Raw genomic sequence first — 214,709 nt, 5'->3', positions numbered from 1 at the left:
AGACGGATTTAGTCTGACGCAAGTCACCCAACGCACGCCCATGTCATCCCGGAATTTGCGCAGCAAATATCCGGGACCCAGCCCGCGCCCGTGCTTCGATGCCCTGCGCTTGCGCTTGGGCCTTCTCGGGGAAATCGCAGTGCGATTTCTGGTCCCTCGAAGCGCTCAGCATGGGTCCGCAGCGTCGAAGGGCTCATCCTGAGCGAAGTCGAAGGATGCGCGCGGGCTCACCTCACCCCCACACGCGTCACACCCGATGGCCAACGGCCATCTGGGCGCCCATCTCTGAAAGAGACGGCGAGCACGTCATGACATGACGTATCCGGGGCAGCGTTCAGAGATGGATCCCCAGACCGCTGCGCGGCCGGGGATGACGCGTGTGGAGGGGGCTATCCGCCACCTGACGCGCCCCATCCTGCTGCACGCATTGCCGTCCCAACAAACTTATCCGACACCTCCGTCCCCTGACGTATAGTCAGCCCCATGTCACTCTTTCGTCCACCCGCGCACTTCCCGCCGCAGCTCGCCTTTCTCTGGCCCATTATCTGGGTCCAGGTGCTGATGCTGCGCGCGCAGATCCGCGCCGCTTATGGCCGGGGTGTGGTGTATCGCTGGAGCGTGACGGACAATCTGCGTGTCTATCTGGTCAGCATCGAGTGGATGCCGGGGCAGAAAAAAGCGCGGGCGCATCTGCAGCCCGCCGCGTACTCTAGCGACCGCCTCGCCGCAGCGTGCGACGGGCGGATGGCTGCACCCGAACATCTCCGCACGTTGCCGCTCACCCCAACCCTTGCTGCGGCGAACGCAGGGCGTCCGCTTGCCCTCGCAAGCCCACAGGAGAATGGCTTTCACCTCCCCCTGCCGGAAACCTGAACCCGCCCCTGACCTCAAAACCCAGCCCACCCACAAAGCGCCTTCACGGGCGTCGCATGTGCTGGCGGAAACCTTTCCCTGCCTGCCCCCTCTTGCCGTGGGCGCGGCCCGCGCTAAAACCGCTGCCATGACTGACCAGCTTCCCGACCGCCTCTGCGTCGACCCCGACAGCCCGTTCCACGATCCGGAGCTCCTCCAGAAGGAGATCGGGGTGCGTTTCAACGGCACGGAAAAAACCAATGTCGAGGAGTACTGCATCTCCGAAGGCTGGATCAAAGTCGCCGCCGGAAAGGCGCTCGACCGCAAGGGCAAACCGCTGACCCTGAAGCTGAAAGGCCAGGTCGAAGTCTGGATCAAGGACGCCGCCGAGGGCTAAGGCCCCTTCCGGTCAGCGCCAACTCGCCCTAAGCTCTCCGCCGGGAGGGCCCTGTCATGGCATTATTCATCCTCGGACTTGTGATCTTTTTCGGCGCGCACGTGTTTTCAGCCGTGCGCTCCCGGGACCCCGGCAAGGATCTCAAGAAAAAGATGGGATACGGGCCCTATATGGGGGCCTATACCTTTGTCTCCATTGTCGGCTTCTTCCTGATCTGTGTCGGCTTTAACGAAACCCGCGGCATGGGCCTGGTCTATTCGCCGCCGAGCTGGGGCAAGCACGTCAATTTCGCCCTGATGCCGCCGGCCTTCATCCTGCTGGTGGCCTCTCAACTGCCGGCCGGCCGGATCAAGAAATGGGCAAAACACCCGATGCTGGTGGCCGTAAAGCTCTGGGCCTTCGGGCACTTTTTCGCCACCGGCCAACTGAACGCCTTCATCCTGTTCACCGCCTTCCTGACCTATGCGATCTTCGACCGGGTCATGGTGAAACGCCGCGGCGACACAGGCCCGGCGCCGGATACGCCGACGAAACTCTGGGCCGATATTGTCTCCGTGATCGGCGGCATTGTCCTCTATGGGGCCTTTGTCATGTCCCTGCACAGGCTCCTGATCGGCGTACCGGTCATTCCGGGCTGAAGCTGGCCGGGCTGAAGCCCGCAGATAAACTCCTTGTAATCCCATAAGGAATTCTTGCCCGCGCCTGCCGGAGCGGATAAGCCGCAGCGCATGTCAAAGCAAACCAAGATCACCCGCAAGACCGTCAAGGACATCGCCAAGGCCAAGGGCAACACGCCGCTGGTCATGCTGACCGCCTATGACGCACCGATGGCCGAGCTGATGGACCCGCATGTAGACATGCTGCTCGTCGGCGACAGTGTCGGCATGGTGGTGCACGGCCTGCCCTCCACGGTCGGCGTGACGATGGAAATGATGATCCTCCACGGCCAGGCCGTGATGCGCGGCTCCGAGCAGGCTTTTGTTGTCGTCGACATGCCCTTCGGCAGCTACGAAACCAGCGAGGATCAGGCCTTCCTGAACGCGGTGCGGATCATGAAGGAAACCGGCTGCCAGGCGGTGAAGATCGAAAGCGGCGCCTATGCCGCCAAGCAGATCGCGCATCTGGTCGAGCGCGGCATCCCGGTCATGGGCCATGTCGGCCTGCGCCCGCAGGCAATCAATGTCGACGGCGGCTTCCGCGCCAAGGGCCGGACCGAGACCGAACGCGAGATCGTCATCAACGAAGCCCGCGCCGCCGACCGCGCCGGGGCCTTCGCCATCGTGATCGAGGGGGTTGCCGAAGACCTCGCCGCCGAGATCACCGCCGAAGTCAGCTGTCCCACGATCGGCATCGGCGCCTCGGCCGCCTGCGACGGCCAGGTCCTGGTCGCCCAGGACATGCTGGGCCTGTTCGACTGGGCCCCGAAATTCGTGCGCCGTTATGCCGACCTGCGGACAGAGATGGAAACCGCCGTGAAAGCCTATGCCGAAGACGTCCGGAGCCGTAATTTCCCCGGAAAAGCCGAAACCTACACCCTGCGAAAACCTTGATGACAACAGCGCTGGCACATTGCAGCCAGCGGCGGCGGCGTCTAGGTTCCCGCAATAATTCTGACCCCCGACCGGAGCGGCCCATTGAGCGACATTTTTGAAGAAGTCGACGAAAGCCTACGCCAGGACAAGATCGAGACCGTCTGGAAGCGGTACCGCCTGTTTGTTTACGGCGGCGCAGCGCTTCTGATCGGTGCGGTTGCGCTGAACGAGTTCGTGATTACCCCGCATTTCGCCAAACTCCGCGCGGAACGGGCCCAGGCGTTCGAGACAGCCGAAACACAGCTGATCGAAGGCGACTATGCCGAGGCCCAGGCCGGCTTCCGGGAGCTGGTCGATGAAGAGTCCAGCCTGTCCCCGCTGGCGGCCAATTACCTGGCTCAGACCCTGTATGAAGGCAGCGGCGACGTGGCCGGCGCCACCGAAGTACTGGAAGCGGCCGGCAAGGCAGATGGATCGCCCTTCGAACGCGCGGCCCTGCTCAAAGCCGCCTATGCCAAGGCAGATGCGCTGTCGCTCACCGAGCTGGAAACCATGCTGGGCGACCTGAAGGAAGAGGAAACCGCGCTCGGCGCCCTCTCCCGCGAGCTGATCGCTGCGAAAGCCTATGCGGAAGGCGACGCCGCCCGCGCGCGGACCGCCTACAACCGACTGAAATTCGATGCCGCCGCCCCCCAGGGCGTGATCCGCCGGTCCGAAATTGCGCTCGCCGCGATCCCGATCCCGGCAGATACCGGCGAGGCCGCCCCTGCTGAAGAGGCTGCGCCAGCCGAAGCGTCCGAAACCACCGAGGAGACCGGTCAATGACCCCAACCCGCAAATATCTGCTGGCCGGTGCCGCCCTTGGCATTCTGGGCCTGACCGCCTGCTCGAGCCTCCCAAGCTTCGGCGGCGGCAAGGCCAAGGAACTGGCCGAAGCTGAAAAAGCCGGGCGGATCACCATGGTCCTCTCCGATGACACGGTCGAGGCAAACCCGGAACTCGCCACCCAGACCATCACACTGCCCCCGGCACAGACGCTGGAGAGCTGGACACAGGCTGGCGCGAATGCCGAGAAGGTCATTGGCCACATCAAGGCAGCCGAGACGCTGACCATCGCCTGGCGCAATGGCGTCGGTCAGGGGTCCGGCAAGAAGTCGGCCCTCTCGACACCACCGGTCGCCAGCAAGACCGCGATCTATACGCTCGACGCCGACCAGCAGGTCGTCGCGACGGACCTTTCCAGCGGCCGCACGCTGTGGCGCAAAAAGCTGAAAGGCCTGTCCAAGCGGGACAAGGCAGCGCTCGGCGGCGGACTGGCCGTCGAAGGCGACAAGCTGATCGTCGCTTCCGGCTTCGGCTATGTGGCTGCGCTCGATGCCAATACTGGCGAAGAACTCTGGAAGAACCCGATGAACGCGCCGATGACCGGCGCACCAACCATCAAGGATGGCCGGATTTTCGTCGAGTCGAACAATAACGAGATCTTTGCGCTGGCGATGGACGACGGCGAAGTCGAATGGTCCGACCAGGCGATTTCCGAAACAGCACGCGTGCTCGGCAGCCCGAGCCCGGCGGCTGTGGAAGACTTCGTCATCGCACCTTATTCCTCCGGTGAGGTGATCGCCTATCTCGCCTCCAATGGCCGCCGCCTCTGGACTGACGCGATTTCACAGGCTGGCCGGTTTACGCCAATCTCCGAAATTAACGACATTGGCTCGCGCCCGGTTCTGGCTGGCGGACTCGTCTTCGCGTCCAGCCAGTCGGGCATCACCATCGCCATCGACGGGCGCAGCGGCCAGCGCGTCTGGTCCAAGCAGATCGGCTCCGTCCAGGCCCCCGCCGTGACCGGCGAGCAGATGTTCGTCATCGGAACGGATGGCCGCCTTGCCTGCCTCAACTCAACTTCCGGCGAAGTCTACTGGATCGTCCAGCTGCAGCAGTTCGAGAAGGAAGAGAAAAAGAAAAAGCGCATCTCCTATTCCGGTCCGGTAGTTGCCTCCGACCGGGTGCTGGTGGTCTCGTCCACCGGCAAGCTGCTCGCTTTCTCCCCCCAGACCGGAGAGCAAGTCGGCTCTCTGAAGCTGGGAGACCGCGTCTACCTCGAACCCATCGCCGCGCAGGATAAACTCCTTATCCTGACCGATGATGCAAAACTGATCGCAATCAAATAAGGGGCGGCGCCGGCAGGCGCGAACCCCCGTTTACGTCACGGGCCTGCCATGCCGCTCAAACTCGCTATCGTCGGACGCCCGAATGTCGGCAAGTCCACCCTCTTCAACCGGCTCGCCGGCAAGAAGATCGCCCTGGTCGACGACCAGCCGGGCGTAACGCGCGACCGCAAGGAAGCCGAGGGTCACCTCGCCTCCATGCCGCTGATCCTAATCGATACGGCCGGTTATGAAAGCGTCCACGACGACAGCCTCGAATCCCGCATGCGCGCGCAGACCGAAGCGGCCATCGCGGAAGCAGAGCTCTGCCTTTTCCTGGTCGATGCGCGGGTCGGCATTACGCCAGACGACGAAACGTTCGCGCAGCTGCTGCGCAAGTCGGGACTGCCCATCGTGCTGGCCGCCAACAAGGCGGAGGGCCGTCAGGGCGAAGCGGGCGTGATGGAAGCCTGGTCGCTCGGCTTCGGTGAACCGGTCGGCCTGTCCGCCGAACATGGCGAAGGCTTTGCCGAACTGTTTGGCGCCATCCGCCAGGCCCTCGGCGAAGAAGCCTTCGAGAAGGCGATGGAGGAGCCGGAGCCTGATTATGCCAGCTCTGGCGGTGAAGACATTCTCGAAAAGCTCGCCCACATCGACATCGATGACGACACTTTGTCTGACGATGACCTTGTCGCCGCCATCGAAGAAGCCGATGTCGACGTAGAGCCGGAGCCGCCCCGTGCTGACAAGCCGGTGAAGCTGGCCATTGTCGGCCGGCCGAATGCTGGCAAATCCACGCTGATCAACCAGCTCCTGCAATCTGACCGCCTGCTGACAGGGCCGGAAGCCGGTATCACGCGCGACTCCGTCACGCTGGACTGGGAGTGGGAAGGCCGCCGGGTGCGGCTCGTCGATACGGCGGGCCTGCGCCGGAAGAGCAAGGTGCAGGAACGGCTGGAGCGGATGTCGACCGCCGAAACCATCCGCTCCCTGAAATATGCCGAGATCGTCGCGCTGGTGATGGACCCTCACGATGCACTGGAAAAGCAGGACCTGCAGATCGCGGACCTCTGCCTGCGCGAAGGGCGCGGCCTGGTTCTGGTCGTGTCGAAATGGGATACGGTGAAGGATCCGGACGCTGCGGCGCGTCATATCCGCGATATTGCCAATCGCCTGATGCCGAATGCGGGCGGGGCGCCGGTTGTGTTCCTGTCCGGCCTGACCGGCAAACATGTCGACCGGCTGATGCCCGCGGTGCTGCAGGTCCACAAGGACTGGACGGCGCGCGTGAAGACCGGCGACCTGAACCGCTGGCTGCGCCACACAATCGAGCGCCATCCGCCCCCGGCTGTCCAGGGCAAGCGGATCAAGCCGCGCTACATGGCGCAGATGAAATCCCGCCCACCGACTTTCGTGCTGATCGCCTCACGCGGTGACCAGATGCCGGAAAGCTACAAGCGCTATCTGATCAACGAGCTGCGAGATGCCTTCGACCTGCACGGCGTGCCGATCCGCCTGTTCGTGCGGCAGGGCAAGAACCCCTATGCCGGAAAGCCCGCCGGATTCCAGAAGCCGCCCTCGAAAAAGGGCAGCAAGCACTGACGGCCCTGCACACCAGAATGTTATTCGTCTGATTGGGCGCGCGTTTATATGAGAGAACGCGTAGCAAAAGGAGCCGCGGCATGAACCAGATCCAGGACATCGTGAAAACCTATTATGGGGAAACCCTGTCCACTTCGATGGATCTGAAAACCGATGCCTGCACAACGGCGGACCGCCCGCCCCCGCACGTCTCCGCCGCTCTTGCCGCCGTGCACGATGACGTCGCCGCAAAATATTATGGCTGCGGCCTGGCTATTCCTTCCATGCTGGAAGGCCTGAAAGTTCTGGACCTCGGCTGCGGCGCCGGGCGCGATGTGTTTGCGCTCGCCAGACTGGTCGGCCCTACCGGCCACGTCACCGGCGTGGACATGACGGACGCGCAGCTGGACGTCGCCCGCGCCCACGAAGCCTGGCACGCCGAACAATTCGGCTATGACGCCCCGAACACACGTTTTGTGAAAGGCTATCTGGAGAAGCTCGGCGAGCTGGACCTTGAGCCTGGGTCCTTCGACCTGATCATTTCCAATTGCGTGATCAATCTGTGCACAGACAAGCCGGAAGTCTTCCGCCAGGCGCATCGCCTGTTGAAGCCGGGCGGCGAGCTTTACTTCTCGGATGTCTACGCAGACCGGCGGATCCCGGCAGATCTTGCTGCCGATCCGGTGCTCTACGGCGAATGCCTCTCGGGCGCGCTCTATTGGGGCGACTTCCAGTCCATCGTGAAAGCGGCCGGATTTACCGATCCGCGTACGGTCAGCCATCGCCGTCTGGGTATCATCGACCCGGCGCTGAAGGACAAGCTGGGCCCGATCCGCTTCGCCTCCGTTACGGCGCGCCTGATCAAGCTCGATAACCTGGATGCGGCCTGCGAAGATTACGGACAGGCCGTCATTTACAAGGGCGGCATTCCGGGCATGGAACAGGTCTTTGTGCTGGACGCCGAGCACAGTATCGAAGCGGGCCGCGTCTTCCCCGTCTGTGGCAATACGCTGGCCATGCTGAAGGACACGCGCTTTGCGCCATACTTCGAGGTCATCGGCGACGGCGCCACGCATTATGGCCTGTTCCCCGGCTGCGCCGCGCCGGATGTATTCGCCGCCAGCACCACAGACGAAGCCCCTGCTTCCCCGGGCGGCTGCTGCGGCTGAATTCAGGCAGACAGGGAATTCTCCGAATTGCCTTTTCGTCCGCCATAATATATAGACATCTATATATTAACGGAGACGACGATGTTTTCCCGGCGAGCCCTTCTGGTCACTGGCGGCGCGAGTATTCTTGTTCTCGGCGGCAGCTATGCCGCCCTCTCTGCCATGAGCAATATCGCTCCGGCGCAGGAGCCCTGGCGTCGGGCAACACAGGGATTAGGCGATCCCCGCCTGAACGCGGCAGCCTATGCCATACTTGCCCCCAGCCCGCACAATCTTCAGCCGTGGATGATCCGGCTGGAGGGTGATGACAGCCTGACTCTGTTCTGTGACCTGGACCGTCGCTTGCCGGAAACAGACCCACCCGATCGTCAGACAACAATCGGCCTTGGTGCTTTTCTCGAACTGCTGCGGCAGGCCGCTGCCGAACAGGGCCATCGGCTGTACATCACGCCTTTCCCGGAAGGCGAACCGGGTGAAAGGCTGGATGACCGCCCCATCGCGCATGTGCGCTTTGTCGAAGATGCCAGCGTCGAACGTGACGCGCTTTTCGGCTACGCCCTGAAGCGGCGCACGGCACGGCGCAAATTCGATCCGGGCCGCCCTGTCCCCCCCGACCGGCTGGCTGCGCTGATGGACATTTCAAATGCCCTGCCCGGGCTGGACGCAATCAAGGTGGACGGCACCAGCCAGCCCGAAACCGTCAGCTGGTTGCGGGACATTTGCAGGCGCGCCTGGGAGATCGAACTTCGCAAGCCGGAAACCTGCCATGAAAGCTCCTACCTTACCCGTATCGGCGCGAAACAGATCAATGCCAATCCTGACGGCATCTACCTCGCAGGCCCGATGATGGAAGCCTACCGGATGACCGGCCTGCTGACCCAGGACAGTATGGACGAGATCGGCTCCACGGCATGGGAGGCAACTCTCTCTACATATAACGGGCTGATCGACAGTGCACCGACCTTCCTCTGGTTCACTACGCCCGGTAATTCACGGGCTGAGCAGCTCGCAAGCGGTGCGGTCTGGATCCGCCTGCAGCTGGCAGCCGCGGCGGTGGGTGTCGGGTTCCAGCCACTCTCGCAGGTGCTCGAAGAGTATAGCGAAATGGTCGAGCCGTTTGCCGAGATCCATGACCGTTTCAACGTCACGCTGCCGGGCCGGATACAAGGCCTCTTCCGGCTGGGTTATGCCGGCGGGCAACCGCCCTCGCCCCGCTGGCCACTTGAATCCCGGATCATCACATGAGCCGGCCCGCTGGTCTTTCCGGCGACCCGGTCGAATTCGCTGCAATGACGGAAATATCCATCATTGCCCATCTGGCAGACACTGCCTTTGCCCGGCGCCTGCCCGATGGCCTGACCACCGCGCAGTTCGCCGTGCTGAACCATCTGCTTCGTCTTGAAACGCAGCAAACCATCGGAGAGCTCGCACGGGCACTTCAGGTGTCGCAGCCGACCATGTCTTCGACCGTCCGCCGGCTGGAGGAAAAAGGGCTGGTCTCGCTGGAGCCTGATGCGGACGACCGGCGGATCCGGCGGGTCGCTGTCAGCCGGGCCGGAGCGGCTACACGGAAAAAGGCGGTGCAGGCTCTGGATGCGTCAAAGGAGGAACTCAAGGTGCTGAGCCAGAAGGAGTGGACGCAATTGCTGCCGCTCCTCAACAAATTGCGGGTCGCGCTCGATTCGGCGCGCTAAGCCCTATTCTTCCGTCCGGTCGACGTTGCCGCGCAGGGATTTGATTTCGCCCCGGCGCTTTTTCTCGGCGATGCGGCGGCGAATACTGCCCTTGGTCGGTTTGGTGCGGATGCGCCGCTTGGGCTTCTGGCTGGCCTTGAGAATCATCTCCGCCAGACGCTTGCGGGCGGCTTCCCGGTTCAGGGCCTGGCTGCGATGACTGCCGGCTTCGAGTATCAGCCGGCCGTCATTGGTCATCCGGCTGCCAAACAGCTTCGCGAACCGTTCCTTGATTTCCGCCGGCAGAGAAGACGTCTCGACAAGCCAGGTCAGCTGCACAGCGGTGGAGACCTTGTTCACATGCTGGCCGCCCGGCCCCGAGGCGCGGACAAAGGCCTCCGACAGCTCCCATGCCGGTACGGTGAGCGCATCTGAGACGCGAAGATCGCCGAAATCGGACATGGATAAAGCTTAACTCCTCGTTCAGAGACCGTTCAGGCCGGAAAATATAGGTTTGCTCCAATGCGCAATGCGCGACAACCAGACGGCCAGCCAAACACAGTGCGGCACGCCATTTCAACGGAGGCTCAGCCTGCCATGAAACTGATGAATACATTCGGAAAAGCCATGGCGGCGCTGGCGATTGCCGGCCTGACCATCGTTCCCGTTGCCAGCGCCGATCCCGACCGTGGCCGCGACCGCGGCGGTTGGGACCGGGGTGATCGCGATCATGACCGTGGCCGTCACGGAAGTGGCGACCGGCATGATTACCGCCGTGGCGGACATGACTATCGCGGTGACTATCGTCGTGATCATCGCCGGCATGACCGCCATGACTACCGTCGCGATTACCGGCGCCCCAGCTATGCCTACCGGTATCCGCCGGTCCGGCACTATGCCCCGCCGCCGCGCTATGGTTCCTATGTGACCTACGGCTACCGCACCGGTCCTTATTTCCGTTCGGGCTATATCTCGCCCTACCGGATTGGCGGCTATTACCGCCCGCACCCGCGCACGGTCTATATCCGCGATTACTCCCGTTACGGCCTGTATGCGCCACCGCCCGGATACTACTGGGTTCATGACTATGATCGCGGCGATGCGATCCTGGCTTCGGTGGCCACAGGCGCAATCATTGGTCTTGTCGTCGGCGCACTCGCTTACGATTAAGGCTGATAGGGCGTCCTGCCCGCTTGGTGAACGCCCGGATGTCTTCCCGGCATCCGGGCAATTCATGTTCATCACGCAAAATTGGGCGGAAAAGTCGCGTTCTTAACTTTTGCATGGCGCAAATCATGCTTAACTCCGAGTCGTCCGGGATGGTCCCGGACAAAAAGTACGCGCCTGTTGCGCGCCTGAAAGGAGGTGATCCATGTCGAGTGAGAAACCAGGTGAGGCCAAGTGGTCCAAATCCTATGGTGTCTGGCTGGAGCAGCCTCCAGTCAGTGCCTAGAGATTTGTACCGGTAAGCTGAGACGCTGCCGGGACCATTGTCCTCAACGGACTCACGGGAGCCGCCCTCATCAGGGCGGCTTCTTTGATTCTGGACGAGAATTAGCGGACGATGGCACTCAATACTGGCCGAAACGGGTTCGCGTGGGCGGGCAATTCGGCTATCTGGCTGCAAACGCACGAACGGAGACCCAGCATGACCGTCCTCACCCACGCCGCATCCGGATGGACCATCGGGGCAGGCCAGCCGCTTTCCGTCATTGCAGGCCTGAACGTGCTGGAAGACGAAGGCCTCGCCCTCGAAATCGGCACAGAGCTGAAGCGCGTCTGCGCCGCGCTCGGCCTGCCCTATGTGTTCAAAGCCAGCTTCGACAAGGCGAATCGCTCCTCGATCAAATCCTATCGTGGGCCCGGAATGGAATCCGGGCTGAAGACGCTGGCCAGCGTCAAAGCGAAACTGGGCGTGCCGATCTGCGCCGACCTGCATGAACCCGGCCAGGCCGAACCGGTTGCCGAGATCGTGGACATCGTCCAGATCCCGGCCTTTCTGTGCCGCCAGACCGATCTCGTCGTCGCCACCGCGAAAGCCACGGCCGCTGCCGGTGGCATCATCCAGGTCAAGAAAGCCCAGTTCATCGCGCCGTGGGATACGAAGAACATCGTGTCCAAGATCGGTGAGGCGGCAGACGTCGGTGTGATCCTGTGCGAGCGTGGATCCAGCTTCGGCTACAACAATCTCGTCGTCGACATGCTGGGCATTCCGGAAATGCAGAAGCTCGGCTGCCCGGTCACAATCGACGCGACCCATGCGGTCCAGCTGCCGGGCGCTGATCCGCGCACGGCCGGCGCTTCGACCGGCGGGCGCCGGGAAGGCGTAGCCATCATCGCAAAGGCTGCCATCGCTTCGGGAGCGGACGGCGTATTCCTGGAGTTCCATACCGATCCGGACAAGGCGCTGTGCGATGGACCGAGCTGCCTGCCGATCACCGATGCCGAAGGCCTGCTGACGACGCTGAAGGCGCTGCACGAGGTGGTCGCCGCGTGAGGCGGGACACCGATCAGGAAACGCGCGTCATCCTGTTGAACAAGCCTTTCGGCGTGCTCTCCCAGTTCACGGACAAGGGGAATGCCGGTTCGAAGCGGCGCACTCTGTCGGAATTTGTCGACATACCGGGCGTCTACCCGGCCGGACGGCTGGACCAGGATTCGGAAGGCCTGATGATCCTGACCAATGACGGACGACTCCAGCACCGGATCGCCAACCCGGCAAACAAGATGCCCAAGACTTACTGGGCGCAGGTGGAAGGCATTCCCGACGAAGCAGCCCTGCAGCAGCTTCGCGACGGCGTGGACCTCTCCGACGGCCTGACGGCGCCCGCAAAGGCGAGCGCCCTGCCCGCGCCGGAAAACCTGTGGCCGCGTGTACCGCCCATCCGTTTCCGCAAGTCCGTCCCCGATAGCTGGATCGAGCTGACCATCACCGAGGGCCGCAACCGGCAGGTCCGCCGCATGACCGCCGCCGTCGGCCACCCGACGCTGCGCCTCATTCGCGTGCGGATCGGCGAATGGGAACTCGGCAGCCTTCAGCCGGGTGAGTGGCGCGAGGGCCATGTGCCGCAGCCGCCCAAACACAGGAGTCGGGGCAGGTTACGTCACTGACACCGCAGGGAAGAGCAGACCCAGGGGAATACCGGAATGGAAAATAACGCACCACTCCCATCGATCAGCAGCTGGTTCGATCAGAACGCCCCCCAATGGGCGCAGGACGCGGCGAGCTATATCGCCACCGTCTGGAACCAGGGCGATTATGGCCTGACCTATGGCGAGATCATTACGGCTGTCGTGATTGTGGTCATCGCGCTGTTGGTGCGCGGCCTGTTCGCCCGGATCATTGTGTCCTCGGTCATGCGCCTTACCGCCGGGACCAAGACCCGGTTCGACGACGCGCTGGTGAATTCCATCGCGACGCCGCTGAAGGTCGTTCCGGTTATCATCGGTATCTATATCGCGCTGCAGGTCACCGATATTTCGGGTGAAGCGGAAGTCTACGCAAATCGCATCCTGCGCTCGGTGATCACGCTGGCGGTCTTCTGGACGCTGGCTCGCGCGGTCAACGCATTCGAATTCATGTTCGGCACACTGCGCAATGCCCTTTCCTCTGCGGCCGTCGACTGGATGGTGAAAGCCCTGCAGGTCGTTCTCGTTGTTCTCGGCCTCGGCGCGGTGGCCGAACAATGGGGCATCCAGATCGCTCCGCTACTTGCTGGCCTCGGCGTCCTGGGCATTGCCGTTGGCCTTGGTGCGCAGGACCTGTTCAAGAATCTCATCTCCGGCATCCTGATCATCACCGAGAAACGCTTCGTGCCGGGCGAATGGATCAAGGTGGACGGGGTCGTGGAAGGCACTGTCGAGAAGATCAACTTCCGCTCCACCCTCATCCGCCGGTTCGACAAGAGCCCGGTCTATGTGCCCAACAGCGCCCTCTCCGATGCGGCCGTGACGAACTTCTCCCGCATGACATACCGCCGGATCAAATGGGCGATTGGAGTCGAGTACCGTACAACGGTCGACCAGCTGAAATATATCCGGGACGAGATCGAAGCCTGGCTTTGGAACGACGATCGCTTCGTCAAACCCCCGGAAGCGGCCTTGTTCGTCCGCGTCGACAATTTCAACGCGAGTTCCATCGACTTTCTGATCTATACCTTCACCCGGACGAAAGACTGGGGGGAGTGGCTGGCGATCAAAGAAGAGTTCGCTGTTGCCGTCATGGACATCATCGAAAAGGCCGGCACGGGCTTCGCCTTCCCCAGCCGGACGATCTACATGCAGCAAACAGATCCGCCGGAAATCATGGCGCCGCCAGCTCCCAGCGAAGGCGTGGAGCACGCGCGGAAAATGATCGCAGACAGCGGAAAACGCCGTGGCATGGGCGAGGCCGACGACGACGGCTAAGCTGGGCGCCCTATTCCAATTCGGGAACGGGTTCCGGCACGGCCATGGTGCACACCAGTGGCGCAGCATCCTTCAGCTCGGAGAACATGGCCTTGTCCTCCAGCGTATTGATGTGCGCCGTAAACTGACCGTCAGAGCATTCCGGGCCGATTCGCGTCGGCGAACAGTCGAGATAAAGCGGCACATTCACCTTTCCAGGAATGATCACGGCCGCCACGTCTTCATCGCCGTAGAGGACAACATGGGCGCTCATGCCGGACTGGTCGCAAGTATAGTCCATTTCCCGCGACAGGCCGAGCGATGCCATCCGCTCTTCCGGCGTATCACCTGTCTCTTCTGAACCGGCATCTGCTGTGCTTTCTGCAGATTCCTCCGCTGCGCCCTCCTCAGACGGCGTGTCCGAAGCTTCCGTTATACTCGACTCGATGACCGCACCGGAAGTTGTCTCCGGATAGCCTGATCCGACGGCGTCATCACATGCCGCTGGGAATATCAGCAAAGCTGAGCATAGTCCGATATAGCGCATCACGCCGATCCTCCTCCGCCCTCGGACGGAGATTAACACGTGACACACGAATCCCGAAATGCGGACTATTTCACCCAGGCGCCAGGCTCGTTCGTCCGGTAACCGAGCGAGCGGTAAGCCGCATCGATCAGGCTTTGTCCCCGGTCATTCAGCAGGATGCCATTGCCCATCTGGTTCATCGTGTAACTGAAGGCGAGACCGCAGTCCGGATCGGCGAATCCGATTGAGCCGCCTGCGCCGACATGGCCGAAAGCCCGCTCACCCATGATTGCGCTGGTGCCCGGCCCCATCTTGCGGCGCCGGTTGTCCATCGATTTCATGAAGCCCGACGCAAAGCGGGTCGGGATCAGAAGGGTTGCGTCACGGTGCGTGGCTGTTGATACCATGGTCATGTTGTTCAGCCGGTCTCCCGACACCAGGGACCCGTCATTCGTGGCCAGCGGCGTATACATCGCCACCTGCCCGCGGGCATTCGACAGGCCGCCGCCGCCACCGATTTCAGCCGCCTGGCCTTTCCGGTCGTTGAAGTCCCATCCACCGGTATTCATGAAGCTCTTGTGCTGGATCGATTCCGGATCGGTCATCAGCTTGATCCCGAATTCCGTCGCTTCATCACCGGGCTTCGGCACATACTGGCGGATCGGCGCGATGTGCACATCTTCGGTTTCGGGAAGCCCCAGCCAGAACCGCGCACCGGTTTTCTCCGCGACTTCCTCGCGAAAGAACGTGCCGAGCGACTTGCCGGAGACGCGGCGCACAAGCTCGCCCACGGTCCAGCCGAAATTGATCATGTGATAGCCGTTACGTGTGCCGGGCTCCCAGAAGGGCTCCTCGTCCGCCATGCGCTGGACCATGTAATCCCAGTCCGTGAAGCCACCCGGCTTTACCGGATCGCGCAGCGTAGGCAACGCGCTCTCGTGGTTCAGCATCATCTGAACCGTGGTCTTTTCTTTGCCGTTCTTTGCAAATTCCGGCCAGTATTCGGAGACCAGCGCTTCAGGGTCCAGTTCGCCACGGTCGATCAGAATGTGCGCGCAAATCGCGGTCGCCGCCTTGGAACAAGAGAAGACGATGGAGATCGTGTCTTCCTGCCAGGGATCGTTCGTCTCCGGGTTGGCCATGCCGCCCCACAGGTCGACCAGCGTTTCCCCGTTCACCGACAGGCACACCGATGCGCCGACTTCTTCCCGCTCAGAGAAGTTCCTCTCGAACTCCCGTTTCACTTCCTCAAATCGCGGATCGCACGTGCCGTGCACTTGTGTCGCCGTCATGTATTCCTCCCGGTATTTTCCTGCAGCATATCGCGCTTTCCTCAAGGGAGGGGCAAGCAAAAAGCCGGAGTGGAAACCTATGGCAGACCGGGCAGGAATCGCTTTTTGCGATCGGTCAAAGCGAAAGCTGATGCGACCGCAGCAATCTGCACACCCAGCACGGCCAGCAGGTTGTCTCCAAAATTCCAGTCAGCAATCGCATAGCTGGCCAGGTACACCATCACGACATGGAGACTGTAGAAGAACAGCGAATTCTGCCCAATCATCACCAGGGCCGGCAGGCTGAAAATACCCGAAATGAGATTTCGCAGGCTTGCGGCCGGTTCCGGAAGTGCTGGCTGGTTCAGCAGGAAGTATACGGCGTAGGCGATCGCCAGCGTGCTACACAGGGCAACCTCTGAATAGCGGTCACGTGCCGGGGAATGAATATAATCAGGCACGCCGGGCAGAAAATCGGCAATAGCGAACCCGGCAATGATGACGCAGGCAATCACGAAATACCGGGCTGATACTGGCACGACATTGGCGCGGAACCCGGCCAGCCCTTTTTCCGAGAAACGGTGTCCCAGGTAAAAGCCCCCGTAAAAGAGCAACGCATAGGATAACGGATTGAAAAACCCGGCCAGTGAAAAATAGGGCCGCGTATCGACACCCTGTGTATACAGCAGGTTCAGGACCTGGTCATCGAGCCCCAGACGGGAGAACAGCCAGCAGGTGACAAGGATGCCGAAAAACAGCCGCACCCGGTTTTTGAACAACATCAGCTGTGCAACCGGTATGAACAGCATGAGCACCATATAGATCAGCAGGATGTCCAGATAATGCGGCTGGCGCGCAAAGGTCATCACCTGCAAGACCTGCACCTGCGCCGATGTCTCGAAATCCGGCGCCACACCATTGATGAGCCTGTCCGGCCACGCGGCCCAGACCAGTGCGAACACCATCAAGGCGACCGCAACCTGATAGACATACAGCCAGCGCAGGCGCTTGAGCACGGCCAGTGCGCTGGCGCCAGCGCCGTCACGGCGGAATGGCCGGGCATAGGAAATCGCGCAGACAAACCCCGAAAGCGGAATGAAAAACTCTGCATCCATCACGGCGGAGAATTCGCCATGGTGAAACCAGAATAGCGGCGTCCCATAAACAGACGTCAGGTGACTCACGAACATCATGACCAGCAGGTAGCCCCGCGCGCCGTCCAGCACGGTCAATCGGCCGGCCTTCGCGGGGGCCGGACTTGCACGCATCCAGAGAGAGGAATTCAGTTCAGTCACGGGCCAGGACACCTTCCGGCACCCACGACTAAGCAAATACACTTAAGATAGACAGAATCGGCACCTTAAAGATGCCGGCAGAAAGTTAGCCATGGGCCCGTTAAAGAGAAAGCCCGCACAATGTGCGGGCTTTCCGTGCCGGTCAGGCAGGCTCCTGAGAGCCTTTCTTCGCGGCCGGTTTTTTCTTCTTCGGCTTTTCGGCCACGTATTTGAAGGCCAGCTTGCTGTCGTCGTCCTTGTCGATGTCGATATGGACCACGCCGCCCTTCTGCAGTTCGCCGAAGAGGAGTTCCTCGGCCATCGGCTTCTTGACGTGCTCCTGGATCGTCCGGGCCAGCGGCCGGGCGCCCATGTCGGCGTCGAAGCCGCGCTTGGCCAGCCAGTCGCGGGCCGGCTTGGAGATCTCGATCGAAACGTTGCGGTCTTCCAGCTGGACTTCCAGTTGCAGGATGAACTTCTCGACCACGCGATCAATGATCTCCGGCGTCAGGCCACCGAACGTGATGATCGAGTCGAGGCGATTGCGGAATTCCGGCGTGAACAGGCGCTTGATGGCCTCGTCCTGCTCGTCGTCCTTCTTGCCAGCGCCGAAACCGATGGCGTTCTTCGCGGCGTCTGATGCACCCGCATTTGTGGTCATAATGACGACCACATTGCGGAAGTCGACCTTGCGGCCGTTCGCATCGGTCAGCGAGCCATTGTCCATCACCTGCAGCAAGATGTTGAACAGGTCCGGATGGGCCTTTTCGATCTCGTCGAGCAGCAGCACGCAGTGCGGATGCTGGTCCACGCCATCGGTCAGCAGGCCGCCCTCGTCATAACCGACATAACCCGGAGGCGCGCCGATCAGGCGGGAGACGGTGTGCCGCTCCATATATTCCGACATGTCGAAGCGCAGCATCTCAACGCCCATGATGGAGGCGAGCTGTTTGGCGACTTCTGTCTTGCCGACACCGGTCGGGCCAGCGAACAGGTACGAACCGATTGGTTTATTCGGCTCACGCAGGCCTGCCCGGGCGAGCTTGATCGAAGCGGACAGCGCCTCGATGGCTTCGTCCTGGCCATAGACCACGCGCTTGAGATCGGTCTCCAGCGAGCGGAGCGCCTCGGCATCGTCGCTGGACACCTGTTTCGGGGGAATGCGGGCGATCTTGGCCACCACGGCCTCGATGTCGCGCACGCCTACCGTCTTCTTGCGTTTGCTGGATGGCAGCAGCCATTGTGCAGCGCCTGCCTCGTCGACCACATCGATGGCCTTGTCCGGCAGCTTCCGGTCAGTGATGTAGCGGTCGGAGAGCTCCACCGCCGACTTGATCGCGTCATTCGTATACCGAAGGCCGTGGAAATCCTCGAAGCGGGATTTGAGACCGGTCAGAATCTTGATGGCGTCGGCCACAGTCGGCTCAACCACGTCGATCTTGCGGAACCGGCGGGACAGGGCGCGGTCCTTCTCGAAATGCTGCTTGTATTCCTTGAACGTGGTCGAACCCATGCAGCGCAGGCCGCCATTCTGAAGCGCCGGCTTCAGCAGGTTCGACGCATCCATCGCGCCGCCGGAGGTCGCCCCCGCACCAATGATGGTGTGGATCTCGTCAATGAACAGGATCGCTTTGTCCTGCTGTTCCAGTTCTTTCATGACGGACTTGAGGCGTTCCTCGAAGTCCCCCCGGTAACGGGTACCGGCCAGCAGGGCGCCCATGTCGAGCGACCAGATGATCGCCTCATCCAGGATCTCCGGTGCCTCGCCATCGACAATCTTCTTGGCCAGGCCTTCGGCGATGGCGGTTTTGCCGACGCCGGGGTCGCCTACCAGGATCGGGTTGTTCTTGTTTCGCCGGCAGAGCACTTCGATGCAGCGGTTGATTTCCATGTCGCGGCCGATCAGCGGATCGATCTTGCCGGCACGAGCCTTTGCGTTGAGGTTCACGCAATAAGCGTCGAGGGCTTCATGCCCCTGCTTCACGGCCTCTTCTTCGGCCGGCTCTGCGCCGCGCGGGCTGGAGGGGCGCGACATGCCCGGCTGCTTGGCCACGCCATGCGAGATGAAGTTGACCGCGTCATAGCGGGTCATGTCCTGCTCCTGCAGGAAGTAGGCCGCGTGGCTTTCGCGTTCGGAGAAGATCGAGACCAGCACATTTGCGCCGGTCACTTCGTCCCGGCCGGAGCTTTCGACATGCAGGATGGCCCGCTGAACAACGCGCTGGAATGCAGCGGTGGGCTGAACGCGGCCTTCCCCGTCTTCCACGATCAGGCTCGTCAGTTCGTCATCAATGTAGCGGACGAGCTCTGCGGTCAGGACCTCTATATCGACCTTGCAAGCCCCCATCACCTCTTTGGCGTGCTCATCCTCTGTCAGGGCCAACAGGAGATGCTCGAGTGTGGCGTACTCGTGCTCCCGTTCGGATGCCAGGGTGAGGGCCTTTTCAAGAGCCGTTTCCAGGGAGGGGGACAAGCGTGGCAATGTGGTAGCCTTCCGGGGTTAGAGGTCTAGTCGTCTTTCTCCATGACACATTGGAGAGGGTGTTCGTGCCGCTTCGCAAGGTCAAGCACCTGGGCAACCTTTGTTTCGGCCACCTCATATGTGTAGACCCCGCACAGTCCGACACCCTTCTGATGCACGTGAAGCATGATGCGGGTCGCCTGCTCGCGCGACCGGTTGAAGAACCGTTCGAGAATGAACACGACGAATTCCATCGGTGTGTAGTCGTCGTTGAGCAACAGCACACGATAGAGCGAGGGTTTCTTGGTCCGCACACGGGTCTGTGTGGACAAGCCATACTCGATCCCGTCATCGCCAGTGCCCCCGTCGCCGGGCGGTGCCGGCGGGTCGGGATCGTTCATTCGGAAATGCGGAATACCCTTGCTCATGAATCTTAAGATATACGGTTCATGGCCAGATTGAAGACGTGAGACGCGGCAAAATCATTTTCTGCCTGCTTTTAGAGCATGCGTGCTCAACGGGTACCTATCAAATCGAGCAGTTCCTTCACCCGTTTGGCATTGGTTCCAAGGTCGGAATAGCCAATGCGGGATCCGGAATAGATGGCCACGCTCGAGCGGTCTGCCGCTCCGTCCACTGGCAGGGCCTGAACATAGACGTCATCCTTGAACTTCATCAGAGGCGTGACTGCGATGAAGGAAATCCGAAGCGTATCGGGATCGGACGCCCTCAGCCGCCATTCCACGCGTTCCAGCACCAGGTCCATCACAAGGTCGAATACGCGCTTGGGCGGCTTGTCGAACACCGGGGCCGTTTCGTCGGGGGTGGAGACACCGGCAAAACCGTCTGGCGCGACGAGACAATTATTCGGCCGGGAAGGACGCTTCAGCGCCGGAAACTCAATCAGATCAGGCAGTCGTGACATGAGCGCATCTAACCGTTTTGTTTTGGCACCGCCAATCCTGATTTTGACGGCAGGATCAGCCAAAAACCTGTTTCCGGAACAAAAGAACCGGACCAATCAGGTCCGGCTCTTCCCAGTCTACTGCACTCTACAATCAGGCTATATGGCCCGATCCGAGAAGCTTATTTTGCGCCGAAGGCCATGAACGGCTTGGCGGCGCTACGCCATGCAGACATGCAAAGCTCTGCCTGCGCATTCATTTCCTTTGTATACGCGGTAAACATGGATTTCGCAAATCCGGCCTGGATTTCCATGACTTCGCGGACGTCTTTTGCCGACGTGATCGCCTGCGTGGCTTCAACGCCCTGCTCCAGCGACTTGGTGAAGAAGTCCATGTTCCGGCTGCTCAGTTCGCGCGCCATATCGGTCGATGCGGCGGTGCGTTCGCTGAATGCTTTCAGGCCGGACTCAGCATATTCGCCGAATTTACCTGCGAAACCGGAAAATTGCTCCATGCTCTCGTCGAGCATCTTGGTGGTGGTGTCCATCGCTGCACTCGCTTCAGCTTTTGCGCGCTTTGCGGTGCCAGCGGTCTTTGCCTTCGTCATCGATCGTTCCTTTGTACTAACTTGTACTACCCTGCGCTTACCCTACGGGAACATATAGCGCTTTTTCTTCGCGATCGCAATATATTTTTGTGCGCTGCAACATGAGGCAGTCTGCACGCTTTTTGCATCGGTTTTATTACGTTTGCGCAATCCGGCCCACCTTGTGCCGTTAAGGTGTGGTCAAGGGATTTGCACGATTCTAAGTTAAACCTCGGAGGGCCGGGGTTAACAATTCGGGAGACCTGAATGTTCCTGCGCGCATTCGCAGCCCTGACCCGCATCACCCTTGCTGCGGCCGTCCTGTCGGTCATGGCAATCGGCGGAGGCGCTGCCCAGGCAGAAAAATACGCCGCAATCGTAATTGATGCCGACACGCAGGACGTGCTTCACGACCGGCACGCGGATGAGCCGCGTTATCCGGCCTCGCTGACCAAGGTCATGACCCTCTACATGCTGTTCGATGCCCTCAAGAGCGGTGAGGTCTCGCTCGATGAACGCATGACCGTCTCCCGTTTCGCTGCGGCACAGGCCCCATCGAACCTTAAACTGCGCACCGGCTCCACCATCACTGTGCGTGACGCGATCGGCGCATTGATCACCAAGTCCGCGAACGACGTAGCCGTCGTGGTCGCTGAACGCCTCGGCGGCACCGAAAGCCGTTTCGCTCAGCTGATGACGGTGAAGGCCAAGTCGCTTGGCCTCGAAAACACCCGGTTTGTGAATGCGTCCGGCCTGCCAGATACACGGCAGCTGACCACAGCGCGCGACATGGCCATCCTGGCGGAGGCCATGCTGACCGATCATGCGGACTATTATCACTATTTCGCGACCGAGCAGTTCTCCTGGGCCCGCAAGACCTACAAGAACCACAACAACCTGCTCGGCGAAGTCGACGGCGTGGACGGCATCAAGACCGGCTACACCCGTGCCTCGGGCTTCAACCTGATGGCCTCCGCCAAGCGCGACGGCCACCGGATCATCGCGGTCATGCTGGGCGGAACGACAGCTCGTGCGCGCGACCGTCACGTCGAGGCCCTGATCGAAGCCGCCTTCAGTTCCTACACACTTCCCGCCGACGATCCGGCCCTGCGGAGCCGCCTTGCTTTCGCCATGCTGGATGAGCCGCTGAGCCCGGAAGCGGCGGCTGAGCCGATGCTGAACGGCAAACCGCTGTCCGTGATCCTCGCCACGGAAGCCTCTGAAGCGAAACAGATGGCCGCCAATGACAATGATGACGCGACCTCGGCACAGGGCGATGCAGACGATACGCCCGCCCCGCCGGTACTGAACGCACCTGTTCTGGTGGCCGAATCCGAACCGGCGCCGGCGGAAACCGCTATGCCCATCGATCCCGAGCAAACATCGATCGGGCGTTACTTCGCAGAAGCGCCCGTTGTCGAAGAGCCTGCTTTCTCACCGGAAGAGTACCGCCGCCGCCAACTGGCCAAGTAGGGTTGTCACCACGCCCGGCTTGCCGGACAACACGCGCGATCCAGCAGGAGCAGCGCCCGTGGCCCATGAATCCGACCTAGACCTCGCCCGCAACACGATCCGCATCGAGCGCGACGCGCTGGAACAGCTGGAAGCCAGTATCGGCCCATCCATCGCCGAAGCGGCAGACCTGATCATGGCGACCGACCGGCACATCATCGTGGCGGGGGTCGGCAAGTCTGGGCATATCGGCCAGAAGATCGCGGCGAGCCTTGCTTCGACCGGCACGCCCAGCTTCTTCCTTCACCCGACCGAAGCCAGCCATGGCGACCTCGGCATGGTGGTGCCGGGCTCTGTCGTGATCGCGATTTCCTATTCCGGGGAAAGCCGCGAACTGGTGGATCTGCTGCGATTCTGCAAAGGCAACGGCATCCCGCTGATCGGCATGACGCGGTCAGCCGAGTCGACGCTGGGGCGTGCCTCGGACGTGCTGCTGGAAATGCCGGTTGTGGCCGAGGCCTGCCCGAATGGCCTGGCGCCAACATCCTCCACGACCATGGCACTGGCACTTGGCGACGCGCTGACCATCGTGCTGATGGCGCGCCGGGGCTTCTCGCGGGAGGAGTTCGGCTTCCGTCATCCGGGCGGCAAACTCGGCCGCTCCCTGCAGACTGCGGGCGACTATATCGAGACTAAAACGGATCATATGCCGATCATCAGTGCCTCAGCCGACGTCCGGGACGTGATCCTGGCTGTCTCCGAAGGACGCAAGGGCTGTGTTGGCGTGATCGATGAGGACGGCCGCCTGATTGGCATGGTCACCGATGGCGACCTGCGCCGCGCCATGCTGGCCGGCAAGCTGTCCGGCACTGCGGCCAATGTCATGACCGCCGACCCGAAAGCGCTCGGTCCTGACGACCGCATGTCCGCAGTCATCAAGACGTTCACCGAGCAGCGGATCTCGAACGCCTTCGTGACAGTCGACGGCAAGCCGGTCGGCATCATCGACATGAAGGACCTGCTTGCCGAAGGCTATGTCTGATCCGGCTTGCGCCGAACCTTACTCGCCGAGTTCGAAGACCACGTTCACCGTCGCACTGTAGCCGACTTCGCCGCCTGCCATCGGGGTCGAGACAGCGTCTGCCATCTTGGCTTCCTGCATGCGTGCCATCGGCATAGGCGAGGGCGAGTAGTTGCCGCTTTCGCTGATCGTCACGATGCGCAGCACACGCAGCCCGGCTGCTTCAGCGTAGAGGTCTGCCCGGGCGCGGGCATCGGCCATCGCCTGGCGGCGGGCTTCGTCGCGCACCTCCGCATCGTCATCGAGCGCGAAGTTCAGGCCGTTGAATGTGTTGCCGCCAGCCTTCACCAAGCTGTCCAGGGTCGAGCCCAGATTATCGAGATCGCGTACCTTGATGGTCAACTGGTTGGAGGCCGTGTAGCCGATCAGCTTCTGCTCGCCGCGGGAGGAGCCATCCTTCAGCTTGGTCTCAATATAGGTGTAGCGCGGCCAGAGCGAGAAATTGGACGTCTGCATGTCCTTCTTGGCGACGCCCGCTTTTTCCAGCGCGTCGAAGACGCCGGTCATGGCTTCCGCCTGGGACTCCATCGCTGCTGTGGCGGTTTCGCCTTCAGCCTGCACGCCGGCATTGATGTAAGCGATGTCAGGTTCGCGTTTCACGGTCGACTGGGCCGAGATCGACAGCGTGGTTTCAGGCTGGATAGAGTTAGGTGCCTGATAAGCGCCGGTCACAGCCTGCTGGGAGAGGCCCAGGGCCGGGCCCTGCATCTGGGCGCAGGCAACCTGCGGCACGATCAGGGCGAGGGCGGCAGTCGAAGTAAGAAGTGGCAAAAATCGGCGCATGAGAATCTCCCATTGGTAATTGTTTGAGTGTTCTACCGAACACTCTGGAAGGCAATCTTGTTCCGATTGTGTCTCAGACCGATGACAAATCAGGCGGCTTCATAACCTTGCGGGTTCTGGCTCTGCCAGGCCCACTGGTCGCGGCACATGTCTTCCAGCGTCAGCTCCGCCTGCCAGCCAAGCAGTTCCTGCGCGAGCGACGGATCGGCCCAGAAGGCCGCAATATCGCCTGCCCGGCGCGGGGCAAATTCCATCGGAATGGACTTGCCGCAAGCCGCCTCGAACGCCCGCACGACATCTAGGACGGAGGAGCCGTTGCCCGTGCCGAGATTCACGGTGAACGGACCATGCGAATGCTTGAACCGGTCGAGCGCCAGCACATGCGCGCGGGCGAGGTCCACGACGTGAAGATAGTCGCGCACACCGGTGCCGTCCGCCGTGTCATAGTCCTGCCCGAACACGTTGAGATGCGGGCGGCGGCCGACAGCCACCTGCGCCACATAGGGCATCAGATTGTTCGGAATGTCGTTCGGGTCTTCCCCGATCATGCCGCTGGGATGCGCACCGATCGGATTGAAGTAGCGCAGGATTGCCACATCGGTCAGCGCGCCAGACCCGCTCACGTCGTTCAGCAGCATTTCCGCCGCGAGCTTGGTGTTGCCGTACGGGTTCGTCGGCCTCAGCCGGTGAGACTCTGTGTAGGGCAGGAATTCCGGCTCGCCATAGACAGTGGCGCTGGAGGAAAAAACGATCTGGCTGGCCCCGGCCTGCAGCATCGCCTGGATCAGGCTATGCGTGCCCATCACATTGGCGCTGTAATATTCGAGCGGCTTCTCCGTGGATTCGCCGACGGCTTTCAGCCCGGCAAAGTGGATGGCCGCTTCGCACGCATGCTTTTCGAGGATCTCCGCAATCCAAGCGGTGTCGCGGACATCGGCCTCGTACCACTCGACCCGCGAATTGGTGAGTTGGCAGATCCGGTCGATTGCCCTGGGCGAGGAATTGACGAAATTGTCCACGATCACGGGTTCATACCCGCGTGAGACAAGCTCCACACAGGTGTGCGATCCGATATATCCGGCTCCGCCGGTGACAAGTACGCGTGTCATGTCCCCTACCTAGCAAGAATCACGCCCGGTTTCAGAGGGTTAACCACAATTCCGGTAAGACGGAGTTACCAGGTTCGGTGAGATTCATCAGGCCCATTGCAAGGCCAGCAGCAGCCGCCTAAACGGATGCTTCGGTGGGCCTGTAGCTCAGTTGGTTAGAGCGGACCGCTCATAACGGTTTGGTCGCGGGTTCAAATCCTGCCGGGCCCACCATTCACCGCCGAGTTGCAATGCAGGCGCAATCCTAGAATTGGAAATAGATAAACGGTTGGGCCTCGTTGGGGATCAACGGCAAAAGGATTGCAATCCACAACCCGGCCAGCGCCGCCACGATGGGTGCCGGCCAAGACGCGATCCGCATGCCTATTTTAAACCGGAACACAAGATAGTGCAGGCCGAGCAAGCCGGCCATGAGCCCCCAGTCGACGGCAGAGAACGTCATTGACCCGCTGTTCTTGCCGCCAAGCATGCTCGACACCATGAAAGTGGAAACTTCAAAATTGGCGGAACGGAAGAACACCCAGGCGATGCAGACAAGGTAAAAAGTGAGCGCTCCAAAAAGGAGCCTGAGGATGCTGTTCTTCTCTGAAAGCCTTGGAATGTTGAACAAACGCTCAATCGTCAAAATCGCACCGTGGATGTACCCCCAGAAAAGGAAGTTCCACGACGCTCCGTGCCACAGGCCGCCAAGAACCATCGTCAACATCAGGTTCCGGTAGGTTTTAACGTTGCCGCCCCGGTTTCCGCCAAGTGAGATGTACAGATAATCCCTCAGCCAATGAGACAGTGAAATGTGCCAGCGCCGCCAGAACACGGTAATCGAGGTCGAGAAATACGGCGCCTTGAAGTTGACCGGGAGCTGGAAGCCAAAGCTCCGGCTCACAGCAATCGCCATGTCACTATAGCCCGAAAAATCGCAATAGATCTGAGCTGCATAGGCAAAGACGCCCAGAATAATCGCTTCATTTGTATAGGCCCCAGGCTCTGCAAATACCGGATCCACGTAGAACCTGGCCAGATTATCCGCGATGACGGCTTTCTTGAAAAAGCCTCCGGCGAACATGACGATGACGCCGCTCCACGGCACGTCTCTGAGCAGTTTCTTGTCTTTGATTTGCGGGAAGAAATCCAGCGCGCGGACAATCGGTCCTGCCACCAGCTGCGGAAAGAAAGCGATGAAGAAGGCGACGCTGAGTAAATCTTCCGGTTCGTCAAATTCCTTGCGGGCGACGTCCACAACATAGCCGATCGCCTGAAATGTGAAAAAGCTGATCCCGACCGGCAGGATGATCTGGACCAGGGGCTGGGAGACAGGAATGCCCAGCGTCTGAAGCAGTGCCACCAGGGAATCTGCGAAGAAGTCGAAGTATTTGAAGACGCCCAATGTTGTCAGCATCAGGCCTACGGCGAGGCCGATAATCCAACGCCGTTTCGTCTGTAGTGCCTCGTGAAGCAGGGCGCGCTGCGCAATATAGGCAACGCCGATGACGAACAGGATCAGGCCCAGAAATCGCCAATCCCAGGCGCCATAAAAAATGAAGCTGGCGATTGTGAGCACGAGCACGCGCTGGCGCTGCTGGCGCAACACCCAGTAAAGCGCAAACACGATGGCATAGAACGCAAAAAAGCGAAGCTCAGTGAACAGCAATGGAGCCTCCGCACACCTGCTCCGCGAAACTTTTGCTGAGTTTTTCCGCGCCTTCGCGCTTCAAGTGGCCTTCATCGATCCACCATTCCGGATCTGCAAGATAGGCATTCTGCGAAATCGGAAATGTTATGACGGGGATTTCCACGCCTCTGAAAGAAACTGACGAAACGGGCAGCTGCGACTCCGCCAGTTTCGGGGGGTACACAACACCGATTTTTCGCAACTCATCCTTTTTCAGATCAGCTATCATCGGCCAGAGGTCGATCAGAACTCTCTGATTCAGTTCTGGCTGTGAGAGGGAGGCATATTCCCGGCTGGGCGCGGACAGTTGGTTCTCAAAATAGTCGGGCTGATCTTTCAATATCTGAGCCAATTTCCTCCGGCGCGAATGCTGTTCGGAAAGGACGTCATCGAGTGGATCAAACCCCTTTCGCGCCAACATTTCCTTATAGAGATCGACCAGTTGCTCCGGCGGCAACGTTTCTTCACGCACGGCCCAGAATGTCCCCACCGAAAAATAGGATTTCAGACTGGTGCGCCAAATCGCCAAGGATGCGGCGAGTGGTGAGCCTTCTGCCTTGACCGCCTGCTCTCCAAAACGCTCTTGCCACACCCGCCCAGGCCAGACGGGGGCATAGAGCAGGCTTCTATCCGTCGTTATTTGTCGATAGCTGTCCGCGCCCAATGGCTCAATCCAGATTTTGTCAGGCTGGTTTGGTTGATCGAGGATCCAATCGAGCATGAATTTTGTATTGCTGCTCGTTCCGCCACCAATGCCCAGATTGAGAGCTTTCACACCGCAACTGCGCTCAATTGCCTGGACATCAAACTGACGATGGACGCGGCTCGACCCGATAAGAACCAGATCCTGTTTTTCGAGAGAAGACAGCGCGGCCATCTTCACTCCAAACGAGGCATCATGGAATTGAAAGCCCGGTGTCTGGCGGATCGCAGCCTTGACGAACAAGCCACCGACGATCAGCCAGCTGAGGAATATTACCAGGATCAGGATTGTGTCGCCGGCAGAGCCAAAGATGCTCCTGGTTTTGGTTCGGCGCGCATACTCATATTCGAAAATATCCACTATTCAGGTGCCTTCACCAGAATTCTGCGGATACGAAGCGTCGCGTCAGGGTTTTCCGGGTTCAGGACAACCCAAGGGCTTACATCCGGATAATCCGCGAGATCTTTCGCAGGAACTTCGTAGGAGAACTGTACCTTCGATAGGGTGTTCCCCAATTCGATATCGCGCCACCCGCTATTACCGAACGCGCCGGTTGCATAGACAGCTTTGATCGGGCCAGAACAATTATCGCAGGCACCTTCAATCTCGACCTGAACTGTTCTGCCCATGAACCGCTGCGTTGCATGAGAGGGCAATCTGATGGCCACGCCCAGGGTTGGCCAGCGCCCTGTTTTCTGTCGCGCTGGCTTGATGCCTTCTGCGACCAGCGTCTGCTTTCCGCCAACCAGCGAACAGGAAGACCTGCCGTTTTTCAGTGGTTGCAATCCCCGATCAAATGGCGGTTCGCAGGAGAAAATCTCCCACCCATTTGCGAGAGCCTTGGAATCGGAAATGTGGTGATCAGGCGAAAATGCGCTCACCAATGGTTGAAGCTGGAACACCCCAATCCAGGGCAATGCGATCAGTGCTGCGGCCAAAAGCTTGCCCAACATTATCTGCCTCCCAGCTGGCATGAGCTTCTAAACCGGTTACCCGCCCGAATCCTTATGAGCAACCTTATCCCTCTTATACCGCTGCGGCGGAAGCCATCTCAGCGGCTGGGCGTGCTTTTGATTCAACTATGACGGATTTTTATCTCGCACCTCACCGAGCGTTGGGAATGCGCAATTTGTTTTCACACCAGTTCCGAAATCTCGTTGCGGAAATATTCGATCGTCGGACGCAGGCCTTCGGCGAGCGGGATGGTGGGTTCCCAGTCGAGCGATGATTTCGCCTTTGAAATATCCGGCTGGCGCTGGCGGGGGTCGTCTGACGGCAGCGGCCTGTGCACGATGCCGGATTTCGAGCCCGTCAGCTCCAGCACCGTCTCGGCCAGCTGGCGCATGGTGAACTCGCCCGGATTGCCCAGATTGATCGGGCCGGTGACGTCATCATCGGAATTCATCAGCCGGATCAGGCCATCCACAAGGTCAGAGACATAGCAGAAGCTGCGAGTCTGCTGGCCGTCGCCGTAAAGCGTGATGTCCTCACCCCGCAGGGCCTGCACGATGAAATTCGACACAACGCGGCCGTCATTCGGGTGCATGCGCGGGCCATAGGTGTTGAAGATGCGGGCGACCTTGATCTTCACATTGTGCTGACGGTGATAATCGAAGAACAGCGTCTCGGCGCAGCGCTTGCCCTCGTCATAGCAGGAACGCAGGCCGATCGGGTTCACATTGCCCCAGTATTCCTCCCGCTGCGGGTGGATCTCCGGATCGCCATAGACTTCCGAGGTCGAGGCCTGGAGGATCTTCGCACGGGTCCGCTTGGCGAGGCCCAGCATGTTGATCGCGCCATGTACACTTGTCTTCGTCGTCTGGACGGGATCGAACTGGTAGTGGATCGGGCTCGCCGGGCAGGCCAGATTGTAGATCTGGTCGACCTCCACGAAGAGCGGGAAGGTCACGTCGTGGCGCATGATCTCGAAGCGCGGATTGTCCAGCAGGTGGGCAACATTGGTCCGCCGGCCAGTGAAGAAATTGTCCACGCAGAGAACTTCGGCCCCGGAGTCGAGCAGGCGCTCGCACAGGAAGGAGCCGATAAAACCGGCGCCGCCGGTGACGAGAATTCGAGGGGCGTAATGCATCCCCTGTCGATCTTCTGTTTTTTCTCAAGGGTCAAGCGCGGAAGTGCCGAAGCGACCAGCTAGTCTTTCCTGCGTCCGCCCAGATCGAAATAGGCGTGCGTGCCGCGGTGAAGCACTTCGTCACCTGGCGCAATCTCGTGCGCTTCATAGTCGGGCTCGCCTTTCACGTCGGCATAGACCGAACCGAAATCCTTGTAGCAAGTGTCCAGCAGGGCTTCGAAACTGTCGACGACGAAATAGGTCTGCTGGAAATCGTCGATGATGTATTTCGTGCGCATCAGGCGCTGCACGTCGAAACCGATCCGGTTCGGGCTGTCGTCTTCCAGAGCGAAGACGGTTTCCTGCGGACTGGACAGAATACCGGCGCCATAGATGCGCAGACCCTCGGCCTCGCGGATCAGGCCAAACTCGACTGTGTACCAGTAAAGCCGGGCCAGATTGTGAAGCTGGCCGAGCCGCATCGCGCGCTGCCCGCCCTTGCCGTAGGCTTCCATGAAGTCTGCAAAGACCGGATTGGCCAGCAGCGGTACGTGGCCGAATATGTCGTGGAAGATGTCCGGTTCCTGCAGGTAATCGAACTCGGCTTCCGGACGGATAAACGCCCCCGCCGGGAATCGCCGGTTCGCCAGATGATCAAAGAAAATCTCGTCCGGCACCAGTTCCGCAACCGGCACGATCCGCCAGCCCGTGATCTTTTCCAGCCGATCGGACAGGCGGCCCATGTGCGGAATGCCTGATGGGGAAAGCTCCAGGGCCTCCATGGCCTCCAGCGCAGCCGAACAGGCCCGGCCACGGGTGACCTCCTTCTGGCGGCGGAAGAGCCGGTCCCAACGGTCATGCTCTTCGGCGCTGTAGGTTTCCCACGCCTGGTCAATCGTGAAATCGGGCGCCCGCGGGGCGTCATGATATCGGTTCTTGGGGCTAATCAGTTCCATCGGCGCAGTATACGCATTTGAAAAAATAGTTCCAGATGTAACTAAATTGCGCGCCGGGTGAGCAAAGTGACGACAATCCTTGACCTTCCGGACAGCAGGACGGATCACCATAACTGATTTCGCCCCGGGGTTTCCGGCGGCGCCGAGTATCAGGGTAGTACCGGAATGAATTCGCAGCTGAACGACCCTGCCGGCATATCCTCCGGAAGTAACAGCACGCCCCGCTTTTCGGTTCTGATCGTCAATTACAATGGCGGTTCTTATATCCAGGAGGCGCTGGCCTCACTGGCCAAGCAGACCCGGCGTGATTTCGAAGTAATCCTTGTCGACAATGCCTCCACCGACGGCTCGCTGGACGGGCTCGACACGCGCCATCTGCCAGCCTTCACCCTGCTCCGGGAGTCTGAAAACCACGGTTACGCAGGTGGCATGAATCTCGCCGCCGCCCGCGCGCAGGGCGATTGGCTGGTGGGTCTCAACCCAGATGCCGTGGCAGCCGCCGACTGGCTGGAAAAGATCGCAAACGGCATCTCCCGTCATCAGCGCGCAAAAATGTTTGCGTCCGCCCAGTTGGCGTTGGAGGCACCAGACACGCTGGACGGCGCAGGCGACGCCTACCTCATCATCGGCATGCCCTGGCGGGGCGGGTTCGGCCGGCCTGCCAGCGAGCTGCCAGCCGAGGGCGAATGCTTCAGCCCGTGCGGTGCGGGCGGCGTTTTCGAACGCGAGACGTTCTTGAAGCATGGCGGCTTTGACGAGCGGTTCTTCTGCTTCTGTGAAGACGTGGACCTTGGCTTTCGCCTGCGTCTGGCTGGCGAAACCTGCATCCTTCTGCCCGATGCGGTGATCCACCATGTCGGGGGCGGCATATCGGGGCGCAGCAGCGACTTTTCGATTTATCACGGCTTTCGCAACCGGATCTGGACTTACGCCAAGAACATGCCGTCGGTTATTTTCTGGCTTACCCTGCCCGCCCATATCGGCCTGTCAGGGTATCTGTTGATACGCGGCGCCATGACGGGCCGTTTCAAACAGGCTTGGCGCGGAATGCGCGATGGCGCGACCGGGGCCGTGTCGATGCGCCGAAGCGGCCGGGAACTGCGCCGCAACCGCCGCGTTGGCCTCTGGGCACTGGCACGCACGATGGCCTGGAACCCGTTCCGCATGAGCACACACCGGGTCCACGTCCGCGAGGGTGTTCCCGAGACTCCGGTCAACGGCTCCAGTGCGTCAGAAGCCCGCTGAGATACGTGCCGTATTCATTCTTGTACTGCGCCGCCAGCTCTTCCAGCTTCGCGTCATCAATGAAGCCCTTGCGCCAGGCGACCTCTTCCGGGCAGGCAATCTTCATGCCCTGGCGCTTTTCCACTGTCTGCACGAACTGCGACGCCTGGATCAGACCATCAAATGTCCCGGCGTCCAGCCACGCCGTACCACGCGCGAGGCGATGCACGCGCAAGTCGCCCCGCTTCAGATAGGCGTCATTGATGGAGGTGATCTCCAGTTCGCCCCGTGCAGAGGGTTGCACGTTCCGGGCAATGTCCACGACGTCCTCATCATAGAAGTAGAGGCCGGTGACCGCCCAATTGCTTTTCGGGGCTGTCGGCTTCTCCTCGATTGAGAGGGCATTGCCTGCCTCATCCATTTCCACGATGCCGAAATCGCTCGGATTGTTGACCTGGCAGGCGAAGACTTCCGCGCCTTTGCCCATGCCACCCGCTTTCGATAGCTCCCCGCTGAGACCGGAGCCGTAGAACATGTTGTCCCCCAGGGCGAGTGCACTTTTCTGGCCGCCCACAAAATCGGCGCCGATCAGGAACGCTTCAGCGAGGCCACGCGCTTCCGGTTGCTCCGCATACTGGAAATTCATGCCCCAATCGCTGCCATCGCCCAACAGGCGGCTGTAAAGCGGCAAGGCGTCCGGCATGGAAATGATCAGAATATCCCGGATGCCCGCAAACATGAGCGTCGTGATCGGATGGAAGATCATCGGCTTGTCGTAGACGGGCAGGAGCTGCTTTGAAACGCCGCGCGTGATCGGATGCAGGCGCGTTCCCTTGCCGCCCGCCAGGATGATACCCTTCATGAATTCCACTCCCCGGTTTTCACCAGTTGTTCAACACAGGCCTGCGTGCTGCCCTGCCAATGTGGCAACACTACGCCATAAGCCTCCGCAATCTTCGTGCAATTCAGCCGCGAATTGGCCGGGCGCGCCACGGGGGTCGGATACTCCGCGGATGTGATGCGTTTCACGTCCGCCACCGGACCGCCAGCCTTCGCGCTGCACTGGAAGATATGTTCGGCAAATTCAGCCCAGCTCGCCTCGCCTTGCGCCGTCATGTGATAGACACCCGGTTTGACGGGTGTCTTGCCGCTCAGGACTTGCGTTGCGATCTCGAGGATGCCCGCGGCAATGTCTGCCGCGCTGGTCGGGTTGCCCCGCTGGTCGTGAACGACACCAAGCTCGTCGCGCGCAGAACCGACACGCAGCATCGTCTTGATGAAATTCTTGCCCACCGGGCTGTAGACCCAGGCCGTCCGGAGGATGACATGGTCCGGATTGGCCGCGGCGACGGCTTCCTCGCCAGCCAGTTTGGAACGTCCGTAAACACCGAGCGGCGCGACCGGATCCGACTCCACGTAAGACTCGGCGTTCGTGCCGTCGAACACATAATCTGTTGAAATATGGATCATTGGCACGCCGCTGCGGGCTGCTGTTGCGGCCAGTTCGCCTGCCGCTTTCGCATTCAGCGCAAAGGCAGCCGCCTCTTCACTCTCGGCCTGGTCAACCGCCGTATAGGCCGCCGCATTGACGACCAGATGCGGCTTCAGGTCCTCAAAGGCGGACTCGATCGACCGAGGTTCGAGAAGGTCCAGCTGAGGGCGCCCTCGCGTCACGATCCGAATGCCTGCCGGCACCGGGAGATCGGCCATTGCACGCGCGACCTGTCCGGCGCCACCCGCCACGAGAATGATTTTGTCTGACATACCAGCTTTCAACAATTACCACGCCGGGCCTTACGCCTTCTGAGGCTCTGCCAGACCGAGGCGTTCGCCGGAATAGACCGACTTGCGCAATGGCGTCCACCAGTCGGCATTATCGAGATACCACCGCACGGTCTTGGCCAGCCCGGTTTCGAAATTTTCCTGCGCCCGCCAGCCCAGCTCATCTTCCAGCTTGGTGGCATCAATGGCGTAACGATGATCGTGGCCGGGCCGGTCGGTCACGAATTTGATGAGTTCGCGGCGCGGCCGCTCCGCAGGCATAACGGCATCCAGCTCATCGCAGATCCGCTCGACCACTTGCAGGTTCGTCCGCTCGTTCCGGCCGCCTACATTATAGGTCTCACCGAGACGGCCCTTTGTGGCGATCAGAGACAAGGCGCGGGCATGATCCTCGACATAGAGCCAGTCCCGGACATTTGAGCCATCGCCGTAAACAGGCAGTTCCTTGCCTTCCAGTGCATTCAGGATGACCAGCGGAATCAGTTTTTCCGGGAAATGATACGGTCCGTAATTGTTTGAACAGTTCGAAACGACCACCGGCAGGCCATAAGTCCGGAACCATGCCTTGGCGAGGTGGTCAGAAGCGGCCTTCGAAGCCGAATAGGGCGATGAAGGATCGTAGGGTGTGGTTTCTTCAAACAGGCCATCGGCGCCGAGCGAGCCATACACCTCATCGGTCGAGACATGCAGGAAACGGAAATTTTCGCGTGCCTCACCGGAAAGCCCTGACCAATGCGCCCGTGCAGCCTCCAGCAAACTGTAGGTTCCGATGACATTTGTCTCGACAAAGTCACGCGGGCCGGAGATTGACCGGTCGACATGGCTTTCAGCCGCCAGGTGAAGGATCTGCTGCGGTGCTTCGCGTGCAATGATCTCTGTCATGGCCGGCTGGTTGCAGATGTCCTCCACGATCAACCGGCAATTTCCGGTTGCTTCAGCCGGTGTGATATTTGCCCGGTTCGCCGCATAGGTCATCTTGTCGACAACGACGACTTCAGCCCCCTGTTCCAGTACGAGATGGCGCACCAGGGCTGACCCGATAAAGCCTGCTCCGCCCGTGACCAAAACTTTCATGGGAACTCCGGAATTGCCTGACCTGTTATCGGCTCCATAAACTTTTCAGGAGCTCCGTTCGCGTTATAGAGGCGCTCACTCAGGAAGCAACAACACTTCCCATGATGGCGCCGCCCGGATACTTGCTCAACTCAGTGTTCGCCATCTAAAAATGAGCAACCGAAGGTCATAAAGCGCAATAAGCTGCTGTTGTTTGCCATGTGAAATATCCGGTCACCTGCGGGTATGTCTGGTTTAAAATTGGCCTTCTTCAGCCAGGGTTTATATTGTGCAGACTTGCGCTTGCTTTGCCCGTTTCCGGTGCGTACACGTCAGGGGCCAACGAACCTGAACCGGGGTGACAAGGGCGCGAAGGGGTAACAATGCGGTCAAAGAAGTTCGCGTTCAGCTGTGTCGTCGATGAGAACACCAAATTCCTCGTTCAGTTGAACGTCTGGCTGGCGACCCTGACCGAAAATGCCGGGGTGGATCCTGCCGATATTTTCGTCCACCTCGTATATGATGATCCGGCGCTGAGCGAGCGGCTTCAGGCCCTCGGCATCAATTGCGTGACGGTCCCGAAATTTGGCGATCGGAAATACTGTAACAAGATTTCCCAACTCGATACTGAAGCGCTGCGGGAATACGAGCACGTCATCCTCTGCGATGCCGATCTCGCTTTCGTCGAAGACCCGCGCCCTCACATTCCTGAGTTGAAATGGGCTGTCGCCGGTTGCCCCGTCGATTTCCCCAATCCGCCCTGGGACACCATCAAGAGTGTCGCAAACGACATTGGTATCGCAAATACGTCGTTTTCGGCTCAGACCATAGAGGGTCACCCAACTCTGTCGGCCAATCTAAATGGCGGATTCTATGTTCTGCCTGGAAGCATGTTGGCGCAGTTCAGGTCTGAATGGCGGCGTATCGCGCTCGAAATGCTGGCAAAAGAAGACTGTATGAGCCGGCTTGGCGAGCAATACGAAAAACATGTCGACCAGCTTTCCTTCGGCTTCTCCTGCATGACCCTCGGAGCCGCCGTCGTTCACCTTCCACGGACGATGAACTTCCCGCTGCACCTGAACCGGGAGCTCTATGAGAAAATCAGTCTGCCGTCTGCCCCCGTCATTTGCCATGTACACGACCAATATGACTGGCGCGGCCATGTCCTGACGCCGGACGGCATGCCGTTTCCGGAAGTGATTGACCGCGCCAATGCGGCCATGGCCCGCCCAATGCTTTTCGAAAGCGCAGCCGGCGAAAAGCCGGACAGAAAAAGTCGTGACACATCTGTGCTCGGGCGCCCGAGAGCCGTTGTCATTACGGGGTTCCATCGGTCCGGAACGTCCCTCATCGGTGGTGCGATGCGCGCGCTCGGTATGTGGTTCGACGAAGAGCACCTGATCCCGGGCGATGACGACAACCCGAAAGGCTATTACGAAGACGCACGCGTCGTCCGCCTGAACGGGCGCATTCTGGAAGCGCTCAACCAGCACTGGGCGACCCCGGCCTTTGACGTCGTTCATCCCGGCCATGCACGCAAGCTTCTGGATGAATATGTCTCCGCCTGTGACATTGTCAGCGATCTCAACGCACATTCAAATGCCTGGGTTGTCAAAGACCCTCGCATCTCGCTGACCCTGCCTGTCTGGCGGGATGCGCTACGCCTGACGGAGCCGACACGGGAGCTACAGCAGATTACCCTGCTGAGGGATCCGATGGCGTGCGCCATCAGCCAGCAGAAACGCAACAAGCGTGAGCCGGGTTACCGAAACGACCTGCTGCACATCACCGGGGCGGATCTTGATGAGACGCTGATGAGCTGGATCAGCCATAACCTTTCAATTCTGGAAGTTGCGGCCATGGATGAGGGTGACAGGGTCGCTCCTTTCATTGTCCCCTTCTCGGAAGTTCTGGAAAAGCCGGCCGCGACGCTTGAGGCAATGGCCGATCACCTGAACTGCAAACTCGCGAAGCTGGAAGCTGACAAATATGTCGAGAGCTTTGTGGATCCCGACCTCAACCGGTCGGAAAAGAAGATCGCCCCTGAAGGATCGGACTCGTTCTGGGCGGCGCAGGCCAACAAGCTCTACGAGCTGCTTCTGTCCCGCAAACTGACCGCCATCAGCCAGGCCGATGCGAAGGCCATTCTTGAAGAGCTGGCTGAAGCCCGCTCCATTCTCGCGGCCATGCTCCCGGTATCCTCTCTGCTCGGAAAGAGTTACCGGATCTGGAAGCACCAGAATGTCCAGAACCGGCACCTGACAGAGCGTATCAGGAAACTGGAGCCTAGGGCGGAAAGCGGAGACAAGGCCCGGCAAGCCATGACCCGGCTCGCCAGCGAAGCAGATGCCGCCCGCGAATCTGCCCGCCAGATGCGGCTACAGGTCCAGAAAGCCGAAAAGACAACGGCCAGCCTGATCCTGAAGCTGGAAAGCCTTCGTTCTGCCGATGAAACCCGGGAAGCATTCCGCGAAGTCTTCGGGCCGGAATTCGATCCGCGTGACTTTACCGCCCCCGGCGGATACCAGGTCATGGAATGGGCGGAAATGAAACGCGCCCTGACGCAGGAAGTTGCTGACCTGAAATCTGAAGTGGCCCGGCTGACGCCTTCCGAACACGCACCGGCCGCTCCGTCCGCAGAAGAGATACGCCACAATGTCGAGGGCGCCATAAACGCCGTGAAGGGCAGTGCCCGTTACCGGCTCGGCAACATGATTATCAGCGCAGTTCAAAAGCCAATACGTTTTCTCCGCATGGAACCACTGATCCGGAAACTGCTCCGCTCGGCGAGAACATTCTAGGTAAGGAGGTCCGCTGGTGAAGGCGAACCCGTTAGTCGACTTCGTTATCCCGAACCGCAATAATGCGGCCTATATCGGGGAGTGCCTCCAATCCATCCGGGCACAGACTTACACGAACTGGAAATGTATTCTCGTCGACGACAACTCGACGGATAACTCCGTCGATCTGATCGAAAAACTCATCGAGGGCGATGACCGCTTCCAGCTGATCGCGCTCAGCGAGCGCGCAGGCGTCTCCACAGTCCGCAATATGGGTATCGACGCCGCGGAAGGCGACTATGTGACCTTTGTGGATTCTGACGACATTATCGTGCCGGAATATCTGGAAACGCTTGTGCATGAAGCCCTCCGGTCTGACTCTGATTACACGCGCTGCCGGCACTGGTTGTTCCGGGAAAACGGCCAGCTCGTCCCCAATGCCCAGGACGATGTCTGGTCTGCGCCGGTCCGGAATGTGAGCTTCAACGATCACGCTTCCGCCGTCTTCTATTTTTCATCCTGGGCAACGCTGATCAGGCGGTCCGTCCTGGGAGCCGACGTCCGGTATCCGGAAAATGTCGCACTTGGGGAAGACCGGATCTTCAACCAGCGCGCCATGCTGAACAGCAGCAGGATCAGCCAGATTTCGGCGCGTCTGTACAAATGGAGACGTTTGGGAAAAGACAGCAATCAGGCGACTCATCACCTGTTGGAATCCTTCGAACCCATCCGGATTTCGATCATAGAGTGGCTCAATCAGACCAATACGCTCGATGACAGTTATGCCGATCACAAAATGTTCGTGCACACATCGGCCTTCTTTGAGTTGTGGTGGCATGTCTGGCGGCTGCGCAATGAGCTGTTCGACGGCAGACCGCACGCCCAGTGGAATGATGCGGAACAGGTGCTGAAGGCGATCGATATGGACCTGGTTGACCTGACCCAGGTTAATGTAAAAGCATACAATGATTACATGCAGTCGGGGTACGACGCGGTAATGCGCAACCTCGATTTGTCCATCAAACCCCTCTCGAAAATATTCGTGGATCAGGTCGGGAGGCAAACCCGGGAGTCTGACACTCGCCCCGCTCCGGCGAACGGCCAGAACATGCACCCGCTCGGTAAGTATCTCTCCGAATACGCGTCCCTTCAGGGCGAAGAGTTCATTTCTTCCCTGATCCGGCAGCGATGGTACTTCCACCAGGCGGACCTAGTTCAGGCGGCGCTGGTCCGCAAGTCGGGAATGTTCGACAAACGCTACTATACGAAGCGCGTTGGAGACACTGGCGGCCTGGACCCCGCGCTCCATTTCGTCCGCTATGGCGCTGTTGCCCTGATCAACCCTCAGGCCAAATTCGATATCCGGGCTTATTATGAAAAACATCCCGAGCTCTGGGCTTCCGGACTGAACCCAATTGTTCACAGGCTTCTGGTAATCGGCGAGTGACATGAAATACATTTTTACCACCGCAGCACGAAACTTCCTTCCCTGCGCCAAGGCCCTCCTGAAATCCGTCAGGGAGCATATTCCTGATGCAAAAACCGTCTTTATTTTGACAGATGAATGGACCGGGGAAACGCCTCTTGCAGACGAAGGCTTCGACGAGGCTTACACCGTCAGGGAGCTGATCGCATCGGAAGGCATTGGCGACCTTGCCTGGATCTTCCGTCATGACATCATGGAACTCGCCACGGCCGTAAAACCCCTCGTGGCCAAGAAACTTTTAGAGCGGCCCGACACAGAATGGGTCATGTTCTTTGACCCCGACTGCGTACTGTTCGACGACCTGCCCGACCTGCAAAAAGCCATTTCAGAAAAATCCATCGTCCTCACCCCGCACCAGACAGACATGCGACCGGATGACAAGTGGGCCTTTTTCGAGCGTAATCCGCTGAAGGTGGGAACCTTCAATCTTGGGTACTTTGGTGTCAGCGCGACCGATACCGGCAAGCGCTTCGCCGAGTGGTGGTGGGAGCGGCTGAAACTCTACTGCACTGCCGATGTTGAAAACGGTCTGTTTACAGATCAGAAATGGGTTGAGTTCGTCCCCAGCTACACCGATGACTACGCCGTCATGAGGCATGGACGGCACAATTTCGCCAGGTGGAATTCCTTCCAGCGGAAAATCACACGGGACGCGGACGGGAAAATCCTGATCGATGGAGACCCTGCAGGGTTCATCCATTTTTCCGGCTTCTACAAGATCGGGCAGTATGTTCAGGGTCTCTATGACCGCAGCAGCGAACCCTATGTGGACGACATCAACGTCCTGAATGAATTGTCACGCTGGTATGCAAACCACATTTATGAAGACCAGATCCGGGAAGAGCTGCTTATCCCGTGGTCATTTGGCCACTATTCAAACGGGGAGCCCGTTGAAGCGTCGCACCGCTCCCTCTTCCGCTCGGATAACTGCTTCACCGAGATCTACAGCGACCCTTTCGATGTGGACGCCTGTCCCTCATTTTATCAGGATTGCGTAATCCCGGCTCACGCCGCGCAATAAACGTAACCATGTCAGCGCACCAGTTGCCTGAAAGTCGCGCTTACCGTGGATCACCCCTCAAACTTGCGTGCCAAGGCGCGCCATTCCTCTGGCGTTCCATTGAAAGTATCCAACTCGGCCAACATTTTTTCGACGGTGGCTTCCGACAGGCTGATGTTTTTGCGTCCTGTCTCGCCAATATGTTTTATTATGGCGCTGTCTCCAAGCCACTCGCTGGCCAGCTGTGCGACATCCCGCACATCTCCTAAAACATAGGAATCCGCAACCTCGGTCCATTGCGTGCGGGCCTTCTGCTGAAGAGCCTCCATCTGGGCCTTGAACTCGGCTGGCCCGATCTGGCGATAGTGCTCCAGTCTCTGTCTGGATGTTGGAATCTGCATACACGTCCTAACCCACTGCGCCAGTGTCGAGCGGATCTGGTTGTTGACGTCGCGCTCGATAATCAAAACCCGCAGCAAGTGAGAAGGGAACAACTCCCGCAGGATTGGAAATGTCCGATCAAAATGGGCATAGAAAGTTTCATGCGACAGGATGCAATCGCGATCCTGCCAATCTGCTGCCGCCTTCACCGGTTCGACATAGCCCTCCAGCTCAGTTAGCCAGTGAACACCGGCTTTCATAGAAATCGAGTGGGCCGCGACTTCCGGAAAAGTCATCTCACCGCCCCGGTATTCGGCCAATGCAGATTGGAGTGTTGTGGAGGCGCATTTCGGTGCGCCGACGTGGAGATAAAGAGTCCGTCGTGCCTGTGTACTCATCGTCAGGTTTGATCTTGTACTAGCTGGTTCGGGTGAAAATCAGCACCCGGACCAAATTGGGTTCAGTTTCGCCAGCCCCAGGGAACAGCGGCTAAGGGTTTCTGCAATCGTTTCGAAGAACGCCGGGCCCAGCCTGTTTCTGGCGACCAAGATATTATGGTACTCTTTAAACTCGTAGTGGCTACCGTCTTCGTATTTCAACCCGGGCAAAACCGCACGCATCGTCAAGTCAGCATCATTTATTTCATAGAAAGCTTTATACCCGATTTTGGTAAGAGCTTCCTGGAATGCACTGAATTGCTGTGCACTGAGGACTTCACACAACATGAATGGCAGGTGCTTCGACAGCATACCTTGTCCGCCCTTGAAGACTTCCAACTCATGATTTTCGACATCAAGCTTGATAAGCCCCACCTCAGGGTGGCCGTTTTCTTTCCAGAACTCATCTATCGTCGAAACGGAGACTTTCTCGGTTGTTGCCCCCTTTTGGCGAACGCGCTCTGGAAGGCTTTCGAGTGACGCTCCAGTCCAGAGCGCCTGATTGGCATTCACGTGCGCATCCATCTCCCCCGTCTGAGAAGACATCCCCAGTAAATTAAGTTTGATGCTGTCCTGGAGACCAGAAATCCGCACATTGACCTCTGCCCGTTCTTTCACCGCCCGCACGATATCAAAATAGTCAACCCGACAGGCAGGATTCGCTCGCGCCGCCGTCAGCGAGAATACGCCCGTATGTCCACCAATATCCATAACACGAGTGGTCCGGCGCGCCAGTTGCGCAAACAAGATCATCGAAAGAGCTTCATAAGCGCCTTCGCCATAATAAAAGAACGTCTGAGCGACGTTGTCGTCAGCGTCGCAATACATTGAGAATGGTCCGCAACCAGGAATTCGGACATCCACAGGGCCTGTGTACTGGTTCTCCTCACGCAACTTCCGGAACGGAGGTATGTGCCCCTTGATACTCGACGGCCGGAAGCCCGGCTTTAGCAGAGGGCGTGCAGCAAGCGCCGAAAGTTGTTTTTCGTCCATAATGAATTTTCTACCCTAGCCTGTTTGGTCTGCGCGAATAATGCAGACCTGTCGTGTTGCCTCTTTGACGAGGTGCTCCCGATCAATGACGCTCAGCACAAATCCTTTGGCAACAGTTTATGGGCTTATCTTGATTGTATAAGTCCGGCAAGAAATGACATCCTCCGGCAGCACCGAATGTAAGACCAATCCCGTTTAATATCCTCATTGCATATAAGACAGTGCGCACAGACGTAAGCAAGTTTCTGTTCACTTAAAATCCCCAATCAAAACACGGAAGCAAGCAGGGTCGCCTCCTCCGGATCTCGGTTGAAATATACTGATCCGAGCTTGAGCACTTGTCTCGATTGGTAGCCTTCATCAGCCTTCAGTCTTATGCTCCTGAGCCAATCCAAAGCCATCTGCTGGGTTGAGCCCTGACGCTTTCAAAAAGGCCTGGTACTTCAAATGGTTTTCTTTCCGCCGCTGGTAATAGCGATCAAGATCAGCCTTGCGGAACAAGGCCTCAACTGATCGGGAATCCAATCGCAATTGCTCTGCCGATATGGATGGAATGGCCGCGAATTCGGCCATCTCGCGAGTCCTGCTGTCATGGTAGACCAGCGCTGCGGGGACACCGGAATTCAGCGCCATGATCGTGCCGTGCAGCCGGGTGCCGAGCACATAGTCATACGCATCCAGTGAGCGCGACCATTCATCAACATCGTAGAAAACTTTGCCGTGCGCCTGCCAATAAGCGACCAGTTTATCCCAGTCGCCAGCGTCATAAATTTCCATGAGAAGGCTGCGGAGCTGATCATCAAGCCCTCCAGCCTTTGTCAGCCCAGCCAGCCAGGCCATTTCCTCTGGCTCTGACTGAAAAAGGATGTCCAGCTTCCTGGCGAATGCAAACCTGAACAAACGGCGGTGCACCGAGTCTGCCTTGGCGAACGGCGCATAGCTCGCTGAATAGCGGGTGGAATGTATCAACCCGCGGTCGGCGCGCACATGCGGCTTTGAAGGCGGCTGCGTAAATCGGCGAAAATCGTGGTAAAGCGACGGGCATCCCGTGACAGTTACATTCTGCACACCCAAGCCATTCAGGATCTGCTTTGTGTATTCCCCGCGCACGGAAATCGAAGCAGAACGTGCCGCAACAGCTTTGACCAGCCTTACGGTCCCCTCAGGAACATTAATTGACCCGGAATAAGAGGCGTCCTGTGCCCCAAGTCCAATCAGGACGACAGGAATTGTCAGGCGTTCGATACAGTCTGCCAGATCCGAAAAATCAACGGTCGGACCCAGCCAGTTTGCAGCCGGGATGACCAATGCACTCAGCCTCGAATTCAACTTTTCAGGGTCGAAGCTGAAACTGAACCTTTCTTTCGGACCACCTATCTGGTTCCATACAGCGTTGGTGAACAATAGATTCCCTGTGTTCTGTCCAACAAGATGATACAACCTGTCAAAAGAGTGTTGTGACCTTGCGTCCAGGTTGGGCAAGATTGAAAGGATTCCCGTTTTTGGCATTCATAACCTCTACCCGCGCCCCGGCTCCGCTCGGATCGGTAAAGGAAACCGGGCAGCTTGTCTCCCTGTCAGTTCAGTACTTTTTCAGGGCTGGTAATCTCCATTCGGTCCGCCCTGCATGACAGCCAAATTCAGTTTCGACCAGCCCGGTCGCTGCGACATTTGTGAAAACGATGTCGTCTTCCATTCCGATTTCAAGTGGTTCCGCGATCACCTGCTGTGTCCCGTGTGCCATTCGGTTCCTAGAGAACGCGCCCTGATGCGGGTTATCGACCTCTACGTGCCGGATTATAAGAGAAAGACGATCCACGAATCCTCCCCCGGTGGGCGCGGCGTGTCAGTAAAGCTCGGCCGCAAATGCCGGGGATATTCCTATTCACACTATTTCCCGGATGTTCCGCTTGGATCGATGCACCCGCAACGAAACGAGCGGTGCGAATCACTGGAAGCGCTGACCTTTCCGGACAACTCATTCGATCTGTTCATCACTCAGGATGTGATGGAGCATATCTTCAAACCCGGAGTTGCGTTTCGGGAGATCTCCCGTGTTCTGAAACCGGGGGGCATGCACATCCTGACCGTTCCATTAGTCAACAAGTGCAAGACCAGCGTACGCCGGGCGAACCGGGATGCAGATGGCAGCATTGTCCACCTGACGGAACCTGCCTATCACGGAAATCCGATCGACGAGAAAGGTTCGCTTGTCACCATGGATTGGGGCTACGATATCGTTCCGTTTATCCGGAAACAGTGCGGAATGTCGGTTCACATGATCACGATCGACGAAATCGAACGTGGCATTCAGGCCGAGTTCATCGAAGTCCTCGTTTGCACGAAAATGTAAAGTTGCTGCAATGGTATCCATTGGGCTTCCCTATCGAAGCCCTACGGGTTACCGACCGTGCCGGGGTTCGTAAAAACGAGTGAATAAGTATGACCAGACCCGTCAGAATTTCCACGACGGACCGCTTCAATCCCATGATTGTGCTGACCGATCTGGTCGATGGCGCCAAGCGGGTGCACCTGTGGCTGGCCTTTGCATCAGATGAGATCCAGAATCGTTACCGCCGCAGCAAATTGGGGTTGGCCTGGATTGTTCTTTCGTATCTGATTTTCGTCGCCACGATTTCGATCTTTTTCGGCACCTTCTCCGACCTCGACCACAACCGCTTCACCATCTATGTGGCGATTAATTTTGCCATCTTCACATTCCTGCTTGGGAATATCACAGACGGTTGTGCCGTATTCCGTGTTGCCCGCACCTGGATAAGCAGTGTGCCGCTGCCGCACTCGACGCACATCTACAAAAGCATTGCGCGCTCGCTCTTCGTCTTTACCATCAACATGATCGTCGCAATGACCATCTTTTTCCTGTACGGATATAAATTGGAACTGGTCGCCTGGGAGGCCATCCCGGCCTTTCTCCTGTTGCTGGTGGATGCCGTATTCGTCCAGATGATTCTCGGTTACATCACCGCCCGCTTCCGCGACATCGAGCACCTGATCCAATCGATCACCCGTATCCTGTTTTTCACGACCCCCGTCCTCTGGGTTCGCGATGAGCACGTCTCACGCGGCATGCGCAGCACCGTTTCGGAACTCAATCCGATGACACATGCGCTGGAAATTTTCTCTGCCCCCATTCTCGGCAGGCACGCTGATCCGCACAGCTGGATGTTCATCCTGTACATGTCGGTAGCGTTGTTTGTTATCGCACTTGTTGTGGGCGGATATTCGCACCGCCGCCTGCCCTACTGGTTGTAGTATCGATGAATAAGAGTGATGCCCCCGGGACCAGCCCCAATGCTTCAGGCCTGCCTGCGATACCGGAAGGTGATGATATTTTCCTGCGCGCCGAAAATATCGGCGTGAAGTTCGAGGTAAGCGGAAACGTTCGGGAGCAGGGCCTGTCGGAGCATGATCCGCGCCTGATCTGGAACAGGCGCCACCAGCTGCGTGGTGTGAAGGCGCTTTCCGACATCTCATTTGACCTGAAAAAAGGAGACCGACTGGCAATCATCGGCCGAAATGGATCAGGCAAGACCACGCTGCTTCAGACCCTTGCGGGTATTATCTCCCCCTCTGAAGGACGATTGATTTCGCGCGGGAACATCACAAGTCTCATCAATATCAATATCGGCATCCAGGCCGAGGCGACCGGCCATCGCAATATCACGCTCCGTGGCCTGGCCGCCGGGTATTCCCGAAAGGAAATCGAGGAAAAGCGACAAGGGATCGCAGAGTTCTCGGAGCTGGGTGACTTCCTGAACATGCCTATGGATTCCTATTCCGCAGGGATGCGAATGCGGCTGACCTTTGCCATCGCGACGGCCTTTAGCCCGGAAATCCTTATCCTCGACGAATGGCTCAGCGCCGGAGACGTGGCATTCAAAAAGCGGGCTACAGACCGGATGCAGGAATTTGTCTCGCAGGCAGGCATCCTGATCCTCGCCTCTCACAGCCACAAGCTGATCATGGACAATTGTGCGACCGGCATCTGGCTGGACGGCGGCAGAATTCGAGCCGCCGGCCCAGTCGCGGATGTCCTGAAGGCCTACGAAGAAAGCATGACGTGAATCCGGCACGCCAGGCCCGATAGCCCTGCGCTAGAGTCTTTCAGCGAGATGCTTCAGATACCCGTCGGCACGCCGTGCCATGTCGTCGTTGACATCTGCCAGTTCGGCTACGAAGGCCTGCATGCGCTGGATTTCGTCCCATTCGGCCTGACCAAACTTTGAGATTGTCACGCTTTCCGAATGGCGGCGGTGATAGTTCAGCGGACGGGGGTCGTAGGCGAACTTCCCCTCACCAGCCATACGTGCATAGACGCACCAGTCCCCGGCGACGCGGTAGGAAAGGATTTCATCCATATACTGATCGAGGACCCGCTGCAGGGCTTCGCGTCTGAACAAAACCCCACTCACATTGGGCAAGGTGTTCTTCACTGACAAGCCATTGGCGAGCTCATCCGCACCTTCCGTCACAAATGGCTGGCGCCAACGCGCGAGGCCGACATCCGCCACATAATCCAGATAGCTTGCAGAAAGGATCTCCCCCGCGCCGCTCACCTGATTGGATTGCGTATAGGACACGGCAACGTCCGGGTCGGAAAACGCCGCCGCAGCCGTCTTCAGGAAGTCACGGCCCGCCCAGTCGTCCGCCTCGGCGATCCAGACAATGTCTCCTTCGGCGAGGCTCACGCCTTTCTTCCATTGGGCAAAAACCGAGCCCGAGTTTTTCCCGTTTTCGATAATCCGGTAACGGACGGAGCTGTTGTGCAACAGCTTCTGCGCCACAGCCACACTGTCATCCGAGGATTTGTCATCCAGGAAGATGATCTCCCACACCGGCAGGGACTGGTTCAGGATGGACGCGATCCGCTGCGGAAGGTGATGCGCATAGTTGAAGTTCGGCACAATCACCGAGATTTTTGGCACCGGCTCATCCAGCAGGCGCAGCATGTCCCCGACGAAACTGCGGAAACCGAACTTGCTGCGGGCGATCTCCAGGCCGTACGTGGCAGCCTTCTGCAGCGCAGCCTGATCTCCCAGCAATTTCACAACTTCCCGTGCGAACCCTTCCGGGTCTGCATCAGGCAACACGGTGACGGCGCCATCTCCGGCCAGATCTGCCACGCCCCCCGTTCCGGCGACCATGAACACAGGCGTGCCGGCATCCAGCGCTTCGATCGCGGTGGACGGATACGGGTCTTCCCGTGATGTCAGCGCGAATGCGCTTGCCGCTGCATAGAACCGGCCCGTCTCATTCCGAAAACCGGGCAGATGGACATTCGCAGCCACCTCACCAGCTCCCGACAGGATCGCCTGGCATTCCTTCTCCATCTCCGGCGCCAACGCTCCAACCCAAATGAAATGCAGGGAAGGATCCGCGGCTGCTGCGGCCAGTGCCCAACGGCAGAATATGTCGACTCCCTTGCGATGATCGCCGTAGCCAACCCCGAGAATGAATTGCGCACTGTGCGGAACGCCGAATTCCTCACATAGCTGTGCATGAGCCGCCGCTTTCTGATCGAGCGAGATGATTCCGTCGCGCTTGTAGAGACCTTGCGGCTGGATCACCGGATTGGCCCAGTCGTGACCGAGCACTTCCTTCGCCGTTCGGTCACGGACCGTTTCAGAAGCGAAGACGACATGTTTCGCAAGCTTGTCCAATTCCCGCTGGTTGGCCTCCAGCTGCATCAGCGAGACAATCTCCGGCAGTTCATGAACCAGGCCGATACATTCGATCTCTTGCTCTGCCAGATAGGGTGCGAGCCAGCCGGACGCGGAAGAATTCACGATCGCCTTTGTGTAGCCATCCGACGCGAGCGCGCGGATCATGTCCCGCAGATCCCGCTCACTTGTCCGGCCGCGCATGGCCTGAACCAGCGGACCGTAAACCTGGAACCTGTCTTCCAGCGCGCCGTCGCCGCCGGCAATCGTCGCCACGTCATATCCGAACACGCTGTGAAGCGTCGCAACGAAATTGAGCGAGAGGTACTGCGCTCCGTGCCTGTGCAGGTCGTGCACCACGACAATGATCTTGCGGCGCGGCGCAGGCAGGTTGCCGGCCATGTCATGCACAAGCTCTGCAGGCTCCACCCGTTCTGCATCCTTGTCCGATTGCAGCCCCCTGCGGGTGGCGTCGAGCCATGCGTAGCCGTGTGTCAGGTCAGGCTCGATGTGCGCCCCCTCGGCCCACTCGTTCCAGGAATTGATGAAGACGAGACGCTCTGACGGATCACTGAAACGGGCCTGCACATCCAGAGCCGCCTTGCGCAGCCAGCCGGCATATTCGTCCGGACCGGTGTTCACGAACACCGTGCCCCGGTTCATCCGCCGGGCCGTATTGTCCCATCGCGGCGTCACCCCGCGGAACAGTTTGTAAGCGGGCTCTTCATAAGCCTCTGCCCGTTTCGGCAGGACGCTCCAGTCATAGATCTTGCACTCGAAATCGTCCGACACCGGAACGACAAGACCGTCTTCCGGTTCCAGCCCCATATTGTTCGGCGGGAACTCCGTCGCCGCGTCGAACCCAAAGTCTGCCGGATCCGCTATGTCGAAAGACTGCGTGCAGGTCAGATAGATTTCTCCGATCCCGTTCTCCCGGCACCAGCTACGCCAGCGTTCCGCCGTCGCCTTCGCATCCGGCAACAGGCCGGGGCGGTAGACCATCACAAGTGGCCGCCCTTTCACACGCAGGTATTTCGGATTGCGCAGATAGCGGGAAAGATAGGAGATGAAGGCGATGTCATCTTCCGGCGTGTGGTTCTGCCCCATCAGGACTTCCTGCTCACGCCCGTCCCAGGTGCGGCTCCAGCTCTCGTTCGCCCAGCAAAGGCAGAACGGGAAGTCGATCTCCTCATCCGCCGCCCAGGCTTCGATCGGCGCCTCGAGCAGGCGCTGGCCGGCAAACCAGTAGAAGTAAAAGCAGAACCCCTCCAGGCCGTATTGCTTCGCCAGCGCCGCCTGACGCCGCCGCACATGCGGATGCTCCAGCAGATCATAATAGCCAAGCTCCCCCGGTCGGATCGGCTGGTCATGCCCCTCGAACTGGGGCTTCGCCCGGCAGACATTGGTCCACTCGGTAAACCCCGCTCCCCACCATTCATCATTCTCGGGAATCGGATGGAACTGGGGCAGGTAAAAAGCGATCGCCCGTGCCAGCAGGGAGTCGGGACGCGGCAGACCCGACAGTTCCGCATGAACAGGCCGGTCGGCTTCCACAGGGCCGCGCAGCGACTGCCGAAGCCTAGCCTCGGCCAGCCGGTCGACCTCCAGCTTCCAGTTCCGATAGGTCGCGCTCCAACTGACCAGGAAGGGCAGATTGCGGAATACGAACCCAGCCACGCGATCTTTCATACCTGGCGGAAACGGCATGCGCCGCCACACCGCCCGCAGGGCGACCGAAAGCTTCCTGCGAAGTGTCTGCACCAGTCCCCCCGCAGCTCCATCAGGCTCTGTCACGTCATAACTCTCTTCTGGAATCCCGCCTGTCCTTCCTTCCATTATCGCCCTCAGGATTCAACCAGCCATCTCATGTCTGTGTTTGAATACGGCCAAGAGGAATGCTAGTCCCGCGCAATGAAAACCGGCTGCTTCACAATCTGCTCGCGCAACTATCTGGCCTACGCCCTGACGCTTCGCGACAGCGTGCTGGAGGCAGAGCCGGGTCTCGATTTCAAAATCTTCCTGGCGGACGAGCCGGTTTCAGAGAAAACGCCAGAGGGCGTTGAAATCATACCGGTTTCAGACCTCGGTGCGGAAGAAATGCGCGATATGGCCTTCCGCTATACCGTGATCGAGTTCAACACGGCCGTGAAGCCTTTCTGTTTCGATTACATGTTCGACAAGGGCGGCTACGATGCGGTGATCTATCTCGATCCCGACATTCGCCTGTTCGGCCCGATGCAGCAGGTTCACACTGCGCTGGCCGCCGGCGCATCTGCTGTACTGACGCCCCACATCTGCAAGCCCCTGCCGGAGGCCGATGCGCCACTTGAGCTGGACCTCATGCGTTCGGGCACTTTCAATCTCGGCTTCGCTGCCTTCGCCAACACGTCGGAAACACGCACCTTTATTACCTGGTGGAAAAACAAGCTGCGTGAGTATTGCCGGGTCGACCTTCAGAACGGCCTCTTCGTCGATCAGCGATTCGTCGACTTCGCGCCAAGCTTCCTTGAGCACCTCACCGTACTGCGCGATCCCGGTTACAATGTCGCCTACTGGAATTTTGCAAACCGCCCGGTAGAGAAAACCGCCGACGGCTGGACCGCAGCGGGCAGCCCGCTCGTCTTCTTCCATTTCAGCGGCGTTGCGCCAGGCGACACCAGCATTTTCTCCAAGCACCAGTCGCGCTTTGACGCGACAAACATCGGCGATGCCGCAGAGCTGTTACGTGACTATCTGGACAGGCTGGCCGCAAATAATCATGCGCGCTGGACGACCATCCCTTACGGGTTTGGTCATTTCAAGACTGGCGAACCAATTATCGATCCGATGCGCCAGGGCCCGCCGGCCAACCCAGCTGACCCTTTCGTCGCCCCGAACCACACCTATTGGAACGCACCCAGCGAGCGTGTCGAGCAGACACCGGGCACCTGTATCACCCGCCTGATGCTCGCCATTCACGAAGCCCGGCCAGATCTGCGTCAGGCCTTCCCGCTCTCAACCGCCGCCGGCCGGCGCGACTTCCACGCCTGGTTCGTTGCACACGGGGCTCGGGAGTACCGGATTGACGAGAACACGCTCGGTGCCGCCCTGTCCGAATCTGCCATCCGGGCACAAACGATTGCCCGTCACTTCGCCCGCCTTCGCCTTGCCATGTCCAAAACCAAAGGCTGACAGACAGCATCTGCGCAAATGACCCATATGCATGCTTCTCAAGGTCCGGATGCTGGCTACAATCCCCCAAAACCTAATCGTGAGCCTCAGGCGGCTACCCGGATCTGACCCGAAAGACATCGAGGTATAAATGTCCCATCAGCTCGCCCGCAACAAAGGTCCAGCATCCCCGCGTTTCGATGTCTGTTGCGTGATCGATCAGGGACCCCAGTTCTTCACAGAAGTCGTTCTCTGGGCCATTTGCGCCCGCCAGCACCTTCCCGCGGACAGATACCGGTTGATCGTCTATGTCGTCGGTAACGGCCCGGCAGACCTGATCGACTGGCTGGAAAACAGGGACATCGAAGTGCGGCAGGCTGAACGGCCGGTACCGGATTCGATTATCTGCAACGCGATTGTCCCCTTTCTGGATTCGCATGATGCCGATTGGGTTATTTCAACCAGCTCCAGCCTGTTCTTCGTCCGCGACCCCGGCCCGCTTTTTGGATCATCCCGCATCCGGGCGCTCCCGAACGACAATGCCCGGCCTCCGGCAGAGACCTTCCGGCAACTTCTTTCCGAAGCGATGCCGGACCGACCATACCGTCCTGGCTTTTCTCCCTTTCCCGGCCCCGGCGGGATGCGCGAAACCCATATCAACAACATCTCCAGCGCGATGATCGCCGTACCTGCAACCCGGTGCCGGGAGCTGGCGGAGATCTGGAAAAAATGGGCCCTCTGGCTGAACGAGAAAGCAGACCTGTTGGCAAACCCTGCCCTGTTTGCCGACAAGGCTTCATTCGCACTCGCGATGGAAGACCTTGGAGAAGATGTCGACTTCCTGCCACTGCAGGCTGGCGCGATCCTGCCGTCGCTCCTGAATATCGAAACGCCCTATGCCCTGCACATACCGGCAGCGCATGTGCCGCGCACACCCAACCGCTTTAACGAGAACAAGACCCTGCGAAAGTTCAAGCTCAGGCCTGGTGCGGCCGAAGCCATCCAGGACCTGAACGCCTGCATCCGGGAAGCGGTCCGGGAAATCAGGGAATTGCCCAGCGCCCGCAAGGCCCTCGACGTCTTCCTGAATCCGGAAATTTCTGAACAGCACATTCGGAACGAAGCCGCAAACGATCCTGAATTCGACAACCAGTCCTTCTGGGACAATCGGTATACGACAAACATCGCGCTGGGCTCCGGCGTCGGCTCGCGCGGCACCAATATGCATCTGAAGCGGGAGCTCATTTCAGACTTCCTGGATGAGATGAAACCGGAGAGTATCCTGGATGTCGGGTGCGGTGATTTTGAAGTTCTGTCCGGTATCGACCTGAAGGCGACCTATCTCGGCCTCGATGTTTCATCCGTAGTGGTCGAGCGTAACCGCGTCATGTTCCCCGGGAAAAGCTTCAAGAACACAGACTTCGCCGCCCTTGATGATGTCACTGAATACGAGGCCGATGTCGTCTTCAATTTTGAAGTCCTTATCCATCAGCATACTTATGATGCGTATACCCGGCTGGTGAGAAACATCGTGAACGCCGCCAGGAAGGGCGGTTTCATTTCGGGTTACATACAAGACCCACGGCCGCATCTCAGCAGCGCCATCATTGCCTGGCATGAACCGCTGACCGAAACGCTGGAAAAAATGGGCGCAAAAAATATCCAGATTCGCGCCGCTTCCTCCGACACTGAAGCCATGTGCTATGTTTCATTCGAACGCTGACAGAATGCCTTCCTAGATATAAACTCCCAGGACCCGTGCGAACGTGATCGTCAGATCCGTGGTGCCGGTCTCCAGTTGTTCGCGAACGAAGACCAGATTGCTGGATGAAATGGGAGACGGCTCCGTCGTCGGTATGGGCAGCGTCATCGCATTGCGCGACCCGTCCGTAAGGCTGTTGCCGCCGAAAGCCGATCCGCCGGAGCCGTCCGCCGAGAAGGAAAGTGACGCCACCCCATCCGACGAGGTGATGAACAAGCCCAGCATCACGCCTTTCTGCGGAAATACGGCGCCGAGCTGGTTTTGCAGATAACCGCTAATATCCAGCGCCACCATTTCCAGCACATTGCCGCCGGTCGGGTTCGGGTCGCCCAGGCGCAGCGTGTCGCCAGCCATCCAACTGGCAATGTGAGCCGCATCGGTTACACGCATGTCGGTCGAGGACAGGTTCCAGTCTACCCACGCTGCTTCGGCGGGTGACTTGCTCATGTTCCACACGCGCACCGCCACATTGTCCCGCATGCCATTGGAATAGATCTGGTCCACGTCCGCACTATCGAGCGTCAGGGTTGTTCCGCTTGCTGAGGCCAGTGTGAAAGTCCGCGGGATGGCAGGCCGCGAAGAATCGAGCCGCCAGATCTCCTCCACAGGCGCAGGCAGGTACTGAGCAACCGGCAGACCTGTGACCTCATGGATAACGCCCTGCGGAAACCGCAGGCGCCCGTCTGACCGCCCGATCTTCAACGCCTCAGTCCAGCTTGCACCATCCTCACTGACCTTCACATGCAGGTCGTCGTCGCCCGTCAGGCCGATTTCTGCCCGTCCTGACCAGTCCGTCTGCATCAGCAGGGACAAGGTCTTGCCGGGCGCTTCCTTGTTCAGCGTGTAGCGCAGGTTCCCATCGCCGCCCTCGGCATCGTATTGCGCAGCCCACAGCACCTTGTTCAGTTTTGCCGAGAAGGGGGTCGCCGTATCCGCCTCCGTGCCGATGCCGAGCCGGGACAGGTTCTGCAGGATCTCAGACCATACCGAACCGGACCAGACGCAGATCAGGCCCTCATCCGCAACAAAAGCCCGCCAGCCTGTCTGCGGCGCGACGAACGTCCATGCGCCGTCCTGCCAGGCAGCGATCTTGCCTTCATGGCCAGCCCACTCACCACTGGCCCCAGCCGCCACGATCCAGCAGCTGCCCTCTTCCGGCGCGGCAGGCGGCGCGCCGAGATCGCGGTCCTGCACCGTAAGCTGCACAAGCGCATCCAGCCGCTGCAGCGCTTCGTTGTAGGTGACGTGCTTCTGGGCCTGGTTCGGCAGCAAGAACGGCAAAGCGAGACGCGGTGAGGTATCCATGGCAGGGCTCCGGGGTGATTGAACACCCAGGATTCTGCGCGGACGACGCGTCCGCTGAATTCGCCTGCCCGGACCCCCTTTCCCGCATGAGATTACCCGGTGGACAGGACCGTGCCTGTGCAACGGCGCGTCAGAAAGGCGTCTCGAAATCTGCAAAGGCCGGCGCTGCCGCATCCTTGTCAGACAGCACGGCCTCCGCAGACGGAATGCCCCAATCGATCGCCAGCGTCGGATCATTCCAGAGCACAGCGCCGTCACATTCCTTCGAATAATAGTTGTCGACCTTGTAGGCGATTTCGGTATCCGGCTCGAGCGTGGCAAAGCCATGCAGAAAACCGCGCGGCACGTAGATCTGCACCCCGTTCTGTGCGCTCAGCTCCGCGCTGACCCATTTGCCGTAGGTCGGCGAACCTTTACGTACATCCACCGCAACATCGATGATCGCGCCGCGCAGAACCCGAACCAGCTTGGCTTGGGCGAAAGGCGGCGCCTGGTAGTGCAGGCCGCGGACAGTTCCCCTCTTGGCTGACAAGGAGTGATTGTCCTGCACAAAATCCGCGTCGATACCGGCTTCCTTGAAACGCTGGGCATTGTAGGTTTCACTGAAGAAGCCGCGATCATCACCAAATCTAGGCGGTGTCACGAGTTTGACATCCGGAATGGCTAATGATTCAACTTTGAGTGACATAAATGGATCTCCGCGGTCATTGTGGAACGCTGTGTGCCTCTTTGGTGCACCAGTGTCCAGACAGCGGCGATCATTACAAAACCATTAGGAATCGAGGCCTTAAAATATCCTGCAGTCTGCTTGCTTCACGTCCTGTGGGGCGTCATGTTGGCGCGCAGCCTGTTCGGCTATCTGTCCGGGAATGATGAGCCAAATTTTGCGTACCGAGTCGCCTATCCAGCAAGGTAAGGCCGCCCTCCGGCGGATGATCCTGCCCCAACCGGGTTCAGGCGCCATCACTTTCCGCGAAAACAGCCCGCTGGTTGTGGCGGGCACCTTCCAGACCGGGAATGGTATCGGCCGCGCCGCGCGCTCCTGCTATGAGGCTCTGCGTATTGAGGGCCTGTCCCCCATCGCCGTCGATCTAAGCACCTTGTTCAACCAGGCCGACACCGAAAGCGTCGTGCCGCTGTCTGCCATGCCGCGCTCGCGTAACGGCACGCTGATCCTGTTTGCCAATGCCCCGGAAACGGAACGGGCGCTGATGGCGCTGGGACTGCGCCGATGGCACGACTGGCGGATTATTGGCGCCTGGGCATGGGAATTGCCGGTCGGCCCGAAAAGCTGGGCGCGTCAGGCCAGGATGCTGTCCGAAGTCTGGTATCCCAGCCAGTATGTGCACGACGCCCTGCACCAGAAGCTGGAGACCTCTCACCGCATCGTCCCGCATTATGTGCCCGCTGCAACGGACAATCCCCGGCCGCTTCTGGCGGAATCGAATGACGGCGTGCGTTTACGTGCTCTCTGTATCGCCGACGGTCGCTCATCCCTGCCGCGCAAGAACCTGCTGTCCGCTATCCGCATGTTCACTCACGCCTTTACAGGCAATGAGAAGACAGAGCTTGTAATCAAGTGCCGCAACCTGGACCTGTTTCCCGAATATCAGCGCGAAGTGATGCAGGCTGTGGCACAGGATGTCCGCATCAAGCTGATCGATCGGATGCTGCCGCAAGATGAGCATGACTCGCTGCTGGCACGCAGTGATGTCCTCATATCGCCTCATCGGGCAGAAGGGTTTGGACTCAACCTCGCCGAGGCGATGGCCCGCGGCAAGGCAGTTATAGCGACCGGCTGGTCAGGTAATCTCGAGTTTATGAACACGCAGAATTCCATTCTGCTGCCGTACCGTATGATCCCCGTTGCAGATCCAAGCGGCATTTATAAGGGCTTCGATGGCGCCCAGTGGGCCGAGGTGGAAATCGACGCGGGCGCAAAGGCCCTGCGCGACCTGTATGACAGCCCCTCCACTGTCTCCAACCTGGCCGAAGCGGCCCACGCTTCAATTCGTCGGACGCTGGTATCGGATCGCTATACGGATGCCCTCTTCGGCCGGAATGATGATCCAGCCCGAAACCGGGAAATGGTCCGAAATACGCTGTAACCAGCCGTGACTTGCGGGCAGTCGGGCCGGTCCCCTATGTGCAGCCCACATTGGTATAGTCACGCGCGGAGTCGCTCCCCCATGTCCCTTCCCTTCATCGATCTTCAGGCCCAGCGCAAGCGCATCGAAACCGAGGTCAACGCCGCCATTCTTTCCGTTGTGGAGAGCGGGCGTTACGTGCTCGGACCGGAAGTGACGGAGCTGGAAAAACAGCTCGCGGACTGGTGCGGTGCTAAGCATTCGGTCAGCTGCGCAAACGGCACGGACGCGATCGCCCTGCCGCTGATGGCCTGGGAAGTGGGCCCGGGCGACGCTGTCTTCTGTCCGTCCTTCACCTTTGTCGCCACCGCGCAGGTCGTACCATGGACGGGCGCCTCGCCGGTGTTCGTCGACATCCTGCCCGACACCTACAACATGGACCCGGCGAGCCTCGAAGCCGCCATCGCCCGCGTGAAAGCCGAAGGCAAGCTGACGCCGAAAGTCGTCATCGCCGTGGACCTGTTCGGCCAGCCAGCGGATTACCCAGCCATCAAGGCGATCTGCGACCGCGAAGGCCTCAAACTGATCTCCGATAATGCGCAGGGCTTTGGCTGCACGCTGAACGGCAAAGCAACGACCGACTGGGCCGACATCGCCACAACCAGCTTCTTCCCGGCCAAGCCGCTCGGCTGTTACGGCGACGGCGGCGCGGTGGTGACCAATGACGACCGCCTCGCCGAACTGGTCGAGGCACTGCGCGTCTATGGCAAGGTGACGCCGACCGATGCCGCCCAGCGCAATTTCCATCACGACCCGAAATACCTGTCGCTGCGCGTCGGCATGAACTCCCGCCTCGATACGATCCAGGCAGCGGTGCTTCTGGAGAAGCTCAAAATCTTCGCCGACGAGATCGAGCTGCGCCAGAAAGTGGCTGCGCGGTATACGGAAGGCCTGACAGGCCATGTCCGCCGCGTGCCGCACATCATCGACGGCGGCAAGAGCGTCTGGGCGCAATACGTGATCGAGCACGAAAACCGCGACGGCCTGCAGGCGCATCTCGGCACGCAGGGCATTCCCTCCATGGTCTACTATCCCGTCCCGATCCACATGCAGGACTTTGCCGCCGAATGGGCCCCGCCCGCAGGCACTCTGCCGGTCACCGAAACGGCGAGCAAATACGTCATTGCCCTTCCGATGCACCCCTATCTCGCCGAAGCCGACCAGGACCGCGTCATCGACGCCATCCGCGCCTTCAACGGCTGATCGGCAGGGGCATCAGACAGCCCCTGCCGGCAGACTGCCGAGATTTTGCGCGTCCTTCGCCCGGCTTGCCAGGCGGAGCACGGTAAAGCCGAGCAGGCCGGAGGCGACAGATCCCATCAGGACGCCCAGCCGCACCTGATCCAGTGCCTCAGCGGTGCTGAACGCCAGGCTGCCGATGAACAGGCTCATCGTGAACCCCACACCTGTGAGACAAGCCACGCCATAGACCTGCAGCCAGCTCACGCCGGAGGGCAGCCGCGCGATACCCGACTTCACCGCAACATAGGTGAGGCCAAACACACCGAGCTGCTTGCCAAGGAACAGGCCCAGCGCGATCCCGAGCGGGACGGCACCCGTCAGCGCATCGAGGTCCACGCCGCGCAGGTCCACACCCGCATTGGCAAAGGCGAACACCGGCAGGATCATGTAGGCGACCCAGGGGTGCAGCCCATGCTCCAGCTTATGGAGCGGTGACTGTCCGGATTCCTTGCGCACTGCCAGAGGAATGGCGAGCGCCGTCAGCACGCCGGCCAGGGTGGCATGCACGCCAGACTTCAGTACGCAGACCCAGATAAACACGCCAACGAGGATGTAAGGCATGATCCGCTTGACGCCCATCCGGTTCAACAGGATCAGGCCTGCGAAGCCGGCGCCCGCCAGGCCGAGCGCCTGAAGCGAAAGTTGCTCCGTATAGAACAGGGCGATGATGAGGATCGCGCCCAGGTCGTCGATAATGGCGATGGCCAGCAGCAAAATCTTGAGCGCGACCGGGGCACGCGTGCCCAGAAGCGCCAGAATGCCGAGCGCAAACGCAATGTCGGTCGCAGCTGGAATGGCCCAGCCGCGCAGGGTTTCAGGGGACGACAGGTTCAGCGCCACATAGATCAGGGCAGGCCCCGCCATGCCGCCAATGGCGGCAAGCGCGGGGAGCACCGCCTTGTCAAAGGAGGACAATTCGCCCTCGAGTATCTCCCGTTTGATCTCCAGACCGACCAGCAGGAAGAACACGGCCATCAGGCCGTCATTGATCCAGAGCAGCAATGGCTTGGCAATTTCAAGCGCCCCAAGCTGGACAGCCACGGGCGTGGACAGGAGGGCGCCATACCAGTGGCTTGCGACCGTGTTGTTGGCCACAATCGCCAGGGCAGCCGCCAGCATCAGGATCAGGCCGGCAGCGCTTTCAAGTCTGAGGAAATCCTGGATACGGGCGACAACTTTGGTCATGAACAATCATCCTTACGTGTGCTGTTTGTGCGTTGAATGGCTGACAGTGCATCAGCCGGAAAAATTACGATCCCCGCCGACGGCCTTCCCTGCCTGGCGGCGGGGGTTTGGGGGTCGGAGAGCTGAACCAGCCAGGTCGTGCCTGCCGGGGGGATCGTGTCGGCCGGGAGAGCAATCCTGTCAGGGGCAGGTCCCGGCCGGGGTCGTGTGAGGTATTCTAGTCAGCGGGGAAGTCGAAGCCGCCCCTGCGGCGGGGCAGGCGTCCGCCCTCCCCTTCCCAGCGGTTTATCGCTTCGGCATCATCCCGGGACCGGATCCGTACAGGGATCAGCGGCCCCTTGCGTGGGCGGTTCTTCCGCCCACGCGGCTCTGCAAAGTCAGCCATTTCTTCGAGGAAAGCGGCGATCAGGTCTTTGAGGACAGACATGGTCATTCCCTTCGCTTCTGCACTTGCCTGAAGTCAGGCAACCCGGCGTGTACGACGCCTGCGGCGGCGGTACTGGGATGGCGTTTCCTCAATGCTATTGCCACTTACATCCGCTTTCGGACGATTGTCTGCGGCTTCCATGAACCGGCCGCCACGGCCCGGACCTGCCGGGCCAACATGGCGCCCCGTCCAGAGGTCGTCGGTCAGTCGATACATTTGATTGGTCTCCTTTCTCTTGCGATGACTGAGATATGCCGCCATATGCCCGATAGCTCAAATCGAATGTATCTTATTTTCTGATAGGTTTTTCCGAACCATGAGACCAACCCTTCGCCAACTCCAATACATCGTGGCCGTCGCGGACACGGGCCGTTTCCGCGACGCTGCCCTGCAGCTGGGCGTGAGTCAGCCAAGCCTCTCCGAACAGATTTCGGACGCGGAAGCCCAGCTTGGCGTGACGCTGATCGAACGCGCTCGTACCGGGGCAGTCCTTACACCGGCAGGCGTGGAAGTCGTACGCCGTGCCCGGATTGTCCTGACACAGGTGGAAGACCTGAAGACGGTTGCACGACAGGTCACCGGCGATCTCGCGGGCCGTTACCGGCTGGGAACACTGCCGACGATTGGCCCCTACCTTCTGCCCAGCGCAGTTCGGGAACTACACCAGCTTTATCCGGACCTGCGCCTGGGTGTTCGGGAAGAGCGGACAATCGACCTAGACGAAAAGCTCAATGATGGCCGGCTCGACATGGTCATTTCGACGGCCGAGGATCATCTGAATTCAGAGTCCATGCAGCTCTTCGACGAGCAGCTCTATGTCTGTACGGCCTCCGATGACCCAATCGGGGGAGGAAACGGGGCCCTGAAGATTTCGGCGCTCAAGGGCCGCGAAGTGCTCAGCCTTGGATATGGTCACCGCCTCAGCACCGTGGTGCAGAAACTGGCAGAAGCAGCAGGCGCGCATGTATCGACAGAATATGAAGGGACGTCTCTGGACGCGATCCGGCAGATGGCAGGCATGGGCGCAGGTGTCGCAATTGTCCCCAGTCTTTATGCGGTGATGGAAGCCAGCAAAGACCCGCACCAGATCGTCCGGCCAATTGATCATCCTCTGGCGCGCCGCCGGATCAGCCTGGTGTGGCGCGCAGGATCTCCTCTGGAACAGAACATCCAGAAACTGGGCCTGGTCTTCAGGGATGTGGCGGCAGACCTCCTGGATCAGGGAACAAAAACCAGGAAAGGAAAAACCTAACACCAATTCAGTTTCAATCGATTTTACTTATCATCCACCTTGTCTCACTTTCCGTGAACAAACTAATATGGAAGGAGGTAAGAGATTGGAATACGGTAATGTCCAGATCCTGCCGGTCCGGCCGGAATCCGCGCCGCAGCCCCCGGCGGCCACCGGTGACAACCTGAGATACGCGGAGTTCGAATGCCGCTGGGCCGGAGATCCCACCGTTCTCGAAGACGTTATCCTCGCCCGCGTCGACTGGGGGCCCTTTGAGGTCACCTGCCGCCCTCACCCCCGGACAGAAGACAAATGCCTGTGTACGGTATTTTACTTCGGTCCCTTGCGGGAGCGCCCTCACCTGATGGCGAGTTTCTGGCATGTGATGGAACGCTTCCCGTTCTATCTTGGGGACGCACGCAAAACCGAAAACAGGATGCGGGCGTACCAACCCAGCGCCGAATCCGTATCCGTCTGACACCCCTCCTCCCCGCTTCTGGCAGCTGACCAGAGCGCGGAAGGGCGGCTGGCCGCAGCCGGAAGGTGGCCGCACGTGCCTCCCCGCGCGGCAGCCTTGCCCGGCATCAGCACCCCGGAAAGCAAACCACAGGCCCGCTATAGATGGTCTATAGACGGTCTATAAATGGTGTTTGTGATGGTGTTCCCGCAGCCAGGTGCTGCTCCGACAGCGCCTGGCGCGTTGCCTTTTGCTACGGCGCATGTTACCGGCGCACAAACGCATAAAGGAATGTTGATATGGCCAAGTCATACCACGTCGCAGACATCACGCTCGCCGATTTCGGACGCAAGGAAATCGCCATTGCCGAAACCGAAATGCCGGGCCTGATGGCGGCACGTGAGGAGTTCGGGAAAGAACAGCCGCTGAAAGGCGCGAAGATCGCCGGCTCCCTGCACATGACCATCCAGACGGCCGTCCTGATCCAGACACTGGAAGCCCTCGGCGCGGACGTTCAGTGGGTTTCCTGTAATATCTACTCCACACAGGATCACGCCGCCGCGGCCATTGCCGCCAATGGTACCCCTGTCTGGGCCTACAAGGGCGAGACGCTGGAAGAGTACTGGGACTATACCGACCGCCTCTTCCACTGGCATGACGGCACGGCGCCGAACCTGATCCTGGACGATGGCGGCGACGCAACGCTCTACCTCGTCCTCGGCGAGAAAGCGGAAGCCGACCCGTCTGTTCTGGCCAAGCCGTCTTCGGAAGAAGAGATCGCCCTGTTCGCGCAGATCAAGAAGCGGATGGAAGCGTCCCCAGGCTGGTTCGCCAAGACCAAGGCTGGCATCAAAGGCGTCTCCGAGGAGACGACGACAGGCGTCAACCGCTTGTATCAAATGGAAAAACGCGGCGAGCTGCCCTTCCCGGCAATCAACGTCAATGACAGCGTCACCAAGTCGAAATTCGACAACAAATATGGCTGTAAAGAGAGCCTGGTCGACGCGATCCGCCGCGGCACAGATGTCATGATGGCTGGCAAGAAAGCCTTCGTCGCCGGCTATGGCGATGTCGGCAAAGGGTCGGCCGCTTCGCTCTCCGGTTCCGGCGCCCGCGTGGCCGTCTCCGAGGTCGACCCGATCTGCGCCCTGCAGGCCGCGATGGACGGCTATGAAGTTCTGACGATGGAAGAGGCTGCACCGAAGTTTGACATCTTCGTCACGTCCACGGGCAACCGCGACATCATCACGGTCGACCATATGCGTGCCATGAAAGACATGGCGATTGTCTGCAATATCGGTCACTTCGACAATGAGATTCAGGTCGAGGGCCTGCGGAATTTCGAGTGGACCAACATCAAGCCGCAGGTGGACATGATCACCTTCCCGGACGGGAAACGCATCATCCTCCTGTCGGAAGGCCGCCTCGTGAACCTCGGCAACGCGACAGGTCACCCGTCCTTCGTGATGTCGGCTTCGTTCACCAACCAGACGCTGGCCCAGATCGAACTGTGGACGCGCGGGCATGAGTACGAGAACAAGGTCTACACCCTGCCCAAGCACCTGGATGAGAAGGTCGCCATGCTGCACCTTGAAAAACTTGGGGTTCAGCTGACGGAACTCTCCCGTGAACAGGCCGACTATATCGGCGTAAACACGGCCGGCCCGTTCAAGCCTGAGCATTACCGCTACTAGGGTCCAGCAGGGACGCAGCATGACGACCGGCGATCACATCCTGACATTGTCCTGCCCGGACCGGGTCGGGATCGTCGCGACGCTGGCACGGCTTATGGAGGCGAATGACTGTTTCATCGCCTCCTCCCGCACATTCGGCGATACCGGATCCGGGCAATTCTTTGCCCGGCTCGTCTTCCGCGGGCCGGAGGGCGGCGAGGTGCCGCTCAGCCTACTGGGCGACATTGAAGAAGCGGCAGAAGAGCTGGAAGCCGACTGGAGCGTTGCCCCGGTCGGCCAGCGGATGCGCACGCTCCTTCTGGTCTCCCAGTCAGACCATTGCGCCAACACGCTGCTCTACGCGTCACGGCGCAAAGAGCTGCCGATCGACGTTGTCGGGATCGTCTCGAACCATGATACGCTGAAAGACCAGTTTGCCCATTTCGGCCTGCCCTGGTTCCATATTCCGGTGACGGCCGCGACCAAGGCCGAAGCGGAAGCGCGGCTGTTCAACGTGGTCGAGGAGACGGGCGCCGACCTCGTCGTCCTTGCCCGCTACATGCAGGTGCTGAGCGACGAAGCCTGCCGGGAGCTGGAAGGCCGGTGCATCAATATCCACCACTCCTTCCTGCCGAGCTTCAAGGGCGCGCGCCCCTATCACCAGGCCCACGCCCGCGGCGTGAAGGTCATCGGCGCCACCGCCCATTATGTCACCGCTGACCTCGATGAGGGCCCGATCATCACCCAGGTCACCGAAACAATCGACCACACCTATACCCCTGCCGACATGATCGAAACCGGCCGCCACCTGGAAGGCACCGCCCTTCTGCGCGCCGTCAAAGCGCATGCAGAGCACCGCGTTTTCAGCCATGCCGGCCGGACCATCGTTTTCGCCAGATAAGCCCCAGAGGAAATTGCCATGAAACTTTCCAGCCACGAATTCACTTCCGAAAGCGTCTCGGAAGGGCATCCCGACAAGGTCGCAGACCAGGTCTCGGACGCAATTGTCGACTTGTTCCTCGCAAAGGACCCGTCGGCAAAAGTCGCGGTGGAAACCCTGACTACAACCAACAAGATCGTTCTGGCTGGCGAAGTGCGTACGAACAATGGCGCGGTCGTCACCGAAGAGGAGATGAACGAAGCGGCCCGCAATGTGGTCAAGCGGATCGGCTATGAGCAGGAAGGCTTCCACTGGGAGAACCTGTCGATCGACAATCTGGTCCATGAACAGTCTGCCGAGATTGCCCAGGGCGTTGAAGAAGGCCAGGGCCTGTTCAAGGAAGAAGGCGCCGGAGACCAGGGCATCATGTTCGGTTACGCCACCAACGAGACCCCGGAACTGATGCCAGCAACGCTCGTTTACTCACACCAGATCCTGCAGAAACTGGCGGCCCTGCGCCACTCCGGCGCCCGTCCGCAGCTGGAACCGGACGCCAAGAGCCAGGTCACGCTGCGATATGAAGGCTCCCGCCCCGTCGGGGTGAACGCCATCGTCGTCTCCCACCAGCATGGCAAGGATGTGAGCCAGGACGAGCTGCGCGAAATTATCCGGCCGGTCGTGGAGGAAGTGCTGCCAGAGGGCTGGTTCCCGCCGGAAGACAAATTCTATGTGAACCCGACAGGCAGCTTCTACATTGGCGGACCGGACGGCGATGCAGGTCTCACGGGCCGCAAGATCATCGTCGACACCTATGGCGGTGCAGCCCCGCATGGCGGCGGCGCCTTTTCCGGAAAGGACCCGTCAAAGGTCGACCGGTCAGCCGCCTATGCGACGCGCTACCTGGCCAAGAACGTTGTGGCAGCCGGCCTGGCCGAACGCTGCACCATCCAGGTGAGCTACGCGATCGGCGTATCGCAGCCCTTGTCGATCTATGTCGATACGCATGGCACCGGGCGTGTAGAGGAAACCCGCATCGCCAGCGCCCTTCGCGAAATGTTCGACCTGTCCCCCAAAGGCATTCGAACACACCTAGAGTTGAACCGCCCGATTTATTCGCCCAGCGCAGCCTATGGACATTTTGGGCGTAAACCTGGCGAGAACGGCGCCTTCAGTTGGGAAAAGACCACGCTCGCCGGAGAACTCGCACGGCTGGTGAACTAAACCTCTGCCATACCCCGAAAAAGCGATAATCCGGCAAAATCTCTGCAACCTAAATACGGGTTTCGGGAGTTTTGCCGGCTTTGCGATAAATCTGGCAGTCCCTTTGCTTTCAACCATTGCCTGTTGGGCCTGTTCTGTGTGAAATCAAACTCGCTTCCGGAAGCTCAAGGCCTCCGGCTGAAGGCATTGACGCCAGACTTGCGAGGATATCATGCGCATGGACTTCCTGACCTCGGGCTCCTTCGAATCCATTTCCCTTTCCGACGGAGTATCCGGGCCAGCTTATGGCATGGCCGCACCAGCCAGCCACGTATCCGCACACATCGATTTTTCGCCCTTTGGGGGAAACGGGATGGCCTCCTCGCCTTTTCTGACCTTCGAGGGAAGTGATGGCGTGATCTCCTTCTTCAGCAAGTTTGCGTTCGCCGCAGGCGGCGATACGACCCATGCGCAGAGCTCCGGCGTTCTGTACGCCGGGGAAGACGTACCTGGAGATACCAGCACAACAGTAACACTGGCAGTTGGCGGATCTGTCACCGACACTATCGAAGTTAGCGGGGATCAGGACTGGTTTGCCGTGAACCTCGTTGCCGGACAGCGCTATCTGATCACCCTGACAGGCACAGGTACTGACCCGCTGGACGATCCTTATCTCGAAGTGATGGACTCAAACGGGAATCAGGTTCGCTTCAATGACGACTCCGGTGATGGACTGAATTCCAGCCTCTATTTCGTCCCTGAAACGTCCGGCACATACTATGTGAACGCGCATGGCTGGGAAGACGATCAGGGCAACACATCGACCGGTGAGTACACTGTCACACTGCAAGAAGCTGAGCCCATCGGAACCTACACGTACGACGAAATCGCGAACTTCATCACACATGAATTCGAAGCTCCCCATCGCTGGGCAGATACCGACCTGACCTATGATATCAGCGGCCTGAGCGCGGGCGCACAGATCCTTGCCATCCGGGCGATGGAAACATGGGCGGACATGACCAGCCTGACCTTCACCGAAGCAACCGGAAGCGCTGACATCACCTTCCAGAATACAGAAGCCGGTGCCTATGCCAGCACCTCCTACGGGGGCACGGATTCGGATGGCTATTTTATCATCACCTCCTCCACCGTGAATGTCGCGGCGGACTGGTTCGGTGGCGATCTAAGTCTGGACAGCTACACCTACCAGACCTTCCTGCATGAGATTGGCCACGCGCTCGGCCTTGGGCATGCCGGACCGTACAATTCCAGCGCAACTTATGGCCAGGACAATATCTACATCAACGACAACTGGTCCTATTCGTTGATGTCCTATTTCGATCAGTACGAAGCCGGATTTGGCAATTACCGTTTCGCGCTCGGCCCACAGATCGCCGACATTATCGCCATCCAGACCCTATATGGCACCAATCCGGACGGCACGCGGACGGGCAACACCACTTACGGCTTCAATTCTACGGAGACTGACATTAACGACTGGTCGCAGTTTGTGGTCGTGCAACCGGAAGGTACTTATGTACGTCCGCCGTCTTACGCCATCTACGACACAGGCGGAGTCGATACGATTGACTTGTCGGGTTACACGCGCGGCCAGACGCTGAGTCTCATCCCGGAGACCTTCTCGAGCCTCGGCGACCGCCCAGACAATAACTCTCCTGTCTATGTAAATAGCGTCTCAATTGCGCGCGGCACGATTATCGAGAACGCCATCGGCGGCAGTGGGAACGACAGCATTACAGGAAATTTCGCCAACAACACACTGGATGGCAGAGGCGGCAGCGACTTCCTCAATGGCGGCGGCGGAGACGACACCCTCATCGGCGGCTTCGGCGCCGACACGCTCATCGGCGGAGCAGGCTTCGATACCGCCGATTATTCTGGCGCAACGTCCGGCATCACCGTCCGGCTCTGGAATGGCACAGCAAACGGAAACGTCGCAGAAGGCGACACCCTCTCCTCTATCGAAGCTGTCATCGGCAGTACCTATGGCGACATCCTCGCCGGATCATCCGGAAACGACACCCTCAATGGCTGGGGCGGTAAAGACGTCCTCAATGGCGGCGGCGGAGACGACACCCTCATCGGCGGCTTCGGCGCCGACACGCTCATCGGCGGAGCAGGCTTCGATACCGCCGATTATTCTGGCGCAACGTCCGGCATCACCGTCCGGCTCTGGAATGGCACAGCAAACGGAAACGTCGCAGAAGGCGACACCCTCTCCTCTATCGAAGCTGTCATCGGCAGTACCTATGGCGACATCCTCGCCGGATCATCCGGAAACGACACCCTCAATGGCTGGGGCGGTAAAGACGTCCTCAATGGCGGCGGCGGAAACGACATCCTCATCGGTGGCTTCGGTGCCGACACCTTCGCCTACCTTTCAGGTGCAGATGTTATTGAAGATTTCGGAACAGGGAATGGGGATGTCATTGACCTGACGAATATTGGGTCTGTCTCCAATATGACGGAACTTCAGGCGCTCTATAGCCAGTCCGGCTCGGACGCGGTTTTCGACTTCGGGGGCGGCAACACCCTGACAGTCAGGAACCATACCTGGTCCGACTTGTCGTCCGGCGATTTCCTGTTCAGCGACGCGGCAGCAGAAGTTATCAAACCCGGCATGCCGGTCGCCGAAGTACAGGGCGGTTCGGACATCGCGCTTCAGGAAGCTCAGTTCGACTTCTCCAAACTCGGAAGCACGGAATATTCAAATGACGTGGTGGTCGAGCACGCCGCAACAGTATTCGCAATGACGCAAACCATCGAACAAACAGCTGTCCAGGCCCCCGATTTCATCGTTGAGACACAACACACATACTTTGATTATGATGTTCAGCTGCACCACGATGACTTCTTCCTTGTCTGACGGCCAGATCAGCTGAACTCCACACGCTCCTGCGAGAAGTGGAAGAGTGAACGCGTCTCATCATCGATTGTGTCTCCGGGCACGTTCAGCAACTGGTGCATCGCATTCTTGCGGTCTTTCAGGGCGTGATCGAAATCCTGTTCGATCAGCCGGTCGACGCCGGTCCGGGTCATGGCGTCCCGGACCTCCATATACAGCGTGAGTGAACCGCCGAGGAACATGGATTCGTAAGCGATCTTGCTCGCGATCTTGTCGTGAATGTCCGTATACTGGAATTGCTTTTCCATGACGGATTTGCGCTTGCAGATGAAGTCGATCTCGTGGCGGTACTGTGGATGGCGCAAATACATGCTTTTGAGCGCCATCATCTCATTGTCGATCCGTGTCTTGACCTCATCCGGGAGGGACTCGCTGAGGATGATGACGATATCGATGTCGGAGCCCTTCACCATCTCCCCCGACGCTTCATGTTCACGCGGTTCGTTGTGGGCCAGGAAGTAGGCAAGGTCGCCGGCGATAAACGCACAGAGCTGGCTGCGCAGTTCCCGTCCGAGACTGACGAACAGATGCTTCATCACTTGCTGGGCGACGCTGATTTTTTCCCGGCTGATTTCACGGTGCATGTTGGACAAGGTGCCTTGCCGTTCGATCATGCGATCGCGCTGGCCCGGCAAACCAAACAGGGAAAAAGATAGGAAATCGCGCTGGATCGAGGGGCTGAGACGCACCTGGTCCTCTCGCGTGATGTCATAGCGCAGGTAATAGCTGGCAAAGTGGGAGACGTGAAAGGTCCGGCTGCGATAGCAGGCCTGCCAGAGCGCCAGCACAGGCACATCCGGCATGGCCTCCGCCAGCTCCTTGCCGATCAGAGGACCTTCTGCGGCAATCAGCTGAACCACGCGGGTTTCAATTTCCTGAAGGTCGGTTGTCACCACGCCCTGCTCCTCTCAGCCTGAACCGGCAACGAAACTAGCCGGAGTAAACTGTTTAGACCAGAAAGGGTTCAGAACCTCGTAATGCGCTATTCGACCGTGACAGATTTCGCCAGGTTCCGGGGCTGATCGACGTCCGTCCCCTTCGCAACGGCGACATGATACGCCAACAGCTGCAAGGGAACCGCCGCCAGAATCGGAAGCGTGAAATCGTCACCGTCCGGGAGGCGTATGACATGGTCTGCCCGGTTTCCGGCCGCCGCAATGCCGGCATCATCTGAAATCAGGATGACCCTCGCCCCTCTGGCGCGGATCTCCTCAACATTCGAGATTGTCTTTTCGAACAGCTCATCCTTCGGCGCGACCACGACAACCGGAAGGTCTTTTTCGATCAGGGCAATCGGCCCGTGCTTCAACTCGCCTGCGGCATAGCCTTCCGCATGAATATAGGAGACTTCCTTCAGCTTCAGCGCCCCTTCCAGGGCGAGCGGGTAGTACCGCCCCCGGCCAAGGAACAGCACATCCTTGGCCTGGGTCAGGGTTTTCGCGATCTCCGCAATCTGTTCCTGAGCCTCCAGTGCCTCGGTCACCTTCCGCGGCAAGGCCAGCAGGTTCTTCACCGCCGTCACTTCATCACCCGGCAGCAAATGCCCGCGCTCGCGCGCTGCTGCCAGAGCCATCACAGCCAGAACAGACAGCTGCGCCGTAAATGCCTTGGTGGAGGCCACGCCGATTTCGGGTCCGGCATGGGTCGGCACAATGGCACCGGCTTCACGCGCGATGGAACTTTCAGGCACGTTGACGACCGCGATGGCCGTCGTGCCGTTTTCACGGCAGTACCGCAACGCGGCCAAAGTATCGGCGGTCTCTCCGGACTGACTGATGAACAGTGCCGGCCCGGACTGGGGAAGCACGGGCTGCCGGTATCTGAACTCTGAGGCAATGTCGGTTTCCAGCGACAGGCGGGCCGCCTGCTCGAACCAGTATTTTGCGGTGAACGCGGCATAGTATGCCGTGCCGCAGGCGATGGCGACGGTCCGGTCCGCAGCCGTGAAGGCGGCGGTTGCCACGGTGCCAATGTCCAGCGTACCGGTGGCCTGGTCGACATAGGGCATGATCGAGCGCGCAATCGACTCCGGTTGCTCATGGATCTCCTTGAGCATGAAGTGATCATATTCCCCGCGTTCGATCAGCGCGTCATTGACGGCAGACGTCACGCGCTTGCGATTGACCCGCTCACCGCGCGCATTGCGGATGTCGAAACTGTCCGGTGTCAGAACGCACCAGTCACCCTCTTCCAGATAGGTCACGTCCCGGGTGAACGGCGCCAGGGCGATGGCATCGGACCCGAGGAACATCTCTCCCTCGCCATAGCCGAGCACCAGCGGGCTGCCACGGCGGGCGCCCATCATCAGGCCCTGCTCCCCCTGGAAAATCACGGCCAGCGCGAAAGCGCCATCCAGTTCGCCGAGCGTCGCTTCAAACGCATCGACCGGGCTCAGTCCCTCACTGAGCTTCTGGTCCAGCAGCTGTGCAACCACTTCGGAATCGGTTTCGGACTCGAAGACGCGTCCACCTGCCTGCAGGGACTGCCGGAGCTCCCGGAAATTTTCGATGATCCCGTTGTGTACAATGGCCACCCGGCCGGCCAGATGCGGGTGAGCGTTCGCCTCATTCGGTTTGCCGTGCGTGGCCCAGCGCGTGTGCGCAATGCCCGTTGTTCCTTCAAGCGGATCGGCATCCAGCAATGCCTGCAGGTTCACGATCTTGCCCGGCGCGCGGCGGCGGTCGAGCCCGTCCGTACCGGCAATTGCGACGCCCGCACTGTCATAGCCGCGATATTCCAGCCGCTTCAGACCATCGATCAGCCTGTCTGCGACGGGCGCGCTACCCGAGATTGCTACAATTCCGCACATAGTCTACTCCGCTCTCACAGTTTGCTCCATAAACCGTGGCATCGGGGCAGGATAATGAAACTTTGTGAGCAATTACGACAAATTCTCTTCCAGGGCAGGTGTTGCCCTCCGAAACGGGCGCAAGACCCGGCCGATGTCTGACCTCAAAGCGGCCTGAGGGAATGTCAGCAAAATCCCAATCGGGAGGTTTGACCTCTGTAAGGACCCCTGTAAGACGGCTCCCGTAAGCGGTGCTCAATGCTAGATTAAGTTCCAACTCCCGCCATCGCCTGAAATAGACACACGAAAGAACTACGGAGCTCTGTCTTTTGCCCACTCTGACCCACCTCGACAGGCTGGAGGCCGAAAGCCTTCACATCATTCGTGAAGTTGCCGCTGAATGCGAAAACCCGGTGATGCTGTATTCCGTCGGCAAGGATTCCGCCGTGATGCTGCACCTTGCGATGAAGGCATTCTACCCGTCTCGCCCACCATTCCCGCTGATGCATGTGGATACGACGTGGAAGTTCCGCGAGATGATCGAGTTTCGTGATCGCAAAGCCGCCGAAATGGGCATGGACCTGATTGTCCATATCAATGAAGACGGTGTGAAGGACAATATCGGCCCCTTCTCACATGGCTCTGCTGTCCATACCGATGTGATGAAAACGCAGGCACTGAAACAGGCGCTCGACAAGTACAAATTCTCTGCAGCCTTTGGGGGTGCCCGCCGGGATGAAGAGAAGTCCCGCGCCAAAGAGCGGATCTTCTCGTTCCGCTCCGCCGAGCACCGCTGGGATCCGAAACGCCAGCGTCCGGAAATCTGGAACCTGTTCAATACGCGCATCAACCAGGGCGAGAGTATCCGCGTCTTTCCCCTCTCGAACTGGACCGAGCTGGACATCTGGCAGTACATCCGCCGCGAGAACATCGAGATTGTCCCGCTCTACTTCGCAGCCGAACGCCCGGTGGTGAACTGGAACGGCGTTGACATCATGGTCGATGACGACCGCATGCCGGATGAACTGGCGAAGACCGCCGTGATGAAATCCGTCCGCTTCCGTACGCTCGGCTGTTACCCGCTGACGGGCGCTGTGGAGAGCACCGCTGCCACACTCGACGACATCATTCAGGAAATGCTGCTGACCACGACATCCGAGCGCCAGGGCCGCGTGATCGACGTCGACCAGTCCGCGTCCATGGAAAAGAAAAAACAAGAGGGCTATTTCTGATGCGCCTCACCGATGATCTGATCGCCACCGATATTGCTGCCTATCTCGAGAAACACGAGAACAAGTCCCTGCTGCGTTTTATCACGTGCGGCTCGGTCGATGATGGCAAGTCCACCCTGATCGGCCGCCTGCTCTACGATTCGAAGATGATCTTCGAAGACCAGCTGGCTTCGCTCGAAGCAGACTCCAAGAAGGTCGGCACGCAAGGTGAGAATATCGACTTTGCCCTCCTCGTCGACGGTCTTGCCGCCGAGCGCGAGCAAGGCATCACGATCGATGTCGCCTATCGTTTCTTTGCAACCGATAAGCGGAAATTTATCGTCGCCGACACGCCCGGACACGAACAGTACACCCGCAACATGGCGACCGGCGCGTCGACGGCAGATGTCGCCATCCTGATGATCGATGCCCGCAAAGGCATTCTCACCCAGACGCGGCGCCACTCCTTCATCACGACTCTGCTCGGCATTCGCCGGCTGGTGCTCGCTGTGAACAAGATGGACCTGGTCGATTATGACGAGACCATCTTCAATGACATTGTCGACGATTTCTACGCTTTCGCCGACGAGCTGGCGACGGACCTGGAGATCCAGCCAATCCCGATGTCGGCGCTGGCCGGCGTCAATATCACAAACCATTCCGACGAGACCGGCTGGTATGAGGGCCCGACCCTCATGGAGTATCTGGAAAACGTGCCGGTGGGTGACCACCGCCTCAACGCCGCCTTCCGGATGCCGGTGCAATGGGTGAACCGTCCGAACCTGGATTTCCGCGGCTTTTCCGGTCAGATCGCATCAGGCACCGTCAAGCCGGGCGACCGTGTCAAATCCATGCCGTCCGGCAAACAGTCCACGGTTGAGCGGATCGTGACCGCTGATGGTGATCTCTCCGAGGCGATCGCAGGCCAGTCCGTCACACTGACGCTGGCTGACGAGATCGACGCCTCCCGGGGCGACGCCATCGTCACGGCAGACGACCCGACAGAAGTGTCTGATCAGTTCCAGGTTCGCGTCCTGTGGATGAACGAAGCCCCGCTCCTCCCCGGCCGCCGCTACCTGCTCAAGATCGGCGCCAAGACGGTGACGGCCACCGTGAACGCCCCGAAATACGGGATCGACGTCAACACCTTGTCGGACGTTCCGGCAAAGACGCTCGAACTCAACCAGATCGGCGTCACCACGATTTCGCTCGATCAGCCGATCACATTCGACCCATATGACGTCAACCGCAATCTCGGCGGCTTCATCCTTATCGACCGGATGAGTAATGACACGGTTGGCCTCGGCCTGATCGACTTTGCGCTGCGCCGGGCCTCGAACATCCATTGGCAATCCATGGATGTGGACCGCAACGCCCTGGCCGAACAGAAAGGCCAGAAGCCGGCGGTGCTCTGGTTCACCGGCCTGTCCGGATCGGGCAAGTCGACGATTGCCAACGCCCTGCAGAAGCGCCTGTTTGCCCTTGGCAAGCACACCTTCTCACTGGATGGCGACAATGTCCGCCATGGCCTCAACCGCGATCTCGGCTTCACCGATGCGGACCGTGTCGAGAACATCCGCCGCGTCGCCAATGTCGCCAAGCTGATGTCCGATGCGGGCCTCATCACGCTCGTCTCCTTCATCTCGCCCTTCCGGGCGGAGCGGCGCATGGCCCGCAACATGATGGCAGACGGTGAGTTCATTGAGATCCATATCGACACGCCGCTCGACGTCGCCGAACAGCGGGATGTCAAAGGCCTCTACAAGAAGGCCCGCGCGGGCGAGATCAAGAACTTCACCGGCATCTCGAGCCCGTACGAGGCCCCTGAAAATCCGGAGCTACGGATTGACACGGTAAACCGGAACCCGGATGACGCTGCCGAGGAAATTCTCGACTACCTGAAAGAGCACGGCTTCCTCGGCGCCTGATTTGCATACGCGAGTGTGCATACGCTTCAGGCCACAAGCCTGGGCTGGGACGGCGAAAGGAAGACAATGCGGATTTATCCCGTAATCATGTGCGGCGGCGCGGGGACGCGTCTTTGGCCGGTCTCCGTTCAGGCACACCCGAAACAGTTCCACCGCCTGGTGACGGACAAGACGGTGTTCCAGGATACGGTGCTGCGTCTGAAGGGGGATGATTTCGCCCCGCCGGTCGTGATTTCGAACCAGCGCTATGCCGGCCTTGTTCGCGAGCAACTGGCGGAAATCGAGGTAGAAGCCGGCGCGGTGATCCTCGAGCCCATGGCCCGCAATACCGCTGCCGTGGCGGCTGTCGCTGCCCGGCACATCGCCGACAAGGACCCGGATGGCCTGGCCCTGCTCCTGCCGTCTGACCATTTCATCGGCCAGCCGGACGTGTTCGTCAAAGCCGTGTCCGAAGCGGCCCGGATGGCGAAGTCCGGCTACATCACGACCTTCGGGATCAAGCCTGACCGGCCCGAGACCGGCTTTGGCTACATCCAGCGCGGCGAGGGCATCGGCGGCGCGCTCTACACCGTGACCGAGTTCAAGGAAAAGCCGGATCTGGAAACGGCGATGAAATACATCGCGGACCCGGCCTTCAGCTGGAATGCGGGCATCTTCCTGTTCCCCGCCTCGCTGATGATCGACGAGCTCGAGACCCACGCGCCGGACATTCTGGATGCCGCTTCGGCCGCGCTTGAAGCCGCCACCCACCCGGAAGGCAACATCCTGCTGGACCCGGAATGCTTCATGGCTGTGCGCTCCACCTCCGTCGACTATGCGGTGATGGAACAGACCTCCAGGGCCGCGATCTACGCGCCTCTGGACTGCCAGTGGAACGACATCGGCACCTGGGGCATGATCGGCGCGATCCGTAAGCAGGACAGCACAAACCCGCCGGTGTCGATCGATGCCGAGGGCTGCACGGTGCTGTCGGATGCCGGGCATACGGTGGCCCTGGTTGGCGTGAAGGACCTCTGTGTGGTCGTTGAGGAAGGCCGGGTTCTGGTGGCGTCGAAAGACCGGACGCAGGACGTTGGCAAGGTCGTCTCCGCCCTGCGCGAGGCGGGCCGCGACGAGCTGCTCTGAACCTGCCTGCCCCGGCGTGACAGGCTCTCAATTCAAAATCCTGTGGTAAATTCCCTCCAGCTGTCTTGCAGCGGGAGGAAAAAACATGCCGGGAGCCGAAGGTGCCGGTGCAGGGAAAAAGCCTGCCAAAACAACAAAGTATGATACCGTAATCGTGGGTGCCGGTTTCGCCGGCATGTATATGCTGCACAAGCTACGCGGCATGGGATTGAAGGCGCATGTCTTCGAAGCCGGCAGCGGAGTCGGGGGAACCTGGTTCTGGAACCGCTATCCCGGCGCGCGCGTCGATATTGAGAGCCAGGAATATTCGTTCTCCTTCTCCAAGGAACTGGAGGAAGAGTGGCAATGGTCGGAGCGTTACGCGCCTCAGGGTGAGCTGCTCGACTATGCCAATCACGTCGCGGACCGGTTCGATCTGCGCCGCGACATCAGCTTCAACACCCGTATTAACGCCGCATCATATGATGACCATACCGGACTATGGCGGATCACAACGGACCAGGGCGAGACCATAGAGGCACGCTATTGTGTCATGGCGACCGGCTGTCTGTCCGCGGCCAAGACGCCGGACATTCCGGGCGCCGGAACCTTCAAGGGCCTGACCCTCAGCACGGCGACCTGGCCGGAGGACGTCGACCTCTCCGGTAAGCGGGTCGGCATCATCGGTACCGGCTCCTCCGGCATCCAGACGATCACCACCATCGCGCCGCAAGTCGGCGAGCTGTTCGTCTTCCAGCGCACACCCAATTACAGCGTACCGGCCCATAATGGTCCGCTGGACCCGGCCGTGCGCGAGGACTGGCTGGCCAACCGCGAAGACTACCGCCAGCAGCAACGCGAATCCGGCATCGGCATCGTGACGCTGGAACCGACCGAAGAGCTGGCGCTGGAACAATCGGAAGAAGACCGCCTGCGGGAATTCGAACGGCGCTGGGCGAAGGGCGGCTTCTGCGTCGGCGCGCCTTATGCCGATACCGGCGTCGATCCGGCAGCCAACAAGCTGCTGGCAGATTTCGTTGCCGGGAAGGTCCGCGAAATCGTGAAGGATCCCGAGACGGCAGACCTGCTGATCCCCAAGACCTATCCCTTCGGCACGAAGCGCCTGGTCGTCGATACCGGCTATTTCGAGGTCTACAATCAGGACAATGTCCACCTGATCGACCTCAACAAGTCGCCTATCGAGACCATCACCGAGACAGGCTTGCGCACCAGCGAACGCGATTATGAGTTCGACGTGCTGATCTATGCCATCGGCTTTGATGCCATGACGGGCTCGCTGGAGCGGATCGACATTCGCGGCCGGGACGGCCTGAAGCTGAAGGACAAATGGGCGGCCGGGCCGCTCACCTATCTGGGCCTGACCGTATCCGGTTTCCCGAACATGTTCATGATCACCGGGCCGGGCAGCCCGTCGGTCCTGTCCAACATGATCGTCTCCATCGAACAGCATGTCGACTGGATCGCAGACTGTATTCAGGACATGGCCGAGCGGCAGCTGAACGTGGTGGAGGCCACACCGGAGGCAGAGGCCGAATGGGTGGCCCATGTGAATGAGGTGGCGACGGAGACGCTCTACCTGCAGGCCAATTCCTGGTATCTCGGCGCGAATGTGCCGGGCAAGCCGCGCGTGTTCATGCCTTATGTGGGCGGCGTCGGTGTCTACCGCGAAGTTTGCGACGATGTCGCCGCGAATGACTACAAGGGTTTCACCCTGTCCCGCGCACCGGCCGAGGCTTCCTGAAACAGGCCTGCAGATTGGCCGCAGATTGCCCTAAGGGCTTTCCCCGGCGTCCCGTCTCGAAACCTGCCTGATCCCGCGATAAGCAGGGATCAGGCATAAATATATTCGGGAGCGAACAATGGCCAAAGGGGATCTTCCTGTACTCGTCGGCGTCGGCCAGAGCCTCAGCCAGTGGGACGGCACAGCCGGGCCAGCCGGGGCGCCCTCCCCGCTGTCGCTGATGGTGGATGCGTCCAAAGCCGCCCTCGCCGATACCGGTGCGGCAGGCATCGCAGAGGCCATCGACACGCTTGCCGTGGTGCGCATCTTCGAGGATTCCGTGCGCGGCGCGCCGCACCCGCATGGCCACAACACGAACCTGCCCGGCACGCTGGCGCGTGACATCGGCGCCGCCCCTGCCCACCTGATCTATGAGACCGTCGGCGGACAGAGCCCGCAGGCCCTCGTCAACGAGATGGCGGCCAAGGTCTTCGAAGGCGAGATCGAGTGCGCGCTGATCTCCGGCTCTGAAGCCAACCGCGCCTCCAAGGGCGCACGCCGCCACGGCGTGGAGATCAACTGGGCCGACGGCGCCGACGCCGAGTATGAAGACCGCGGCACCGGCCCGATGATGCTGAGCCGCGAAGAGATCAAGCACGGCATTGTTGCCCCGGCCTATTTCTACGCCCTGTTCGAAAACGCCATCGCCGCCCGCGAAGGCCGCTCGCGCAGTGAACACCGCAAGGCCATGGCGCAGCTGTTCCAGCCCTTCACGGCCGTCGCCGCAAAGAACCCCTACTCTCAGTTCCCGGTCGAGCATTCGGTCGAGTTCCTGTCGACGCCGTCCAAGGCGAACTATGAATATGCCGACCCGTTCCTGAAATGGTTCATCGCGCAGGACGCCGTGAACCAGGGCGCCGCTGCCATCGTGATGAGTTCGTCGAAAGCTGACGAGCTCGGCATTGCGGAAGACAAGCGCGTCTATCTGCACGGCGCCGGCGAAGGCTCCGACGATTTCATTTCCGTCCGCCCACGGCTGGATGGCTCCTTCGCCATGGAGGCCGCAATCTCCCGCGCGCTGGATCAGTCCGGCAAGACGGCTGCCGACATGGCGCACTTCGATCTCTATTCCTGCTTCCCCTGCGCCGTGTTCTCCTCGACGCAGGCGCTGGGCGTCGACTGGAAAACCGACAAGCGTCCGCTGACCCTGACCGGCGGCCTGCCCTTCTTTGGTGGCCCGGGGAACAATTACTCCCTGCACGGAATTGCCGAAATGGTTGCCAAGCTTCGCGGCGATGCCGGGACGTTCGGTCTCGTCCTCGCCAATGGCGGCTGGATGACCAAGGAAGCCGTCGGTGTCTATTCAACCGCCAAGCCGGCTGAGTTCACACCGGTTGCCCGCTATGCCCGTCCGGCAGAAGAAATCGAATTGTGCACAGAGAGTTGTGTCGCCAAGCTCGAAACCTTCACGGTCACGCATGGCAAGGAAGGCCCCAACAAGGGCATTATCTTCGCCCGCCTGCCGGATGGCCGCCGCGCGCTCGCCAATGCCAGCCCGGCTGCCCTCGCCGTCTTGCGCGAGGACGCAAGCCCCGTCGGCCGCAGCGTGAAAATCACGGTGGACGGCGAAACGGGCACGTTCGACTTCACCTGATCGCTGCTATGACAGCGGCGGCTTGCCGAGACTGACGGTTTCGCCCAAATTCCGGGCATGACAACGCATTTCAAGAAGTTCGGCGTGATCGGCGGCGGCGCCTGGGGCACGGCCATCGCACAGATGCTGACCCGTGACGGCCAGGACGTGCTGATCTGGTGCCGTGAGGCAGACGTCGCAGAGGCGATCAATACGGACCATGAGAACACCGTCTTCCTGCCGGGCGTGGCGCTGAAACCCGCCCTGAAGGCGACCAGCGACCTTGCCGACCTCGCAGGCATGGATGCTGTCTTCGCGGTGGCCCCGGCCCAGCACACCCGCGCGACTCTGAAGGCGCTGAAAGGCACGCTGAAGCCCGGCACGCCGGTCGTGCTCTGCTCCAAGGGGATCGAGCTGGCGACGGGCGAGTTCATGACGCAGATCCTGAAGGACGAGCTGCCAGAGGCGGTGCCGGCCGTCATGTCCGGCCCGAGCTTTGCCATTGACGTCGCGCAGGGTCTGCCGACGGCGGTGACCTTCGCCATCGAGGACGAAACGCTGGGGACCGAACTGATCGCGGCGATCTCCACCCCGACATTCCGGCCCTATCTGGCGCATGACCTGCTGGGCGCAGAAATCGGCGGCGCGGTGAAAAATGTGCTGGCCATCGCCTGCGGTATCGCCCTCGGCAAGGGGCTTGGCCGGTCGGCCCATGCGGCCCTGATTGCACGCGGCAGCGCGGAGATGACACGGCTCGCCCTGAAGCTCGGCGCGGAACGGGAGACGCTGGCAGGCCTCTCGGGCCTCGGCGACCTCGTCCTGACCTGTTCCTCGGAGACCAGCCGGAACATGAGCTGTGGCATGGCGCTCGGCAAGGGCGACTCCCTGGACAGCATCATGGGCGCGCGCAACGCCGTGACCGAAGGCGTCGCGACCGCACCCGTGCTGCGGAAACTGGCCGCGAAACATGGCGTGGAAATGCCGATTTCAGACGCAGTCGCCGCCGTGATCGAGGGCGAAATCAGTGTCGACGAGGCCATCGTGCGCCTGCTGATGCGGCCGACGCGGGCCGAAGCCGTCACCGCCTGACGGGCTGGCCCGGAATTTGCTACAATTTCAGGGTGAAACCGGACGTTTCCTGTCATTGCAGGCATGGTAGTGTCCTGAAACCTTGCATCCCCCGGCCGGGGGAACGACAATTGGACGGTTGCATGATTGTAACCGTTGCCCGCTAGATATGGCCGCTCCGCAGCACCGGGAAATGGTCTGCCGGGTAACGGAACAGGATCCGTCTGATCGATGACAGCCCGTCACACACCCAATGAAATGATCGAGGCCCTGACGGCCTCGAAGGGTGTCGTGTTCCACCTGCTGGCCTTCAGCCTGGCCCTGAACCTGCTCATGCTGACCGGGCCGCTTTACATGCTGCAGGTCTATGACCGGGTGATCCCGTCCCAGTCGATGCCGACGCTGGTGGCGCTCTCGGTGCTGATCCTGATGCTGTATGCGACGCTCGGCATTCTCGAATGGGTCCGCACCGGCCTGTTCTCCAGCGCCGCCTCGCGCTTTGAGGACCGGCTCAGCGAGCGCGTGGCGAATGCCTCGATGGACCTCGCCCTCAAAGAGGCCGGCCAGCTCAGCGACAAGCCGCTGCGGGACCTGCGACAGCTGCGCCGCTTCTTCTCCGGCCCGGTTCCCGGCGCCGTCATGGATGCGCCCTGGAGCCCGCTTTTCTTTATCGTCCTGTTCATGCTGCACCCGATCTTCGGCCTGTGGGCCGTGTTCGGCGCAATCGTCCTGGTCGGCATCGGCTTCCTCAACCAGCGCCTCACCGACAAGCATCTGCGTGAAACCGAAATCATGGAGCGCACGGCGCAGGCCCATTCCCAGGAAATGGTCCGCAATGCCGAAGTCATCGACGCCATGGGCATGCGGCCGAACCTGCGCAGCCGCTGGCGGCAGTCCTTTGACGCCTCCGACAACCGGATGTTCCAGTCCGGCCGGCAGCTGTCCGGCTTCACCGCGGGCACGAAAGCGTTCCGCCTGTTCCTGCAATCTGCCATTCTCGGCATCGGTGCCTGGCTGGTGATCCGCGGCACCAACGGCATGACGACCGCCGGCGAACTGGTGGCCGCCTCCATCCTGATGGGCCGCGCCATTGCCCCCATTGAGCAGAGCGTCGCGCAATGGCGCTCGATTATCTCCGCACACGAATCCTGGACGGCGTTGAAGGCCATCCTGGAAAAAGTCCCGCCGCGCGGCGACGCGATGGAGCTGCCGCCGATCCAGGGGCATCTCAGCGTGGAGAACCTCTATGGCGGCCCGCCCGGTTCCCGCAAGCCGGTGATCCGGAACCTCAGCTTCCAGCTGCAGCCGGGCGACGTGCTGGGCATTCTGGGGCCAAGCGCCGCCGGCAAGTCCACCCTCGCCCGCCTGATGACCGGCGTCTGGCCGCTGATCTCCGGTACGGTCCGACTGGATGGCGCCGAACTCGGCCACTACAGCCGCGAACAGCTCGGCCGCCAGATCGGCTATCTGCCCCAGCAATCTGATCTCATGTCCGGAACGATCCGGGAGAACATCGCCCGGTTCGATCCGCAGGCTGAGCCAGCTGCCATCATCTCGGCGGCGCAGGCGGCGGCCTGTCACGACCTGATCCTGCGCCTGCCGGATGGATATGACACCGAAGTCGGTATGGCCGGGGCGTTCCTCTCTGCCGGCCAGCGCCAGCGTGTCGGCCTGGCAAGGGCGCTCTATGGCGATCCGTCCTTCGTCGTCCTCGACGAACCGAACTCCAATCTCGACGCCAAGGGCGACGAGGCCCTGCAGCTGGCCATCCGCAAGCTGCAAGAACGCCGCGCAACGACGATCATCGTGGCGCACCGCCCCAACGCGATTGCCAATTGCAACAAGCTTCTGGTGATCGAAGACGGTGAGATGAAAGCCTTCGGCCCGCGCGATGACGTGCTGTCGAAGATCCTGCCGAAGCCTTCCGGCGTGCCAAGCATCCGCAAGCGGACGGAAAGCAATGGCTGATCAGGCCCAGGCCCTTCCTGAACGCGCCCGTCAGACCGATGCCGCGCACCTCTCCGCCGTCCGCATCGGCTGGGGTGTGATCACGCTCGTCTTTGGCGGCCTGTTCCTCTGGTCCCTTCTGGCCCCGTTCGAGGGCGCCGTGCTGACGGGCGGACAAGTTGTCGTGGAAGGCAACCAGCAGGCCGTGCAACACCTCGAAGGCGGGATTGTGCGCGAGATCTATGTCTCGGAAGCAGACCATGTGACCGCCGGGCAGAAGCTGATCTCGCTCGATCCGATCACGGCCGATGCGACGGTCGATGCACTGGAAGCCCGCCTGTTCGACCTGCTGGGCACCGAAGCCCGCCTGATCGCAGAGCGCGACAACAAGCCCTCACTGGCCCTGCGCTCCGGCTTCACCGACCTTGCAGACAATCCGAAGATGCAGGATGTGCTGGACAGCCAGCAGACCCTGCTGACCGCCCGCACACAAACGCGTGCCACGCAGCTGAAAATCCTGCAGCAGCGGATCGACCAGCTCACCACACGCATCAACGGCATGAACCGCGAGATCGAGTCGAAAGACAACCAGATCGCCCTTCTGGAAGATGAAGTCGGGCGTTTCGAGAAGCTCAGTGCACAGGGCAATGCCTCCGAAGTGCGCGTCCTGGCACTCAAGCGGGACCTGTCGCGCCTTCAGGGCGAGAAGGACTCCCTGATTTCAGATATTGCCGCGACGGAGGTCCAGATTGGCGAAACGCGTAGCGAGATCCTGCGCGTGGAACAGGACTCCCGGGAAGCCATTCTGTCGGAGCTGCGCGAGACCCAGACCCAGATCGGGGAACTCAGCGAGCAAAGACTGACCGCGCTCGACCGGCGCAAACGCCTTGACATTCTTGCGCCGAGCAGCGGACGCGTCATCGGGATCCGCACGCACACCGTCGGCGGCGTTATCAACCCGTCGGAACCCATCATGTATGTGGTGCCCGAGGATGACAGGCTGGTGGCGAAGCTGCGCGTCAATCCTGTGGACATCGACAAGATCGCCGTAGGCCAGACCGCTTCCCTGCACTTTTCGGCCTTCGACCGGAACGAAACTCCGCGCTATGATGGCGAAGTGCTGAAAGTCTCCGCCGATGCGCTGATCGACCCGAATTCCGGCATCGCGTACTACGAAGTCATCGCCTCCATTCCGGACGAAGCGCTGGCATCGGAAGACTTCCCCATCGTGCCGGGCATGCCGGTCGATGCCAGCCTGCACACGACCCGCCGGACCGTGATCTCATACCTCATCAAGCCGCTGGTCGATTCCGTCTCCCGGACTTTCAGGGAATAGGCCGGTGTCGGGGCCTGCATCGGCCCCGCCTGCCCCGCCGTCACCTCTGGCAGCGCCGGGCCCGGCTGCTACAGTTCTTCCAAACTGAGGAGGAACACATGGCTTACGAGTGCTTTGAGGTCACCATCGAAGACAAGATCGCCCATATCCGGATGAACCGGCCCGAGGCGCTGAACACAATGAACAAGGCGTTCTGGAACGAACTGCCGGAAATCATCCACGACATCGACAACAATGCCCGCGCCCGGGTGATCGTGATCTCGTCAACCGGCAAGCACTTCTCCGGCGGCATGGACACAACCGTCTTCACCGGTGACCGCGATGCGCCCAAGCATGACCGCTACATCATGGCCGAAGCCCTGCGCTCCAACATCCGGCACATCCAGCACAGCTTCAGCTGCATGGAAGAGGCCCGCATGCCGGTACTGTTCGCCCTGCATGGCGGCGTGATCGGCGGGGCGGTGGACATGATCTCCGCCGGCGACATCCGCTGGTGCACCAAGGACGCCTTCTTCTCCATCATGGAGACCAATATCGCCATGACGGCCGACGTCGGCACCTTCCCGCGCCTGCAGCGCTACATCCCTGAAGGCTGGGTCAAGCAGATGGCCTATACCGGCATGCGCCTGCCCGCCGCCAAGGCGAAGGAGATCGGCCTCGTCAATGACGTGTTCGACACGCATGAAGAGATGATGGAAGCGGTGATGGGTGTGGCCCGCGAAATCGCTGGAAACAGCCCGCTGGCCGTGACCGGCTGCAAGGTGCTGATCAATTACGGTCGCGACCACAACACCGCCGACACGCTGGACTATATCGGCGTGTGGAACGCGGCGATGTTCCCGCCGCCGCACATGGCCGAGGCGTTCAAGGCACGGATCGAGAAGCGCGATCCGGACTATCCGGACCTGTCGGAGCTGCGCGACACGGCGATGTAGACCGGGCCGCGGAACTTCACTTACGCGCCTGGATCTGATTGGCCTGCACCTGCCGGGAAAGTTCCGGCGGACGGCGCTTCTGCACCACGGGACGCAGGGCGAAGCTGGACTTGATGCTGCGCACTTCCGACAGACCGGCCAGCCGCTCTGTCAGGAAGCGTTCAAACTCGTCCAGACCGTCCACGGCAATGCGGAGCAGATAGTCATCGTCTCCGGTCATGAGATAGCAATCCATGACTTCAGGCGATTCCTCCATCGTCTTCTCGAAAACAGACAGGGTCTGGCGCTTCTGGTCGACCAGAGACACCCAGGTGAAGACCGAGAAAGCGCCGCCCAGCAGCGCCTCTGACAGGTGCGCCTGATAACCCTGAATCACGCCCATCTCTTCCAGCTTGCGAATACGGTTCACCGTCGGCGTCTGCGACAGGCCGACGGCGGCAGACAGATCGGAAATGCTGATCCGGCCCTGCTCGGTCAGGGAATCAAGAATCCTGATGTCAATTTTATCCAGAGCAGTCATTATCACCTCTAAATATCAAATCTGGAGTAAAATACATAACTATATGGTCAAATGACAATGTGAATTAGTGGGATTTCCTGCGGGCCGGATGGTAATCTCCCCAAACACAATGACCCGTACGCAACAGGACACCCGCTGCGTCCGGAAGGCAGTTATGTGGTAAAGGGAAACAGACATGCCGAACGAGCTGGATCATCTCAAAACCCTCGAACAACGCCTGCTCTGGCTTTCCGCCTGGATGGTGCACAATGCCAATCACCTGCGCCCGAAGGGCGAAGGCGATGTGAAAGTGGGCGGGCACCAGGCCTCCTGCGCCTCGATGGTGTCGATCATGACGGCGCTCTATTTCCACACGCTGAGGCCCGAAGATCGCGTGGCGGTGAAGCCGCATGCCTCGCCTGTTTTCCACGCGATGCAGTACATCATGGGCAACCAGACACTGGAGAAGCTGAAGAATTTCCGCGGTTATGGCGGCGCGCAGTCCTATCCGAGCCGCACCAAGGATGTGGACGATGTGGACTTCTCCACCGGGTCGGTCGGTCTGGGCGTGGCAGAGACGGCGTTCGCCTCCCTCGTGCAGGACTATCTCGCCGCCAAGGACTGGGCGGAAGAGCGCCCGCTTGGCCGCATGGTCGCGCTGGTGGGCGATGCGGAGCTTGACGAAGGCAACGTTTACGAGTGCCTGCAGGAAGGCTGGAAACACGACCTGCGCAATACCTGGTGGATCATCGACTATAACCGCCAGAGCCTCGACGGCGTCGTGCATGAGGGCCTGTGGGAGAAGATCGAGTCGATCTTCAAGGCCTTCGGCTGGCGCGTTGTCGTGCTGCGCCACGGCGCCTTGCAGCGGGCAGCCTTTGAGGAGCCGGGCGGCGAGGCGCTAAAATCCTGGATCCAATCCTGTCCGAATGCGGATTATTCGGCGCTGACCTATCAGGGCGGCGCTGCCTGGCGCAAGCGCCTGATGGACGACCTCGGCGATCAGGGCGACGTCTCTGCCCTGCTCTCGAAACGCAGCGACGAGGAGCTGAACGCCCTGATGAACAATCTCGGCGGCCAGTGCCTCGAGACGCTGACCGAGGCCTTTGACAGCATCACCGATGACCGGCCGACCGTGTTCCTCGCTTACACAATCAAGGGCTGGGGCACGCCGTTGGCGGGCCACAAGGACAATCATGCCGGCCTGATGAATCCGGCACAGATGGCGGACTTCCAGCAGCATATGGGCGTGCCGGAGGGCGAGGAATGGGAGAAGCTGGCGACCGTCGAAGACAAGGACGGGATGAATGCCTTCCTTGGCAAGGTGCCGTTCTTCGCGGCAGGCTCCCGCCGGTTCACGGCGCCCCGGGTCAAAAGCCCCGGCCCCGTCTTCCTGGACGACCGCACGCTCTCCACGCAGGCCGGCTTCGGCAAGATCCTCGATACGCTGGCCAAGGGCGAGAGCGAGATTGCGGACCGCATCCTGACGACCTCACCGGATGTCACCTCCTCCACCAATCTCGGTCCATGGGTGAACCGGCGCTCCCTCTTTGCCCGGACGGAAAAGGAAGACACCTTCCGCCAGCAGCGCATCCCCTCAACGCAGAAATGGCAGTTCTCACCGGCTGGCCAGCATATCGAGCTTGGCATTGCGGAGATGAACCTCTTCCTGCTGCTTGGCGCAGCGGGCCTGTCGCATTCCCTGTTCGGCGAACGGCTGATCCCCATCGGTACGGTCTATGACCCGTTCGTGGCGCGCGGCCTCGATGCGCTGAACTATGCCTGCTATCAGGATGCCCGCTTCATCATCGCCGGTACGCCGTCGGGCGTGACGCTCGCCCCGGAAGGCGGCGCGCACCAGTCCATCGGCGCGCAGCTGATCGGGATGAGCCAGGACGGCCTTGTCAGCTTCGAACCCGCCTATCTCGACGAGCTCTCCATCATCATGGACTGGAGCTTCGACTATCTCCAGCGCAGCGGCGAGAACGATCCGGACGAACGCACCTGGCTGCGCGACGAGACCGGGGGCTCGGTCTACCTCCGCCTGACGACGCGACCGCTGGAACAGCTGGACCTAAAGGCACGCGACGACCAGGCCTTCCGGCAGGGTGTCGTCGATGGCGCCTACTGGCTGCGCGAGCCCGGCCCGAACTGCGAAGTCGTGATTGCCTATCAGGGCTGCGTCGCCCCGGAAGCCATTGAGGCCGCCGGGCGCATCGGCAATGACCGGCGTGACATCGGCGTGCTGGCGATTACGTCGGCAGACCGGCTGAACTCCGGCTGGACCGCAGCGCGCCGCGCTCGGGCCCGCGGTCATAGGGATGCGACCAGCCAGATTGAACGTCTGATGGCGGATGTTCCGCGCGATGCAACGCTGATCACGGTGACCGATGGCCACCCGGCGACGCTCGCCTGGATCGGCAGCGTCATGGGCCATCGCACTGCGCCGCTCGGCGTCGAGCACTTCGGGCAAACCGGCACGATCGATGACCTCTACCGGCACTTCATGATCGATGCAGACTCGATCGTGGCGGCAGCGAACTATCTCTCCGCTGGCCGGCGGATCGGCCTCAGCGTTCGCTAGGCGGGATCAGGCCGCGGAGCGCACCAGTTCGAAGTGAGACCGCACAGTCGGCTTATCGTCTGGCGTGGTGACGCGGCCGGTTTTTACCAGTTCGATCATGTGGCCGAGAACCGACATGGCCGCTGCCGGATGGAGGCGCTTGTCGACGTCCTTGTACATCTCTTTCACCATTTCGGGGATCAGATTCTCCCCTTCCGAAAGATGATGCAGGATGGCCCGCTCACGCTCGCGGCGATGCTCGGCATATTCGGTGATGAAATGTTCGACGAAGTCACGTCCCTTCACCGGATCACCATGCGTCGGATAGAGCGCGTCGAAATTCATCGCACGGATCTTCTCGAGGCTGCGCATATAGTCGCCCATGTCCCCGTCCGGCGGGGCGACGACCGTGGTGGACCAGCCCATGATATGATCGCCTGACAGGCAGGTATTCTCTTCACGCAGACCGAAGCAGAGATGATTGCAGGTGTGGCCGGGCGTCTCAATCACATCCAGCGTCCAGCCAGGGCCCGAAATCACATCGCCATCGCCGACTTTGACATCCGGCATGAAGCCGAGATCGTCCGCACTGCCAAGCTCGCCCTTGGCAGTCGGCACGCCGCAATTCTTCGCATAGGTCTTGCAGCCCGCCCACTCGGCCAGCGGCTGGGCCAGCGGTGAGTGATCGGAGTGGCCATGGCTGACCAGAACGTGGGTAACCGTCTCGCCTTCCAGCGCTTTTTTCAGCGCCTCGAAATGTTCCGGCTGCTCCGGCCCCGGATCAAGCACGGCCACTTCGCCATGCCCGATGATGTAAACCCCGGTTCCGACATAGGTGAAGGGGCCGGGATTGTTTGCGATCACCCGGCGGATCAGCGGCGTCATCTGCTGGACGACACCGTATTCGAATTCAATTTCCTTGATGTAAGGGATGGCCATTTGCAGTCTCTCGATATTCAGCCTGCAGACATGCCCTTATCGCCGTTTCGGCGCGAACCGTGTCCCGAAAGCCTGTGCCATACGGCGCGTCGCCCTCAGCTTGGACCCAAGCTTCAGGGCAACCGGCGGGCCCATGTCGGTCTTGTTCGCATCGACGATATAGAGTCGTCCGCTATTGCGGTCACGTAGACAGTCAATGCCGCCCCAGTCCAGACCCATTTCCTCAGCAAAGCGCTCGATCACGGTGATTTCATCCGCCGTGTAACAATTGCGAGGCTCATCCAGAAGCACTTCGACATTCTCATTGGCGAAACGGCGTTCCAGCGGGCGGCGCTTGCGGAAAACGACGACCGGTGAGCCATTCACAAGGCAGCAGCGCAGATCTTCGACGAGGCCGCCTTCGATCTCGTTATCGACAAGCACCTGATAGCATTTGCCCGGTACGGCCTCATCCAGCGGGCCTTCGAGTACGCGCCCGTCATGGGCGGCGTTGAGTTCGGACTTTTCCACCATCCGGCCAGGATACGTTGTCGGATCGACCGCCAGCGAATAACCGGCGGCCTTTTCGAAGGCGATGCCCACTTTGGACTTCGACACATCGTGGCAGGCGAAATTGACGAGGCGTGCGCCTTCCTTGACGTCCGGCAGCTTGTTGTTGGTCTCGGTGCAGTCGTCGAACTGCATGACGATGTCGGCCTTGGTCACATCGTCGATCAGCTTCGCGCCAGCCACATGCATCACAGGCCAGATGAAATACCAGGGGCGCGGCTTGTCAGGATAGAAAGCGATGGTCGGGCGCTTGTGGCCCTCGATCCGGCGCCAGATGCGCCAGGACTGGGCCGCACCATAGAAAGCGAGCCATGTGAAAACGTCATTGAACAGCGACAGGGTGAGCGGAATCCGTGCACCGGTTTTCTTCACCAGCATTGCGCCGTCGTCGTACTTGAAATCGGTCAGCCACAACCGGTCTGTCATACCGTACTCTCCTGACTGGCGAACAATGTATCACAACACGGTTCGCGGCCGGTTTCCTGCCTCGCACGCCGCCAGCTCACTGACAACACACTTAATGCGGCGCATTTGTGATCACCGGCCATACGGAACTGCCCTTAGAGCAGTGATTCGATACTGGAAAGATCGTAGCCCGCGCCTGCTGCAGCGTCGACAATTTCCTGGCTGGTGCCCTGTCCCGCATGGGTCAGCGCCCAGGCGGTGATACAACGGGTCCCGGTGCGGCAATAGGCCAGCACCGGCTGAGGCGCCTCATTGAGGATTCCGCCCATACGTTCTACGATTTCCGGCGTCGGGGCGCCCGAAAACGGCAGCGCCACAAAGGTCAGGCCAAGAGCTTCGGCTTTGGCCCGGATCGGCCCCATCCGCGGCTGTTCGATGCCGCCTTCCCCGTCCGGCCGGTTGGCAATGATGGTCTTGAAACCGGCTGCAGCGATTTCTTCGACATCTTTTTCGGAAATTTGCGGAGCAACGGCGAATGCGTCTGTTACGCGGCGTATATCAGCCATTTGGGAGGGTCCTGTCTGTTGAGACGGTCTTGATCGATTCGGATACCTAGCTAAGGAAGGATGTGCGTTCTGCCAAGGTTTTGACGGAACACCTTTTCACGACCGCCCTGCAACAACGACGGAAATTTGCCCTTGTCCTCCCTGCAGCGCGCCTTCAGCCGGATCCCCTGGGCCTATACTGCCCGGCGCCTGCTGATCGCCATTCCCACCATGCTGGCCATCATCACCATGGCCTTCCTGATGATGCGCGCAGCCCCTGGCGGACCTTTCGACGGCGAACGCAAACTGCCGGCGGCCACTGAAAAGGCGATCGCCGCCAAATTCGGCTTCGACAAGCCTCTGCACGAGCAATATTTCGACTATGTCGGCGGTGTGCTGCAGGGCGATTTCGGCCCCTCTTACAAGACACTCGGCAAGAGCGTGAACGACCTGATCGCCGACGGCCTGCCGATTTCGCTCACGATCGGCTCTCTGGCGATGATCCTGGGCATAACGCTGGGCACATTGCTGGGCGTATTTGCGGGGCTCAGGCAGAATTCCTCGGCTGATTATGGCGTCATGGGGCTCGCCATGTTCGGGATTTCCATCCCAACCTTTGTGACCGGGCCGATCCTGATCCTCATTTTTGCCCTCGGCGCGGGCATATTTGCCGTCGGCGGCCTGGGCACCTACCCCAATATCGGCATGAACTGGCACAATATGACCCTGCCGGTCATCACGCTGGCGCTACCGCAGATCGCCATCATTTCCCGCCTGATGCGCGCCTCCATCATCGAGACGATGCGCTCCAACCATATCCGCACTGCCCGCTCGAAAGGCCTGTCCGAGCGCCAGGTAATCGCCCGGCACGCGCTGCCCGCCGCGCTGCTGCCGCTGATCTCCTATGCCGGACCGGCGATGGCACGGGTGATGACCGGCTCGGTCGTGATCGAGAAAGTGTTCGGCCTGCCGGGGCTCGGCTCCTACTTCGTCAATGGCGCCCTCAATCGCGACTACACGCTCGTGATGGGCGCGATCATCGTTTATGCTGGCCTGATCGTGCTCCTGAACCTCGTTGCCGACATCCTGTACGCGGTGCTCGACCCGAAAGTGAAGTACGACTGATGAGCCAGGCTGACCCGCTTCTTGACCCGACCGGACGCGTCGAACCCGTCAACCAGGCGATCGCCGGGGGCCGCTCCCTGTGGGACGATGCCCGTGCCCGCCTGTTCCACAACAAGGCCGCCGTGGCCTCGATGTGGGTGCTCGGCGTACTGGTCGTCATCGCCCTGATCGGCCCGATGGTCTGGGTGCATGATTACCGAACCATTTCCGATGCCCGCGCCATCGCGCCCACACTCGAGGACTGGCACCTCCTCGGCACAGACCTTCAGGGCCGCGACCTGCTGGCCCGCCTGATGATCGGCCTGCGCATCTCGCTGATGGTCGGCGTGGTGGCAACGGCCGTCAGCCTCGTCATCGGCGTGACCTGGGGCGCGACCGCCGGCTATCTCGGCGGCCGGATCGACAATTTCATGATGCGCATCGTGGATGTGCTCTACGCCCTGCCCTTCATCTTCTTCGTCATCCTGCTGCTGACCGTGTTCGAACGGAACATCTTCCTGATCTTCGCCGCCATCGGGGCCATTGAATGGCTGACCATGGCGCGGATCGTCCGCGGCCAGACGCTTGCCATCAAGGGCAAGGAATTCATCGAGGCCGCCCGTGCCGCCGGCGTCAGCCGCCGCGCCATCATCCTGCGCCACATCCTGCCGAATGTGATCGGCCCGGTGGCCGTCTATGTCACGCTGACCATTCCGGTCGTGATCCTGGCGGAGAGCTTCCTCTCCTTCCTCGGCCTCGGCGTGAACGAACCGCTGACCTCGCTGGGCGTTCTGATCTCCGATGGCGCAGCCCGGATGGAGGAGAAGCCCTGGATGCTCCTCGCACCGGCCGGGACGATGGCCGTCACCCTGCTCTGCCTGAACTTCATCGGCGACGGCCTGCGCGACGCGCTGGACCCGAAGGACCGTTAGACGTTCACAATATTCGTGACGTTCTCGCGGAAGTAATCCAGCAAACCATCCGTCTCATGTGAGATGATGAACGTCACGCTCGTCACGTCGCACTGTCTCTCACCGTAGAAGAAGCGCTGATTGAAGCGCGTCAGATGCCAGCCATCTCCCAACGCGAAGACATCAATTCCCAGCGCTTCCGTGCCCTTTGGAAAGACCTCCTGGCCAAGCCGCACGATCACACCCATCAGGGCCTCGCGGGAATTTGCCAGCTGCCAGCTTGTATCCGCCTCGTCGCGGAAGTGGTCGATGCGGAAATCCACGTCGTCCGCAATCAGTTCGAAGATGGACGGATCGCCGGCAGCGAACCTGGAAAGGACCTGCCCAATGGTCGTCTCTGCTGTTTTGGTAAGGGTCGGTTGCATGTTCAAAGCTCCTTTCGCTGTGATGCCTTCCATATGCGACCGCACCAAAGATTAGGTAATTGCTATTTTATATATATTTGATATAGTCATTGACTATGATAGATCTGACCACACTGCGCTACTTCACCAGTGCCTTCGAGGCTGGAACCTTCAGCCAGGCAGCACGTGCGAATGGCGTCAGCCAGCCGACCGTGTCGGCAGCGATCCAGAAGCTGGAAGAAACGCTGGGCGGACCTTTGTTTCAGCGATCCAAGTCCGGCCTGACACCGACCGTGCTGGCCCGAAAGCTCTATTCCGACGCGGAGCAGAGCGTCACCCATCTCTCGACTCTGGAAGCCAGGCTGCGCGACCTGCCGCAGCAGACCGTCCGCTTTCATTGCGCGCCCGACATTCTCGTTCACGGGATTGCTGCGGACCTGAGCCGCGTCCGCCGCAAATCCCCGACATTGACCTTCAGCTTCACCGAAACCGCAGAAGACAGCGATATTGCCTATCTTTCGGAAGCCTGCGTTCCGGGAAATCACGCCTTCATCCCCCTGACGGAAGAGCCATTCTGCGTCGCTGTCGCGCGCTTTCATCCGCTCGCCTCACAATCCGGTCTGGATCTGGCCGATCTGCAGGACTATCCGCTGATCCACCGGCCCTATTGCCCGAACGCGGATCATATGCAGCTTGCCCCCTCTCTCGTGTCCCCCGTCGCGCAGGCCATGAATGACAGCCAGTTGCTGGAGCTGGTGGCTGCCGGGCTGGGGGTCGCTTTTGTCCCCCGCTCGCATGGAGACGGGCGTGACGACATCACGATTTTGCCCCTGCGCGACGTCGAGACCGGAAGCCGCAAAATCGGCATTTCACATCGCAAAACCGCGTTTGCGAAAGGGCTGGCGCAGGATCTGACCCTCACCCGTCCGGTATCATAGTCACGACGCCTTGCCTCGCCAGCGAAGGCCCGGCACACTCCCCGTAAAGGGAGGACAATCCATGCACCCGAAAGCAGCGATCAGCGCTGTCCTGCTCAGCCTTGCGCTGGCAGCTGCGCCCGCCGCGTGCGCCTCCCCGCCTGTGGAGACCGCCATGACCGCCCCAGAGACCCACACCTTCCAGTCGTTCGACGGCACGACCCTTTCCTATCTCGAGCTTGGCGACGGGCCGGTCGTTCTGCTGCTCCACGGCTTCACGGCGAATGCGGACCTGAACTGGGTCCGGCCCGGCGTGGCGCAAAAGATCGCGGACGCCGGTTATCGCGTCATCGCGCCGGACATGCGGGGCCATGGCGCCTCACCGGTGCCGGACGATCCGGCCAGCTGGCCCCGCGATGCCATTGCCCGTGACCAGATCGCGCTGATGAAACATCTGGGCACCGAACCTTATGCGGTGGTTGGCTATTCCATGGGCGCGATCAGTGCGCTGCGCTACGAGCTCCTGTCCCGCTCCAGCGGCCGCCTGGTGCTGGGCGGCGTCGGGGACTCTGTGGCGGACGAGAGCAATTCCAGCCGCAATGACGGCTTCCGCGCTGCCATCGAAGCCGCCATGCGCGGAGAAGACACGCCCGCAGCCAAGGCCATCCTTGCCCGGGCGAAAGCCAGCGGCGGCACGCTGGAGGGCTATCTCGGCGCGCTGTCGGCCCGGATTTATACCGGACGCGACCTGCTGGAGACGTTCGACCTGCCGGTCCTGGTCATCACCGGTGATCAAGACACGGACAATGGCTCCGGCGCGGCGCTGGCCGAGATCATCCCCGGCGCGCGGTACAAGCAGATCACCGGCACCCATGTGTCCGCCGTGGGTGACCCGGCCCTGCCGGAGGCGATCATCGCCTTTCTGAACGAAGGGCGCCAAGCCCTTGCTGAATGAAGGGCGCTAGAGCCGCGCTTCGAAGTCTTCGAGGAACAGCTTCACGCGCTTGGCATTGGCGCCAAGGTCCGACAGGCCCACGCGGCTGACCGAACGGACATCCACACGGGATCCGCTTTCGCCTTCCGGCAGGACGCGGATCATGACGTCATCCTTGAACTCGAACCAGAAGGTCGTATCGGTCGCTTCGATGCGGCCTTCCTGCGGTTCGGCCGTGACGATGGTCCAGCCCTTCGCGTTCACCGTTTCCAGCGCCGCCTGATAGGCCATGTCGAACGGCACCGACGGCAGCACCACGGTTTCGAGATGCGGATACGGCGCAGAGACTTCCTTTTTCTGGCGGTCTGGGTCGAACTCGGCCTCTTCCTGCACTTCCGAGACGAGGCGGCCTTCCATGCCCGGCCAGTTGCCCTTGGCACCCTCGGCGATGACCGGCGCTGCCTCGATCTCATTATAGGCCCCGGTCGAGGCCCGGGCGGAGAGGAGCGCCGGGGTCGGCATGATCGGGTTTGCCCAGTCGGTCTGGATGTCGTGCAGCGGCGGCAGGCGCTTGGCGTTCTCGCGCGCAGCGAAGAGGCGCCCCATGGACAGGCCCGCGACCAGCAGGGCCGCCAGCGCCAGGATGAAGGGCCGTTTGCGCGGCGCCGCGACCAGCGACACGAGGAGCGCGATCATCGAGACAGCCAGCGCCGTCATCACGATTTTGGGACCCCATCCCATGGTCAGCGTGCCGAACCCGGTGCGCCAGTCCCACAGGCCGAGCTTGGTGCCCCCGGCCGCTATGAAGAACCAGAGGGCTCCGAAAATCGCGAAGGCGAGCGCAAAAAGCGAAAATTTACCGCGCCAACCACCGCTCTGGTCCGAATGGGTCATGGGCTTCCCTCTCCCTGTTGTCCTGCCGAGGCATACAGCGCCTATACGTTTTTGTCGCCCCTGATGGATCAATCCTGCGTGAGGGTGAGACTGCAGACACCGCATCCCCCCTCCGACCGCTTCGCGGCCACCTCCCCCGCTTCGCAGGGGAGGATGAGTCCGGAACGTGCGGCAGGAGTATCCTCCACCGCTTGCGGGGGAGGTGGCAGACGGCATAGCCGGCTGACGGAGGGGGGGGAAAGCAGCACGTGCGGCCGGAAACGCGTGTCGCGCTCCGGCAAGTTTGCTGATTGTGGCGAGGCTCAACTCGAATCCGGCCAGCGTTTCAGCGCGTCGTTCAGCTGCACCGTCAGCCCGCCCGAGACGAGGCCCAAGTCAGCCGGCATGCGGTGCGTGTTGGGGATCGGCGGCACGTGGGGCCGGGCTTCGCCTGCCGCCTGCCAACGCTGGATCGTGCGGGCGAGGCATCTTGCCCGGCGTTTGTGATGCTTCAGTGTGTCGAGCATGGCATTCCAGCGGGCGATCAGCGGTGCGGCCGGGACAGGGCCGCGCGTCGGCACAATGACAGGCCCTTTCAGAAAGTGCGGGCATGGACGCGATGGCGCTGGCACCATGGTGAAGATGTAGCGGTACTCTGCATCCGGCTTCTTCGGCTCGTAATAATTGCTGCCGATGCGGGGCGTCAGCGGGGCCAGTTCCATCTGCAAGGCTTCCAGAAAAATCAGACGGCGGAGCAGAACGGCCAGCCGCTTCAGCTCCGCCCGCACGCGCCGGTTCACCGATTTGGCAATCGTCTGAGGATTCTTGAACAGGTCCACATTCACGCCCGCCTCCGCAATGGCGCGGGCGATCGTGTAAAAGGCCTGAGAGAAAAAATCGGTGCAGTCTGTCATGGCGGGAAGAGTGCCATGGGACGTTATCCGGGGGATAGAACGGCCGGCTTTTCGCGCGCTGTGTAACAAGTCCGGGCATGCACTGGTGGGTATCGCTTCGCTCAACCCACCCACTTTGCCACTCCGATAACTCGTCCTCTGACGCTAATCTCCAGAATTTGTATGTGTCACGCCCGTCTTCCCTGAAAGGGATGACCACTTATCTGGAGGCAGATCCTTCATTCGCTTAATAACAGTCTCCGCATCATCGAGTATCCAACTTCTATACTCTCGCTTGATCGCACCAAAGTCTATGTTTCCAAGAACCCGCCACAGCGCGTATGGAATTGCATTTGCAAATTCGCAGGTTCCAATTTTTTTGCGAAGAGACAAGGCTAAATCATAAAGTTCGTTCAACTCCCGATCAGAATAATCGCTGTTCCTTTCAAGAGCGATGAATGCCGACATATCTTCCACCAGCTGTTCAACACGAATACCTTTGTCTTCGTTCATTTTTAGCCCTCAGCAAACGTAAGGTGGGTTGAGGCGAAGCCGATACCCACCAGCTGTGCCGCCATCCTAAACACGACTTTCTTGCACGCACATACCCCTGCATGACTTGCCATGATCATACCGGACTATGGCGGATCATGAGCGGTTTACGGCAGGGTGGAAGCTGAACTCCCATCCCCCACCCCGTAAATCTCCTCAATTGCCGGAAAGTGGTTTCTCTGAGACACTCCCCCCAATAAAAAACGGGAGGTAACATCATGCGTAAACTGAGTATCATTCTCATTCCGCTTGCGCTCGCCGGATGCGAGGCGATGGAAATCCGGGAGTCCCAGAAGGCCCCGCTGTCACAGCAGATCGACGAAGGCCGCGGCGTCGCATCCGCCGTCTGCGCGAACTGTCACGGCCTTGACCAGCAGGACGCGCTGCGTGCCGATACGCCGGCCCTGCGCCATGTGCTGAACAATTATGATGCCGACACGCTTCACGAGAATTTCGAGGAAGGCCTGAAGGTCGGCCACCCGGACATGCCGCAATTCCATTTCGGGCCGCTCGGCGCCGATGTGCTGCTGACCTATCTGAAGAGCATTCAGGAGCCTGAGCCCGCAGACGGCTGACCGTGACGGGCCGTGACGGGCCGGAGCGCCCCGGCTGAAACTGCACCCGGGGCCAATCCGTAACATTCACGAATTGCGTTCGGCGCCGCATCGCGCGATCATGGCCGCTATTCTGGTAAAGGAGAGCGCCATGCGCCGCCTGGTCTATGCCCTTATTCCGCTGTCTCTGCCCCTGATGGGCTGCGTGCAGGCATCGCCCTATGAAGCCGAAATTGCCGAGGTTCAGGCACAGGAAAACCTGGGCCTGACCGGCCTGCCCGTGGCCGAGGAAATCGCGCTTGGCCGTCAGGTCGCCTCCTCCCAATGTGCCGACTGCCACGGCATCGACAAGGAAGACGCCCGGCGCACGGATGCCCCGGCCCTGCGCTATATTCTGGCCGACTATGACGGCGACGCGCTGGCCGAGGATTTCCGCGACGGGCTGAAGGTCGGCCATCCGGAGATGCCGCAATTCCAGTTCGGGCCGAAAAGCACCGATCTGTTGCTGAGCTATCTCATCAGCATTCAGGAGCCTGACCCGTCGATCCATGTGACCGACGAGGGCTGAGGCCTACTTCGCCAATGCCTACTTTGTCTGGCCGCCGTCCACCGGCAGGATGGCGCCGGTGATGAAGCTCGCCAGCGGGCTCAGCAGGTAGGCGGCGGCAGAGCCGATCTCGTCCGGCCGTCCGAAACGCTGCAGCGGCACTTCGCGGCGGATCCAGCGGGTCCACGCATCGCCGCGCGGGCCGGTGGAGCGCTCTTCCCAGTCCCCGCCCGGGAAGATGATATTGCCCGGCGCAATCGCATTCACCCGCACGCCGGACGGCCCCGCCACGCGGGCGAGTTCCTTGGCGAGATGGTTCATTGCCGCTTTCGACGTGCCATAGGTGACTGGCGTGCCGAGCGCGCCAAGACCGGCAATGGACGAGATCATCAGGATCGAGCCCTCGCCGCGCGGCTCCATCTTGCGGAGCGATGAGCGGGCAAGACGGAAGGCGCTGTCGAGATTCTGCTGCAGGCCGGCCGTCCAGGTCTCGTCGTCCACCTCATAGCCGGGCGGACACGGGTGCAGGCCGACATTGGCGACCGAGCCCCAGAGCGGGTCGAACTCATGCTCGATCGCCTCGACCATCTCGTCGATGGTTTTCGAGTCGCGCAGATCCCCTGCCCGGGCCCAGACCTTGTGCTCGCCATATTGGGCGGCGAGGCGGGCGCGCTGTTCCTCCAGCGCCTCTGCCCCGCGTGCCGCCATGGCGACCTTGGCCCCTTCGGCCAGAAGGGCTTCGACAATCCCAAGGCCGATGCCGCGGCTCGCGCCGGCAACAAAGACCACCTTATCTGTCAGACCAAGATCCATGATGCTTACGCCGTCGGCAACTTGTAGTCCTTGAACGTATCGCGCAGGGCCAGCTTGTTGATCTTGCCGGTTGCGCCGAGCGGGATGGAGTCCACGAAGGCGATGTCATCCGGGGTCCACCATTTGGCGATCTTGCCTTCCAGCGCCGCGAAGATTTCCTCCTTGGTCGGATTTTCGCCTTCAGCCGGCTGAATGATCAGCAGCGGACGCTCGTCCCATTTCGGGTGGTAGACACCGATGGCAGCGGCGTTGGCGACCTTGGGATGACCAACCGCGATGTTCTCGATGTCGATGGAAGAGATCCACTCCCCGCCGGACTTGATCACGTCCTTGGCACGGTCGGTAATCTGCATCGTGCCGTACTCGTCCATGTTGGCGACGTCGCCGGTGTCGAAATAGCCTTCGGCATCCAGCACATTCCCGCCGGCGCCCTTGAAGTAGGCTGCCGCAATCCCCGGTCCGCGGACCAGAAGGCGTCCGGACGTCTCACCGTCCCAGGCCAGATCATTATGTTCATCATCGACAATCTTCAGCTCGACGCCGAAGGGCGGACGGCCCTGCTTCAGCTTCTGCGCCATACGGGTGTCGATGTCGGCGTTCACCATGTGCGGCGGCAGGGTGCCCAGCGTGCCGAGCGGCGAGGTCTCGGTCATGCCCCAGGCATGGACGACGTCGACTTCATAGTCTTCCTCAAAGGCGCGCAGGATCTTCTCCGGCACGGCCGAGCCGCCGATGATCACCTTCTGCAGGTGCGGCAGTTTGAGATCGTTCTGCTGCAAATGGGTCAGCAGCATCAGCCACACGGTTGGCACGGCGGCGGTGATCGTCACCTTCTCCGTGTCGAGCAGTTCGTAGATCGAGGCGCCATCCATCTGCGCGCCGGGCATCACCATGTTGGCGCCGGTCGCCGGGCAGCTGAAGGTCAGGCCCCAGGCATTGGCGTGGAACATCGGCACCACCGGCAGCACGACATCGTTCGCGCCCATGCCGATGGCATCGCGCTGCATGGTGATCATCGTGTGCAGGACGTTGGAACGGTGCGAGTAGAGCACGCCTTTCGGGTCGCCCGTCGTGCCGGACGTGTAGCAGAGACCGCAGGCGGTATCTTCCGGGAAGTCGCCCCAGCGCACATTGGTGGAGCGGCCATCGATCCAGATGTCGAAAGGCACGGCGCCCAGCGTGTTCTCCGGCATCGTGTCGGCGCCGGCATATATGACGAAGGACTTCACCGTCGGGATCGTGTCCTTGATCTGCTCGACGATGGGCAGGAAGGTCTTGTCGAAGATCAGGACCTTGTCTTCGGCATGGTTGATGATCCAGGCGATCTGCTCCGGGTGGAGGCGCGGATTCACCGTATGCAGCACGGCGCCGATGCCCATCGCGCCATACCAGGAAGCCATGTGGCGTTCGGAGTTCCAGCCGAGCGTGGCGACACGGTCGCCGAGGCCGATACCTTCATCCTTCAGCGCGGTCGACACCTGCTTGGACATGTCGAACAGGTCGCCATAGGTGATGCGCTCGATGTTCCCTTCCACGCGGCGCGTGACGATCTCACGGGTCGGATTGACCCGTTTGGCATGCTCGAGAATTTTGTTCGTTGTGAGCTGCCAGTCCTGCATCAGGCCTTTCATGCCGTGTCCTCCTTTGGACGCCTGCCGTGGCGTCATTGTCCTGTAACCGAAGTGTGTGTATTCGCGCGGGTGACGCGAGGCAAGGAATTGAGGGTCGCACCATGAAAAGATTTGCATTTTCCGTGATGTCGCTGGCTGTTGCAGCCTGCGGCGCAGCCGGCCCCGCTGGTCCGCAGCCGGGCGTGGAGAACGCAAATATTTCTTCGCCCACCCTCCCCTTGCCGGAATATTTTGACTGCCTTCGCAAGAATGGCGGCATGGTCATTGCGGCTCATCGCGGCGGACCGGACACAGGATTTCCCGAAAACGCGATCGAGACCTTCCAGCATGGATTCGACAAGGGCATCCGCGTGTTCGAGATCGATGTCGCCGAAACGAAGGACGGCGTGCTGACCCTGATGCATGACGACCGGCTGAATCGCACCACGACCGGCTCCGGCTATGTCTCCGATACGGACTGGGCCACCATGAGCGGACTGGAACTTGAGGACAATGACGGACGGCGCACCGGCTTCCATCCGCCGAAACTGACCGACGCCCTGATCTGGGCGAAGCAGACGGGCGCCGTGCTGGAGCTGGACAAGAAACCGACCACCAGTTTCCGCAACATCGCCGCTGCCGTGAAAGCGACGGACGCGGCAGAGAATGTGATCATCATCTCCTACAATGACGACCAGGCCGCCGAGATCGCCGCCATTGATCCGGGCCTCATGATGACGGCCTCCGCTTTTGGCGACCGGGATGTGGCGAAGCTGGAAGCGCGGGGCGTGGACCGTACCCGTCTGATCGGGTGGACCGGCGTGGACGAACCGAAACCCTATGCCTGGGAACGGCTGGCAAAGGTCGGCGTTGAACCGGCCTTCGGCACGCTGGGGCGCGCGGGCGAACGGCTGGACGATGTCTATCTCGCCGATGGCGATGCCAGCGAGTATGACGCGCTGGCGGCGCAGGGCCTCGTCCTGCTCGCCACGGATGAGCCCTATCGCGTGGCCGACATGATCAAGGCAGACGATGTCGGCCGTGAGGCGTGCGGGCGGTAGGAGCCGTATTTCCGACCGGAAGTACGTCCCCCCCTCCGTCAGCCGGCTTCGCCGCCTGCCACCTCCCCCGCAAGCGGTGGAGGATGGAAGACCGGGAGCGGCATGCTTTTCCTCCCCTGCGAAGCGGGGGAGGTGGCCGCGATGCGGTCGGAGGGGGCCTGCGGTCTCTCTCTCGCGTCAGGCCTTCGCGGCCACCGCGCGCTGCCACACAATGAAGATCACCGGCACGACCAGTTCGATCCCCATGCCGACGACGAGGTCCTGCGAGGGCGCGCCCATCGTCATGTAGGACACGACCCGGCCAAGGCCGCCGATAAATATCGCCGCGCTGATCAGGAACAGCGTGCGGCCATGTTTCTCAATGGCTGGAATGATCGACCAGAGCAGAAAGGCGACGACAAGGTACATGCCGGAAAAGTACCGGTACTGATTGTCGAGATCCACGGTGACACCGTCGGGCGACAACCGCCCTGCCCCGCCCAGAAAACCAAGCAAGGCAAAGATCACCGGAATGAGCGAGAAAACGCCAAGGAAGACCTGCAGGCCACGTTTCATGGATAACCCCCTGAATGATGCAGGGCGCGGACAGGAATTGCCACGCCGAATGCCAATAGGTGCCCGAACCTCTCCGTGTTGGCAATGATTGACGTTGCGCCCCGGAAGGATTATGTGCCCCTCAGGCTCTGGGACGCCTGCCGCTCGCAAGATGCAAGTCTTACGGTGAAGATCCCCCGGCGTGAGAACGCCGCGACGAAAAACGACGGAACACCGGTCCATCCGGCAGTCCCGCGGCAAGGCGAGCCCCGCTGACAAGCGACTGCCCGGACAAGGATGATTCCGATGTCTTATCTATCGATCTCAAATCGCGACCAGGCCAAGGCCCGTGCGCGTGAATTGCGGGCGGAACTGGCAGCAGCCGGAACGCCCGTCTCTCATTCCGAAGCGCTGGAATGCGTGGCGAAGGAACTCGGCTATCGCGACTGGAACACGGCCTCGGCCCGCCTGTCGAACATGCCGGAAGTGGTGCTGCAGGTCGGCGACCAGGTGTCTGGCCGTTACCTGAAACAGGCCTTTGACGGCCGCGTTCTGGCCGTCCGCGAAATGGCGGGCGGCACAGCCTTCGAAGTCACGCTGGAGTTCGACGAACCTGTCGATGTGGTCGAGTTCGAGAGCTTCTCCAACTTCCGCCAACGGGTCACCATAACGATCTCCTCCGCCGGGGTTTCGTTCACCAAGACGAGCGATGGCGTGCCCCACCTTGTCGTGGAGCGTACCTCCATCGGTTTGGTCTGATGGCCTATCTTGCCCCGACACAGGAACTCGGCCGGCGCTTCGTGATGCGGGGCCTGACCGGGAATGTCATCATGCTGAACCTGATCCGCTTGCGGACGGTTGCCGACTATACGGGCTTTCCGGACATTGCGCCGGAAAGCCCGATCAGCGGGCGAGCGGCGTATGACCTCTATATCGAGCATACGCTACCCTATCTTGAGAAAAGCGGCGGCAGGCTGGACTTCCTGGCCGAAGGCGGCAGCTGGCTGATCGGCCCGGAAGACGAACGCTGGGACCTGGTTCTTCTCGTGCGCCAGAAGGACATGGAGACCTTCTTCGCCTTCGAGCAGGACCCGGACTATATGAAAATCCTTGGCCACCGCACGGCGGCGGTGGAGGATTCCCGTTTGCTGCCCTTGGGAGAAATTTCTTCGTGACGCGTCACTCCCGGCGGGCGAAGCCCGTCTGGGAGCCCATCTCTGAACGAAGCAACAGGCCCGTCCGGACATGACGTGCGTGCGGGTTCGTTCAGAGATGGGCCCTCAGACCGCTTCGCGGTCGAGGGTGACGCCTCATTGGAAATCCTGCGCTGAGGCCGACTACGGATAAAGCCGTCCGGTTTCCCAGCCGTCGCCTGCCCGCGTGAATTTCAGCCGGTCGTGCGAGCGGAAGGCCTGGTCCTGCCAGAACTCGATCTCGACCGGCGTCAGGCGGAAGCCGCCCCAGAATTCGGGGCGCGGAATGTCCGGCCCGTCGCCATAGATTTCGGACAGTTCCGCAATGCGTTGTTCGAAAACGGCGCGATCGGGCAGCGGGCGCGACTGGTCGGAGGCGATCGCGCTGATCCGGCTCTGCGCGGCCCGGGTGGCGAAGTATTCGTCCGCCTCGGCGTCCGTGACACGCTCGACCGTGCCGCGGATGCGGACCTGGCGGCGGAGGCTCTTCCAGTGGAAGCCGAGTGCGGCCACCGGATTGGCCTTCAGCTGCTGGCCCTTGGCGCTTTCGAGATTGGTGAAGAAGACGAACCCGGCCGGCGTCACCTCCTTCAGCAGCACCACGCGCACATCCGGCATGCCGTCAGCGTCGACCGTGGCGAGCGACATGGCGTTGGAATCGTTCAGCTCCTTCGCCCGCGCCTCGGCCATCCAGTCATTGAACAGGGTGAACGGATCTGCGGCGTTCCGGATCAGCGGCTTGCCCGTCGGGTCTGTCGCATACTCTGCCGCACTCGGGCTCGGCGGGATGATCGTGTCGGACGGCTGTTTCGTCATGGGGCCCTCTGGGGTCTGATCCTGATTGTGCCAGTATAGGTGTGCCTGCCGGTTAGCGAAACCGCGATAAGGTGACACTCCGGCGATCCCCGTATACGCAAGAGGGAAAGCAGCAGAGGGAGGCCACCGCCATGCAGAAACTGATCCTTGCCGCCATACTGGCCGTCCTGGCACCCGTTACAGCCGTGGCGCAGCCGGTCATCAACGCCCCCTTTGGCGAGCCTGTGGACCAGTCGATGATCGAAATCGACCCGCGTTCGGTGGTCGAGCAATATACCGGTGCCTTCAATGCCCGCGACGTGGACCGGATGGAAAGCCTCATGCATCCGGGCATTCAGGTCATGGAAGTGACCGCCGCCGGCACGGATATGGTCTCCGAAGGCTATTGGGCCATCGTCTCCCACTGGCTGGAGCATATCGAAGACGCGGATACGCCGGTTCTGGAGCTGACCGGCTGGAGCCAGCTGGATGATTATGTCACCGCCATCGAAACCAGCCGCCGCACCGGACCGGACGGGACGACAGAGGAGCAACAACGCCTGACAGTCTATCAGGTGACCGGCGACGGGGCGATCCGCCGGATCTGGTATTATCCGCCGGTCGAGGCCGAATAAACGCCTCTGAGCGGGTGATTCACCTGCGGCAATGGCGCAGCACGGCTTGCCCTCGGGCGACAAATTCGCCATGTGGAGGCCACAGAATTCAGCTCTGCAAGAAGGACCTCCCTCGTGAAACAGCCTGTCAAAGTTGCCGTCACCGGTGCCGCTGGCCAGATCGGTTACGCCCTCCTCTTCCGCATCGCCGCTGGCGACATGCTCGGACCGGACCAGCCGGTTGACCTTCACCTGCTGGAAATCACCCCGGCGCTCGGCGCCCTGAACGGCGTCGTGATGGAACTCAACGACTGCGCCTTCCCGCTGCTGAACAACATCGTCGCCACCGACGATCCGAATGTTGCCTTCAAGGACGCGGACTTCTGCCTCCTCGTCGGCGCCATGCCGCGCAAAGAGGGCATGGAACGCAAGGATCTCCTGTCCGCAAACGGCGGCATCTTCGGCCCGCAGGGCAAGGCGATCAACGATCACGCCTCCCGCGACGTGAAAGTGCTCGTCGTCGGCAACCCGGCCAACACCAACGCCCTCATCGCCCAGCAGAACGCCCCGGACCTCGATCCGAAATGCTTCACCGCCATGGTCCGCCTGGACCACAACCGCGCGATGAGCCAGCTGGCCGAGAAGACCGGCACGCACAATACCGACATCAAGAACATCGTGATCTGGGGCAACCACTCGGCCACCCAGTATCCGGACATCCACCACGCCACGGTCAAAGGCGAAGCTGCCAAGCCGATGGTCGACGATGCCTGGTACACCGGCACCTTCATCCCCGACGTTCAGCAGCGCGGCGCGGCGATCATCAAGGCGCGCGGCGCCTCCTCTGCTGCTTCGGCTGCCTCGGCCGCTATCGACCACATGCGCAGCTGGGCCCTCGGCACGCCGGAAGGCGAATGGGTGTCCATGGGCATCCCATCGGACGGCTCCTACGGCATCAAACCGGGCGTGATCTACGGCTATCCGTGCACCTGCAAGGACGGCAAATACGAGATCGTGCAGGGCCTCGAGATCAACGACTTCTCGCGCGCCAAGATGGATGCCACCGACGCCGAACTGCGTGAAGAGCGCGCCGCTGTCGAGCACCTGTTCAGCTAAGGGCTGACAGGCCTTCAAGGGCAGCCATGTCTCACAACACGTTCGGCCACCTTTTCCGTGTGACGACCTGGGGCGAAAGCCACGGGCCGGCCCTCGGATGCGTGGTCGATGGCTGCCCGCCCGGCCTGCCGCTGGATGAAGCCTTCATCCAGCAATTCCTGGACAAACGCCGCCCCGGCACGTCGCGCTTCGTCACGCAGCGCCAGGAGCCGGACGCGGTGAAAATCCTCTCCGGCGTCTTCGAAGACGACCGCACAGGTGGACCCGTCACCACGGGCACGCCCATCTCGCTGATGGTCGAGAACACCGACCAGCGTTCGAAAGACTATGGCGAAATCCGCGACCGCTACCGCCCCGGTCATGCCGACTATCCCTATGACGCCAAATATGGCGTGCGCGACTATCGCGGCGGCGGACGGTCCTCCGCGCGTGAAACCGCTGCACGCGTCGCGGCTGGCGCCGTGGCCCGGCGCGCCCTGGGTGACGGCATCGTGATCCGCGGCGCTGTCGTGCAGATCGGCCCGCATGCCATCAACCGGGACAACTGGAACTGGGACATTGTCGAGGACAATCCCTTCTGGTGCCCGGACGCGGACATGGTGCCCAGATGGGAAGAGTTCCTGGACGCCACCCGCAAGGCGGGCAGCTCCACAGGCGCAGTCGTCGAAGTGCAGGCCAGCGGCGTGCCCGCAGGCTGGGGCGCGCCCATCTATGGCAAGCTGGACGGTGAACTCGCGGGCGCGATGATGAGCATCAATGCCGTCAAAGGCGTCGAGATCGGCGCGGGCTTCGGCGCGGCCAGCCTCTCCGGCGAGGAAAACGCCGACCAGATGCGCGCAGGCAATGACGGCCCCCTCTTCCTGTCGAACAATAATGGCGGTGTGGCGGGCGGCATCTCCACCGGCCAGGACGTCATCGTGCGCATCGCCATCAAGCCGACCTCCTCCATCCTGAACGAAGTCCAGTCCGTCACCCGTGACGGCGAGAATGTGGACGTGCGCACCAAGGGCCGCCACGACCCCTGTGTCGGCATCCGCGCCGTGCCCGTGGCTGAAGCCATGATGGCCTGCGTGCTGGCCGACCAGAAACTGCGCCACCGCGGCCAGACCGGGCGCTGAATTCCCTCCTCCCAAAAAAAGTCCCCGGCGCCGCAGCACCGGGGACAGTGTATTCCCGTTGGAGAGGTGGGAAGCTTAGAATTTCATGACGCCGCCGACGGAGATCACGTCAGCATCGGTGTCGTCGCCTTCGTAACGAGTGACATCGGCGCGCAGGCCGAACTTGTCGTTCAGGAAGACCTTGCCGCCAACGCCATAGGCGAAGCCGTCATCGTCACCCGACGCACCGCCCACACCCGGGACGTCGACATTGTACTCACTGGTGGCGTAACCGGCGCGGGCGAACAGGTCGACACGCTCGGCAACCGGCATCTGGACAACACCGAAGGCTGCCAGCGAATTGTCGAGTTCGACATTGGCCGCGCCGACATCGTCGTCACCGATACCGATCGAGGCTTCACCTTCCACACCGACATGCGGGTTGAAGAAATAGGTGCCGCGGGCGGTGAGGGCGTCGAGGTTCGCGCCGTCGGCGTCGAAGTGCGAGTAAGCAGCGCCAAGTTCCACATTCCCTTCAGCAAAAGCAGGGGCCACAACGGCGATGGCGGCGAGCGAAGCGAGTGCAAGTTTCATTTTTTTACTCCATTGTCCGCAAGATTGCGTGGCCCTGAATTAGGTCTGCCGCTTCCGGAAAACAGCTTACGGAAACACAATCTTCGCATGCTGTGATCTACCTGTGGCTGCGCCACAACACTTTGTGAAACCTCAGTAATTTACTGAAATTTGAGTGGCAGAAACGCGGCGCACGCCTATGCCGCAACGTTGCCACAATCCGGTCACGCATCAATCACAGGGCTTAATTGCAGGCCTTGTCAGAGAGGGCGCCGCCAGGTGGTGACTTTTGTCAGAAAGGCGAGGGTTTCACGCTCTTTGGCAAAGCCCTTCCCTATCGCGGCCGCATCCACATCCCAGGAAAGGTAGGAATTGTAATAAGGCTCATGGAAGCCATGCGGGAAATATTCCAGCACGCCGTCAATGCCCTCATAGTCACCGAACTGAACGCTGTCGGCCAGAACGAACAGGCCGCCCGGCTTCAGCACACGGAATACTTCCGCCAGAACGGCCGGGCGCACTTCCGGCGGCAATTCATGAAACAGGAAGATGGAGACAACAATGTCCAGCGAGGCATCCGGCAACGGCATGGCCTCGGCCGCTTCGTGGAAGATGTCCACCTGCGGCCAGGGCGCAAGACGTTTCCGCGCAGCATCGGTATAGTTCGGGGACAGATCAAGCCCGGCAGCCTGCAGGCGGGGCCAGACATTCATCACCCTCTTCAGGAACCGTCCATTGCCGCAGGCCACGTCCAGCAGGGACACGCCGCGCTGGTCCCGGCCTTTCAGCTCCCGCGCGATTTCCGCCAGCGCCGCGCGGCGCATGGCGTCCGCCGTGCCGGTGAACAGGGCTTCGACCTGCGTGTCATAAAGCTCCGCGCTCTCATCGCTGAACCAGCCGCCGGACTGGTAATGGAAGTTCTGGCGGTAATAGTCCGGGTAGCGGTTGGAGCCTTCCGGCAGCGTCGCCTGAACTTCGGTGGCGTTGCGGGCCTGCCGCCGCCGCTCAACCGCCTCGACATCCGCCTGGAACGCGCGGGCAGATTTCAGGGCATTGGGAAGGTGAGCGATGCTCACATCGCGCGGCGGCGGATAGAGCCCCGCCTCCACATTGCGCCGGTCCTGCAGGAACAGGTCGAAATAGGCCTTGCGAAGCTGCGCCATGTCCGGCTTGCCGCGTGTCGGTGTGAAATCCGGGTCATCCGGCCGGTAAAAGCCGGTTGTGCGCGACTTTGCCGCCCGCATCTGCGCGGCATACCAGGCCGAGCGCATGCCCTGCGCCGCCGCGTAACGGGCGCGTCCTGCTGCAAGGGCGGCACGGTCGAACAGTCCCATGGCATGAATATGTGACCGCTGCAGGCGCACGTCCAGCCTTTGGGCCGCCTTCAGGTCCGGTTCAGGTTGGCTTTGCCACTCTGCCGCTCAGACTGGTGGTTCTGCGGCCACCGGAAAAGGAGAAAACGAGATGGTGAAGTCTCTTCTGATCGGCGGAATCGCCCTGACGGCCATGGTTGCCGCCCCGCTTGCCGCTTCTGCGCAGGCCTATGGCTATGGCACGCCCTACAATTCCGCCTGCGAACGCCAGAACAAGGACAACAAGACAGCCGGCACAGTGATCGGCGCCATTGTCGGCGCAGCAGCCGGTGGCGCGATCGGCAACAATGTCGGCGATAATGACAGCCGCTGGCACTATAATCGCTATGGCCGTCATGGCCGCTACGGCTACTGGGACAAGGGCAACAATGACGGCGAAGTGGTCGCCGGCGCCCTGCTCGGCGCAATCGTCGGCGGCGTGGCGGGCAATGCAATGGCCTCCAACAGCGCTACGCCTTGCCAGACGGCAACGCCCTATGGCGGCAGCTTCCGCGCAGACTATGGGGCTTACCCCTATGTCTCATCGCAATATTCCGGCAGCTCGATCCCGCAGACCACGCAGGGCCTCTATGGCAGCCCGCAGGACCTGCGCAGCCATCCGGGCCGCACGGCAACGCCGGCTCCGGTCAGCTATCCGGCCTATCCAAGCTATCCGGAAACCCCGGCCCCGCGCGCGTCCGCCCCGGCCCCTCAGCCTGAGGAATGCCGCACCGTCTGGCGCGAAGTCACCCTGCCGGACGGACAAGTGGTCCGCGACCCGGCCACGGCCTGCCGCGAGGGCTATAATGGTGCGTGGGAAATCGTCGGCGAAGACGAACTCTACGGCGGCTATTAAGCCTTCACCGCATGGAACAGGCGTTCGGCATTGCCGTCGCCGCCGGAAATCGGGCTGGCCGTCCAGGCATGGATGGGCCAGCCTTTTTCTTTCATCCAGACTTCGAACCGCTCCGCTGCAGCATCGGCGGCGGCAAGGTCGGTGACGATGCCGCCCTTGCCGACATGATCGCGGCCGACCTGGAACTGCGGCTTGAACAGACCAACGAAATCCGCCACCGGCGCGGCGAGCGACAGAGGCACCTCCAGCAACTTTTCCAGCGAGATGAAACTCGCATCACACACCAGAAGCGTCGGGGCCTCCGGCAGTCTGTCCGGGGTCAGGCTGCGCGCGTCAGTGGCTTCCAGATTGGTGACACGCGGGTCGGCCGCGATCCGCGGATGCAGCTGCCCGCGCCCGACATCCACGGCGGTCACATGCCGGGCGCCGTTCAGCAGCAGCACTTCAGTGAAGCCGCCAGTCGAGGCACCGATGTCCAGACATGCCTGCCCTGCCGGGTCGATACCGAAAGCCTCCAGCCCGTGGGCCAGTTTCAACCCGCCCCGCGAAACATAAGGGTGCGCCGGATCGGCCTCGATCACGGCATCGGCCGAGATGTCCTGCGCGGGCTTGGTCACCTGCACGCCATCTGCGCGCACAAGGCCCGCTTCGATGGCAGCGCGGGCACTGGCGCGGCTTTCGAACAGGCCAAGTGTCACAAGGAGGCGATCTGCACGATCTTTCATGGAACGGGCTTTCCTGACACGCGTTGCAAACATGCTATAGCAAAGACCCGCAAAGAGGAGACTCCCCATGATCAGCCGCATTGCCCTACTCGGATCTGCCATCGCCCTCGGCGCCTGTGCCAGCGTCGCACAAGCCACACCGCAGGAAGCAGACGCACCGGCGGCAGCCCCGCCCGCAACCACGGAAGACGCAGCTCCAGCCATGCCGATGGACATGCCGGGTCATGAAGGCATGATGGACCATCAGGGCATGATGCCGGAAATGCCTGGCCCGGACGAAGGCGTCTTCCCGAGCATGGCGCACGGCACGGCCGACATGATCGGTCTCGAAGGCCAGAGCATCGGGTCTGCCAACCTGCTTGACGGCCCGAACGGGCTGATGATCCGCGTCGAACTGGCGCCCGGCAGCCTGACACCCGGCTGGCACGGCATCCACCTCCACGCGACCGGCGACTGTTCTGACGTCGGCATGTACAAGATGTCCGGCGGCCATGTCGGCAAGATGGAAGGCGGCCACGGCCTGCTGAATCCCAAGGGCCCTGAAAATGGCGACTTGCCGAACATCTGGGCCGCGGCCGATGGCTCGGCCGGCTATGAGGCCTTCACCACGCTCGACACGCTGGGTGCCCTCGTCGATGAGGACGGCTCTGCGATCATCATCCATGAAGGCGAAGACGATCACATGACCCAGCCGATTGGCGGCGCCGGTGCCCGGGTTGCCTGCGGCGTGATCAAGTAAGGTCCGCGTTCAATCTGCGGAGCGTGTCGGCGCCCATCTTCGCATGACGGGGATGATCGTGCCGGCCCGTTTCCAGCAGCAGGACCCCATACATGACGGCCCAGCCCCGCGCCCGGGCGAGGGTCGCGTCGCTCATGCCATAGGCGTCGATGGCCGCGCGCCGGGCGTCGGCAGATTCGAACAGGCCCCAGATGGAGGCGAGGTCACTCGCCGGATCACCCGCGCAGATGTCCCCCCAATCGATGAACGCGGCAAATCTTCCATTCCGGACAAGGACGTTTCTTGCATGCACATCGCCCGCCACCCAGAGGCGCGGCAGGTCAATCGGCGCGGCAAGTCCCGCGCCCCATGCCTGCCGGATCTCTGGTGTGATCGCATGCGTTTCCTCAGCAAGCAAAGCCATGCGCCGCTCTATGTCCTCAAGCTTGTTACTGAGTGGACACCCCCGCACATCGCTGGAGGGTGCATCATCCGGAGCCAGCCGGTGCAAGGATTTCAGGAAGCCGGCCAGGACCGGGGCTTCTGACGCATCTGGCGGGGTAAGATCGGCCGTCTCCCCTTCGATCCATCTCAGTACACTCCACACATAAGGATACCCGTCCTGCGGCTGGCCCGTGCGCAGAGGCACCGGCACTGGCAACGGTAACCGGGGCGCCAGCTGCGGCAGCCAGCGCTGTTCGTTGCGCAGCAGCTGGTCGGCCACTGTCCGGCGCGGCAGGCGCAGGACGAGATCATCGCCGAGGCGTACCATCACATTGTCCCACCCCTCCCCGGCGAACCGGACCGGCAGTCCGGCAAGGTCAGGATGCTGCGTCTGCAACAGATCACGGACCAGGCTTTCAGTGATGTCGACCTCTGCGGCCGGGGACCCTTGTGTCATTTGTCTGTGCCCTTGCGCTGCCGCCCGCTCCGTTCCACTTTGCCCGGCCATAAAGCAAAAAGAGAATCGGAGCGAAACAAATGGCACGGATTACAAGACGGGGCGTCTTGCTTGGTGGCGCGGCAATGAGCGCTTTGGCCGCCTGCGGCCAGACCGGAACCCAGACGGCACCGGAAGCCGCCGTTGGCATCGCAGCGACACCGGCCGCAGCCCCTGTCTCGCCCGCCTCTTCCGTCCCATCCGGCTGGATTGACGGCACCGAAATGACCGCACGCATTGCCAGCGGCGAAACCACCTCACTGGCCGAGGTCAACGCTGCCATCGCGCGTACCAATGCCGTGAATGGCAAGCTCAACGCCGTTGCTTCCGAAATCTTCGACACCGCCCGCGCCGAAGCGGGCCATACGCCTGCCGGCCCGTTCCAGGGCGTCCCGACCTTCATCAAGGATCTGCACAACTGGAATGGCGCAGAGACCTGGTATGGCAGCCGGGCCTTCAAGGGCTACACCCCCGGCAAGGACGATCCCCTGCCCGCCAAATGGCGCGCCGAAGGCGTGGTCGTGCTGGGTAAGTCCACCTCCCCGGAAATGGGCCTGATGGCGTCCAGCGAGGCGCTCGTGACCGGCGAGACCTGTAATCCGTGGGATACGACCCGCATCGTCGGCGGCTCGTCCGGCGGTGCTGCGGCGCTTGTTGCCGCACGCGTGGTACCGTTTGCCCATGCCAGCGATGGCGGCGGCTCGATACGTATCCCGGCCAGCACCTGCGGCGTCTTCGGCCTGAAGCCGTCCCGCGGCCAGCTGCCCGCCCATGGGCCGGAAGCCCCGCCAGTGGACATTTCCGTCCAGCATGCCGTCACGATTTCCGTGCGCGACTCCATCAACCTGTTCCGGGACACGCAGGTGAATGATGGCACCTATGCGCCGCTCGCCGCAGACCTGAAGCCTGTCGGCCGCCGCCTGAAAATCGGGTTCACGACCGACGCCTATGCCGGCACGCCGGTTGCGCCGGAGACGAAAGCCGCGCTGGAAGATGTGGCCAAACTCTGCACCGATCTCGGCCATGAAGTCGTCGCCTGGAAAGCGCCTTTCTCCGGTGCCGAATTCATCGACCGCTTCCTGCTCTACTGGGCTGCCGGCGCTGCCGAATTCGCCCAGCAGGCGAGCGATTTTTCCGGCAAGCCCGTCGGCCCGGACATTGTCGAACCCTGGACGCTGGGCCTGACGAACATGTTCCTGTCCCGCAAGGACGAGATGGAAGAGACCGTCGCCTGGCTGAAGAATTTCGAGTCCGTGTACGACAGCGGTTTCGCAGACGTCGATATCCTGCTGACCCCAACAACCGGCAGCCCGGCCGTCAAACTCGGCGAGCAGGCCCCGACAGTCGATTACGAAATCCTGTATGACCGCATCATCACCTTCGCGGCCTTCACCGCACCGATGAACGTGGCCGGTGCCGCCTCGATGAGTGTGCCGCTGGCATGGACCGAGGGCGGCCTCCCGGTCGGTGCCATGTTCTCCGGCAAGCGCGGCGACGACCAGCTGCTGTTCGAACTGGCGCTGGAACTTGAGCAGGCTCGTCCGTGGGCTGGCAAAGTTCCCCCGGTCTCCGCGTTCTAAAGGGAGACAGCGGTGGAGCCCGGAAACAATGAACCGCTTCTGTTCGGCTTCGGTTTCGACGAGGCCGGGCTCCCGACGCCCCTGACATGGGACGATGTGCTGGAGGGCAAGCTGGCTGCGTTCAAGCGCGCCTGGCTTCACCTCGACCGGCAATCCGCCCAGGCGCAGGGCTGGCTTTACCGCAAGAGCGGCCTGGACCGGGTGACGGTTCAGGCCCTTTTGCAGGAAGAAACCCGCCCGCGGGCCGCCCGCCATGGGCACGGCTATCTGATCAATCTGCGCGGGCCTAACCTCAATGAAGGCGCCGATGTCGAGGACCTCGTCACACTGCGGATGTGGGCGGGCGAAAATCTGCTCATCACCTTGCGGGCACGGCCGGTCCGGTCCGCCAGCGATGTCCGCAAACTGGTGGAAGACGGCGACATTCCGACCTCGACCGGCGCGCTTGTGGCCAGTATCGCCGACCGTCTGACCGACCGTATGGAAACCGTGCTGGACGAATTCGATGACGAAGCCGACCGGTATGAAGACGAACTGCTGGACCCGAGGGTCAACCTCGACCGCTCCGTCCTGCCGGAGTTCCGCCGCCGCATCCTGCAGGTACGCCGCCATATCACGCCGCAGCGGGAAGCCCTGAACACGCTGGTGCGCGATGGCGGCCAGTCCGGCCTGTTCTCCGAGACGGACCTTCTCTATCTGCGCGAAGCCGCCGACCGCATGACCCGCCTGACAGAATTGCTGGAAACCATCCGGGAACGTTCCAGTGTTCTGTATGAAGAGGCGGCTCAGGAGGGTACGGAAGAAACCAATCGCCGCCTGTTTGTGCTGGCGATCCTGTCCGCGATCTTCCTTCCGATCAGTTTTGTGACCGGTCTATTTGGCGTCAATCTGGGCGGTATTCCGGGCTCCGGCAGCCCTGTCGCCTTCCTTACGCTGGTGGCTGCCCTGGCTGCTTCGGTTGTTGTCACGCTGGTCCTATTGCGTTGGCAACGCTGGATTTAATCCGCGACGGATTTCCTTTTTCCTTACGTTAGAGATTAACCAACGCTTGCAGCTTGTTGGTAAACTGATCCCGTCTGTTTGCCGTATGGCAAGATGGGGGGTGTTAAGGAAATTTGCGCGCGGCGGTTCTTCATGCGACCTGCCGCCCTATATCTGCTATTCGTCCGCGGGAAGGACATCCTGACGTGAACCGTTCGACTATCATCGCCGCAACGATCCTCGTTGTCATTGTCGCCTATTTCGGGCTGCGCAGCGTGATGCGTGGAAGCATTTCCTCGCACAAGGAAGAAGCCGTGGCGGAACGCACGGATGATATACCGTCTGCCGTGATCCAAGTCCTCAATGCTGAACCGCACCTGATGCAGATCACCGCCAAAGGCCGGACCGAACCGGACAAGAGCGTCACGGTGAAAGCGGGAACGACCGGCACGGTCGTGTCGACGCCGGCCCGGGAAGGCAGCTTCGTCAAGGCCGGTACCCTGCTTTGCGGCCTCGATGTGGAGGCCCGTTCGGCCCGCGTCAAAGAGGCTGAAGCCCAGCGCGCTTCGGCTGAAGTGAGCTACGAAGCCGCCGCCAGCCTTGCCGAAAAAGGTCTCGGCCCGGTCAATCAGGCAACCGCCGCGAAAGCCCAGCTCGATGCCGCCGAAGCCGCGGTGAACGCGGCGAAAGTGGAACTTGGTAAAACTCAGATCCGCGCGCCGTTCGATGGCATTTTCGAAACACGCCTTGCCGAGGCCGGTGACTTCCTGTCGCCCGGTCAGGCCTGCGGCGTCCTAGTGGACATGGATCCGGTTATCGTCTCGGTGCAGGTTTCCGAAGCCGAAGCGGGCAAACTGAAAACCGGCATGACCGGCGAAACCCTTCTGGCCGATGGCCGCCGCTTCCCGGCTACGCTGCGCTATGTCGCGCGGACCGCCTCCGACACGACGCGGACTTTCCTCGTCGAAGCCAAACTCGACACGGGCGATGAGATCGTGGCGGCAGGTGTGACGTCCCAGCTGGTCCTTCCGGTCGGCGATGTTCAGGCCACGAAGATTTCGGCCGGCCTGCTCACCCTCTCTGATGCCGGCCAACTGGGCGTGCGCTATGTCGATGACACCGACACGGTTCGATTTGCTCCGGTCACCGTGATCGACGAGACGCCCAACGGCGCCTGGGTCACCGGCCTGCCGGAGCGGACCAGCATCATTTCACTCGGACAGGATTATCTGTCTGAAGGCGCAAGTGTGAAACCTGTACCCGCCGGCGGGGCCCAGCCATGACGAGCATCGTTGACGGCGCCATCGGCCGGGCACGCATGGTGCTCGCCATCCTGATCTGCGCGGTCATCGCAGGCACCGTCACCTATGTGAAACTGCCGAAAGAGGCGGACCCGGACATTCCGATCCCGTTCGTCGTCATTACCGTGCCGCTGGCCGGTGTGACCCCGGAGGATGCCGAGCGGCTTCTGGTGCGCCCGATCGAGCAGGAAATCCAGTCCATCGAAGGCCTGAAGACCTTCAATGGGTACGGCTCCGAAGGCGCCGGTACGTTGCTGCTGGAATTCGAGATCGACGTCGATGTCGACCAGGCTGTGCTTGACGTGAAAGACAAGGTGGACCTCGCAAAACGCTTTTTCCCGCAGGATGCGCGCGAACCGGTCATTCAGGAATTCAACGCCTCGCAGTTCCCTGTCATGGTGGTGAACCTCTACGGCGAGGCGCCGGTGCGCGGCCTGAACGACATTGCCGAAAAGCTGCAGGACAAGCTGGAGCGCAATGCCGGCATCCTCGAAGCGCGGATCCAGGGCCAGCGCGAGGATGTGCTGGAGATCGTCATCGATCCCGCCATGCTCGAGACCTACAACATCTCCTATCAGGAAATTTACAACATTGTTTCGTCGAACAACCAGCTGGTTCCGGCCGGTGAAATCGACACGGGCGACGGCAGCTTCGCCGTCAAGGTGCCGGGCCTGATCCGCACCGCCGAGGACGCGCTGAACCTGCCGATCAAGCGCACGGAAAATGCCGTCGTCACGCTGCAGGACGTCGCTGAAATCCGCCGTACCTACAAGGACGCAACGGGCTACGCGACCTTCAACGGCAAACCGGCCATGCTGATTGAAGTGGTCAAACGCTCCGGCGCGAACGTTCTGGATACGGCGAATTTCGTCCGCGACACGATTGCCGAGGAACAGAAGACCTGGCCCGCGACCGTACGGGCGACGATCACATCAGATACGTCCGAACAGATCGGCAACCAGCTGGGCCAGCTGCAAAGCTCGATCGTGACGGCCGTGCTGCTGGTGATGATCATTGTCGTCGCCGCGCTTGGCTGGCGCTCTGCCCTTCTCGTGGGCATCTCGATCCCCGCATCCTTCGTGATGGCCTTCCTTCTGCTTGGAACCTTCGGGTTCACGATCAACATGATGGTCATGTTCGGCATGGTCATCGCCGTGGGTATCCTCGTCGACGGCGCCATCGTCGTCACCGAATATGCCGACCGCAAGATGGCTGAAGGTCTGGAGCGCAAGGACGCCTACGCCATGGCGGGCAAGCGCATGTTCTGGCCGGTGGTATCCTCCACGCTGACGACGCTGGCGGCTTTCGTGCCGTTCCTGTTCTGGAACTCCATGCCCGGAAAGTTCATGGCCTACCTGCCGCTCACGCTGATCTGCGTTCTGACGGCGTCACTGGTCATGGCGTTGATCTTCCTGCCGGTGCTTGGCTCCGTGATGGGCGCACGCCCGGAAGGTACCGACGCTGACCTTGCTGCGCTTGCCGCAGACGCGGATCCGGAACAGGCCACTGGCTGGCTCGGCACCTATGTGCGGCTGGTCAAGTCGCTGATCGCCCGTCCGTGGATGGTGTCGGGCGTCGCCATCGGTTCGGTGATCCTGATCTTCATGTGGTTCGGCTCGTCCGGCCACCGGTCTGAATTCTTCCTCGACATCGAGCCGGAACAGGCTTTCGTCTTCGTTCAGGCGCAGGGCGCGCTCTCCGCGGAAGAAGAGAAAGAACTTGTGCAGCGCGCCGAACGGGCCGTCGCAGACATTGACGGGGTCGAATCCATTTCGTCACGTTCGGGGTCTTCCGGCGGCAGTGGCGGCGTCAGCTTCGATGGCGCAAACGACCAGCCGCTGGATACGATCGGGCGCCTGCTGCTCGACCTCGCCACCGCCGACGGCACGCATGACGGACGCAAGACACTGGAAGCCGTGCGCGCCCGCTTGCTGCAGGTGCCGGGGCTGAAATTCCAGATCCAGGCTCGCGAACAGGGCCCGCCGGCCGGCAAGGACCTGCAGATCGCGCTCCTCTCCGACAATCAGGCAGAGCTGGACGATGCCACCGCCCGCCTGCGCGCCTATATCGATGAGCGCGGCGACCTGCGCGAGATTGACGACACACGGCCCCTGCCCGGCATCGAATACCGCCTTCAGGTCGATCGCGCGGAAGCTGGCAAATACGGCCTCGATGTCGCCCAGATCGGCGCAGCGGTGCAGCTTGTGACGAACGGTATTCTGGTCGGCCGCTATCGCCCGGACGATGCCGATGATGAAGTCGACATCCGGGTGCGATTCCCGAAAGACGATCGCAGTGCCTCCGCCATCGACACGCTGCGTGTCGCCACCCCGAACGGCAATGTTCCGCTGAACCTGTTTGTGGACCGCATTCCGGCACCACGCGTCAGCCAGATCGAACGCCTGGACGGCAAGCGCGTCTACTATGTGCGCGGCAATGCCAAGGAACAGGGCGCCGGCGCTGCCATCGTTGAGGACGTTCGCAACTGGATCGCTCAGGCCGGCTTCAGCTCCGATGTGGAAGTGCGCTTCGAAGGTGCAGACGAGGACACGAAGGAAGCCAATGCCTTCTTCAGCGGCGCCGCCATGGCTGCCCTGTTCATGATGGCCGTGATCCTGCTCTGGGAGTTCAACAATTTCTGGCAGGTCATCCTCACGCTGTCGGCGGTCATCATTTCCACATCCGGCGTTCTGGTCGGCATCCAGCTGGTGCTGCCCTATATGTCGATCCTGATGATCGGTACCGGGATCGTTGCCCTCGCCGGGATCGTGGTGAACAACAATATTGTGCTCATCGACACCTACAACCGGCTTCGCAAGGATGGCCGGACACCGGAAGAAGCCTCCATAGCGACGGCGGCCCAGCGGATCCGCCCGATCCTGCTGACCACCGGCACGACGATTTGCGGCCTGCTGCCGATGGTGTTCGAGATGAGCGTGAATTTCGGTGAAGGCGCCATCAATTTCGGCGGATCGGAAGCGGAATGGTGGGTGCAGCTGGCAACAGCCGTCGTGTTCGGCCTTGCCTTCTCGACCATCATGATCCTGCTGGTCACGCCGGTCTGGCTTCTGGTGCCTCACCGGACGGGCAACATGATCCGCCGGATCTCGGCTCGCATTCGCGGGCAGCGCCCGGCAGATGAAGTGCGTCTCCTGCAGAATGGCGAACCGGCCAATGACAAGGCTGAGGACGATAAGTCAGACAGCGCCCTGCCAGCGGCGGAATAGGCCACTTCACAAGCTGAGCGGAAGATGAACGCGCCATTCGGTATGCGTTCGGCGCTGGCGTGTCAGACAGGACCTGCAGCGCCGGGGCCCTCGCGTTCCCTCCCTGACGCCCCGCCTGGTCCTCCCCTGACAGGCCGCCCGGCGCTGCCCTCCTGTTCCCGCCTCAGGCTTGCGAAACGAAGGTCGCGATGACTTTCTTGCGGCCGGACTTCTCGAAATCGACGGTCAGCTTGTTGCCCTCGCTGAAGGCGACGCGGCCATAGCCGAACTTGTCGTGGAAAACGCGCTGGCCTTTGCGGAACGATTCCGGCCCGCCGCTCATCGCGGTGAGGTTCGACGCATCGCGCGGAGCGCCCGTCGTTGGATACTTGCCGGCGTTTTCCTTCAGCCGTTTCCAGCCGGGGCTGGAATAGTCGCTGCGTTCACCAAGGTCTTCGATAGAGCCGCTGAAGGCATCCTCCCCGCCCGGCATGCCGGAATAGCCGGTTTCCGAAATCACCTCGACATTCTCGTGCGGCAGTTCGTCGACGAAACGGGACGGCATCACGCTCTGCCAGCGGCCATAGATCTGGCGGTTGGCGACGAAGGAAATATAAGCGAGCTCCCGCGCCCGGGTGATGCCGACATAGGCGAGACGGCGTTCCTCTTCGAGGCCTTTCAGGCCGCTCTCATCAAGGCTGCGACGGGAGGGAAAGACTTCCTCTTCCCAGCCTGGCAGGAAGACGACCGGCCATTCGAGGCCCTTGGCGGCGTGCAGCGTCAGGATCTGCACCTGGTCCTCATCTGCCCCGCCTGTGGACGCATCCATGACCAGTTCCACATGCTCCAGAAAGCCCGCCAGCGAGTCGAATTCGCCCATGGCACGGACCAGTTCCTTGAGGTTGTCGAGCCGTGTCTGCGCCTGCGGGCTGCGGTCCTTCTGCAGCATGTCCGTATAGCCGGACTCTTCCAGGATCACCTCCGCCAGCTCCGTATGCGGCATGCCATTGTTCAGCCGGTCCCGCCACATATTGATCTGGTCGATAAACTGGGTGAGCCCGCGCTTGGCCGCGCCTTTCACTTCGTCCGTCTGCAGCACCATCGGCGTCAGCACGAACAGGCTGCGCCCGTCGGCCCGCGCATAAGCCTGCAGTTTCGCCAGCGTCGTGTTGCCGACCCCGCGCTTCGGCTGGTTCACCACGCGCTCGAAAGCAAGATCGTCGTCTGGTGAGCGGATCAGGCGCAGATAGGCCATCGCATCGCGAATCTCGGCGCGCTCAAAGAAGCGCGGACCACCGATCACACGATACGGAATGCCCAGCAGGATGAACCGCTCCTCGAAGGCCCGCATCTGCCAGGAGGCGCGCACCAGCACGGCGCAATCCTCATGCTTGCCGCCGCCACGCACCCAGCTTTCAATATCGTCCGCAATTAGACGGCTCTCAGCCTCACCATCCCACAGGCCGCGCACTTTTACCTTGGCGGCGTCGATATTCTCAACCGCATTGTCATCACCAACATAAAGCGTCTTGCCGAGGCGGCCGCGATTGTGCGCGATGACGGACGAGGCCGCCGCGAGGATGTGTTTGGTAGAGCGATAATTCCGCTCCAGCCGGATCACTTTCGCGCCGGGGAAGTCCTTCTCGAAGCGCAGGATGTTGTCTACTTCCGCCCCGCGCCAGCCATAGATGGACTGGTCGTCATCCCCCACGCAGCAGATATTCTGCGAACCCTGCGCCAGCAGGCGCAGCCAGAGATACTGGGCAACGTTCGTATCCTGATACTCGTCCACCAGGATGTAACGGAATTTCGACTGGAAATCCTTCAGCAGGTCCGGGTTCTGCTGGAAGATCGTGATGTTGTGGATCAGCAGGTCACCGAAATCGCAGGCATTCAGAACTTTCAGGCGCGCCTGATAGATTTCATAGCATTTGATGCCCTTGCCATCGGCAAACTGGAAGGCCTCGTCTGCGGGCACGCGGTCCGGTGTCAGGGCGCGGTTCTTCCAGCCATCGATCAGGCCGGCCAGGAAGCGCGGCGTCCAGCGCTTCGGGTCGATGTCCTCGGCCACGATGATCTGCTTGCACAGGCGCACCTGATCGTCCGTATCAAGAATGGTGAAGGAGGATTTCAGCCCCACAAGTTCGGCATGCTGGCGCAGGATCTGCGCGCTGATCGAGTGGAACGTGCCGAGCCAGCGCAGCCCCTCCCCCGCATCGCCGATCAGACGCAGCGCCCGCTCGCGCATCTCCCGCGCGGCCTTGTTGGTGAAAGTCACCGTCAGGGTCTGCGACGGCCAGGCAAGGCGCGAGCCGATGATGTGCGCAAGACGTGCCGTCAGCACGCGGGTCTTCCCCGTGCCGGCGCCAGCGAGGACCAGCAGCGGGCCCTCGGTGGTCATCACGGCATCGCGCTGTTCGGGATTCAGGCCATCCAGGTACGGCGCATCGCCCTGCGCGGCGGGCGGGCGCGGCGCAGCCATCTGGCTGATCGAGAGACGATTCGGATTGGAACTCATCAGGAACATATAGCAAGGGATTGGTCATATGGGCAGGGCCGGAGGCAGGCGTCCCTGCATGGCGCCTCTGGCGCAAGCGATTGCATTCTACCCCGAAACTTCACATACTATCTAAAATAGCAGGACACCCCCCTATGAAACCGTTCCGCACCCTAGGCATGGCCGTCATCACCCTTACCCTCACGCCGCAGTTGGCATCGGCTGCAGCCCCGGAAGGCAACGACAAACAGGCTAGGCAACCGATGGAAAACAACTGCGTCGTTATCGAAGATGGCAGCGCCCTTGCCTGCGCCGGAGGGGATACTGAAGTCGCAGACAAAGCCAGGGCCTGGATGGAAGACCGGGCCGCGAGCCTCCGCGCGAAACCCGCCCTCAGTGCAGAAGAGCAAACTCTTTTGCAGGATTACGAAGCGCACCTATCAGACCCGGCAAAGATCATCACGATCAAAAAACTTCCTCATTGATTGAGCCTGCCAGCCCGGGGCATACCAGCAGCATGACCGAAAAATTGAATCCTATCGCGCGGCTGGATGAGCTGCCGCTGGAGCCTTTCGAACAGGGCGAGCATTACCGTTCACTCGACGCCGATATTTCGGATCGCGTGGGCCTCACGCAAATCGGCGCGGCGCTCTGCATCGTGCCGCCGGGCAAGTCCGCCTGCCCTTTCCATAACCACCATGCCGAAGACGAGATGTTCGTCATCCTGGAAGGCGAAGGCACCTATCGCTTCGGGCCGGACAGCTATGGTGTGCAGGCTGGCGATGTGCTCGGCGCCCCGCGAGGCGGCCCCGCCCATGCCCACAAGCTGACGAACACCGGCAGCATTCCTCTGAAATACGTCGCCATTTCCAGCAAGTCAGATACGGAGATCTGCGAGTATCCGGACAGTGGCAAGTTCCTCGCGACGACCCGCCTGCCCGGCAAGCGCGAACGGATGTTCCGTTACGTCGGAAGACAGGAAAGCGAAGTCGACTATTGGGAGGGGGAAACCTCCGCCGACTAGGCTCTCTTCCAAAAAAAGGCCCCGCCACCGCGCAAGAGAGTGAGAGTGCGCAATCGCGGGGCCAGATTGGGAACGCCGGTGTGTAAGCGTCCTGAGGGAGGCAATGCTTCAGCCTGGAATCACGCCCCTGAAGAAGGGTATCCGAAGCCCGAAGCAACTGTTTGCTGCACCGGCAAGAAAGCCATATTTTCCCTCATTCGGCAAGTACCTATTCCCTCTTTAGTAGAGCGTCGCCAGCGCAGCGGCATCATAGTCGCTGATTTCGCCGATCCGGCCGTCCTTGACCTTGGTTGCCCAATGCGGGTCCTGCAGCAGGGCCCGGCCAACCGCGACGAGGTCAAACTCCCCGCGCGACAGGCGTTCTTCCAGATCTTCCAGAGAGCGCTGGCCGGAGCCCTGCCCCTGGAACGCACCGATGAAATCACCCGAAAGGCCGACGGAACCAACGGTGATGGTCGGCAGGCCGGTCAGTTTCTTGGCCCAGCCGGCGCCATTCAGGCCATTCTCGCCGTCGATTTCCGGGAATTCCGGCTCCCAATAGCGGCGCTGGGAAACGTGCAGGCAGTCGACGCCGGCATCGACGAAGACTTTCAGGAACTCTTCCAGCGCCTGCGGCGTCGTGGCGAGGCGCGCGGTGTATTCCTGCTGTTTCCATTGCGAATAGCGCAGGATGATCGTCATGTCCGGGCCGACCTTCTTTCGCACTTCGCGGATGATGTCGGCGGCAAAGGTGGCGCGTTCCGGCAGCGAGCCGCCATACCGGTCGGAGCGCCTGTTCATCACATCCCAGAAGAATTCATCGATCAGGTAGCCATGCGCGCCGTGCAGCTCGATACAGTCGAAGCCAACCTTCTGCGCATCCGCGGCCGCCTCGGCAAAGGCCATGACCATATCGTCAACGTCGGCGCTGGTCGGTTCAGGCAGCACCTGCTTGCCAGTGTGGGTGACGCCCGACGGGCCATCGGTCGGCGCATCGGGGTCCGGTCCGGTGCCCGGTTTGCGCATCATGCCCTGGTGCCAGATCTGAGGCGCGATCTTGCCGTGATTGGCGTGGACCTTCTCGACAACATTCTTCCAGCCGGCCAGCGCGTCCGCCTTGAAGATATTCGGGACGTTCGGGTCGTTGGAGGCCCCGCCCCGGCGCACTGTCGTGCCTTCGGTGACGATCAGGCCGACATCGGAAGCGGCCCGGCGGGCATAATAATCCGCCACATCTTCCCCTGGCACACCGCCCGGGGATTTCGAGCGCGTCATGGGCGCCATAACGACCCGGTTGGGCAGTTCCATGTTTTTCAGTTTGAACGGGGTGAACAGCGGACTCGTCATTGGGCTACAGCCTCCTCAGCAGGACAGCCGGACAGTTGGCGGCGGATGACGCTTCCGTCAAGAAGCGCGCTGGATGGGAGGGGTAAAGGGTCGCTTGAGCGGATGTTAACGGTGTACGCTTTGGCGCTCAGGCTGCGTCCCCGCGACAGCTACGTGAACGCCACAGGCGCGCCTCCTTAAGGTAGGACCAGCCAAACGCCTCTTCCGAATCCCCAAACCGGTTCAGGTGATCCAGCTTTTCCAGCGCCTCGTCCAGCGTCGGCTTGTGACCCGGCTCGATCCACCACATGACGAAATGCATCTTGTCCATGACTTCGAACCACTCCTGGCGGCGCTCATAGAACTGGCGGTGTACCGTGTTCCAGACGAAGTTCTCCAGCGTTTCCACTGATTCCCACACGGTCAGGTTCGAGACGAACTGCGGATCGCCGCCGATCTTGGTCTCGGTATTGCCGGTGCCCGGCTCGCCCGATCCTTCCATCATCCAGACAAAGCCCGGCATGCGCTTGCCCATGCCGTTGATCAGGTCCAGTGCGTTCATGAATTCCGCCACGCGCGGATCGTCCGTGGGGGCCAGAAGCCGGCCGATATTCAGCTCTGCGAGGTGACGGGTCATACAGGTCTCCTGTGTCGGGCTCGCTGATATTGGTCCGCTCGGCTACCACTGCCAGCAGAAATCCGGCCGGAAGCGGGTTTTTCGCCTCCCTGCTGCAATGTTAATCTGAGGTTCAGTCCGAAACAGCAGGAATACGCCAGATATTTCAAGGATCCCCCGCATGCGCCGTTTCTTCTCTGCCTGCCTGCTGCTCGCCCTGCCCCTGATGGCGGCCTGCACAACGCCCGGATACGACTATCGCGCCCGCATGGTGCCGACCTTCCCCGAAGCAGCGGCCTATCGCGATGTCCAGGTCGGCCAGTTCCGCGGACCGGCAGGCAATGTCGCCGGGGAAGAATTTGCCCGGATGCTGGACGATGTGGTTCTGGACGGCGCCCACTGGTTCGGCATTGGCGGCCCGGGTCAGCCGCAAGGCATCTATGAAGGCTATGTCGAGATCGACAATTGGGAAGGCGAAACCCGGTTCGAGCGTGACCGTAAGTGCGTCGAATATGACGCCCCATTCGATTGCGAACACCGGGCCATCGTCGAAACCGAATGTACCGAGGAAACCGTGGAAGTGATCGTCACCGCCCGCCTGGTGGATCTGGAAACGGGCCGGGTGGTTTTCAGCCACAACCAGGGCGGCGGCGCCAATCAGGAATCCTGTGTCGACATCCGTGAATATGAAGATGATGGCCGCGAACTCGGCGTCTGGCGCGATCCGGTCCGCTCGAGCTACGATCCGCGCGACGCCCCCTATGGCATGATCGCGGATGCCACGGTCGAAGCCGTGCGCCGGTTCCGGACGGACATCGCCCCTTATGACGCGACCGTCCGTGCCGAAATCATGACCGAAGGCCTGATCCCGGAGGAACAGAACGACCCCCGCTTTGCTGCCGCGGTGAAAGCGACCAAGCGCGGAGAAATGCTGGGCGCCTGTGCGCAGTGGGATGAACTCGGCCGGGAATGGCCGGACGCCCCGGCAGTCCTGCACAATCTGGGCGCCTGCGCTGAGGCGCGCGGTGACATGGAAACGGCCCAGCTGCGTTACGCCCGCGCCGCAGACCTCGCCAGCCGCATTCCCCTGCTGAAAGACAAGAAGGCCCGCCCGATCTTCGATGCGCTGGAACGCGTCTCAGGCCGCCGGATGGATGACACATTCCTGGACAATGTCACCCACGAACCCGACTGGCCCATGAAAGAAGAAGACGAACAAGAAGCCGGCAGCTGAGCCTTAGTGGCCGAGGAGCATGTGGGAGAGGGAGCCTTGGTATTCCGCGGCTTCCGCGATCAGGCCCCATGCGATGCCGGCACCGAATGATGCGGCACAGAAGACGAGTTTCTTAGCGATCCCAGCCATTTGGGTCCTCCCGGATTGGAACAGCGTTTCCGGGTGTGCTGCAAGGTGCGGGCCGGGCTGAGGCGGCCGACTGGCCGGAATAGCGGCGTTAACCGTCGTCCTCGGACTTGTCCTTCAGAAGATGGCCTTCAGTGATTTTGGACAGCTTGTCGGCGCGGGATTTATCCAGCTGTTTCTGGACCTTCGTGCGGCCGAACTTCGCCCGGTTCTCTTTCGCTTTCTGTTCCTTTTCGGCTTTGGCTTTGGCCTTGCGGAACTTGTTCAGATTGACCGGGTCGCTCATCCTTTGTCCCCTATTCGAACACTGCCAGGCGGGCATCCAGCCCTGCTTTTACCGCCGGCCACTCACTGGCCAGAATGGAAAAGACAACGGTGGAACGCAACACTCCGTTCGGCAGGACGCGATTGTCGCGCAACACGCCTTCCTGTACCCCGCCGAGCTTTTTCACAGCCGCCTGCGAGCGTGTATTGCGCTGGTCGACATTGAACTGCACGCGCAAGGCGCCGCATTCAAAGGCATGCGCCAGAAGCAACCGCTTGGCGGCGGGATTCACCTCCGTACCCTGAGCGTCCTTGGTATACATCGTCATCCCGATTTCGACATTGCGTGAAATCGCATCCGGACCGAGATAGGTCGATATGCCCGCGAAGCGGCCGTCGGGCAGAGAGACGCGGAACGGGATCAGTTTGCCGTCTGCCGTCCGCGCCTCGATATTGGCAAGCCAGGCACCGATCCAGTCAGACGGCGGATTGTAATAAGGCCAGGTCTCGATCCGCTCTCCGAGCGTTTCGGCCATGTCCCGCAGGGCCGGGCCATCGCGGGCCACATCGAACGGCACGAGCGTGACGTGCCGGTCCGACAGTTCACCGGCCCGCAGGTCCATCGCCTAGTCCTTGTGCGCGTCGCGCCACTGTTCCATGGCCAGCGAGATCGCGAAGGTTTCGCGGTATTTCGGGCTGGAAGCCGGACGCGGCGGCTTGGCGGCCGTCAGCGCCATGATCTCGGCCAGCTTATTGTGCGCCGCGCCGGACTGGCCAGCGCCGATATAGGCGTGCAGCTCAACCAGCGCCGAAGACAGCGGGTCATGTGCGCGGATGACGAAATACGGCTCATCCTCGCCCAGCTTGTCCAGGACATCGAATTGGGACGGATTGGATTTCGATCCAACGGGAGGCGTTGCCATGAGATTGGCCTTTCTGAGCAGAAGTGATTCTCTGCAGCGCAGTCTATGCCAACAGGGATTTTTCGCCACAGGCGCTGCTCACTCGCCGGGCTCCTCCATGACTTTGTAGAGATACGCTTCGGGATACATCAGGAAATCCCGCGTCAGGCGCACATGCTCCAACGTCTCCCAATCCGTCCTGCGAGGTCCTTCAGGCGTCATATGATAGGTCCAGGCGTCTGGATAAGCGAGGATGATCGGCGAGTGCGTGGCGATAACGAACTGGCTGTCTGCCTTCACCAGTTCGTGCAAACGTTTCAGAAATGCGATTTGCCGTTGCGGTGACAGTGCGGCCTCCGGTTCGTCCAGAACATAGAAGCCCTTTCCACCGAACCGCTCCTGCAGCAACGCCATAAAACTCTCGCCGTGCGACTTGTTGTGCAGTGAGACGCCGCCATAACTGTCAATGATGGGGGGTCCCATTGCGATCCCTTCATCCAGCGCGTTGATATTGGTCGCCACGTTGAAATAGCTTTCGGCCCGCAGAAAATAGCCGTCGCGCGGGCGCCGCGTTCCCCGGACCAAACGCAAATATTTATGCAGGTCGGAATGAGCACGGACGGTATTGAAATTAAAGTTGCGGCTTCCCCCTTCGGCATTGAATCCCGCCGCAATAGCGATTGCTTCGATCAGCGTCGACTTTCCGGAGCCGTTCTCACCCACGAGGAAGGTGACATTCTCATGGAGTTCCAGAGTTTCCCAGCTGCGCACAGCCGGCAGACTGAATGGATAGGCATCTGCCTGCCAGTCGTGCGTCCGCTTCTGAACGACGTCCATAACATAGCCGTCGAAATGGATCGCTTTGCGTCCGTCCATCTTTTCCCCGCGCCTGTAGACACAAGAAAGAAACCCCGGATAGAAACAACTTGTCTACCTGTAACTTCTCTGGAGAGTCAGTGCCCGCCGCCGAAGGCGCCGGTGCGGACGGAGTAATCCACGGCCAGCTCGTAGTCCGGGTCATCGTCGGAATCGACCATCAGCTGCCCGGCCTTGGCCAGCAGCTTGTGGCAGTCGCGGGACAGGTGGCGTAGACGCAACGTCTTGCCCTGCACTTCATATTTCGCTGCGAGATCCTCAATCGCCTGCAGGGCCGACTGGTCGACGACGCGCGAGCGCATGAAGTCCACGATCACGACATCCGGGTCGCTTTCCGGATGGAAAAGCTCGGCGAACTTGTCGGTCGATCCGAAGAAGAGCGGGCCTTCAATCTCATACACGTGTGCGCCCGGCGTCCGGACACTGTCGCGCTCGATCACATGGATGCGGCGGGCATTGTTCCAGGCATAGGCCAGCGCCGAGACGATCACGCCGACGATCACCGCCGTGGCAAGGTCATAGGCCACTGTCACGCCGGTCACCAGAACGATGACGATCGCATCGGTCAGCGGGATGCGGGTCATGATGCGCAGGCTGTTCCAGGCGAACGTGCCGATCACGACCATGAACATCACGCCCACCAGCGCGGCGAGCGGAATCTGCTCGATCAGGCTGGAGCCAACGAGAATGAAGGCCAGCAGGAACAAGGCCGCAGAGATGCCGGAGAGACGCGTGCGCCCGCCGGATTTCACATTGATCATCGACTGGCCGATCATGGCGCAGCCGCCCATGCCGCCGAAGAAACCGGTGATCAAATTCGCCGTGCCCTGCGCGACGCATTCCTGGCTCGCCCCGCCCCGCTTGTTCGTCATCTCACCCACGAGGTTCAGCGTCAGCAGGCTCTCGATCAGGCCGATGGCGGCGAGGATGAACGCGTAAGGCAGGATGATCTTCAGCGTCTCGATATTCATCGGCACGCTCGGAATGTGGAATTGCGGCAGGCCACCCTCGATGGAGGCCATGTCGCCGACGCGCGGCACGTCGAGGCCGAAGCCGATCACCACCGCCGCCACAATGCCAATCCCTGCCAGCGGCGCCGGAATGGCTTTGGTCAATTTCGGCAGGCCCCAGATGATCGCCATGGTCAGGCCTACCAAGGCCAGCATCAGGACCAGCGGCGTACCGCTCAGCCATTCGCCGCTGGCCATGCCATGCCCCGCGGCCTCTTCCGCACTGCCAGGCACCTGGAACTGCGTCAGCTGCGCCAGGAAGATCACGATGGCGAGACCGTTGACGAAGCCGAGCATCACCGGATGCGGCACAAGCCGGATGAATTTGCCGAGCCGGAAAATGCCCGCCAGCAGCTGCAGTATGCCCATCAGCACAACGGTCGCGAACAGGTACTCCACGCCATGGGTTGCCACCAGCGACACCATCACCACGGCCAGCGCCCCGGTCGCGCCGGAAATCATGCCCGGGCGACCGCCGATCAGCGCTGTCACCAGCCCGACGATGAAGGCTGCGTAGAGCCCCACCAACGGGTGCACATGCGCCACAAAGGCAAAGGCCACCGCTTCCGGCACCAGGGCCAGCGCCACGGTCAGGCCGGCCAGAAGGTCGGTCTTGATCTGGGCGGGCGTGTAGGCCTTGAAATCGGGCTGTGAGAGGCCCTGCGCGCCGAGCCGGTCGGCGAACGCTGCAAAAGTCGATCTAACCACGGGAATATCGTCAGTTCTGTTTGAGGGAGCTGGCTTCAGGCGCCCCTATGGCCGCGTTCATGCTGCGGGGCAACACGGACGCGGCCAAAACGGCTGACTTTTCTACGTGGGCCGGATCAGCTCGCGGCGACGATGCCGCCATCGCACGGGATGGTGTGGCCGTTGATATAGGCCGACGCCTGCGACGACAGGAACATGGCGAGACCGGCAATGTCTTCCGGCTTGCCGACGCGGCCCGACGGGCTGCGCGAACCGATGGCATCCCAGTCCACGCCCTCGGTCTGGCCTTTGTAGCCGACACCGGTCGACAGCATGTAGGTCGGGAACGGCCCCGGCGCGATGCCGTTGACGAGGATGTTTTCCTTGGCCAGCTGCGAGCCCATGAAGCGCGTCAGGTGAATCACCGCGGCCTTGGACGTGCCATAGCAATACCCGCTCATCGGGCTGGTATGCATGCCGTCAATGGAGGCGATATTGATGACGCGGGCCGGGCTGTCGGCGCTGGCCGACTTGCGCAGCAGCGGCATCAGTTTCTGGGTCAGGAAGAAGACGCCCTTCACATTGACGTCCATCACCTTGTCCCAGCCATGTTCCGGGAAATCATCCAGCGAGGCGCCCCAGGCAACGCCGGCATTGTTGATCAGAACGTCGACCTTCTCTTCACGCTTCGCGATTTCATTCGCGAGGTGCTCGACACCGACCATCTGGCCGACATCGGACGGGATGGCATAGATCTCGCCGCCATACTCGCCCTTCAGGCGCTCGACCGTCTCCTCGCAGGCATCTGCCTTGCGCGAAGAGATGATCACCTTCGCGCCATTGGCCAAGAACCCGGCAGCCAGCATTTCGCCGATCCCGCGCGATCCGCCCGTAATGACGACCGTCTTGCCTTTGACCGAATAGAGATTGCTGAAATCGATGCTCATGTGGGGTTCCTCCTAAAAACAACCGGCCCCTCGTGCAGGAGGGGCCGGTCAACAGCAAGTAAAAACTGGTCCGGGCAGGCAGGATGCGGCCCTGGCACGGACCACACTCAGAAACAGAAATGCCCCTCCCAGCTTGGAATTATCCGGCAGCACAATATGTAAGGTTATTACGTTATATATTTTCCTGCCGGAGGTATTGATTTGTCAGATCTATTGCTGAACGCGTTCGTCATCGGAATCGGCGCAACTCTGTTCATGGACCTCTGGGCCCTCTTCCAGAAGCGCGTATTGCGTCTGCCGTCGCTGGATTATGCGCTGGTGGGCCGGTGGGCTGGCCACCTTGCACGCGGGCATCGTTTCACCGGTCATGTCACCAAAGCAGAGGCCATCCCGAATGAGCGCATGCTGGGATGGGCCATTCACTATCTGACTGGCCTAGTCTTGGCAGTAATATTCCTGGCCATCGCTCCTGCGAACTGGATACAAGCCCCAACGATCGGGCCAGCCCTTCTGTTTGGCGCCATCAGCGTGCTGGCTCCCTTCCTGATCCTGCAACCAGGCCTCGGGGCCGGCATTGCAGCCTCCAGGACGCCAAAGCCGAATGCCGCCAGAATCAAAAGCCTGGTGACACACCTCATGTTCGGCTTTGGCCTCTACCTTAGCGGCGTTGCCTGGGTAACAGTGTCAGGCTGACCGCTGATCACATTAGCGCGGATCCGGCCCGATCATTTTCTCCGGGCGCACGATGGCGTCGAAGTCTTCGGCCGGGATGCCGTCCTTGATGGCTTCCTCGCGCAGCGTGGTGCCGTTCTTGTGGGCGGTCTTGGCGATCTTCGCGGCGCGGTCGTAGCCGAACTTCTCTTTCAGAGGCGTCACCAGCATCAGAGAGTTCTTGAGGCCCTTCTCGATATTGTCGAGGCGCGGCTCGATGCCGACAACGCAATTGTCCGTGAAGCTGATCGCGGCGTCTGCCAGCAGGCGCACGGACTGCAGGAAGTTGTAGGACATCATCGGGTTGAACACGTTCAGCTCGAAATGGCCCTGCGATCCCGCGAAACCGATGGCGGCATTGTTGCCGTGGATGTGGGCGCAGACCTGGGTCAGCGCTTCGCACTGGGTCGGGTTCACCTTGCCCGGCATGATGGAACTGCCCGGCTCGTTCTCCGGCAGGGCCAGTTCGCCGAGGCCTGAACGCGGACCGGAGCCGAGGAACCGGATGTCGTTGGCGATCTTGAAGCAGGACATGGCCACCGTGTTGATCGCACCATGCGTCATCACGAGGGCATCGTGCGCCGCCAGCGCCTCGAACTTGTTCGGGGCAGAGGTGAACGGCAGGCCGGTGATCTCGGCGATCTTGGAGGCCACGAGATCGGCAAAGCCTTCCGGCGAGGCAAGGCCTGTGCCGACGGCCGTGCCGCCCTGCGCCAGTTCCATCAGCATCGGCAGCGTCATCTCGATCCGCTTGATGCCGTTCTCGATCTGTTTGGCATAGCCGGAGAATTCCTGGCCGAGCGTCACCGGCGTTGCGTCCTGCGTGTGGGTGCGGCCGATCTTGATGATGTCGGTCCAGGCCTTCGCCTTGGCATCCAGCGCCGCGTGGAGGTGCTTCAACGCGGGGACGAGGCGGTGCACCGTCTCTTCAGCCGCAGCAATATGCATGGCCGTCGGGAAGCAGTCGTTCGACGACTGGGACATGTTTACATGGTCGTTCGGGTGGACCGGCTTCTTGGAGCCTTTCTCGCCGCCCATGATCTCGATGGCGCGGTTCGAGATCACCTCGTTGGTGTTCATGTTGGACTGGGTGCCGGAGCCCGTCTGCCACACGACCAGCGGGAAGTGGGCGTTCAGCTTGCCGTCGATGACTTCACCGGCGACCTCGACGATCACTTTGCCGATCTCCGGATCCATTTTGCCAAGATCCATGTTCGCCTGCGCGGCCGCCTTCTTGACGATGCCGAGGGCACGGATCACCGGTTCCGGCTGTTTTTCCCAGCCGATCTTGAAGTTTCCGAGGCTGCGCTGGGCCTGGGCGCCCCAGTAGACATCATCGGCGACCTCGATCGGGCCCATCGTATCGGATTCGGTGCGGGTATTGGCCATGGGGCTCAGCTCCTTGATCTGCTGGCAGCGGACTAGCCCCAAGCCGGGCTGCAATCAACTGTTCCCGCCGCCGCAGCAAAGGATTCGGCCCGGATCGCCCCTCGCGCTTGCTGACGGCTTCAGTTATGGGGAGGTATCGCCCGCGACCATTGGGAGGCCGGCATGGAAGACTATCTCGACAAGATCCTGCAGCCGGAAGTCCTTTTCACCCTGTTCGTGGTGTTCCTGTTCGGCCGTGCGATCGCCGGCGGCAGAAAGAAGGAGAACAGCCTCTCCCCCACCCCGCCAACCCCGGCAGAGGTCGATGCGGCATTGAAACGTGTGACCATGTCCAAATGGCTGGAAATCGATGCCGAGCTCGACGCCCGCAAGAAAATCCGCGCCATCAAGCTGTTGCGCGATGCGACCGGCCTTGGCCTGAAGGATTCCAAGGAAGCCATCGAGGAACGCGAACGCAAACGGGACCTGAGGCTGTAGTGATGTCGACAAGCGATTACGTGGATGAAAGCCTAATCGTCCGGCGGTCAGGGGCCTGGATAGCATTCCAACTCGTGTTCATGACTTTCGCAGGGCTCGTTTGTGCAACCGTGTCATTCCTTAGTTTCACACGAGGGGCCTTCGGTCTAATAGAATTGCTCTTTAGTTCTTTGCTTTTTGCGCTCCTCCTTGCCGTGATTGTGAAACTGATCCTCCGACTTCAAAACTCAGATACGATTGTGGAAATGGTCCCGGCAGGAATAATCTTGCCTGATGGAGAAATGCTCGGGTGGGACAAAATCGACTCAATCAAAGGGGCTTCAATGTTCGGCCTTCCAAAGGTTGTGCTAAAGCGCGGCAGCATGATCGTGCTCAATCCGAACGAAGTCTCCTATGGCAAGGTTGCTCAGTTCCTGCGCTTCGCGAAAGTTCATGCCCCTCCGCATCTGACAGCAAGTTATGAGCTCTGACTGGGTCAAATCCGGCAAGGTTCAGGCGCGCATCACCGAGGATGGCGCGCTTGAGGTGCGTTGCACGGGCCTCACCACGCAGACGAAATATTACAAGACGCTGCTGAAGGAATTCTTCCGCAAGGAATTCCCGCCGCTACGGCCCGGCTATGGCGAATATTCCGTACACATCATGATGGAGTATACCGGCGACCCGCCCTGGATGGACCTCGACAATCTCGCCAAGGCCCTGCTCGACAGCCTCACTGGCAATGTCTTCGACGATGACCATCAGGTCGCCCGCCTGCTGGTCGAACGCCGGCAGGCGGAGCGTGAAGGCATCTGGCTCCTCGCCGAAGCGATGGGTTGATACCGCCCGCGCCCATGCTTCGACTTCGCTCAGCATGAGCGCTCTTAAAGGACGGACTCATCCTGAGCGAAGTCGAAGGATGAAGCAGCAGCGAGCAGAAGCCCGGCGCTTACGCTTGGACCTGCCTCGGGAAATCGCCGTGCGATTTCTGATCCTTGGCAGCCTGAGCGAAGTCGAAGGATGAATACCCGTCAGAACGGGTTCAGCGTGTAGCCTTGCTGCTGCAGCAGGGCGTGCGTCGACATGGCCGACAGGCCGATGGTCACGCCAGGTAGCAGATCCTCAGGCGCGATGTCCCGCATCGCGGAGGTCTGCCCGCAGAGCTCAATGGTCGCCCCCGCTGCCAGCAGCTCGGCAATCAGGCCGGCATTCGGATTGGGCGCGCCGCGCGCCTCGTCGGTCAGCAGGTCTGCACTCGCCGGCCCGTGCACGATCAGCGCGACATGCAGATTGGCCGGATCGACACCGGCGGCGGCATGCATGTTCAGGAACCGGGCCGGTGTTTCCAGACTGCGGCTGATGGCATCTTCCGGGCCGGCCTGTCCGATGTCAAATGCGACCTTCATTACCGTGTCCGCCGGCAGCTCTGTGCCCTCGATCATGGCGACCTTGCCATAGTCCGGCACCACGGTGCCCGGCTGGAACGCTTCCGGCCCGGCCAGCGCGGGCATGGCAAGGGTAAACAGGGCGGCGGCGCAGGTGGCGGAACGGATCATGATGTGTCTCCTCTTTCTGGGCAGACCCTACGCCTGACCGGGTGCGGCGTCGAGGCGCCTTTCCGTACGGGATTCTGCGTAATCCAGCAGCGTTTCAACGCTGCTAAGACCCGAAGCATGAAACAGGCATGGAAGACCTTCGCGACGCGGCCGGTTCCGCGCTACACCAGCTACCCGACAGCGGCGGATTTCTCTCCGCGCGTGGCGGCAGAACAGGCAGCTGTGTGGGCAGCCTCCGTCAATCCGGATGAGCCGGTCTCCGTCTATATGCACGTGCCCTTCTGCGAGAAGCTCTGCTTCTATTGCGGCTGCGCGACCAGCGTGCCGAACGGCTACCGCCGCATCGCCACCTACCTGGAAACCCTGCATCAGGAGATCGACCTCTGGGCAGCAGCACTGGGTCCGCATGCCGGCATGGCGCACCTGCATTTCGGCGGCGGCTCGCCGAACGCGCTCTCGGCCGAAGACTTCAAGGGTCTCGTCGCCCACGCGATCGACGTTTTTGGCGCACGGCCGGATATTGAAATCGCCGTGGAAGTTGACCCGCGCACACTGACGCCCGACTTCATTCAGGCTATGGCGGATGCGGGTGTCAGCCGGGTCAGTTTCGGCGTGCAGACCCTGGCCCCGAAAGTGCAGGAAGCGGTTGGCCGCATCCAGCCGAAAGACCTGCTGGTGGATGGCATCGAGCGCCTGCGCGCCGTGGGCATCCACGCCATCAATATGGACCTGATGTACGGCCTGCCCTTCCAGACGGTGGAAGACGTGGTCGAGGCCGCGCGCTTCGCCGCCGAGATGGGTGCGGCGCGCGTCTCCTTCTTCGGCTATGCCCATGTGCCCTGGTTCGCCAAGCATCAGGCCGCCATCGATGAAGCGGCCCTGCCAGGCCTTGAGGAACGTTTCCGTCAGGCAGAAGCTGGCGCCGCCGCGCTCACCGGCGCCGGGTTCCATGCCATCGGCCTCGATCACTTCGCCGCGCCGGACGATCCGCTGACCCGCGCGGCCCGGGCCGGCACGCTGCACCGGAATTTCCAGGGCTATACGGACGATCCGTGCGAAACCCTGATCGGTATCGGCTCGACAGCGATTTCGCAGTTCCGGCAGGGATATGTCCAGAACTTCAAGGCGCGCACGGCCTGGGCCGCCGCCATCGAAGCCGGCCGCCTGCCGTCAGAGCGCGGCATCGAGCTGACCGACGACGACCGGCTGCGCGCCCGCGCAATCGAAAAGCTTATGTGTCAGCTCTGGGTGGATGTGGACGCAACATGCCGCGAGATGGGCGCGGCACCGGGGGCGCTGGACGACGCCATGGAGACGGCCCGCTTCCTGCAGTCTGCCGGCCTTTGCCGGATTGATGGCAATGTCGTCAGTGTACCGAAGGAAGCCCGGCTCCTGCTGCGCACGGTCGCCCAGAGTTTCGATGGCCGGTTCAAACCGGTCGAAGCGCGCCACGCCAAGGCGGTCTAGCGCGCAACAGGTTTCGCAGGTGCCTCGTGTCCCCACGAGGCAGTCATGCAAGGCCGGGTGCATGCAGGGCATCAGGGAATCGGCTGCGCATGAACCCCGCTTACCCAGCGGGGCCTGCGAACGCTTTCACCGGATAGCCGAAAGATCAGCCCTTCAGGCCGGCCGCGTGGTGGGCGATGTGCTCGTCCATGAAGGTGGCGATGAAATAGTAATCGTGGCCGTAGCCTTCGCGCATCCGGTAATCCAGCGCCTGCCCATTGGCCATGCAGGCGTCGATGAAGATTTCCGGCTTCAGCTCCTTTTTCAGGAAGGTGTCTGCTGTGCCGGTGTCGACCATGATGCGCGCGCGGCTCTGGCGTTCCTTGACCAGTTCGGTTGAGTCGTACTGTTCCCAAGCCACCGAGACCGGGCCGAGATAGGCCTTGAACGCCTTCTGACCCCACGGCACACGTGCCGGGCTGGTGATCGGGCTGAAGGCCGAGCAGGTCTTGTAGGTTTCCGGATGCTTCAGGTGCAGGGTGATCGCGCCATGCCCGCCCATGGAGTGGCCGAATATCCCCTGCTTTCCCATGTCGGCATTCTTGATCTCTGCCGCGACGAGCTTTGGTAGCTCGTCGGTAATGTACTGGTCCATCTTGAAGTGCTTCGCCCATGGCTCTTGCGTGGCGGTCAGGTAAAAGCCTGCACCCTGACCAAGGTCATAGGCCTCGTCGTCCGGCACGCCCTCGCCGCGCGGGCTGGTGTCCGGCGCGATGACCATGATGCCATGCTCTGCCGCGGCGCGCTGAAGGCCGGACTTTTCCATCACATTGGCCCAGCTGCAGGTAAGGCCGGAGAGGTACCAGAGCACCGGCACCGGGCCGTCCGCGGCCTGCGGGGGCGTGTAGACTGCAAACCGCATCGCGCAGCCCAGCAGGCTGGACTCATGATCGTACACGGAGAGGTTTCCGCCAAAGGATTTCCAGGATGAGACAGTCGTGATCTGGGTCATGGGCGCGTACAGGGTCCTGAAGCTGGAAGTGAATGAACTGTTCCACGGGCAACACGATTGGGAAGCCCGCGTCAAGGACTGCTGTTCCCCGGGCGTCAGCCTTGCCCCCACCGCCGATCCTGCGGCACAAAGCCTGCCACAAAGGGACAAGGAAGCACATCATGCCGGATTACACGCTCTACGGCGCCGAGGTCAGCTATTTCACCGGCAAGGCCCGTGCCTATCTGCGCTGGCGCGGGGCGGACTTTGAGGAACAGGTCGCCACGCAGGAGGTCTACCGCGACATCATCCTGCCGAATGTCGGCTGGCCCGTGATCCCGGTCATGAAGATGCCGGATGGCACCATCGTGCAGGACACCGCCGACATCATCGAACAAGTTGAGGCCGCAGAGCACCGCCAGCCGCCCGTCCTGCCTGCCACGCCGCTCCAGCGTTTCGTCGCCCTCCTGCTGCAGCTCTATGGCGACGAATGGCTCACCCTGCCCGCGATGCACTATCGCTGGACCTATAATGAGGACTGGGCCTATTCCGAATTCGGCGCCCTCTCGGCGCCGCAGCTCAGCCGACCGGAACAGTATGAGATCGGCAAGAAGAACGGCCAGCGCTTCAAAGGCGCGCTCCCGATCCTCGGCGTTCATGCCGAGACCATTCCCGGGATCGAGAAAAGTTATGAAGCCTTTCTCGGCGAATTCTCCCGCCATCTGGAAGTGCACCCCTTCCTTCTCGGCGAGCGGCCCTGCCTCGCTGACTTCTCCCTGATCGGCCCGCTCTATGCGCATCTTTACCGCGACCCGAAATCCGGCGAGCTGATGAAGCTGCTCGCCCCGGCCGTCGCCGAATGGGTCGAGCGGACCCATGCCGGGGAAGCCGGCACGGGCGACCTCGCCGCCGATGACACAATCCCCGAGACGCTGCTGCCCATCCTGCAACGCCAGATGCGCGAACAGCTTCCGGCGCTGACGGCGACGAACGAATTGTTCGCAGGCTGGGCCGCGGACGCCTCTTCCGGCACGCCGGTGCCCCGCGCCCTCGGCCAGATCAGCGTCAGCATCGAAGGCCATGCCGGTCCGGCGGCGGCGCGCAGCTTCCCGCTCTGGCGGCTGCAGGCCGTGCTGGATGCCTATGGGGAGATGGACGCCGATGCCAAGGCCCGCGCCGATGAGCTGCTCGGGGCCATCGGCGGTACGGCACTTGCCGGTTTCCAGCTTCCGGCCCGCCTCGCACGCAAGGACTGCCGCCTCGTCCTCGCCTAAAACGGGCTGGCCTGACCGCGCAGCCGCTTCTGTCGCAGGCGACGCACCTTTGGCCGGGTCATGCCCGGTGCTAAATCTCCTGCCGTACTGGCAGAAAGGCGCGCCCCATGGGATTGTTCGACAAGCTGTTCGGCGGCGGCAAGCCTGCCATTCCCCAGATCGACCCGGCAGAGGCCAATGCCCGCCTGCGCAAGAAGCAGCTGGTCCTGGTGGATGTGCGCACCGAAAGTGAGTGGCAGGACGGCGTCCCGAAAGGCGCGCACACAGTCACCCTTGGCGATCCGCGCATGGTCGACACGATCTATGGCTTCCTGAAGGAAGATGCCTCCGCGCCGGTGGCCGTGATCTGCCGGTCGGGCATGCGTTCCGGCCGGGCGGCAAAGCTGCTCGCCGGGGCCGGCTTTACGAATGTCAGCAATGTGCGCGGCGGCATGATGGCCTGGACGGCGGCAAACCTGCCGGTGAAGCCCTACCGGAAATAGGATGGCAGAAAACGGCCCGGCAGGAGGTTTCCCGCCGGGCCGGAGAGAGGCTTTTACTGCCTGATTGCCATACACTCGATCTCAAGCGCCGCGCCGATGGCGAGACCGTTTGCGCCAAAGGTCGAGCGCGCCGGTTTCGGGCTTGGCAGCGCAGCGGAATAGGCCGCGTTCATTTCGCCAAAGTCCGCCATGTCGCCGAGGAACACCTGGCACTTCACGACATCCGACAGGTCGGCGTCGAACTCGGCCAGCGTACGTTCGATATTCTCGAAGATCTGGCGCGTTTCCGGCCCGGCGCCGCCCGGCACCAGCTCATTCGTTGCCGGGTCGATGCCCAGTTCGCCCGACAGGTAGATCGTGTCATCCACCCGCACGGCCTTGGAGAAAGGCAGGTCCATGCCGACCTTCGCCACGCCGGTGAAATGTTCGATTTCCGGCGTCGAGGTCGCCTCGATACCTTCGACATCGGCGATCACGCAGCCGCCAAGGGTCATCATGGCAGCTGCCAGCGCGGCAAGGCCGCCTGTCCTGAACATGGGTTTCATGCAAGTCTTTCCTGTTGTCAGTGGATCCATCTGGGGCGTTCTTCCTCGCCCGCTTCGTTTTCCTCGTCCTCGGAATAGGACGTGAACTGAATGTCATAGCCGAAGGGTTCATTATCGGCTGGCTCGTCGGGCTCTGTCATGAAGACCTGCAATTCGCCGTCCGGCCGGAAGCCCAGCCGCTCGCCGATGGCGACGATCATGTCGGCGGCCTCTTCGGCGTCCGTCGCCCAGACTTTCATGGCCATGATATAGCGCCCACATTCGGTCTCGAACTCCGCATTCGGGGCGAACACTTCGCCATCGGCGAGCAGGGTAAAATGCGTGAACTCGGTCATGGGCGGCCTACCCTTCCTGCGGCCCGGGTGCGGGCCGTTTGCAGCTTTTGCCTGCGGACAGGTTACATAAGGTCGGCCCAATGCGAAACCGCCCCTTCCGATTTGGAAGGGGCGGCTCAGCGGTTTGCCTTTATCCGCGGCACATTGCGCAGAGCTTGTTGCCGTCCGGATCGCGCAGATAGGCGAGGTAAAGCTTCATGCCGCCGCCTTCGCGCCAGCCCGGCGGGTCTTCGATCGGCGTGCCGCCAGCCGCTGCGCCGGCCGCATGCCAGGCATCGGCCTCAGCCGGGTCTTTCGCCGCAAAGCCGATCGTGCCGCCATTGGCATGCGTTGCCGGCTGGCCGTCGATCGGCGGGGTCACCAGGAAGGTGCCGCCATTGTGCAGGTAGATCAGGCGGCCCTTCGGGTCGGTGATCGCTTCCTTGCCGCCGATGGCCTGGAACACGGCGTCGTAGAACGTCTTGGCTTTTGCAAGGTCGTTGGTGCCGACCATGACGTGACTGAACATATTTGTTTTCCTCCAGATGAGTTGGGTATGTCTGCCCCAGCTGGACCGGCGGCGCCAGAAGAATTCCGGCCTCCCGCCGCGTCAGCTGGCTGTTTTGTAATCAGCCGGCGGCTGCGGCCAGCAGCGGACGCAGATGGCTCATATAATCCACCTTGCCGATGCCCAGCCCCTTAGCCCGCAGGATGTCGTAAGCCGTGACGAAGTGGAAATAGAAGTTCGGCGTCAGCCACTCGTCGATATAGTCCTGTCCGGACATGGACAGCGTCGGCATGCCCGGCAGCTCGAGCGTGGTCTTGCCTTCGGCGAAGCTTTCCTTCGTGTCGGTCTGCGCCTCGATCCGGGAGATCGTTTCGGCGACGAGCGCCTGCAGGTCGGCAAAGCTCGCCTTGTCGCTCTCGAATTCCTTCACCGGCACACCGTTCAGCTTGGCCAGCAGCAGCTCCGCCTGACGGCATGTGAACCAGACCTGGTTTGGCAGCGGCAGCATGTCGTCGGCCAGCCGCGCCGTCAGCAGCGCCTTCTTCTCCGGATCCTCCGGCAGCAGCTCCGCCTCGGCCCGGCCGAGAATGTTTCCCAGCGTGACCAGACGTGTACGGTAAATATCGAGATTGCGTTTAACGATGCCCATCCGGAATTCCTCCCTCTCAGATGTCAGTCCGCCTCAAAAGTGAAGGCGCAGATCTTGTTGCCGTCCGGATCGCGCAGATACGCGCCATAGGCATTGTTCGGCGCATTGGCGCGCCGGCCGGGCGGGCCGTCGCAGACCCCGCCATTGGCACAGCCCCCCGAATGGAAAGCATCGACGGCGGCCTTGGTCTCCGCAAAGAAGCTGATCGTTCCACCATTTGCCGAGGTGGCAGCGTCCCCATTGCGGGGCGGACCGACGACAAAGGCATTTCCGTCCCGGCGATAAAAGCGCAGCGGCCCGCGCGCCTCCCCTTCCAAGCCAAGCCCGCCAAGCGCCGCGTCGTAAAACTTGGCCGCCCGCTCCGGATCATTGGTTCCGACCACGATATGCGTAAACAATGGCATGGGCCCCGCCTCCTCAGTCTTTGCGCCAGCGCTCTGCAAATTCCAGCATGCGGGCGCGATTATATCCCTTGCCCTCTTCCAGCTCGGCCGTCCCCTGCGAGGCGAGGAAGCTGCCATCGGCGTCCAGCACATAGAAATGCGGATAGCCTTCGGCGTCCGGAAAGGCGCCCAGGAATTCCGTGTTCGGATGCTCGCGGCTGAAATTGACCTTCACGATCATGAAGCTCTCGCCGAACGCCTCACGGACATCGGCATTGTCTTCCAGATACTTGTCGAGGATCTTGCACCAGACGCACCAGTCCCCGCCGACCTCCAGCAGGATGCGGCGGCCATCCGCCACCGCGATTGCCTGCTGGACATCGGCTGCCGGATCGGCGGTCTCGTTATACGTCTCCGACAGGTAGAGCTTTGCTTCCGGCGCCGTTTCCGCCTGTGCAGAAGCCCCTGCCGAGAACAGAGCCAGCCCCAGCGCCGCCGCGCCAAGGTAACGACGCACGCCGAGGCCCCGCATCAGTAAACCACCACGCTGCGGATGCTCTCGCCGGAATGCATCAGGTCGAAGGCGTCGTTGATCTTGTCGAGCTTCATGACGTGCGTGATCATCGGGTCGATCTGGATCTTGCCGTTCATGTACCAGTCGACAATCTTCGGCACGTCGGTGCGGCCCTTGGCGCCGCCGAAGGCCGTGCCGCGCCAGTTGCGGCCCGTCACCAGCTGGAATGGCCGTGTGCTGATTTCCTTGCCGGCCTCGGCCACGCCGATAATGATCGAGGTGCCCCAGCCGCGATGGCAGCATTCCAGCGCCTGACGCATCACATCCGTGTTGCCGGTACAGTCAAAGGAATAGTCGGCGCCGCCATCGGTCAGCTCGACAAGGTGGGCGACGACGTCCTTGGTCTTCTTCGGATTGACGAAGTGCGTCATGCCGAATTTGCGGCCCCACTCTTCCTTGCTGTCATTGATGTCGACGCCGATGATCTTGTCGGCGCCTGCCATCTTCGCGCCCTGCAGCACGTTGAGGCCGATGCCGCCAAGGCCGAACACGACGACATTGTCGCCCACCTGAACCTTGGCCGTATTGGTCACGGCGCCGACGCCCGTGGTGACGCCGCAGCCGACATAGCAGGCCTTGTCGAAGGGCGCGTCGGTGCGGATTTTCGCGACCGCGATTTCCGGCAGAACGGTGAAGTTCGAGAAGGTCGAGCAGCCCATGTAATGGTAGATCGTCTGGCCCTTGTAGGAGAACCGGCTGGTGCCGTCCGGCATCAGGCCCTTGCCCTGCGTCGCGCGGATCGCGGTGCAGAGGTTGGTCTTGCCCGAGAGGCAGCTTTTGCACTGGCGGCATTCCGGCGTGTAGAGCGGGATGACGTGGTCGCCCGGCTTCACGCTGGTGACGCCTGCGCCAACTTCGCGCACGATGCCCGCGCCTTCATGGCCGAGGATGCTCGGGAAGATGCCTTCTGAGTCCAGCCCGTCCAGCGTGTAGGCGTCTGTGTGGCAGATGCCCGTGGCCATGATCTCGACCAGAACTTCGCCGGCCTTCGGGCCTTCCAGGTCAAGCTCGACGATTTCGAGTGGTTTCTTCGCTTCAAAGGCGACGGCGGCGCGGGTTTTCATGTCGGGAAACTCCTCGATGTATAAATGGTGTATTCACGGTCCATACATGGTGTTCTTCATGGTGGAACCGCGGACAGAGACGCGCGGAACATTTCAGCTTCGCTTACCCGGCGCAAGGGCGGACTCCCGTCAATTACGCATACCCGTTCCCCTGTGCCGAAACCCGGTTATAAGGGCGCCATGACTGACCAGACTTCCGATTCCTTCGCCGTTGCCATTGCAGGTGTAGCCGGCCGCATGGGCCGCCAGCTGGCGGCTGTGTCCCACCGCCACGGGCTGACGGTTGCAGGCGGCACAGAAGTCGCCGGATCGCCGCATCTGGATACCGACATCGGGGAGCTGGCAGGCCTGCCGAACCTCGGCGTGAAGCCGTCATCCGACCCGGTCATCGCGGCAGCCAAGGCCGATGTCTGGTTCGACTTCACCCGCCCCGCCGCCACGATCGCGGCGCTGGAAGCGCTGAAACATACGCCTGTACGTGTTGCAATCATTGGCACAACCGGCTTTTCGCCCGCCGAGGAAAAGGCGCTGGAAGCCGCGGCCGGAGACCTCGCCATCGTCAAGTCCGGCAGCTTCGCGCTCGGCATCAAGCTGCTGGAAACCCTGATCCGCCGCGCGGCCGCCAGCCTCGGTCCGGACTGGGACATCGAAGTGCTGGAAACTCACCACAACAAGAAAGTGGATGCCCCGTCCGGCACGGCGCTGATGCTGGGCGAAGCGGCCGCCGAAGGGCGCGGCGCCTCGCTGGATGACCTGCGCACCGGCCCCTATGATGGTCCCGACGCGGCCCGTGAGCGTGGCAAGATCGGCTTTTCCGTCCGCCGCATGGGCGGGGTAATCGGCGAGCATTCGGTCAGCTTCGGCTCCGACACCGAAATCGTCACGCTGAGCCACACATCGCTGGACCGCGCGATGTTCGCGGAAGGTGCAATGAAAGCAGCGTTCTGGGCTCTTAACCAAAAGCCCGGCCTCTACAGCATGGACGATGTGCTGGGGCTTTCGGGCAACGGCAGCTGAGAAAGCGACACACCGCACAGCTGAATCCGGGTTGACGGCCATACTCGCCATGGCAGCATGACAAATTCGTCACGTAACCCGAAAGGACGGGCATGATCGGCATTGTCGTCGTCAGCCACGGCAAACTCTCGAAGGAACTGGTCGCTGCGACGGAACACGTCGTGGGCGAACAGATGCGATTCAAGTCGATTTCCATCGAGGCAGAAGACGATATTGAGGCCCGGCGCGAACAGATCCGCGATACGGCCAAGGCCTGCGATGTCGGCCTGGGGGTCATCATCCTCACCGACATGTTCGGCGGCACGCCGTCCAACCTGGCCATGTCGATCATGAGTGCTGGCAATATCGAAGTCATCTCGGGCGTGAACCTGCCCATGCTGATCAAACTGGCCGAAGTGCGCGACGAACTGCCACTTGGCGAAGCGGCCCAGACCGCCGCAGATGCGGGCCGGCGCTATATCAATATCGCCTCCGAACTCCTCGCCAAATCGAATTGACCCGGAGCCCTGTGCAGAACGCCGTGACCGAAGCCCGCCAAAGCGTGACCATTGTGAACCGCAAGGGCCTGCACGCGCGCGCGTCTGCCAAACTCTCCAAACTGGCCAGCGACTTCCAGGCCACCGTCATCGTCAGCCATGACGGCCAGGAAGCCGACGCCCGCTCCATCATGGACCTTCTGATGCTGGTCGCCGCGCAGGGCTGCGAAGTCGAACTTGCCGCCAATGGCCCGGACGCCGCAGAAGCGGTCACCGCTATCGCCAGCCTCATCGCCGACGGCTTCGGCGAACGCGGCGAGAGCGATGTGCTTTACTAACCCCCTCACCTATCCCACCGGCCGGACGCCCGGCCACGCAAATCCTGAAGAGTAGCGCAAATGATCAGAGCGATTTTGGCATCCGCAAGTGCAGGCATGATTTTGATGGCCTGCACACCAGCCCCCGATACGGACGTCGCGGCGGACACCTCCACGATCAGCCCTGAGAGCCCCATCAGCACTGAAAACATGTCCGAGACGGTGAAAGTGCTCGCCTCTGATGAATTCATGGGCCGCGCGCCCGGAACCGAAGGCGAGACCAAGACGGTCGCCTACCTGATCGAGCGCTTCAAGGACCTCGGCCTTGAACCCGGCGGACGGAACGGAAAATGGACCGATCCCGTCACCCTCAAACACTCCGTCGTGAACGATATTCGGACATTGAATGTCAGCCAGGGCGACACAGAGATCCCGCTCCGGCAGGGGCTGGACATCAATATAAGCTCCCCCAATCCGCGCGAGGACATCGCCATAGCGGATGTGCCGATCGTATTTGTCGGTTTCGGCGCCAGCGCGCCCGAGCGTGACTGGGACGATTATGGCGACATGGACCTGACCGGAAAGGTGGCGCTCTTCCTCGTAAACGACCCGGATTTCGGTGTCGCGGAAGACGACCCGGTCGCCGGCGTCTTCGGGGGCCGCCGCATGACCTATTATGGCCGCTGGGCCTACAAATATGAGGAGGCCGCTCGCCGCGGTGCGGTTGCCGCCTTTGTCATCCACGAAACCAAGCCTGCCGGATATGGCTGGAATGTTGCCGCGTCCTCACCTGGCGAGAATTATACCGTTGCCAGCAACGGCCCGGCAAAACCAGCGCTCGACCTGCGCGGCTGGCTGCATGAGGACATGGCCCGCCAATGGCTGACGCAGGCCGGATACGATCTGGACGAATTGAAAACCGCCGCCCGCAAGCGCGACTTTCAGGCGTTCACCCTGGATGACCTGCGCTTCAATGCGGATCTGGGTCTGTCTGTGGAAACGGTCGAAAGCCAGAATGTTCTCGGCAAAATTACCGGGACCAAGCGGCCCGGCGAAACCGTCATGCTGTCCGGACATTGGGATGCCTTCGGCATCGGCATTCCGGATAAGCAGGGCCGCGTCGTGAGGCCCGGCGCAAACGATGATGCGCTCGGTCTTGCCGGCATCATGGAAATTGCCCGCAACATGAAGGCCCGACCGGCGCCTGAGCGCACGGTCGTTTTCGCTGCCTGGACAGGCGAAGAGAGCGGCCTGCTCGGCTCGGAAGCCTACGCGCAGGACCCGATCTATCCGCTCGAAACAACTGTCGCCAATCTGACGCTGGACATCCTGCAAACGGCTGGCCCGGCAAAAGATGTCATCCAGGTCGGCGAAGGCCAGAGCGAGCTTGAGGAGATGATGGCCGCCGCAGCAGCAAAACAGGGTCGCACGGTGTCTCCCGAAGGCTTGCCGGAGAACGGCCTGTTCTATCGCGCAGACCACTTCTCCCTCGCCCGCCGCGGCGTGCCGGTGCTGCTGATCATGGGAATTGCCGGCGGACCGGACCTCGTGGACGGCGGCCGGGAAGCCGGGATCGAATGGGTCGCGGACTATATTGCCAACCGCTACCACAATCAGAACGACGCCTGGGACCCGGACTGGGACCTGCGCGGCGCGGCGCAGGATGTGGAACTGTTCCTGGACCTGACCGAGGACCTCGCCAATTCCACCGCCTGGCCCGACCTGAAGCCGACATCGGAATTCAAGGGCCTGCGTGACGAGAGCGCCGCCGCACGGGACTAAGCTTTCCCAGTTTCATCGCCCCCCTTTCATCGGCGGTCCTCTGCCCCTATATTGGAAGGGTCTACGGACTATGGCGATAAACGCGCGTGTAATAAGCGGCTCGGACCCGGGGGCGGTACCCGGCGGCTCCACCAAAAGCAGGTTCAGGCCTTTTCACCGGGCCTGTTTCTGACGGGGCCGAAATAGGATCGACGGACGTGTAAAGACGAGGCCTTCGCCGGATTGGGCCCCCTCAGAAGCCCAAATCAACATAGTTGCAAACGACAACTTTGCTGAAGGTGAACTGATGGCTGCGTAAGCAGTCGGATGATTACCGAACTTAACTCCTAGGGCTTCAGACCCCTAGGCGGGGCCCGGAGGCGCCTGGCAACAGAAGCCTCCACTTTCCCTCCCGAATTGCTTGCAAAGCGAGGCGCTCCGGCTCAATCTCAGCGTGTGCAGGACATGCCTCTGAGCAGGCAGGGAGGAAACCGCCAATGGCGAACAGCACGCTGACTCAATTCGTGAAAGAAGCCCTTGAAAAAGGACAGGACCGGAGCGGCATCCGTTCGGCGCTCCTGACCGCTGGCTGGCGGGAACAGGAAGTCGACGAAGCGCTCGAGGCCTACTCCGATGTCGCCTTTCCGGTCGCTGTACCGAAACCTTCGGCCTACCTCTCGGCGCGGGAGGCGTTCTTTTACCTGCTCTTTTTCATCCTGCTTGGCGTCGTCGCCTTCAATCTCGGCTCCCTCCTGTTCGCCCTGATCGACAAGGTCGTACCGGACCAGCTGGAGAAAGAAAGCTATCGCGCCGGAATGCTGGACAGCCAGATTCGGGGCGCGATTTCCGGCCTGATCGTCGGTACCCCCCTCTTCCTGTGGCTGGCCCGCATCCTCCTTAAGGCCCGGGAAGAAAACCCGGCCCTGCAAAGATCCCGTATTCGCAAATGGCTGATTTATATCAGCCTGGTCATCGCCGGCATGGTTCTGGTCGGAGACGCGATCTCCCTTGTCTACAACTTCCTGAACGGGGAACTGACCTGGCGCTTCACCCTGAAGTCGCTGGTCGTCGCAGCGATTGCCGGCGGCATCTTCGGATACTTCATCACCCATGCCGAACAGGACGAAGCCAATGGCCTATAGCCAGCACACGCTCTATGGCGGCGCCCTGGTCGGCATCATCGTTGCCGCCTGTGTCGCGGGAATTGCGATCACCGGCGGACCGGGCGAAGCCCGCAAGGAAAAGGAAGACCGGGCCCGGGCCACGGCCATGGCCGGAACCGCCGTCGCACTCGCCTGCTATTATCAGGAATTCGGGGACATCCCCGAAGACCTGACAATTGTCGAAGCAGAGTTATCGAAGGCAGCGTCTCCGGCGAAACAAACAAATGTATGCGCGATGGCCGATATTCAGAAAGATCCGATATCGGATGAGTATTTCCGCCTCAAACGGGAGGCAGGCGAAGTGACCCATATCTGCGGCGACTTCGCGACGGCATTTCATGACAGCGGCAACTACCTGGTCTATTCGTCCCGCTATGTCGTTCCGGATCTCGGCGAAGCGCGCGAGACACCAGGCGAGCATTGCTACGAATTGAACCTGTCTGCCAAGATGGAATACTGACCCGCTTGGAGCAGGTCTCCTAGAGAAGGATGGTTCCCTTCCCGTCTTTCTCCATGGCGCGCTGATAGGACGGTGTTTCGCGCATCTGTTTCAGGAATCGGTGGGCGTTCGGGAAGTTCGCCTCGTCCATACCGGCGCGGTGGGCGGCCAGTTCCATGGAATAGCCCATCACGATGTCGGCCGCGGTCAGGTTTTCCCCCGCGAACCATTTCGTCTGGCCAAGCTGCTTCTCGATTTCGCTCATCAGGGCGGTCAGGCGCGGCGTGAAGAAGGCTTTGTCCAGACCGCCGACCAGCGCTTTCGCCACCGGCCGCATCAGGAAGGGCGCTCGCATGGTCATCGCCGTCATGACGAATTTGTTCGTCAACAAGGGTTGAAGGCTGCCCTGGGACGTGTGGAACCAGAACAGGTAGCGCGCCCGGTCCGGCGTGCCCGGCGCGGGGCGGAGGCGCCCGTCATCGTGCAGGTCGCAGATATAGTCGACAATGGCGTTGGTCTCCGCCATCGCGGTGCCATCCACGGTAATTACCGGCGCGGTGCCAAGCGGCGAGATCGCCTTGTATTCCGCCGGGGCGAGTCGTGTTTGCGGGTCCCGGTCATAGAGCTTTACCTCATAGGGTACGCCCAACTCCTCCAGCAGCCAGAGGATGCGGATGGACTGGGATTTCTCCAGATGATGCAGCGTGATCATGGCAGAGCCTTTCGAGGCAGGAACACAAACGAGTTTATTACGATTTGGCCGGGCCGCCAGATGTGTTCACGCAAGGTCAGGTCCCGGAAAAAGCGGGTTCGCTTGCAGTCTCCCCGCGTCAGCAGGGGTACCGGCTTGCCTGTTGCGGCCCCATATTGCCGCTTCAAGGCAGAGGAGCCAGGCTGATGATCCCCTATTCGGTGCTCGATCTTTCCCCCGTCCCCGCCGGCCATACGGTGGCCGAGGCCCTCGCCAATACGGTGGACCTTGCCCGCCATGCAGAACGCCTCGGCTATCGCCGGTACTGGATGGCTGAACACCACAACATGACCGGCATCGCCTCGGCGGCGACCTCCATCCTGATCGGACATGTGGCGGGAAAAACCTCGACCATTCGGGTCGGCGCGGGCGGCATCATGCTGCCGAACCATGCGCCGCTGATGGTGGCCGAACAGTTCGGCGCGCTGGCAACGCTCTATCCGGACCGCATCGATCTTGGCCTCGGCCGCGCCCCCGGCACCGATCAGGCCACCATGCGCGCCCTGCGCCGGGGCATGCAGAACGCAGACAATTTCCCGCAGGACGTTGTCGAGCTGCTGGGCTATTTCCAGCCTGCCGAGCCAGGCCAGCAGGTTCAGGCCGTTCCTGGTGCCGGCACGCATGTGCCCGTCTGGATGCTCGGGTCCAGCCTGTTCGGCGCTCAGCTCGCCGCCCATCTCGGCCTGCCCTATGCCTTCGCCTCGCATTTTGCGCCGGACGCGCTGGAACAGGCAGCTGAAATATACCGGGCACGTTTCAACCCCGGCGTCACCGACAAGCCCTGCTTCATGCTGGCGATCAACGTGTTCGGCGCGGACAGCGACGCCGAAGGCATGCGGCTAAAGACGTCCATGCAGCAGGCCTTCATCAATCTGCGCACCGGACGGCCGGGGCCGTTGCCGCGGCCGGTCGACGACATTCACGACATCGCTCCGCCCGAACTGGTCGCACAGGTCGACCGGGCGCTCCGGATCTCGGCCTCGGGCAGCCCGGACAAGGTGGAGGCGGAACTCTCCGCCCTGATCGAGCGCCACCGCCCGGACGAGGTGATCCTCACCGGCCAGATCCACGATCACAGTGCGCGGCTACGCTCGTTCGAAATTGCCGCAGAAGCGATGCAGGCTATCGGCGTAAAATCCGGCGCTGCAGCGACCTAGTTCTCCATCCGGTCCATCTCGGCACTGATCGTATCCATCAGCTCCGGATGCTCTGACTGGATGCGGATCATGGATGTTGCAATGCGTCCCTGCACCTGAACCAGTTCGGCATATCGCCCGCCGAAAATCTGCATGCCTTTGACGCCGGAAATCTCGCCGTCCAGTTCTTCAGACATCTGGTTCAGGCCATCGACGGCGACCTTGATCTTCTTCGCGGCTGACTTGGCGCTCGCCTCGTCGTCCACCCCTTCCAGCGCGTCGGCGATGCGCGTCATTTCATTGATATAGGCTTCGCCGATGTCCTTTGCGGAAGACTTCGCCGTGATGTCTTCCCCGGTCTTGCCCTGCACATCGTCCTTGCCGCCGCAGCCGCTCAGCACCAGTGCGGCCGCGAGGCCTGCCGCTGTCAGAAATCCTGTTTTCATATCGCGTCCCCTTCGACTTGCGTTCAGATCGCGAACATAGACCATGACTGGCGGCAGGAATATGGCGACGAGCGGCGCTGGTCAGGCCAGCTCCATTTCCGCTGTCACATTGAGATGGTCGGAACAGATTTCCGGGCCGGGCTGGTACTGGCCGAGCGCCAGTGCCGGTCCGGTCAGGATGTGGTCATAGTCCCGCAACGGCCGCCACGAGGGATAGGTCGGCTCCGGCTGCCGGTCGAAACGGGCGTGCATCTTCTCAAGAAATGCCTCGGCCGGGCTCGCATGCAGGCTGCAGTTGAAGTCCCCCATCACCACCCAGCGGCCATTGCGCGGAAGGTGGCGGGAGAGAAAGTCCAGCTGCAGCGCCTGGTCACGGCGGCCAAGGCTGAGATGCACGCAGGCAACGTCAAAGCGCGTTTCCGCTTCCACTGTCGCGATCAGGCAGCCGCGCCCCGGTACACGGCCCGGCAGTTTCAGGTCTCGCACATCCGACAAGGGAAACCGGCTGAGGATCGCATTGCCATGCCGGGAGATGCCCCGGATAACCCGGTTTTCCTGGATCGCCAGATGGTCATGCCCAGAGCGCGCCGCAATCGCATTGGCCTGACAGCGATACCCTGCCCGCCGGCCGCCAAGGTCCACTTCCTGAAGGCAGACAAGGTCTGTCTCGCGGAGGGTTTCGGCGATGGTTTCGAGCGTGTCCGCCTTGGCCGGCGTATGAAACACCTGCCGGTGCGCCCGTGTCAGGTAATCCGAGAAGCGGGCCGTTCCGATGGCGGCCTGAATGTTCCAGGTGAGCAGTTTCAGAGGCACGGTCTTCCTTTGGCGGTTCGGACAGGACAAGGTAGGGCGTCACGCATTGTCAGGCTGGACAGATGATTCCTCTTCTCAGTTCCATACCCTTTCTCGTGCACTTCTCGCTTTCGGTGCTTGCGGCAGTGCGCCTGCTTTACCGCAAGCTGGCGGTGAACACGACCCTGGTCTGGCTGTTTCTCCTGTTCGGCCTGCCTGTGGTGGGTGTGGTGCTTTATATCCTGTTCGGGGATCACCGACTGGGCAGGCAGCGGATGCAGATGAGCGAGCGCCTGCGCAGTTTCTTCATGCAGGTATTCAGCATCGACGCGGCCAGTATCCCGCCCGACATTGCCCGCATTCCCCGCTATGCAGCCCTGTCCCGCTCAATCCAGGCCGATACCGGCTTTCCGGTCCTGACGGGCCTCTCCCCGGCCTTTTATGCCGATGCCGGGGATCTTTATGCGGCCATGCAGGCCGATATTGATGCTGCGTCAGACAGCATCTTTCTGGAATTCTACATCCTCGATCCGGCCGGCCGCGTCGCCGATGTGCTGGCAGCGGTCGAACGCGCAGCGCTGCGGGGTGTGGACTGCAAGATCCTGGCAGACGATTTCGGTTCCAAGGCCCTGTTCCGGACCCACTGGCCAAAGCGCCTGCGCAAGGCGGGTGTCCGGATCGTCCGTTCCCTGCGGGTCAATCTGTTCTCTTCCTTCTTCCGCCGGTCAGACCTTCGCAATCACCGCAAGATCCTCGTCTGCGACCAGCACGTCGGCTATGTCGGCAGCTACAATCTGGCGGATCCGAAACTGTTCAAGGCGGATCGCGGGGTCGGCGAATGGGTCGACATGATGATGCGCGTGGAAGGCCCGGTCGTCGATGCGCTGAAATCGGTCTGCCTGTCCGACTATCTGTTCGACAGTGTCGGCCACCAGATTGGCCGGGCGGACCTCAATGCCCTGACCATCAAGCGCCGCGACGAAACCGCGGCCAGCCTTGATGCCGGCACGCCCGTCAGCATGCAGGTGCTGCCCTCCGGCCCGGAAATGCGCAATTCGACGATCTACGAAGTGTTCGTCTCCGCCATCTTCAGCGCGCAGCGGCGGCTGCGCATTGTCTCGCCCTATTTCATTCCGGATCCCGCGGTTCAGCTGGCGCTGGTCTCGGCCGCCAAACGCGGGATCGAGGTCGAGATCATCGTGCCCGAACGCCTCGATTCCCGCCTCGCCCAGTTCGCCAGCCAGTCATCCTACAGGGAGCTGCTGCGCGCCGGGGTACGCCTGATCCGGTATCGCGGCGGCCTGCTGCACACAAAGCTGGTTCTGGTCGATGACGAGATCGCCCTGTTTGGCACGCTGAACATCGATGTCCGCAGCTTCCACCTGAATCTGGAACTCACCATGGTCATCTATGATGCCGCGACGAGCGCCACGCTGTGGCAACACTCAGATGCTTATCTGGCAAACAGCACGCCGCTGGATCTCGACGGATGGGAACAGCGCCCGGAATGGCACAAATTCCTGGAAAACATCCTCCGCCTCGCCAGCCCGATCCTTTAGGCCTCAGCTGTAGCGCGCTTCCACTTTCGGGTCGTCGGCACCTGCTTTGACCGCCGCGAGGCTTGCTTCGAGATCGGCGAGATAGGCATCGGCCACATCGGCATGCTTGGGGCTCAGCATCAGGTGCAGGCTCGGCGGTTCCTTGGTGACGGAGGTAAACCAGCCGCGCCGGAAGATTTCGCCATATACCGCGAAGGCATGGGCATCCGGATGGTAAAAGGCCATGAGGCCGAGCATCGGATTGCCGACAATTTCAAAGCCGAGCCGTTTCACCCCCTCTTCGATCTTTTCGCGCGTCGCGCAGACCTGCCCCTGCAGGCGCTTGTAGCCTTCCACGCCCAGCGTGTTCATCACGCCCCAGGCCGCAGAGATCGCCCCGCCCGGGCGGGTGCCCGCCAGCGTCGGCGTCTTCATCGGCGCCCCGCTCCAGCCAGCCATGTCGAACGGCATGAAATTGTAGAGTTCTTCCGAGCGGAACAGCACCGTCGAGGCACCCTTGGCGCAATAGCCATATTTGTGCAGGTCGGCGCTCATCGAATGGACGGCCGGGACTTCAAAGTCGAAGGCCGGTACCGGCACGCCGTTCATCCGCGCAAACGGCGCGAAATACCCGCCGACGCAGGCATCGACATGCAGCCAGACACCCTTCCTGGCCGCCACGTCGCCCAGCGCTTCAATCGGGTCGATGATGCCATGCGGGAAGTTCGGCGCCGAGCCGACCATCATCACCGTCGCCTCATCCACTGCCTCGCCCATCGCGGCAGGGTCTGCCTCGTAGCTGCCATCGGTCTTCAGCGGCACGCGGCGGATCTCGATGTCCATCAGGTGCGCGGCCTTGTCGAAGGCGAGGTGCGCCGACTGCGGCAGCACAACATTATGCCCCTCGCGCGGCTTGCCCTTTGACCGCGCATAGTCGCGTGCTGTCTTCATCGCCATGGTGATCGAATCCGTGCCGCCGGACGTCATCGCCCCGGTCGCCCCCTCCGGCCCGTGCAGCAGGCCGAGGCCCATGCCGATCACTTCCTTCTCCATCTGCGCAAGGCTCGGGAAAGCCATCGGACCCAGGCCGTTCTCGGCCATATAGAGCGTGTAGGCTTCCTGCTGGACCTGTTCGACATCATGGCCCGCATTGAAGACGTAAACAGCCGTGCGCCCGTCGCGCCATTGCGCATCGCCGCCGCCGCGGCTGATCATTTCCTGACGCACATCCGCCCAGTCGCGTCCCTTTTCCGGCATCTGCATGGCTGTTCCTTCACTCCACTGTCTCTCTGGCGTGAAACCTAGGCGGACCGCTCTGTCTTGGCCATAGGCCGAAACTTTTGGCGTCTTCACGCGTTGGTTCCCTACTCCCCGCGAAAGGAGGAAACCGAAATGACAGGCAAGAGCCCTCAAACCGAGAAGAATCACGACACCGAAACGGCCGACAAGAAGATTCGCCCGTCCGGTCCGGAAAACATGGAAGACCCGCCCAAAGACTGGGACAAGGTCGACGAAGAAAGCGACGAATCCTTCCCGGCCAGCGATCCGCCCGCAAATTACTGACCCTGTTTCCCGGCTAGTCCGTTGCATTTCCGGCGCATTCCCGCCCCGGTATGCGCCGCTGCGCGAAGTACAGCTTTTTGCTCGCGCATTGTGCGAAGCCCGTTGCCCGCACGCGGCCGGAGGAATATTGTGACGAATAGAACAAGCAAGAAACTTGATGGGGATCAGCACCGCGCCATGACGGACTATATCGGTTACGAAGCGCTCACCCAGGCAGCCATGCGCGGCGTCGTCCGCGAAGCGCTGAAGCGCGCCAAGGCGAATGGCGGCCTGCCGGGTGACCACCACTTCTACATCACGTTCCGTTCGAAGGCCCCGGGCGTGCGCATGGCCGATTACCTGGTCGAGCGTTTTCCGGTCGACATGACGATTGTGGTCCAGCACCAGTTCTGGGACCTCGAAGTCCATGACGGCCACTTCGAGATCATCCTGAAATTCTCCGGCGTGCCGCAGCACCTGTTTGTGCCTTATGCCGCCATAACGCGCTTCGTTGATCCGTCCGTGAATTTCGGCCTGACCTTCGAAGCGCAGGAGAAGGACGCCGCCGTCATCTCTCCGGCCTCCGAACTGGAAGAGACGCATGACGAGGCAGACGCTGCCCCGACCAGCGATGCCGGCACGGTCGTCAATCTCGACGCCTTCCGCCGCAAATAGGCCGGACGATTGTCAGAGACTGAAAAACCCCGCCTCAGCGACGCTGACATGCTGGCCCGCTTCCAGGGCTCCAAGAAGCGCCCCCCCTGTTCCGACACGCTGGGCATGAAGCTCATCGAGGTCGAGCAGGATGCCATGCGCATACGGATGGAGTTCGACGTCAGCCCATCCTTCGCCAATCCGACCGGTGCGGTGCAAGGCGGCTTCATCTCCGCCATGCTGGACGAAGCGATGAGCACCTGCGTGATCATTGCATCCAACGTCACAATGACGGCCCCGACACTGGAGATGAAAACCAGCTTCCTGACGCGCCTGATGCCCGGCAAGGCCTGGGTCGATGCCCGCATCGTCCGCCTCGGAAAATCCGCGGCCTTCATGGAAGCGGAATGTTTCGACCCGGACGGCAGAATGGTCGCCAAGGCCTCCGCCACCGCCCTGCCAATGCCGTTCAAGCGGCTTGCCAAATGAGCTTCGACAAGCGCGCCTATTGGGAAGGCGTGTTGGGTGACGGGACGCGCCCGCCCGCAACCGATTTTGTCGGCTTCGACCTGATTGCCTTCGACGAGAAGGAAGGCTGGGCCGAGGCCGCCTTCTGCCTGCCGGCCGAGGCCACCAATCCCGGCGGCACCGCGCAAGGCGGCTTCGTCACGGCCGCACTGGATGAAGTCATGAGCGTCGCCGGATCAATCGTTCAGGATGGCCCGGCCATGGCACCGACCCTTCAGATGACGACCAGCTTCATCCGTCCGGTTCCAGTCGGCGTGCGCCTGATCGGGCGCGGCGAAGTCGTTCGCAAAGGCAGGCAGGCCATCTTCACGCAGGGCTTCCTCTCCACGGAAGACGGCACGCTGCTCGCTCAGGCCACCGCCAGCTGTATTCCGCGCTCACTCGCCTGACGCTGCGGCACGCTGCGCGTTTGGTGCGCCTGTGCTATTCTCCCGGAAAATATATAAATCCGGGAGGAAAGAATGGCCGACGATCTGGGCGCAAGCCCGAAGGTGCCGCAATCCATCATCGAAGTGACGGCCTTCATGCCGGAGGCGCGGCGCGATCCTCACCCGCCACTTAAAGCCCTGCGCGAGAACTGCCCCGTCATGCGCGACGAGATGGCGAAGACCTGGTTCCTCACCCGCTATGGCGATGTCCGTACCACGGTGAACGACCGCAGTTTCGTCCGCCATCCCCTCAATGCGGAAGAAGGCTCGATCTCGCGGCAGCTGGTCGACGAGGAAAACCCGCGGCGCACCTCCATCCTGTTCATGGATGATCCGGACCATGCCCGCGTGCGCCCGCCGCTGGCAAAGGCCTTCTACACCCGCATCAACAAGATGAAGGACCAGATCGAAGCCATCGTTGACGACACGATCGATGCCGCCCCGGCCTCGGGCGTGTTCGACCTGATGGCCGAGATTGCCGTGCCCATCCCGGTGACGGTCATCGCCCGCATTCTTGGTGTCGATGAACATCGCCTCGCAGACTTCCGCGAATGGTCAGAGGCAGTCATCCTCGGCCTGAACCCGGTCCGCACCCCGGAAGAAACCGAGCGCATGATGGCGGGCGGCGCAGCGCTCGACGCTTATTTCACCGAACTGATGGAGCGCCGCCGCAAAGGACCGGAAGACGATCTCATCACCGACATGGTTCAGCTACAGGCCTCTGGCGAAGCTCCGCTGTCGGATGATGAAGTCCGCATCAATCTTCAGGCGCTGCTCGTCGGCGGGAACCTCACCACGACAGACCTGATCGGCAATGGTGTCTGGCTATTCCTGACGCATCCTGAGCAACTCGCTGCGCTGAAGGCCGATCCCGGCCTTGCCGCACAGGCCGTCGAGGAAGTGCTGCGCTATGAGGCGCCGGTCTCTGCCACCTCCCGCATTGCCGAAGCCGACAAGCAAGTGGCTGGTTGCCCGGTGAAGGAACATCAGGTCGTGTTCTGCTCGCTTGCTTCGGCCAATCGCGACGCGGAGACCTTCGAGGCGCCGGAGGCGTTCGACATCACGAAGAAACGCGCCAGCCATGTTGCCTTTGGCGGCGGGCCGCACATCTGTATCGGCGCCCCGCTGGCCCGGATGGAGGCCCGACGCGTCTACCAGAAACTGTTCGAACGCTATCCGGACATGAAGCTGCCGGAACAGGACATCGCCTGGCGCGCCCTGCCCTTCTTCCGCGGCATCGAAAGACTGGACGTGGAGGTCTGATGGCCTGTTAGCGGTACCGGGCATTAACGAACGCCCTGCGCGTGCCCATGGTGCAGCGCGCAAAAACGTGTCATAGGGCCGCAAACTCCCTCTGACAGGTCGATCGTGCCTCGATGACGATCCCTGACAGCCCAACCCCCGAAAGCCTTTACATGTCCGCTTATCCGTCCGTTCCCTCGGCCCTCGCCGAAGCCCTTGCCAATAAGGGTTATGAAAGCCTCACCCAGGTCCAGACCGCCGTGCTCGATGCAGAGCTCGCCGGGCGCGACCTGCTCGTCTCCGCACAGACCGGTTCTGGCAAGACCGTCGCCTTCGGTATCGCCATGTCCGGCGACCTTCTGGGCGAGGAAGACCGCCTTGCCCGCGCCGAAACCCCGCTCGCCCTGATCGTGGCGCCGACGCGCGAACTCGCCATGCAGGTCGCCCGCGAGCTGACCTGGCTCTACGGCCCGGCCGGCGCACGTATCGCAACCTGCGTCGGCGGCATGGACATGCGCGACGAGCGTAAGGCCCTCGCCCGCGGCGCGCATATCGTCGTCGGCACGCCGGGCCGCCTGTCGGACCATATCAAGCGCGGCTCGCTGGACACCGCCGGCATCCGTGTCGTCGTGCTGGACGAAGCCGACGAGATGCTGGACATGGGTTTCCGCGAAGAGCTGGAACACATCCTTGAAGGCACGCCGGAAACGCGCCGCACGCTGATGTTCTCCGCCACTGTGCCGAAAGGCATCGCCAACCTCGCCGCGCGCTACCAGAAAGACGCCCTGCGCGTGAAGACGGAATCCGAACAGCGCCAGCATGGCGACATCGAATACCGCGCGCTGTTGGTGGCCCCGGGCGATGAAGAGAACGCCATCGTCAACATCGTGCGCCACTCCGACAGCGAGAGCGCGCTCGTCTTCTGCACGACCCGCGCCGCCGTCAACAAGCTGATGAGCCGTATGGGCAATCGCGGCTTCCCGGTCGTCGCCCTCTCCGGCGAACTCAGCCAGAAGGAACGCTCGAACGCCCTGCAGGCCCTGCGCGATGGCCGCGCCCGCGTCTGTATCGCCACCGACGTTGCCGCCCGCGGCCTCGACCTCGACAATCTGGGCCTTGTCATCCACGCAGACCTGCCGCGCGATCCGGCGACCCTGTTGCACCGTTCCGGCCGGACTGGCCGGGCTGGCCGCAAGGGCGTCAGCGCGATGATCGTGGCCCCGAAGGCCCGCCGCCGCGTCGAGCGCCTGCTGGGCGACGCCAGGATCGAAGCGACCTGGGGCACACCGCCATCGGCTGACGAGATCAACGCGCTGGATGATGCGCGCCTGCTCGCAGACCCGTCCCTCACCCGCCCCATTCATGAGAGCGAGCGCGCCATGATCGACGCGCTGCTGGAACAGCACGGGCCCGAACAGGTCGCGGCCGCCTTCCTGCGCAAACAGCGCGAAGGCCGTTCTGCACCGGAAGACCTGCGCGAAGTCGACCTCACCCCGCCGAAACGCCGCGAACGCGGTGAGCGCGGCGACCGGCCTGAGCGCGAGCCGCGCGAGAAACGCAACAAGACAGAGCGCAAAGGCTTCGACGATGCGGTCTGGGTGCAGCTGAATGTCGGCCGCAAGAAGAACGCGGAAGCCCGCTGGATCCTCCCGGTCCTCTGCAAGGCAGGCGGTCTCTCCCGTGACGACATCGGCGCAATCCGCATCAATCCGTCCGACACGCATGTGGAGCTCACCCGTGAGGCCGCAGCGCGCTTCTTCGAGACGATCGGTGAGGGCGGCTCGGTGGAAAAGGGCCTGCGCGCCTCGCCGCTCGATGGCACCCCGCCGCCTGCCCGCTTCGACCGCAATGACCGCTTCGACCGCGATGAGCGCAGCGAGCGCCCGGCCCCGCGCCTGCGCAAGAAGCCGTATGACCCGGATGCCCCACGCCACCTCTCCGGCAAGAAGCCCTACAAGAAGAAATCCGCCCCGGAAGACGCCACCCCGGCTGAACGCGCGCCTTCCCCGCAGACGGACTACATCCAGGACGACCGGGAGAAACCCGCACGGCCTGCGAAGAAGTTCTCCAAAGTGCACGCCAAGGACGGCTGGAAGCCCCCGATGCGCAGCAAGGGCAAACCCGGGAAAGGTGGCCCCAAGGGCGCCGGAAAGGCCGGCCCGAAAGGCGGAAAACCAGCCTTCAAGAAGGGTGGAAAACCGCCTGCCGGCAAACGCAAACCTGGCGGAAACTAAGCTCCGCCGGTCTGCCTAGGCCTCAAGGATCACATCGAAGGTGCCGAAGATCATCCGTTTGCCATCAAACGGCATCTCGCCCATTTTGTGCATCTCCGGCATCATGACTTCCCAGGCCTTGTCGTGTGTGGCCTTGTCCGGCCAGCTGATCCATCCGATCACGACCGTCTCGTCCGGCTGGCACTTCACAGCCAGCGGGAAGGACGTCATTTCGCCATCCGGCACCTCATTTCCCCAATTCTCGACGACAGAGAGCGCCCCATGCTTGCGGAACAGCGCAGCGGCCGCCTTTGCGTGTGCGAGGTAAGCGTCCTTGTTTGCGGTCGGCACTGCGGCCGCCATGATCTGCGTGTATGCCATGTCTGTCTCCTGTGCGTTTTAGCCCGCCACCACTAAAGTTATTTTTTATAACTATCAAGTTCTATTTTATAACTATATATTGCAGACACATCCAAACTCGCCTCTAGTCGCCACCATGACCACTCGCGCCCTCGACAAGAAACGCCTCTACAATGACGGTTGCGCCGCCGCACACGCGATGGACCTTGTTGGCGAACGCTGGGCCCTGCTCGTGATCCGGGAGCTCATGCTGGGCCCAAAGCGGTTCAATGACATCCGCCGCAACCTGCACGGCCTCAGCGCCAACATTCTCACTCAGCGTCTGGAGGAGCTGGAGCGGCACGAAATCGTGGTGCGGCGCACGTTGCCCCCGCCCGCTTCTGTACAGGTCTACGACCTCACGCCCTGGGGGCGGGAGCTGGAGCCCGTCTTCCAGGCCCTCGGCCGCTGGGCGGTCCGCTCCCCCTTCAAGCCTGACGGACCGATGAGTGTGAATTCCACGCTCATGTCCTTTGCCACCATGTTCGACCCATCCAAGGCGAAGGGCCTCTCCGCCCGTGTTTCGATGGAGATTGACGGCGAACCCTGCCACCTCATCGTGAAGGATCAGGCCGTCACCGCCGAACGGGGGGAACTCACCCCGGCAGACCTCTGCATCCGGGCCTCTGCGGGCGACCTGCTCAGCCTCTTTTATGATGGCGCAGATCCCGCCGAATGGCTGGAAAGACCCGGTGTCAGCGCCTCCGGCAACCTCGATCTCCTCGCCCGGTTGCCGCCCGCTTTCCCCGTTCCGGCGCCCTTTTGCGGCTGAGATTTTGCTCCAACAGCCTGTCGTCATTCTGACTCTGCCCCCACCCATCGCAGCGCATTGTTTTTATTGATGATAATTTGCCGAAATTGATGCCCTGAAAAGCAGATCAAAATTTCCCTTTTGGGGCCAAAGGCCCTATATTTACAGGCGAATCTGAAGAATCGACGGGGAAGCCTCATGGCTGAAGAAACGCAGGGCGAGAATGCCGAGTACGGCGCAGGCTCCATCAAGGTCCTGAAGGGCCTCGAAGCCGTGCGCAAACGTCCCGGCATGTATATCGGCGACACCGATGACGGCTCGGGCCTGCACCACATGATCTACGAGGTCGTGGACAACGCCATCGACGAGGCGCTGGCCGGCCATGCAGACCGCGTGACGGTCACCCTCTACCCCGACGGCTCGGCTGAAATCACCGACAATGGCCGCGGCATTCCCGTGGGCATGCACCCGACCGAGGGCGTCTCGGCAGCAGAAGTCATCATGACCCAGCTGCACGCCGGCGGGAAGTTCGACCAGAACTCCTACAAGGTCTCCGGCGGACTGCACGGCGTGGGGGTATCCGTGGTCAACGCGCTGTCGGACTGGCTGGAGCTGACCATCCATCGCGAAGGCAAGGAACACTGGGTCCGCTTCATCAATGGCGGCCATGTCGAGGCCCCGCTGGAGACACGCGGCGACTCCCCGATGACGGACAAGGGCAAGCCTTATACCGGCACGGCGGTGCGCTTCCTGGCGGCCTCCTCCACCTTCACGATGACCGATTACGACCGCAAGACGCTGGAGCACCGGCTGCGCGAGCTCGCCTTCCTGAATTCCGGCGTCCACATCATCTTCCGCGACGAGCGCGAGGCAGAGCCCTATGAGATCGACCTCATGTATGAGGGCGGCGTGAAGGCGTTCGTCGAACACCTCGACAAGGCCAAGGGCAAGCTGATCCCGGAGCCGGTCTACGCCATGGGCGAGAAGGACGGCATCACCGTCGAAGCGGCCCTGGAATGGACCGACAGCTATCACGAGAACGTGCTCTGCTTCACCAACAACATTCCCCAGCGCGACGGCGGCACCCATTTGGCCGGCTTCCGCGGGGCGCTGACGCGGATCATCAACAAATACGCCAACGAGACCGGCCTCGCGAAGAAGGCCAAGGTCGAGATTTCCGGCGACGATGCCCGCGAGGGCCTGACCTGCGTCCTCTCCGTCAAAGTGCCGGATCCGAAATTCAGCTCCCAGACGAAAGACAAGCTCGTCTCCTCCGAGGTGCGCCCGGTGGTCGAGAGCATGATGGGCGAAAAGCTCGCCGAATGGTTCGAGGAACACCCTAAGGAAGCCCAGGAAATCATGGGCAAGATCGTGGAGGCTGCCGCCGCGCGCGAGGCCGCCCGCAAGGCCCGCGAACTGACGCGCCGCAAGTCCGCGCTGGACATCACCTCCCTGCCCGGCAAGCTGGCCGACTGCCAGGAGAAAGACCCGGCGAAATCCGAACTCTTCATCGTCGAGGGGGATTCCGCTGGCGGCTCGGCCAAACAGGGCCGGTCACGTGACAACCAGGCCATCCTGCCCCTGCGCGGCAAGATCCTGAACGTGGAGCGCGCGCGCTTCGACAAGATGCTGTCGTCCGACCAGGTCGGCACGCTGATCATGGCGCTTGGCGCAGGCATCGGGCGCGACGAGTTCGACATCGAAAAGCTGCGCTATCACAAGATCATCATCATGACCGATGCTGACGTCGACGGCGCGCACATCCGCACGCTGCTGCTGACCTTCTTCTATCGTCAGATGCCGGAAATTATCGAGAAGGGCTATCTCTACATCGCCCAGCCGCCGCTCTACAAGGTGACGCGCGGGCGCTCGGAACGCTATGTGAAGGACGATAACGAGCTGGAAGCCTATCTCATCGGCGAAGGCACCGACGGGGAATCCCTGATCCTGCCCGACGGCACCACGATTGCCGGGGAAGACCTGCGCGACCGCGTGCGCCAGGCCTCGAACTTCCAGGCAAACCTCCGCCGCCTCGCCCTCCGCGCTTCCGGCGAGCTGATCGAACATGCCGCGCTTTCCGGCGCCATGGCGGCAGGTGCGGGCGATGCGGAGGCGGAGAAAACCGCCGAACGCCTCAACCGTCTCGCCGAAGAAGGCGAAGACACCTGGAAAGGCCGCTTCGTCGAGGGCGCTCTCGTCCTGCAGCGCACCGTGCGCAGCGTCGACGAGACGATCTCCCTGCCCCCGGCCCTGCTGGCCAGCCAGGACGCCCAGCGCCTCGCCGAACGCGCGGCGGGCCTCGCCGAAATCTACGACCAGCCCGCCATCCTGCGTCAGGACAAAGGCGGCGAAGTGACCGTGTGCGGACCGAGCACGCTGCTCAAAGCCGTGCTCGACAGCGGCCGCAAGGGCCTGAAAGTCCAGCGCTACAAGGGTCTGGGCGAGATGAACGCCGACCAGCTCTGGGAAACCACGCTGGACGCCAACGCCCGCACCCTGCTGCAAGTCCGCGTCGACCATATGGAAGAAGCCGACGACATGTTCACGAAGCTGATGGGCGATGTGGTCGAGCCGCGCAGAGAGTTCATCGAAGAGAATGCGCTGGACGCGGAGGTGGATGTTTAATTGAACTTCGATTGGCCGGACATCATTTTCCTGCAAACCGTTCAGGGCGATTCCGGGCTATTCGTTGTAGTGCTCACCGCGATCTTAGGTGCGGTCGCGGGTGCACTCGCTACTTTCTTCGTAGAACTTTACTTCAGACTTCGCGAAGAAAGGCGAGCAAATCGGTCCAGAGATCACGCGCTGTACATGTTCATCAACCAAATGATGTACGATGTGACTTCTATTCACACTCGGCTGCTTGAAACGTTGGGTAATCAACAATGGCCGGTGGAATTAGATACGAAAATGCAACGCATGATCGGAAGCGCGCCAGCAAACACTCCGCTAGATCCGAATCTTCTTGGCGTCCTGCGCGGCCCCAAAGCCGCGGGACTTGTCCACCAACTATTTGAGCTTAGAAACCTACGTGATCTAACCATTCAGCTTCAAGCCGCTCTGAATGTTCAAGTGCAAGAGCTCCAAGAACTCCACATCAAGCACGCCAGCTCCCGAGAAAATTTGCGGGTCACATCTTCAATAAGCAGCGACCACCCGGACTTTCCTCTGATCGATATTCGTCGGCAAGAGGTGTCCTATACCGCAAAAATGCTCATCCAAATGGGCTACACGTTTGTTGAGCGCATGATTGATTTCGGCGAGGGTTACAACGAGTTTAAGTCCCATCCGAACAAAAATGTTCACTCGAATTTGATGATAGATTTGGACGAACTGAAATCTCTATCGAAACCCACATCATCGCAATCGGGATAGCAGGCGTAGGGTGGGTTGAGCGGAGCGATACCCACCTTTCGGACTCGCGGCGGGCATTGCATGGTGGGTATCGCTTCGCTCAACCCACCCTACGGATCCGCCCTCTGCCCCCAAACTCCCCACACGCGTCACCCCCGGCCGCGGAGCGGTCCGGGGATCCAGCTCTGAAAGAGGCGAGCGAGGGCGTCATGTCCGGTTCGGGGATTGTTGCCGCCGCCCATGACGGACTTTGTCGATGCGTTCGGAGATGGGTCCCCAGACGGCTGCGCCGTCGGGGATGACGCGTGAGGAGAGATTGGGCCCTGTCCCTCACCCGCCGCGTGTCATCCCGGAATTTGCGCAGCAAATATCCGGGACCCAGATGCGGTGTTGCCACTGCAGGACTGGGTCCCGGATAAGCCCTGCGGGCTTTCCGGGATGACAGGTCGCGGGCGATGTGAATTCGTCTGATAGGGCTCGCCCCCATCCTTGCGGGCATGCATCCTGACCTTCAGCGCTACTTTACCCATGTCTGGCCGCTCTTCTGGCCGTGGCTGGTGTGGAACCTGGTGCGTGTTGCCCGCTGGCACGCACGCACCGGGCGCGAAGCGCTGATGGCGGTGGACTGTTTCGGCAATATAAGGCTCGTCTGCCTGGCCGATGCCCCACCGCCCGATGATCTCTATACATATGAAGCGCCGCGCATTCCCCGCTGGAAACATCCTGCCCTTGGCAGCGATGTGCCTGTCTCGCTTTGTGGCTGCGTGCGCGGCAAGTCCGGCATGATCATGTTAAGTCATGACGTGGTCCGTCATGATCCGGATAAGTCCGGTATAGTCACCCATAGTCATGGCATAGTCCGGTATAATCATGGCCTGCACGTGCGGGGTCCGCCTTAGGTGGGCCTTTGTGCGCCGCCAGTCATCCTTCGACTTCGCTCAGGATGAGTTCTCTCTAAGGCGCACCACAGAACCGCACTCATCCTGAGCGAAGTCGAAGGATGGCTGGCAAAGAACGGATCCCTAACCGGATGGCACCCGCCACTCCGGCCGCTCGTGCGGGATGGAACACGCGTCCGCCCTTTCGCGTTGATACTTTACCCAATCAAAGGAGGCCGAAATGTCTGCACAACAGATCCCCGAACACCAGGCCGCCGGACTTGCGCTCGCCGTACGCCGTGGCCGCACATCGAAATGGCACCTGCATGGCAAGGCCAAGCAGATGTATGACGATCTCAGCATGGAAGAGCTGGAAGCCCTCGCCGAGCCGGATGAGGACAGCGAAGAGGCCCAGAAACCCTCGCAGAAACCCTCATAAACAGCCTTGATAATCGGGCACTTATTCCGGGGCGGCATAAGTCTTCTTTGCCGCCCCGCCCTACAGCGCCGTGCGCTTCACGTCATATTCGCTGCAACACGAAAGCAATACGGCACCTGAAGGAGCCCGCCATGATTGACCTCCGCCCGTTCGACCGCCTCGGCCGTTTCCGCAATGAATGGCTCGACGCGAACTATCACTTCTCGTTCTCGGGTTATCACGACCCGCGCCGCATGGGCGAAGGCGCCCTGCGCGTGTGGAACGATGACACGATCCAGCCCCACACCGGCTTCCCGCCGCATGGCCACCAATCGATGGAAATCATCACCTATGTCCGCAAGGGTGCCATCACCCACAAGGACTCGATGGGCAATACCGGCCGCACTGAAGCGGGCGATGTCCAGGTGATGAGCGCCGGGGCCGGCGTGCAGCATTCGGAATGGAATGCCGACGACGAAACCTGCCAGCTGTTCCAGATCTGGGTCCTGCCCCGCGAACAGGGCGGCCAGCCGGGCTGGGGCACGCGCCAGTTCCCGAAGGGCGACCGCTCCGGCAAGTGGACCGTGTTTGCCGCAGACGGCGGCGAAGACGATGCCCTGCCCCTGAAACAGGATGCAAAGGTCATGGGCGCAACGCTCTGCGCCGGGGACACGCTCAACTATGAAGTGGCGCCCGGCCGGCATGGCTATCTCGTGCTGGCGGCGGGCTCGGTCAGCCTGAACGGCCATGTGCTGAAGGCCCGCGACGGCGCCGCCATCACCGGCGCCGAGACGCTGGAGCTGAAAGGCCTGCAAGACGCCGAGATCGTGTTTGTGGACACGATTTAAGCTGCTTCACATCAGCGTGACTTCGGGAACAGGAAGGGTGATGGTAAGTTGATAACAGACCCTAATGGAGGTTCTGACATGAAACTGGTTCCAATCACCGCTATCGCCCTTCTCCTGGCCCCGGCTGCCATGGCCGCGGAAATCAATGTCAGCGTGTCTGACGATTTCCAGACCAAGCTGCAGGATGACTACGGCACCCGCGAGGGTGACTATCTCTCGAACGAGATCAAGGAAGACCTGACCCGCGAACTCGAAAAGGCCGGCGTGGATGTTGCCCGGATCGATGTCACCATCATCGATGCCCGCCCGTCCAAGCCGACCTTCAAACAGCTGGGTGACGAGCCCGGCCTCGACTATGGCGCCTCGCGCAGCACCGGCGGGATGAAACTCTCCGCCACCGCTTATGACGCGGACGGCACGAAGGAAGGCGAGTACGAGTATTCCTGGTACGAAACCGACATCCGCATGACCGGCATCACAACCTGGTATGATGCCAACAAAGCATCCAACCGGTTTGCCCGGAACTTCGCTGAAGAAGTGAAGGAAGGTACGCTGTCCGACCAGAACCCGTCCTGATCAGAGGACGAGTTCACACCGCTCGTTGAGGCTGGGGCGCGCCAGAGCGACGCGCTTCAGCCCCGGCAGCGCCTCGCGCAGGTCTTCAGCGACCCAGAGGCAGATCCGCTCCAGCGTCGGGATTTCAAGCCCGTCGATCTCGTTGAGCAGTTTGTGATCCAGCTTTTCGGCTGTCGCGTTCAGGCAGGCCGTCAGGTGAGAGAAATCCTCCACCCACTGCTCGCCCTCTTTCACGACGCCGGCAACAGTCGCTTCCAGGCGGAAGGAATGGCCGTGCATGTTCCGGTAAGGATGCCCTTCCGGCTTGCCGCCCATGAAGTGCGCCGCCTCGAAATGCACCGCCTTGGTGATCTCGAACACGCGGCCCTCAGGGCTCAGGGCAGCCCGGTCAGTTTGTGCGTTTGCAAGCTCAGTCGCCATTGCGGATTCTTCAGACAGTAAGCAGCGGCAGCCTGCACATTGCGGGCCACCTCGGAATTGTCCTTCGGTTGCAGGAAAAAGTGCTGAAAGTCCAGTTCCGTGAACCGTTCGGGCTGCGCTTCGGCCTCATCCTGCGGGTAGACCAGCTTGAGTTCATTACCCTTTTTCAGCACGAGCGCCGCATTGGCCTTGGGGCTGACGCAGATCCAGTCGAGCCCCTCCGGCGCCTCGATCGTGCCATTGGTCTCCACCGCGATCTCGAAGCCTTCGCCATGAAGCGCCTCGATCAGCGGCGGATTCAGCTGCAGAAGCGGCTCCCCGCCGGTGCAGACGACATAGGGCTTCCCGGCTGTGTCGGCATTTGACGCCCAGATGGAGGCGACCAGCGCGGCAACTTCTTCCGGCGTCTTGTACTTCCCGCCATTCTCTCCGTCTGTGCCGACAAAGTCGGTATCGCAGAACTGGCAGACGGCCTTGGCCCGGTCACGCTCAAGCCCGCTCCAGAGGTTGCATCCGGCAAAGCGCAGGAACACCGCGGCCCGGCCGGTCTGCGCGCCCTCCCCTTGCAGGGTGTAGAAAGCTTCCTTGACCGAATAGGTCATTTTGCGGCCTGCCAGCGGTCCCAGCCTGCCGCGCGCAACTCGCAGGCCGGACAGCTGCCGCAGCCATAGCCCCAGACATGCCGTTGCGAGCGGTCGCCGAGATAGCAGGTGTGTGTGTCTTCCACGATCAGGTCGATCAGGGCCTGTCCGGCAAGGCCGTGCGCCATCTCCCAGGTCCCGGCCTTGTCAATATACATGAGCGGCGTCTCGATCGACATCGGCTTGCCCAGCCCGAGACGCAGCGTTTCGGCCTGTGCCTGGATCGTGTCATTCCGACAGTCCGGATAACCGGAATAGTCGGTCTCGCACATCCCGCCCACCAGGACGGAAATACCGCGCCGCACGGCCAGCGCACCGGCGAGCGTCAGGAACAGAAGATTGCGGCCCGGTACAAAGGTCGATGGCAGACCAGCCTCAGTCGTCTCGATGACGACATCATGAGTCATGGCCGTTTCGCCAAGGCTTTTCAGGACTGTCGCATCGATCATGTGATCTTCGCCAAGACGCGACGCCCAACTCTCCTTGAGGCTCGCCATCCCGATCCGGACTTTCTCCCGGCAGGTCAGTTCCACAGCATGACGCTGGCCATAGTCGAACCCGATCGTCTCGACCTGATCGAAACGGTCAAGCGCCCAGGCCAGGCAGGTGGCGGAATCCTGTCCGCCGGAAAAAAGAACCAGGGCCCGGGTGACGGTGGGTGAGGTCTGAGAGGTCATGGCGCGCCTCTACCAGCCTCTGCAGACCCGGCCAAGACGGGAAAACTGTGTCATTCCGGACCCGCAACCAAAAATAGTCGCCCATTGACGCTAGGGTAGCCGGTTGACACGATGGGGCACTCCGCTTTTGTGTAGTATCTGCAGTGCGCCTGCCAGAAGCGCACCCGGATAAAAACCAACCACACAAACAAAAATCTTGTCCACATACGATTGGACGAGGGGAGGAAATTGACTTGAAAAGAACCCGACAACCGAAGTGCGTCTTGCTGGCAGGTGCCTCTGCCGCCGTGTTGAGCCTGATTCAGGCCCCGGCCCTGGCACAGGAAGCAGACGCACCGAACACCGCCACCACCGAAGAAGCTGCTCCTCCCGCCGCATCCACACCCGCCGCTGAAAGTGACAAACGCCTCGGCGTTGTGCAGGTGACCGCGACGCGCCGCGAGCAGAGCATCCTCGACGTGCCGCTGGCAGTCACCGCCATCAGCCCTCTGGAAATCGAACGCCAGGGCGTGGCCGACCTTCGCTCGCTGGACAATCTTTCGGCCAGCTTCAACATGAGCTCGACACAGACGGAATCGCAGGGCGCCTCGCTCCGTATTCGCGGTGTCGGCACCACCGGCAACAATATCGGCCTGGAAAGCGCCGTCGGCGTTTTCCTCGATGGCGTCTATCTGTCCCGTCCGGGCGTCGCCCTGGGCGACCTGGTCGACCTGCAACAGATCGAAGTCCTGCGCGGTCCGCAGGGCACGCTGTTTGGCCGGAACACGTCTGCCGGTGCCCTGAACATCACGACCAAGGCCCCGAACCTCAGAGAAATGGATGGCTTCGCCAATGTCACGGCCGGCAATCTCGGCCTGGTGAATGTCCAGGGCGGCTTCAGCGCTCCGATCGTGGAAGACAAGCTGGCTGTCCGTCTGTCCGGTGCTTACCGCACGCGGGACGCGCTGGCGGAAAGCACCACCGGCGCAGAGAGCTATACGCGCGATCGCTGGATCGTACGCGGGCAAGCCCTTTGGCAGATCAATCCGGACGCTTCGCTGCGGATCATCGCGGACTATTCCGAAGCCGATGAGCAATGCTGCGATGCCCCGGTTACCTTTGACCCGCTGGGCGATGCCGGCATTTATGCGGCTGTCGGCCTGCCGGCAAATGGCGGTGTGGTGGAGTCCGGCTTCCGGGCCCAGAAAAAAGGCATCACCAACGGCGAGCAGTTCCAGAACCCGTTCGAACAGTCCGGCATCTCTGCCACGCTGGAATGGGATCTTGGTCCGGCGGACATGACCTATATCGGCGCCTACCGCAGCTTCAAGGCTGAATCCATTCAGCACTCTGACTTTGTCGGACTTGATGTCTTCCAGGTCGGCGACAACTCAACCCCGTTTGCCGCGCCGGACGTTCAGCCGTCCTATGACGACATCAAGACCATGACCCATGAACTCAGGTTCCAGGGTCTCGCCTTCGATGGCCGTCTCGACTGGCTCCTCGGCGCCTACTATTCGGAAGAAGAGATCGAGGAACGCGCGCTGATGACCCTCGGCGGCGACTATGGCCGGTATGTTTCGGCCCTGTTCGTGCCGTCGCTCGGTGCCGCCACGGTTGCCACAGGCTTCGGCGGGAACATCCCGGCCGCGCTTGGCGGTGTGGACCCGGCCGGCAGCTATGCCGACAATCTCTACACCCAGGACGCCGAGTCCCTGTCGATCTTCACGCACAACGTGTTCGAGATCACGGACGGGCTGAACCTGACAGTTGGCCTGCGCTATGTCGAAGAAACCAAGGACGGTGCCTTTGACCAGCTCTCCGCCAGCTCCCCGACCTGTGTGAACATCGCAAACGGCCTGCTGGCAGGCGCCTATCCGGGGTCGCTTGCCGCCCTGGCCCAGAGCGCACTCGGAGCAACCTGCTTCCCCTTCGCAACCGAGGCAGATACGGCAGCGTCTGCCTTCCTTCCGCTGCCGCGGACGTTCGACGACACGTTCGAGGACGAAGAACTGGTCTACACGGTCAAGATTGGCGCACGGATCACGGATGACGTGAACTTCTATGCCGGCCTGACCCATGGCTTCAAATCCGGCGGCTTCAACCTCGACTCCACGGCGGCGGCCGGTGGGGCGGATCCACGCTTCGATTCCGAAAAGATCGACGCGCTTGAAGCTGGCCTGAAAGGCGCCTTCAATGATGGTCGCGGACGGTTTGACCTCGCCGTGTTCCGTCAGGAAATGGAGGACTTCCAGGTTCTCGAATTCACCGGCGTGCAGTTCCAGACGTTCAACGTCCCGAAAGTGGTCAGCAATGGCTTCGAATTCGAAGTCCAGAACGCGCTCACGGACCGGCTCAGCACGAATGCCGCCATTACCTATACCGATGCCTATTATCCTGAGGATTGCGCACCGGGCGGGTATGATCCGTCAAATCCGGTGAACCGCCTGTGCGGATTCAAGCTGACCAATGCGCCGGAATGGGTCGGCCTCCTGGGACTGACCTGGGAAGACCAGATGGCGAACGGCATGGGCTATTTCCTGACCGGCAACGTCCGCACCGAGTCGGAACGCCGGACCTCCACCCAGGCCGTCGATGACAATGGCGTACCACTCGAAGGTGACTGGCAGGGTGAGAACGCGAAGCTGAACCTCCGGGCCGGCATCTCCTCGGCGGACGACCGTTGGACCTTCGAAGTCTGGGGGAACAATGTGTTCGATGAGTCGACCAAGGCTGTGACCTTCAGCATTCCGCTGCGCGGCCCTGCCCGCGGGGTCTACCTGCAGGAACCGGCCACTTATGGTGTGACTTTGAGGACACGCTTCTAGGCTCTCGTAAGGTACAAATTTGCATCCTGAGCGGTGTCCGGGCCCGGACACCGCTCATTTTTTGCCTTTACGTAGGGTCCACCAGGCCAAACGTTCCAACTGAAAATATTGACTTTCCCTCGCGGCTGCCATTCGATGGATTCTGAAGCACGTCCGAAAAGAGACGGCTCAAAGAACAGCTCGAAGCCAGCAATCCCGCCGGCCCGAGGGGAGGAAAAATTAAATGACCAAATACAGAGACTCGAAATGTGTCTGGTTGGCTGGCGCTTCAGTGTTGGCCATGGGGCTGCTGGCACCCGCTGCCGTCGCCCAGGAGGAAGGTGAAAGCACAAGAACACTTTCCACCGTTACCGTGACGACCCAGAAGGTCGAGGAATCCATTCAGGATGTTCCGATCGCGGTCTCGGCATTTGACGAAGAAGCGCTTGAGCGTCTCCAGCTGACCGGCGGTCCGGACCTCGTCAAATCCATCCCGAACGTGACCTTTACCAAAGGCAACTTCTCGGGTTTCAACTTCAAGATCCGCGGCATTGGTGTGGACTCGGTCGCCCAGTCTGGCGACGCCGGGGTTGGTGTCCACCAGAACGATGTCCCGCTGACAGCGAACCGCCTGTTCGAAGCGGAATTCTACGATGTCGAACGGGTCGAGGTTCTGCGTGGTCCTCAGGGTACGCTGTACGGCCGGAACGCCACCGGTGGTGTGTTCAACCTGATCACCGCCAAGCCGGTGCTTGGTGAGTTCCAGGCGGATGCCGAGCTGACCTATGGCAACGAGAATACGTTCAAAGCGAAGGGCATGGTCAACCTGCCGCTAGGCGACAAGGCCGCCCTGCGCCTCGCTGGTTCGCTTCTTCAGCGCGACGGTTATGTGAAAAACTCCGTCACGGGCAACGATATCGATGACCGCGACCTCTCCAGCTTCCGGGCGACCTTCGCAGTGGAACCGACCGACAATCTGCGCGGCTGGGTTTCCTACGAACACTTCGAAGAAGATGACAGCCGCCTGCGCGCCGGCAAGCAGCTTTGTAAAAAAGATCCGGGCTTCGACACCTTTGCCGGTATCCCGGTGTCTGCTTTCGACCAACTCATAACTTCGCTTGGCTGTCAGGATGCTCCGCTCAGTCAATCGAACGACCGGGTGAACTCGCAGGCAACGCTTGGCGGCGGTCTTGCCATCACGGCCGGCCTGCTGAATGGCGACGCCTTCACAGATCCGGTGAACCCGGACCTGCGCACAATCGAATCTGCTTTCGATCCGATCTACAAGGCAGACCAGGACCTGATCACCTGGAAGGGTGAATGGAACGTCACCGACAGCCTGCTGTTCACCTATCTCGGCAGCCACAATGAAAGCTCGGTTCAGTCGATCGAGGACTATAACAAGATCGCCCCAACCATTGCCTTCAATGAGACAGCTGGCCCATTCGCAGCTGTCCCGGCCCTCTATTCGATCCTGTTCCCGGGCGGCGTTGTGTCTGACCCGGAACTTGGTGTTTCCAACCTGTTCCGTACGTTCGACCAATCGGGCGGCGGCAGCGACCAGGACACGCACGAAATTCGTCTTCAGTCTGACTTCGACGGACCGATCAACTTCAATCTCGGCGCCATCAAGGTCGATTTCGAAGCGATTGACCCGTATGACAGCACAGCTGGCTATTATGTGCTCTCGAATTCGCTGACAGCCCTGACCCAGCTGAACAACGCCGCGGGTGGCGCATTCTTCGGCGGCAACGTGCCACTCGACTCCGGCAGCACGGACAATCTCGGACTGTTCAACGGCACGCTGAACGGCGATGGCGGTGAATACTTCCGCTCCTTGTCTCCTTACCGTCTCGATTCGACCGCCATCTTCGGTGAGGTTTATTATCAGGCAACGGACAACCTGAAGTTCACTCTTGGTCTGAGAAACACGATCGACAAAAAAGAGCAGGATGTCATTCCGACCTTCCTGTTCACGCCGCAAGCACCGGGTGCAGACCCGCTGCAACCGTCGCCGATCGTTGGAGCTGATCCGGATGATGGTGGAGATGGCAGCCTGAACACCGAAGACAAGGAAACCACCGGACGCTTTGGTGTCGACTGGTCACCGGATCTCGGCTTCACCGACGAAACACTGATCTACGGTGTTTACTCGAAAGGCTACAAAGGCGGCGGGATCAACCCACCACAGCCTGCCGGTGCAAACCTGTTCTCGCAAACCTTCGATCCTGAGTTCGTGAACTCGATCGAGATCGGTACCAAGAACACGCTTGGTGGCGGGGTTGCCCAGCTCAACCTGACCGGGTTCCATTATGATTATGAAGGCTACCAGATCACCCAGATCATCAACCGGTCTTCTGTGAACACCAACATCGACGCCAAGATCAAAGGCCTCGAAGTTGAGTTCCTCTGGACCCCGGCGGAAAACTGGTTGCTCACAGCAAACCTGGGTATTCTGGATACTGAAATCCAGGATGCATATGGTATCGACGTTCTTGATCGTGCCAACGGCCGGTCCGACCTCGTCGTGCTGAAAAATGCTGCGAGCTTCGCGAACTGCGTGGTTTCGGCTCAAGGTTATGCAACCATTCTCGGCGCTATTCAGGGTGGTCTGCTCAATCCGGGTGACACGCGCGGTATTTGTACCGGTGCCTTCTCCGGTTCTGAAGCGGCGTTCGGACTTGACGGTGTGACCGTGACCTACACGGACAGCAACGGAAACCTCCAAACGGCGAATGCACTTGAGCCGTTCGAAGGAGACGCGAAGAGCCTCGATGGCAACAACCTTCCAGGCGCGCCTGACACGACGCTGAACCTCGCTGCTGAATATACCTTCCCGGCCCTCGGCAATTCGAACTGGGATATGACGATCCGCAGCGACTACTACTATCAGGCAGACAGCGTCAGCCGGATCTGGAACACGCAGCGTGACCAACTCGACTCCTGGTCGAACGTCAACCTGTCGATCCTCTTCAACAATGAAGAGAACGGCTGGGGCGTTGAAGTGTTCGCCAAGAACCTGACGGATGAGGAAGTCATCACGGGTAACTACCTGACCGACGACTCCTCCGGCCTGTTCACCAACGTCTTCCTGACGGAACCGGCGCTCTATGGCGTCACGGTCAAGAAGTCCTGGTAACAGGTTCATACTCTTAAGGAACTGGGCGGCCCGGATTGGGCCGCCCTTTTTATTTGGCCCCTGCCCCGGCCTGACTTATGTTGGCCGCCGACACCCGTGTGAACCACCAATTTCTGGAGACGCCCAATGCGCCCGATCCTTGCCGGTTTTATTTCCGCCGCCGCCCTCGCGGCATGTGGCTCCGGATCCGCTGCAGCCCCTGTTGCGCCTGATGTCAGCAGCGACGTAAATGTCACCCTGACCCCCGTTGTCGAAGCCGAATTTCCCTGGGGGCTCGCCTTCCTGCCTAACGGAGACCTCCTCTTCACCGAAAAGGACGGCGGCCTGAACTATGTGGCCGGTGGCGAAGGCGAAGCCACACAGGTAACGGGTCTGCCTCCGGCCCTGACCGAAGGCCAGGGTGGCTATTTCGGCATCACGCTGGATCCGGATTTCGACTCCAACCGCCTGATCTATGTCGCCTATGCAGAGGGAACGGATACCGACAATGGCACCGCCGTTATCCGGGCCCGTCTGAGCGACGACCATACGTCGCTGGAGGATGTTGCCGAAATCTTCCGGGCCGACTCCCGCGATACGGCTTATCATTTCGGCGGCCGCCTGCAATTCGCCAATGACGGGACATTGTTCGTCTCGCTGGGCGAAGGCTTCAAATATATGAAGGATGCCCAGGACCCTCACATCACGCATGGTTCTCTGGTTCGTATCAATTCAGATGGCACCATACCGGCAGATAATCCGTTTGCCGACGGTGTTGATGGAAAGCCTGAGGTTTACTCTTACGGACACCGAAACATTCAGGGCCTGTATTACGACAAGTCCGAAGGCACGCTCTACGAGACCGAACACGGCCCCAAAGGCGGCGATGAGTTCAATATCATCAAGCCCGGAGCCAATTATGGCTGGCCGGTCATCACCTATGGCGTCAACTATGACGGCACGATCATCACCGAACAGACCGAGAAGGAAGGCATGGAACAGCCGCTCACCTATTGGGTGCCGTCCATCGCCCCCTCCGGCCTGACGCGCCTGAGCAGCGATGTTTATCCCGGCTGGAAAGGTGACTTCTTCGTTGGCGGCATGAACGGCCCGGCCGGGCTGGAACTTGTCCGCCTGCGCCTGGAAGACGGCAAGGTCACCGAACGCGAAAACCTGTTCAAGGGAGAGTATGCGATCCGCGATGTCGTGCAGGCGCCCGACGGCCATCTCTATGTCGCAACGAAGGACCTCGACGGAATCTTCCGCGTCGACCTCGCTGAATAGGCCCTGCTATTCGCTCGACCGCCGGGCGCGTAGCGCGGCGGCGAGCGTGCCATCGTCCAGGTGATCCAGCTCTCCGCCCACCGGCACGCCGTGAGCGAGATAAGTTATCTGCACACCTTTGCCGGCCAGCTGGTCGGCAACATAGTGCGCCGTGTTCTGGCCCTCGAAAGTCGCATTCAGTGCCAGGATCACCTCGCGGATACCCCCGGCATCCACGCGGGAAATGAGCGAAGGAATATTCAGGTCATCAGGCGTGACACCATCCACAGCGGACATGACCCCGCCAAGGACATGGTAACGCCCCTTGTAAGACCCGCCCCGCTCCAGCGCCCAGAGGTCCGGCACATCTTCCACAACGCAGATCAGGCCTTCGTCCCGCCCGCCCGACTGGCAGACGGCGCAGGGCTGCAACGTGTCATAATTCCCGCACACACTGCACTTCTCGATCCGGTGCCCCGCATCGGACATCGCTTCGGCCAGTGGCAGGAGCAGCGTGTCGCGCTGTTTCAGCAAGAACAGGGCGGCCCTCCGGGCCGATCTGGGACCAAAGCCCGGCAGACGGGACATCAGCTCGATGAGGCGGAGAATCTCGGGGCCGGCAGATCGCTGTGACATGGCCCCAATGTCAGGCATTTGCCGTCTCATGCAAGCCCGGACCGCACGAAAACCACGCCCCATACGAAAACGCCCCGGCACACAGGCCGGGGCGTGAATTTCGCAGGTCGGAAAAGGCTTATGCCGCCTCTTCCACCTCGTTGTTCTTGGAGCTCGGACGCGGATCGCGCAGCACATAGCCACGGCCCCAAACCGTTTCGATATAGTGGTTGCCGCCGGTAGCCTGCTGAAGCTTCTTGCGGAGCTTACAGATGAAGACGTCGATGATCTTCAGTTCCGGCTCGTCCATGCCGCCATAGAGGTGGTTCAGGAACATTTCCTTGGTCAGCGTCGTGCCCTTCCGAAGAGAGAGCAGCTCGAACATCTGGTATTCCTTGCCGGTAAGGTGCACGCGATCGCCGTCCACTTCCACCGTCTTCGCGTCGAGGTTCACCAGGATCTCACCGGTGCGGATCACGCTCTCGGCATGGCCTTTGGAGCGGCGCACAATGGCGGTGATACGAGCGATCAGTTCGTCCTTGTTGAACGGCTTGGTGAGGTAATCGTCAGCGCCGTAGCCCAGCGTGCGGACTTTCGCTTCGATGTCCGGGTTACCGGAGAGGATCATGACCGGCGTATTCACGCGGCCCATGCGCAGCTGCTTGAGGACGTCATAGCCGGAGATGTCGGGCAGAGACAGATCGAGGATGATCATGTCGTACTCGTAGACCTTGCCCAGATCGACACCTTCTTCACCGAGGTCGGTGGTGTAGATGTTGAAGCCAGCGGACTTCAGCATCAGCTCGATGGAACGCGCGACGGCGCTATCGTCTTCAATTAGCAGGACGCGCATGTGTCGTCTCCCGAATCAGCCTAACGACAAGCTAGTCGTTTTTATTAACTCTGAGAATCCTATAGGCTGTTTCTTTAACACTAGTTAACAGAGCCCTGCGATTCCCCGCGAAATCCCCCAAATCTTCACACAGATTAATTTCCAAGTTCAGCCGCCGGAGCATCCCCGATCAGCATCTGGCTGATGGCGATGGCATCCTGAATCGGCTGAGCCTGAGGATCTGTGGAAATCAGTGTTTTCTGGCACCGGATCGCGTCGCGGACCTTCGGGTCGCGGATCACCACACCAGCAAGATGCGGGCGGAAGCCGAGGAATGTCTGGCAGGCCCGGGCAATGGCCTCATAGGTCCGCTGGCCGGCAGCGCGGCTGTCGGCCTGGTTGATGCAGACCACCGGCTCAACATTCGGCGCATAGCCCCGTAGCACCTTGATGAAGGCGTACGCGTCAGTCATCGACGTCGGCTCGTCTGTAATCACCATCAGGGCCTTGTCGGCGGCACGGGCGAGACGCATGCAGTTCGCTTCGATCCCGGCACCAAGATCGACAACAACCTGGTCATATTGCAGGGCCAGCGCGGACAGTCCGGCCGCGAGACGGGCAACTTCTTCCGGCGGCAGCTCAGCCAGCGCGCCTGACCCTGACCGGCCCGGCAGCACATCGAACCCGCCATCAGCTGCGCCGCCATCAACCGGCGTCACCGCATCGTCGAGCTCGACCCAGCCGGCAATCACGGCGGCGAGGTCCGTCTCGGGGGCGATCCCGAGCTGGACGTCGACATTGGCGAGGCCAAGGTCGCCATCCACCAACAGGGTGCGTTTCCCGGCCTGGGCGAAGGCTGAAGCCAGCGTGATAGCCATGAACGTCTTGCCGACGCCGCCCTTCCCGCTTGCAACCGCGATGATCGAGGCAGGTTCCACCCGCCGCGGTGTGGGCCGCGGTGCCGGACGTTCCTGCGATTTGCGCATCATGAAACTCATTGGATTACGCGGCTCCTTTCAGGGCGATCACGTCGCCCGGGGCGTCTTCCATCAACAGGGCGGCAAGGCGCATGGGCGCCGCCGGCACCAGTCCACCGCCGATAAACGGCGTGACGGCAAGATGTGAGAAGGCAATGCCGGCCGACGACAGGGCGGATATGGCCCCGCCCCTCCTTCGGACAACATCGAGTTTGGTCAGGATGGCCCGCTTGACGCCGGCCCGGGCAAAGCCGCGGGCGGCTTCAGACTGGTCGTCCGGGTGGCCTTCGGCCGACATGACCAGCACGGGCTCAGCACGGATGACAGAGATCAGGTCCTGCAGGCTGGCCATGTCATCATCATCGAACGGATTGATCGCCGGCAGGTCGATGACACAGCGGCGGTTTTCGGATTTCAGCGCCCGCAGCGTCGCGAACAGGTCATCCGGCGAATGGCAAGTCCGGATCTGGCCCTTTTCCAGCTCCAGATAGGCGGCCAGCTGGTCCCCACCGGCTGTGCCATCAAGGTCTGCGGCCACAGGGGCGACCTCGGCGCGGGCCATTGCGGCACGGCGGGTCAGCTTGGCGGCGGTCGCGGTGCGGCCATGCCCGGGCGGGCCGACCAGCACGACATCACGATCAAGACGCGCCGGCAGCGGATCGCAGGTCACGATACGGGCCAGGCCTTCTGCGATGGCCTCTTCGGGATCGCTCACATGCTGAATGCGGCCAGCCCCTTCCGCCGCCACGCGGTCGGCAAAGCGCTGGGGTGCGCCGTGCCAGAGCAGCGCATCCCGGACCCGGCTGAACAGAGGATTTTCGGTGCCACGGCCATGCCCGCCGCCACGTGCATCGCGCATGAACAGCGGCTCGTTCGGCACCATGCCGACACCGCCCATCTTGTCGACCGCAGCACGCACTTCCACACCACCATCGATTTCGCGCTCGGACAGGATCACCGCGTCGGCTCCCATCTCGGCAAAAATCATCGCCTTGGCAGCCTCGAAGGTCTCGGCGGCGAACATTTTCATACGCATACGGCGGCGTCCTTACTCTCGAACAGGCCTGCTTTCCCCGCGCCCCAGACGCGAACGGGCCATACTCTCCCGTAACCATTAGTGTCGTCTAAAGGTTAACAAATTCCTCTCTGGCGTTAGGAATTGCCGAATTCGGAACAGGGAAACAGCCGGCTCATGCAGCGCTGCCCATGGCAGGCTGCAACGCATTGTTAACCATGGGTTTTCCCGCAGTTACGCGGCTTCGCGGGAGTCGACGATCTCTGACAGGGTCACACCCAGCTGCCCATCGGCCACGACAAGACGCCCGCGCGCCATAAGCCGGTCGGACACATAGATCTCGACCGGCTCATCCGTCCGCCGCTCCAGCGCGACGACATCTTCAGGCGCCATGGCGACCAGATCTTCCATTGGCATGCGCACTTCGCCCAGCACCACATCCACACGCACGGGCACATCCATAAGGGATTTCTGGAGGGCAGGATTGGCAGGCTTGGTCATGATCCATCCTTCTCGGTCGGGGTGGAGTTCTGGCTGAATTCCCGGCTTTGTGCAAACAGGTCTCCTTGTCCATCCACGATCCGCTGCGCCGTTGCGGTGACAAGGCGCAGGGCCGATTGCCGGAAACCGTCAGAATATGCGCTCGATTCCAGATGCTGGGCCAGAGATACCAGATTTGCCAGTGCTTCGGTCAGGTTCTCTGTCAGCTGCTTCAGACGTGCAGCCTGTTCATCATGCCTGAGCGACATGGCCGCCGCATGGGCCTCGGCACGTGCCTCGGTCAGCAGCATGGCGAGGTCCGGCGCAGACAGCGTGATCTTTTCTTCCACCGGCAACGCGGGCACTTCCGGCTCGGGCGGCGGGGTGAAGTCGCTGCGGAAATCGAATGCCTGGAGGGATTTGACAGCGCGCTGCATCAGTCGACCAGCTCATCATCTTCGACCTGGCCATCGGCGCGGATGTCACCACGCTGCATCAGGGTCCGGGCCAGCTCGACCAGTTCCTGGCGAGCGGTTTCAATCTCGCTGCGGCGGATCGGGCCGAGCGAGGCAATCTCTTCGCGCAGCAGGTCGCCGGCGCGCTGGGTCATGTTGGCAAAGAAGACGGCAGCCGTTTCAGGACGTGCGCCTTTGAGCCCCACAACAAGCACCGCACGGTCGGCCGCAGACAGCAGGGTCTGCAAGCCCGCCGCATCAAGGCTGGCCAGATCGTCGAAGGTGAACATCAGTGCGCGAACCTTCTCGCCCGCCCCTGGTGCGGCGTGATCAAGCGCGGCGAGGAAGGTCTTTTCAGAGCGGCTGTCGAGACGGTCGAAGATCCGGGCGACCCGTTCGTGCCCGTTTGCCTGACCGCCACCCACATGCGCGAACAGGATCGCCTCAAGCCGGGTTTCAAACGCTGACAGGGCCGCCGGATGGACCGGGCCAAGATTGAGAAGCCGCTGCATGGCGTCAATCGCCAGCCGGGGCGGCAAAGCCCGCAAGAGGCGCGCAGACGTCTCGCCCGGCAGACGCGACAGGACGAGCGCCACAGTCTGGGCATGCTCAGCTGAAAACAGGCCAGCCAACGTCTCGGTTCCCGCATCTGCCAGGCGTCGCCAGACCGAGGCACCAGGTTCTGCCGGAAGGCGAAGACGCCGGTGCGCTTCCATAAACTGAGAAACCGCCTCGGTTTCGCCCTCCGGCGAAGGACCGAGCGAGTCCATCGCGGCGGTCAGGGCCTGGACTTCGGATTTGGAGAGTTCCGCCCAGATCGGCGCAGCGTCCGGCCCGAGCGCACGCATCAGGCGCGCGGAGCGCATCAGGCCATCGGCCGGCGTATCGTTCCGGGCAATCGTCAACGCGCTCATGCATTGCCTCCATTGCCGCTCATCCAGGCGCGGACAACATCGGCGGCGCGGCCAGGGTCCCGGCGGGCAAGATCTGCGGCATCGTCATCGCGCATCGGCGCTGGACGGACACCCGGTTCAACGGCGGCCTGTGCGGACATTCGCGCGGGCAGCGTTTCCTGCACCAGCTCCACAGGCGCCACTTCACGGCGTTCGGTCCTGAACCCGATCCATCCGGCGAGGCCTGCCAGCAAGGCCAGCAGAGACAGCTCCGCCCAGTCTCGCGGCAAAGGCGCGCTGCTCACGCCCGGCGCAAAGGCGACGCGCTGGAGATCAACGCGCTCGCCCTTTGCCGCGTCGAGCCCTGCAGCGAGGGAAACCGTGTTGGAGAGCGAAGCATCATCCACACCCGCTTTCGTATCGACCAGCAGCAGGACCTGCCGGACACCGCCCGGCTGGCGGACAAGGGAAATGCGGACATGCCCCTGCCCTGCCATCGCTTCGGCGACAGACAGGAGGGCGGCTTCAGACTGGGAAAGCGGACCGGGAGATGCAGGCGCGCGGGTCATCACCTCGCTGCCGCGCCAGGCGAGCAGACCGAGGGCCACCGCACACGCAGCGAACGCGAGCGCCCGTGTGGAAGGCGTCGCGCCGCGCGAAATACCGGTTGCTACGTGCGCCATACTGGACTCCCGCCACCCGGAGGATTCCGGATGCTTTCGCCAGAGTTAACGGGGCGCCCGTAAATTTGGGTTTAACAGCGGCCTAGCGGCGATACTGTTGCAGGCGGGTTGTGCGCAGGCCTTTCGTGCCGTGACGCAGGTAAAGACGCTCCCAGCCTTCGAACTCTTCGTCCGTGAGATTATAGCGGTCGCAAGCCGCCTTGCGGCTCAGCAGGCCACCGGCAACAGCGGCGACCACTTCGGCCTTGCGGCGCGTGACCCAACGGGAAATGTTCGGCGACGGGAGATCCGCCATTGTGAGCTTCTGGCCATCCGGGCCTTTCACGCTCATCGGTTTTGCATTCTGCTGTTCCATATCCACACCATCTTCCAATAGAGGGCAGGCACTCCTTCTGGAGAGCCCGGAATATGGACACTACGCGCTTCCCCTTAAGCCCACGCGTAACCTGTTACGAGACTTTGCGGCTGGTCATTAGGAGGATGTTTGGAAACCTGTTCCGCCCCGGCACACTGGCTGAGACTCTGCAGGAAACATTACACGATTGAGAAAAATCTTCGGTGTCAGGGCAGCAATTCAAGAGCATTATTGTCCCGCGCCTGCGCCGCGTGCCGCCGCAGCATGGTGAGGAACATCTGGTCGCCGCGCTCGGTCTGCTTGACGAGCATCGCCGCGCCATAGGCGACCGACATGCCGTAGAAGCAGGTATACCGATAGTCGTCATAGAGCGCATCGAAGTCATAGTCCGTCACGCCCTCATCCTGCAGGCGCGCATGATAATAGCGCAGCAGGGCCTGCTCATGTTTCGGCCTGTCATCACGCGTCAGGCCGGCACCGATGAAATAGGCCACATCGCTGGCGGGCACGCCTTTTCCTGCCGTCTGCCAGTCGACGACCGCCAGCGGTTTCGGTGAGCCCGGCTTGCCGAACAGCATATTGTCCAGACGGTAGTCATTGTGCGTCAGCGCGAACGGGCCGGGCCGCTCGATCTCCTGCATCTTCGGCAGGGCGGCGGTGTAGGCATCGCCCACCTCAACGTCTTCCTGCGCGAGCTGGGGCCCATAGCGGTCCTTGAACCCCGTCCAGAGCGCGACCGTCGCTTCCATCGTCAGGGCCGGCGGCGGCGCCACGGCACTCCCCTGCAGCCAGGGATGTGTGTCGAGTGAGGCATCGTTCCAGTGCGCTGCGTGCAGGATCGCGGCCGCATCCATCGCGCGTTCGGCTTCCGCCACACTACAACCGGTCAGCTGGTTGCCCTGCTCTGCCGGCGCCATGTCTTCCATGATCAGGGCGAACCGGTTCGTCTCCGGGTCATAGTCGGTGTAGAGCGCCGAGGGCGTGATCCGCCCCGCCACTTTCGGGAAGGTGCGGTAGAAGTTCACTTCCCGCTCGTAATGGCCGAGCATCTTGGCGGTCATCAGGCTGGTTTCATTGTCCGACGGGAACTTGCCGACCAGCGTCGCCGGGGCGCCATCCCCCTTGCGGGCATAGTCGAAAACAAAGCGGACATTCTCGCCGATCTGTCCGGTGCCGATAGACTTTGCGGTCAGGCCAGAGACCTCCGCATCAATGCCTATTTCTTCGAAAAGCTGGTTGAACCAGTCCGGCGTCAGTTCAAGGGGATTGGTGTCGAGGCCGGGTCGGCTCATGGGTTTCCTCCGCATCGTCAGGCTCGTCCGGCCCGCTCTTTGATTTTTTGGGTATGTATCTGTTCAGGCGCTGCATCCGCCCTTCCGCAGCGCGCAGGGCCTTGTCCAGCGCCGCCATGGTCAGGGCAAAATCGCCATTCTTGTCCTTGCGCCAGGCCCGTTCAGTCTGCGCGATAACAAAAGCGATGGCAGCCACTTTGAGCCCCAGTGGCGCGCCGCTGTCATCATCGAGACCAGCCGAAGCCAGCGCCCAGTGCGCACTGGCAGCCCGGTGTGCCGGGAGGCGCAGCAGAAGCCGCGGCGTCCGCTCCCGGTCCCGCATCAGGGCGACAGCGCCGGCGCGATGATCCTCCATCGCCTCAAACCGCAGCATGATGACGTCAAACAGGCGCTCACGCGGGGAGTCCCCGCCCGGCGGGCCCTCGGCTGACATGGCGCGGTCGAAATAGGCGTCGAAGGCATTGGCGAGGTCGTCGCGCGTGACGCCGTAAAACTCGCTCAGCGGCAGGCCGGTTTCTTCCGCAATGGCAGTGAGGGTGATGTCGCCCCAGGGCGTGTCCTCAGCGAGGCGCAGCGCGGCGAGGAGGCCCAGTTCGACGATGTCGCCAGTCTCCGCCTCCATGGTGCTGTTTCACTCCTAATCCGTGTCGCGAGAGAGCTCCCGGTCGCGGTTCGCAGCGGCGCGGATAGCCTTTCGCATCAGGATAGGCATCCCACCCTCATCCATGAGGATGTCAAGAGCCGCCTGGGTGGTGCCGCCGGGTGAGGTGACCGCTTTTCTGAGGGCGCTCGGCGCCTCGTCTGACTGCACCATCAGGGCGGCCGCCCCTTCGATGGTGAGCGCGGCCAGCTGTTCTGCCAGCTCAGCCGGCAGGCCTTCGGCCATCGCGGCATCGGCCATGGCTTCGGCCATGAGGAAGACATAGGCCGGGCCGCTGCCGGACAGACCGGTGACGACCGACATGTGTTTCTCGTCCACCGGACCGATGACTTCGCCGAGCGGTTTCAGCAGTTTTCCGGCGATTTCGAGCTGCTTCGCCATGACTATATCGGACTTCGCCATGACCGAGACGCCCTTGCCGATGGCTCCGGGCGTGTTTGGCATGACCCGGATGACATGACCTGTGCCGAGGCGCTCGGTCAGCTGCTTGAGACGCGTCCCGGCCATGATGGAGAGAACCAGGGTCTGCGGCCCGATCCAGGGCTTCAGGCTCTCGGCCATTTTCGGGAAGACCTGCGGCTTCACCGCGATGACCAGCACATCCACCGGCTCAGGCTCAGGGTTCAGCGAGACCTTGCCGGCCCCGGCCCATTCGGTGACGGTTTCGGACGGCTTCGGATCCTGAATGCGGATGTCGGGCTTGCCCCGTCCGGCCAGCCAGCCGCTGGCGAGCGCGGCGCCCATCCGGCCTGCCCCGATCAGGGCGATCGAAGGCCCGGCCATCGCCTCAGGCTTCGCCGTGGGTTTCGAACATCACCGCATCGATGGCATCGCGCGGGGATTTTCCGGCCCAGATCAGGAAGTTGAAGGCAGGGATGAACCGCTCCACCGCGCTGACCGCGGCGGCCATTGTGCTGCGCACTTCGCCCAGCGTCGGCTCGTCCCGGTCCATCATCGGGAAAGTGTAGCGGAAAATGATCACGCCCTCATCGGCCCAGTAATCGAAATGGCCGAGCCACAGGCGTTCGTTCGCCATCATGATCAGCTCGGCAATCTGGGAGCGGCGCGCCGTTTGCGGCTTCACGTCCAACGTCATCGAGAAATGGATCGCGGCCGGATCCGGCCGGTAGGCAAACAGGGAACCTAGATCGCCCCAGCGGGTTTCGGCAACGGCCTGCAGCGTTCCTTCTTCGTCGCGCTCCGCCTGCCAGCCGCCCTCTTCCAGCGCCTGTTCGACCCGTTCCAGCGGGTCGACCATGTTGTATTCGTTGCGGGTCAGACCGACACTCATTTACGCTCCCCTCGCAGACTTTGTTATCGGGACAGGATTCGTCCCTCTGCGCTATCCCCACGCATAGGCCATGCATACGCCCCTCAGCGACGAGGTCCATCCGCTTCAACAGTTAAGGGAGGGGCAGAACTCAGCTGTCGCCCTGATCTGCGGCAGCTTCCAGCTCCGCCACACGCTTTTCAAGCGCTTCGACTTTTTCCAGCGCCGAGACAGCCAGCGCCTTCAGCGCCTCGACTTCGTCGCGCCCGGCAAGGTCCATATCGGCAATCATCGCCCGCACGCGGGCCTGCGCCGCCGTCTTCGCTTCCTCGCCCGCTGTCCGGGCCGCGCCCAGCGCGCCGGTCATCAGACCTGCAATGTCATCGAGCAGTGGATTTGTCGTCGCCATGAGGCTACTCCTTCGCGCGCGGGTGGTTGGCCTTGTCTGCCGCTTTCCGTAACAGATAGGTCCGGGGCAAGACAGGGAAAAGAGGCCGCATGTTTGACACGATGACGCTGCTGGGGGCGCACCTGGCCGCTGGTGCCCTCTCTTTCCCTGAGATGAGCCCTGCCATCTTCTCGATTGATTTCGGTTTCCTGGGCCTCGGCAAGTTCCACCTGCGCTGGTACGCGCTGGGCTATATGGCCGGGATCGGCCTTGCCTGGTGGTACGCCACGGCGATGATCAAACGCCCGGCCCTGTTCGGGGGGACAAGCCCGCTGACCAAGGACCAGCTGGACGACATCATGTTCTGGATCATCCTGGGCATCATCCTCGGCGGACGGATCGGCTACATTCTTTTCTATATGGTGCCCTACCAGTTTGACGCGCTGATCGCGGACCCCGGCACGATCCTGCGCATCTGGGATGGCGGCATGTCCTTCCACGGCGGGATTTCCGGCGTCGCGATAGCGCTCGTCTATTTCGCCTGGTCGCGGAAGGTGAGCCTCTATTCCATCGGCGACATCGCCGGCGTTGTGGCCCCGATCGGCATTGGCCTCGTCCGTATCGCGAACTTCATCAATGCCGAACTCTATGGCCGCCACACGGACTCGTCCTGGGGCATGATCTTCCCGGAAGGCATTGTGCCGGGCTCCACGCCGCCGGCCTATAACTGGGACACCGGGCAATGGGTCTATACCGGCTTCGAGACGGCGCGTTTTCCAAGCCAGCTTTATGAATCCGCACTGGAAGGCTGGCTGCCACTGATCGTCCTCTCCATCCTGATCTGGCGCTTCGGCGCGCTGAAGCGGCCGGGCCTCGTCGCGGGTCTCTTCCTGCTGATGTACGCCTTCGGCCGCACCATGGTGGAGAATTTCCGCATGCCGGACAGTTTCGTGCACGGCCTGCCGGAATGGCTGACCATGGGCCAGATCCTGTCCATCCCGATGTGGCTGGGCGGCGCATGGCTCGTCTGGAATGCGCTGAAGCAGAAACCTGCGAAGCAAGCGTGACCCTGAAAGAGCGCCTCATCCGCCTGATCGAGACAGGCGGCCCGATCCCTGTGTCGACCTATATGCAGCTTTGCCTGCACGACACGGGCCAGGGCTATTACGCCACGCGTCCCGGCATCGGGAAGGATTTCATCACCGCGCCCGAGATCAGCCAGGTCTTCGGGGAGCTGATCGGCCTGTGGCTGGTGCATGAGTGGAAGGCGATGGGATCGCCGGAAGAAATCCGCATCGTCGAGATCGGCCCCGGCCGCGGTGTGCTGATGCAGGATGCGCTGCGCCTCGCCATGGTGGCCGGCGGTGAAGACTTCGCCCGCGCCATGCGCGTGACCCTCGTGGAACCAGCCCCCGCCATGCGCGAGATCCAGCGTGAGGCCCTTGCCGCCGCCCAGCCGGAGTTTGCTGCGACGCTCGCCGAAGTGCCCGCCGGGCCGATGCTGTTGGTCGCAAATGAATATCTCGACTGCCTGCCCGCCCGGCAGTTCCGCAAAGACGGCAATGGCTGGCGCGAATGCGTGATCGGGCTGGATGCGGATGGCCAGCTCGTCTTCGGCCTTGCCGCCGACGAACAGGCCGCCCCGGAAGGTGCCGCAGAGACGAGCGCGGTGGTCGAAGTCCAGACCGGGCTCGACATCCTGCTGGCAGACCTTGTGACCCGCACCGATCCATTCCGCGCCCTGTTCGTGGACTATGGCCCAGCAGATGTCGCGCCGGGCGACAGCCTTCGTTCGTACAAGGATGGCCAACAGGTGAGCCCGCTGGACCTGCCCGGCGAGTCCGACCTGACGGTGGATGTCGATTTCGGGCGGCTGGCGCGCCTCGCAAAGAAAATCGGACTGGACGTAGCCGGGCCCTCCCCGCAAGGCATGTTCCTGCTGGGCCTTGGCGCACAGGCCCGGCTCAATCAATTGGTAAAAGCGAACCCGGACGACGCCGAAGCCATGTTCAATGCCGCCCAGCGCCTGATCGACCCGAAAGACATGGGCGAACGCTTCAAGGCGATCTGCCTCTCTTCCACGGGCCTGCCGACGCCTGCGGGTTTCTAGCCTTCCAGCAGGTGCGCCACCACGCGGCGGGTATGCGGGGCGTCGCGGTGCTCGAACAGGTAGAGGCCTTGCCAGGTGCCAAGCGCCATACGGCCGCCGATCACCGGAATGGACAGGGATGTCTGCGTCAGTGCGGCCTTGATGTGGGCGGGCATGTCGTCCGGCCCTTCGGTGCGATGCTCCAGATAGCTCATGGAAGGATCGTTCGCGGGCGGGACAAGCCGGCGGAAGAAAGCTTTCAGGTCCGCCTGAACGTCCGGGTCGGCATTCTCCTGAACCAGCAGGGAACAGGACGTGTGCTGGCAGAACAAGGTCAGCAACCCATCGCCGCCTGCTGCGCCCGACAGGAAGCGCTGGACGGCGGGGGTGAATTCATAGAGCCCCTGCCCCGTTGTTCTGAGGGTGATCGTCTCGTGCATGCGGCCGCTCTGAGGTTGATGGTCAAACAGGCTGGCTCGTCCTCGCATGGATGCTAGGATGGCCGCAATGGCCGGGCGTGGGGCGCGGCAGAAATTCAGGAGATAACGGATGCGCTGGCAAGGTGGACGCAAGGGCGGCAACATTGAAGACCGGCGCGGCATGGGGCCCGGCAAGGTGGCGGGCGGCGGCCTCGGCGTCATCATCATCGCCCTGATCGGCTATTTCGTTCTCGGTCTCGAGCCGGAAGAAGTCGCCCAGATCGTCGGCGACCAGTCAGCGGGCAACGCGGCCAGCACGCAGGAAGGCGTGCGCGGCACACCGGAAGATGAAGCTGGCCAGTTCGTCGACATTATCGGCGCCAATATCAATGATGTGTGGAGCCAGGCGCTCCGCGGCTATCGCGAACCGACGGTCGTCCTCTACGAACAGGGCACCGGAACCGGCTGCGGCTATGGCCAGGCGGCGATGGGGCCGTTCTATTGCCCGGCCGACCAGACCGTCTATCTGGATCTCGGCTTCTGGCAGGACATGCAGACCCAGCTCGGCGCGTCCGGGGCGGACTTCGCGAAGGCTTACGTCATCGCGCATGAGTTCGGCCACCATGTGCAGAAACTGACCGGCGCCAGCGACAAGGTGCGCCAGGCACAGCAAGCTGCGCGCAGCCAGGAAGAAGCCAATGCCTGGTCCATCGCGCTGGAACTGCAGGCCGATTGCTATGCCGGTGTCTGGGCCGCCCATGCGGCAGAGGTTTCCGGCGGCGCGGTGGCGCTGGAGCCCGGCGATGTCGAGGAAGGGCTGCGCACGGCTCAGGCTATCGGCGACGACATGATCCAGAAGCGCATGACCGGCAAGGTGACGCCGGAGGCCTTCACCCATGGCACGGCCGAACAGCGCGTCGAATGGCTGCGCCGCGGTCTCTCCACCGGTGATCCGAACGCCTGCGACACGTTCAGCCAGTAAGAGCACGCTTCAGCCAGCCTGCGGCGAACACGTCAGTTTTCCTCATTGCTGCACTCCGGCCCCTCCCCTAAAGACAGCGGAGAGAATGCAGGTACACGAGTGAGGAAACGACATGACCGACACACCGCAGGGCTTTGACACGCTGGCCATTCACGCAGGCACCGAGGCCGATCCGGCCACCGGCGCACGCCAGGTGCCGATCTATCAGACAACGGCTTATGTCTTCCGCGATGCCGACCATGCCGCCGCCCTCTTCGGCCTTCAGGAAGTCGGCTACATCTATTCCCGCCTGACCAACCCCACGATCGGCGCGCTGCAGAACCGGATCGCGGCGCTGGAAGGTGGCGCGGGTGCGGTCTGCTGCTCCTCCGGCCATGCCGCGCAGATCATGGCCCTCTTCCCGCTGATGGCGCCGGGCCGCAACATCGTTGCCTCGACACGCCTCTATGGCGGCACGATCACCCAGTTCAGCCAGACCTTCAAACGCTTCGGCTGGTCCTGCACCTTTGTCGACTTCGACGACCTCGACGCGGTGAAAGCGGCTATCAATGACGATACGCGCGCCATCTTCTGCGAGACCATCGCCAACCCCGGCGGCTACATCACCGATCTCGACGCCATCGCGGCCATTGCCGACGAAGCCGGCATCCCGCTGATCGTCGACAACACGACGGCCACGCCCTATCTCTGCCGCCCGATCGACCATGGCGCGACGCTGGTGGTTCACTCGCTGACCAAATACATGACCGGCAACGGCACGGTCACCGGCGGCGTGGTGGTGGACTCCGGCAAGTTCGACTGGTCGGCCAGCGACAAGTTCCCCTCCCTCTCTCAGCCGGAACCGGCCTATCACGGGCTCACCTTCCACGAGACCTTCGGCCCCGCCGCCTTCACCTTCCATGGCATCGCCATCGGCCTGCGTGACCTCGGCATGACGATGAACCCGCAGGGCGCGCACTACACGCTGATGGGCATCGAGACCCTGTCGCTGCGCATGGAGAAACACATCGCCAATGCGCAGAAGATCGCCGCCTGGCTGGAAGGCCATGACGCCGTCGCAGGTGTCACCTATGCGGGGCTCGACTCGTCCCCCTACAAGAACCGCATCCCGAAGATCTGCCCGAAGGGCGCCGGCGCCCTCTTCACCGTGCAGCTGAAAGGCGGCTACACGGCCTGCACCAAGTTCGTCGCGGGCCTCAACCTGTTTAGCCATGTCGCGAACCTTGGCGATGCGCGCTCGCTGGTCATCCACCCGGCCTCGACCACGCACCGTCAGCTGACGGAAGAACAGCAGATCGCTGCTGGCGCCTCACCGGACACGGTCCGCCTCTCCATCGGCATCGAAGACGCCGACGATTTGATCGCGGACCTGGATCAGGCACTTAAAGCCGCCGGGTAAAATCAAAACCAAAAGGGCGGCCAATTGGCCGCCCTTTTTCTTTTGGGTCTCTGGATAGCACTACTGCCTCTTCCAGTTTTCCGGGAACCATTCCTTGCTGAGGATTTCATCGGTCGGCCCGTAAATCCGCATGACGATGTTCAGCTGGATATCCTTGTCCTTTGTGCTCGGGATCCAGTTGGGAACATAGTCAGCGTCTTCCGGCGGCTCAGGCGAAATGAAGAGGCGGAGCGATCCGTCTGCCTCGTATTTCAGGCCCGGCGTGTTGTCCCCAATCCGGAACTTGTCCCAATCATTCGCAATCAGCTGCGCCGTTGCCATATCGTACAAGGTGACGGACCAGAACTCCTTGACGGGAGGCGGTGACGCAAGCCGCAGCTCATAGGACTCCCCGCCCGTCATGCTCTTCCGATCCGAATCCAGCGTCGTGGTGATGTAGACGGATTCCTCTTTCACATTCACGAGGATGCCATACTCCGTCAGCGCTGCCCGCAACAACCATGACCAGTCCGGCGTAGAGACTTCCGGCGGGGTCATGCTCCAGCCGCGCAGGCGCGATGCCATGGGACTTGTCCTGATCATGCGCTGGCTGTCCTGGGCGGCTTCTTTCAGGCCCGCCATGAAGACGGGATTTGGCGCCAGCCCGGCGCCCGGAATGATTTCCTCGAAGATATCGGCCGCGTACGCATCCTTGCCATAGGGCGGATTGCGCCGGAGAATTTCACGGTAGTTGTCGAAGATGCCGAGCGTTTGCCGCGCATTCGGGTCGATCAGTTCATAGCTCTGCCCCGGCACGGCATTCTCAGCCACCTGCACGTCCATGGTCGCACTCAGCGGCGCCAGCTGTACCGCGTCTAGAATGCTCTGCGCCTTCGCCACGTCTTCTGGAATTTCCGGGCTGACGCGGATACGCCCGAGCAGCGCGACCGTGTTTGTCGGCGAGTCGAGGCGGATCGCGCCTTCAGGCAGCTCCCCCTGCCAGTCCGGACCGACCAGCGCGACCTGCTGGCCCCCTTGCGGATAATGCTGGCGCGAGACGTTGGCGATGATGTTGTGCCAAGCGTCCACGAACATGAACGTATAATAGCGGCCATCCTCGACAGGCGGGATCGTCAGGATCTGCGGCTGCTCCGAGAGATCGAAAAAGGACACGATGTTCAGGACATCAAGGTTCGGCGTGACATAGATCTCGTCGTCGGACGTGGGCGGATCACGGTATTTGAGGAGCGAATTGATTTCTGCGCCGTTCTTCAGGACGAAGTCGCGCTCCTCAAGGATCATACGCCAGCGACCGTAGAACCAGAGATAGGCCTGGCCGCCGAGGTCATAGGCGTGTTTTTCGGCAAACTCGATCACAGGATACGGTTCCACATCGCCCAGATCGGAGACGGATGCATCGCCCATTCCGGAGGTTGCCGCGCGAATGCCGACTGACAAAGTCCGGTTTTTTGCAACGATAACGGCAGTCAGCGCGCATGCGGCGATCAGGATCACCCCCATTACAACGCCGGTCAGGATACGCTTCAATGTTAGTCCCCTCGGATTTGCTCTCCAAGGGCCGAGGTATAGGCCGGACGCAATTTAATGCAATCGCATTACTGCGGCCGGGGGAGACGATGAAAACAAAAAACGGGCGCCGAAGCGCCCGTTTTATCCTGGTAATGCCGGCCCGGTCCCGGGCCGAAAATCAGGTATCCAGGAAGCTGCGCAGTTTGCGGCTGCGGCTTGGGTGCTTCAGCTTGCGGAGCGCTTTCGCTTCGATCTGGCGGATACGTTCGCGCGTAACGCTGAACTGCTGGCCAACTTCTTCCAGCGTGTGGTCGGTGTTCATACCGATGCCGAAGCGCATGCGCAGCACGCGTTCCTCACGCGGGGTGAGCGAGGCGAGCACGCGGGTCGTCGTTTCACGCAGGTTCGACTGGATCGCGGCGTCCACGGGAAGGAGCGCAGCCTTGTCCTCGATGAAATCGCCGAGGTTTGAATCCTCGTCGTCACCGATCGGCGTTTCCAGCGAGATCGGCTCTTTCGCGATCTTCAGAACCTTGCGGATCTTCTCCAGCGGCAGGCCCAGCTTCTCGGCCAGTTCTTCCGGGGTCGGCTCGCGGCCGATCTCGTGCAGCATCTGGCGCTGGGTACGGATGATCTTGTTGATCGTCTCGATCATGTGCACCGGGATACGGATCGTGCGGGCCTGGTCGGCAATCGACCGGGTTATCGCCTGACGGATCCACCATGTGGCGTAAGTCGAGAATTTGTAGCCGCGGCGGTATTCGAACTTATCGACCGCCTTCATCAGGCCGATATTGCCCTCCTGAATGAGATCCAGGAACTGAAGGCCGCGGTTGGTGTATTTCTTCGCGATGGAGATCACGAGGCGGAGGTTGGCTTCGACCATCTCCTTCTTCGCGATACGGGCTTCGCGCTCGCCTTTCTGCACCGTCTGCACGATGCGGCGATAATCATCGATCGGAATACCGATTTCCTGTGCGATCTCGGAGATTTCCGCACGCACTTCCTCGATGTCGGCTTCCTTGGAGTCGATGAACCGCTTCCATTTCGCCGAGATGTCCTTGACCTTGTCGGTCCAGTCCGGCTCCAGCTCGCGGCCGAAATAGTTCTCCAGGAATTCCTTGCGCGGCACGCCATGCGCGTCAGCCAGACGCATCAGCTTGCCTTCCAGGCCCATCAGTTTCTTGTTGATGGCATAGAGCTGTTCCACCAGCGCCTCGATACGGGCGTTGTTGATGTGGATCGTCTTCAGGTTTTCGACGATGTTATTGGACAGTTCGTCATATTCGGACTGTGCCTTCGGCGTCAGTTCCTTGCCTTCCATGCGGCGGGAGACGAGCTTGTCCTGCAGCTTGCGGTAACGGCCGAAACCGTCGGCAATTTCGTCGAGCTTGGCGAGGACACCGTCACGAAGTTCCGCTTCCATGGCCGACATGGACATGGCGGCGGCATCATCTTCGTCCTCTTCCTCTTCGGCCTCTTTCTGCTGGCGTTCGCGCTCAGCCTCGACCTCGTCGACCTCGCCGCGGCGGGTCTTGGCCTTGGCTTCCGGCTCTTCTTCCTTCTCGACGGGCTTCGGCTCCGGCGGCGGGTTTTCCGCGCCATAGGTCGCCTCAAGGTCGATCAGGTCACGCAGCAGGATCCGCTCATTGATGAGCTCATCGCGCCACACCATCATGGCTTCGAAGGTCAGCGGGCTTTCGCACAGGCCGCGGATCATCGCATCGCGGCCAGCCTCGATGCGCTTGGCAATCGCGATCTCGCCCTCGCGGGAGAGCAGCTCCACCGCGCCCATTTCACGCAGGTACATGCGCACCGGGTCATCGGTGCGGTCAGAGCCGCGGGCGTTGCCCTTCTTGGCGACGACCTTGCGGTCCTCGATCTTGGTCAGGGCCTTGCCCTGCTCTTCGGCTTCTTCTTCGGTCTCAACGACGGCGATGCCCATTTCCGAGATCTGGGACATCACGTCCTCGATCTGGTCGGAGGTCATCTCGTCATTGGGAAGCAGGGCGTTGATTTCGTCATGCGTGATGAAGCCGCGCTTCTGGGCGCGCTTCAGGACTTTCTTGACGTCTGTGGCGTTGAAATCGACAAGACCGGAGTCGTTGTCCTTCTCGTCATCGTTATCGCGTTCGCTCTGCGTATTCTTCTGCTTGGCAGATGCCATTCACTCTCTCTCCCGTGACATACGGCGCGCTCACCCCGCCATACATCTCAAAGTTCCGTGCTTTTCAGCTTTCGCCGACTTTTCCTGCTGCCTCGTTCATGCGGGCCCTCAAAGCCCTGCGTTCCGCGACGAGCTGGTGCTTCCGCCGCCAGGCTGATGGCGACGACGTAGCATCTGCGCCAGCATCATCCATGCCAGCGTCAGCGTCCTGCTCAGCGGAACGACCTGCAACCATGTATTGCTCGAGGGCAATGAGCCATTCCCGTGCCTCGGGTCCGTCGACCGCTATCGGAGGCGTCTGGGGATATTCGTTGAGCAGACTGGCAGCGCGCATGTTCCCTGCTTCCGCTAAATGGGCGCTCAATGCCCCGCGGTCAATAGGTTTTCCTGCATGTGCGAAATCAAGGACAGCATCGCGCAGCAGGCTGACATCGGGATCAGCAAACGCCGCCGCCGCGAGCGTTTCGGCGCCAAGGTCGAGCAGTTCGGGCGTATCGACCGCGCGCACCACCTGGCCGAGCCCGCGCAGCTTGGCCGGCGCGCCGCCTTTCAGTTCCACCTGTCCCTGTTCGCCTGAGGCGGGAAACTGTGCCGATCCGGTGCGTTTCCTGTAGTCGCCACTGCCTTTTGGCTTGCCCCGGGTCGCCTGGCGGATTTGCCAGAAATGGTCCCGCATTCGGGATTTGAGGTCTCGTTCGTAAGCTGCGCGGACGCCCGGATGCTGGATCTGCGCGGCCGCCGCCATCAGGCGCGCTTCCAGCCCGGCCTGGCGTTCCGGCGTATCCAGCGGCTCGGCATCCCGCTCACGCATCCAGAGCAGTTCGGACATGGCAATCCGCCCTTCAAGCGCATCCGCCATGGCGCCGGGGCCGCGTGCGCGGATCAGGTCGTCCGGGTCCATGCCGTCCGGCAGCAGCACGAAGAACAGCGACCGTCCCGGCTCGACATGCGGGAGTGCCCGGTCGATCGCGCGATAGGCCGCGCCAAGTCCGGCACGATCCCCGTCAAAGCAGAGAACAGGCTCCGGCCCGGCCTTCCAGATCAGGCTCAGCTGGTCTTCGGTCAGCGCGGTACCCAGTGGGGCGACGGACATGCCGAACCCCGCCTCGGCCAGCGCGATGGCATCCATATAGCCTTCGCAGACGATCAGGCCGCCGCCTTCACCGCTGCCCAGCGCCTCGCGTGCCGTCTTGAAGCGGTAGAGCACGCGGGATTTGTGGAAGAGCGGCGTGTCGCCCGAGTTCAGGTATTTCGGCTTGGCATCCGGCTGCAGCGCCCTGCCCCCGAACGCAATAATTCCGCCGCGCACATCGGCGATGGGGAACATGAGACGGCCGCGGAACGCATCGTACGGCTCACCGCCCCGGTCACTCTCCTTGGCGAGGCCCGCCTCGAGGATCTCTTTCGTGGAGAAACCTTGCGACTTCAGATGATCGATCGTCTTGCGCCAGTCATCGGGTGCATAACCGAGCCGGTGGCGTTTCCAGGCAGCTGGCCGGAGGCCGCGCCCTTCCAGATAGGTTCGCGCGGGTGCGCCTTCGGACGAGTTCAGCCGGTCTTCGAAATAGGCCGCCGCTGCCTCACACACGGCCTGCAGCCGCTTGCGGTGATCATATTCCTCGGCGGCCTGGGGGCTCGCCTTCGGCAGCTGCATGCCGGCTTCTTCGGCCAGCTTCTCCACGGCTTCCATGAAGGACAGCCGCTCGGTCTCCATGACAAAGCTGATGACATCGCCGCCAATGCCGGAGGAGAAGTCCTTGAAGATGCGCTTCTGGTCGTTGACGTAGAAACTCGGCGATTTCTCATTGGTGAAGGGCGACAGGCCGACCCATTCCTTGCCCTTCTTGGTCAGCTTCACCTTGCGGCCGATCACGTCCGAAGGCCGGATACGGGCCTTCAGCTCCTCAACGAAGCCATCAGGGATGCGGATGGAAGGTGGCGCCATCCGGTCAGGATACCGCGTTCCCGCCTCCGGGGAAACGCGCCTTTTCACGTCTTCCCACGAAAAGAGGGCCCGGCAGCGCCGGACCCTCCTCTACTCCACTGAACCTGCAGCTTATTGATCGGCCGGCAGCACTTTGGCGTGGGCAAAAGCGTCTGCATCGACGTCAATCAGCAGGCTGCCATCCCCATCGCCCTGTTCGATGGTCAGCGTGTCGGCATCGACGACGAATTTCGTCGTTGCAGCCAGGCCGTCAGAGATGACGACGTATTCCGGCGTGCCGTCCGCTTTCATGATGAAGTCGTTCACCCGGGCGAGCGTGTCACCGAAGGCCAGCGAAGCCGTCGTGCCCATGGCTTCCGATGCCAGGCGATAGTCGTCGATGCCATTCTGTTCGAATTCCGGCAGGCCTTCCAGAGACGCTTCCGAATAGGTCACTCGCACATCGGGCTCTTCCCCGTCGGTAACATTCTCGATCAGCGCGTTGTCGAAGCCGACGGCGTGAAGCGTGCCGCCAACACCGGCCACACCGCCTTCACGGACGATCAGCTTCGGCGTGTCACCGGCTTCGCCAATCCAGACATCTGCCACAGTGGCGATTTCCTCGCCGACCGGGTTCAGGACAGCAGACCCGATGAGGCTGGATGCGAACAGTTCATCCGGCGCCATTGTGTAGGTATCGCGGGCCGCGGGCTCTATGTCAGCCCGGGTCATTTCTTCCAGATCAGCGGCGCGTTCGTCCTTGATCTGGTCCGGCGTGGCTGCTGCCGTTTCCGTTGCAACCGGCGGCGTTGTCTCCGCATGGCTGGTCGCTTCGGTGCATGCAGCAGTGCCCATCATCAGGGCGATCGCTGAGGCGGTAAAGAGAAGGGGTTTCATGGTGCGTCCTTTCCTTGGCTTGTGCGGGAAAGAACGGACATGCGCTTCGGAATGTTCCGAAGGTTAAGAAGGTTTCACTGAACGGATCAGCTGGCGCGCGAGAGAGCCTTGCGGACGGCTTTACCAGCGGCGCCGGTCTCGATCATGCCGGGATACCGCTCCTTGAGCGCGCTCATGCAACGGCCGAGATCCTTGAGCTTCGATGCACCAAGATCCGTCACAATTTCGTCCACGGCCGAGTCCAGGGCCTTGCCCTGCAGAGGAACCGGCAGGAATTGCTGGATAATCTCGATTTCCTCGCGCTCGCGGATGGCTTCTTCGAGACGGCCGGCATCTTCGTGCTCGCGGGCCGCGACTTCGCGCTGGGCAACCATGGTTTCGAGCACCCGCCGTACATCCGCATCCGGGCAGCCTTCACCTGCCCCTCGCCCGCGGGCACACACGTCCCGGTCGCGCACGGCGCAATCGATCAGGCGCAACGTCGCAAGACGAACGCCCGGCTGGCCCTGCTCAATCTCTGATTTGAGGGCATTTGCAATGCGCGCTTTCAGCGACATCAATCCACTCGTATCTTCTCGGCCCATGCCGCGTTTTGCCTCTCATAGCCCTGCCGCATCACTCGCTTGACGCCGCAGAGACTCCGCCCCAATACACCGGACGAACTTCATGCGGATGGGTTAACGAGACCCTACGCGGCGTCCGGGAGGTGTGACAAATATGTCCTACATGGCCAAAACTCAAGCGGTGACATCAGCCACCGGAGCGATCGCCCTCGCAGACGGCACGGTTTTCCTGGGCCACGGCTCTGGCGCAGAAGGCATCCGCACCGGAGAATTGTGTTTTAATACAGCGATTACGGGCTATCAGGAGATCCTGACGGACCCCTCCTACGCCTCACAGATCGTCCTCTTCACTTTTCCCCATATCGGCAATGTTGGCGCCAATGGCGAGGACAATGAAGAGGCTTCAGACCCCGCTACCCATGCGGCCCGGGGGGCCATTTTCCGCGAGCCGATCACGGCACCATCGAACTGGCGAGCCACCGAAACCTTCGAATCGTGGCTACAGAAACGCAGAATTGTCGGCCTTTCCGGCGTCGATACGCGCGCGATCACCCGCCTGATCCGTGAAAAAGGCATGCAAAAAGCAGCGATCTGCCACCAGCCGGGCGGAAATATCGACCTCGATGCGCTGATCGAAACCGCCCGCGCCTGGGAAGGCCTGGAGACGGCAGATCTGGCCGCCGACGTCGATACCAACGCCGAGTTCGATAATGCCGAGAGCCTCTGGCAGCCGGAAACCGGCTATGGGCACCTTGATGCCCCTGCCTTCCACGTCGTCGTGGTCGATTTCGGTGTCAAAAAGAACATCCTGCGGAACCTCGCCAATGTCGGCGTGCGCGCGACAGTCGTGAACGGCGACGCCTCGTTCGAGGAAATCGCCTCGCACAAGCCGGATGGCGTTGTCTTCTCCAATGGCCCCGGCGATCCGGCGGCAACGATCCAGCGGTCCGGCGACATGATCCGCGCCGTGATCGACAGCGGCCTGCCAATCCTTGGCATTTGCCTCGGCCACCAGCTTCTGGCCCTGGCCCTTGGCGCAAAGACGATGAAAATGGCGCAGGGTCATCACGGCGCGAACCACCCGGTGAAGGATCTCTCCACTGGCAAGGTCGAGATCGTGTCCATGAACCACGGTTTCACAGTCGACCCGTCCACCCTGCCTGCCGGCGTGGAAGAGAGCCACCGTTCGCTGTTCGACGGAACCAATTCGGGCCTTGCTGTGAAGGACCGGCCGATCATCTCGGTTCAGCATCACCCTGAAGCCAGCCCCGGCCCGCAGGACAGCTTCTACCTGTTCCAGCGGTTTGCGGATCTGATGGATCAACACCGGGCCGGGAAATAATCCGCCCCATTTGAAAGTTTAAGGCCATGGCGGCCATTGCCTCTGAGGTGCCCTTGCCCGGCGACAATCGTCTGGGCGCGATATTGGGCGACCTCTCTTCAAAGGGCTGGAGCTGGCAGCCGCACATGCTGCCGGATGCGCTATACCATGCCTTGCGCGCCGAAGTTCTGGCGGCCAATTTACAGGACGATCTGGCACCTGCCGGAATCGGCCGGGAAACCGACTATCAGCTCGACAGGACGATCCGGAAATCCCGGATTGCCTGGATGGACGGCTCGACCCCGGCTCAGGCGGGCTTCCTGCAGTGGGCGGAACAGCTTCGCCAATCCCTCAATCAGGGGCTTATGATCGGCCTGTTCGAATTCGAAGCCTGTTTCGCCGTCTACCAGCCTGGCGAATTCTATGACCGACATCTCGACAGCTTCGAGGGCGCCCGCAACCGGGTGGTCTCGCTTGTCGTTTACCTGAATGACGACTGGCCGGCAGAGAATGGCGGCGCGCTCGTAGTTTGGCCGGAAGGCGCCGACGAGACCAGTGAACCAGCCGCGCGCCTGCTGCCGGAACAGGCCGGGGTTGTGTTCATGCTGTCGGAAACTGTTCCGCATGCCGTTGAAGTAACGCAAGCCCCCCGGTTCGGCATTGCAGCCTGGTGGCGTGTGAACCCATCCATCCAGGGGCACATCGACCCGCTCGCCTAGTGCAGGTTACGAACCATGATTTCAAAAGCCTCATAGACTTCATCAGGGCTGAGCCCATCGACCCCTTCGGCGAGGGCAAACCCGGCGCCGTTCAGTGCTGACTGAATCAGGACGGCATAGGAATTCACGCGGCGCGGGTCGATCCGCCCCCGCTCTGCCAGGGCCTCAATCCCCCTGCGGACATTGCTTTGCCCGAGATCGCGATTGGACTCGTACCAGCCCTGAAGGCCGAGCACGACCGGCCCCTCATAAAGGACGATCTTGAAATATTCCGGACGGGCCGCCCATTTGAGATAGACCCGGGCACCGGTCAGGAACTGGATGTAGGGATCGTCCTCGCCGCTCATCTTGCGTGCTTCGGAAAGCGCCTCCTCCCCCATCCGTGTCTGCAGGTCTGTCCAGACCTCCCGGAACAGGTCGAGCTTGCTGGGGAAGTGGTGGAAAAGCGCGCCTTTCGTAACACCTGCTTCAGAAACGATGCTGGCGATGCTGGCATTATATCCGTCTTCGGCAAATCTGTGCCGGGCCGCCTCAAGGATAGCGGCGCGGGTGATTTCAGCCTGTTCTGCGGTTCGCCGTGGCATAGGGCATTTTTTTCGTTGCTGGCCTATCATACCAATGGTACGTAACTTTTCAAAGCGCTCCGGAGGGTTTTCCTTGCCCGGAGCACCCTTTTGGAACCGCGTATGTAGTGTGCTGGGTGGGACTGGCCTCAGGCTAGCGCGGGACGCCAACGAACTGCGCCCGCCTGAAAAGGCCTGGGCGCAGTTTTGTGTCTGGCGGTCATCCGGAACGCTCAGCAAGACCTTGCAGCAGAGTAGCGCAGATCAACGAAGCGGACCGCACCGGCGCTCATATTCGGCAATTGCGCCCGGCATCCATTTGCGGAAATTCTCGGCACGCGTCTCGCTGGCGGGGTGCGTGCTCATCCATTCGGGCGGGCGCTGGCCACCGCCGATCTCACCCATACGCTGCCAGAGCTCCGGCGCTTCGCGCGGGTCGTAACAGGCCCGTACCAGCAGATCGAGGCCGATCTTGTCCGCTTCGGTCTCGTGCTCCCGTGAGAATTTGAGCATCCCGCCCTGCGCAGCGATCCCGAAGGCCTGCATGATCGCGCGTTGCTGTGAAGGATCCATGTCCCCCATCGACATGCCGACAGCCATCTGTCCGACCTGCATCACCTGCTGCTGGCTCATCCGCTCTGCCCCATGATGGGCGAGCGCGTGGCCGATTTCATGTCCCATCACAACGGCCAGCTTGTCCGGGTCGGCCAGGTCATCCAGGCTGACCCGGCCATCATAATTGCCGGTGATGTCCAGGATGCCGGTATAGACGGCGACATACCCACCCGGAAGGCAGAAGGCATTGGGCGTCGCGGACTGAACGACATAATAGGTCCAGTCGAATGTCTCGGCGACCGGTGTGAAAGCGTAGCCCTCGTCCAGCAATTCCCGCTCAAGCTCGACTGCGGCCGCCTGTAGCCGGGCACCAATCTCGCGCACCGTGGCCGTCAGCTGCGCGGCTTCGCCGGAACATGTCTGTCCGGCACAAAGCACGGCGTTGCCCTGACTCTGCTCCTGATTGAGGATCTGCAGGTAGGATTGCTGGCCCAGCTTCACTTCCTGCTCGATCGAAACCGTATTCAGCTGCGAGCGGCCCGAAAACGGCACAGGTTTCTGATTCATCTGCCAGTAAAGGAAGAGACCGATTGCGGCGATCAGCAGCAGGCCAAAGCGGCTGCGCAGAAGACGCGCGATCCCTCCGCCGCCACGATACATCCCGCCTCGTTGTGTCGGCATGCGCACGACCCTCGTTCTCCACAATCCTGAGTGCCCATTACCTGTTAGCGGACCCCACCGATCTGGAAAAGCGCCCGCCGCAAGCTTTGCGTTCCCCGCCGGACCGATTATGTAGCGATCATGACTGAGACACCCGCCAACCAGCCCAAGCTCGAGATCCGGATCATTCCGGTGACCCCCCTGCAGCAGAACACGTCCATGATCTGGTCGACAGAGACCAAGGAAGGCGTCTTCGTGGATCCGGGTGGGGACATCGACAAACTGATGGGCGCTGCAGAACAGTTCGGCGTAAAAATTGTCGCCGTCTGGCTGACCCATGGCCATATGGACCATGCAGGGGCCGCAGCGGCCGTTGCAGAACTGACCGGCTGCCCGGTCATCGGTCCTCACGAAGATGACCAGTGGCTGCTGGACGAGATCGAAACCCAGGGCGCGAAATACGGCATCAAGGACGGCCGGAACGTCAAACCTGACCAGTACCTGCATGATGGCGACGTGCTTGACCTTGCCGGCAACAAGTTCGGCGTCGTGCACACGCCCGGGCACACGCCGGGGCATGTTGTGATCTATTCCCAGGAAGGCGGCCTCGCCTTTGTCGGAGACGTCCTCTTCCGTGGCTCGGTCGGGCGGACGGATTTTCCGCGCGGCAACCATCAGCAGCTGATCGATTCGATCACCGGCAAGCTCTGGCCGCTCGGCGAACAGATGCGGTTCGTGCCCGGCCACGGCCCACTTTCCACCTTCGGGCAGGAGCGTCAGGATAACCCTTTCGTGGCTGACGCGGTCACCGGTTACCAGGGCACGGAAAAACAGGCTCCGGACGAGGTCAGCCAGAAGCTTTCCAAGCGCTGGAGCTGACAAGCCCAATCAAGTCTCTGAATTCATTGTAATGTTGTGCGGGGAACCGGCCCGGGGGCAAACCGTTGATGCGGTCATAGCCACCCGAAAGGACCCGATATGACCTTCCCCGTGAAACTGATGGCCATTGGTGCCAGCGCAGCTGTTCTGGCTGCCTGTACTTCGACTGGTACAACCGAACGCAATGCAGCCTATGGCGCCGCCGCAGGTGCGGTGGCCGGCGCCGTGATTGGTAACAATGTCGGCGATGGCGATGCGGAACGCGGTGCCATCATCGGTGGCGCCCTCGGTGGCGCAGCTGGCGCAGCGAAAGGCTGCACCGAGGCCGAAGACTGCGACATGCCTGGTGTGAAGGACCAGGAAACCGAGCGCGATTCCGATGGTGATGGCGTGGCAAACGCCTATGACCGTTATCCTTACGACCGCTCGCGCTGGTAACTGACGGCATAATTTACCAATGGGCGGCCCCGTTCCAACCGAACGGGGTCGCGCTTTGCCGACAGCCCAAAAAAGCGACAAAATACAAAACCAGATGGGAACCAGATCCACCTTGGCGCGTTTTCAACCAGCCGCATCTGTAGCGGTTTGATTAAGGAGCGCGGCATGGTCCCACCCCACCTGTCTTCCCCATTGTCCGTGATGACAAATCGCGAGCCCACCTCTCCCGAAACGGAGGTGAAGACCCGCATCTTCGCCTGGTGTTCTGCCTGGAGCAGCATCGGCGGCAAACTGCCGACCGATAAGCTACGCGAAATCGTCACGGACGGCCCGATCCGGATGGTAACGGATTTCGGCGGGCATATGACGGTCAATGTCTCACTCGACTCTTATTCCGCCTTCTGGTCGTCATTGGTCTCAGAAACGTTCTCCGAATGGTCCCTGCTGATCGATTCTCCGATTGATGTGGCCATCTCCGGCAATATGGCGACTGCGGGGTTCCATGCACGGCTCCAGGGTGTGACCCATGAGAATACCCGTAAGTCCCAGCATCAGCATTCCCGGCAAGTGTTCGAATATGCCCACGGTGTTTGGCGCCTTGTCCAAGAGCAGACCACCATCGCGCCGGAAGAGACCTGCTTCTGACCGCACTCAGGTGGCGGGCTACCACCAACTTACTGCAGCGGGCACCGACTTTCTGCCCACTCTCACCTTGCCCAAGCCTCCGACTCTGCTATGACGCAGCCGTTTGACCGCGAGGAGTTGGGGCACATGCCAAAGCGCACAGATATTAGCTCCATTCTCGTTATTGGCGCCGGACCGATCATCATCGGACAGGCCTGCGAATTCGACTATTCGGGCGTCCAGGCGGTGAAGGCACTGAAGGATGAAGGCTACCGCGTCATCCTCGTGAACTCGAACCCGGCTACGATCATGACCGACCCCGGACTGGCCGACGCGACTTATATTGAGCCGATCACGCCGGAAATCGTCGAAAAGATCATCATCGAAGAAAAGCCGGATGCCCTGCTGCCGACGATGGGCGGCCAGACCGCACTGAACTGCGCGCTGGACCTGCACTATGCGGGCATCCTGGAAAAGCACGGCGTCGAGCTGATCGGCGCCAAGGCGGACGCCATCGAAATGGCTGAAGACCGCGCCCTCTTCCGCGAAGCAATGGACCGGATCGGCCTCGAAAACCCACGGGCAACGATTGTCTCGTCCCCCAAGAAGGCCGACGGCAAATATGACCGGATCGAAGGCCTGAAGCGCGCCATGGAGGCGCTGGACACGGTCGGCCTGCCAGCCATCATCCGTCCGGCCTTCACGCTCGGCGGCACAGGCGGAGGCGTTGCCTACAATGTCGAGGAATATGAAGAGATCTGCCGCTCGGGCCTCGCAGCCTCTCCCAATGCGCAGATCCTCGTCGATGAGAGCCTGCTCGGCTGGAAGGAATATGAGATGGAGGTCGTCCGCGACAAGGCGGACAATGCCATCATCATCTGCTCCATCGAGAATATCGACCCGATGGGCGTACATACCGGCGACTCCATCACCGTCGCCCCTGCCCTGACGCTCACCGACAAGGAATACCAGGTGATGCGGAACGCATCCCTCGCCGTGCTGCGAGAGATCGGCGTGGAGACCGGCGGCTCGAACGTGCAGTTCGCCGTAAACCCGAAAGACGGCCGTCTGGTCGTTATCGAGATGAACCCGCGTGTGTCGCGGTCTTCGGCCCTGGCCTCCAAGGCAACCGGTTTCCCGATTGCGAAGGTCGCGGCCAAGCTCGCCGTCGGCTACACGCTGGACGAAATCGACAATGACATCACCGGCGTGACGCCCGCCTCGTTTGAGCCGACCATCGATTATGTCGTCACCAAGATCCCGCGCTTCGCATTCGAAAAATACAAGGGCACAGAGCCTGTCCTGACCACCGCCATGAAGTCTGTCGGCGAGGCCATGGCCATCGGCCGGAACTTCAAGGAAAGCCTTCAGAAGGCACTGAACTCCCTCGAAACGGGCCTGACCGGCCTGAACGAGCTGCCTTTCGAGGATGAAACAAAACTGCGCGCAGCGCTCGCGATCCAGTCGCCGGATCGACTGCGTGTCGTCGCCGAAGCATTCCGCATGGGGCTCAGCGTGGACGATGTCTACGCCATCACGTCGATCGACAAATGGTTCCTGCGCCAGATCGAGGAAATTGTCGCCGCGGAGAAAACGATCCGCGCGCAAGGCCTGCCGGATGACGCCTACGCAATGACCGACATCAAGGCGATGGGCTTCTCCGACAAACGCCTCGCCGAACTGACCGGCAAGACCGAACAGGCCGTACGCGACCAGCGCCACGCGCTGGACGTGCGTCCGGTCTACAAGCGCATCGACACCTGCGCGGCCGAGTTCGCAGCGAAAACGCCCTATCTTTACTCCACCTATGAGCACCCGCTGTTCGGTCAGGACAAGGCCGACTGCGAAGCCCTGCCCACCGCCCGCGAAAAAGTCGTCATTCTCGGCGGCGGCCCGAACCGGATCGGCCAGGGCATCGAGTTCGACTATTGCTGCTGCCACGCTGCCTTCGCCATGGAAGACCTCGGCATGGAGTCGATCATGGTGAACTGTAACCCGGAAACGGTGTCTACAGACTATGATACATCGGACCGCCTCTATTTCGAGCCACTGACCGACGAGCATGTGCTCGAGGTCATCAACAAGGAAAGCGGCACCGGCCATCTGCGCGGCGTGATCGTTCAGTTCGGCGGCCAGACACCGCTGAAACTTGCCAATCCGCTGCACCAGCAGAACATCCCGATCCTCGGCACCAGCCCGGCGTCGATCGACCTGGCCGAAGATCGCGAGCAGTTCGCCGCGCTGCTGGACAAGCTCGGCATCCAGCAGGCCCCCTCGCGCACGGCGCGCAGCGTGGATGAAGCAGAAGTCAAGGCGAACGAGATTGGCTACCCCGTCATGCTGCGCCCGAGCTTCGTGCTTGGCGGCCGCGCCATGGAGATCGCCCGCAACGACGAAGACCTGCGCAAGTTCGCCGCCGAAGCGCTCCAGGTTTCCGGCGATGCCTCTCTCTTCATCGACCGCTATCTCTCGGACGCCACTGAGGTGGATGTCGATGCGATCTGTGATGGGGAGAACGTCCACGTCGCGGGCATCATGGAGCATATCGAAGAAGCCGGCGTTCATTCGGGCGACTCTGCCTGCGCCCTGCCGCCCTTCACGCTCTCCCCTGCCCTTCAGGGCCGCCTCGCCGAGCAGACGATTGCGCTGGCACGTGCGCTGGACGTGCGTGGACTGATAAACATCCAGTTCGCAGTGAAAGGCGAAGAAATCTACGTTCTGGAAGCCAACCCGCGCGCCAGCCGGACAGTTCCGTTCGTTGCCAAGGCCGTCGGCGCGCCGATCGCCGGCATCGCTGCGAAAGTGATGGCGGGTGAAAAGCTGACCGGGTTCGATCTCACTCATGCCAATCCACGCCGGGTGGCTGTCAAAGAAGCCGTCTTCCCCTTCGCCCGCTTCCCGGGTGTCGACCCGCAACTTGGCCCGGAGATGCGCTCGACCGGCGAAGTCATGGGCTGGGACGATGATTTCGGTACCGCCTTCCTGAAAAGCCAGCTCGGCTGCGGTGTGGTTCTCCCAACGGAAGGCGCCGTCTTCATCTCCGTGAAGGATTCGGACAAGACCGGCGTCATCGAAGCGGCGCGCGAACTCGTTGACCTGGGCTTCACCCTGGTGGCCACGTCTGGCACGGCGGCGCACCTGGAAGCTGAGGGCCTGCCGGTGAGCTCGATCAACAAGGTCAATGAGGGCCAGCCCCACATTGTGGATGCCATGATCAATGGCGAAATCCAGCTGGTATTCAATACGACGGAAGGTGCAACATCCATTGCAGATAGCGCCTCGATCCGCCGGACCGCCGTGGCCCGGAAAATTCCCTATTACACCACGCTCGCCGCTTCGATTGCGTCCGTTCGCGCAATCACCAGCATGAAGTCACGGGAAATCTCCGTCCGCGCCTTGCAATCGGCGTGACAAGCCCCACTTGACGACGCTCACATTTACGACAACGATTTTCGCCCAATTACAGAGGTGACCCCCATGGAACGCATCCCCATGACCGCAGAAGGCCATGCTGCGCTTCAAGCTGAGCTGAAAAACCTCAAATCGGTTGAGCGCCCGAATATTATCGCGGCGATTGCCGAGGCGCGCGCGCATGGCGACCTGTCGGAAAATGCCGAATACCATGCGGCAAAAGAGAAGCAGAGCTTCATCGAAGGCCGTATCAGCGAACTGGACGACAAGCTCGCCCGCGCTGACGTGATTGATGTGTCCAAGCTGACTGGCGGGAAGATCCGCTTCGGCGCCACGGTCTCCCTGATCGATGTCGATTCGGAAGAGGAATCCTCCTACAAGATCGTCGGCGACGACGAGGCGAATGTGAAGGAAGGCAAGATTTCCATCTCTTCCCCCATCGCCCGCGCGCTGATCGGCAAGGAAGAAGGCGACGAGGCTGAAGTCGCAGCACCTTCAGGGGCCCGGGCCTACGAAATCGTCAAAGTCGAGTACCGGTAAATGTCCGGGCCGGGATCGCTCGGACCCTCAGTCTGGGCGGTCTCTGATGGCCGCGCAGGCAACGCCGCCCAGGTGCGCGCCATTGTGCAGGCGCTGGGAGAAACACGCCGCTGGATGAAAATCGGACATATTCCGGGGGAAGGCCACCGGCCTGACCCAATCGTCCTGACACCGCGCGCGCCATGGACATGGCTGCCGGCCGACAACTGGCCCTCGCCCCTGTCGGCCCTGCCTGCGAAGCAACGCCCCCTGTTGCAACCGCCCTGGCCTACCGTCTGGATCGCTGCCGGGCGCCGCTCGGCGGCCTTCACCCGGGCGGTGCGTGACTGGTCCGGGGGGCGCACACTGACGGTCCAGATTCTTGACCCGCATATCCCGCCTGACAATTTCGACCTGCTGGTCACACCGGCCCATGATGGCGTCACCGGGCCGAACGTCATTCAGACGATCGGATCGCCTTCGTATTTCTCGCCTCATACGATTGAAGAAGCCGGCCAGGCCTTTGCCGATCTCGCTGACGAACGCGGCAAGAGTGCAATTGTCATTTTGGGCGGCGACAGCAAAGCCCACAAATTTACCGAGGTAGCAGCACAGCGGCTCGACAGCCAATTGCGCGCCCTGGCCGGGCTTGGCTGGCGCCTTCGAATAACGGCCTCACGCAGAACCCCGGACCCGGTCCGCGCGCGCTTCCGCCGGATGGCCGATGAAATCGGCGCAAAATTCTGGTCGGGCACGGATGATGGTCCGAACCCCTACATCGCCTGGCTGACTTTCTCAGACGTTGCGATCGTGACCGAAGACAGCGCCAACATGCTGTCCGATGCCACCTGGCATGGTCTGCCGCTTCACATAGCCAGGCTGGAAGGCCGCTCGGAAAAGTTCGACAAGTTGCACGAAAGCCTGATCGGGCATGGTGCAGCGCGCTGGTTCGACGGCATGCTGGAAACCTGGACCTATACCCCGTTGCGGGAAGCCGACCGGGTTGCCGACGCGATCGTGGACAAGCTGCTGGAGCGATACCCTCAGCCGGATATGGGGCAGTCCGACAAAGTGGCCGCCCCGGATTGGCTGAGCTGATCTTTTCGATTCCGGTTTTTCTTGCGTTTTGAAACTGTCTGAGGCCATATGATGGTGGCCTTGGGGGTCCGAATGCCACGCGACATGGAGTATCTTAGGGAGTGTTTCCGGGCTTGCCGAGACGCGCAGACGTTCCGGGATCTCCAAGTTGCGGCAAAAGCTTTTTACGGGTCCACGCACGTCGTGATGGCGAGCTATTTCCACTATCCGCCCGTCGGCGCACATGATTTCGACGGGCAGATCCGGGTTGGCGAATTTGGCTATCCGGATGCGTGGCGGAAAACCTATCTTGAAGAGAAGTTGTACCTGAGCGACCCGCTCGCCCGCCGGGCGGCAAGCTTTACCCGTCCGTACTTCTGGTCGGAGGTCCCTGCACTGCCTAACCTGACCGAAGACGAGCTGGAGTACATCAAGCGCGTTTCAGCACTGAACCTTGGCGAAGGCCTGGGCATCCCACTCTTCGGACCGGCTGGCCGAAACGGATATGCAGCGCTTGGCTTTGGAAACAATGGTCGCCCGCCGCCGGACCAAATTCTTGAGTTGCAGGCAGGCGCTCAGATGGGGCACCTCGCCTATTGCCGCTTGTTGTTACGCGACCTTCCGAATGGCACCAATTTGTCTACCAGAGAAAGGGAAATTCTCCGCTGGGTCGCCCGTGGCCGGACAAATTCCCAGATCGCAGAAGTGCTTCACCTCTCCCGTAACACGGTCGAGACTTATATCCGGCGCTGTTTCGAGAAGCTCGATGTGAATGACCGGGTTTCGGCCGCTCTGCGTGGCATTGCCCTCGGCATGGTGGACTAAGCTCGGCTCAGGCCGCCACAACCCGCTCATCCGCAGGAATGGCCTTCAGGATGAAGCCACCGCCCAGAATGCGCGTACCGCCATCCGGATCATACAGGACTGCCGCCTGACCGCGCGCAACGCCTTCTTCCGGTTCGTCGAACCAGATGACTGGCGTGCCGTCTTGCCAGCCGAGCCGGGCCGGCACGGGTGGGCGTGTCGACCGCACACGGACGAGCACAGTTGCGCCGGCATCTGCAGCAGCTTCCAGACTTCCTGATCCGATCCAGTTCAATTCTTCCAGCAAGAGACCGGATGTCATCAGGGCTTCACGCGGTCCGACAATAACGCGACGGTTCGGGGCATCGATCTTCACCACAAAGAGCGGCTCCCCGGTCGCAACACCAAGCCCCCGGCGCTGGCCAATTGTGTAGTGGATAACCCCATTGTGCTCGCCCAGCACACGGCCATCGAGATGTACAATATCCCCGCCGCGTCCTGCACCCGGGCGGAGTTTTTCGACGACATTTGCGTAGGATCCTTCCGGCACAAAGCAGATGTCCTGGCTGTCCGGCTTGGAGGCGACCGGCAGGTTGAACCGGTCGGCCAGCTCACGGACTTCCGTCTTCGGGAGATCGCCCAGCGGGAAGCGCAGGAAGTTTAGCTGCTCGCGCGTCGTGGCAAACAGGAAGTAGGACTGGTCACGCGACGCATCGGCCGCCCGGTGCAGTTCAGGCCCATCCGCCCCTTCGGTGCGGCGGATGTAGTGACCGGTCGCCAGGCAATCGGCGCCGAGGTCTTTCGCCGTTTTCAGCAGGTCGGAAAACTTGACGGTCTGATTGCAGCGGATGCACGGGATCGGGGTCGACCCGGCGAGATAGGTGTCGGCGAAATCCTCCATCACCTGCTCGCGGAACTTCGACTCATAATCCAGCACATAATGCGGGATACCGATCATGTCGGCCACGTTCCGCGCATCATGGATGTCCTGTCCGGCGCAGCAGGCGCCCTTCTTCTCGATGGCGGCGCCATGGTCGTACAGCTGCAACGTGATCCCGATCACGTCATAGCCTTCCGCTTTCAGCATGGCGGCCACGACAGAGCTGTCGACGCCGCCAGACATGGCGGCGACCACGCGGGTGTCAGCCGGCGCTTTCGCGAATCCAAGGGAATTGATGCCGCCCGTCCCGGCAGCCATTTTCGTATCGGTCATCTCTCACTCCCACCGGGTTCAAGGCCCGGAGCAGCCAAGGTTGAGGCGCGCATATAGCGGCAAGAGAGGCGAAGGTGAAGGGGCAGCCTGTTCAGGCGGCCGAAGTGGCGGATTTCGGTCCACTGCCGGATGCCACCCAGCTGCCGCGGAAATCGCGGGACGGTTCCAGCTGATTGGTCAGACCGATCAGGCTTTCCCCCTGCCCCAGAATGATGTGGCCGCCTGGCATCAGCTGAGCCGCGAGATTATCCGCAACGCGGCTACGGGCAGATCGGTCCATGCCGGACAGGACATTACGGCACAGGATGACGTCGAACTTACCGAGACCGCCGGCGCTTTCCAGTAGATTGTGCTGGCGGAAGCTGACCTTGCTGCGCAGGGCCTCTGAAATCTCCCACTGGCCACTGTCCGTGCGGGTGAAATGCTCCATCAGGCGGTGGATGGACAGGCCTTTCTGGACTTCATAGTGCCCGAACCTGCCCGCGCGGGCCCGTTCGACGGCCGCCTTGCACAGATCGGTGGACAGGATCTCGATCTTCGCGCCGCGCAGAGCAGCGGGCGGGTCATCCTCCAGCAACATGGCGAGCGAATAGGCTTCCTGGCCTGTCGAGCCGCCTGCGATCCACACTTTTACCCGGCCCGTATTGCCGGCCTTCAGACGCATGGGCAGGATGTCGTTGACCAGCCGGTGCAGCGTGTCCCGCTCCCGAAAGAACCATGTGTCCTTGGAAACCAGCGCCGCAGCGCATTCTGCCGCAAACACAGGGTTCGCCCGCGATTTCAGGCAATGGACCAGATCTTCAAGCGACCCGAAGCCTTCACGGCGCGCAATCGGCGCAAGCCGGGCTTCGATCAGATAGGATTTTGATCGCGGAATCGCCTGACCCGACCCTTTCAGGGCCAGATCTGCCAATTCGTTGAAAACCCCATCCTGCATAATTCGCTCCGGTCCCGGGCTGATGCGTTGCAAAAGTTACCGGTACAGCAAGGATTGTTAAGAAATACTTAGATCAGCCCGACTTCGGCAAACTTGCTTTCGAGAATTTCAGCGTCGAAGGGCTTCATAATAAACTCGTCGGCACCCGACCTGAGGGCCTCGCCAACATGTTCGGCATCATTCTCGATTGAACAGAACATGACAACCGGCTTTTTCCCGCCCTCTTCACGGCGAAGCGCGCGGAGAAAATCGAGCCCGTTCATCACCGGCATGTTCCAGTCCAGCAGGACAGCATCCGGCATCTGTTTCCGGCAAATGTCCAGCGCCTCCGAGCCATTACCGGCCTCGGTCACTTCAAAGCGCATGTCCTTGATAATACGGGCAGCCACCTTCCGAACCACCCGCGAGTCGTCGACGATCAGACACGTTTTCATGAACTATATCCCCACTGGGAACCCAACTCCCGACGCTCGCCGAAGTGTCTTAACATAAACTTTCCATCCCCGCAGCCGGAGCAGGCTCAGCCTTCGGCGCGCAGCCCGGTAACCATGAAGATCACCTGACCATCGCTGGATTTGGCAGTCAGCTCGCCATCAAGGCCATCCGAGATCATCTTGGTAAAAAGCGACTGGATGTTCTCCGCCCGCCAGCCCTCTTCCGGCTCGGTGCCTTCAATTGCCGCCGTGACTTCGCTCTTGAGGCGGGCACGGTCACCCTTCGCGGTCAGAGTGATGGTCAGCCCGCCCGCTTCGCTGCGGATGCGGACAGAGACCACGCCGCCGCGCGGCAGGGATTCCACGGCCATCATGACCAGATTCATCATCAGGCGCACATGAGAAAAGCTCAGATGGTCGGCCTGTATGTCCCATTCCACACTCGGCTTGTGGCTCTTGATGAAGGCCTCAGTGATCTTGCGGGCTTCGTGAATGTCCGCCGCGCCCGCGTTCAGACCGATGGAACCAAATGCGTAGCGCAGGAACTGGATGCGTGCCGCCGCTTTTTCCGCACCGTCATGCAGCAGGGCTTCAGCCTGCTCCTTCATTTCATGGTCGCCCGGCTCGCTCATCAGGTCGAGTGCATTGGTGACCGAGGACACCGGCGAGACAAGGTCGTGGCAAATACGCGACGCAACGTACGCCGAAAGGCGCGCAGGATCGATCGATGACATAGTCAGCCCTGTAGATAATAGTGTGGCAGTGGCGGCAGGATTGGGTGCTCCGCCGTCTCTGTCAATCAAAGCTGCGTGAAGTTCCCGTCACAGCAGCAGAGATCAAACGGAAGGGTCATCCGGACGGTCAAGATCGTCATGGCCCGAGCGGGCGGAATAAAATGTAAGGAAAAACAAGCCGCCAGAGAGACCGACCGTCAACACAGCCCCTATAATATAGGCCGCCCAGCCATGCCCGCTGATGCCGTCGGATCCTCCCATCCAGAAACGTGGCATGACGGCCAGCACCACTGCGAGAACAGCGATGCAGGCAAAAACGATGGCAATGGCTTTGCGTGACATGCGCCCTACCCTAAGGCCGCTGCCGGGTCGGGCAAGTCACGATGTCATTTGCGTTTCCAGACGCCGGACTCGTCCATGTAATATTCACCGGCATCGAGCTTCTCGATCTGCTTTTCACCCGTCAGACGGGCGACCTGCGCCGGAGTCGTGCCGGTCTGAGCAGCGACTTCGGCATATTTGGCAGCGCGGCGATTGTTGATCTCATTCACTTTGCGGACCAGCGAAGGGTCGGCCGTGCCAACAACGCCGAGAAGACCATCAATGGTCTCACCCACCTGGCCTGCATCGATGGCGGCATCAATGACCGGGTCACCGGCAAAAGCGGCGGGCGCCATCGCAAAGGATGCAATGGCGAAAACGGAGGCAGCGGCAATAGTGCGAAGGGATGTCATGTTGTGTCTCCTCTCTTCGCTAGAACAGGTCCGGGTTGTCCGCGATCAGCTCTTCGACTTCCTTGTCAAGAATGATGCGGACCTCCTGGGTGATGTTCAGATCGATCTTGATCGGCTTGTCCGACGGTTCAATCTTAATCGTATGCGTGCAGGCAGCCAGGATAGCAAATCCGGCGCCGGCCAGGAGCGTGTTTCGAAAGGTCATGGGCGTGACGGCCTCCTTGGATCTTGCGCCACCATGCCATGGCGCGGCTTAACGTCAATCAAGGACATGGTTGTTCATTATTCATCTTCTGAAATTTTCAGCCCGCGGTCTGTCAAAACTTCCTCAACCACGAAATCCGTCAGTTTCTGCTGATTGGTATAGAACTGGCTGGAACGGAACAGCTCTGCCAGCGCCGAATCCACGGCAATGTTGAATTCAAACGGCTGGCCTTTCAGGATGTGTGCATTCTGTCCGTAGGTGATGTCGTTCCGGCTCTTGCCCGCCAGTTTCAGGGTGATTTTCACCCGGTCCGCGACGTCCCCGTCGAGCCCGACTTCCAGCACCGTGAAATCGAAATCCTTCAGCGCCTCAAAGGCAAGCCGGACATTGGCGTCGGATTGCGCGGCAGAGTCTGCCGCATCGCCCAGATAGGCAACCCGTCCGCCACCATCATCAGCCAGAAGACGCGCATCCCGGATCAGGACTTTCGATCGTTCCACATCGATGGGGAACCTGCCAGAGACACTGCCTTCAGCTTCAATCTTTGGCAGCTTCAGGATACGGACGAGTTCAGCCAGATCGATTGCATCCGCTGTGACCTCAACGTGCTGCGTGTCTGCACCAAGCGTCCAGTCGAAGGGCGAGAGCGCCAGCGTGCCGCCCGCGAACGGGAAGGCCGCCGACTCAACCACCAGGGTTTTTCCGCCGGACAGGGCAAACACGATACGTCCATCCTTCAGGGGCACGCCTGGGTTCATGCCACCGACTGTCAGCACTTGTGTGGGCGCGGTGGAGAGAGTGAACAGATCTGCGAAGTGGACAGCCCCATTCACATTCTCGACCCGGCCGAGACGTGTGGTCTGGAACCCGAAGTCCGAGACCGACACATCGGCTGTCCCGGCAAGGCGTCCGCCATCGATCACCACGTCCGATACAGCCGCCATGCGGCCTGATGCATCGGTGTAAACACCGCGCAGAAGCTCAGACAACATCACAGGCTGCAGACCGCCTTTGCGGAACTCCAGCGGCCGTGTCGCGACACGCGCCGTGCCATCAAGCGTCAGCACATTGATGTTGGCTGTAATCTCTCCGACAGAAACATCATTCGCCTGCAGACGAAGCGGACCGCTCAGGGCAAGCTGCCACTCATGCATCTCGGCCGTCAGGTCTGAAAGCAGCGGCTGGTAGACCGGGTCGTCCCGGAAGTCGCGGATCAGGACGGACTCCCCCGCCAGGTCGCCCGAGAGGCCGCCAGCTCCGATCTCCCCATCAAAGCGGATTTCGCGGGCGGTGACCTTTGCCGGGATCAGCGTTCCGCCAAACACTGTACTACCAAGCGTTGCAGCAAGCGCAGGCGCCTTCCCTTTTGCCGTAACGAGCCGCACACGCGGGCTGGCCCCATCAATCGACAGCGTGCGGTCGCCAATATCCATTGGCAGGTCAATATCCGGAGACGACAGCGAAAGGCTGAACTGCTTGCTGACGGCCCAGTCCACCGCAGCATCGCTGAGATTGAGCACGCCTGTGACCGATTTCGACTCAAACGGCCAGGACAGATTGCCTAGAGACGCTCTTCCCGACGCATCACCGGCACCGGGTTTCATGAAGACGCCATCACGCGGGCAGAGATCGAGCCGGTTTTTCTGGAAAACAACACCGCCAAGCGTCAGCCCTTGCGTTTCGAAAGTCAGGCAGGGGTCCTTGATGGGTTCGACACGCAGCCCCTTCTCCGTATTGCTGACCTGCACAGCGCCGCTCAGACGCGAGTGATCCAGGGTCAGGCCGAGCACCGGCCCGGACAGGATCACTGCCCCGCCCGCGGTGACGCGAAGATCTTCAGGCCCGGAACTGACCTGAACAGCCCCCAACTCCATACTGAACTGTGTTCCGTTTACGGACCAGGGCGATAGTTCGATCGACTCCGCAGACAAAAGCAATCCGTCAGGCCCGAAGGTCAGCGCGTTCAGGTCTGTCACCAGTTCAGGGGCGCCGCCGCCCCGCAAAGAAACGCGTCCACTGACCGATGTCTGCCCATGATGCAGGCTGAACCAGGGCGCGTCGGTGCGCTGTGAAACCGTGAGCTTCAACCCGCTTTTCGATGTCAGCAACGCAGTGTCCTGCGCATCGAAGGTCAGGCGGCGCTCATGGAGGTTGGCCGTTATGTTCGCTTCCGCGTCAAACGCAGACAAGGCCCGCTGGAAAGCCACCCTCATGCTATCGCCATGAGCCGTCAGGGGCACAGGCAATTTCACTCGGCTCAGCAGTGGTTCGGCTGTCTCCTCAGACAGCGATGTGCCCGTTGCGACAATCCGCCCGGTAAATCGCAATCCGTCCCCCTTCGACCAGGAGACATCTCCTGCAGCAGAAACCTGATCGGCCTGTCCCTGAGGGAGTGACGCAGAAGACAGGCTGATTTCCAGCGGCCCGGCGAAGTCCACATCCGTCTGCCTCAGGGAAGCTTCGAGGCGCGCAGCTTCGCCAGCATAGCCCGTCCAGCGCACCTTGCCCGCATCCAGTTGCACATCGGCTTCCATCAGGGCGTCACGCACACCATCAAGCGACAGGTCTGCCAGACGGCCCAGTCTCGCATGCCCGCCGGTTTGTAGCGCGGCCAGCGCAAATCCCTTGCCCGAAGCCTCTGCGACCTCACCATCCCAGACGAGTTGCGCGGGGGTATCATCTGCAATGCCGGCCTCAAGGCTGGCGACGAGTTCAGCATTCGTCAAATTCACATTGTCTGTACGCAACGCTTCCAGAGTGACATTCACGCGCCCCTCAAGCTGGCCACCGCGTGCCGTCAGTTCAGCCACACCGCCAGACCAGCGGACATACCCCTGCGGTTCGTCCAGGCTGGCGGGCTCCAGAACGAGGGAGGCCTGCCCGTTCTGCGGAAACTGCCCGCTCGCCGTGATACTGGCGCTGATGTCACCGGCACTCGTTGCGATCAGGATACGGCCGTCACGGACATCAATCGCCGGCAGATCGCTACCGCCACCGCTACCGCCGGACGGCACCAGCCGCTCCAGGCCATAAAAGCCGAACTGTCCATCCGACAGCGCCCCGCGCACCACAGGCGCATCCAGCTCCACCGCTTCAACACGCGGGGACAAAACACCGGACCAGTCCAGCCGGACATGGACCCGGGCAGCCTCGAACGCCTTATGCCCCTGCCCGGTAACAGACAGGTCTTCGATAACTGCACCGCTCAGGCCAAGACTGTCGAAGCGGCTTGAACAGGTCAGATCCCGCTCAGCACACCATCCGGCCAGCACCTGCCGGGCTAGTGTCTTGCGCAGGCCCCAGCCGGCGACCCCGGCCAGGAAGACCACAAGCACAACCGCCAGCAGAATGCGGCGCGCCCAGCGTGCGGGCACCTGGGGCATCGGCCCGCCCCCTTTATTTAAATCTCCGTCATCTGGTGGCGTCACTGACTCATCCGGCTTGCATCCGGCTCTCTGTGGAAATTAGAATCTTGCCTGAAAGGGGAATTCCTTTCCGGCCTTGTTTCAAAAGCCTTAATAGGCAAAGGCGATAACAATTTGGCGAATAAAAGTCCGCTTGCACGGGAGTTGCAGGCAGGATGCCAAGGGTGGCGACAATATGGAGGGGCTTGCACCATGCAGGACACTCAACAACCGACCCAATCCCAGGCGCCCGCGCGTTCGACCCTGTCGCATGGCGTGA

At 61.3% G+C, this 214,709-nt stretch carries 212 protein-coding genes, 1 tRNA gene and 1 other RNA gene (1 of these 214 running past the window's edge); 111 read left to right on the top strand and 103 right to left on the bottom strand.

Annotation, left to right across the window (positions count from 1 at the left end):
• Nucleotides 1–483 precede the first annotated feature (483 nt).
• The 10 genes from HJA_RS08425 (at nucleotide 484) to HJA_RS08380 (ending at nucleotide 9,372) form a co-directional block, all read left to right on the top strand.
• Entirely contained in the window at nucleotides 484–873 is a 390-nt protein-coding gene (locus HJA_RS08425; RefSeq protein ID WP_035580664.1) for a hypothetical protein, read from the top strand.
• 127 nt (nucleotides 874–1,000) lie between these two features.
• A complete protein-coding gene (locus tag HJA_RS08420) occupies nucleotides 1,001–1,249 on the top strand; it encodes a DUF3297 family protein (protein WP_035580934.1) in 249 nt (82 codons plus the stop codon).
• Nucleotides 1,250–1,305: 56 nt separating this feature from the next.
• On the top strand, nucleotides 1,306–1,887 hold the full coding sequence (locus tag HJA_RS08415) for an NnrU family protein (protein ID WP_035580662.1): 582 nt from the start codon (nucleotides 1,306–1,308) through the stop codon (nucleotides 1,885–1,887).
• Nucleotides 1,888–1,977: 90 nt separating this feature from the next.
• Entirely contained in the window at nucleotides 1,978–2,799 is an 822-nt protein-coding gene (panB, locus tag HJA_RS08410) for a 3-methyl-2-oxobutanoate hydroxymethyltransferase (protein WP_035580658.1), read from the top strand.
• Between the two features lie 84 nt (nucleotides 2,800–2,883).
• Nucleotides 2,884–3,606, top strand: a complete 723-nt coding sequence (locus HJA_RS08405) for a hypothetical protein (RefSeq protein ID WP_035580656.1) — start codon at nucleotides 2,884–2,886, stop codon at nucleotides 3,604–3,606.
• Entirely contained in the window at nucleotides 3,603–4,952 is a 1,350-nt protein-coding gene (locus tag HJA_RS08400; RefSeq protein ID WP_035580653.1) for an outer membrane protein assembly factor BamB family protein, read from the top strand. The genes HJA_RS08405 and HJA_RS08400 overlap by 4 nt, the downstream gene beginning before the upstream one ends.
• A gap of 48 nt (nucleotides 4,953–5,000) precedes the next feature.
• Nucleotides 5,001–6,530 carry a ribosome biogenesis GTPase Der gene (gene der, locus HJA_RS08395; protein WP_035580650.1) on the top strand — a complete coding sequence of 510 codons (1,530 nt, stop codon included), beginning with the start codon at nucleotides 5,001–5,003 and terminating at the stop codon, nucleotides 6,528–6,530.
• An 80-nt stretch (nucleotides 6,531–6,610) separates the two neighbouring features.
• A complete protein-coding gene (locus HJA_RS08390; protein ID WP_035580648.1) occupies nucleotides 6,611–7,678 on the top strand; it encodes a methyltransferase domain-containing protein in 1,068 nt (355 codons plus the stop codon).
• A gap of 81 nt (nucleotides 7,679–7,759) precedes the next feature.
• Entirely contained in the window at nucleotides 7,760–8,923 is a 1,164-nt protein-coding gene (locus HJA_RS08385; protein ID WP_035580645.1) for an Acg family FMN-binding oxidoreductase, read from the top strand.
• Nucleotides 8,920–9,372, top strand: coding sequence for a MarR family winged helix-turn-helix transcriptional regulator (locus HJA_RS08380; protein WP_051597513.1), 453 nt, complete (start codon nucleotides 8,920–8,922; stop codon nucleotides 9,370–9,372). The genes HJA_RS08385 and HJA_RS08380 overlap by 4 nt, the downstream gene beginning before the upstream one ends.
• 3 nt (nucleotides 9,373–9,375) lie before the next feature.
• Here the strand turns inward: HJA_RS08380 and arfB are convergent, their stop codons facing one another.
• On the bottom strand, nucleotides 9,376–9,813 hold the full coding sequence (gene arfB, locus HJA_RS08375) for an alternative ribosome rescue aminoacyl-tRNA hydrolase ArfB (protein WP_035580642.1): 438 nt from the start codon (nucleotides 9,811–9,813) through the stop codon (nucleotides 9,376–9,378).
• A 135-nt stretch (nucleotides 9,814–9,948) separates the two neighbouring features.
• On the opposite strand from arfB, the gene HJA_RS08370 reads away from it, so the two are divergent.
• From HJA_RS08370 to HJA_RS08355, 4 genes are all read left to right on the top strand, one after another.
• On the top strand, nucleotides 9,949–10,521 hold the full coding sequence (locus HJA_RS08370) for an RcnB family protein (RefSeq protein ID WP_051597512.1): 573 nt from the start codon (nucleotides 9,949–9,951) through the stop codon (nucleotides 10,519–10,521).
• Nucleotides 10,522–10,999: 478 nt separating this feature from the next.
• Entirely contained in the window at nucleotides 11,000–11,848 is an 849-nt protein-coding gene (kdsA, locus tag HJA_RS08365; protein WP_035580640.1) for a 3-deoxy-8-phosphooctulonate synthase, read from the top strand.
• Entirely contained in the window at nucleotides 11,776–12,462 is a 687-nt protein-coding gene (locus HJA_RS08360; protein WP_199285797.1) for an rRNA large subunit pseudouridine synthase E, read from the top strand. Before kdsA ends, HJA_RS08360 begins: the two co-directional genes overlap by 73 nt.
• A gap of 36 nt (nucleotides 12,463–12,498) precedes the next feature.
• A complete protein-coding gene (locus HJA_RS08355) occupies nucleotides 12,499–13,758 on the top strand; it encodes a mechanosensitive ion channel family protein (protein WP_051597510.1) in 1,260 nt (419 codons plus the stop codon).
• 10 nt (nucleotides 13,759–13,768) lie between these two features.
• On the opposite strand, the gene HJA_RS08350 is transcribed toward HJA_RS08355, so the two are convergent.
• From HJA_RS08350 to HJA_RS08320, 7 genes are all read right to left on the bottom strand, one after another.
• Nucleotides 13,769–14,287: a hypothetical protein gene (locus tag HJA_RS08350; RefSeq protein WP_155839896.1), complete on the bottom strand. Its 519-nt coding sequence runs from the start codon at nucleotides 14,285–14,287 to the stop codon at nucleotides 13,769–13,771.
• A gap of 62 nt (nucleotides 14,288–14,349) precedes the next feature.
• Complete coding sequence (locus tag HJA_RS08345; RefSeq protein WP_035580635.1) at nucleotides 14,350–15,555, bottom strand: serine hydrolase domain-containing protein; 1,206 nt, start codon at nucleotides 15,553–15,555, stop codon at nucleotides 14,350–14,352.
• A 77-nt stretch (nucleotides 15,556–15,632) separates the two neighbouring features.
• On the bottom strand, nucleotides 15,633–16,760 hold the full coding sequence (gene opgC / locus HJA_RS08340; protein ID WP_241764325.1) for an OpgC domain-containing protein: 1,128 nt from the start codon (nucleotides 16,758–16,760) through the stop codon (nucleotides 15,633–15,635).
• 211 nt (nucleotides 16,761–16,971) lie between these two features.
• Entirely contained in the window at nucleotides 16,972–19,290 is a 2,319-nt protein-coding gene (gene clpA / locus HJA_RS08335; RefSeq protein WP_035580630.1) for an ATP-dependent Clp protease ATP-binding subunit ClpA, read from the bottom strand.
• 26 nt (nucleotides 19,291–19,316) lie between these two features.
• The gene (gene clpS / locus HJA_RS08330; protein WP_035580626.1) at nucleotides 19,317–19,670 is read right to left on the bottom strand and encodes an ATP-dependent Clp protease adapter ClpS; all 354 of its coding nucleotides are present in this window, start codon (nucleotides 19,668–19,670) and stop codon (nucleotides 19,317–19,319) included.
• A gap of 113 nt (nucleotides 19,671–19,783) precedes the next feature.
• Nucleotides 19,784–20,194 (bottom strand): DUF1499 domain-containing protein, encoded by a 411-nt coding sequence (locus HJA_RS17980; RefSeq protein WP_155839895.1) that lies wholly within the window; start codon nucleotides 20,192–20,194, stop codon nucleotides 19,784–19,786.
• A 161-nt stretch (nucleotides 20,195–20,355) separates the two neighbouring features.
• Nucleotides 20,356–20,781 (bottom strand): phasin family protein, encoded by a 426-nt coding sequence (locus HJA_RS08320; RefSeq protein ID WP_035580623.1) that lies wholly within the window; start codon nucleotides 20,779–20,781, stop codon nucleotides 20,356–20,358.
• Between the two features lie 246 nt (nucleotides 20,782–21,027).
• On the opposite strand from HJA_RS08320, the gene HJA_RS08315 reads away from it, so the two are divergent.
• Both HJA_RS08315 and HJA_RS08310 read left to right on the top strand, forming a co-directional pair.
• The gene (locus HJA_RS08315; protein WP_081814609.1) at nucleotides 21,028–22,233 is read left to right on the top strand and encodes a D-alanyl-D-alanine carboxypeptidase family protein; all 1,206 of its coding nucleotides are present in this window, start codon (nucleotides 21,028–21,030) and stop codon (nucleotides 22,231–22,233) included.
• Between the two features lie 58 nt (nucleotides 22,234–22,291).
• A complete protein-coding gene (locus HJA_RS08310) occupies nucleotides 22,292–23,254 on the top strand; it encodes a KpsF/GutQ family sugar-phosphate isomerase (RefSeq protein ID WP_035580621.1) in 963 nt (320 codons plus the stop codon).
• Between the two features lie 18 nt (nucleotides 23,255–23,272).
• Here the strand turns inward: HJA_RS08310 and HJA_RS08305 are convergent, their stop codons facing one another.
• Both HJA_RS08305 and galE read right to left on the bottom strand, forming a co-directional pair.
• The gene (locus HJA_RS08305) at nucleotides 23,273–24,076 is read right to left on the bottom strand and encodes an SIMPL domain-containing protein (RefSeq protein ID WP_035580620.1); all 804 of its coding nucleotides are present in this window, start codon (nucleotides 24,074–24,076) and stop codon (nucleotides 23,273–23,275) included.
• Nucleotides 24,077–24,165: 89 nt separating this feature from the next.
• Complete coding sequence (gene galE, locus HJA_RS08300; protein ID WP_035580618.1) at nucleotides 24,166–25,185, bottom strand: UDP-glucose 4-epimerase GalE; 1,020 nt, start codon at nucleotides 25,183–25,185, stop codon at nucleotides 24,166–24,168.
• 136 nt (nucleotides 25,186–25,321) lie between these two features.
• On the opposite strand from galE, the gene HJA_RS08295 reads away from it, so the two are divergent.
• Nucleotides 25,322–25,398: transfer RNA gene (locus HJA_RS08295), tRNA-Ile, on the top strand.
• Between the two features lie 31 nt (nucleotides 25,399–25,429).
• Here the strand turns inward: HJA_RS08295 and HJA_RS08290 are convergent.
• The 5 genes from HJA_RS08290 to phhA all read right to left on the bottom strand — a co-directional run bounded on the left by HJA_RS08290 (nucleotide 25,430) and on the right by phhA (nucleotide 30,581).
• The gene (locus HJA_RS08290) at nucleotides 25,430–26,833 is read right to left on the bottom strand and encodes an MBOAT family O-acyltransferase (protein WP_035580616.1); all 1,404 of its coding nucleotides are present in this window, start codon (nucleotides 26,831–26,833) and stop codon (nucleotides 25,430–25,432) included.
• Nucleotides 26,820–27,917: a hypothetical protein gene (locus tag HJA_RS08285; RefSeq protein ID WP_035580614.1), complete on the bottom strand. Its 1,098-nt coding sequence runs from the start codon at nucleotides 27,915–27,917 to the stop codon at nucleotides 26,820–26,822. The genes HJA_RS08290 and HJA_RS08285 overlap by 14 nt, the downstream gene beginning before the upstream one ends.
• On the bottom strand, nucleotides 27,917–28,510 hold the full coding sequence (locus HJA_RS08280) for a hypothetical protein (RefSeq protein WP_035580612.1): 594 nt from the start codon (nucleotides 28,508–28,510) through the stop codon (nucleotides 27,917–27,919). The genes HJA_RS08285 and HJA_RS08280 overlap by 1 nt, the downstream gene beginning before the upstream one ends.
• A gap of 182 nt (nucleotides 28,511–28,692) precedes the next feature.
• Nucleotides 28,693–29,646 (bottom strand): UDP-glucuronic acid decarboxylase family protein, encoded by a 954-nt coding sequence (locus HJA_RS08275; protein ID WP_035580610.1) that lies wholly within the window; start codon nucleotides 29,644–29,646, stop codon nucleotides 28,693–28,695.
• A gap of 59 nt (nucleotides 29,647–29,705) precedes the next feature.
• Nucleotides 29,706–30,581, bottom strand: a complete 876-nt coding sequence (gene phhA, locus HJA_RS08270; protein ID WP_035580608.1) for a phenylalanine 4-monooxygenase — start codon at nucleotides 30,579–30,581, stop codon at nucleotides 29,706–29,708.
• A 165-nt stretch (nucleotides 30,582–30,746) separates the two neighbouring features.
• Here phhA and HJA_RS08265 point away from each other — a divergent pair, with 165 nt between their 5' ends.
• A complete protein-coding gene (locus tag HJA_RS08265) occupies nucleotides 30,747–31,826 on the top strand; it encodes a glycosyltransferase family 2 protein (protein WP_081814608.1) in 1,080 nt (359 codons plus the stop codon).
• Here the strand turns inward: HJA_RS08265 and rfbA are convergent.
• From rfbA to rfbB, 3 genes are read right to left on the bottom strand one after another with little or no spacing between them, the layout of a single operon-like run.
• Nucleotides 31,795–32,667 (bottom strand): glucose-1-phosphate thymidylyltransferase RfbA, encoded by an 873-nt coding sequence (gene rfbA, locus HJA_RS08260; protein ID WP_035580606.1) that lies wholly within the window; start codon nucleotides 32,665–32,667, stop codon nucleotides 31,795–31,797. The genes HJA_RS08265 and rfbA overlap by 32 nt on opposite strands.
• Complete coding sequence (rfbD, locus tag HJA_RS08255; RefSeq protein WP_035580604.1) at nucleotides 32,664–33,569, bottom strand: dTDP-4-dehydrorhamnose reductase; 906 nt, start codon at nucleotides 33,567–33,569, stop codon at nucleotides 32,664–32,666. Before rfbD ends, rfbA begins: the two co-directional genes overlap by 4 nt.
• Nucleotides 33,570–33,599: 30 nt before the next feature.
• Nucleotides 33,600–34,661, bottom strand: a complete 1,062-nt coding sequence (gene rfbB / locus HJA_RS08250; protein ID WP_035580602.1) for a dTDP-glucose 4,6-dehydratase — start codon at nucleotides 34,659–34,661, stop codon at nucleotides 33,600–33,602.
• Between the two features lie 362 nt (nucleotides 34,662–35,023).
• On the opposite strand from rfbB, the gene HJA_RS08245 reads away from it, so the two are divergent.
• The 3 genes from HJA_RS08245 to HJA_RS08235 are packed head-to-tail and all read left to right on the top strand — an operon-like array spanning nucleotide 35,024 to nucleotide 39,927.
• On the top strand, nucleotides 35,024–37,441 hold the full coding sequence (locus tag HJA_RS08245; RefSeq protein WP_035580599.1) for a sulfotransferase family protein: 2,418 nt from the start codon (nucleotides 35,024–35,026) through the stop codon (nucleotides 37,439–37,441).
• A 16-nt stretch (nucleotides 37,442–37,457) separates the two neighbouring features.
• A complete protein-coding gene (locus tag HJA_RS17975) occupies nucleotides 37,458–38,867 on the top strand; it encodes a glycosyltransferase family 2 protein (protein ID WP_051597508.1) in 1,410 nt (469 codons plus the stop codon).
• Nucleotide 38,868: 1 nt separating this feature from the next.
• Nucleotides 38,869–39,927 (top strand): hypothetical protein, encoded by a 1,059-nt coding sequence (locus HJA_RS08235; RefSeq protein WP_035580596.1) that lies wholly within the window; start codon nucleotides 38,869–38,871, stop codon nucleotides 39,925–39,927.
• A gap of 50 nt (nucleotides 39,928–39,977) precedes the next feature.
• Here the strand turns inward: HJA_RS08235 and HJA_RS08230 are convergent, their stop codons facing one another.
• The 3 genes from HJA_RS08230 to HJA_RS08220 form a co-directional block, all read right to left on the bottom strand.
• Nucleotides 39,978–40,583 (bottom strand): hypothetical protein, encoded by a 606-nt coding sequence (locus tag HJA_RS08230; RefSeq protein ID WP_035580593.1) that lies wholly within the window; start codon nucleotides 40,581–40,583, stop codon nucleotides 39,978–39,980.
• A gap of 141 nt (nucleotides 40,584–40,724) precedes the next feature.
• The gene (locus HJA_RS08225; RefSeq protein WP_081814606.1) at nucleotides 40,725–41,717 is read right to left on the bottom strand and encodes an FkbM family methyltransferase; all 993 of its coding nucleotides are present in this window, start codon (nucleotides 41,715–41,717) and stop codon (nucleotides 40,725–40,727) included.
• 360 nt (nucleotides 41,718–42,077) lie between these two features.
• The gene (locus HJA_RS08220; protein ID WP_081814605.1) at nucleotides 42,078–43,226 is read right to left on the bottom strand and encodes a polysaccharide pyruvyl transferase family protein; all 1,149 of its coding nucleotides are present in this window, start codon (nucleotides 43,224–43,226) and stop codon (nucleotides 42,078–42,080) included.
• 118 nt (nucleotides 43,227–43,344) lie between these two features.
• On the opposite strand from HJA_RS08220, the gene HJA_RS08215 reads away from it, so the two are divergent.
• The 3 genes from HJA_RS08215 to HJA_RS08205 all read left to right on the top strand — a co-directional run bounded on the left by HJA_RS08215 (nucleotide 43,345) and on the right by HJA_RS08205 (nucleotide 45,802).
• A complete protein-coding gene (locus HJA_RS08215) occupies nucleotides 43,345–44,070 on the top strand; it encodes a class I SAM-dependent methyltransferase (protein WP_035580584.1) in 726 nt (241 codons plus the stop codon).
• 89 nt (nucleotides 44,071–44,159) lie between these two features.
• Entirely contained in the window at nucleotides 44,160–44,990 is an 831-nt protein-coding gene (locus HJA_RS08210; RefSeq protein WP_081814604.1) for an ABC transporter permease, read from the top strand.
• A gap of 5 nt (nucleotides 44,991–44,995) precedes the next feature.
• Nucleotides 44,996–45,802 (top strand): ABC transporter ATP-binding protein, encoded by an 807-nt coding sequence (locus tag HJA_RS08205; protein WP_051597507.1) that lies wholly within the window; start codon nucleotides 44,996–44,998, stop codon nucleotides 45,800–45,802.
• 30 nt (nucleotides 45,803–45,832) lie between these two features.
• Here the strand turns inward: HJA_RS08205 and HJA_RS08200 are convergent, their stop codons facing one another.
• Complete coding sequence (locus HJA_RS08200) at nucleotides 45,833–49,075, bottom strand: glycoside hydrolase family 99-like domain-containing protein (protein ID WP_162177043.1); 3,243 nt, start codon at nucleotides 49,073–49,075, stop codon at nucleotides 45,833–45,835.
• Between the two features lie 234 nt (nucleotides 49,076–49,309).
• On the opposite strand from HJA_RS08200, the gene HJA_RS17970 reads away from it, so the two are divergent.
• Both HJA_RS17970 and HJA_RS08190 read left to right on the top strand, forming a co-directional pair.
• Entirely contained in the window at nucleotides 49,310–50,569 is a 1,260-nt protein-coding gene (locus tag HJA_RS17970) for a hypothetical protein (protein ID WP_051597505.1), read from the top strand.
• Nucleotides 50,570–50,699: 130 nt separating this feature from the next.
• Nucleotides 50,700–52,271, top strand: a complete 1,572-nt coding sequence (locus HJA_RS08190) for a class I SAM-dependent methyltransferase (RefSeq protein WP_035580578.1) — start codon at nucleotides 50,700–50,702, stop codon at nucleotides 52,269–52,271.
• A gap of 12 nt (nucleotides 52,272–52,283) precedes the next feature.
• Here the strand turns inward: HJA_RS08190 and HJA_RS17965 are convergent, their stop codons facing one another.
• Together HJA_RS17965 and rfbC are read right to left on the bottom strand one after the other, a co-directional pair.
• Nucleotides 52,284–53,615: a DUF2793 domain-containing protein gene (locus HJA_RS17965; RefSeq protein WP_051597504.1), complete on the bottom strand. Its 1,332-nt coding sequence runs from the start codon at nucleotides 53,613–53,615 to the stop codon at nucleotides 52,284–52,286.
• A gap of 130 nt (nucleotides 53,616–53,745) precedes the next feature.
• Nucleotides 53,746–54,303 carry a dTDP-4-dehydrorhamnose 3,5-epimerase gene (rfbC, locus tag HJA_RS08180; RefSeq protein ID WP_035580575.1) on the bottom strand — a complete coding sequence of 186 codons (558 nt, stop codon included), beginning with the start codon at nucleotides 54,301–54,303 and terminating at the stop codon, nucleotides 53,746–53,748.
• A gap of 304 nt (nucleotides 54,304–54,607) precedes the next feature.
• Here rfbC and HJA_RS08175 point away from each other — a divergent pair, with 304 nt between their 5' ends.
• Together HJA_RS08175 and HJA_RS08170 are read left to right on the top strand one after the other, a co-directional pair.
• Nucleotides 54,608–55,723, top strand: a complete 1,116-nt coding sequence (locus tag HJA_RS08175; RefSeq protein WP_162177042.1) for a glycosyltransferase — start codon at nucleotides 54,608–54,610, stop codon at nucleotides 55,721–55,723.
• A gap of 81 nt (nucleotides 55,724–55,804) precedes the next feature.
• Nucleotides 55,805–56,965: a DegT/DnrJ/EryC1/StrS family aminotransferase gene (locus HJA_RS08170; RefSeq protein WP_035580568.1), complete on the top strand. Its 1,161-nt coding sequence runs from the start codon at nucleotides 55,805–55,807 to the stop codon at nucleotides 56,963–56,965.
• Nucleotides 56,966–56,977: 12 nt separating this feature from the next.
• On the opposite strand, the gene nhaA is transcribed toward HJA_RS08170, so the two are convergent.
• The 3 genes from nhaA to HJA_RS18540 form a co-directional block, all read right to left on the bottom strand.
• Nucleotides 56,978–58,189 (bottom strand): Na+/H+ antiporter NhaA, encoded by a 1,212-nt coding sequence (gene nhaA / locus HJA_RS08165; protein ID WP_035580565.1) that lies wholly within the window; start codon nucleotides 58,187–58,189, stop codon nucleotides 56,978–56,980.
• A 217-nt stretch (nucleotides 58,190–58,406) separates the two neighbouring features.
• Entirely contained in the window at nucleotides 58,407–58,622 is a 216-nt protein-coding gene (locus HJA_RS08160; RefSeq protein ID WP_035580562.1) for a hypothetical protein, read from the bottom strand.
• Nucleotides 58,623–58,649: 27 nt separating this feature from the next.
• A complete protein-coding gene (locus HJA_RS18540; RefSeq protein WP_155839894.1) occupies nucleotides 58,650–58,832 on the bottom strand; it encodes a hypothetical protein in 183 nt (60 codons plus the stop codon).
• 100 nt (nucleotides 58,833–58,932) lie between these two features.
• On the opposite strand from HJA_RS18540, the gene HJA_RS08155 reads away from it, so the two are divergent.
• From HJA_RS08155 to HJA_RS17960, 6 genes are all read left to right on the top strand, one after another.
• Nucleotides 58,933–59,868 carry a LysR substrate-binding domain-containing protein gene (locus tag HJA_RS08155; RefSeq protein ID WP_081814600.1) on the top strand — a complete coding sequence of 312 codons (936 nt, stop codon included), beginning with the start codon at nucleotides 58,933–58,935 and terminating at the stop codon, nucleotides 59,866–59,868.
• 85 nt (nucleotides 59,869–59,953) lie between these two features.
• Nucleotides 59,954–60,325: a hypothetical protein gene (locus HJA_RS08150; RefSeq protein ID WP_155839893.1), complete on the top strand. Its 372-nt coding sequence runs from the start codon at nucleotides 59,954–59,956 to the stop codon at nucleotides 60,323–60,325.
• Nucleotides 60,326–60,603: 278 nt separating this feature from the next.
• The gene (gene ahcY, locus HJA_RS08145) at nucleotides 60,604–61,998 is read left to right on the top strand and encodes an adenosylhomocysteinase (RefSeq protein ID WP_035580556.1); all 1,395 of its coding nucleotides are present in this window, start codon (nucleotides 60,604–60,606) and stop codon (nucleotides 61,996–61,998) included.
• A gap of 19 nt (nucleotides 61,999–62,017) precedes the next feature.
• The gene (locus tag HJA_RS08140) at nucleotides 62,018–62,878 is read left to right on the top strand and encodes a formyltetrahydrofolate deformylase (protein WP_035580553.1); all 861 of its coding nucleotides are present in this window, start codon (nucleotides 62,018–62,020) and stop codon (nucleotides 62,876–62,878) included.
• Between the two features lie 18 nt (nucleotides 62,879–62,896).
• Nucleotides 62,897–64,078: a methionine adenosyltransferase gene (gene metK / locus HJA_RS08135; protein WP_035580551.1), complete on the top strand. Its 1,182-nt coding sequence runs from the start codon at nucleotides 62,897–62,899 to the stop codon at nucleotides 64,076–64,078.
• A 217-nt stretch (nucleotides 64,079–64,295) separates the two neighbouring features.
• Entirely contained in the window at nucleotides 64,296–66,947 is a 2,652-nt protein-coding gene (locus HJA_RS17960) for a M10 family metallopeptidase (RefSeq protein WP_162177041.1), read from the top strand.
• Between the two features lie 8 nt (nucleotides 66,948–66,955).
• Here HJA_RS17960 and HJA_RS08125 read toward each other — a convergent pair whose 3' ends face one another.
• Nucleotides 66,956–67,882, bottom strand: coding sequence for a hypothetical protein (locus HJA_RS08125; RefSeq protein WP_035580548.1), 927 nt, complete (start codon nucleotides 67,880–67,882; stop codon nucleotides 66,956–66,958).
• An 86-nt stretch (nucleotides 67,883–67,968) separates the two neighbouring features.
• Complete coding sequence (glmS, locus tag HJA_RS08120; RefSeq protein WP_035580546.1) at nucleotides 67,969–69,795, bottom strand: glutamine--fructose-6-phosphate transaminase (isomerizing); 1,827 nt, start codon at nucleotides 69,793–69,795, stop codon at nucleotides 67,969–67,971.
• A gap of 308 nt (nucleotides 69,796–70,103) precedes the next feature.
• Here glmS and cysD point away from each other — a divergent pair, with 308 nt between their 5' ends.
• The 9 genes from cysD to HJA_RS08075 all read left to right on the top strand — a co-directional run bounded on the left by cysD (nucleotide 70,104) and on the right by HJA_RS08075 (nucleotide 82,677).
• Nucleotides 70,104–71,006, top strand: a complete 903-nt coding sequence (gene cysD, locus HJA_RS08115) for a sulfate adenylyltransferase subunit CysD (protein WP_035580543.1) — start codon at nucleotides 70,104–70,106, stop codon at nucleotides 71,004–71,006.
• On the top strand, nucleotides 71,006–72,913 hold the full coding sequence (gene cysN, locus HJA_RS08110) for a sulfate adenylyltransferase subunit CysN (protein WP_035580540.1): 1,908 nt from the start codon (nucleotides 71,006–71,008) through the stop codon (nucleotides 72,911–72,913). Before cysD ends, cysN begins: the two co-directional genes overlap by 1 nt.
• A 66-nt stretch (nucleotides 72,914–72,979) precedes the next feature.
• Nucleotides 72,980–74,038 (top strand): mannose-1-phosphate guanylyltransferase, encoded by a 1,059-nt coding sequence (locus tag HJA_RS08105; RefSeq protein WP_051597501.1) that lies wholly within the window; start codon nucleotides 72,980–72,982, stop codon nucleotides 74,036–74,038.
• Between the two features lie 85 nt (nucleotides 74,039–74,123).
• The gene (locus HJA_RS08100) at nucleotides 74,124–75,779 is read left to right on the top strand and encodes a flavin-containing monooxygenase (RefSeq protein ID WP_051597500.1); all 1,656 of its coding nucleotides are present in this window, start codon (nucleotides 74,124–74,126) and stop codon (nucleotides 75,777–75,779) included.
• Nucleotides 75,780–75,897: 118 nt separating this feature from the next.
• Entirely contained in the window at nucleotides 75,898–77,412 is a 1,515-nt protein-coding gene (locus HJA_RS08095; protein ID WP_035580538.1) for an acetyl-CoA acetyltransferase, read from the top strand.
• 57 nt (nucleotides 77,413–77,469) lie between these two features.
• Complete coding sequence (locus HJA_RS08090; protein WP_035580534.1) at nucleotides 77,470–78,480, top strand: NAD(P)H-dependent glycerol-3-phosphate dehydrogenase; 1,011 nt, start codon at nucleotides 77,470–77,472, stop codon at nucleotides 78,478–78,480.
• A gap of 210 nt (nucleotides 78,481–78,690) precedes the next feature.
• Nucleotides 78,691–80,427 (top strand): type I secretion system permease/ATPase, encoded by a 1,737-nt coding sequence (locus HJA_RS08085; protein ID WP_035580531.1) that lies wholly within the window; start codon nucleotides 78,691–78,693, stop codon nucleotides 80,425–80,427.
• Nucleotides 80,420–81,742: an HlyD family type I secretion periplasmic adaptor subunit gene (locus HJA_RS08080; RefSeq protein WP_051597499.1), complete on the top strand. Its 1,323-nt coding sequence runs from the start codon at nucleotides 80,420–80,422 to the stop codon at nucleotides 81,740–81,742. The genes HJA_RS08085 and HJA_RS08080 overlap by 8 nt, the downstream gene beginning before the upstream one ends.
• A gap of 98 nt (nucleotides 81,743–81,840) precedes the next feature.
• Nucleotides 81,841–82,677: an enoyl-CoA hydratase-related protein gene (locus HJA_RS08075; protein WP_035580528.1), complete on the top strand. Its 837-nt coding sequence runs from the start codon at nucleotides 81,841–81,843 to the stop codon at nucleotides 82,675–82,677.
• Between the two features lie 16 nt (nucleotides 82,678–82,693).
• Here HJA_RS08075 and HJA_RS08070 read toward each other — a convergent pair whose 3' ends face one another.
• Complete coding sequence (locus HJA_RS08070; RefSeq protein WP_081814598.1) at nucleotides 82,694–83,197, bottom strand: Lrp/AsnC family transcriptional regulator; 504 nt, start codon at nucleotides 83,195–83,197, stop codon at nucleotides 82,694–82,696.
• A gap of 175 nt (nucleotides 83,198–83,372) precedes the next feature.
• Here HJA_RS08070 and HJA_RS08065 point away from each other — a divergent pair, with 175 nt between their 5' ends.
• Nucleotides 83,373–85,760, top strand: a complete 2,388-nt coding sequence (locus HJA_RS08065) for a hypothetical protein (protein ID WP_035580525.1) — start codon at nucleotides 83,373–83,375, stop codon at nucleotides 85,758–85,760.
• Between the two features lie 6 nt (nucleotides 85,761–85,766).
• Here HJA_RS08065 and HJA_RS08060 read toward each other — a convergent pair whose 3' ends face one another.
• The 3 genes from HJA_RS08060 to HJA_RS08050 form a co-directional block, all read right to left on the bottom strand.
• A complete protein-coding gene (locus HJA_RS08060) occupies nucleotides 85,767–86,678 on the bottom strand; it encodes an MBL fold metallo-hydrolase (RefSeq protein ID WP_035580522.1) in 912 nt (303 codons plus the stop codon).
• A 36-nt stretch (nucleotides 86,679–86,714) separates the two neighbouring features.
• On the bottom strand, nucleotides 86,715–87,653 hold the full coding sequence (locus HJA_RS08055) for an ATP-grasp domain-containing protein (protein ID WP_035580519.1): 939 nt from the start codon (nucleotides 87,651–87,653) through the stop codon (nucleotides 86,715–86,717).
• Nucleotides 87,654–87,787: 134 nt separating this feature from the next.
• Nucleotides 87,788–88,198 (bottom strand): protein tyrosine phosphatase family protein, encoded by a 411-nt coding sequence (locus HJA_RS08050; protein ID WP_035580517.1) that lies wholly within the window; start codon nucleotides 88,196–88,198, stop codon nucleotides 87,788–87,790.
• Between the two features lie 132 nt (nucleotides 88,199–88,330).
• Here HJA_RS08050 and HJA_RS08045 point away from each other — a divergent pair, with 132 nt between their 5' ends.
• Complete coding sequence (locus tag HJA_RS08045) at nucleotides 88,331–89,302, top strand: ABC transporter permease (protein WP_241764324.1); 972 nt, start codon at nucleotides 88,331–88,333, stop codon at nucleotides 89,300–89,302.
• A complete protein-coding gene (locus tag HJA_RS08040) occupies nucleotides 89,302–90,213 on the top strand; it encodes an ABC transporter permease subunit (RefSeq protein ID WP_035580514.1) in 912 nt (303 codons plus the stop codon). The genes HJA_RS08045 and HJA_RS08040 overlap by 1 nt, the downstream gene beginning before the upstream one ends.
• Here the strand turns inward: HJA_RS08040 and HJA_RS08035 are convergent.
• Complete coding sequence (locus HJA_RS08035) at nucleotides 90,210–90,617, bottom strand: hypothetical protein (protein ID WP_051597524.1); 408 nt, start codon at nucleotides 90,615–90,617, stop codon at nucleotides 90,210–90,212. The genes HJA_RS08040 and HJA_RS08035 overlap by 4 nt on opposite strands.
• A gap of 95 nt (nucleotides 90,618–90,712) precedes the next feature.
• Between HJA_RS08035 and HJA_RS08030 the strand changes: the two genes are divergently transcribed.
• Together HJA_RS08030 and HJA_RS08025 are read left to right on the top strand one after the other, a co-directional pair.
• Complete coding sequence (locus HJA_RS08030; RefSeq protein ID WP_035580512.1) at nucleotides 90,713–91,534, top strand: LysR family transcriptional regulator; 822 nt, start codon at nucleotides 90,713–90,715, stop codon at nucleotides 91,532–91,534.
• Between the two features lie 61 nt (nucleotides 91,535–91,595).
• Complete coding sequence (locus tag HJA_RS08025; RefSeq protein ID WP_051597498.1) at nucleotides 91,596–92,468, top strand: alpha/beta fold hydrolase; 873 nt, start codon at nucleotides 91,596–91,598, stop codon at nucleotides 92,466–92,468.
• Between the two features lie 6 nt (nucleotides 92,469–92,474).
• Here the strand turns inward: HJA_RS08025 and HJA_RS08020 are convergent, their stop codons facing one another.
• The 3 genes from HJA_RS08020 to HJA_RS08010 all read right to left on the bottom strand — a co-directional run bounded on the left by HJA_RS08020 (nucleotide 92,475) and on the right by HJA_RS08010 (nucleotide 94,726).
• Nucleotides 92,475–93,341, bottom strand: coding sequence for a DUF1499 domain-containing protein (locus HJA_RS08020; RefSeq protein ID WP_035580510.1), 867 nt, complete (start codon nucleotides 93,339–93,341; stop codon nucleotides 92,475–92,477).
• Nucleotides 93,342–93,643: 302 nt separating this feature from the next.
• Nucleotides 93,644–94,234: a hypothetical protein gene (locus HJA_RS08015; protein WP_035580508.1), complete on the bottom strand. Its 591-nt coding sequence runs from the start codon at nucleotides 94,232–94,234 to the stop codon at nucleotides 93,644–93,646.
• Between the two features lie 144 nt (nucleotides 94,235–94,378).
• Nucleotides 94,379–94,726, bottom strand: a complete 348-nt coding sequence (locus HJA_RS08010) for a hypothetical protein (RefSeq protein WP_035580506.1) — start codon at nucleotides 94,724–94,726, stop codon at nucleotides 94,379–94,381.
• Between the two features lie 257 nt (nucleotides 94,727–94,983).
• Here HJA_RS08010 and HJA_RS08005 point away from each other — a divergent pair, with 257 nt between their 5' ends.
• Both HJA_RS08005 and HJA_RS08000 read left to right on the top strand, forming a co-directional pair.
• A complete protein-coding gene (locus HJA_RS08005; RefSeq protein WP_035580504.1) occupies nucleotides 94,984–95,340 on the top strand; it encodes a c-type cytochrome in 357 nt (118 codons plus the stop codon).
• A gap of 130 nt (nucleotides 95,341–95,470) precedes the next feature.
• The gene (locus tag HJA_RS08000) at nucleotides 95,471–95,887 is read left to right on the top strand and encodes a c-type cytochrome (protein ID WP_051597497.1); all 417 of its coding nucleotides are present in this window, start codon (nucleotides 95,471–95,473) and stop codon (nucleotides 95,885–95,887) included.
• Between the two features lie 18 nt (nucleotides 95,888–95,905).
• On the opposite strand, the gene HJA_RS07995 is transcribed toward HJA_RS08000, so the two are convergent.
• Complete coding sequence (locus HJA_RS07995; protein ID WP_035580502.1) at nucleotides 95,906–96,679, bottom strand: SDR family NAD(P)-dependent oxidoreductase; 774 nt, start codon at nucleotides 96,677–96,679, stop codon at nucleotides 95,906–95,908.
• 5 nt (nucleotides 96,680–96,684) lie between these two features.
• Nucleotides 96,685–98,310 (bottom strand): long-chain-fatty-acid--CoA ligase, encoded by a 1,626-nt coding sequence (locus HJA_RS07990; RefSeq protein ID WP_035580500.1) that lies wholly within the window; start codon nucleotides 98,308–98,310, stop codon nucleotides 96,685–96,687.
• Nucleotides 98,311–98,411: 101 nt separating this feature from the next.
• Between HJA_RS07990 and HJA_RS07985 the strand changes: the two genes are divergently transcribed.
• Nucleotides 98,412–99,350: a glycerophosphodiester phosphodiesterase family protein gene (locus tag HJA_RS07985; RefSeq protein WP_241764323.1), complete on the top strand. Its 939-nt coding sequence runs from the start codon at nucleotides 98,412–98,414 to the stop codon at nucleotides 99,348–99,350.
• A 177-nt stretch (nucleotides 99,351–99,527) separates the two neighbouring features.
• Here HJA_RS07985 and HJA_RS07980 read toward each other — a convergent pair whose 3' ends face one another.
• On the bottom strand, nucleotides 99,528–99,905 hold the full coding sequence (locus HJA_RS07980; RefSeq protein WP_035580498.1) for a DUF4345 domain-containing protein: 378 nt from the start codon (nucleotides 99,903–99,905) through the stop codon (nucleotides 99,528–99,530).
• 285 nt (nucleotides 99,906–100,190) lie between these two features.
• Here HJA_RS07980 and HJA_RS07975 point away from each other — a divergent pair, with 285 nt between their 5' ends.
• Both HJA_RS07975 and HJA_RS07970 read left to right on the top strand, forming a co-directional pair.
• A complete protein-coding gene (locus HJA_RS07975; protein WP_035580867.1) occupies nucleotides 100,191–100,643 on the top strand; it encodes a glyoxalase superfamily protein in 453 nt (150 codons plus the stop codon).
• Nucleotides 100,643–101,059 carry a DUF1330 domain-containing protein gene (locus tag HJA_RS07970; protein WP_035580496.1) on the top strand — a complete coding sequence of 139 codons (417 nt, stop codon included), beginning with the start codon at nucleotides 100,643–100,645 and terminating at the stop codon, nucleotides 101,057–101,059. The genes HJA_RS07975 and HJA_RS07970 overlap by 1 nt, the downstream gene beginning before the upstream one ends.
• A 162-nt stretch (nucleotides 101,060–101,221) precedes the next feature.
• Here the strand turns inward: HJA_RS07970 and pdxH are convergent, their stop codons facing one another.
• Nucleotides 101,222–101,893, bottom strand: a complete 672-nt coding sequence (gene pdxH / locus HJA_RS07965) for a pyridoxamine 5'-phosphate oxidase (protein ID WP_035580494.1) — start codon at nucleotides 101,891–101,893, stop codon at nucleotides 101,222–101,224.
• A 131-nt stretch (nucleotides 101,894–102,024) separates the two neighbouring features.
• Here pdxH and HJA_RS07960 point away from each other — a divergent pair, with 131 nt between their 5' ends.
• From HJA_RS07960 to aroC, 3 genes are all read left to right on the top strand, one after another.
• Entirely contained in the window at nucleotides 102,025–102,507 is a 483-nt protein-coding gene (locus tag HJA_RS07960) for a nuclear transport factor 2 family protein (protein WP_035580492.1), read from the top strand.
• Between the two features lie 114 nt (nucleotides 102,508–102,621).
• Nucleotides 102,622–103,602, top strand: a complete 981-nt coding sequence (locus HJA_RS07955; protein ID WP_035580490.1) for a malate dehydrogenase — start codon at nucleotides 102,622–102,624, stop codon at nucleotides 103,600–103,602.
• A 26-nt stretch (nucleotides 103,603–103,628) separates the two neighbouring features.
• Nucleotides 103,629–104,720, top strand: coding sequence for a chorismate synthase (gene aroC / locus HJA_RS07950; protein ID WP_035580488.1), 1,092 nt, complete (start codon nucleotides 103,629–103,631; stop codon nucleotides 104,718–104,720).
• A 75-nt stretch (nucleotides 104,721–104,795) separates the two neighbouring features.
• Here aroC and HJA_RS07945 read toward each other — a convergent pair whose 3' ends face one another.
• A complete protein-coding gene (locus tag HJA_RS07945) occupies nucleotides 104,796–105,293 on the bottom strand; it encodes a porin family protein (protein WP_035580486.1) in 498 nt (165 codons plus the stop codon).
• A 239-nt stretch (nucleotides 105,294–105,532) separates the two neighbouring features.
• Entirely contained in the window at nucleotides 105,533–106,606 is a 1,074-nt protein-coding gene (locus HJA_RS07940) for a class I SAM-dependent methyltransferase (protein WP_035580864.1), read from the bottom strand.
• A 130-nt stretch (nucleotides 106,607–106,736) separates the two neighbouring features.
• Between HJA_RS07940 and HJA_RS07935 the strand changes: the two genes are divergently transcribed.
• Nucleotides 106,737–107,480, top strand: coding sequence for a glycine zipper domain-containing protein (locus HJA_RS07935; protein WP_035580484.1), 744 nt, complete (start codon nucleotides 106,737–106,739; stop codon nucleotides 107,478–107,480).
• Here the strand turns inward: HJA_RS07935 and HJA_RS07930 are convergent.
• On the bottom strand, nucleotides 107,477–108,205 hold the full coding sequence (locus tag HJA_RS07930) for a TlyA family RNA methyltransferase (RefSeq protein ID WP_035580482.1): 729 nt from the start codon (nucleotides 108,203–108,205) through the stop codon (nucleotides 107,477–107,479). The two genes, HJA_RS07935 and HJA_RS07930, sit on opposite strands and share 4 nt — an antisense overlap.
• Before the next feature lie 67 nt (nucleotides 108,206–108,272).
• Here HJA_RS07930 and HJA_RS07925 point away from each other — a divergent pair, with 67 nt between their 5' ends.
• A complete protein-coding gene (locus tag HJA_RS07925) occupies nucleotides 108,273–108,944 on the top strand; it encodes a superoxide dismutase family protein (protein WP_206741702.1) in 672 nt (223 codons plus the stop codon).
• On the opposite strand, the gene HJA_RS07920 is transcribed toward HJA_RS07925, so the two are convergent.
• Nucleotides 108,937–109,824 carry an aminoglycoside phosphotransferase family protein gene (locus tag HJA_RS07920; protein ID WP_035580480.1) on the bottom strand — a complete coding sequence of 296 codons (888 nt, stop codon included), beginning with the start codon at nucleotides 109,822–109,824 and terminating at the stop codon, nucleotides 108,937–108,939. The two genes, HJA_RS07925 and HJA_RS07920, sit on opposite strands and share 8 nt — an antisense overlap.
• An 80-nt stretch (nucleotides 109,825–109,904) precedes the next feature.
• Between HJA_RS07920 and HJA_RS07915 the strand changes: the two genes are divergently transcribed.
• The 4 genes from HJA_RS07915 (at nucleotide 109,905) to HJA_RS07900 (ending at nucleotide 116,952) form a co-directional block, all read left to right on the top strand.
• Complete coding sequence (locus HJA_RS07915) at nucleotides 109,905–111,443, top strand: amidase family protein (RefSeq protein WP_035580478.1); 1,539 nt, start codon at nucleotides 109,905–109,907, stop codon at nucleotides 111,441–111,443.
• 12 nt (nucleotides 111,444–111,455) lie between these two features.
• On the top strand, nucleotides 111,456–112,445 hold the full coding sequence (locus tag HJA_RS07910; protein ID WP_051597496.1) for a zinc transporter ZntB: 990 nt from the start codon (nucleotides 111,456–111,458) through the stop codon (nucleotides 112,443–112,445).
• Nucleotides 112,446–112,630: 185 nt separating this feature from the next.
• Nucleotides 112,631–113,707: an efflux RND transporter periplasmic adaptor subunit gene (locus HJA_RS07905; protein WP_035580476.1), complete on the top strand. Its 1,077-nt coding sequence runs from the start codon at nucleotides 112,631–112,633 to the stop codon at nucleotides 113,705–113,707.
• Complete coding sequence (locus tag HJA_RS07900) at nucleotides 113,704–116,952, top strand: efflux RND transporter permease subunit (RefSeq protein WP_035580475.1); 3,249 nt, start codon at nucleotides 113,704–113,706, stop codon at nucleotides 116,950–116,952. Before HJA_RS07905 ends, HJA_RS07900 begins: the two co-directional genes overlap by 4 nt.
• A gap of 163 nt (nucleotides 116,953–117,115) precedes the next feature.
• Here the strand turns inward: HJA_RS07900 and HJA_RS07895 are convergent, their stop codons facing one another.
• A complete protein-coding gene (locus HJA_RS07895) occupies nucleotides 117,116–119,458 on the bottom strand; it encodes an ATP-dependent helicase (protein ID WP_035580473.1) in 2,343 nt (780 codons plus the stop codon).
• A gap of 125 nt (nucleotides 119,459–119,583) precedes the next feature.
• Between HJA_RS07895 and HJA_RS07890 the strand changes: the two genes are divergently transcribed.
• Entirely contained in the window at nucleotides 119,584–119,913 is a 330-nt protein-coding gene (locus tag HJA_RS07890) for a hypothetical protein (RefSeq protein ID WP_035580471.1), read from the top strand.
• A 32-nt stretch (nucleotides 119,914–119,945) separates the two neighbouring features.
• Nucleotides 119,946–120,452, top strand: a complete 507-nt coding sequence (locus HJA_RS07885) for a cupin domain-containing protein (protein WP_035580857.1) — start codon at nucleotides 119,946–119,948, stop codon at nucleotides 120,450–120,452.
• 219 nt (nucleotides 120,453–120,671) lie between these two features.
• On the opposite strand, the gene HJA_RS07880 is transcribed toward HJA_RS07885, so the two are convergent.
• Together HJA_RS07880 and HJA_RS07875 are read right to left on the bottom strand one after the other, a co-directional pair.
• On the bottom strand, nucleotides 120,672–121,778 hold the full coding sequence (locus HJA_RS07880; protein WP_035580469.1) for an NADH:flavin oxidoreductase: 1,107 nt from the start codon (nucleotides 121,776–121,778) through the stop codon (nucleotides 120,672–120,674).
• Nucleotides 121,779–121,905: 127 nt separating this feature from the next.
• Nucleotides 121,906–122,394, bottom strand: coding sequence for a DUF3291 domain-containing protein (locus HJA_RS07875; protein WP_035580467.1), 489 nt, complete (start codon nucleotides 122,392–122,394; stop codon nucleotides 121,906–121,908).
• 160 nt (nucleotides 122,395–122,554) lie between these two features.
• Between HJA_RS07875 and HJA_RS07870 the strand changes: the two genes are divergently transcribed.
• The gene (locus HJA_RS07870; RefSeq protein ID WP_035580466.1) at nucleotides 122,555–123,607 is read left to right on the top strand and encodes a hypothetical protein; all 1,053 of its coding nucleotides are present in this window, start codon (nucleotides 122,555–122,557) and stop codon (nucleotides 123,605–123,607) included.
• Nucleotides 123,608–123,610: 3 nt separating this feature from the next.
• On the opposite strand, the gene HJA_RS18815 is transcribed toward HJA_RS07870, so the two are convergent.
• The 7 genes from HJA_RS18815 to HJA_RS07840 form a co-directional block, all read right to left on the bottom strand.
• Entirely contained in the window at nucleotides 123,611–123,736 is a 126-nt protein-coding gene (locus tag HJA_RS18815) for a hypothetical protein (protein ID WP_277813100.1), read from the bottom strand.
• An 88-nt stretch (nucleotides 123,737–123,824) separates the two neighbouring features.
• Nucleotides 123,825–124,019, bottom strand: coding sequence for a DUF4169 family protein (locus tag HJA_RS07865; protein WP_035580464.1), 195 nt, complete (start codon nucleotides 124,017–124,019; stop codon nucleotides 123,825–123,827).
• 10 nt (nucleotides 124,020–124,029) lie between these two features.
• A complete protein-coding gene (locus HJA_RS07860; RefSeq protein WP_035580463.1) occupies nucleotides 124,030–124,620 on the bottom strand; it encodes a GNAT family N-acetyltransferase in 591 nt (196 codons plus the stop codon).
• 3 nt (nucleotides 124,621–124,623) lie between these two features.
• A complete protein-coding gene (locus tag HJA_RS07855) occupies nucleotides 124,624–124,920 on the bottom strand; it encodes a hypothetical protein (RefSeq protein ID WP_035580461.1) in 297 nt (98 codons plus the stop codon).
• 78 nt (nucleotides 124,921–124,998) lie between these two features.
• Nucleotides 124,999–125,736: an AAA family ATPase gene (locus tag HJA_RS07850; RefSeq protein WP_051597522.1), complete on the bottom strand. Its 738-nt coding sequence runs from the start codon at nucleotides 125,734–125,736 to the stop codon at nucleotides 124,999–125,001.
• Between the two features lie 116 nt (nucleotides 125,737–125,852).
• Nucleotides 125,853–127,493: a SulP family inorganic anion transporter gene (locus HJA_RS07845; protein WP_035580459.1), complete on the bottom strand. Its 1,641-nt coding sequence runs from the start codon at nucleotides 127,491–127,493 to the stop codon at nucleotides 125,853–125,855.
• A 116-nt stretch (nucleotides 127,494–127,609) separates the two neighbouring features.
• A complete protein-coding gene (locus HJA_RS07840; RefSeq protein WP_199285795.1) occupies nucleotides 127,610–128,419 on the bottom strand; it encodes an SDR family oxidoreductase in 810 nt (269 codons plus the stop codon).
• A 201-nt stretch (nucleotides 128,420–128,620) separates the two neighbouring features.
• On the opposite strand from HJA_RS07840, the gene HJA_RS07835 reads away from it, so the two are divergent.
• Nucleotides 128,621–129,112: a DUF2938 domain-containing protein gene (locus HJA_RS07835; RefSeq protein WP_206741700.1), complete on the top strand. Its 492-nt coding sequence runs from the start codon at nucleotides 128,621–128,623 to the stop codon at nucleotides 129,110–129,112.
• A gap of 12 nt (nucleotides 129,113–129,124) precedes the next feature.
• Here the strand turns inward: HJA_RS07835 and fumC are convergent, their stop codons facing one another.
• On the bottom strand, nucleotides 129,125–130,519 hold the full coding sequence (gene fumC, locus HJA_RS07830; protein ID WP_035580453.1) for a class II fumarate hydratase: 1,395 nt from the start codon (nucleotides 130,517–130,519) through the stop codon (nucleotides 129,125–129,127).
• Nucleotides 130,520–130,681: 162 nt separating this feature from the next.
• Between fumC and HJA_RS18705 the strand changes: the two genes are divergently transcribed.
• The 3 genes from HJA_RS18705 to HJA_RS07815 are packed head-to-tail and all read left to right on the top strand — an operon-like array spanning nucleotide 130,682 to nucleotide 131,815.
• Nucleotides 130,682–130,996 (top strand): ribosomal protein L7/L12, encoded by a 315-nt coding sequence (locus HJA_RS18705; protein WP_035580450.1) that lies wholly within the window; start codon nucleotides 130,682–130,684, stop codon nucleotides 130,994–130,996.
• 2 nt (nucleotides 130,997–130,998) lie between these two features.
• A complete protein-coding gene (locus HJA_RS07820; protein ID WP_035580447.1) occupies nucleotides 130,999–131,466 on the top strand; it encodes a hypothetical protein in 468 nt (155 codons plus the stop codon).
• A complete protein-coding gene (locus tag HJA_RS07815) occupies nucleotides 131,456–131,815 on the top strand; it encodes a RusA family crossover junction endodeoxyribonuclease (RefSeq protein ID WP_035580445.1) in 360 nt (119 codons plus the stop codon). The genes HJA_RS07820 and HJA_RS07815 overlap by 11 nt, the downstream gene beginning before the upstream one ends.
• Nucleotides 131,816–132,006: 191 nt before the next feature.
• Here the strand turns inward: HJA_RS07815 and HJA_RS07810 are convergent, their stop codons facing one another.
• The gene (locus HJA_RS07810) at nucleotides 132,007–132,531 is read right to left on the bottom strand and encodes a DsrE family protein (protein ID WP_035580442.1); all 525 of its coding nucleotides are present in this window, start codon (nucleotides 132,529–132,531) and stop codon (nucleotides 132,007–132,009) included.
• Between the two features lie 117 nt (nucleotides 132,532–132,648).
• On the opposite strand from HJA_RS07810, the gene hemN reads away from it, so the two are divergent.
• Nucleotides 132,649–133,998 (top strand): oxygen-independent coproporphyrinogen III oxidase, encoded by a 1,350-nt coding sequence (gene hemN / locus HJA_RS07805; protein WP_035580439.1) that lies wholly within the window; start codon nucleotides 132,649–132,651, stop codon nucleotides 133,996–133,998.
• 145 nt (nucleotides 133,999–134,143) lie between these two features.
• Here hemN and fghA read toward each other — a convergent pair whose 3' ends face one another.
• Nucleotides 134,144–134,989 (bottom strand): S-formylglutathione hydrolase, encoded by an 846-nt coding sequence (gene fghA, locus HJA_RS07800; protein ID WP_051597495.1) that lies wholly within the window; start codon nucleotides 134,987–134,989, stop codon nucleotides 134,144–134,146.
• A 161-nt stretch (nucleotides 134,990–135,150) separates the two neighbouring features.
• On the opposite strand from fghA, the gene HJA_RS07795 reads away from it, so the two are divergent.
• Entirely contained in the window at nucleotides 135,151–136,242 is a 1,092-nt protein-coding gene (locus HJA_RS07795; protein WP_035580436.1) for a glutathione S-transferase family protein, read from the top strand.
• A 107-nt stretch (nucleotides 136,243–136,349) separates the two neighbouring features.
• Complete coding sequence (locus tag HJA_RS07790; protein ID WP_051597494.1) at nucleotides 136,350–136,724, top strand: rhodanese-like domain-containing protein; 375 nt, start codon at nucleotides 136,350–136,352, stop codon at nucleotides 136,722–136,724.
• Between the two features lie 53 nt (nucleotides 136,725–136,777).
• Here HJA_RS07790 and HJA_RS07785 read toward each other — a convergent pair whose 3' ends face one another.
• From HJA_RS07785 to HJA_RS07755, 7 genes are all read right to left on the bottom strand, one after another.
• Nucleotides 136,778–137,269, bottom strand: a complete 492-nt coding sequence (locus HJA_RS07785; protein WP_206741699.1) for a RidA family protein — start codon at nucleotides 137,267–137,269, stop codon at nucleotides 136,778–136,780.
• Between the two features lie 17 nt (nucleotides 137,270–137,286).
• Complete coding sequence (locus HJA_RS17955) at nucleotides 137,287–137,604, bottom strand: hypothetical protein (RefSeq protein ID WP_051597493.1); 318 nt, start codon at nucleotides 137,602–137,604, stop codon at nucleotides 137,287–137,289.
• Between the two features lie 130 nt (nucleotides 137,605–137,734).
• Nucleotides 137,735–138,112 carry a VOC family protein gene (locus HJA_RS07775; RefSeq protein WP_035580433.1) on the bottom strand — a complete coding sequence of 126 codons (378 nt, stop codon included), beginning with the start codon at nucleotides 138,110–138,112 and terminating at the stop codon, nucleotides 137,735–137,737.
• 100 nt (nucleotides 138,113–138,212) lie between these two features.
• On the bottom strand, nucleotides 138,213–138,740 hold the full coding sequence (locus HJA_RS07770; RefSeq protein WP_051597492.1) for a DUF1993 family protein: 528 nt from the start codon (nucleotides 138,738–138,740) through the stop codon (nucleotides 138,213–138,215).
• A 23-nt stretch (nucleotides 138,741–138,763) separates the two neighbouring features.
• Nucleotides 138,764–139,144, bottom strand: coding sequence for a VOC family protein (locus HJA_RS07765; RefSeq protein WP_206741698.1), 381 nt, complete (start codon nucleotides 139,142–139,144; stop codon nucleotides 138,764–138,766).
• Between the two features lie 13 nt (nucleotides 139,145–139,157).
• Complete coding sequence (locus HJA_RS07760; protein ID WP_051597491.1) at nucleotides 139,158–139,655, bottom strand: thioredoxin family protein; 498 nt, start codon at nucleotides 139,653–139,655, stop codon at nucleotides 139,158–139,160.
• Nucleotides 139,655–140,761, bottom strand: a complete 1,107-nt coding sequence (locus HJA_RS07755; RefSeq protein WP_035580429.1) for an S-(hydroxymethyl)glutathione dehydrogenase/class III alcohol dehydrogenase — start codon at nucleotides 140,759–140,761, stop codon at nucleotides 139,655–139,657. The genes HJA_RS07760 and HJA_RS07755 overlap by 1 nt, the downstream gene beginning before the upstream one ends.
• A 180-nt stretch (nucleotides 140,762–140,941) precedes the next feature.
• Between HJA_RS07755 and dapB the strand changes: the two genes are divergently transcribed.
• From dapB to HJA_RS07725, 7 genes are all read left to right on the top strand, one after another.
• Nucleotides 140,942–141,778 (top strand): 4-hydroxy-tetrahydrodipicolinate reductase, encoded by an 837-nt coding sequence (gene dapB / locus HJA_RS07750; protein ID WP_035580427.1) that lies wholly within the window; start codon nucleotides 140,942–140,944, stop codon nucleotides 141,776–141,778.
• Between the two features lie 92 nt (nucleotides 141,779–141,870).
• On the top strand, nucleotides 141,871–142,275 hold the full coding sequence (locus HJA_RS07745; RefSeq protein WP_035580425.1) for a PTS sugar transporter subunit IIA: 405 nt from the start codon (nucleotides 141,871–141,873) through the stop codon (nucleotides 142,273–142,275).
• Nucleotides 142,276–142,298: 23 nt separating this feature from the next.
• Nucleotides 142,299–142,592 carry an HPr family phosphocarrier protein gene (locus HJA_RS07740; RefSeq protein WP_035580423.1) on the top strand — a complete coding sequence of 98 codons (294 nt, stop codon included), beginning with the start codon at nucleotides 142,299–142,301 and terminating at the stop codon, nucleotides 142,590–142,592.
• 60 nt (nucleotides 142,593–142,652) lie between these two features.
• On the top strand, nucleotides 142,653–144,353 hold the full coding sequence (locus tag HJA_RS07735) for a M20/M25/M40 family metallo-hydrolase (protein ID WP_081814595.1): 1,701 nt from the start codon (nucleotides 142,653–142,655) through the stop codon (nucleotides 144,351–144,353).
• Nucleotides 144,354–144,373: 20 nt separating this feature from the next.
• Nucleotides 144,374–144,737: a transfer-messenger RNA gene (gene ssrA, locus HJA_RS18370) on the top strand.
• A gap of 92 nt (nucleotides 144,738–144,829) precedes the next feature.
• Entirely contained in the window at nucleotides 144,830–145,474 is a 645-nt protein-coding gene (locus HJA_RS07730) for a DUF5671 domain-containing protein (protein WP_035580420.1), read from the top strand.
• Nucleotides 145,464–145,955 (top strand): hypothetical protein, encoded by a 492-nt coding sequence (locus tag HJA_RS07725; RefSeq protein WP_035580418.1) that lies wholly within the window; start codon nucleotides 145,464–145,466, stop codon nucleotides 145,953–145,955. Before HJA_RS07730 ends, HJA_RS07725 begins: the two co-directional genes overlap by 11 nt.
• 19 nt (nucleotides 145,956–145,974) lie before the next feature.
• Here the strand turns inward: HJA_RS07725 and HJA_RS07720 are convergent, their stop codons facing one another.
• Nucleotides 145,975–146,646, bottom strand: a complete 672-nt coding sequence (locus HJA_RS07720; RefSeq protein WP_035580414.1) for a glutathione S-transferase family protein — start codon at nucleotides 146,644–146,646, stop codon at nucleotides 145,975–145,977.
• 185 nt (nucleotides 146,647–146,831) lie between these two features.
• Between HJA_RS07720 and HJA_RS07715 the strand changes: the two genes are divergently transcribed.
• A complete protein-coding gene (locus HJA_RS07715) occupies nucleotides 146,832–147,842 on the top strand; it encodes an LLM class flavin-dependent oxidoreductase (RefSeq protein WP_035580411.1) in 1,011 nt (336 codons plus the stop codon).
• On the opposite strand, the gene HJA_RS07710 is transcribed toward HJA_RS07715, so the two are convergent.
• Entirely contained in the window at nucleotides 147,839–148,267 is a 429-nt protein-coding gene (locus tag HJA_RS07710; protein ID WP_035580408.1) for a hypothetical protein, read from the bottom strand. The two genes, HJA_RS07715 and HJA_RS07710, sit on opposite strands and share 4 nt — an antisense overlap.
• Nucleotides 148,268–148,348: 81 nt before the next feature.
• Nucleotides 148,349–149,080, bottom strand: a complete 732-nt coding sequence (locus HJA_RS07705; RefSeq protein ID WP_206741697.1) for an endonuclease/exonuclease/phosphatase family protein — start codon at nucleotides 149,078–149,080, stop codon at nucleotides 148,349–148,351.
• A gap of 62 nt (nucleotides 149,081–149,142) precedes the next feature.
• Here HJA_RS07705 and cls point away from each other — a divergent pair, with 62 nt between their 5' ends.
• Nucleotides 149,143–150,618: a cardiolipin synthase gene (gene cls, locus HJA_RS07700; RefSeq protein WP_035580405.1), complete on the top strand. Its 1,476-nt coding sequence runs from the start codon at nucleotides 149,143–149,145 to the stop codon at nucleotides 150,616–150,618.
• A gap of 3 nt (nucleotides 150,619–150,621) precedes the next feature.
• Here cls and HJA_RS07695 read toward each other — a convergent pair whose 3' ends face one another.
• Nucleotides 150,622–151,860, bottom strand: a complete 1,239-nt coding sequence (locus HJA_RS07695; protein WP_035580402.1) for a pyridoxal phosphate-dependent decarboxylase family protein — start codon at nucleotides 151,858–151,860, stop codon at nucleotides 150,622–150,624.
• Between the two features lie 129 nt (nucleotides 151,861–151,989).
• On the opposite strand from HJA_RS07695, the gene HJA_RS18530 reads away from it, so the two are divergent.
• The 6 genes from HJA_RS18530 (at nucleotide 151,990) to HJA_RS07670 (ending at nucleotide 157,225) form a co-directional block, all read left to right on the top strand.
• Nucleotides 151,990–152,160, top strand: a complete 171-nt coding sequence (locus HJA_RS18530) for a hypothetical protein (protein ID WP_206741696.1) — start codon at nucleotides 151,990–151,992, stop codon at nucleotides 152,158–152,160.
• Between the two features lie 177 nt (nucleotides 152,161–152,337).
• The gene (locus HJA_RS07690) at nucleotides 152,338–152,814 is read left to right on the top strand and encodes an SspB family protein (RefSeq protein ID WP_035580399.1); all 477 of its coding nucleotides are present in this window, start codon (nucleotides 152,338–152,340) and stop codon (nucleotides 152,812–152,814) included.
• A 9-nt stretch (nucleotides 152,815–152,823) separates the two neighbouring features.
• On the top strand, nucleotides 152,824–153,282 hold the full coding sequence (locus HJA_RS07685; RefSeq protein ID WP_035580396.1) for a PaaI family thioesterase: 459 nt from the start codon (nucleotides 152,824–152,826) through the stop codon (nucleotides 153,280–153,282).
• Nucleotides 153,279–153,710, top strand: coding sequence for a PaaI family thioesterase (locus HJA_RS07680; RefSeq protein ID WP_035580392.1), 432 nt, complete (start codon nucleotides 153,279–153,281; stop codon nucleotides 153,708–153,710). The genes HJA_RS07685 and HJA_RS07680 overlap by 4 nt, the downstream gene beginning before the upstream one ends.
• A gap of 72 nt (nucleotides 153,711–153,782) precedes the next feature.
• The gene (locus HJA_RS07675; protein WP_051597490.1) at nucleotides 153,783–155,012 is read left to right on the top strand and encodes a cytochrome P450; all 1,230 of its coding nucleotides are present in this window, start codon (nucleotides 153,783–153,785) and stop codon (nucleotides 155,010–155,012) included.
• 152 nt (nucleotides 155,013–155,164) lie between these two features.
• Nucleotides 155,165–157,225 carry a DEAD/DEAH box helicase gene (locus HJA_RS07670; protein ID WP_035580823.1) on the top strand — a complete coding sequence of 687 codons (2,061 nt, stop codon included), beginning with the start codon at nucleotides 155,165–155,167 and terminating at the stop codon, nucleotides 157,223–157,225.
• A gap of 15 nt (nucleotides 157,226–157,240) precedes the next feature.
• On the opposite strand, the gene HJA_RS07665 is transcribed toward HJA_RS07670, so the two are convergent.
• Nucleotides 157,241–157,585, bottom strand: coding sequence for a DUF1428 domain-containing protein (locus HJA_RS07665; protein WP_035580389.1), 345 nt, complete (start codon nucleotides 157,583–157,585; stop codon nucleotides 157,241–157,243).
• A 115-nt stretch (nucleotides 157,586–157,700) separates the two neighbouring features.
• On the opposite strand from HJA_RS07665, the gene HJA_RS07660 reads away from it, so the two are divergent.
• From HJA_RS07660 to HJA_RS07630, 7 genes are all read left to right on the top strand, one after another.
• Nucleotides 157,701–158,375 (top strand): winged helix-turn-helix transcriptional regulator, encoded by a 675-nt coding sequence (locus tag HJA_RS07660; protein WP_035580386.1) that lies wholly within the window; start codon nucleotides 157,701–157,703, stop codon nucleotides 158,373–158,375.
• 177 nt (nucleotides 158,376–158,552) lie between these two features.
• Nucleotides 158,553–160,979, top strand: coding sequence for a DNA topoisomerase (ATP-hydrolyzing) subunit B (gyrB, locus tag HJA_RS07655; protein ID WP_035580383.1), 2,427 nt, complete (start codon nucleotides 158,553–158,555; stop codon nucleotides 160,977–160,979).
• Nucleotides 160,980–161,729 (top strand): hypothetical protein, encoded by a 750-nt coding sequence (locus tag HJA_RS07650; protein ID WP_035580380.1) that lies wholly within the window; start codon nucleotides 160,980–160,982, stop codon nucleotides 161,727–161,729.
• Between the two features lie 476 nt (nucleotides 161,730–162,205).
• Nucleotides 162,206–162,607, top strand: coding sequence for a hypothetical protein (locus HJA_RS07645; RefSeq protein WP_035580379.1), 402 nt, complete (start codon nucleotides 162,206–162,208; stop codon nucleotides 162,605–162,607).
• 220 nt (nucleotides 162,608–162,827) lie between these two features.
• The gene (locus HJA_RS07640; protein ID WP_035580378.1) at nucleotides 162,828–163,025 is read left to right on the top strand and encodes a DUF3008 family protein; all 198 of its coding nucleotides are present in this window, start codon (nucleotides 162,828–162,830) and stop codon (nucleotides 163,023–163,025) included.
• Between the two features lie 131 nt (nucleotides 163,026–163,156).
• The gene (locus HJA_RS07635; RefSeq protein WP_035580376.1) at nucleotides 163,157–163,852 is read left to right on the top strand and encodes a pirin family protein; all 696 of its coding nucleotides are present in this window, start codon (nucleotides 163,157–163,159) and stop codon (nucleotides 163,850–163,852) included.
• Nucleotides 163,853–163,930: 78 nt separating this feature from the next.
• A complete protein-coding gene (locus HJA_RS07630; RefSeq protein WP_035580373.1) occupies nucleotides 163,931–164,428 on the top strand; it encodes a hypothetical protein in 498 nt (165 codons plus the stop codon).
• On the opposite strand, the gene HJA_RS07625 is transcribed toward HJA_RS07630, so the two are convergent.
• The 3 genes from HJA_RS07625 to queC are packed head-to-tail and all read right to left on the bottom strand — an operon-like array spanning nucleotide 164,429 to nucleotide 166,166.
• Nucleotides 164,429–164,848: a 6-carboxytetrahydropterin synthase gene (locus HJA_RS07625; RefSeq protein WP_051597489.1), complete on the bottom strand. Its 420-nt coding sequence runs from the start codon at nucleotides 164,846–164,848 to the stop codon at nucleotides 164,429–164,431.
• Complete coding sequence (queE, locus tag HJA_RS07620) at nucleotides 164,803–165,450, bottom strand: 7-carboxy-7-deazaguanine synthase (RefSeq protein ID WP_035580366.1); 648 nt, start codon at nucleotides 165,448–165,450, stop codon at nucleotides 164,803–164,805. The genes HJA_RS07625 and queE overlap by 46 nt, the downstream gene beginning before the upstream one ends.
• Entirely contained in the window at nucleotides 165,447–166,166 is a 720-nt protein-coding gene (queC, locus tag HJA_RS07615) for a 7-cyano-7-deazaguanine synthase QueC (protein WP_035580363.1), read from the bottom strand. Before queC ends, queE begins: the two co-directional genes overlap by 4 nt.
• Nucleotides 166,167–166,399: 233 nt before the next feature.
• On the opposite strand from queC, the gene HJA_RS07610 reads away from it, so the two are divergent.
• From HJA_RS07610 to HJA_RS07600, 3 genes are all read left to right on the top strand, one after another.
• Complete coding sequence (locus tag HJA_RS07610; protein ID WP_162177040.1) at nucleotides 166,400–168,973, top strand: TonB-dependent receptor; 2,574 nt, start codon at nucleotides 166,400–166,402, stop codon at nucleotides 168,971–168,973.
• A 223-nt stretch (nucleotides 168,974–169,196) separates the two neighbouring features.
• Complete coding sequence (locus tag HJA_RS07605) at nucleotides 169,197–172,091, top strand: TonB-dependent receptor (RefSeq protein WP_035580360.1); 2,895 nt, start codon at nucleotides 169,197–169,199, stop codon at nucleotides 172,089–172,091.
• Nucleotides 172,092–172,217: 126 nt separating this feature from the next.
• Nucleotides 172,218–173,354 carry a PQQ-dependent sugar dehydrogenase gene (locus tag HJA_RS07600; RefSeq protein WP_035580357.1) on the top strand — a complete coding sequence of 379 codons (1,137 nt, stop codon included), beginning with the start codon at nucleotides 172,218–172,220 and terminating at the stop codon, nucleotides 173,352–173,354.
• Between the two features lie 6 nt (nucleotides 173,355–173,360).
• Here HJA_RS07600 and recR read toward each other — a convergent pair whose 3' ends face one another.
• The 14 genes from recR to HJA_RS07530 form a co-directional block, all read right to left on the bottom strand.
• Nucleotides 173,361–173,969, bottom strand: a complete 609-nt coding sequence (recR, locus tag HJA_RS07595; RefSeq protein ID WP_035580817.1) for a recombination mediator RecR — start codon at nucleotides 173,967–173,969, stop codon at nucleotides 173,361–173,363.
• A gap of 118 nt (nucleotides 173,970–174,087) precedes the next feature.
• Nucleotides 174,088–174,801 (bottom strand): response regulator transcription factor CtrA, encoded by a 714-nt coding sequence (ctrA, locus tag HJA_RS07590; protein WP_035580354.1) that lies wholly within the window; start codon nucleotides 174,799–174,801, stop codon nucleotides 174,088–174,090.
• A gap of 134 nt (nucleotides 174,802–174,935) precedes the next feature.
• Nucleotides 174,936–175,778: a nucleotide-binding protein gene (locus HJA_RS07585; protein WP_035580351.1), complete on the bottom strand. Its 843-nt coding sequence runs from the start codon at nucleotides 175,776–175,778 to the stop codon at nucleotides 174,936–174,938.
• Nucleotides 175,779–175,782: 4 nt separating this feature from the next.
• Nucleotides 175,783–176,793, bottom strand: coding sequence for a flagellar biosynthesis protein FlhF (locus HJA_RS07580; protein WP_035580349.1), 1,011 nt, complete (start codon nucleotides 176,791–176,793; stop codon nucleotides 175,783–175,785).
• A gap of 213 nt (nucleotides 176,794–177,006) precedes the next feature.
• Nucleotides 177,007–177,273: a FliM/FliN family flagellar motor switch protein gene (locus tag HJA_RS07575; protein WP_035580346.1), complete on the bottom strand. Its 267-nt coding sequence runs from the start codon at nucleotides 177,271–177,273 to the stop codon at nucleotides 177,007–177,009.
• Nucleotides 177,270–177,689, bottom strand: coding sequence for a hypothetical protein (locus HJA_RS07570; protein ID WP_035580343.1), 420 nt, complete (start codon nucleotides 177,687–177,689; stop codon nucleotides 177,270–177,272). Before HJA_RS07570 ends, HJA_RS07575 begins: the two co-directional genes overlap by 4 nt.
• The gene (locus HJA_RS07565; protein WP_035580341.1) at nucleotides 177,689–178,621 is read right to left on the bottom strand and encodes a flagellar motor switch protein FliG; all 933 of its coding nucleotides are present in this window, start codon (nucleotides 178,619–178,621) and stop codon (nucleotides 177,689–177,691) included. The genes HJA_RS07570 and HJA_RS07565 overlap by 1 nt, the downstream gene beginning before the upstream one ends.
• Nucleotides 178,618–179,283, bottom strand: coding sequence for a hypothetical protein (locus HJA_RS07560; protein ID WP_035580338.1), 666 nt, complete (start codon nucleotides 179,281–179,283; stop codon nucleotides 178,618–178,620). Before HJA_RS07560 ends, HJA_RS07565 begins: the two co-directional genes overlap by 4 nt.
• Before the next feature lie 82 nt (nucleotides 179,284–179,365).
• Complete coding sequence (gene sciP, locus HJA_RS07555) at nucleotides 179,366–179,638, bottom strand: CtrA inhibitor SciP (protein WP_035580335.1); 273 nt, start codon at nucleotides 179,636–179,638, stop codon at nucleotides 179,366–179,368.
• Nucleotides 179,639–179,844: 206 nt separating this feature from the next.
• Nucleotides 179,845–180,930 (bottom strand): phosphotransferase, encoded by a 1,086-nt coding sequence (locus HJA_RS07550; protein ID WP_051597487.1) that lies wholly within the window; start codon nucleotides 180,928–180,930, stop codon nucleotides 179,845–179,847.
• Nucleotides 180,896–181,552, bottom strand: coding sequence for a hypothetical protein (locus HJA_RS17950; protein WP_051597486.1), 657 nt, complete (start codon nucleotides 181,550–181,552; stop codon nucleotides 180,896–180,898). Before HJA_RS17950 ends, HJA_RS07550 begins: the two co-directional genes overlap by 35 nt.
• Nucleotides 181,553–181,567: 15 nt before the next feature.
• Complete coding sequence (gene proC, locus HJA_RS07540; protein ID WP_035580331.1) at nucleotides 181,568–182,374, bottom strand: pyrroline-5-carboxylate reductase; 807 nt, start codon at nucleotides 182,372–182,374, stop codon at nucleotides 181,568–181,570.
• 4 nt (nucleotides 182,375–182,378) lie between these two features.
• Nucleotides 182,379–182,882: a type III secretion system chaperone family protein gene (locus HJA_RS07535; protein WP_035580327.1), complete on the bottom strand. Its 504-nt coding sequence runs from the start codon at nucleotides 182,880–182,882 to the stop codon at nucleotides 182,379–182,381.
• Between the two features lie 130 nt (nucleotides 182,883–183,012).
• Nucleotides 183,013–183,270, bottom strand: a complete 258-nt coding sequence (locus tag HJA_RS07530) for an accessory factor UbiK family protein (RefSeq protein WP_035580324.1) — start codon at nucleotides 183,268–183,270, stop codon at nucleotides 183,013–183,015.
• Between the two features lie 89 nt (nucleotides 183,271–183,359).
• Between HJA_RS07530 and lgt the strand changes: the two genes are divergently transcribed.
• On the top strand, nucleotides 183,360–184,316 hold the full coding sequence (gene lgt / locus HJA_RS07525; protein ID WP_241764319.1) for a prolipoprotein diacylglyceryl transferase: 957 nt from the start codon (nucleotides 183,360–183,362) through the stop codon (nucleotides 184,314–184,316).
• Nucleotides 184,268–185,359 (top strand): class I SAM-dependent methyltransferase, encoded by a 1,092-nt coding sequence (locus HJA_RS07520; protein ID WP_241764318.1) that lies wholly within the window; start codon nucleotides 184,268–184,270, stop codon nucleotides 185,357–185,359. The genes lgt and HJA_RS07520 overlap by 49 nt, the downstream gene beginning before the upstream one ends.
• On the opposite strand, the gene HJA_RS07515 is transcribed toward HJA_RS07520, so the two are convergent.
• Nucleotides 185,356–185,778, bottom strand: a complete 423-nt coding sequence (locus tag HJA_RS07515) for a secondary thiamine-phosphate synthase enzyme YjbQ (protein ID WP_035580318.1) — start codon at nucleotides 185,776–185,778, stop codon at nucleotides 185,356–185,358. The genes HJA_RS07520 and HJA_RS07515 overlap by 4 nt on opposite strands.
• A 109-nt stretch (nucleotides 185,779–185,887) precedes the next feature.
• Here HJA_RS07515 and ypfJ point away from each other — a divergent pair, with 109 nt between their 5' ends.
• Nucleotides 185,888–186,739, top strand: a complete 852-nt coding sequence (gene ypfJ, locus HJA_RS07510; RefSeq protein ID WP_035580315.1) for a KPN_02809 family neutral zinc metallopeptidase — start codon at nucleotides 185,888–185,890, stop codon at nucleotides 186,737–186,739.
• Between the two features lie 112 nt (nucleotides 186,740–186,851).
• Entirely contained in the window at nucleotides 186,852–188,138 is a 1,287-nt protein-coding gene (locus HJA_RS07505; RefSeq protein WP_035580312.1) for an O-acetylhomoserine aminocarboxypropyltransferase/cysteine synthase family protein, read from the top strand.
• Between the two features lie 60 nt (nucleotides 188,139–188,198).
• Here HJA_RS07505 and HJA_RS07500 read toward each other — a convergent pair whose 3' ends face one another.
• From HJA_RS07500 to HJA_RS07480, 5 genes are all read right to left on the bottom strand, one after another.
• Entirely contained in the window at nucleotides 188,199–189,665 is a 1,467-nt protein-coding gene (locus HJA_RS07500) for a DUF1254 domain-containing protein (protein ID WP_155839890.1), read from the bottom strand.
• Nucleotides 189,666–189,825: 160 nt separating this feature from the next.
• On the bottom strand, nucleotides 189,826–191,814 hold the full coding sequence (gene rpoD / locus HJA_RS07495) for an RNA polymerase sigma factor RpoD (protein WP_035580306.1): 1,989 nt from the start codon (nucleotides 191,812–191,814) through the stop codon (nucleotides 189,826–189,828).
• A gap of 64 nt (nucleotides 191,815–191,878) precedes the next feature.
• Nucleotides 191,879–193,759, bottom strand: coding sequence for a DNA primase (gene dnaG, locus HJA_RS07490; RefSeq protein WP_051597485.1), 1,881 nt, complete (start codon nucleotides 193,757–193,759; stop codon nucleotides 191,879–191,881).
• 111 nt (nucleotides 193,760–193,870) lie between these two features.
• Nucleotides 193,871–194,635 carry a PRC-barrel domain-containing protein gene (locus HJA_RS07485; RefSeq protein WP_035580303.1) on the bottom strand — a complete coding sequence of 255 codons (765 nt, stop codon included), beginning with the start codon at nucleotides 194,633–194,635 and terminating at the stop codon, nucleotides 193,871–193,873.
• 86 nt (nucleotides 194,636–194,721) lie between these two features.
• Complete coding sequence (locus tag HJA_RS07480) at nucleotides 194,722–195,219, bottom strand: GatB/YqeY domain-containing protein (RefSeq protein ID WP_241764317.1); 498 nt, start codon at nucleotides 195,217–195,219, stop codon at nucleotides 194,722–194,724.
• 142 nt (nucleotides 195,220–195,361) lie between these two features.
• Between HJA_RS07480 and carA the strand changes: the two genes are divergently transcribed.
• Together carA and HJA_RS07470 are read left to right on the top strand one after the other, a co-directional pair.
• Nucleotides 195,362–196,540: a glutamine-hydrolyzing carbamoyl-phosphate synthase small subunit gene (gene carA, locus HJA_RS07475; protein ID WP_035580805.1), complete on the top strand. Its 1,179-nt coding sequence runs from the start codon at nucleotides 195,362–195,364 to the stop codon at nucleotides 196,538–196,540.
• Nucleotides 196,541–196,566: 26 nt separating this feature from the next.
• A complete protein-coding gene (locus HJA_RS07470; protein WP_035580297.1) occupies nucleotides 196,567–197,238 on the top strand; it encodes a 2OG-Fe(II) oxygenase in 672 nt (223 codons plus the stop codon).
• On the opposite strand, the gene HJA_RS17945 is transcribed toward HJA_RS07470, so the two are convergent.
• Together HJA_RS17945 and HJA_RS07460 are read right to left on the bottom strand one after the other, a co-directional pair.
• Nucleotides 197,235–197,822 carry a TetR/AcrR family transcriptional regulator gene (locus HJA_RS17945; protein ID WP_051597484.1) on the bottom strand — a complete coding sequence of 196 codons (588 nt, stop codon included), beginning with the start codon at nucleotides 197,820–197,822 and terminating at the stop codon, nucleotides 197,235–197,237. The genes HJA_RS07470 and HJA_RS17945 overlap by 4 nt on opposite strands.
• Before the next feature lie 243 nt (nucleotides 197,823–198,065).
• Entirely contained in the window at nucleotides 198,066–199,037 is a 972-nt protein-coding gene (locus tag HJA_RS07460; RefSeq protein WP_241764315.1) for a M48 family metallopeptidase, read from the bottom strand.
• A gap of 120 nt (nucleotides 199,038–199,157) precedes the next feature.
• On the opposite strand from HJA_RS07460, the gene HJA_RS07455 reads away from it, so the two are divergent.
• From HJA_RS07455 to HJA_RS07425, 7 genes are all read left to right on the top strand, one after another.
• Nucleotides 199,158–199,895, top strand: coding sequence for an MBL fold metallo-hydrolase (locus tag HJA_RS07455; protein ID WP_035580291.1), 738 nt, complete (start codon nucleotides 199,158–199,160; stop codon nucleotides 199,893–199,895).
• Between the two features lie 99 nt (nucleotides 199,896–199,994).
• Complete coding sequence (locus HJA_RS07450) at nucleotides 199,995–200,333, top strand: YMGG-like glycine zipper-containing protein (RefSeq protein ID WP_035580288.1); 339 nt, start codon at nucleotides 199,995–199,997, stop codon at nucleotides 200,331–200,333.
• A 165-nt stretch (nucleotides 200,334–200,498) separates the two neighbouring features.
• Nucleotides 200,499–200,978 (top strand): hypothetical protein, encoded by a 480-nt coding sequence (locus HJA_RS07445; RefSeq protein WP_155839889.1) that lies wholly within the window; start codon nucleotides 200,499–200,501, stop codon nucleotides 200,976–200,978.
• A 126-nt stretch (nucleotides 200,979–201,104) separates the two neighbouring features.
• A complete protein-coding gene (gene carB / locus HJA_RS07440) occupies nucleotides 201,105–204,368 on the top strand; it encodes a carbamoyl-phosphate synthase large subunit (RefSeq protein WP_035580800.1) in 3,264 nt (1,087 codons plus the stop codon).
• A 66-nt stretch (nucleotides 204,369–204,434) separates the two neighbouring features.
• The gene (gene greA / locus HJA_RS07435; RefSeq protein ID WP_035580277.1) at nucleotides 204,435–204,908 is read left to right on the top strand and encodes a transcription elongation factor GreA; all 474 of its coding nucleotides are present in this window, start codon (nucleotides 204,435–204,437) and stop codon (nucleotides 204,906–204,908) included.
• Nucleotides 204,909–205,985, top strand: a complete 1,077-nt coding sequence (locus HJA_RS07430; RefSeq protein WP_035580274.1) for a mitochondrial fission ELM1 family protein — start codon at nucleotides 204,909–204,911, stop codon at nucleotides 205,983–205,985.
• Between the two features lie 72 nt (nucleotides 205,986–206,057).
• Nucleotides 206,058–206,789, top strand: a complete 732-nt coding sequence (locus HJA_RS07425; RefSeq protein WP_162177039.1) for a helix-turn-helix transcriptional regulator — start codon at nucleotides 206,058–206,060, stop codon at nucleotides 206,787–206,789.
• A 7-nt stretch (nucleotides 206,790–206,796) separates the two neighbouring features.
• On the opposite strand, the gene mnmA is transcribed toward HJA_RS07425, so the two are convergent.
• From mnmA to HJA_RS07385, 8 genes are all read right to left on the bottom strand, one after another.
• Entirely contained in the window at nucleotides 206,797–207,981 is a 1,185-nt protein-coding gene (mnmA, locus tag HJA_RS07420; protein WP_035580271.1) for a tRNA 2-thiouridine(34) synthase MnmA, read from the bottom strand.
• Between the two features lie 91 nt (nucleotides 207,982–208,072).
• Nucleotides 208,073–208,918 (bottom strand): CheR family methyltransferase, encoded by an 846-nt coding sequence (locus tag HJA_RS07415; RefSeq protein ID WP_051597482.1) that lies wholly within the window; start codon nucleotides 208,916–208,918, stop codon nucleotides 208,073–208,075.
• A 68-nt stretch (nucleotides 208,919–208,986) separates the two neighbouring features.
• Nucleotides 208,987–209,352: a response regulator gene (locus tag HJA_RS07410; RefSeq protein ID WP_035580268.1), complete on the bottom strand. Its 366-nt coding sequence runs from the start codon at nucleotides 209,350–209,352 to the stop codon at nucleotides 208,987–208,989.
• Nucleotides 209,353–209,438: 86 nt separating this feature from the next.
• Nucleotides 209,439–210,086 carry a histidine phosphotransferase family protein gene (locus HJA_RS07405; RefSeq protein WP_035580265.1) on the bottom strand — a complete coding sequence of 216 codons (648 nt, stop codon included), beginning with the start codon at nucleotides 210,084–210,086 and terminating at the stop codon, nucleotides 209,439–209,441.
• 102 nt (nucleotides 210,087–210,188) lie between these two features.
• Nucleotides 210,189–210,428: a hypothetical protein gene (locus HJA_RS07400; protein ID WP_035580262.1), complete on the bottom strand. Its 240-nt coding sequence runs from the start codon at nucleotides 210,426–210,428 to the stop codon at nucleotides 210,189–210,191.
• A 44-nt stretch (nucleotides 210,429–210,472) separates the two neighbouring features.
• Complete coding sequence (locus HJA_RS07395; RefSeq protein WP_051597481.1) at nucleotides 210,473–210,820, bottom strand: YdbL family probable chaperone protein; 348 nt, start codon at nucleotides 210,818–210,820, stop codon at nucleotides 210,473–210,475.
• 19 nt (nucleotides 210,821–210,839) lie between these two features.
• Nucleotides 210,840–211,025, bottom strand: coding sequence for a YnbE family lipoprotein (locus tag HJA_RS07390; RefSeq protein ID WP_035580259.1), 186 nt, complete (start codon nucleotides 211,023–211,025; stop codon nucleotides 210,840–210,842).
• A 77-nt stretch (nucleotides 211,026–211,102) separates the two neighbouring features.
• Nucleotides 211,103–214,408 (bottom strand): intermembrane phospholipid transport protein YdbH family protein, encoded by a 3,306-nt coding sequence (locus tag HJA_RS07385; protein WP_035580256.1) that lies wholly within the window; start codon nucleotides 214,406–214,408, stop codon nucleotides 211,103–211,105.
• A gap of 234 nt (nucleotides 214,409–214,642) precedes the next feature.
• Here HJA_RS07385 and HJA_RS07380 point away from each other — a divergent pair, with 234 nt between their 5' ends.
• Nucleotides 214,643–214,709: the start of a M23 family metallopeptidase gene (locus HJA_RS07380; RefSeq protein ID WP_051597480.1), read on the top strand. It continues 1,307 nt past the right edge of the window; 67 of the gene's 1,374 nt are visible here — the first part of the coding sequence; the start codon lies at nucleotides 214,643–214,645; its stop codon lies beyond the right edge, outside the window.

The organism is Hyphomonas jannaschiana VP2 (genome assembly GCF_000685215.1).
GTDB lineage: Bacteria > Pseudomonadota > Alphaproteobacteria > Caulobacterales > Hyphomonadaceae > Hyphomonas > Hyphomonas jannaschiana.
The sequence above is the reverse complement of the archived record's forward strand: the minus strand, read 5'-3'. Positions and strand labels throughout refer to the sequence as shown.

Bases quoted from the DNA above. Each gene is read 5' to 3' on its own strand.
- HJA_RS08425 (WP_035580664.1), top strand. From the start codon at position 484: ATGTCACTCTTTCGTCCACCCGCGCACTTCCCGCCGCAGCTCGCCTTT.
- HJA_RS08420 (WP_035580934.1), top strand. From the start codon at position 1,001: ATGACTGACCAGCTTCCCGACCGCCTCTGCGTCGACCCCGACAGCCCG.
- HJA_RS08415 (WP_035580662.1), top strand. From the start codon at position 1,306: ATGGCATTATTCATCCTCGGACTTGTGATCTTTTTCGGCGCGCACGTG.
- panB (WP_035580658.1), top strand. From the start codon at position 1,978: ATGTCAAAGCAAACCAAGATCACCCGCAAGACCGTCAAGGACATCGCC.
- HJA_RS08400 (WP_035580653.1), top strand. From the start codon at position 3,603: ATGACCCCAACCCGCAAATATCTGCTGGCCGGTGCCGCCCTTGGCATT.
- der (WP_035580650.1), top strand. From the start codon at position 5,001: ATGCCGCTCAAACTCGCTATCGTCGGACGCCCGAATGTCGGCAAGTCC.
- HJA_RS08390 (WP_035580648.1), top strand. From the start codon at position 6,611: ATGAACCAGATCCAGGACATCGTGAAAACCTATTATGGGGAAACCCTG.
- HJA_RS08385 (WP_035580645.1), top strand. From the start codon at position 7,760: ATGTTTTCCCGGCGAGCCCTTCTGGTCACTGGCGGCGCGAGTATTCTT.
- HJA_RS08380 (WP_051597513.1), top strand. From the start codon at position 8,920: ATGAGCCGGCCCGCTGGTCTTTCCGGCGACCCGGTCGAATTCGCTGCA.
- arfB (WP_035580642.1), bottom strand. From the start codon at position 9,813: ATGTCCGATTTCGGCGATCTTCGCGTCTCAGATGCGCTCACCGTACCG.
- HJA_RS08370 (WP_051597512.1), top strand. From the start codon at position 9,949: ATGAAACTGATGAATACATTCGGAAAAGCCATGGCGGCGCTGGCGATT.
- kdsA (WP_035580640.1), top strand. From the start codon at position 11,000: ATGACCGTCCTCACCCACGCCGCATCCGGATGGACCATCGGGGCAGGC.
- HJA_RS08355 (WP_051597510.1), top strand. From the start codon at position 12,499: ATGGAAAATAACGCACCACTCCCATCGATCAGCAGCTGGTTCGATCAG.
- HJA_RS08345 (WP_035580635.1), bottom strand. From the start codon at position 15,555: ATGACGGCGACACAAGTGCACGGCACGTGCGATCCGCGATTTGAGGAA.
- clpS (WP_035580626.1), bottom strand. From the start codon at position 19,670: ATGAACGATCCCGACCCGCCGGCACCGCCCGGCGACGGGGGCACTGGC.
- HJA_RS17980 (WP_155839895.1), bottom strand. From the start codon at position 20,194: ATGTCACGACTGCCTGATCTGATTGAGTTTCCGGCGCTGAAGCGTCCT.
- HJA_RS08320 (WP_035580623.1), bottom strand. From the start codon at position 20,781: ATGACGAAGGCAAAGACCGCTGGCACCGCAAAGCGCGCAAAAGCTGAA.
- HJA_RS08315 (WP_081814609.1), top strand. From the start codon at position 21,028: ATGTTCCTGCGCGCATTCGCAGCCCTGACCCGCATCACCCTTGCTGCG.
- HJA_RS08305 (WP_035580620.1), bottom strand. From the start codon at position 24,076: ATGCGCCGATTTTTGCCACTTCTTACTTCGACTGCCGCCCTCGCCCTG.
- galE (WP_035580618.1), bottom strand. From the start codon at position 25,185: ATGACACGCGTACTTGTCACCGGCGGAGCCGGATATATCGGATCGCAC.
- HJA_RS08280 (WP_035580612.1), bottom strand. From the start codon at position 28,510: ATGTTGGGCAAGCTTTTGGCCGCAGCACTGATCGCATTGCCCTGGATT.
- HJA_RS08275 (WP_035580610.1), bottom strand. From the start codon at position 29,646: ATGCATTACGCCCCTCGAATTCTCGTCACCGGCGGCGCCGGTTTTATC.
- phhA (WP_035580608.1), bottom strand. From the start codon at position 30,581: ATGGAACTGATTAGCCCCAAGAACCGATATCATGACGCCCCGCGGGCG.
- HJA_RS08265 (WP_081814608.1), top strand. From the start codon at position 30,747: ATGAATTCGCAGCTGAACGACCCTGCCGGCATATCCTCCGGAAGTAAC.
- rfbA (WP_035580606.1), bottom strand. From the start codon at position 32,667: ATGAAGGGTATCATCCTGGCGGGCGGCAAGGGAACGCGCCTGCATCCG.
- rfbD (WP_035580604.1), bottom strand. From the start codon at position 33,569: ATGTCAGACAAAATCATTCTCGTGGCGGGTGGCGCCGGACAGGTCGCG.
- rfbB (WP_035580602.1), bottom strand. From the start codon at position 34,661: ATGAAAGTTTTGGTCACGGGCGGAGCAGGCTTTATCGGGTCAGCCCTG.
- HJA_RS08245 (WP_035580599.1), top strand. From the start codon at position 35,024: ATGCGGTCAAAGAAGTTCGCGTTCAGCTGTGTCGTCGATGAGAACACC.
- HJA_RS08235 (WP_035580596.1), top strand. From the start codon at position 38,869: ATGAAATACATTTTTACCACCGCAGCACGAAACTTCCTTCCCTGCGCC.
- HJA_RS08230 (WP_035580593.1), bottom strand. From the start codon at position 40,583: ATGACTTTTCCGGAAGTCGCGGCCCACTCGATTTCTATGAAAGCCGGT.
- HJA_RS08225 (WP_081814606.1), bottom strand. From the start codon at position 41,717: ATGGACGAAAAACAACTTTCGGCGCTTGCTGCACGCCCTCTGCTAAAG.
- HJA_RS08220 (WP_081814605.1), bottom strand. From the start codon at position 43,226: ATGCCAAAAACGGGAATCCTTTCAATCTTGCCCAACCTGGACGCAAGG.
- HJA_RS08215 (WP_035580584.1), top strand. From the start codon at position 43,345: ATGACAGCCAAATTCAGTTTCGACCAGCCCGGTCGCTGCGACATTTGT.
- HJA_RS08210 (WP_081814604.1), top strand. From the start codon at position 44,160: ATGACCAGACCCGTCAGAATTTCCACGACGGACCGCTTCAATCCCATG.
- HJA_RS08205 (WP_051597507.1), top strand. From the start codon at position 44,996: ATGAATAAGAGTGATGCCCCCGGGACCAGCCCCAATGCTTCAGGCCTG.
- HJA_RS17970 (WP_051597505.1), top strand. From the start codon at position 49,310: ATGAAAACCGGCTGCTTCACAATCTGCTCGCGCAACTATCTGGCCTAC.
- HJA_RS08190 (WP_035580578.1), top strand. From the start codon at position 50,700: ATGTCCCATCAGCTCGCCCGCAACAAAGGTCCAGCATCCCCGCGTTTC.
- HJA_RS17965 (WP_051597504.1), bottom strand. From the start codon at position 53,615: ATGGATACCTCACCGCGTCTCGCTTTGCCGTTCTTGCTGCCGAACCAG.
- rfbC (WP_035580575.1), bottom strand. From the start codon at position 54,303: ATGTCACTCAAAGTTGAATCATTAGCCATTCCGGATGTCAAACTCGTG.
- HJA_RS08170 (WP_035580568.1), top strand. From the start codon at position 55,805: ATGTCCCTTCCCTTCATCGATCTTCAGGCCCAGCGCAAGCGCATCGAA.
- nhaA (WP_035580565.1), bottom strand. From the start codon at position 58,189: ATGACCAAAGTTGTCGCCCGTATCCAGGATTTCCTCAGACTTGAAAGC.
- HJA_RS08160 (WP_035580562.1), bottom strand. From the start codon at position 58,622: ATGACCATGTCTGTCCTCAAAGACCTGATCGCCGCTTTCCTCGAAGAA.
- HJA_RS18540 (WP_155839894.1), bottom strand. From the start codon at position 58,832: ATGTATCGACTGACCGACGACCTCTGGACGGGGCGCCATGTTGGCCCG.
- HJA_RS08155 (WP_081814600.1), top strand. From the start codon at position 58,933: ATGAGACCAACCCTTCGCCAACTCCAATACATCGTGGCCGTCGCGGAC.
- ahcY (WP_035580556.1), top strand. From the start codon at position 60,604: ATGGCCAAGTCATACCACGTCGCAGACATCACGCTCGCCGATTTCGGA.
- HJA_RS08140 (WP_035580553.1), top strand. From the start codon at position 62,018: ATGACGACCGGCGATCACATCCTGACATTGTCCTGCCCGGACCGGGTC.
- metK (WP_035580551.1), top strand. From the start codon at position 62,897: ATGAAACTTTCCAGCCACGAATTCACTTCCGAAAGCGTCTCGGAAGGG.
- HJA_RS17960 (WP_162177041.1), top strand. From the start codon at position 64,296: ATGGACTTCCTGACCTCGGGCTCCTTCGAATCCATTTCCCTTTCCGAC.
- glmS (WP_035580546.1), bottom strand. From the start codon at position 69,795: ATGTGCGGAATTGTAGCAATCTCGGGTAGCGCGCCCGTCGCAGACAGG.
- cysN (WP_035580540.1), top strand. From the start codon at position 71,006: ATGCGCCTCACCGATGATCTGATCGCCACCGATATTGCTGCCTATCTC.
- HJA_RS08105 (WP_051597501.1), top strand. From the start codon at position 72,980: ATGCGGATTTATCCCGTAATCATGTGCGGCGGCGCGGGGACGCGTCTT.
- HJA_RS08100 (WP_051597500.1), top strand. From the start codon at position 74,124: ATGCCGGGAGCCGAAGGTGCCGGTGCAGGGAAAAAGCCTGCCAAAACA.
- HJA_RS08095 (WP_035580538.1), top strand. From the start codon at position 75,898: ATGGCCAAAGGGGATCTTCCTGTACTCGTCGGCGTCGGCCAGAGCCTC.
- HJA_RS08090 (WP_035580534.1), top strand. From the start codon at position 77,470: ATGACAACGCATTTCAAGAAGTTCGGCGTGATCGGCGGCGGCGCCTGG.
- HJA_RS08085 (WP_035580531.1), top strand. From the start codon at position 78,691: ATGACAGCCCGTCACACACCCAATGAAATGATCGAGGCCCTGACGGCC.
- HJA_RS08080 (WP_051597499.1), top strand. From the start codon at position 80,420: ATGGCTGATCAGGCCCAGGCCCTTCCTGAACGCGCCCGTCAGACCGAT.
- HJA_RS08075 (WP_035580528.1), top strand. From the start codon at position 81,841: ATGGCTTACGAGTGCTTTGAGGTCACCATCGAAGACAAGATCGCCCAT.
- HJA_RS08070 (WP_081814598.1), bottom strand. From the start codon at position 83,197: ATGACTGCTCTGGATAAAATTGACATCAGGATTCTTGATTCCCTGACC.
- HJA_RS08065 (WP_035580525.1), top strand. From the start codon at position 83,373: ATGCCGAACGAGCTGGATCATCTCAAAACCCTCGAACAACGCCTGCTC.
- HJA_RS08060 (WP_035580522.1), bottom strand. From the start codon at position 86,678: ATGGCCATCCCTTACATCAAGGAAATTGAATTCGAATACGGTGTCGTC.
- HJA_RS08055 (WP_035580519.1), bottom strand. From the start codon at position 87,653: ATGACAGACCGGTTGTGGCTGACCGATTTCAAGTACGACGACGGCGCA.
- HJA_RS08050 (WP_035580517.1), bottom strand. From the start codon at position 88,198: ATGGCTGATATACGCCGCGTAACAGACGCATTCGCCGTTGCTCCGCAA.
- HJA_RS08040 (WP_035580514.1), top strand. From the start codon at position 89,302: ATGAGCCAGGCTGACCCGCTTCTTGACCCGACCGGACGCGTCGAACCC.
- HJA_RS08035 (WP_051597524.1), bottom strand. From the start codon at position 90,617: ATGCAACCGACCCTTACCAAAACAGCAGAGACGACCATTGGGCAGGTC.
- HJA_RS08030 (WP_035580512.1), top strand. From the start codon at position 90,713: ATGATAGATCTGACCACACTGCGCTACTTCACCAGTGCCTTCGAGGCT.
- HJA_RS08025 (WP_051597498.1), top strand. From the start codon at position 91,596: ATGCACCCGAAAGCAGCGATCAGCGCTGTCCTGCTCAGCCTTGCGCTG.
- HJA_RS08020 (WP_035580510.1), bottom strand. From the start codon at position 93,341: ATGACCCATTCGGACCAGAGCGGTGGTTGGCGCGGTAAATTTTCGCTT.
- HJA_RS08015 (WP_035580508.1), bottom strand. From the start codon at position 94,234: ATGACAGACTGCACCGATTTTTTCTCTCAGGCCTTTTACACGATCGCC.
- HJA_RS08010 (WP_035580506.1), bottom strand. From the start codon at position 94,726: ATGAACGAAGACAAAGGTATTCGTGTTGAACAGCTGGTGGAAGATATG.
- HJA_RS08005 (WP_035580504.1), top strand. From the start codon at position 94,984: ATGCGTAAACTGAGTATCATTCTCATTCCGCTTGCGCTCGCCGGATGC.
- HJA_RS08000 (WP_051597497.1), top strand. From the start codon at position 95,471: ATGCGCCGCCTGGTCTATGCCCTTATTCCGCTGTCTCTGCCCCTGATG.
- HJA_RS07995 (WP_035580502.1), bottom strand. From the start codon at position 96,679: ATGGATCTTGGTCTGACAGATAAGGTGGTCTTTGTTGCCGGCGCGAGC.
- HJA_RS07990 (WP_035580500.1), bottom strand. From the start codon at position 98,310: ATGAAAGGCCTGATGCAGGACTGGCAGCTCACAACGAACAAAATTCTC.
- HJA_RS07985 (WP_241764323.1), top strand. From the start codon at position 98,412: ATGAAAAGATTTGCATTTTCCGTGATGTCGCTGGCTGTTGCAGCCTGC.
- HJA_RS07980 (WP_035580498.1), bottom strand. From the start codon at position 99,905: ATGAAACGTGGCCTGCAGGTCTTCCTTGGCGTTTTCTCGCTCATTCCG.
- HJA_RS07975 (WP_035580867.1), top strand. From the start codon at position 100,191: ATGTCTTATCTATCGATCTCAAATCGCGACCAGGCCAAGGCCCGTGCG.
- HJA_RS07970 (WP_035580496.1), top strand. From the start codon at position 100,643: ATGGCCTATCTTGCCCCGACACAGGAACTCGGCCGGCGCTTCGTGATG.
- pdxH (WP_035580494.1), bottom strand. From the start codon at position 101,893: ATGACGAAACAGCCGTCCGACACGATCATCCCGCCGAGCCCGAGTGCG.
- HJA_RS07960 (WP_035580492.1), top strand. From the start codon at position 102,025: ATGCAGAAACTGATCCTTGCCGCCATACTGGCCGTCCTGGCACCCGTT.
- aroC (WP_035580488.1), top strand. From the start codon at position 103,629: ATGTCTCACAACACGTTCGGCCACCTTTTCCGTGTGACGACCTGGGGC.
- HJA_RS07945 (WP_035580486.1), bottom strand. From the start codon at position 105,293: ATGAAACTTGCACTCGCTTCGCTCGCCGCCATCGCCGTTGTGGCCCCT.
- HJA_RS07940 (WP_035580864.1), bottom strand. From the start codon at position 106,606: ATGGGACTGTTCGACCGTGCCGCCCTTGCAGCAGGACGCGCCCGTTAC.
- HJA_RS07935 (WP_035580484.1), top strand. From the start codon at position 106,737: ATGGTGAAGTCTCTTCTGATCGGCGGAATCGCCCTGACGGCCATGGTT.
- HJA_RS07930 (WP_035580482.1), bottom strand. From the start codon at position 108,205: ATGAAAGATCGTGCAGATCGCCTCCTTGTGACACTTGGCCTGTTCGAA.
- HJA_RS07925 (WP_206741702.1), top strand. From the start codon at position 108,273: ATGATCAGCCGCATTGCCCTACTCGGATCTGCCATCGCCCTCGGCGCC.
- HJA_RS07920 (WP_035580480.1), bottom strand. From the start codon at position 109,824: ATGACACAAGGGTCCCCGGCCGCAGAGGTCGACATCACTGAAAGCCTG.
- HJA_RS07915 (WP_035580478.1), top strand. From the start codon at position 109,905: ATGGCACGGATTACAAGACGGGGCGTCTTGCTTGGTGGCGCGGCAATG.
- HJA_RS07900 (WP_035580475.1), top strand. From the start codon at position 113,704: ATGACGAGCATCGTTGACGGCGCCATCGGCCGGGCACGCATGGTGCTC.
- HJA_RS07895 (WP_035580473.1), bottom strand. From the start codon at position 119,458: ATGTTCCTGATGAGTTCCAATCCGAATCGTCTCTCGATCAGCCAGATG.
- HJA_RS07890 (WP_035580471.1), top strand. From the start codon at position 119,584: ATGAAACCGTTCCGCACCCTAGGCATGGCCGTCATCACCCTTACCCTC.
- HJA_RS07885 (WP_035580857.1), top strand. From the start codon at position 119,946: ATGACCGAAAAATTGAATCCTATCGCGCGGCTGGATGAGCTGCCGCTG.
- HJA_RS07880 (WP_035580469.1), bottom strand. From the start codon at position 121,778: ATGACGAGTCCGCTGTTCACCCCGTTCAAACTGAAAAACATGGAACTG.
- HJA_RS07875 (WP_035580467.1), bottom strand. From the start codon at position 122,394: ATGACCCGTCACCTCGCAGAGCTGAATATCGGCCGGCTTCTGGCCCCC.
- HJA_RS07870 (WP_035580466.1), top strand. From the start codon at position 122,555: ATGCGCCGTTTCTTCTCTGCCTGCCTGCTGCTCGCCCTGCCCCTGATG.
- HJA_RS18815 (WP_277813100.1), bottom strand. From the start codon at position 123,736: ATGGCTGGGATCGCTAAGAAACTCGTCTTCTGTGCCGCATCATTCGGT.
- HJA_RS07865 (WP_035580464.1), bottom strand. From the start codon at position 124,019: ATGAGCGACCCGGTCAATCTGAACAAGTTCCGCAAGGCCAAAGCCAAA.
- HJA_RS07860 (WP_035580463.1), bottom strand. From the start codon at position 124,620: ATGGACCTGCGGGCCGGTGAACTGTCGGACCGGCACGTCACGCTCGTG.
- HJA_RS07855 (WP_035580461.1), bottom strand. From the start codon at position 124,920: ATGGCAACGCCTCCCGTTGGATCGAAATCCAATCCGTCCCAATTCGAT.
- HJA_RS07850 (WP_051597522.1), bottom strand. From the start codon at position 125,736: ATGGACGTCGTTCAGAAGCGGACGCACGACTGGCAGGCAGATGCCTAT.
- HJA_RS07840 (WP_199285795.1), bottom strand. From the start codon at position 128,419: ATGAGCATCGATTTCAGCAATCTCTATTCGGTCAAAGGCAAGACGGTC.
- fumC (WP_035580453.1), bottom strand. From the start codon at position 130,519: ATGGCCAATACCCGCACCGAATCCGATACGATGGGCCCGATCGAGGTC.
- HJA_RS18705 (WP_035580450.1), top strand. From the start codon at position 130,682: ATGGAAGACTATCTCGACAAGATCCTGCAGCCGGAAGTCCTTTTCACC.
- HJA_RS07820 (WP_035580447.1), top strand. From the start codon at position 130,999: ATGTCGACAAGCGATTACGTGGATGAAAGCCTAATCGTCCGGCGGTCA.
- HJA_RS07815 (WP_035580445.1), top strand. From the start codon at position 131,456: ATGAGCTCTGACTGGGTCAAATCCGGCAAGGTTCAGGCGCGCATCACC.
- HJA_RS07810 (WP_035580442.1), bottom strand. From the start codon at position 132,531: ATGATCCGTTCCGCCACCTGCGCCGCCGCCCTGTTTACCCTTGCCATG.
- hemN (WP_035580439.1), top strand. From the start codon at position 132,649: ATGAAACAGGCATGGAAGACCTTCGCGACGCGGCCGGTTCCGCGCTAC.
- fghA (WP_051597495.1), bottom strand. From the start codon at position 134,989: ATGACCCAGATCACGACTGTCTCATCCTGGAAATCCTTTGGCGGAAAC.
- HJA_RS07795 (WP_035580436.1), top strand. From the start codon at position 135,151: ATGCCGGATTACACGCTCTACGGCGCCGAGGTCAGCTATTTCACCGGC.
- HJA_RS07790 (WP_051597494.1), top strand. From the start codon at position 136,350: ATGGGATTGTTCGACAAGCTGTTCGGCGGCGGCAAGCCTGCCATTCCC.
- HJA_RS07785 (WP_206741699.1), bottom strand. From the start codon at position 137,269: ATGAAACCCATGTTCAGGACAGGCGGCCTTGCCGCGCTGGCAGCTGCC.
- HJA_RS17955 (WP_051597493.1), bottom strand. From the start codon at position 137,604: ATGACCGAGTTCACGCATTTTACCCTGCTCGCCGATGGCGAAGTGTTC.
- HJA_RS07775 (WP_035580433.1), bottom strand. From the start codon at position 138,112: ATGTTCAGTCACGTCATGGTCGGCACCAACGACCTTGCAAAAGCCAAG.
- HJA_RS07770 (WP_051597492.1), bottom strand. From the start codon at position 138,740: ATGGGCATCGTTAAACGCAATCTCGATATTTACCGTACACGTCTGGTC.
- HJA_RS07765 (WP_206741698.1), bottom strand. From the start codon at position 139,144: ATGCCATTGTTTACGCATATCGTGGTCGGAACCAATGATCCGGAGCGG.
- HJA_RS07760 (WP_051597491.1), bottom strand. From the start codon at position 139,655: ATGCGGGGCCTCGGCGTGCGTCGTTACCTTGGCGCGGCGGCGCTGGGG.
- HJA_RS07755 (WP_035580429.1), bottom strand. From the start codon at position 140,761: ATGAAAACCCGCGCCGCCGTCGCCTTTGAAGCGAAGAAACCACTCGAA.
- dapB (WP_035580427.1), top strand. From the start codon at position 140,942: ATGACTGACCAGACTTCCGATTCCTTCGCCGTTGCCATTGCAGGTGTA.
- HJA_RS07745 (WP_035580425.1), top strand. From the start codon at position 141,871: ATGATCGGCATTGTCGTCGTCAGCCACGGCAAACTCTCGAAGGAACTG.
- HJA_RS07735 (WP_081814595.1), top strand. From the start codon at position 142,653: ATGATCAGAGCGATTTTGGCATCCGCAAGTGCAGGCATGATTTTGATG.
- HJA_RS07730 (WP_035580420.1), top strand. From the start codon at position 144,830: ATGGCGAACAGCACGCTGACTCAATTCGTGAAAGAAGCCCTTGAAAAA.
- HJA_RS07725 (WP_035580418.1), top strand. From the start codon at position 145,464: ATGGCCTATAGCCAGCACACGCTCTATGGCGGCGCCCTGGTCGGCATC.
- HJA_RS07720 (WP_035580414.1), bottom strand. From the start codon at position 146,646: ATGATCACGCTGCATCATCTGGAGAAATCCCAGTCCATCCGCATCCTC.
- HJA_RS07715 (WP_035580411.1), top strand. From the start codon at position 146,832: ATGATCCCCTATTCGGTGCTCGATCTTTCCCCCGTCCCCGCCGGCCAT.
- HJA_RS07710 (WP_035580408.1), bottom strand. From the start codon at position 148,267: ATGAAAACAGGATTTCTGACAGCGGCAGGCCTCGCGGCCGCACTGGTG.
- cls (WP_035580405.1), top strand. From the start codon at position 149,143: ATGATTCCTCTTCTCAGTTCCATACCCTTTCTCGTGCACTTCTCGCTT.
- HJA_RS07695 (WP_035580402.1), bottom strand. From the start codon at position 151,860: ATGCAGATGCCGGAAAAGGGACGCGACTGGGCGGATGTGCGTCAGGAA.
- HJA_RS18530 (WP_206741696.1), top strand. From the start codon at position 151,990: ATGACAGGCAAGAGCCCTCAAACCGAGAAGAATCACGACACCGAAACG.
- HJA_RS07690 (WP_035580399.1), top strand. From the start codon at position 152,338: ATGACGGACTATATCGGTTACGAAGCGCTCACCCAGGCAGCCATGCGC.
- HJA_RS07680 (WP_035580392.1), top strand. From the start codon at position 153,279: ATGAGCTTCGACAAGCGCGCCTATTGGGAAGGCGTGTTGGGTGACGGG.
- HJA_RS07675 (WP_051597490.1), top strand. From the start codon at position 153,783: ATGGCCGACGATCTGGGCGCAAGCCCGAAGGTGCCGCAATCCATCATC.
- HJA_RS07670 (WP_035580823.1), top strand. From the start codon at position 155,165: ATGTCCGCTTATCCGTCCGTTCCCTCGGCCCTCGCCGAAGCCCTTGCC.
- HJA_RS07665 (WP_035580389.1), bottom strand. From the start codon at position 157,585: ATGGCATACACGCAGATCATGGCGGCCGCAGTGCCGACCGCAAACAAG.
- HJA_RS07660 (WP_035580386.1), top strand. From the start codon at position 157,701: ATGACCACTCGCGCCCTCGACAAGAAACGCCTCTACAATGACGGTTGC.
- gyrB (WP_035580383.1), top strand. From the start codon at position 158,553: ATGGCTGAAGAAACGCAGGGCGAGAATGCCGAGTACGGCGCAGGCTCC.
- HJA_RS07645 (WP_035580379.1), top strand. From the start codon at position 162,206: ATGCATCCTGACCTTCAGCGCTACTTTACCCATGTCTGGCCGCTCTTC.
- HJA_RS07640 (WP_035580378.1), top strand. From the start codon at position 162,828: ATGTCTGCACAACAGATCCCCGAACACCAGGCCGCCGGACTTGCGCTC.
- HJA_RS07635 (WP_035580376.1), top strand. From the start codon at position 163,157: ATGATTGACCTCCGCCCGTTCGACCGCCTCGGCCGTTTCCGCAATGAA.
- HJA_RS07630 (WP_035580373.1), top strand. From the start codon at position 163,931: ATGAAACTGGTTCCAATCACCGCTATCGCCCTTCTCCTGGCCCCGGCT.
- HJA_RS07625 (WP_051597489.1), bottom strand. From the start codon at position 164,848: ATGGCGACTGAGCTTGCAAACGCACAAACTGACCGGGCTGCCCTGAGC.
- queE (WP_035580366.1), bottom strand. From the start codon at position 165,450: ATGACCTATTCGGTCAAGGAAGCTTTCTACACCCTGCAAGGGGAGGGC.
- queC (WP_035580363.1), bottom strand. From the start codon at position 166,166: ATGACCTCTCAGACCTCACCCACCGTCACCCGGGCCCTGGTTCTTTTT.
- HJA_RS07605 (WP_035580360.1), top strand. From the start codon at position 169,197: ATGACCAAATACAGAGACTCGAAATGTGTCTGGTTGGCTGGCGCTTCA.
- HJA_RS07600 (WP_035580357.1), top strand. From the start codon at position 172,218: ATGCGCCCGATCCTTGCCGGTTTTATTTCCGCCGCCGCCCTCGCGGCA.
- recR (WP_035580817.1), bottom strand. From the start codon at position 173,969: ATGTCACAGCGATCTGCCGGCCCCGAGATTCTCCGCCTCATCGAGCTG.
- ctrA (WP_035580354.1), bottom strand. From the start codon at position 174,801: ATGCGCGTCCTGCTAATTGAAGACGATAGCGCCGTCGCGCGTTCCATC.
- HJA_RS07585 (WP_035580351.1), bottom strand. From the start codon at position 175,778: ATGAGTTTCATGATGCGCAAATCGCAGGAACGTCCGGCACCGCGGCCC.
- HJA_RS07580 (WP_035580349.1), bottom strand. From the start codon at position 176,793: ATGCGTATGAAAATGTTCGCCGCCGAGACCTTCGAGGCTGCCAAGGCG.
- HJA_RS07575 (WP_035580346.1), bottom strand. From the start codon at position 177,273: ATGACCAAGCCTGCCAATCCTGCCCTCCAGAAATCCCTTATGGATGTG.
- HJA_RS07570 (WP_035580343.1), bottom strand. From the start codon at position 177,689: ATGCAGCGCGCTGTCAAATCCCTCCAGGCATTCGATTTCCGCAGCGAC.
- HJA_RS07565 (WP_035580341.1), bottom strand. From the start codon at position 178,621: ATGAGCGCGTTGACGATTGCCCGGAACGATACGCCGGCCGATGGCCTG.
- HJA_RS07560 (WP_035580338.1), bottom strand. From the start codon at position 179,283: ATGGCGCACGTAGCAACCGGTATTTCGCGCGGCGCGACGCCTTCCACA.
- sciP (WP_035580335.1), bottom strand. From the start codon at position 179,638: ATGGAACAGCAGAATGCAAAACCGATGAGCGTGAAAGGCCCGGATGGC.
- HJA_RS07550 (WP_051597487.1), bottom strand. From the start codon at position 180,930: ATGAGCCGACCCGGCCTCGACACCAATCCCCTTGAACTGACGCCGGAC.
- HJA_RS17950 (WP_051597486.1), bottom strand. From the start codon at position 181,552: ATGGAGGCGGAGACTGGCGACATCGTCGAACTGGGCCTCCTCGCCGCG.
- proC (WP_035580331.1), bottom strand. From the start codon at position 182,374: ATGGCCGGGCCTTCGATCGCCCTGATCGGGGCAGGCCGGATGGGCGCC.
- HJA_RS07535 (WP_035580327.1), bottom strand. From the start codon at position 182,882: ATGAGTGTCGGTCTGACCCGCAACGAATACAACATGGTCGACCCGCTG.
- HJA_RS07530 (WP_035580324.1), bottom strand. From the start codon at position 183,270: ATGGCGACGACAAATCCACTGCTCGATGACATTGCAGGTCTGATGACC.
- lgt (WP_241764319.1), top strand. From the start codon at position 183,360: ATGTTTGACACGATGACGCTGCTGGGGGCGCACCTGGCCGCTGGTGCC.
- HJA_RS07520 (WP_241764318.1), top strand. From the start codon at position 184,268: ATGGCTCGTCTGGAATGCGCTGAAGCAGAAACCTGCGAAGCAAGCGTG.
- HJA_RS07515 (WP_035580318.1), bottom strand. From the start codon at position 185,778: ATGCACGAGACGATCACCCTCAGAACAACGGGGCAGGGGCTCTATGAA.
- ypfJ (WP_035580315.1), top strand. From the start codon at position 185,888: ATGCGCTGGCAAGGTGGACGCAAGGGCGGCAACATTGAAGACCGGCGC.
- HJA_RS07505 (WP_035580312.1), top strand. From the start codon at position 186,852: ATGACCGACACACCGCAGGGCTTTGACACGCTGGCCATTCACGCAGGC.
- rpoD (WP_035580306.1), bottom strand. From the start codon at position 191,814: ATGGCATCTGCCAAGCAGAAGAATACGCAGAGCGAACGCGATAACGAT.
- dnaG (WP_051597485.1), bottom strand. From the start codon at position 193,759: ATGGCGCCACCTTCCATCCGCATCCCTGATGGCTTCGTTGAGGAGCTG.
- HJA_RS07485 (WP_035580303.1), bottom strand. From the start codon at position 194,635: ATGAAACCCCTTCTCTTTACCGCCTCAGCGATCGCCCTGATGATGGGC.
- HJA_RS07480 (WP_241764317.1), bottom strand. From the start codon at position 195,219: ATGGGCCGAGAAGATACGAGTGGATTGATGTCGCTGAAAGCGCGCATT.
- carA (WP_035580805.1), top strand. From the start codon at position 195,362: ATGGCCAAAACTCAAGCGGTGACATCAGCCACCGGAGCGATCGCCCTC.
- HJA_RS07470 (WP_035580297.1), top strand. From the start codon at position 196,567: ATGGCGGCCATTGCCTCTGAGGTGCCCTTGCCCGGCGACAATCGTCTG.
- HJA_RS17945 (WP_051597484.1), bottom strand. From the start codon at position 197,822: ATGCCACGGCGAACCGCAGAACAGGCTGAAATCACCCGCGCCGCTATC.
- HJA_RS07460 (WP_241764315.1), bottom strand. From the start codon at position 199,037: ATGCCGACACAACGAGGCGGGATGTATCGTGGCGGCGGAGGGATCGCG.
- HJA_RS07455 (WP_035580291.1), top strand. From the start codon at position 199,158: ATGACTGAGACACCCGCCAACCAGCCCAAGCTCGAGATCCGGATCATT.
- HJA_RS07450 (WP_035580288.1), top strand. From the start codon at position 199,995: ATGACCTTCCCCGTGAAACTGATGGCCATTGGTGCCAGCGCAGCTGTT.
- HJA_RS07445 (WP_155839889.1), top strand. From the start codon at position 200,499: ATGGTCCCACCCCACCTGTCTTCCCCATTGTCCGTGATGACAAATCGC.
- carB (WP_035580800.1), top strand. From the start codon at position 201,105: ATGCCAAAGCGCACAGATATTAGCTCCATTCTCGTTATTGGCGCCGGA.
- greA (WP_035580277.1), top strand. From the start codon at position 204,435: ATGGAACGCATCCCCATGACCGCAGAAGGCCATGCTGCGCTTCAAGCT.
- HJA_RS07430 (WP_035580274.1), top strand. From the start codon at position 204,909: ATGTCCGGGCCGGGATCGCTCGGACCCTCAGTCTGGGCGGTCTCTGAT.
- HJA_RS07425 (WP_162177039.1), top strand. From the start codon at position 206,058: ATGCCACGCGACATGGAGTATCTTAGGGAGTGTTTCCGGGCTTGCCGA.
- mnmA (WP_035580271.1), bottom strand. From the start codon at position 207,981: ATGACCGATACGAAAATGGCTGCCGGGACGGGCGGCATCAATTCCCTT.
- HJA_RS07415 (WP_051597482.1), bottom strand. From the start codon at position 208,918: ATGCAGGATGGGGTTTTCAACGAATTGGCAGATCTGGCCCTGAAAGGG.
- HJA_RS07410 (WP_035580268.1), bottom strand. From the start codon at position 209,352: ATGAAAACGTGTCTGATCGTCGACGACTCGCGGGTGGTTCGGAAGGTG.
- HJA_RS07405 (WP_035580265.1), bottom strand. From the start codon at position 210,086: ATGTCATCGATCGATCCTGCGCGCCTTTCGGCGTACGTTGCGTCGCGT.
- HJA_RS07400 (WP_035580262.1), bottom strand. From the start codon at position 210,428: ATGTCACGCAAAGCCATTGCCATCGTTTTTGCCTGCATCGCTGTTCTC.
- HJA_RS07395 (WP_051597481.1), bottom strand. From the start codon at position 210,820: ATGACATCCCTTCGCACTATTGCCGCTGCCTCCGTTTTCGCCATTGCA.
- HJA_RS07390 (WP_035580259.1), bottom strand. From the start codon at position 211,025: ATGACCTTTCGAAACACGCTCCTGGCCGGCGCCGGATTTGCTATCCTG.
- HJA_RS07385 (WP_035580256.1), bottom strand. From the start codon at position 214,408: ATGCCCCAGGTGCCCGCACGCTGGGCGCGCCGCATTCTGCTGGCGGTT.